We start from the raw sequence: 230686 nt of genomic DNA, 5'->3' as shown, positions 1-230686 counted from the left end.
CAGGCCCACCTCGGGACCACGACGTAGCCACGACGCTAAAGAACCCCGGCATCGGACCAGAGCCGTTTCCGGCAGGCCCGGGGATGCAGAATCGGCACTACCAACGGCTGTGCGCAGCGCAGCGGCCGGGCTCACCGCAGCGGATATCGCTGCGCTCGGAGCCGCCGTCGCGCCGCCGGATGCGGTGGCCGCGACCGCGGTCGCGCGTGGCATCCGCATGCCGCGCCGGGTGGTGGCGCTGCTGGAGGGCGAGAGCCTGTTCAACGATGCCGCGGCACTGACCGTGCTCACGGCCGCCGTCGGCGCGGTGACCGGCGAGAGCCTGTCCTTCGCCCAGGCGACCGGGGAGTTCCTGTTCAGTGCGCTCGGCGGGCTCGTGATCGGTGGGATGGTGGCGGTGGCCTGGGTGCGTCGGCGGGTCCGCAACCCCTACACCGACGTCGTGGTCTTCCTGATCGCTCCGTTGGCGGCGTTCCTGCCCGCCGACGTGGTGGGCGCCTCCGGTCTGGTGGCGGTGGTCACCGCCGGCCTGTACCTCGGCCATCGCGCGACGACGATCATGGAGCCGGGTGCCCGGGTCGTCACCGGGTCGGTCCGAACCGCGTTGTCCTGGCTGCTCGAGGGCGTCGTGTTCCTGCTGGTCGGGCTGCAGCTCCGCGAGGTGGTCGCCGGGACCGCGTCGAACCCGCTGCGTGTCGTGGTCGTGTCGTCGGTCGCGGTCGTGGTCACGTTGCTCGTCGCGGTGACTCTGGCCGCGGTACTCGCCCTGCCGGTCGTGGTCCCCGACGGACAGGCCTTCCCTCAGCGCGATCTGATCGTCTTTCTCGCCTTCGTGGTCATCCTGGCGACCCTGCAGGCCCAGACCGAGACCGCCGACTCCGACCCGAGTGCGTTCCTCGAACCCCGCTCGGCGCTCACCGCCGGGTCGGAGGAGCTCCCCAGGGACACCTACCGGCGGTACGGCCAGGCAATGATCATCGCTGAGAGAGCCCGCCTGCTCTCTCTACGCGACGAAGGGGGTCTCGGTGAGGTCGCATTCGTTCGTATTCAACGCGAACTCGACCTCGAGCAGGCCGCGTTGCTCGTGCGATGAACGCCCGAGCTCTCGGCGTCCTTATCGTGTCGGGGGTGGGCGGGCGAGATCGAGTCCAAACCGGTGCCTCGCCACGGGCTGGTCAGGATGACGAAACCGGAGACTCGCCGGTCTCCTCGTCCTGGCCGATCTCGTCGCGACGCTGACGCTCGCGGTAGCCGTAGGCCGCCCGCCGTACGGCGTCCTCGCTGTCCAGCCCGGAACCCAGCGCTCCGGCGACGGTGGCCAGGCTGGTGGCCAGCCAGACGAGCTGAAGGTGGTCGGCGAGCTCGGGTGGGCGGCCCAGGTTCGAGCCGAGAACCGAGGGTTCGAGGAGGAACAACGACCCGAGCAGGGTGAGCACGAACACCGCGACAGACATGGTCAGAACGCCGATGCCCAACGTCAGCACGGTGGAGAAGTTGTACAGCACGGTCTCCTCCTGTTCGCCCTCGTCGCGGGCGCGTTCCCACAGGTGGTGGGCGCCGATGATCCAGGCGACCATGAGCGCGACCGACACCACGGAGGTCAGGACGAGTTTGCCCACTCCGAGGCGGGTGGACAGCAGCCAGACCGTCGAGGTCGTGATGGTCAGGTAGGCGCCGGTGCCCAGGACGGCGGCCAGCGCGGTGCGCGTACCCAGGACCAGGCGCCAGGGCTGATTGGTGTGCACCATGCCGGCGAGCAGGCGAGCCCGGCCGCGCCATCGGGTCGTCACGTAGCGCCGTGTGTGCCGGCCGTCCCCGGTATGGACGACGAGGACAGGCTGTAGGTGTCTCGCGGTCGCGCGTCCGAGGCGGCTCGGGTGGTGCCGTCCCCAGTCGAGCCCGGCGTCGGCGGTTCCGGTGAGGTCGGCGACCAGGCGGACCACCGCGTTGCGGACCTTCCGGTGTTGCAGGAACGGTCCGAACCCGGGCAGCGAGAGACCGGCGACACGGCGGTCGTGGTCGAGGTCGACCAGGATCGGGAGGTCGTCGTGCTGGATCGGGAGACCGGTGAGATAGACGCCGAGGTCCCACCCGGAGTCCGCGGTCCGGTCGGCCACCGCGTCGAGCAGTTCCTCGGCGTCGTGCACCGCGGGGGTGACCGGGTGGGTCATCGTTCGCAGGTCCCACACGATGTTGGAGTCGACCTGCGCACCGAGTGTTTCGGGGAGGTCGTCGACCAGCTTCGCGGCGATCTCCGCGGGCGTGTCGGGGTCGACGAGCAAGCCCACGACGAGAGTGCGTTGATGATCCTCGACGGTCGTGTCCGAGGCTTCTCGTTGCTCGAGGTCCGCCATTGCTTCTCCTCACTGTGTGCCGCCGATTCGCAAGGGCGGCGTTGTGCAGGATCCGCAGCGGGTCGAAAGGCGACGACAGGCCCGACGCTCCGCACCACGGAGACGTCACGCCGCCGGGCTCCCTCCTGCATGGGTGTCCGTCTCGGTACGGGAGGCCCCGGCCACGTCGCGCACATGTGACATCCACGGTCCGCCCACATCTGCTCCACCGGCGGGGCCTGAGCTGACTGCGCCCTCGCAGTCAGCTCAGTTAGCCCTCGACCTCGCCGGGCGGGTGCACCGCCGCCTCGCCAGGACTGCGGCCGGCCTCCTGCAGCGCACGGCGTCCCGAGCAGATCCCAGCCTAGGTCGAGCCGGGAATCTACTGCGTCGAGGCGTTCGGATTCGTCGCTGCGGCCCTGCCGCCCGTCGCCATGCCGGGTGCGCAGGGACTTCTTCCCCCCGGCCCGACCCGACGCCGTGGCACGCCGGTCGGTGATCAGGCCGGCGGCTTCTCTGCGATCACGTCGACCGGCTCGACCGTCGGTTCGGCGAACAGGACCTCGGTGTTGTCCTTGAGCGCCTGGCCGACCTTGCCGGCGAGGTGGGTCTGGCGGCCGGAGTCGTCGGGAAAGGCGTCGTAGATGCCGAAGGACGAGGGCCCGAAGCGGATGGCGAACCACCGCACCGTGTCGGGCTCCTGCTGCACGAGGCCGAGCCCCTGCTGCAGGAAGTTCTCGACGTCGCCTTCTCGACCGGGTAGCGCCTCGAGACGCACGAGAAGCCCCACGGTCACTGGTTCAGCCATGATCCATCTCCTTTTCGAAGGACGTCGTCGCATGCTGGGTGCGGTCACGACGACAGCGGTTGCTTTCGGGTAGTCGGCGTCGCGGTGGCGCGCGGCGACTCGGTGACGAGGTGGTCGGTCAGTGCGACCACGTCGGGTGCGAGGCGACGAGTCGGCCGGAGACCGGCCAGTCGCTGCCGAATAGGACGTGTCTGGCTGGTTGGTGGGCCTGACTAGAGGGCGGCCATGGCGGCCTCGGCGACGATCTGGTCCTGCTCACCGGTGCCGCCGGAGACTCCGACCCCGCCGACGACGTTCCCGTTGCTTCCGCGCAGCGGCAACCCTCCGGCGAAGATCATCACCCGGCCGTGGTTGGAGTCGCTGATGCCGTAGAACTGCCCGCCGGGCTGGGAGTTCTTCGCGAGGTCACCGGTGGAGGTGTCGAAGGCCCGCGCGGTGAACGCCTTGTTGATCGAGATGTCGATGCTTCCCATCCAGGCGTCGTCTATCCGGATGTGTGCGACCAGGTTCCCGCCCGTGTCGACCACCGCCACGTTGCTCGGCGACCCGATCTCGCGGGCCCTCTGCTCGCCCGCGGCGATGACCCTGCGGGCATCGTCGAGGCCCACTGTCTCGACCTGTCTCATCGTCTGCTCCTTCGGAGATTCGACCGGCTCGTTCAGCTGGGCCGGGAGGGGTTGAGGACGACCTTGGTCCAGCCCTCGTCACGGGCGTCGAAGTGCTGGTAGGCCTCCGGCGCCTGGTCGAGGGTCAGGTTGTGGGACACGATCCAGGACGGGGTGATCTTGTCCTCGGCGATGAGGTTGCGCAGGTGGCGGTTGTAGCGTTTGACCGGGGCCTGCCCGCACCCCATCTGCTGGCCCTTGAACCAGAAGCTGCCGAAGTCGATCCGGGCCTTGCCCTGCTGGGCGAGCTCGTCGGGGGCGCCGGGGTCCTGCGGGATGAACACGCCGACGGTGCCGATCCCGCCGGTGAACTTCACCGAGGCGATCAGGTTGTTGATCGTGAGCGCGTTGTCCTCGTTGCCCTGGGGGTCATGGGCCTGGTAGCCGACGCACTCGGCGCCGCGGTCGGCGCCGCGACCCTTGGTCTGCTCCATGACCTGGTCGACCGGGGAGCCCTTCGAATCGTCGATCGGGATCGCGCCGACCTGTTCGGCCAGCTTGAGCCGGTCGGGGTGGCGGTCGACGACCATCACCTTCGCCGCGCCCTTGATCGACGCAGAGAGGGCGGCCATCAGCCCGACCGGGCCGGCGCCGTAGATCACGATCGTCTCGCCGGGAACCAGGCCGGACATCTCCACCGCGTGCCAACCGGTGGGCAGGATGTCAGAGAGCATCGTGTAGTCGTTCTGCTTCTCGCGGGCGTCCTCGGGCAGGCGCAGGCACTGGAAGTCGCCCCACGGGATGCGCAGGTACTCGGCCTGCCCCCCGGCCCAGCCGCCCATGTCGGCGAACCCGTAGGCGCCCCCTGCTACGCCGGGCTCGTTGGCGGCCAGGCAGTAGTTGGTCAGTCCGTGTTCGCAGTTGTTGCAGTGCCCGCAGCTGACGTTGAACGGCGCGGAGACCATGTCCCCGACCCGGATCTTGTCGACGCCGCCACCGACCTCGACGACCTCGCCGAGGTTCTCGTGGCCGAAGATGCGGCCCTGCTCGAAGTCGGTGCGGCCTTCGTACATGTGCAGGTCCGACCCGCATATGTTGGTCGAGGTGATCTTCACCAGGACGTCGGTGGGCTTCTCGATCCGGGCGTCGGGGACCTCATCGACGCTGACCTGGCGCGGACCGTGATAGACGAGTGCCTTCATGCGTATGTTCCGTTCCTGGTTTTCGGGTGCTGTGGCGTCGGTGGTGGGTCAGGCTGTAGCCGGGACGGCCGCGAACTGTTCGACGATCGCCGCGCAGAACGCGGGAAGGTCGAACGGGGACCGGCTGGTGGTGAACTGGCCGTCGATGCAGACCTCTTCGTCGACGACCTCGGCGCCGGCGTTGCGCAGGTCGGTACGGATGCTCATCCATGACGTGAGTCGCCGACCGCGGATCACGTCGGCCTCGGCGAGGGTCCAGGGGCCGTGGCAGATCGAGGCGACCGGCTTGCCGGTGGCCACGAATGCACGCACGAACTCCACCGCGGCGGGGTCGGCGCGCAGCTGGTCGGGGTTGACCGTGCCGCCGGGCAGCAGCAGCGCGTCGTAGTCGCTCACCGACGCCTTGCCGACCTCCTGGTCGACCGTGATCGTGCCGGCCGGGTCCTTGTCCCACTCCCGCGCCCACAAGGACCCGGTGTGCAGTGAGAGCACCTCGACGGCGGCGCCGGCACCGTAGAGGGCGCCGCGGGGCAGGTCGAGCTCGACGCGCTCGACCCCGTCCGCGGCCAGGATCGCGACCGTGCGGCCGCGCAGTTCGTGGGTCATGACCGTTCCTCCGTCATCATCGGGCGGGCCGGGCACGCTCAGCGGAATCGCATCGCGCTTACCCCGTCTCCCGGGTGTCTCACCATGCGGTATCTATCGAGAGTCGGATGACGCGACCATCGGTCCGGAACTCCGGTCGAACACCCTCACAACCGCCCCGTGCGACAGGCAGCAACGGAATGAGGCCACCGGCAGGTCGGGGCCCAGATCAGGCATTCCCGGGCGGTGTCGAGCGCGGTCCACGGTTCGATCGGGGCCGACCAACAATGACGACATCGACGATGCGCTCCGTTCCGGTGCCCCCGGCGAACTCCTGATACGCCAGACCCACCTCGGGACCACGACGCAGCCATGACACTAAAGAGCCCCGGCATCGGATCAGAGCCGTTCCCGGCAGGCCCGGCGATGCGGAATCGGCACTACCCAACGGCTGTGCTCAGCGCAGCGGCCGGGCTCGGCAGCCGGGCGAGCGCAGCAGCCGAACTCAGCGCAGCGGACGTGCCAGGGTCGCGGCGGGAGCCTCGCCGTAGCGGTGCCGGTAAGTGGTGGCGAAGCGGCCCGGGTGGCTGAAACCCCACCGATAGGCGACTTCGGTGACCCGCACTCCGTGGCCGCGGTCGGCAACGGCCAGGTCGGCGTAGGCACGCTCGAGACGCACGTTCTGCAGGTACTGCTTCGGGGATCGGTCGAACTCCCGGCAGAACCCCGCGTGCAGGGCCCGCACCGACAAGCCCACCGCGCGCGCGAGTCCCTCGATCGTCAACGGCTGCTCAGGATGGGATCGCATGAGCTCGGCGGCGTCGGCGACGGCCGAATGGTGCGCCGGCGCGGGGCGGTAGCACAGCGCCCGGGTCCAGCTGTTGGGCTGGCCCAGCAGCAGGGTGTACATGACCTGCTCACGCAGCTGCGCCGTCACCAAAGGATTCACCGCCTCCGGTCCGGTGTCGGAAAGCATCCGTCGCATCAGCTGGGCCTGCCCCAGCGCCGTCGCGGTGGTCACCGGGTTGTCCATCGCCGGGTCGAACTGCAGGTCGGGTTCCTCGGGCTGGTCGGTGACCAGCCGAGCGGCCAGCGAGCGCAGCGCGCCGAGGTCGATCCGCAGCACCAGCAGCCGCAGTGCCTCGCTCCAGTCCATCACCAGCTCCGAGGCCGGGGTCCCCACCACCGCGGCCCCACCGGCGCAGGCGTCGAGCCGACGCCCCTGGTGGCGCGCGGTCATCGACCCGGTCAGCGGCAGGCACACCGCCACATAGCCGGGCAGCGGATCCGCGCTCAGCCGCACCCCCATCCCGTAGTCGAACTCCAGCAACGACAGCCCGGAGGTGTGGAACCCGAAGACCTGCGCGGTGAACTCGCCCGCACGGGCCGGCGCGACCGTATGGGGCGACATGATCGCGGTGACCCGCTCCACCAGATCATCGACATCGCTGGAACGCACCAGCGGTCGGCCCCGATCGTCGCGCATACCCTCGCCCATCGGGCACCCCTGGAGTCGCACACCGGGGAAGGCGCTCGCCAAATTGGGGACGGGCTGGGACCGGCACCGGTACCTGCGAGTGTGACGCCGCGAACACTACGAACAGGGCGCCCGGTACGGAACCGCCAAATGATATGGACAGCCGAACGGGGTCGGTCCGAACGGGGCAGTCCGTGCCGCGCTCAGACGCGGACGGGGTGTCGGACGAGCCAGTCCGCCGTGGCGACCAGCGGCAACAACGTGTCCCACATACCTCTGCTCGGTCAGCACCACGACGGTGTGCAGCGAACCCCGTCGCGGTCATCCAGCTCCGCGAGCACCGAGGTCCAGATCTCCTCGGTCGCGGTGATCACCGCGTCGGCCACCGCCTCCTTGTTCGGGAAGTGGAAAATACATCGCCCCCTTCGTCACCCCGCTCAGGGCAGTGATCTCGTTGAGCGTGGCACCGTGATAGCCGACCACCGCGAACCGTTCCGCCGCGGCCACGACGATGGCCCTTCGGGTGTCCAGGGACCGCTCGTGGCTCCGCCGCCCGGCTGCACCCGCGTGGTCCGCGGCCATCTCCATGACAGGTACCCGACCCAGGCGGCAACGAGGGACCCATCGCGCAATACCTCCGGACATTGACGTCGGCTTTCCGATCTTCCTACAGGTACTGGCCGGTGCCTCTCGATGTCGAGTACATCCACGCCGCCAGGCGACCCGACCAGCGCGACTTCAGGCTGGGACTCCGCGACGGAGCGCGCACCTCGAGGTCCTGGGCTGCGCCCGGCGCCGGCCTCGCCGGCGTACGAGTAAACGTTGTTGCCACGACCCGTCGCGGCGGGACGGAATCTGACAACGAGGCGTCGCCATTCGGACGATGCGAGGTCCTGCTTCGCAGGGACCGATCCATTTTCGGAACCGTCGCCGAGCCGATTCCGCACCGCCCCGCCGCCGGTTGCGGCTCGGGAACGCCCCACGAGCTGCCTACCGTCAAACCATCCGCGAGAGAGCCACACACGGGTCGACACGTCCCCTATTCGGCAGACGTGCAGAACCACCCGGGCTCGCCCCTGCGGGTTCATGATCACGCCGACCCGGACAGGAACATCGATGCTTACCTCCCCGCACCCGATAGTGACCGCGACCGCCGGACCCCGGCCCCGAAACGCACACGATGGCGCCCCGCCCGCGGCCGACACGCTGCCCGCGGCCGTTGATACCGGCCTTCAGCGCCTGCGCAACCTCACGATCGCCGCCCAGTCCCCACAGCCCAGCGACCTCGAACATCGCCTCCGGACCGCGCTGAGCACCAGCCGACCAGACAGGCTCGGCTACATTCCCGCCCGCGTCGCGTGCGCCCACCTCGCCGCCGGCGACGTCACCGAGGCCTACTTCGCTCTGCTCGTCGCCCGCGACCAACTGTTCTCGGAGCCCCTCCAGGCCGGCTCGACGAGCAGCGCCGCACCGGATACAGCTCCACGTGTCCGGGGTTGAGGAACCAGCTCGCAGAAACCGCACGGAAGGGGACTGCGATGACGATCCACGTGCGCTCCGGCCGACGGCGCCGCCGACGGCCCGGGCGGCTCCGGCGCGCCCCTGAGAATCGACATGCCAGTGCCCGGGGTTCGCGTGATCCGGGTGACCGGGATGCTGGGCCGGGCGGGTGCGGCTCGACTGCTACGCCGGATCGACTCGCAGCTGTCGCTGGTCCGCGCCGATCATCTGCACCTGACCGCGGTGCCGGCGCACCTCGACGCCGTACACGCGATCGACTGCGGAGCATCCAAGGCCATGGCGCACGCCCGCTATGGCTGCGCGCGCATGGGCATCGCGTTCGCGTTGGCCGGAACTTGCCGCGCCCTGCAGTCGGCCGCTCCACAAGTGCGTGCGGACCTGAGATATCTCCGCGCGTTCCCGAGCACCGATGTCGCCGTCGCCGAGCTCACCCGCCGCGGCACCGCCACCGCGTTGCCACCGTTGGGGCGCGCCCACCAGCGGATTCACAACACACCAACAGGGGGAACGCCAGGGACCTGGCTTACCGCGACGCACCAACGGATGAACGGGTCTCACATCGAACAGGCCCAGTGGGTCAGGACCTCGGGAACCCCCACGTCCGACCACGTCACCTCCTGGCGCGTCGGGCGCGCGCCCGGCCCCACACCCGGGCGCGGATCCGGAGTGCCGCGGAACGCAAGGTGTCCAGCGTCGCGCCGGCCGCCATCCGCAGCGGGCTCGGCCCCGTCGACGTGGCATCCGGAGCCTGTCCGGTGCGGGCGGCCTCGTCCACCGACCGTCCGAACTGCTCGAACAGCCGCCTGCTCACGTCACCGGCGAGTGCCCGCCCGAACTGCGCGATCCGCCCGGACAGATGCAGGTCGGCATCGGCGACCAGCACGCTCCCGCCGTCCGCACCGGGCTCGACCCGCAGCCTGATGACCGCACGCGTCGCGCTGCCGCCGGCGTCGGCGCCCTGCGCCAGGACGTTCAGCCGGTGCTCGGCCGGCTCCCGCTCGACGACCTGGGCGAGCCCCTCGAACCTCAGCTTCACCGGCCCCAGGGCGATCGTCGCCCGGCCGCGGTAGCGGCTCTCGTCGAGGATCTCGACGAGCTCGGCGCCGGGCAGGCAGCGGGCCAGCAGGTCGAAGTCGTCGATCACGTTCCAGACCGACGCGACGTCGGAGCTCAGCTCGCTGCGCACCGACACCGTCGCCGACGGCGCCCCGGCGGGGATCCGCACCTCCTCCGGGACGGCCGGGCCGGCGTCGGGCCCTCCCTCCGCCGAGCCCGCGTCGGCGGGGCGGGCGCCGCCGCGGCCGACCAGGGTCCGGGAGGCGCAGTTGCGCGGGCCGGGGAGCCCGTCGGGGTGCTCGGCGGCCACGTCGGCGACCGCGGCGAGGATGCCGCGGTAGCCGGTGCACCGGCAGATCACGCCGGACATCTGCTCGGGCAGCTCCTCCGGCGCGACGGCGGTCCCCTCGGGCCCGTTCGTGAGCAGGTCGTAGCCGCTCATCAGCATGCCGGGGGTGCAGAAGCCGCACTGCAGGCCGTGGTGGGCGGAGAACGCCTGCTGCAGGGGGTGCTGGTCGTCGGCGGTGCCGAGGCCCTCGACCGTCGTCACCTCGGCGCCCTCGCACTGCACCGCGAACAGCAGGCACGCGCGCGCCGCGTCGCCGTCGACGAGCACGGTGCACATCCCGCAGACGCCGTGCTCGCAGCCCAGGTGGGTGCCGGTGAGCCCGAGGTGCTCGCGCAGGACGTCGGCCAGGTGCATCCGGGCCGGCACGGACACCGTCACGTCGGTGCCGTTGACGGTCATCGCGACGTCGACGAGGTCACCGGCGGCCACCTTGGCGGCGGCGGGTATACGGCGTTGCGCAGGCGTCCCGGCCGAGCTCGGGTCCGCCGCGCGGCGGCCGGGCGCGGTGTGGCCGGGTGCGGTGTGGCCGGGCGCGGGGCGCTGCTGGGGTGGGGTCGCGGTCACGGGTCCTCCTCGGTGGGGCACGTGCCCCGCGGTGTCGGTCACTGCCGGACGGACGGCCCGGCGCCCGGCGCACTACGTCCGGCCTTCGTCCAGGCCGTCGCCAGCTCCCGTGCGGCCAGCACCGCGAACAGCCGGCGCCGGTAGCCGGTGGAGCCGTGCGCGTCACCGCCGGTGTCGACGATGCGCGCGGCGAGCTCGGTGGTGCCCGGGCGCAGCCGGCGGGCCAGGTCCTCCCGGCCGTCCCCCGGCAGCTCGGAGGCCAGCAGGTCGGTCACGTCGGAGGTGACGGGCCGGTCGGAGATGCCGAATCCGGTCAGCCGGGCCTCGCGCAGCGTCCCGTCGTGGCCGGTGTCCAGGACCGTGACGACCCCGGCCAGGGCGAAGTCGCCGTGCCGGCGGGCGATCTCGGCGAACCCGAAGCCCTGCCCGGGCCGGGCCACCGGCAGCTCCACCCCGGTCACGACCTCGTCCGGCCCGACACCGGTGGTCATCGCTCCCAGCACGAACTCGGCGGCCGGCACCCGACGGCGTCCCGAGGGACCGGCCACCGTGACCGTCGCGCCCAGGCACGCCGCGACGGCGGGCAGCTCGGCGGCCGGGTCGGCGTGCGCGAGGCTGCCGCAGACGGTGCCGCGGCTGCGCAGCTCCCGGTGCCCCACGAAGGGCATCGCCATCCCGAGCAACGGGACGTCGCGGGCCAGCCGGGAGTGCTCGACGGTGCGCTGACGCACCGCGGCGCCGACCGCGAGCGTGTCCCCGGCGCGGGCGAGCCCGGTGAGCTCGTCGACGGCGTTGATGTCGACGAGCGTGCCGGGCCGTCCCAGCCGCATGGCCAGCACCGGCACCAGCGACTGGCCGCCGGCGAGCACCTTGCCGTCGCCGCCGGCGAGCTCGGCGAGCACGTCGTCGAGGCCGGACGGACGGACGTAGGCGAACGGTGCAGCCTTCATGCCTCCCCCTCCTGGGGTTCGCGATCGCGTGCGGGGACGGTCAGCGCCCGGTGAACTCGGCCTTGCGCTTGTCCCCGAACGCCTTCACGCCCTCGGCGAAGTCGTTCGTGGAACGCAGCATGGCGTAGGCCTTCCGCTCCAGGTCGATGCCGGTGTAGAGCGGGCCGTCGATGCCCTTGTCCAGCACCTCCTTGGCCGTGCGCTGGGCGGCCGGGGAGAAGCCGGCCATCTTCGCGGCCAGTGACTCCACCGCGGCGTAGAGGGCGTCCCGGTCGGAGTGCACCTCGGCCAGTACGCCCCAGTCGTGCGCCTGCTCGGCGCTGATCCGGGTGGCGGTCATGATGTGGTACTTCGCCCGGGACAATCCGATCAGCCGGGACAGGCGCTGGGTCCCGCCGGAGCCGGGGATCATGCCCAGGTTCATCTCGGGCAGGGCGAGCTGGGTGCGGGGCGTACCGAGGCGGATGTCGCAGGACAGCACCATCTCGCAGCCCACCCCGAAGCAGTAGCCGTCGATCGCGGCGATCACCGGCTTCGCGCTCCGGGCCGGGGCGGTGACGTTGTGGCCGAGGTCGGTGAAGTCGATCGGGTCGACCTCCATGAACCCGGCGATGTCCCCGCCGGAGGTGAAGTGCTCGCCGTCCGAGCGCACCACCACGACCCGGACCTCGGGGTCGGCGTCGATCTCGGCGAAGCGGTCCGCGACGAGCTGCCGCATCTCCCAGGTCACCACGGTGTACTTGCCGTGCGACAGGGTCAGGTAGGCGATGCGGCCGTCCTCGCTGCGGTCCAGGAGGACGTCGCCACCGGTGAGTGCCATGTCAGAAGGTCTCCTTGCTCTCGAACAGCTGGTGCAGCACCTCGCCGTGCAGCGGGATGCGGTCGATCGCGATGCCGTGCGGGGACAGGGCGTCGGCGACGGCGTTGGCGAACGCCACCGGGAAGCTCATCGACGACCCCTCACCGCAGCCCTTGGCCCCCAGCGGGGTCAGCGGCGACGGCGACACGACGTGGTCGGTGCGCAGGTCGTAGCCGGTCTCCGCGCTGGTCGGGCACAGGTAGTCCAGGAACGTCGCGGACGTCGGCTGCCCGGACCCGGCGTAGGTGAACTCCTCGTACATCGCCCCACCGAGGGCGTGGGCCAGGGCGCCGTGCACCTGGCCGTCGAGCAGCTGCTGGTTGAGCACCGTGCCCGCGTCGTGCACGGACGACACCCGGTCCACTGTGATCTCCAGGGTGTCCGGGTCGATCCGCACGGCCACGATCTCGGCCACGAACCCGTAGCAGAGCGACGAGTTGATCCTGTCGTCCATGGTGGCCGCACGGACCTCGCGCGGGGTGAACGCGGCCTCCTCGTAGAGCCGCGCCGAGGTGCCCTCCGGCAGGGCGCCCGGGTCCCAATGCACGACGCCCGCGGCGTGCCGGAACTCCACCGACCCGCCCGACCGCGCACGCACGGTGCCGTCGACGAGCTCCAGCTCGGCCGCATCGACGCCCAGCATGGTCGACGCCGCCGCCCGGACCGTCTCGGCGATCCGGTCCGCGGCCTGCACGACGGCGCTGGTCACCAGCGGCGCGAAGCGCGAGGAGTAGCTGCCGGACGTGACCGTCCACGGTGTCGTCGCGGTGTCCATGTCGATCACCACGCGGACGTGGGAGACGGGGAGACCGAGCCGGTCCGCGGCGACCTGGCGGGCGACGGTCGCGTGTCCCTGGCCCTGCGGGACGCTGCCCAGCATCACCGTGACCCTGCCCTGCAGGTCGACCGAGATCCGCACGTGCTCGGTGGAGCCGGACTTGTCCCGGCCCGGCTTGCGGTCCTGCGCGGGGGTCGCCAGCCCGACGTAGCCGATGTTGGTGCCGGACGGGTCGGTGACCAGAGCGACGCCGATCCCGTAGTGGGCACCCTCGGCGCGAGCGTCGGACCGGCGCTGCCGGAGCTCGTCCATGTCGGCGTTCTTCTCGGCGAGCTCCAGCGCCGCCGGGTAGTCGCCGGAGTCGTAGACGCCGCCGGTGGGCGTCTCGTGGGGGAAGCCCCGGATCAGGTTGCGTCGCCGCACCTCCAGGACGTCGAGCCCGGTCGCGGCGGCGACGGCGTCCATCAGCCGCTCGAGCCCGAAGTAGAGCTGCTGGCCGCCGAAGCCGCGGTTGAGACCGGTCGGCATCTCGTTCGTGACCACGGCCCGGGCCCGGATCTCGACGGCGCCGATCGTGTACGGGCCGGTGATGTTGCCGAAGCAGCGGTAGAGCGTGGAGGGCTCCGGCGGGCGCAGGTAGGCCCCGACGTTGTCCACCAGGTCGACCTTGAGCCCGTTCACCGTGCCGTCGGCGTCGACGGCGGCGGCGAAGCGCATCACCCGGTCCGCGCCCGAGGAGCTGGCCAGCAGGTGCTCGACGCGGTCCTCGGTCCAGCGCACCGGCGTGCCGGAGTGCTTCGACGCCAGCGCCATCAGCACCACGTAGGGGTAGATGCCGGCCTTGATCCCGAAGCTGCCGCCGATGTCGGCCGGCACGTGCAGGCGCACCTTCGACGTCGGGACGCCCAACGCCCCGGCCATCACCGGCACCATCGTGAACGGGCCGTGGAAGTTCGCCCACGCCTCGACGCCGGGCCCGTCGGACTCCTCGTTCCACTGCGCGATCACCGAGAAGCACTCCATCGGCACCGACGAGTAGCGCGGGAACTCGTACTCCCCCTCCACGACGTGCACGGCGTCGGCGAACACCTCGTCCACCCCACCGAAAGAGAACGTCCGGTCGGTCGCGACGTTGGATCCGGCGTCGGAGTGCAGCAGCGGGGCGCCCGTGGCCAGCGCGGCCCGGGCCCCGACGACGGCGTCGAGCGGTTCGTAGTCCACCGCGACCAGCTCGGCGGCGTCCTCGGCGGTGTAGCGGTCGCCCGCCACCACGACGGCGATCGGCTCGCCGACGAAGCGGACCTTGTCCACCCCGGTCGGCAGGTAGGGCATCGCGGCGCCGGTGGAGAGCGGGAACGGGCGCAGCGCCTCCCGGACCTCGTCGGGCCCGATCACCGCGGCCACGCCGGGGTGGGCGCGGGCCCTCGACAGGTCCACCGACACCAGGCGCGCGTGCGGCTGGGTCGCGCGCACCACGGCGGCGACGAGCGTGCCGGGCAGCGGGTCGAGGTCGTCGAGGAAGCGACCCCGCCCGGCGACCAGCGCGGCGTCCTCGACCCGGGACGGGGTCCAGCGGCCGTGCTCAGGCACGGGCCTCACCCCTCGCCTCGTACCGTCCCGCCGTCAGCGTGCGGCGCAGCGTCTTGCCCACCCCGGAACGGGGGATGGCGTCGACGGCGATCACCCGCTTCGGGCGCTTGAGCGAGGGCAGGACCTCGCGGGCGAACGCGAGCGTCTGCCCGGCCGCGCCCAGCGGGTCGGCGCCGGGGACGGGGACGACGAACGCGGTGACCGCGTGCCCCCACCGGTCGTCGGCCAGACCGACCACGCACACGTCGTCGATCTCCGGGCAGCGGGCCAGCACGGCCTCGATCTCGTCCGGGTAGATGTTCTCCCCGCCCGAGTTGATCATGTCGTCGACCCGGCCCGAGACGTGCAGGTCACCGTCGTCGTCGGTGACGGCGAGGTCGCCGGTGTAGTACCAGCCGTCCCGGATGGCCTTGGCGTCGGCGTCCGGGCGCCGCCAGTAGCCGGCGAAGGCCTCCGGGCTGTCCAGCGAGACGATCACCTGTCCCTGCTCCCCGGTCGCGACCTCGGCGTCCGGCGGGGCGCCGACCTCGGGCGAGACCAGCCGGACGCGGGAGAACACCCCCGCCCGTCCGGCCGACCCGGGCTTGGCGAGCACGTCCGGGCCGATGGTGAACGTGTAGATCTCGGTGGATCCGAAGTGGTTGACGAACGACGACGGCGCCACCGCGGCGGAGAGCTCCTCGGCCAGCGACGGGGTCATCGCCGCGCCGGCGTAGGCCAAGCGGTCCAGGCCCGTCGCGCGCTCCAGCCCGTCCGCGCGCAGCAGGGACCAGTACATCGTGGGCACCAGATAGAGCGACGAGACCGACTCGTCGACGACCAGCTCGCACGCCTGTCCCGCGTCGAACGCCGCCTGGGCGACCCAGGTGCCACCGACCACGATGGAGCACAGCAGCGTGCGCAGGCCCATCGTGTGGAACATCGGCATCACGCCGAGCACACGCTCGCCCTGGCGCTGCTGGGTCTGGACCGCGTGCGCGACGGCGGCGGTGCGCTCGGCCCGGTGCGTGCGCGGGACGCCCTTGGGCTTCCCGGTCGTGCCGGAGGTGTAGAGCAGGACGCTCAGGTCGTCCTGCGACGGCGCGGGCCCCGGCGCGGTGTCCGGCTCCCGCTCGGCGGCCGTGTCGACCTCGGTCACGGTGCGCATCGGCAGGGTCCCGGCCGCCGCCGTGGTGCGCTCGGCCTGGGCGTCGTCGGTGACCACCAGCGAGGTCTGCGCGTCGTCGAGGCAGTAGGCCAACTCGTCGACACCGAACCGGGTGGACAGCGGCACCGAGACGGCGCCGAGGACCTGGACGGCCAGGTGCAGCGAGGCCAGCGGCTCCCCGCCGGTGAGGCTCAGCGCCACCCGGTCCCCCGGCCCGACACCGGAGGACCGCAGCGCCCCGGCCAGCCGGTTCACCCGGGCCTCCCATGCGCGGTAGGTCAGGTGCCGGCCGGTGCCCGACACGGCCGTCCGGTCCGGGTGCCGCTCGGCGGTCCACCGCAGTGTGGTCGCGAGATCCATCCGTCTCCTTCGTACGATCTGAAACGGACTATACGAAACGCATGGCTGCCGGGCAAGGCCGACGGGGGATCCTTCGTTAGGCTTCCCGTGTGCCGGTGCGACTGTCGACGACGTCCTACGTCGTGCTCGGCATGATCGCGTTGCGCGGGCCGTCCACCCCCTACGACCTCAAGCGCGCGGTCGGGCACTCGGTGGGCTACTTCTGGCACTTCCCGCACGCCCAGCTCTACTCCGAGCCGGACCGGCTCACCGAGGCCGGCCTGCTGGACCGCGTCAGCGAGGAGGACGGGCGCCGGCGCAAGACCTACTCGCTGACCGGCGACGGCCGCGACGCCCTGCGGGCCTGGCTCGCCTCCCCCACCGACGAGCACTTCCAGATGCGCGACATCGCCGAGCTGAAGCTGTTCTTCAACGAGGTCGGCGACCCCGCCGACGTGCCCCGGCTGGCCGACGAGCAGATCGCGCAGCACCGCGCACGGATCGCCGAGTACGAGCAGATGGTCGAGCGGTTCGGCGACCGGCCGGAGGCCGGCCCCCGGATGATCACCGTGGAGCTGGGACTGGAGATGGAGTACGCGGCCCTGCGCTTCTGGCAGGCCCTGGCGAAGGACGACCTGGACGGCCTGCGCGCCGCCCGTCGCGCCGGCCGCCTCGCCTGAGAACGCCGCACCGCGGCCGGCACCGGGCGTGGTCCGATCAGGGGTACGGCCACCCCGGCGGCAGGCTGCTGCGGGCGAGGAAGTGCCATCCCGCCCACCACCACAGGCCCAGCAGCGCGATCCGGCCGGGCACCGTCGCCGCGACGGCCGTGACGACGTCGGAGAACGTCGGGACCGTGGCACCCGGACGCCGTCCCAGCAGCTCCAGCACCACGGCCGCGGCGACGAGCAGGAGGTAGGCCGCGATCGTCGCGGCGTAGCCGGCGCTCATCGCCGGACCAGCCAGAAGCCCGCGCAGATCCACGCGACGTACCCGGCGAAGCGCACCGCGGGCTCGATGAAGTACGGCCCGAGCAGCCAGCTCACGGTCGGGAACGACGCCCGGTCGCCCCAGGCCAGCGCTCCGAGCTCCACGACCGTGACCAGCGCGAACACGACGAACCACGGAACCGCGGTCCGCCCGAGCCGCCGCGGGACACCGGTACGCGCCGGGCGGCCGGCGATCGTCGCGGCGAGGGCCACGACCCCGATCGCGCCGGTCACCGCCGTGGACTGCCACGTGTGCGTCGCGATGGGTGCGGCGAGCAGTGCGACCACGACGGCCACCGCTCCGACGCCGAGCCGTGCGCGTCCCCCGACCGGCTCGGACGGCTCGGACGGCGGCGCGGGCACACCCCACGGTATCGGGGCCGCCGGCGGGCGATCCGGGTCTGTGTTCGGCGGCGACGTCCGTGGTGCGGCCGCCCGCCCGGACCGGGCGGGGCCGGCATCACCCGAATACGGGAGCAGGCCGACGACGGGTCCGGGGAGTCGCGGGGATGCCGGGGCCGCCGGGGCCGCCGTCATCGGGGTGGACGGCTCGGACGCGGCGCTGCGGGCCGGACGACGTCGACCGCCGACAGGGAGCGTCCGCGCTTGCGCCCGCCCCGCCCTCCTCTCCATAGTCGGCGCCGTGCAGATCGCCCTGTCGGCACGCCTGGCGGCCGTCGTCGACCGTCTCCCGATCACGCCGGGATCCCGGATCCTGGAGATCGGCTGCGGGCCCGGCGCCGCCGCCCGCGCCGTCGCCGAACGTCTCGACACGGGTTTCGTCCTCGCCGTGGACCGGTCGTCGACGGCGATCGGCCGGCTCCGGACGACCGGGGCCTCGCTCATCGCCGCGGGCAGGCTGGGGACGCGGACCGTGCCGATCGAGGACTTCGTGCCGGAGCCCGGCGAGCCGGCGTTCGACTTCGCCTTCGCCAACCGGGTGGGTGCGTTCGACGGACGCCACCCCGAGATCGAGACCGCCGCCCTGCAGGCGGTCTCCCGGGCGCTGGTCGAGGGCGGCGCGCTCTACGTCGACGGCCGGCGCCACCCACGCATCTAGGCCGCCGACCGCAGCCGCGGCGGTCCGGCGTCGGCCGTGACCGGCTCCGCGACGGCGGACCGCTCCAGCCGGGCGCACCGGTCCCGCCCGCGGCCGGCCAGCCTCGCGGCCAGGCGCAGTGCCGTCCGCGGGGCCTCCAGGTAGCCGACGACGCCGCGGTACACGGAGCCGGGCGTCGACAACGTCCGCCCGCGCGCGGCGTCGTTCAGCGAACGGCGCACCACGGTCCGCGGGTCGAGCCACAACGGGCCGGACGGGTCGTCCTCGCCCCGGATCCGCCCGGCCGCCACGGCGGTGGCCGTGACCCCGGTCCCGCTCAGGGACGCCGAGACGGTGTCGGTGAAGGCCAGCACCCAGGCCTTCGACGCCCCGTAGGCGTTCCCGCCGGACGGGAGATACCCCGCGAAGCTGGCCACGTTCAGGATCGCGCCGCGCCCGCGGGCGACCATGGCCGGGACCGCGGCCCGGCTCAGGCGCATCACCGCGGTCACGTTCAGGTCGATCTCCGCGGTCAGGGCCTCGACCGGGGCGTCGGCGAACACCGCGTCGCACTCCACGCCCGCGTTGTTGACCAGCAGATCCACCGGCCGCTCCCGGTCCGCGACCCGCCGCACGACGGCCGCCAGACCGGCCGGGTGGGTCAGGTCGGCCGGCAGCGTCTCCACGATCGCGCCGGTCGCCCGCCCGATCCGCTCCGCGGTGACGGCGAGGCGGGCGCCGTCGCGGGCGACGAGGACGAGCGAGTAGCCGCGCTCGGCGAGCTCCCGGGCGTAGACCTCGCCGAGTCCGCGGCTTCCTCCGGTGACCAGTGCAGTGGGCATGACACCAACGTACGAACCGTCCGCTGTGCGATCCCTGAGAAGCTGTGGCCCCGCTGAGAACCGGCTCCGGCCGGCGACGGCGAACGTCGCCACCGGCCGGACGAGAAGGAGGACATCGTGTTGCTCGACGGCGTCAACCACGTCGCACTGATCTCCGCCGACGTCGACCGCCTCGGACGCTTCTACGCCGAGGTGTTCGACGCCGAGGTCGGTCCGACCCGCCCGCACGGCGAGCACGGGGAGGAGACGATGACCGTCATCCGGATCGGCCCGCACACCGAGCTCAACGTCTTCGTCATCCCCGGCAACACCGAGCCCGACCGCCAGACCCCGATGTGGGGACGCGGGCGCCTCGACCACCTCGGCCTGCAGGCCGCCTCACCGGAGGCCTTCACCACGATCCGGCAGCGGCTGATCGACACCGGCGCCGCCGACGGCGTCGTAAACGACTTCGGATCGGTCCGCAGCATGTTCTTCCGCGACCCCGACGGGCTGGAAGGCGAGGTCCTGGTCGCTCAGGGCTCCTGACCGCCGCCCGCCGCGCCACACGCCCACGATCGAGAGGCTGTCGCCGATCGTGGTGGTCGGGTCGCCGTCGACGAGCACCAGGTCGGCGCGCAGCCCGGCGGCGATGCGCCCGCGGTCGTCGAGACCGAAGCGCCGCGCCGGGACCGACGTCGCCGCCCTCAGCGCGCGCACGGGTGAGAAGCCGGCCTCGACGAGCAGGGCCATCTCGTGGTGCACGCTCGCGCCGTGGGCCTGGCCGCCGGTGGTGGGGACGGCGACGGAGGCGTCGGTGCCGACCAGGACGTCCACACCCGCCGCGTCGAGGGCCGCGACGCTCGCGAGGGCGTCGTCGAACGGCGCGTCCCAGGTGGACAACGACCGACCTAGCGCCTCGGTCCAGTGTGGCGCCAGCCTGCTGCTCACCCGCGGGTCGGCGGCGAGCTCCGTGGCGGCGATGCCCATGAAGGAGCGGGCGAGGACGAGGCACGGCGTCACGAACGCGCCCGAGGAGGCGACCGTGTCGACGAGCCGGTCGTCGTGCGGACGGTCGATGAACAGGTGGACCAGGGCGTCGGCGCCACCCCGGGCGGCCTGGGCCCAGGTGGCCGCGGTCTGGGCGTGGGTCATCGCCAGGTGCCCGTGCTCGTGGGCCGCCGTGACGCCGGCGGCGTAGGCGTCGTGGGGCAGCAGCGGGAGGCCGGGGTCACCCATCACGGTGCCCTCCTCCAGGATGAACTTGACGTAGTCGGAGCCGGTCGAGACGAGGCGGTCGACCAGCGTGCGCGCCTCGTCGGGCGAGCTGGTCTGCGGGAACTGCGCGGGGTCGGGGACGCCGGGGCCGCTCAGGTTCGCGAAGAGCTGGGTGGGGTGGCCGTGCGGCGCCGTGACCGGCTGCCCGGCGCCGCGGACGTCGGCGCTGTCGTGACGGGCCGCCCACGCCGCCCGGTCCTGCGCCGAGGACGGGCCGCCCATGTCCATCACGGTCGTGACCCCGAAGCGCAGCGCCGTCGTCAGGTCCTCGGGGAGGGCGTGGACGTGGGCGTCCATCAGACCCGGCAGGAGGGTGCGGCCGCGGCCGTCGATCCTCCGGTCGATCCCCGCCGGCGGCTCGGACCCTCCGACGCGGGCGATGAGGCCGTCCTCGACGACGACCGTCGTCGAGGGGTGGACCTCCTCGCCGTCGAAGACGCGGACGTCGGTGAAAGCGGTGCGCATGGGTTCGTCGCTCCTGTCCGGTGCACTCTCGTCGGCGCTGTCCGGTGCGGGCCCGTCCGCCGTCCGAGCCGGGGCCGGGCACCGACCGGAGCGCCGTGTCGTGCCGACGCTAGAGCGCGAAGAGGTCGACTTCCGTCCTCTTCCCCCACCTGAGCGGGAAGGAGGGAGGACCCCCCGTCCCCCGCGCGTCGCGGCCGGGTGGAACACGGGGCGCGGTGGCGCCGTTGGACCAGGGGCCGCCGCACGGCCGGCAGGGCCGTGACAGGAGAAGGAGAGCCGGTATGCCGACCCCCGACGTCCCCCTCGAGAAGCTCGGGTTCCTGACCATCGGCCTGTTCGACGGCGACGACCCGGGGCCGGGGCACGAGAACGTCCTGCAGGTCATCGAGCTCGGCGAGCAGCTCGGGTTCGACAGCGCCTACCTGCGCCACCGGCACTTCCAGACCGGCATCTCCTCGCCCGTCGCGATCATGGCGGCGGCCTCGCAGCGCACCCACCGCATCGCGATGGGCACGGCCGTGACCCCTCTGGGGTGGGAGAATCCGCTGCGCATGGCCGAGGATCTCGCCACCGTCGACATCCTCTCCGGCGGCCGGCTGGAACCCGGGTTCTCGGTCGGCCCGCCGATCCACTGGGACGACGTCAAGAACGCGCTCTACCCCGACACCGCCGACGTCGAGGACCTCTCGTCCGAACGGGTCGCCCGGCTGCTGCGGATGATCTCCGGTGAGCCCGTCAGCACGTTCTCCGGCACCGCCGGCTTCGAGCGGTTCTCCGCTCGGGTGGAGCCGCACTCCCCCGGTCTCGCCGACCGCGTCTGGTACGGCTCGGGGAGCAGCCGGTCCACCCGATGGGCCGCCGAACAGGGCCTGAACCTGCTGACCAGCAACATCACCAAGCCCGAGCCGTCGGACCTCGAGACCGACGGCCGGTGGGACTTCGCCGCGATCCAGCAACGCCAGATCGCGCTGTTCAAGCAGCACCACCCGCTCGGTGACGGCGCCCGGGTCTCGCAGGGCCTCGTCGTCATCCCCACCGACACCGCGACGGCCGAGCAGAAGTCCAGGTACCAGGCCTACGTCGAGAAGCGCACCCCGCGCACCGCCGCACCGATGGGCCCTCCCGGCCCCGGCCTGCTCGCCGCGCCCGACATCCTCGGGACGTCGCAGGAGATCGCGGAGAGGCTCTACGCCGACGCCGCGTTCCGCGAGGTGCGCGAGGTCGTCTTCGCCCTGCCGTTCAGCTTCGACCACGCCGACTACGTCCAGATCCTGACCGACATGGCGACCTCTCTCGGCCCGGCCCTCGGGTGGAAGCCACCCGCCTGATAGTGGACCGTCCGGTCCACCACGGATACCCTGCCCGCATGCCACGTCCACGCCAGTTCGACGAGCAGCGGGTGCTGTCGGCCGTTCAGGCGACGTTCTGGGACAACGGATACGCAGGCACGTCACTCGACGACCTCCTCTCTGCCACCGGCCTGGGCAAGGGGAGCCTGTACGGGGCGTTCGGGGACAAGCAGCGCCTGTTCCTGCGCGTGCTGCGCGAGTACGACGAGGCCAACGACCGGATGCTGCGGACGTGGCTCGAGGACGCGGACCGCGGCATCGAGGTGATCCGCAGCTTCGTCACCGCGCCGGTGCGCGATCCCAGCGGGGAGCAGGCGCGCCGGGGCTGCCTGCTGGCCAACACCGCGATGGAGCTCTCCACGAACGCCGCCGAGGTGGCCGCGGAGGCCCGGCGCAGCTACACCGCGACCACCGCCGTCCTGGCCGATGCGGTACGGCGGGCACAGCTCGAGGGAGACCTCGCGCCCCACGCCGACCCGGACGAGATCGCCCGTGCGGTACTGGCCGGTCAGCTCGGGCTGATCGTCCTCGGTCGGATCGGCCAGGACCCGGCCGTGCTGTCCGCCGTCGCCGACACCCTGCTCGACGGCCTGCTCCCCGCCACCTGAGCGTCCCCACCTGAGCGTCTTCGTGGTGACGCACGACACGATGCCGTCCCTGTTCTTGACCGATCGGTCCATATCAGGTGATATGGACCGATCAGTCAAGAACCAGGAAGGGAGCCGTCATGGGGTCGCTGGAGGGCAAGGTCGCGGTGGTGACGGGAGGGAACGCGGGTATCGGGCTGGCCATCGCGCGGGCCTACCGCACGGAGGGCGCGCGGGTGTTCGTCACCGGGCGTCGCCAGGAGCAGCTCGACGAGGTCGAGGCCGAACTCGGACCCGAGGTGACCGGGGTCCGCTGCGACGTGGGCCGGCTCGAGGAGCTCGACGCGCTCTACCGGACGGTCGCCGAGCAGGCGGGCCGGATCGACGTCCTGGTCGCCAACGCCGGGATCGGGATCGCGGCCCCGCTGGGCGAGATCACCGAGGAGCAGTTCGACGCCATGGTCACTACGAACGTCAAGGGCCCGCTGTTCACCGTGCAGAAGGCGTTGCCGCTGCTCTCGCCGGGGGCGTCGATCATCCTCACCGGATCGACGGCGGCCTCGCGGCCCGAGCCGTTCCTGCCCGTCTACGGCGCGACCAAGGCCGCGCTGCGCAACCTCGTCCGCGGCGTCGCCCACGGCGCCGGGGCGGGTCGGTACCGGATCAACATGCTCTCCCCCGGCGCCACCCGCACCCGCGGTCTGCTCGATCTGCTCTCGGCCGACGAGCTCGCCGCGACCGAGGCCTCGGTCCCTCTCGGCCGGCTCGCCGAACCCGAGGAGATCGCCGCCGCGGCCGTCTTCCTGGCCTCGGAGTCCTCGAGCTTCGTCAACGGCTCCGAGCTCGCCGTCGACGGCGGCTACGCGCAGGTCTGACCGACCACGACGCCGTGGGAACGGGCCGGATCGTCGGTCGGGGCCGGTCCGGGTCGACGACCGTCGCCGGGCTCAGCTCGACGGGGCGGGAGCCGGGCCCGGCGCCGGGGCGACCGGAGGGTGCGCGGGGGCGCCTGCACTCATCCCCCGCCACAACAGGTCGATCAGGCCCTCGGCCTCGCGCCGCCAGTCGCCCGTGGAGTCGAGGAGCATCAGCCCGGCGAGCCCGCGCAGGACCGTTGCCGGATCCAGGTCGGCTCCGACCGTCCCGGCCGCGATGTTCGCGTCCACCAGGGCCGTGACGGCGCCGATCATTGCCTCCTGCGCCGCCTCGTAGACGTCGCTCGGCAGCTCCCCCTTGCCCGTGCTCGCGGCGCGCAGCGCGTCGATCAGGCCCCGCTTGGTCATCAGGTAGTGGCTCAGGTGATCGGCCGCCCAGGCCCGGAACGCCCCTTCCGGCGTGTGGGTCGCGAGCAGTCCCGGCACGACCTCCACCAGGTGTCGCAGCTCGAGGCGGTACACCGCCAGGATCAACGCCTCCGGGTTGGGGAAGTGCCGGTAGACCGTGCCGACGCCGACCCCGGCCTGCTTGGCGACGGCGTTGAAGGAGACCTCGCCGAGCTGCGCGAGCGACTCGGCGGCGACGGCGAGGATGCGGTCGTGGTTGCGGCGTGTGTCCGCCCGCCGCGGGCTCACCGCACCGGTCGTCATCGTCACTCCCCGGCGTCGACGTCGTGAGCCCTCACGGTAGTCCATGCCCGCCGGGCCGGGACCACACTCGTTGCCAAAGCGGATAAGTATCCGCTACGGTCGGCTCACCGCCGGAGGACCGTTGCCCGACCACCCCGGCGGCCTCCCACCTCACCACCACACACCGTGCTCGTCGTCGGTGACGACGGCCGGGAAGAGGCTCAGTGGACATCTCACTCCATGTGAACGGAACCACGGAGGACGTCGACGTCGAACCCGGCGCGACCCTCCTCGAGACCCTGCGGGAACGGCTCGGTGTTACCGGCCCGAAGAAGGGGTGCGACCGCGGTCAGTGCGGCGCCTGCACCGTGCACGTCGCGGGCCGGCCCGTCCTGTCCTGCCTCACCCTCGCCGCGATCGTGCGGGAGCCGGTGACCACGGTGGAGGGACTCGCCCCCGAGGGCGGCCTGCACCCGGTCCAGCGGGCGTTCCTCGACCAGGACGCCCTGCAGTGCGGGTTCTGCACCCCCGGACAGGTCATGTCCGCCGTCGCGGCGGTGGAGCAGGACGTCGCCGACGTCCGCGAGTTCATGTCGGGCAACCTCTGCCGCTGCTCGGCGTACCCGAACATCGTCGCGGCGATCGAACAGGCGAGGCAGCCCGATGCGACCGTTTGAGCTGACCGCACCGGCGACCGTCCCCGACGCCCTCGCCTCCCCCGGAGCCTTCCTGGCCGGCGGGACGACGCTCGTCGACCTGATGAAGCTCGACGTGGAGACGCCGGGCCACGTCCAGGACATCAACGCCCTGCCGTTACGGGGCCTCGACACCCGCGACGGGCTGCGGATCGGCGCCCTGGAACGGATGAGCGACGTCGCCGCACACCCCGGCGTCTACCCGATGATCAGCCGCGCACTCCTGCTCAGCGCGTCCCAGCAGCTGCGCAACATGGCCAGCATCGGCGGCAACCTGCTGCAGCGCACCCGCTGCTCCTACTTCCGCGACGTCGCTGCGCCGTGCAACCGGCGCGACCCCGGCAGCGGCTGCCCGGCGATCTCGGGATCGAACCGGATGCACGCCGTGCTGGGTACCAGCGAGGCGTGCGTGGCCACCCACGCCAGCGACCTGGCGGTCGCCCTGACCGCGCTCGACGCGCAGGTCGTGCTCGCCGGCGCGGAGGGGACCCGCACGGTCGCGCTGGCCGACCTCTACCGCCTGCCCGGGACCAGCCCCGAGGTGGAGAACGACCTGCGTCCCGGTGAGCTGATCACCGAGGTGCAGGTCCCACGGCTGGACTGGGCGCAGCACTCGACCTACGTCAAGGTGCGCGACCGCGCCTCCTACGAGTTCGCGCTGTGCTCGGCCGCCGTCGCCCTCGACGTGCGGGACGGCCGGATCGCCGACGCCCGGGTGGCCGTCGGCGGCGTCGCCACCGTGCCGTGGCGCCTGGGTGCCGTCGAGGAGGCCCTGCGCGGGACCCCGGTGACCCAGGAATCGTTCGAGGCTGCGGCCTCGGTCGCCGCCGACGGGGCGACGCCGTTGTCGGACAACGGGTTCAAGGTGTCACTGCTGCCGCGGACGATCGTGCGTGCGCTACGGGAACTGACCGAAGGGAGCCGGGCATGACCGACCGGTTGGACGGCCCGCTGAAAGTCACCGGCCGGGCGCGGTACGCGGCGGACCGCAGCCTTCCCGGCATGGCCTACGGGTACGTCGTGACCAGCACGGCCGCGCACGCCGACGTCGAGGCCATGGACGTCACTGCGGCCGGGGAGGCACCCGGCGTCCTCGCCGTGTACTCCCCCTTCGACCCGCTGACCCTGCATGCCCCGAACCACCCGATGCTGGGCCGCGCGTGGGTCCCGCTGCAGGACACCGAGGTCACCTACTACGGGCAGCCCATCGGCTTCGTGGTCGCCGAGACCTTCGAACAGGCCCGCGACGCGGCCGGGCTCGTCGGGGTCACCTACCGGCACGAGCCCGCCCGCACCTCGTTCCACGACGGCCTCGCCGACGCCGAGGACGCACCCCCGGCCATGGACGGCTCACCGCCGTCGCTGGCGGTGCTCGCGCCCGGCGTCGACTCCATCGACGACGCCCTGGCCGCGAGCCCCGTCGTGGTCTCCGCGGCCTACTCCACCGCCACCCAGAACCACGCCGCGATGGAGCCGCACTCCGCGGTCGCGGTGTGGGAGTCCGGCCGCCTGACCGTCCACAGTGGCAACCAGGGCTCCGACATCGTGGCCTCCGACCTCGCCACCGCCCTCGGCACGGACCCCGACGCGGTGCGCGTGGTCAACCCCTATGTGGGCGGAGCGTTCGGCGGGAAGGGACGCGCCTCGGTGCCGGCGTTCCTGGCCGCCGCGGCCGCCCGTGCCCTCGGCCGCCCGGTCAAGGCCGCGCTGACCCGTGAACAGGTCTTCACCGCGACCGCCACCCGGCCGGCGACCGTCCAGACGATCACCGTCGGCGCCGAGCGCAACGGGGACCTGGTCGCGCTGCGCCACGACTCGTGGTCGAGCACGCCGGCGGACCGGTCCTTCGTCGAACCGACCTCGCACGGCACGTCCAAGGAGTGGTACGCCACCCCGAACCTGGCCATCAGCCAGAAGATGGTGCCGCTGAACATCCCGCCGACCACGTTCATGCGGGCACCGGGCGAGGCGCCCGGGTCGTTCGCCCTGGAGAGCGCGATCGACGAGCTGGCGATCCGTCTCGACATGGACCCGATCGAGCTGCGCCGGCGCAACAACTCCACCGCGCCTCCGGGTCGCGACCTGCAGTGGTCGAGCAAGCACCTCGACGAGTGCTTCCGGATCGGTGCGGCCCGGTTCGGCTGGACGGGCCGCACCGGCGGGAGCAGGGTCGAGGGCGACTGGCTCGTCGGCGTCGGCACGGCCACCGCGATGTTCCCCGCCCTGCGCTTCCCGGCCACGGTCGGGATCACGCTGCACGACGACGACACCGCCGAGGTCGCCGCCAGCGGTGCCGATCCCGGGACCGGCCTGCTGACCGTCCTGGCGATCATCGGGGCCGAGTCCCTCGACATCGCACCGGAGAGGGTCCGGCCGCGTCTGGGCGACTCGTCTCTGCCGCCCGGTGGCATGTCCGGCGGCTCGACCGGTACCGCGAGCGCCGGGACCGCCATCATGATCGCCGCCCCCAAGGCCATCGACGATCTGCTGGCCCTGGCCACGGCTCCCGGCGCACCGTTCGCCGGGACCGAGGTCTCCTACGCCGACGGGCACGTGCTCGGCGGCGGCCGGGAGATGAGCTTCGGTGAGGTCCTGCGGGCGACCCGGCGTCCGTCGCTCGCGGTGACCGGCTCCTCGGCGCCCGGCGAGGAGATGACCAAGCACTCCTTCAGCTCCTTCGGTGCCCAGTTCTGCGAGGTCCGGGTGCACCGTTTCACCCGGGAGGTCCGCGTCTCCCGCATGCTGGGCGTCTTCGACGCCGGCCGGATCGTCAACGACAAGGCCGCCCGCAGCCAGATCGAGGGCGGGATGATCTGGGGCGTGTCCGCCGCGCTGCACGAGGGCCTGGAGATCGAGGCGGACGGCCGTCCGGCCAACGCCGACCTCGCCGGCTACCTCCTGCCGGTCAACGCCGACATCCCCGAGGTCGACGTCGCCTTCGTCGAGCGCCCGGACACGTTGCACAACGCCGTGGGGGCACGCGGCATCGGCGAGATCGGCACCGTCGGCGTCGCGGCGGCGATCGCCAACGCCGTCTTCGACGCCACCGGTGTGCGGGTCCGGCACATCCCGATCACGGTCGAGGACCTGCTCGACTAGGGGCCCGTCCCGGGAGCGGTACCGACGATCGGCCGCTCATCCGGCGCGCGCACGACGATGGTGCGTTACGGTCCGGATGTCGACGCGTCCGCTCCGAACCCCGGTGGGCGTCCCGCCGCTCTCCGGCGTCGGGACCAGCAGCCGAGGGAGCTGACTCCGATGCCCGGTGAGGCGCCGCGTCCACCCGTTCCGACGGATCGGCCGCCGTCGTCGACTCCCACGACGCCGGTACCGGCGTCGTCTCGACACCGCGCTCCGACCGGTCGCCGTGGCCGCCGTCGGTAGCGCCGGCTCTCGCACCTCGACCGTGTGACATCGCTGCCCGCCCCACACCGGGGGCGCGGGTGTCCCGGCGTACCCATCCGCCCGGCCCGTCGACACGACGGCGCCGGGCGGCCCAGGACGACTCATGCAGGAGACAGCCGTGACCGTTGACCCGAACATCACCGACCCCGCGGAGAGCACCTCCGCGGCACAGGAGACATCCGCACCCGACGCGACCGGACACCGGGTCGGTGTCGCCGTCGTCGGGCTGGGCGGTGCGGTGGCCTCGACCATGGTCGCCGGCGTCGAGCTGCTGCGCCTCGGCGCCGTCGGCTCCGCCGGTCTGCCCTTCGCCGACCGCACCGAGCTCACCCCGTACGAGAGCCTGCGGTTCGGGGGCTGGGACCTCGACCCGGCCGACCTCGCCAAGGCCGCGCAGGTCCACCAGGTCCTCGAACCCGCCCAGCTCGACCTGGTCGCCGGACATCTCGAGACCCTCACCCCCTGGCCGGCGGTCGCCGACCCCCGGTGGTGCCGCAACGCCGGCGGCGCGAACGTCGTGGAGATCTCCTCGCTGCGTGAGCGGATCGCCCGCATCCGCGACGACCTGCAACGCTTCCGCACCGAGCAGGAGCTGGACACGGTGGTGGTGCTCAACCTGGCCTCCACCGAGGCGGTCCCGCCGGACACGACCTTCCTCGCCGACGCCGCGGCGCTGGAGCGGGCGATCGACGCCGACGACCCGGCGGTCACCCCGGGCGTGCTCTACGCCTACGCCGCCATCTCCGAGACCTGCCCCTACGTCAACTTCACCCCGGGCGCCGGGGCCGAGTCCCCGGCTCTGCAGCACCTGGCCGAGCAGCACGGCGTGCCGATCGCCGGCCGCGACGGCAAGACCGGCCAGACGATGCTCAAGACGGTACTGGCGCCGGCCCTGCGCAGCCGCGGCCTGCACGTCGACGGCTGGTACTCCACCAACCTGCTCGGCAACCGCGACGGCGAGATCCTCAACGACCCGGACTCGATGGCCAGCAAGGTCAACACCAAGGGCTCGGTGCTGGACTCGATGCTCGGCTACGCCGTCGACGACCACATCGTGCGCATCGACTACTACCGGCCCCGCGGGGACGCCAAGGAGTCCTGGGACAACATCGACCTGACCGGGTTCCTCGGCGGGCGGATGCAGCTCAAGCTCGACTTCCTCTGCCGTGACTCCGTGCTCGCCGCGCCGCTGGTGCTCGAGCTCGTGCGCATGGTCGTCGAGGCCCACCGCCGCGGCGAGTCCGGCGCCCAGGAACAGCTCGGCTACTTCTTCAAGTCCCCGGTCACCCGCGACTCCCGGCCCCCCGAGCACGGCTTCGCGCGCCAGGAGCAGACGCTCAACGACTGGCTGGACGGCCGGTGAGCACCCGGGCCGACGCGGGGGCGGTCACCATCGGCGACCCGTCCCTGCCGGCCCGGCTGGCCGAACGCCTCGCCCTGCTCGACGAGATGGGCGACCTCAAGCGCATCCGGGTCGCGGCCGCGGCGGGCTCGGTCGCCGAGCGGGCGTTCGTCCGCGCGTGGTGCTCGATCGCCGCGGGAGCCGACCCGGCGCGGGTCGCGGTGACCGAGTGCGCGGCGGCGGCAGCGGCCACCCGGCTGTCCGGTGTGGACGCCTGGGCGCTGCTCGACGCCGGCTGCGCCGACGCCGAGGTGCGTTCGATCCTGGACACGGCCGTGGGCGACGTCGTCGGTGACGGCGCGCCCGCGACGCTGCGCGCCCTGCGTGCGGCCGTGCCCGACCTGCTCGGGCACGCGCAGGTCGGGCACGCGGGTGTGGCTCCCCTGGGCACGCCGGGGTTCGTCACCGCACTCGCGCGCCAGCCCCGGGCCGGGGCGACCGCTCCGGGGCATCGCCGCCTGATCGTCGAGCCGCCGGAGAACCACGCCGAGCACTGCTGGGCGGTGGCGGTCTACGGAGCGCTCCTGGCCCTCGACGGCGGGTCGGGCCCCGAGGACGTGGGCACGGTGTTCCTGCTCGGCCTGGCCCATCACCTGCACAACGCCGACCTGCCCGACGCCGGGTTCGCCGGCGAGCTGGCCCTGGGCGGGCACCTCGCCCCGCTCGTGCACCGGCTCACCGAACGCCGGATCGCCGAGCTGATGCCGGGCCCGGGCACCCGGGTGCGGCAGGCGCTGGCCCACGCCCGCGGTACCGGTACCGCGGTGGGCGCGGCGTTCCACGCGGCCGACGTGCTGGACCGGGTCCTGCAGGTGCACCACCACGCCCGCGGCGCCGCCTTCACCGCCGCGGCGGCGCTCGAGGACCTCGACATCGTCCACGACGGCCCGGTCGCCGCCTACCACGACGCGGTGCTGGCCGCCGCGGGTCTCGGCGCCCCGCGCCGGCGGCCGCGGGCCGGTCCGGCCGGCTCGGGGCCCGGGTCGTGACCGGGCCGTGGTGCGGCGCGGACGGAGCGACGCTGCGCCCGGACACGCCCCACACCCTCACCGACGGGACACGGCGCTGGCCGGTCGTCGACGACGTGGCGTGGCTGCGCGCCGGCGACGACGACCTCCGCGAACGCGCGGTCGCCGAGCTGGACCGCGGCGACGTCGACGGGGCCGCGGCCCTGCTGTTCGCCGACGCCGACGAATGGTGGGACCAGCGGGCGCCGTCGAACGCGCGGCTGCGGCGGGTCCGGCACACGCGCACCCTGCGCGAGGCCGTCGACCTGCTGGGGCTCGGCCGGGTCGGCACCTACTTCCTGCACCGCTGGAGCGACCCGACGTGGCTGGCCACGCTCGCCCTGACCGCCGCCCACCCGCCGGCCGGGCGCCCGGTCGTCGACATCGCGTGCGGTGCGGGGCACCTGCTGCGCCACCTGGCCCAGCACGGCCACGACGACCTGCTCGGGGTCGACGTGGTGTTCGCCAAGCTGTGGCTGGCCCGGCGCCACCTGGTGCCGCGCCGGGTGAGGCTGGTCTGCGCCGACGCCCAGGCCGCGTGGCCGGACCCGGCCGGCGGGCCGCGCTACGTCTGCTGCCACGACGCCCTCTACTTCCTCGAGCACAAGGCCGCGGTCCTCACCGCGGCACGCCGGCACGCCGGCGGGCAGGGCGCGGTGGTCGTCGGCCACGGCCACAACGCGCTGCACCCGGCCGGGCGCTCGGGGCGTCCGCTGCCCGGGCCGCAGTGGGCGGATCTGCTGCCCGGGTCGCGGGCCTACACCGAGGAGGAGCTCACCGCCGCGGCGCTCGACGGTCGCCTGCCGCGGGTCGCCGAGCCGGCGGAGCTGGCCGGCACCGAGGCCGTCGGGCTGGTCGACGACCCCGCCGGCGCGCCCGGCGAGACCCGGCTGCTCTATCCGCCGCCGCACGCCCGGCTGCGGCCCAACCCGCTCTACACCGGGCCGCTGCGGCACTGGCCCGGCGACGCGTGGGCCGCCGAGTACGGCGAGCGCGCCGCGGCCTACCTCCCGGCGCTGTGGACGGCCTACGAGGACCCCGTGCGCCGGCGGATGCTCGTCGACATCCCGGAGACCTGGTGACGGCGCGGGTCCGGTGGGGGGTGGTCGGCTGCGGCTGGGTCACCCGCGAGCACGCCGTCCCGGCCCTGCGCTCGCTGCCCGGGGCGTCCCTGGCCGCGGTGTGCGACCGCGACCGGGGCAGGGCGGCGGCACTCGCCGGGCCGGCGCGGGTCGCCACCGACGTCGACGGGCTGCTGGCACCGGGCGACGTCGACGCCGTCTACGTCGCGACCCCGCACGACGACCACGCCGCCACGGTCACCGCGGTCGCCGCGCACGGCGTGGCGGTGCTGTGCGAGAAGCCGATGGCCACCTCGCACACCGACGCCCGGGCGGTGGTGACCGCGTGCCGGGGACGGCTCGCCGGGACCGCCTTCGACCAGCGCTTCCACCCCGCGCACCGGCGGATCGCCGAGATCGTCGCCGAGGGCGGGCTGGGCACCGTGACCGCGGTGCGGATCGTCTACGGCTGCTGGCTGCCTCCGGAATGGAGCCCGCCGGGAGCCGCGCCGGGCGAGGTCAACTGGCGGGCGGACCCCGTCCGGGCCGGGGGCGGGGCCTCGGCGGACCTGGCCCCGCACGGTGTCGACCTGGTCGGTGTCCTGCTCGACGACGACCTCGTCGCACTCGAGATCATGCGCCAGCACCGGGTCCACCCCTACCCCGTCGACGACGGGAGCGTGCTCGTCGGGCGGACCGGCCGCAGCGTCCTGTTCAGCGGGCACGTCAGCTTCAACACCGGCGACGCCCTGCCACGGCGCAGCCTGCACGTCGTCGGCACGGCCGCCCAGCTCGTCGCCGAGGACACGATGGGCCAGACCGCCGGCGGCACGCTGACCCGGATCGACGCCCGCACCGGCGCCCGGTCGGGCATCGACTTCGACACCGCCACCGACCCCTTCACCGCCCAGCTCGCCGCCTACACCGCGGCCGTCGCCGGGACCGCCCCGTGGCCCTTCCCCCTCGACCGCGACCTGCGGCTGCACCGACTGCTCGACGACGCGATGACGAGGAGCGCCGACCGATGACCCTGCGCCCGTACTCCTGTGGCTCCTGCGGACACTGGCAACGCTGGTTCGCCCCTCCCCCCGCCTGCCCGGTGTGCACCGACGTGCGCAACGCGCTGCCCGACGACGGCTGGGACTTCACCCTCGACACCGACGTCGCGCGGGGCCGGACCGGACGGTGGGCCGAGGTCGCCGACGGCGTGAGCGGCTACTGGTGCGAACCGCAGCTCGGCCTGGGCACCACCGGCTGGGTGATCGAGACCGACGACGGGCCGGTCGGGTGGGAGGCCGCCGGGTACTACCCGCCGGAGTCGATCGCCCGGCTGCGCGAACGCGGCGGGCTCGTCGCACTCGGGTCGAGCCACGTGCACGGCTACGGCGCGCTGTGGCAGCTGCAGGACGAGCTCGACCCGGAGGTCCTCGCCGTCAACGTCCACGACCTGGGCTGGACCAAGGCGTTCCGGGTGACCTGGCCGACCGACGACCGCCACGAGCTCGCGCCCGGGCTGACGATGCACCGCTCCGGCGGGCACTTCCCCGGGCACTGCGTGCTGCACGACTCCCGGCGCGGGATCCTGTTCGTCGGGGACCTGCTCAAGGTCGACCTGACCGACGACGGCCGACCGGCCGGGCTGTCGTGCCACAAGGCCTACCACGCCCAGATCCCGCTCTCCCACGACGAGATCCGCGCCTCGCGCGCCCTGGTCGAGCAGCTGGACTTCGACGCCGTCGCCACACCGTTCGAGTTCGCCGCACCGGTGTCGTCCAAGCAGGTCATCGCACTGTTCGACCGCCAGCTTGCCGGCCGTCCGGTCGCCGGACCGGTCCCGCTGGAGGAGCTGTCGTGAGCGCCGCACCCGAAACCACGGCGCTGGGGACCGCGGCCGGCCTGCTCCGTGCCGCGCTGCCCGACGGTCGCCTCACGATGTTCGCGATCACCGGCGCGGACCGGGCCGGTGTCCCGACCGTGTCGGCGGACCTGTCCGGCACCGCCGACGGCCACGACGACGCCGGTATCGGCTACGGGCACGTCGACGAGCAGGCACAGGTCGGCGCGCTCGGTGAGCTGGCCGAGGTGGTGCTGACCCGCGGGGCGGCGACGCGAACGTGCCGGGCGTCCTACACCGAGCTGCGCCGCGGGACCGGGGGCTCCGGCGTCGTCGACCCCCGCGCACTGGTCCTGCCCGCCGGCACCACGGTCGACGACGACGCCCCGCGGGACTGGTCGGCCGCCCGGCGCTGGCGCACCGGTGAGGACGTGTGGCTGCCCGCCGAGTTCTGTGTCTCCGGGGGCGGCGACCTGCCGCCCGGCCCGATGACCCCGGCGCTGATCACCCCGATCACGAACGGCAACGGGGCGGGCGACACACCCGAGCGCGCCGTCTCCCACGCCCTGCTCGAGCTGCTGCAACGCGACGGCAACGGCACCCGCTTCCGCGCCCTCGACGCCGGGACCGTGATCGAGCTCGACGACGTCCGCGACCCGGTCACCCGCGACGTGCTGCGCCGCCTCGCCGACGCCGGTGTCGAGGTGCTGCCCAAGCTCGCCACTACCGCGTTCGGGATGACGGCCCTGCACGTGGTCGGCGTCGACACCGATCCCGACACCGACCCGCTGGCGATGAGCGCCTGCGGCGAGGCCGTCCACCCCGACCGGGAGGTCGCCCTGCGCAAGGCGGTGCTGGAGTACGCCGCCGCGCGGGCCCGCAAGGTGTTCATGCACCGCCCGCTGGCGCAGCTGTGGGCGCTGGCACCCGAGGACTACTGGCAACGCCGGCTCAGCCGCCCGGTACCGGCGCAGGAGACCCGCGCGCTCGAGGCGATGCGCGCGTGGTCGGGCCTCGACACCACCGCGATGGGCGCCCTGCTCGAACCGGTCGTGTGGGCGCGGCACACCACCGTGGCGTTCTCGTCCCTGCCGACCGTGCCGCCCGGCTCGCTCGACGACCCGGCCGCCCTGCTCGAGCACCTGCTCGTCGTCCTGTCCGGCTTCGACGTGCTGGTCGTGGCCCCGCCGCCGGGGCCCGCCGCCGCGGTCAAGGTGATCGTGCCCGGTCTGGAGGCCGAGACCATGTCCTACGGCCGGATCGGCGCCCGCGGCGTCGCCGGTCTCCTCGAGCGCGGCTCCGCGCTGGCCGGCCTCGGCCCGCCTCCGCACGACGGCGCGAAGGCCGTCGTGCTGACCGGAGACGGACGCGACCGGCTCGGCGACGACGCCTGGCTCGACCTCGACGCCGTGGCGGCGACCGTCGGCCCCCTCTACCCGCTCTACCGCGAACCGGCCCGGCACGTACTCGCCCGGAGCGGGGGCACCCCGTGAGCCTGCGCTGGGCCTACAACACCAACGGGCTCGTGTGCCACCGCCTCGACGACGCACTGACCCTGCTCGCGGACTCCGGCTACGACGGCGTGGCGCTGACCCTCGACGTCGCCCACCACGACCCGTTCGCACCCGACCTGGCCGCGCGCACCGCGGCGCTGGCCACCCGGCTCGACCGGCTCGGGCTGGGCTGCGTCGTCGAGACCGGTGCCCGGTTCCTGCTCGACCCCCGCCGCAAGCACCAGCCCACGCTGGTCAGCGCCTCCGCCGACGGACGCGCCACGCGGGTGGCGTTCCTGCGCACCTGCATCGACGTGGCCGCCGACCTGGGCGCCGAGGCCGTGTCGTTCTGGGCCGGCGTGCCGGACCCGGGCACCGACCCGGCCCTGTCCTGGCGCCGTCTCCTCGACGGCGTCGGCGACGTCGTGGCCCATGCCTCGGACCGCGGTGTGACGTGCGCGTTCGAGCCCGAACCCGGCATGGCCGTCGACGACCCGGACGACTGGGCCCGCCTCGCCGCCGCGGTTCCCGGGCTGACCCTGGCCCTCGACACCGGACACTGCCTGGTCTCGGGCCGCTACACGCCGGCGCAGGCCGTGCAGGCCTTCGCCGGGTCGCTCGGCGCGGTCGCGGTCGAGGACATGCCCTACGGCCGCCACGAGCACCGCGCACCCGGCGAGGGCGACATGGACCTGGCCTCGGTCGTGCGGGCCCTGCACGAGGTCGGCCACCGCGGGCTGGTGTCGCTGGAGCTGCCCCGCGACGCCCACCGCGCCGACGCCCTCGTCCCCGCCGCCCTGCAGACCCTGCAGGCCTACGAGCCCGACCGCACCGAGGTGCCCGCGTGAGGATCTGCTTCGTCTCCCGCCGCTACTGGCCCGCCGTCTCGGGCATGAGCGCCTACGCCGAGAACCTGCTGCGCCATCTCGTCGCCGCCGGGCACGAGCCCACGCTGGTCTCGCAGTACCGCGGCGACGAGGCCGGGCGCGCCGTCTACGGCGGCGGGCCCCCGCCCGCCGACCGGATCCCCGACGGTGTGCCGGTGGTGGCCCTGGAGTCCCTCGGCGAGCAGGCCGTCGCCCACGGCCACCCGGCCGACTTCGAGGCCGACGTCCGGGCCATGACCGACGCCGTGCTCGACCTGCACGCGGCGACGCCGTTCGACGTGCTGCACGCGCAGTACTCCTACCCCAACGGGCTGGCCGTGCTGCGCGCCGCGCACACCACCGGACTCCCCGCGGTGGTCTCGGTGCAGGGCGGTGACGGGCACTGGGTCGGCACCTGCTGCACCACCCACCGCGCACTCAACCGCGCGGTGATGCAGGGTGCGCCGGCGCTGCTGATCGGGTCGGACTCCTTCGCCGCCGAGGTCGCCGACCGCCACGACGTCGACCGGGCCCGGTTCGCCGTGATCCCCGGGGCCACCGACGCCGACCGGTTCTTCCCCGCGGGCCCGCCCGGCGCCGTCTCCGACCCCGCCGTCCTGCTCTACCACGGCCGGATCGACGCCCGGAAAGGCGTGCTCGACCTGCTCGACGCCGTCTCCTCGCTGCTCGAGCACCGGCGGGTGCGGCTGCTGGTGTCCGGCATCGGACCCGACACCCGGCGCGTCGCGGAACGGATCGCCGAGCTCGGTCTCGGCGAGCACGTCGAGGTCCTCGGCGCGGTGCCCTACGAGCGGGCCGAGGAGGTCTACCGGCGCGGGGAGATCTTCGTCAGCCCCACCTACGCCGAGGGCTTCTCCAACACCGTCCTGGAGGCGATGGCCTCCGGGCTCCCGGTCGTCTCCACCGACGTCGTCGGCGTGCGGGACTGCGTGCGCGACGACGAGAACGGGGTCCTCGTGCCGGCGGGTGAGCCCGCGGCGCTGGCGACCGCGCTGGCCCGGCTCATCGACGACGCACCCCGGCGGCGGCGCCTGGCCGAGTGCGCGCTGGACGAGGTGCGCCGGCGCTGGTCCTGGCCCGTGGTCGCCGCGCGGATCACCGGGGTGTACGACGAGGTGATCGCCCGCGGCGCGGGCGTGGCCGCGATCGAGCAGCCGGCGATGGACCCGGAATGCCGGTTCCGCGCCGCGCCGCACCTGCTGTGACGCCCCCGGTGACCGCCGCCGGTGTCACCTCCCTGCCGGCGGGCCCGCACGGGCGGGTCGCGACCGCGGTCGCGGTCAGCCCGCACCTCGACGACGCCGTGTTCTCCGCCGGGGCCACCCTCGCCGCGCTGGCCGCGTCCGGGTGGCGGGTACTCGTGCTGACGTGCTTCACCGCCTCGGTCCCCGACCCCCGGGGCTTCGCCCTGTCCACCCAGCTGGACAAGGGGCTCGGACCCGACGTCGACTACATGGCCCTGCGCCGCGACGAGGACCGCGCGGCGTGCGCCGTGCTCGGCGCCCGGCCGGTGCACCTGCCCCTCGCCGAGGCACCGCACCGCGGCTACGACTCCGCGGCCGCACTCTTCGACGGCGTCCGACCCGACGACGACGCGGCCCGGGCGCTGCCACCACTGCTGGCGCCCCACCTCGCGGCGGCGGACCTCGTGCTCGCCCCGCAGGCGATCGGGGACCACGCCGACCACCGGGTGGTCACCGAGGCGGTGCGCGCCCTCGCCCCCGCGGCCTGGTGGTGGCGCGACGTCCCGTACGTGGCCCGGAACGACGGGCGCCCGTGGTGGGCGGTGCCCGACGGCCCGGACCGCGGCGTCGACGTGGTGGCGACCCTGCCCGGCAAGACCCGGGCGGCGCGCTGTTACGCCACCCAGGTCGGCTTCCAGTTCGGCGGCGACGGCGAGGTCGCCGCAACACTGCGGAGGATCGCCGCGGACGAGGGCTCCCGCCTCGGCGCCGGGTGCGCCGTCGAGGCGTTCCGCATCCCCGGCCCCTGACCGGGCCGGAGACGACGAGACCGCCGCCCGGTCCGGCGCCGCCCGGGGCTCCTCGTCGGGTCCGGGTTCCCGGGGCCGGTGCCGTGCACACTGGACCCATGACAGCGACGCCGAACGCCTGGACCGTGGAGCTCGACACGACCCCGGACCGGAGCCAGAGCCAGGAGGAGTTCCTCCTGCACCGTCCCGGCGCCGGCGGCGGCACCGAGCGGATCGCACTGCACGACTACGCCACCGTCTACGCGGTGCCCGGGCTCTACGAGGAGGTGGTGCAACGTCGTCTGGAGTGCTCCTCCCCCGCCACCGTCGCCTCGGCGCTGGCCGAAGCGGCCGGGGAACAGGTCACCGACCTGCGCGCCTTCGACCTCGGCGCCGGCAACGGTGTCGTCGGCGAGGAGCTGACCGCTCGCGGCGTGACCGTCGTCGTGGGCGCCGACGGCATCCCGGAGGCACGCGACGCCGCCCACCGCGACCGCCCACAGCTCTACCGTCACTACCTGGTCGGGCAGCGGCTCGACTCCGGCCGGGTACGGGACCTCATCACCGACGAAGGGCTGAACACCCTGGTCGCCGCCGGTGCCGTCGGGCAGGGCCACGTCCCGGTCGACGCGCTCGGGGAACTCTGGGACGCCTTCCCGTCCGGCTCCCACCTCGCGCTGACGGTCTCCGACGTCGACGGACGCAGTGACCTCGCCGACGTCGAGACGATGCTGGCCCGGCGGACCGCCACCCGCGTACTGATCCGCCGCCACTTCCGCCACCGCCTCAGCATGGCCGGCACCGAGCTGTTCTACGTCGTGCTGGTGGCCGTCAAGGACTGAGCACCCGGCTCGGCCGCGGGCATACGGAACGCGAGCGCGGCCCGGAACCGGTCGGTCAGCAGAGCGATCCGGCACGGCGTCACCGTCGACGGCGGGCCGATACGAGTCCCACCGCGCCGTAGACGGCGGTGTCCGGGAGCTCGGAGTGGGTGCGCCAGCGGCGGATGTCGACCAGGCCGGGGTCGACGAGGTCGAACCCGGCCAGCGCCTCGTGGAGCCGGGCGCGGCTGCGCAGGTAGGCCGGGGTGGCGCTGGTGGCCATGACCTCGGCGAGCTCACGCATGTGGGCGGCCGCGGCGGGGTCGGCGACGTCGTCGCTGCCGTGCGAGATCACCAGCGCGCTGCCGGGGGCCATCACCTCCCGGTACCGGCCGACGACCGCGGGCAGGTCGTCGTCGGGGGCCACGTAGTGCAGTGCCGCCACCGCGAGCACGGCCACCGGGGCCTCGAAGTCCAGGAGCCCGCGGACCCCGTCGGCGCTGAGGACCTGGTCGGGATCGCGCAGGTCGGCCCGAGTGATCGTGACCCCGACCTGATCGGCCAGCACGGCGCGGCTGTGCGCCACCGCGACGGGCTCGATGTCGACGTAGGCCACGCGGGCGTCGGGCAGATGACGCCGGGCGATGTCGTGGACGTTGCCGGCGGTCGGGATCCCCGAGCCGAGATCGAGGAACTGGGAGATCCCGAGCTCACAACAGAGTTCGACGGCGCGTCCGAGGAACGCCCGGTTGGCGTGCCCGGCCAGCGCGGCGTCGGGGAACCGGGCCAGCATCGCCTCCCCGGCGGCGCGGTCCACCGCGAAGTTGTGCGAGCCGCCGAGCATGTAGTCGTAGATGCGCGCCGCGTTGGGTCTGCTCAGATCGATGCCGGGGTGCTCGTCGGTCACGACACACATCGTGCCCCTCCGGTCACCACCGGTGCCCGGTCCGGTACGCGTCGGCCTCAGTCGGGTGCCGGACGGTGCAGGACGGCCCGGACCCGCCAGCCCGCTCCGTGCGGGCCGGCCTGGACCGAGCCCCCGAGCAGAGCGGCCCGCTCCCGCATCCCGACCAGGCCCATTCCCGATCCCGTGGTCGGCGGGCGGTGGCCCGGCACCGGTCCGGCGTCCTGCACGGTCACGACCACCGTGTCCGGGTCGTGACCGACCCCGACCCGCGTGGGGGTGGGTCCGGCGTGGCGGACGACGTTGGTCAGTGCCTCGACCAGGACGCGCTGGGCGAACAGGTCGGCGTCACCGGGCGGGTCCGCCGGGTTGCCGCGCACGTCGACGGTCACCGGGAGCCCGGCGCTCCGGGAGGGCTCCGCCAGCTCCGCCACCCCGGCGACCCAGCCGATGCCGGCCGTCACCGAGAACAGGACCACGAGCACGGCCGTCGCGGCCAGCTCGGGCCATCCCAGATCGGGCCGCCCCGGGCGCGAGACCCCGGGCAGCAGCCCGTTTCCCTCCGGTGGTGTCGTCATCGTCGTCCCCTCTCCTCGCCCGGTCACCGTCTGCGACCGGCTCGAACGAGACTAGGAACGATCACCGCAGCTCCACCTCCGTGACAGGGAGGACGTTCCGCGGCCCTTCTCCCCCTCAGGACGGAGACGGGACCCGGCGTCCCGCTCGAGACGCCGTACGGAAGCCGGGACGGCGCGTCACGGCTCGGACAGGCACTCGTCGAGTGCCTCGAGGGTCCGATCGAGCGTTGCGCGGCCCAGGCCCACCCGGAGGTGGGTGTCCGGGAGGTGCAGGACGCCGCTGGGGACCGCCCACACGGAGTGCTCGCGCGCCATCCGCGTGGCCAGCGCCGTCGCGCCGTGGTGTCGGAGCTCGACCATGGCGACGGTCCCGGCGCGTGCCGGTGTGTGGGCGAGGTGCTCGGAGCGCGCGGCGACGAACTCGGCGAGGCGCGCGGCGTTGGCGGTGACGAGGTTCCTGGCGCGCCCCAGCAGCGCCCGGGATCGTCGCAGCCCGCAGACGGCGAACACCTCCCCGGCCGCGTTGTTGCCGAGCGAGGTCCAGTAGCGGTAGGTCCGGAGCCGGTCGAGAAGATCGCGGTCGGAACTCGCGACCCAGCCGATCCGGGCACCGGGCAGGCCGTAGACCTTCGACACCGACCCGATGCTGATGCAGTGCGGGCCCCGGTCCGCGGCCGCGGGCAGCGGGACCCCGGCCGGGTCGAGACCGCGGTAGACCTCGTCGCTGACCAGCCGGGCGTCGGCGCGGCGGGTCAACTCCACGACGTCGTCGAACCGGGCCGGCGTAAGGGTGGCGCCGGTCGGGTTGTTCGGAAAGTTGATCACGACCACGGCGGTGCGGTCGGTCACGGCCGCGGCGAGGGCGTCCATGTCGAGGGTCCAGCCGTCCTCGGCGCGCAGATCCACGCGACGCACCGTGGCACCCGCCGCGGCCGGCAGGTCGGTCAGCAGCTGGTAGGTCGGCCCGACGACCACGACCTCGGAACCCGGCTCGACCAGGACGTTGATCAGCGCGAAGACGGCCTCGGTCGCGCCGTTGAAGGTGTGCACGTCATCGGCGCCGAGCGTGTCGTAGAGCGCGGCGACGTGCTCGCGCAGCAGCGCCGACCCGCGCGAGTCCCCGTAGGACAGGGTCGTCTCCGACCACAGCCGCCGGGTCTGTGCATCGGCCCCGTCGAAGAGCTCCCCGATCGTCACCGGCTCCACGTCGGAGCTTCCCATCGAGTAGCGGCACGACTTCTTGTGCGCGGCCACCCAGTCCTCGAGAGCGAAACGCGGTAGCGACATGGACCCACCCTGACCGATCTCTGGCATTGCTTCCCATAGCCAGATCGACGATCCTGGACCGGTGCAGATCGGAGCGGCGTCGCTCGCCGCTCAGCTCGGCGACTGGCGTGACGTGCCGGAGCCTGCGCATCGTGCGCTGGCGAACCGGCTACGCCTGCTGGTCCAAGACGGCCGGCTGCCGCTGAGCGTCCGTCTACCGGGAGAACGCGACCTGGCCGCGGCCGTCGGCGTGAGCCGGACGACGGTCGGAGCGGCGTATGCGGCACTGCGTGAGGAGGGGTACCTCTCCTCACGTGAGCGGAGCAGGAGCGCGGTGCGCCTGCCCCGGGGACCGACTGACGCGGAGCACGCCGACACCGGGAGCGACACGATCGACCTCTCGGTCGCCTCGTCCCCCGCGCCCGGGCCGTTCCTCGCCGACGCCCTCGGCCGGGCGATGACCATGCTCGCCCGTCACCTCCCCCGCGTGGGTTACGACCTGGTGGGCATCCCGGAGCTGCGCGCCGCGGTGGCGGACCGGTTCACCGCGCGCGGCGTGCCGACCACTCCCGGTCAGATCATGGTCACCTCGGGCGCCCAGCACGCCCTGTCGCTCCTCGTACGGACGCTGGCCGCGCCCCGTGACCGGGTCCTGGTCGACCATCCGACCTACCCGCAGGCGCTGGCGGCCCTGTCCCGGGCCGCGGTGCGGATCTCGCCCGTCGCCCTCCGGGACGGCGGCTGGGACCTGCCGGCACTCGCCGATGCGAGCCGTGGCTGCGCACTCGCCTACCTCGTGCCCGACTTCCACAACCCCACCGGGTACTGCATGGACACCGCGGCCCGCGAGGCACTCCGCCTCGGCTGCCCGGTGATCGTCGACGAGACGCTCGCCGAGCTCGCCCTCGACATCGACCCGCCGGCACCCGTCGCGGCATTCCTCCCGGAGGCGATCACGATCGGCTCCCTGTCCAAGGTCGTCTGGGGTGGCCTGCGCGTCGGCTGGATCCGTGCCGCCACCCCGACGATCCAGCGGCTCACCCGGGCCCGGGCGACCGGCGACCTGGGCACGTCGGTGATCGACCAGCTCGTCTCGACCGTCCTGCTCGAACAGCTCGACAGCCATCTCCCGCACCGGCGCGACGAGCTGCGCGGACGGCGCGCGCACCTGCTGCAGCTTCTCGGCGACCGGTTCCCGTCGTGGACGGTGTCGCCGGGACCGGGCGGGCTGTCGCTCTGGGTCGGGCTCGACGCACCGATCAGCTCCGCGCTCGCGGCCGCCGCCCCCGACCACGGCCTGCGCCTCGCCGCCGGGCCACGGTTCGGCCTCGGCGGAGCCTTCGAACGTCACCTCCGCCTGCCCTACGGCCTGCCCGAGCCGCTCACCACCGAGGCCTTCGCCCGCCTCCGCTCGACCGCCGACGACCTCGGCGCGCGCCGCACACGCGTCGGTCCGTCGACACCGGCCGTGTGAGTGGCCCCCGACCGTGCCGGACACGCGGCCCGCCGGTGAGGGGGCCGATCACCGGCGCGGACCGGTGGTTCCCGGCCGGTGTTCCCGGCCCGGCGGCGGCCCCGCCGACCGGATCATCCAGGTGTGCAGCGCCCGCGCCGCCGGGGACATCGACGAGCGGTGCAGCACGCCGAACGGCGGATGCGAGGTCGGCGGCACCACCTCGTGCACCCCGACGGCGGGTCCCGGCCGCTCGACGACGGAGGCGGCCATCACCGCGACCCCGAGCCCGGCGGCGACGAGGTCGCGCACCCCGTCCGGCGCCGACGCCTCGAACCGGACCGGCAGGTCCACCCCGAGCCGGGCGGCGAGGCCGTCGAGAAGCTCGCGGAGCCCGCTGCCCACCGGCAGGCACACGAACGGCTCGCCGGCGAACGCCGTGAGGTCGCCGCCGGCCCGGCCCGGTGGCGTGACGAGCACCAGCCGGTCGTCGGACAGGGGTGTGACGAGGACTCCCGACGGCGGACCGGGATGGACCGGGCCGAGCACGAGGTCCAGCTCACCGGCGGCCAGGTCGCCGGCGAGGGCGTCCACGAGCCCGGTGCGCAACGAGAGCGTGACGCCCGGGTGCCGGGCGGCGAAGCCGGCCAGCACCGCGGGCAGGTCGAGGCCGCCGAGCACCCCGGTGGTCCCGACCGCGACCGAGCCGCGCACGACGTCGGCCACCTGCGCCGCCTCGTCGCGCGCGGCCGCCAGCTCGGCCAGCACCCGCCGGGCCCGATCGAGGAACAGCTCCCCCGCCTCGGTGAGCCTCACCCGCCGGGTGGTGCGCGCCAGCAGCGTGACCCCCAGCTCCGACTCCAGCCGCCGGACCTGCGCGGAGATCGCCGTCTGCGCCACCCGCAGGTCGCCGGCGGCCCGGGTGAACCCACCGCACCGCACGACGGCCTCGAAGTAGGTGAGTTGTCGCAGCTCCACGGCATTGAGCATCGTTCGCGCTGAATCCCAGCGCAACATGGTCTTGGACCCCGAGGGACCCGGCGGCGCATCGTGGAGCCATGATCACCGTCGGCTCCATGCGTTACGACACCACCGCCGCCCTGTTCGAGGGCGCGGCGACCTTCCCGGGCCACGACATCGAGATGCGGACCGGGCCCGTCGTCCCAGACGTCTTCGCCCGCATGCTCCGCGACCGGGAGTTCGAGGTCGCCGAACTCGGGCTCGGGTTCCTCCTGCGGGTGCTGGAGGAGGAACCGGGGGCGTTCGTCGCGATCCCCGCGTTCCCCAACCGGGTGTTCCGGCACTCCTGCGTCTACGTCCATGCCGGCTCCGGCATCGAGACCCCGGCCGACCTCGTCGGACGCACGATCGGTGAGTTCGGGATGTACTCGCAGGACTCCGGGGTGTGGGCCAAAGGGATCCTTGCCGACGAGTACGGGTTCGACCCGCGGCGCAACCGTTGGGTGCTCGGAGGGCTGGACATCCCGATGGCGCCGTTCGACTTCGTACCGCAGCGCCGGCCCGAGGGCGTCGAGATCGCCGTCGAGACCGAGCGGGCCCTCGGTGACCTGCTGGCCACCGGCGAGATCGACGCGCTGTTCAGCGCGAACGTGCCCGCGAGCTACGGCGGGCCCGGCGTACGGCGGCTCTTCGAGGACTACGTCCCGGTCGAGCAGGACTGGTACCGGCGCACCGGGCTGTTCCCGATGATGCACGCCGTCGTCGTGCGCGCCGACGCCCTGGCCGCGCACCCCAACCTCGCCCGCGCGGCCTACCAGGGTTTCCTCGACGCCAAGAACGCCGCACGTGAGCACTACCTCGGCGCGGGACGACGGCTCTACCAGGTCCACACCATGCTGCCGTGGGCGAGCCGGCTGGCCGAGGACGACATCGCGCTCATGGGCGAGGACTGGTGGCCCTACGGCATCACCGCGAACCGGGCGGCACTCGAGACGTTCCTGCGCTACCAGCACGAACAGGGCCTGTCCGCCCACCGCTTCACCATCGACGAGGTCTTCGCACCCGACCTCATGGACACCTGATCGACGCAGGGGCCGAGCGACTACCCGGTGCGGCTCAGGTCGGGGACGACCTTCCCCCGCCGGGGCGCACGGGCGGACCTGGCACGGGTTCTCAGGGGGCGTCTCGGGGTCCGATCCGGATCGGGAACCTCTGGGCCCGGCGCTCGGTCCCGTCCCAGCCGGTGGCGCGCAGCCAGTCTTCGAGGTTCATCAGATCGGGGTGGATGCCGCGCAGGGCCTCCATGTCGCGGTCGCGAGCGACGATGTCGCGGTGCTGCATGAACCGGGCGAGGGCGGCGTAGTCGTGCCCGACGTCCGGGACGGACTCCACGACAGCGGTCGGCAGTGGCGCGTAGGCGGCGGGGACCGTGGTGACCGCCTCGAAGGTCGCGGCGATCTCGTCACCGGTCGGGTTGTCCCCGGCGACGGCCAGGTCCCGGGCACCCCAGCTCTGCCAGTGCTCGAACATGAAGTCGGCGAACCAGGCGATGTCGTCGAGGGCGATCAACGGGTAGCGGCCCCGGCCCAGGGGGAGGGAGAACAGGTACCCCTGCCGCCCGTCGGGGAGGTCGCCGAAGCGGGGCGCGAGCCGGAGCGTGAGGTTCTCGAAGTAGGGCGACGTGGTGATGATCGAGACGTGCTCGCGGTACCAGCCGTCGTGTTCGTGTCGCATCATCTCCTCCGAACGCTGCAGGCCGATCCAGGCGGCGACCGCGGCCTTGGAGTCGAAGTGTGGGACCTCGATGGCACCGCCGGTCAGTGCGACGGCGTTGTCCAGCGACGAGTAGACGAACCGGTCCACCCCGGCGTCGCAGGCCGCTCGCAGGACGGACAGTCCCTGCTCGTACTCGGTCAGGACGCTGCGGCTGGAGAAGAAGTCGGTGTTGCAGAAGACGCGGTCGACGCCGCGGAGCGCGCGGCGGACGTCGTCGTCGCAGGTCAGGTCGCCGGCGGCAAGCCGGAGCCGGTCGCCGCCCCGGCGGGCCAGCTCGAGCGCCTGCGCGGACCGGGGGTCTCGGGTGAGGACGACGACATCACCCCGTCCGGCACGGAACAGTCGTTCGACGACCCGGGTGCCCATGGCGCCGGTGCCGCCGATCACCAGTGTGGTGGTCATGATCGGGCTGATCCTCCGTTCCCGTCGGCTGCCGGGTCGGCCAGGACATGCTCGGCGACCTGCTGATGGGTGGCGATCCACACCGAGTCCCCGGCCTTCTGGATCTCGGTCAGGACGCGGTCGAACATCGCCGCGGGGAGCGGCCGTCCTCCGACATGTGCGTGCACGGTCACGTTGAGCACGCCGGGCCCCGGCTCGGCCAGCAGAACGGCCAGCAGGTCGCGGTGGTCCCGGTGGTAGGCGGCCGGGCCTCCGGTGCTGCGCACGTCGGTGACGTCGCTGTGCATGATCCTCACGAGCGGACCGTGGTCCGTCGCGAGCACCGAGGGCAGGTCCCGGTCGTTGTGGTCGCCCCACCAGGTCATCGCGTGCCGGGCCAGCAGGTCGGCGGTGCGGTCGGAGAACCCCGCGCGGGGGCTCATCCATCCCACCGGACGGTGGCCGGTGAGCGACCCGATGCCGTCCAGGCACCGCGTCAGGTTCGCCTCCTCGGCCTCCGCGTCGAGCAGCGCGGGGACGACGTCCTGGGTCCAGGAGTGCGCGGCGATCTCGTGCCCGTCGCGGTGCAGGGCGCGGACGAGGTCGGGGCGCTCCTCGCCGACCAGCCCGCTCACCCCGAACGTCGCCGGTATGCACCTCGAGTTCAGGATCCGGGCCAGCCGCCACGCTCCGTCGTCGATCCCGTAGCGCGACCACGAGATGCTGTGGTGGTCCGGTGCGCCGGGCAGGGGCCAGGCGGCCGCCATGGGCGCGTACGGAGGCCACCCGCCGGGCGACCAGAGCTCGACCATCACAGTGATCATCACGGCGAGCTTCCGGTCACCGGGCCAGCCGGACCACGCCGGCGCGGTGCCGTGCCACGGCCCGGTCACGACCGCTCCCGGTCGGCCCGGGCCGCGACGAGCGCCGCGGTGCAGCGCCGGAGGTCGTCCGGTGTGTGCGCCGCGGAGACCTGGATGCGCAGGCGTGCGGAACCGTGCGGAACCACCGGGTACCCGAAGGCGACGACGTGGATCCCGCGCTCCCGCAGCGAGGACGCCATCCGCTCGGCCTCGTCGACGTCGCCGATCATCACCGGGACGATGGGATGGTCCGTACCGAGCAGGTCGAAGCCCTCGTCGGCGAGCATCGCCCGGAGATCGGCCGCGTTGCGCTGCACCCGCGCACGTCGCTCGACGTCGGTCACCGAGATGCGCAGCGCCGTGGCGGCGCCCGCGACGATCGGCGGCGGCAGGGCGTTGGAGAACAGGTAGGGCCGCGCCCGCCGACGGACGACGTCGACGACGTGACGACGCCCGCTCACGTAGCCGCCGGCGGCGCCGCCGAGGGCCTTGCCCAGCGTCCCGGTCACCACGTCGACCTGATCGGCCACCCCGAGCAGCTCGGGGGTGCCTGCGCCGGTCGCCCCGACGACGCCGACCGCGTGCGAGTCGTCCACCACCACGAGGGCGTCGTGGACCGCCGCGAGACGACATATCTGCGCCAGCGGGGCGTAGGAGCCGTCCATCGAGAAGACGCCGTCGGTGACGACGACCCGGCGGCGAGCCCCGCGGGTCAGCGCGAGCTGCTCGCCCAGATCGTCGGTGTCGCGGTGGCGGTAACGGCGGCGCCCGGCACGGCACAGGCGGATGCCGTCGATGATCGACGCGTGGTTCAGCTCGTCGCTGATCACGACGTCCCGCTCGTCGAGCAGCGCCTCGAACAGGCCGCCGTTCGCGTCGAAGCACGAGGAGAACAGCACGGTCCCCTCGGTGCCCAGCAGGTCCGAGAGCGCCGACTCCAGCTCGACGTGCAGGTCCTGGGTCCCGGCGACGAACCGGACGCTCGCCATCCCGAAGCCCCGACGGTCGAGCGCCCGCTTCGCGGCCTCGATCACCCCGGGGTCGTCGGCCAGCCCCAGGTAGTCGTTCGTGGCGAAGTTCAGCACCTCGCGACCGGCGATCCGCACGTGCGACGACTGCGGTGACTCGATGACCTGCACGGTCACACCTTCTTCGAGCGATCGACGAACACTTCGTTGATCACGATGTCCCCCGGCCCCGACGAACGTAAAGTACCGGCAACCATGTCGAGACGGATGACCGCCGGTCGTGCTGCGGCCGCGCCATCCGTCTCGCGGCGGCACCGCGGCACGGTGGGCGACCGGACCATCGGCCCGATCAGGGGAGGCGAGCATGGACGACGCGGCGCGACTCGACGAGGTGGACCGGCGGATCATCGCGGAGCTGGAGGCCGACGGCCGGCTCTCGGTCCGGGCGCTGGCCGAACGGATCCCGATCTCCCGTGCCGCCGCCTACACCCGGCTCGAGCGCCTCACCGGCTCCTCCGTGGTCACCGGGTTCACCGTCCTCACCGACCCCGCCGCCATGGGCCTCACGACCTCCGCCTACGTGACGATGACGGTTCGCCAGAGCGCCTGGCGGGAGCTGCGCGAACGCCTGCGTGAGATCCCCGAGATCCACCACATGGCCCTCGTAGGTGGCGAGTTCGACGTCATCCTGCTGGTGCGGACCACCGACAACGACGCACTACGCCGCCTGGTCCTCGAACGCCTGCAGGACATGCCCGGGGTGCTCGGAACCCGCACGTCACTCATCTTCGAAGACCTCGAGAACCGCCCGAGGCGGACGGACCGGAGACCGTGACGCCGAGCCACGTCATGCATCGCACGCACATCCGGTAGGTCGCTTATACGATCCGATAATGGAGCCGACGATCACCGGTCTGCGTGTGCTCCGCGCGATCGCCGAACGCGGCACCTTCACCGCGGCGGCAGCTGCGCTGGGCTATACCCAGCCCGCGGTGTCCCGGCAGGTGGCCGCACTGGAACGGGCCGCAGGCGCCGCCTTGATCGAGCGCTCCGCCGCCGGCGCCCGGCTCACCCCCGCCGGCCAGACGCTGCTCCGGCACGCCCGCGTCGCCCTGGATGCGATCGCGGCGGCCGGACGCGAGCTGTCCGGGGCCGAGGCGACCATCGAACCGGTTCGTCTGGGCGTCTACCTCAGCGCCGGTGCGGCACTGCTCCCCCGCGCGCTGTCCACGCTGCGCCGCCGGCACCCCCACATCGAGGTCATCACCCGTGACGGCACCACCCCGGCCCTGGTCCGTGCCCTGCGCGCCGGCACCCTCGACCTCGCGGTGATCAGCTCCCGCCCGCCGCACCACCCACCGGACACCGAACTTCCCCGGCTGCGGCTGCAGACCCTCGACGAGGGCGCCCTGCGGGTGGCGGTGGCCGATCCCGGCCCGTTCTCCGGCCTCGGGGCACTGACCGTCGCCGACCTCACCGACGCCGACTGGATCGCCGGCCCCGCGACCGCGACCGAGCCGCTCCTCGGGGTCTGGCCCGGCCTGCCCGGACACCCCCGGGTGCGTCACCACGCCCGCGACTGGCTGACCAAACTGCACCTGGTGCAGGCGGGTTGCGGGATCACCACCGTGCCCGAGGCACTCGCCCCCGCACTCCCACCGGGAATCCTGCTTCTGCCCGTGGAGGACGCCGGTTCGGTCGAGCAGCGACGGACCGTGCTGGCCGAACCACCCGGACCGCGCCCCGCTGCCGTCGCCGCCGTCGCCCGGGCACTGGGCGGACCCGCCTGATCTCGAGCCCGCCGACCGGCCTGCGCAACGCCCGGGTCCATGACGAGGACGCATGGCCGGTATGCCGAAGAGTCGTTGGCCGCATGGCCACGCACCGGCCTAGCGTCGGGTTCACGACAACGGAAGGGACGGTTCACGATGAGAGCTGCAGTGCTGGAACGGTTCGGGGAACCGCTGGTCGTGAGGGAGGTCGTCGAACCGCGACCCGGCGGCGGCGAGGTCCTCGTCGAGGTGCTCGCGACGTGCGTCCTGCCCTACGCCGCAGAGGTCTTCTCCGGGCAGCGGCGTTATCCCCTGGAGCCGCCGGTGGTCCCCGGGCTGGGAGGGGTGGGCCGTGTGCTCGCCGCGGGCCCGGACGCCACCCGGCTGAGCACCGGCGACCTGGTGTGGTGCGACGCCACCGTGCGCTCACGCGACGACGCACGCACGCCGGACATCACCTTGCAGGGCTGGAGCTCGCGGGGCGAGGGCGGGCTGCGGCTGTCGCGGCACTTCCACGACGGATCGTTCACGGAGCGGATGGTCGTGCCGACCGAGAACGTCGCACCGCTCCACGAGGGTGTGGACCCCGTCGGCTTCAGTGCCGTCGGGGTGTATCTCGTCCCCTACGGCGGGCTCCTCGCGGCCGGGCTGAAGGCCGGCGAGACGCTGCTGGTCAGCGGGGCGACCGGGAACTTCGGCAGCGCCGCGGTGGCCACCGGGCTGGCGATGGGGGCCGGTGCGGTCGTGGCCGCCGGGCGCAACCGCGCGGTGCTGCAGGACCTGCGTGAGCGCTTCGGTCCCCGGGTCCGCACCGTCGTGCTCGGCGGGGACGCCGAGGCCGACACCGCCGCGCTGCGTGCGGCCGCGGGCCCGGTCGACGTCGTCCTCGACCTCCTGCCCCCGGCCGCCGACGCGGCGGTGGTGCGCGCCGCGGCGATGGCGGTGCGGGAGTACGGGCGCGTGGTGCTGATGGGCGGGGTCGGCATGCTGGGCGGGGACGACCTGGCGCTGCCCTACCCGTGGCTGATGCGGAACTCGGTCACCGTGCGCGGGCAGTGGATGTACCCGCGCGACGCCGTCACCGGGGTGGTGGCGCTGGTCCGGTCCGGGCTGCTCGACCTCGACCACGAGCAGGTCACGACGTTCGGGCTCGACCGGGCCGACGAGGCGGTCGCGCACGCCGCGGCGAACGGCGGCCCGTTCACCCGCACCGTGCTCACGCCGTGCCGGGCACGAGATGGCGACATCGGCCCCGCCCCCGCCCCCGCCTCGGACACCGACCCCGGCCGGCGCGTCACTGCGCGGTGAGCAGCACCCACGTACGCCCCGGGCTCAGAGGCACCTCCCGGCCGTCGGGCCCGGTCAGGCGGGGTGGGGGCGCCCGGAGCCGGGCGGGACCACCGCGCGGGGAAGGACCGGCCGTCACGCAGGACCTCGGCCTCGCCCTCGCCCACGGTGATCGCGATCGGGGAGACGGAGCCGGCGCTGTCCCGGATCGACGACTCCCCGACGCGGACCCGTTGCACGAGCACCGTGTCCGCCTGCACCGGTCGCCGGTCGGGACCGAACACCGCGGTCTCACCGCCGGTCGCGACCGTCCAGGCGTCGTCCCGGCCGTTCCACGTGACGGTGACCGGGGTGGAGCCCACCTGCACGGTGCGCCCCGGGACCGGCGCTCCTCCGGCCGGCACCGGACCGAAGCGCAGTCCGATGTCGCGGGCCGGGCCGGCCTGCGGGACCGATCCGCGCAGGGCCGCCAGGTCCACGTAGACGTTCACCGGCGCCGGCCGCCGGTCGTCGCGCCGGAACGCCCCCGGTACGTCGCGCGGCACGGTCGGGACCACCGGCGCGGTGAGGATCTGGTCCAGGACGGGCGGGGCGGCGCCCGAGAAGACGAGGGCCGGCCTGCCGTAGGCGCCGAGAACGCCGATGTCGGTCTCACGGGCGCTGCGCACCGGCCCGACCGACGTCGGCAGCCGGGACGCGAACACGGCCAGCAGCCGGGTGAGACCACCCTCGACCGGCTCGACGTAGACGATGTCGGCGGACTCCACGCCGTCCCACGGGCGCGCCTTCGCCGTGTTGTCGATCTTCACGGCGAACACCGGAGCACCCGGGTCCGACGGTAGCCCGGTCAGCCGCGACAGGGGCGGCGACGGTGTGGCCCTCGGTGCGGTGGCCGGTGCCGGAGAGGCAGCGCAGCCGACGGTGCCGGCCAGGACCAGTGCGACGAGGGCCATGATCGTCCGGCCCCCGTGCACCGGCGCACCGTACTCGGCCCGGCCGGTCGGACCACCGTCGGCACTCGTTTCGGGAGCGCGGTCGTCACCCCGTGCGTCGTGATCGACGTCGTGGCGGGCACCTAGACTCGGCGGCATGGAGAACAGCGCTGAGGCGTTCGCCGCGTTGCACGTCCCGGGCAGCCCACTGTTGATGCCGAACCCGTACGACATCGGCAGCGCCCGGGTCCTCGCGTCGCTCGGCTTCCGCGCGCTCGGGACGACGAGCAGCGGGCACGCGGCGACGCTCGGGCGCCCGGACGGCTCGGTCGTTCCGGGCGAGGCGCTCGATCACGCCTCGAAGCTGGTCGCGGCCGTCGACGTACCGGTCTCCGCAGACCTCGAGGACGGATTCGCGGAGGGACCGGCGGGAATCCGCGCCATCGTCGGCCGAGCCGCCTCGACCGGACTCGCCGGCTGTTCCATCGAGGACTGGGTCGGCGGCGCGATCTGCCCGCTGCCCGAGGCGGTCGAGCGGGTCACCGCGGCCGCGAACGCGGCTCGTGGGCGGCTGGTCCTGACCGCCCGGGCCGACAACTTCTTCCGCGGCAACCCAGACCTCGACGACACGATCGCGCGCCTGCAGGCGTTCCAGGAGGCCGGAGCCGACGTGCTGTACGCGCCCGGCCTGACGACACTCGACGAGGTGCGGGCCGTCGTGTCATCGGTGGACCGACCGGTGTCCGTGCTGGCCCGGGCCGGGCTACCGCCGGTGGCCGAGCTCGCGTCGGTCGGAGTCGCCCGGATCTCCGTCGGCGGCGCGTTCGGGCAGGTCGCGTACGCCGCGATGGCCCGGGCCGCGCGCGAGCTCCGCGATGAGGGGACGTACGGCTACACGTCCCTGGCCGCCGAGGGACAGGACGTGCTCACGGCCTTCAGCGCCGCGACGATCGACCGCTGAGTCGCCTGGACATCCGGACCCGGCTGTGCGCGGCCTGCGGCTCGACGAGAGCGAGCTGCCGTTCGCCGGCGAGCTGCTCGACGCTCGGGCTGCCGCCGCGCTGTCCGAGAACACCTTCCGCGTCGACGAGACGATCATCCTCAGCAGGTACCGCCGTCGTCGACAAGCGCTACGGTCCGCACGCCGTACTCACCGTCGAGGAAAGGGACGAGATGAAGCCCGAGGACCTCACCGACATCACCTACGAGGTCGATGACGGCCTGGCGTGGATCACCATCAATCGTCCCGAGCGGTACAACGCGTTCCGCGCTCGCACGGTCGACGAGCTCGTCCTCGCCTTCAAGTTCGCCTGGGCCGACGACGGGGTCGGGGTCATCGCGCTGACCGGCGCGGGCGACAAGGCGTTCTGCTCCGGCGGGGACCAGAAGCAGCGTATGGAGTCCGGGGACTACGGGCCCTCGGAGTCCGGCCTGTTCGAGGTCGAGTCCCTGCACCGGGTGATCCGGGATGTGCCCAAGCCGGTCGTCGCCGCGGTCAACGGCATCGCCATCGGTGGAGGCCACGTGCTCCACGTGCTCGCCGATCTGACCATCGCCGCCGACACCGCGACGTTCGGACAGAACGGGCCGAAGGTCGGATCGTTCGACGCCGGCCTCGGCTCCGGCTACCTGGCCCGGGTCGTCGGGGAGAAGCGCGCCCGCGAGATCTGGTTCATGCTGCGCAGGCTGTCCGCCGAGGAGGCCCTGGACTGGGGCCTGGTCAACAAGGTGGTCCCGGCAGCGGAGCTGCGCACCGCGGTCCGCGAGTGGGCGGACACGATGAACGCCTACTCCCCCACCGCGCTGAAGGTGCTCAAGCAGTCCTTCAACACCGACACCGAACATCTCATCAGCATCGGCAACATGGCCTACACAACGCTGAAGCTGTTCGGCGAGACCGAGGAGGCCAAGGAAGGCATCACCGCGTTCAACGAGAAGCGGCAGCCGGACTTCGGCAGCTACCGCACCCACTGACATGCGCTTCTCCGTGGAACAGCGTGGCTTCGCCGGCGCCGTCCGGCGCGGCAGGGAGGCACGTTCGTCGAAGAATGCCTGTTCCTCGAGGAGGTCCGCGCGCGGACGCGCTCCCACCACGGCCTACGGAACCGGGTTGACCGCCGCGCAGACCTGCCTGCGCTGGCGGACCGACGAACAGAAGCGGACCGTCGTCGAGCCCATCTGCGCAGGGAACTTCGAAGCGATCGCGTTGAGCGAGCCCGGTGCCGGATCCGATCTCGCCGCGGCTCGGATGCCCCCGGTCCGCGACGAGGACGGGTTCGTGCTCGATGGGCAGAAGACGTGGACCACCTGGACCACCTGGCCCGGCACATCCTGGTGCTGGCCCTCCCCGACTCCTCCGGCAGCAAGCACGAGGGCCTCACTCTGCTGATGGTTCCCGCGGACGCGCTCGGTGTCGTGATCCGTCCGATCGACACGATGTACGGGCACACCGTCAACGACGTCTACTTCACCGGGGTCCCCGGTGCCCGCCGAGGCGGTCGTCGGGAGCCTCGGCGGGGTACGGCGGCAGCTCAACGGCGGCCTGGGCGTCGAGCGGCCGATCATCGCCGCGTCAAGTCGCGGAGCCGCGGAGCGTTCCTCCACGTCGGCTTCACCCTGGCCCGCCACGACCTGGTCAGCATCTATCAGCGGGAGGACCGGTCGCTGGAGGAGCCGTGGCGCAAGGCGTTCGACCGGCGGCGCCGCCGCTACGTCGAACGCTGGGAGACCGCGGTGTTCCGTAGCCTGAGCCGTCAGCGCTGCAGCAAGCGGTCACGCGCGGCGGCGAGGACACGCTCGGAGACGTCGTCGCCGACGGTGGCACGGGCGACGACCACCGCCCCGACGAGGGTGGCGAGGTCGGCGAGCGCCGTGGCTTCGGGATCACCGTCGGCATCCGGGGCGCCGGACCGACCCGGCCCCGGTGGCTGCTCGCCGTGTGCGGCGGGGCCCAGCGCGACCAGTGCCTCCACCATGGCACGCAGCCCGGCGACGTAGCTGCGATGGAGAGGGTCATCGGCCTCCCGGTGGGCTGCGTCGGTCGCCAGGGCGACTGCGGCACAGCCCTGCGCAGGGTGGTCGCGATGTCCGGTCGACAGGTAATCGGAGACGAACCTCTCGCGGGCCGCGGCGCGGTCCGGGGTGTCGGCGAGCCGGGACAGTGAGGCCAGACGCTCCTCGAACGCGGCGGCGCTCGCCTGTGCCAGCAGGTCGCCCTTGGAGGCGAAGTGCTTGTAGAAGCCTCCGGGCGTCAGCCCCACCGACGCCATGAGCTCGGCGACGCTCACCCCGGAGCCACGTTCCCGAACCAGGCGCGATGCCTGTTCCATGACCCGCTCGTGGTTGAGCGCCCGCTGCTCGCGCGACACCCTGGGCATCGAACCTCCCCTGCCTGCTGATGAGGTCGCCGAGGACGGACCCCCGCGCGCCGCCGATAGATTACGCCCGTTCAGGGCCCACCCCTCCGGTGTGCCGCGGCCGCTCAGAACGGGAAGCAGGCGCCGAAGCGGAGCAGCAGGCGGGGGTCTCCACGCAGGCTGATCCTGCGGCGCAGCAGGGCCGGAGCCAGCGCCAGGACGCTCGCCACCGGGTTCGACGGGCCACGCGCGACGAACCTGAGCCATGCGTCGGTGTCGGCGACGACTGCGACGTCGGCGTCGCCCGTGCAGGCCCTCCGACACGGTCACGGCCCGGTCGTGGATGCCCACTGTGAGACGGCGGTCCGCGGCGCCGGTGAAGGTGAAGTGGTAGTCCGCCTCGAGGCCTGCGGCGGGACGTCGCTGGAACAGCAGGGACAGCCCCAGGACGAAGTCGTCGAGCGTGCCGGGCCGCATGCCGAGCCCGGCCTGTCGCACGGTCTTGTGCGGGAAGCGCTTCTCGACGTGCTCCTCGGCGTCCCCGCCGGCCAGCACGTAGACCGGCTCCTGCTTGTCCTGCAGGGGTTTGACCACGGTGTTCATGTGGGCCTTGCGGTCGTCGAGGAACGGTCCGATGACGTCCTCGCCCGCGGGGCAGACCGAGACGCAGTACCCGGCCTTGTACTGGGGTCCGAACGACAGGCTCTGCCACATCGAGACGGTCTCCGGATCGGACACCCGTCCCCGGTAGTCCTCGGGCCCCGACGCCGCCGCGACGTCTCCGACCCAGTCCCCGAAGCCGGTCATGAACTCGCGGTAGTTGTGGGTGATGCAGGCGGAGAAGTTGAACTCGCCGGTCTTGCTGATCGCGCCGGTCGGGCACGACGCGACGCAGAGCTTGCACTCCAGGCAGGGGTTGAAGTCGATCGGCCGGTCGTAGCGGTCGACCTCGGCCTCGATGATCACGGTGCCGAGCAGGATGAAGTTCCCGAAGCGCGGGTGGATGACGTTGCGGTGGATGCCCATCTTCCCCATGCCGGCCGCGACGGCGACCGGTTTGTGGCTCACGACCCAGATCTTGCCGGGCCAGTTCCCCGTCTCCATCGGAAAGGCGGCCGCGGGATTCAACGCCCGGACGCCGCGTTCCTGCAACGCGCGGCAGATGTCGTGGCCGAGGTCGTCGAGGGAGTCGACCGTGTGGTGGAGCTCCACGTTGCCCGCCGAGCGGGCCGGGGTGCGGATCGCCTCGACATTCATCCTGCGCACGAGGCTGATCAGGGTGCGCGCACCCGGCAGAGCCGCCTCGACGTCGGCCCGCTGATCGGCGATCTCCGCCCGCTCGATCTCGACGAAACCGACGTCGTCGGCACCGAGGTCGAGGCACAGCTGACGCAGCCGGTCCGCGTCGAGTGGCTCTGCCGCCTCGCCGCCGGCTTTCGTGTGGGCGCCGACGGCGGGGTCACCGGAGTGCACCGTGGCCCGCTGGGCACGGACCGCACGAACGGTGGGATGGTCCTCGAGTCTGCTCACGTGGTGGCCTCCTGGCCGGGATCGTGCACGGTGGACGCGTCAGTGCCCGGAGACCGGGTTCGGCTCCTGGTCGAGCTGGTACGGAATCGGGCGGTTCTGCTCGACCCACAGCTTCTCGGCGTCGCTGCCGCCCGGCGGCGGCCACAGCCCGTCGATCATCCAGAGGTCCTGGGGTGTCTCGTCGACGTGGAACTCGGTGTGGAGGCCGCGGTCGACGGTGAAGGGCGCGATCACCTTCTGGATGCTCTCCCCGATCCGCTTCCGGCTCTCGGGGTCCTTGCTGTGACGGGCGATGTGCTCGATGACGATCCGGACGGTGTCGGTGGCCGGCTCGCCTCCGACGAACAGCGACTCCGCGTCGACCTCCTGGAAGTTCACGACGACGTAGAACTTCGGCAGCCCGACGCGGGTGTAGTAGCCGGTGACGGCCGTGGCGAAGTCACGCTTGTCCTGCGCGGAGTACGCCTTCGGCGGGTGGTGGACCGACCAGAGCGGCATGGTTCCCTCTCACGTTGTCGAGCAGCCCGGCCGGTCCCGCCGTCGACGGCGCACGGCGAGCTGCTCGTGCCCTTCAGAAAACGTGCTGGTTCAGCGGCCGATCGGGACGGCCAGTCCCTCGACCGGCCCCGACAACGCCGCCTTCACCGCACGGGTGGCGTCGTCGACGAGGATCTCGGTGTCGCCGCGCTCGATGCCGTCGAGCACGATGCGTGCCACCTCCGACGGTGCGATCTTGTCCGTGGGGACCGCCGCGACCATCTCGGTGTCGGCGAAACCGAGATGCACCCCGACCACGTGGGTCCCCTGACCGGCGAGCTCACCCCGCAGCGAGTTGGTGATCGACCACAGCGCGGCCTTCGACGCCCCGTAGGCCCCGGCACCGGACCCCCAGGACAGCAGGGAGTGGATGTCGACCAGCGCGCCGCCACCGTTCGTCGCGAGGGCGGGGGCGAAGGCCCGCGCGATCCGCAGCGCCCCGAAGACGTTGGTCTCGAACGTCGCGGCGATCTCGGATATGTCACCGCTGAGCAGCGGACTCGGATGGAGCACCCCGGCGTTGTTGAACACCAGCGTCACGTCGCCGGCCCGGCGAGCCAGCGCGTCGACCGACGCCTGGTCGGTGACGTCGAGCCCCACCGCCTCGATCCGCCGATCGTCGGACGGCCGGGGCTCGCGCGCGGTGGCGTACACCTTCGCCGCACCGCGGTCGAGCAGCGCTCGGGTGAAGGCTCCACCCAGTCCGCGCTGCCCGCCGGTCACCAGCGCCACCGCTCCGGGAATGTCGGTCATGCCGTGCTCCTCGATGTCGTCCGAACGTCGCCGCCTCGAGTCCTCCATGAACACGGCCGGGAAGAACTACCGGGCGGACAAAGTGGGAACTCCCCAGGGCAGATAGATTTTTATCATAATCTATTCGCGTCCGCCAGCTCCTCCGATGTGGGCAGGTCCTTGTCCACCTCGACCTCCCCCGCACGATCGAACCGCCGCTGTGGGCTGATGCTGTGTCAACGCTCGTGGTCGCGGGCGACCGGATCCCTCGTGGGCTGAGAAGAACGTTCTGTCCCGGTGTGAACCGGAAGCTTCCCTGAGATCGCCAGGGACGTCGAAGCTGATCCGTGAGGGGTCACATGACCATGACTCGGCTCAGACGGACGCCCCACTCCGGTCCCGGGTTCGTGGTGGGGTCGCCGACCCGTTCCTGGATCGCGGCGACGGCGAGGTCTCGCCGTATCGGTGCACGCGCCGCGTCCGTCGCTGCCAGGGCGCCGGGCATTTCGCCGCTGGTGAGGTCGGAGCAGTAGCAGGGAGTGCCTGGCTGCTGTCGCCAGGATTCCGCGAGCGTCCCCGCGTCGAGCCCGTCGAACCCGGGTGTCATCGACCAGTTCATGCCGATCTCGCGATCCCGCTGGTCGTCGGCAGCGACGGGGATGGCGATGCGGGCGGGCTTCCGGCCGGCTTTCCGTGGTTGGCCAGGGAACCGGAACCGATCGCGTTCCAGGCCTTGACCACAGGCCGTTGAAGTGACCCCCATCAGCCGGACACCTCGGTCTGTGTCGTGATCTGCTGTTCGTAGGCAGCGGGGCTCAGGTTGCCCAACCGGGAGTGTCGGCGCCGGTGCCCGGACAGTTCCTTGCCGCGATCCCAGGTGAGCGTCTTTCGTAGCTGCTCGGGCAGTTGCGCCGTCGACGCCGCGAGCGCGGCGTTCATCGCGACGGCGCCGTAACCGCCGAGCGAGCGCCCGTTCTTCACTGGCGTCTTCTCGCCCCAACCGGCCGGCCGCGGCAGATGAAACCAGGAGTGTGGAACGGCTCGCGGCCTCGGCCGGACGCTCGGAGAGGACCACGTCGGCGGTGACGTGCCCGTGCGGCTTGTTCCGCGTCCTGGACCGCGGCTCTCGTAGCGCGCGCCCGGTGCGCGAGCACGCGACGAGCTCACGCTTGAGAGCACCGCGTCCCTGGATGAACAACGCCTGCTAGATCGCCTCGTGGCTGATCCGCATGCACTCATCATCGGGGAACTCGAGCCGCAGACGGTGGCTGATCTGTTGCGGGCTCCACGCTGTGGCCCAGTGCCGATCTGCTCGGTGGGGCTTCTCCTTGCGGCCCTTCCACTTGGCTGCGCCCGGCCCAACCGCTATGCGAAACCGCAGTTCAAACGAAGAAAGGCCGGTACCCGACGTTCTCGGATACCGGCCTTCGGCCTGTCGGGACGACAGGATTTGAACCTGCGACCCCTTGACCCCCAGGACGTGGGTTCTGGCGTTTTCGCACGTCATGCGCGTCCGGCAGGTCATCGACGACGGTACCGACGCTGGGGATGTTCGGAGGCGTGCACAGCGTGTGGTCCCCAGACGGTCCCCAGCGGCAGTCCGCCCCGACGATCTGTTCATGTCGGGATCTACCCAGCCTCGATCTTGCTGCTTGCGCAACTCACCACGGAAGTCACAGCCGGGACAGGCGTCCTCGCCTTGGATGTGCCCCCTCGTACCAGGCGTGCACGGCGGCGTGGAGGATCGCACCCCGTGCGTCGGTCTCGCCGGTCTTTATGGCGTTGACCGCGTTCGTAATGATCAAGCGCAAGATTTCAGAGTCTGGATCCGGGAAAGGTGGTGAGGGCCTGGCCGACATGGCGGCCATCGTAGTCGGCCGAGAGCGTCAGCCAGGATGTTCCCTCGATGTTCCTCGCGATCGTCGAGCGCCCGGATGGCTGAGACCAAGGACATGGGCACTACCTCCTTAGGAGCATCGCACCCAGTCTTGTCGGTGGTCCCCGCTAGCCTCGCCGGCATGCCGCCCCGGACAACGTTGTTTCAGAAAGCCGTATATTTCGCGAAGAAGTATCTTGCCGACGCGTACGTAGAAAGCATCACAGAATCAAAAGAGTTGATAGGTGCCATAACCGGCGCCTCGCGAGCCTTGCGGCTCGCAGCTCGTTGAGGTGCGGAATCCACTCGGTGAAGTGCCGACCGCGAACCTCTGTGGCGGCTTCGACGGCGGCGTCGCTCGTGTCATGGTCGGGCACCTGGAACGTCGCCGGTGCCAAGCTATCGGGCGATTGGGACCGCGCGGCCGCGCTCGGTAACAATTCTTATGTGAGCCTGCAGGTCGCACTCCTGGCGTTCGGCGCCGGTCTGGTCGTTGCGATCGTCACGGCCCCGGTCGGTGTGTCCGGCGCGGTGTTCCTGCTCCCGGTCCAGCTCGACATCTTGCACATCCCCAGTCCAGCCGTGACCCCGACCAACCTGCTGTTCAACGTCGTCTCCACACCTGGAGCGCTGCTGCGACATCGCCAGACCGGCATCCTCGTCGGGTCCCTGACCCGCCAGCTGATCAGCGGGACGCTGCCTGGCGTCGTGGTCGGCACAGCGATCCGGGTCTACATCGCGCCCGGCGATCGCGTCTTTCGGCTTCTCGCTGCCGCGGTCCTCCTGCCGCTGGGGATCTGGCTGTGCACCCGCCGTCGCGACCGGCCCCCGCGAGCGCGCCCGATCGGCGCCAGGGCGATCGCCGCGCTCGGCTTGGCCGTCGGAACGGTCGGTGGCATCTACGGCATCGGCGGCGGGTCGCTGCTCGGCCCGCTTCTCGTCGGCGCGGGCCTGTCCGTGGCGACGGTGGCCCCCGCGGCCCTGGCCGCGACGTTTCTGACCTCGATTGCCGGTGTCGCCACGTACGGGTTCCTCTCGCTCACCGCAGAGGGTCCGGTCAGCCCGAACTGGGGTGTCGGGCTCCTGTGTGGGCTCGGCGGTCTGATCGGCGGCTACCTCGGTGCGCGCCTACAGCCGAGGGTCCCCGAGGCCGCACTTCGGACTCTCCTCGGCGCCCTGGCCGTCGGGCTCGCCCTCACCTATGTCGTCCAGGCGGTCCACGCCTGACCGGCGGAACGGTCCCGATACTCCATACCGATGCGGCCCGGAGCGGGCGCTGGGAACCCCGACTCCGCTACTTCCTCGGAACCTCGATGATCACATCAGTCGACTTCACGACTGCCACCGCGAGCTCCCCAGGGACGAGGCCGAGCTCCTGGACGGACTCCGACGTCATCAGCGACACCACCCGGTGCGAGCCGCTCTGGATCTCGACCTGGGCCATGACGGGATCGGTCTCCACCTCGGTCACCAGACCGACGAACCGGTTCCGGGCCGAGGTCTGCACCGTCAACGGGTCCGAAGCCGCGATCGCGTGATCCCGGCACAGAGCGGCCAGAGCCAGCCCGTCGACGACCTTCACGTTCGACGCGTCCGTGGTCGCCGGCAGGGTTCCGCTCTCGATCCACCGACGGACCGTGTCATTGCTGACCCCGAGCAGATCGGCCGCGAACGAGATCCGGAAGAACGCCACGACGGCAATCCTAGAGCGAGCACCTGTCGAGGCCGGGCAGGCCACGGCTGGCGAATGAGGCGGGATGACCCCGGACTCCACACCAGCTGAGAACGGGGCCGCGCCGGTCAGTCGTTACGGCCCATCCGGATCAGGTTTCCACTCGGGTCCCGCACGCTGAACTCGACCATCCCCCATGGCTCGACGACGACGTCGCTCACCGGCAGGCCCTGCTCCTTCCACCGCCGGTGCCACTCACGGGGGTCGGCGATGTGGATGTAGCAGGCCGCGGCGTTGCGCTCCGGCTCCAGGCCCGGCGCCAGGTCCAGGTGCAGAACCTCGGCGTCACCGAACATGACGAAGGCGTACTCGGGGCTGTACTCCTCGACGCGCAGGCCGGCGCGGGTCCAGAAGTCCCGCACGGCGGGCATGTCGTGAACGGGGAAGATCGGTGTGATCGAGGGGCGATTGGCCAGACGCCCGGCCATACCGTGAGCACAACTGCCGCACACTGCGATCTCGGGCCGGGTTCCGAGTCGCGCGACATCGGCCGGTTCCTTGGGCAGGCCGCAGCACGCGCAGGTCAGAGTGGCTTCGTCCGAACCGTCCGTCACGATGTCCCCTTCCGACGGTTCCGGGAGCGTAGCGGGAGCCGGGCATATCCGGCGCCGCGTGGACGCGAGGCTCATCCGAACCCGGCAGTCAGCGGATCGCCCCGTCCGCGAACCCGGACGTCGGGCAGGCGCCCCGCGCTGGCCTGATCTCACACAGCATCATGGCCGGCAAGGAAACAGAACCGATCCGCAGCCGGAGAGGGGCACCGTATGTCGCTGGGGGTGGTCGCCCAGGCCGCAGGCATGTTCGCCGTCACCAACATCGACGACATCCTCATCCTCGCGCTGTTCTTCGCACGAGTCCGCGGACGGCCGCGCGGAGCGTCGATCGTGGTGATCGGGCAGTACCTGGGATTCGCGGGCATCGTGGCGGCAGCCGTCGTCGGAGCGCTCGGCGCCGGCCTTCTCCCGGAGTCCGTTCTGCCCTACCTGGGGATCCTGCCGTTGCTGCTCGGGATCCGAGCGGCGTGGACGGCCTGGCGCGAGCGCCACGATTCCGAGACCGACTCTCCGAACGACGGTGACGTCGGCATACTCACCGTCGCGACGGTCACGCTGGCCAACGGCGGGGACAACATCGGTGTGTACGTTCCGGTCCTCGCCAACGCCGGAACCGCGGGGATGGTCACCTACGTCGCAGTGTTCCTGGTGCTCGTCGCCGTCTGGTGCGCGACCGGCCGGTTCTTCGCCACCCGGCCGCCGGTCGCCCGCACCCTCGCCCGGTGGGGACACATCATCCTGCCGGTCGTGCTGATCGGGATCGGCCTGGTCATCCTGATCGAAGGCGGGGCCTTCGGTATATAGCGGGCCATCACCCGAGGTACAGCCGCGTCCCCGTGCTCCGGTAGCACGGTGACCATGCGACCGGAGCACGGGCGAACCCGCTTCGCTACGACGGCGGCGCCCCCGGCGGCGGTGGTAGAGCCACCGGACACGACCCGGTGAGCTGGTCGGTGGTGACTGAGTCGACGTCGGTCTGCACCGTGGCGTGGAAACGGCTCACCAGCTGGTCGAGGCCGACGGTGAACGAGATCTCCATGCACTGCTTCTCGGTGAAGTGCGCGCGCAGGTCGTCCCAGATCTCGTCGGTGATCGGTTGGAACCACGTCGAGGTGCGCGCGTAGACGATGATCGCCTCTTCCGCCGGGGTGAACATGCCCTCCGGCAGGGGGTCGTCGAGCAGGTGCGACATCTGCTCGTCGGTCAGTCCGGATGCTCGACCGAGCACCAAGTGGGTCGGCGTTCAATAGAAGCAGTTGTTCGCGACCGCCGAGGTCAGGTAGGGCAGCTCGCGGGTCTTCGCGTCCGGCATCGAGTTCTCGAAGTACACGACCTGCGCGAACTCCATGAACTTCTGCAACGCCGCCGGGTGGTTCGCCAGCGCCTTGTGGACGTTGAGGACCCCGACGTCGGGCTGAGCGTCCTCCGCGGCCTGCAACAGTGCGCGGGCGGTCGGGTCGACATTCGGGTCGTGGTGGTCGACGAGTGGGATTCGCGCCATGAGTCGCACCTCCTGGTGTGGATCGACGTCCGGTGAACGCTACGGCGCTGCGGACGGCGTGGGTTTCCTCAGCGTGAAGAGTTCCCCGCAGCGGGTCAGCCGCCGATCCGGTCGATCAACGTCGCCGCACCCGGGCCGGAGAGTTCCGCGACGATGCCGCGACGGCCCGCGATCGCCATCAGCAACGCCTCCCCCGTGCCCTCGACCAGGGGGCCGTCACCGGTGCTCCAGTCCAGATCCGTCGCGACCAGCCGCAGGCCCTTGATGCGCTTCGCGGCGCTGATCGTCGGTGCCGTCTTCGCCGTCTCGAGTGCGGCGACGAGCCGGTCGGCGGGGATCTCTCGTGGCATTCCGAGGGGCCGGCGGATGTCCTGGTGGTGGATCATGCCGTCGGTCAGGGCGATCCGGCCGCCCATCATCGACGTCAGACCCCTGGGCTGGACGTGCTCACGTGCCATGGCCACCAGCTCGTCCGGAGACCTGTTCGCGTGCTCGGCGACACCGACGGCGTTGGCGCGGTCGCCGTTCAGACCCGCCCTGATCATCCGCGCGGCGAGCCGGCCGAACCCGAGATCCTCGTAACTGAGAGCCGGTTGCGGATCCGACCACGAACCGTAGAGGTAAGTCGAGCCAGGTGTACTGCAGCACCGCCGACCACGGCATCCCGTTCGGCGAGACCGTGGCGAGAGCGAGGTACCGGGCCTCGTCGAGCACGCGGTACGACCGCGCCACCAGTTCACTGGAAAAGACGGGGTCGGCCGTCTCCTCATCGCGCCTCATCGGCAGCCTTCGCGCACCGTCGTTCGAACCGCGCCGGTGACGTGGCGGTTCGAAGTGCGACGAGTAGGCAGCCTGTCAGGCAGCGCCCGACAGCACGTCCGGGCCCCGAGGTCGCCGCGGCGACGATGGCCGGCCATAGGTTGCGGTTCGAGGTAGACGTCGAGTGGTCGGTGTCCGGAACTCGACTGCGCCCACTTCATTCTTATACGAGTGGGGGGTATTCACACGATCCAGGTTACATACCCCTTGGGGGTATTGCCAGTGGGGGCCGCGGAGACTCCGCGGCCCCCACCGGCGACGAGGTCAGCCGAGAAGGCCCCGCATCTCGGTGATCTCAGCCTGCTGCGCGTCGATGATCTGCTGCGCCAGGGCCTTGGCCTGCGGGTTGACACCGGCCGAGAGTTCGGTCCGAGCCATCTGCACGGCCCCCTCGTGGTGAGCGGTCATCATCTGGAGGAACATGCGGTCGAACTCGGCACCGGATGCCTGCCCGAGCTGCGCCATCTCCTGCCCGGACATCATCCCCTGCATGCCCCCCATGGCCCCGGACTCCATGCCCGGCATGGAGCTCATGGGCCCGGACTCCGGCGCACCCCAGGCGGTGAGAAAGCCCCGCATCTGTTCGATCTCCGGCCCCTGGGCCTGCTCGATCCGGGTAGCGAGGTCCTTGACCCCGTCGCCCGCACGGTCGTCGGCGAGCTTCGCCATCTCCACCGCCTGCCGGTGATGGGGGATCATCCCCTGGACGAACGCGATGTCGGCGGCGTTGTGCTCAGCCGAGACCTGCTGCGAGCCGGGCGACGCCGCCGAGCTCGGGACAGGCGGTGCGCCGGCGGCGGTGCCCGGGGAGTCCCCCGAGCCGCAGGCGGACAGGACGAGGGCAGCGGCGAGCGACGTGGCGGCCAGCGCCACGTTCTTGATCTTCATGGTGTGGTGGACTCCTGTCATGACGGAACGTTGTGATCGGCCGTGATCCAGCGCTCTCCCGCGCTGGGGGCCGATCAGTTCCGCATCACGCAGAGCTGGGCGAGCCGTCTCGAGACCGGGGGCGGACGGGCAACCGACATCGCACGCGCCCACCGGCGGGCACGACCCGTCGACACCGGAAGCGGCACGAGGCCGAGGATGATCCCGGCCACGAGCAGGACCGCAGCGATACCGGCCAGGACAGCCAGGCACAGGTGCATCAGGTGGCCCATGCCCCCGTCATGTCCACCGTGCCCGGCCGGAGGGCTCTGCTCGCCACGGGTGGCGGCAGCGACAACCGGTGTCGTGGCAGCGACGTGCGGACCGGGGACCGGCGTCGCCTCCGCGACCGGCGGGTGATCCATGCCGCCGGTGCCGGTAGCCGGAACCACGACCAGCGCGTGCATGCCCAGGAGCCCGAACAACACCGGCAGGGTCAGGAGCAGTACCCGCCCCCACCGTCGCCCGTTCACGACACCGACGCTACCTGCGCCGCTCCATGCGCCGCTCACGTGACCGAGCCGAATGCGGTCAGCACCACACCACCGGCAACGCCGAGAAGGACGGACAGCGCGGCTGCGCCGATCGCGGTGTCGCGAGCCCACCCCCGCGTGCGCATTACCGCTGTGTCTGCGTCGTCGACAGGATCGCGGAACACCGGGGCGACCCATCGCAGGTAGTAGAACAATGAGGCGACGGTGTTCACCGCGGCGAGCACGGCGAGCCAGGCGAAACCACCGTCGACCGCCGCGCTGAACACTGTCAGCTTGCCGAGGAACACCGCGGTCGGCGGAGTCCCCACCAGCCCGAGAAGAGCGACGACGAGTGCCACCGCGAGCACGGGATCACGGCGGGCCAGGCCACGATGTCCCGCCAGCGTGCGCCGGCCGGTGGCTGCAGCCACGGCGAACGCGGCGACGTTGGTGACCGCGTAGGCAGCGAGGTAGAACAGCAGCGCCGGTTCGGCCCGCCCCGTCCGCCCCGCCACGGCGACCCCCATCAGCAGATAGCCGACCTGCGAGACCGTCGAGTAGCCCAGCAGCCGAAGGACCGATGTCTGCGCGAACGCGGCGAGGTTGCCCACGGTCATGCTCAGAGCCGCCAGGACGGCGACGAGCAGGGGCCAGTCGACGACGACGGGCGGGATGGCCGCCTCCAGCAGCCGGGCCATGGCGACCACGGCGCCGATCTTGGGCAGCGTCGTGACGACCGCCGCGACCGCCGGTGGGGTGCCGTCGCTGACGTCGGGGACCCAGAAATGTGCCGGCACGGCGCCGGCCTTGAACGCCAGACCGGCCAACACCGCGACCAGCCCCACCGAGGCCACGGCGGCCGGGCCCCGAGTGAGCTCGGCGGCGAGCGCGTCGTAGCCGGTGGCCCCGGAGACCGCGAACAGCAGGGTGACCCCGGCCGCGGTCACCACCCCGGCCAGAGCGCCGGCGAGGTAGTACTTCAGGGCGGCCTCGGGTGCGGTCCCCTGTTTCGACCAGCCGGTCAGGGCGTAGAGCGGGACGCTGGCCAGCAGGAACGCCGCGAACAACAGGATCAGGTCGGCGGCGCCGCCGAGCAGCATGGAGCCGAGCGCGCCGAGCTGCAGGAGCACCACGAACTCGGTCTCCCTGCGGTGCCCGGCGACGGTGTCGCCGCAGAGGGCGAGCAGCAGCAGCAGTGCGACGAGCACGATCGCCCGGGTGGCATGGGTGGCGGTGTCGAGAACATAGGTCCCGAACACCACGTCCGGCGGGCGGTTCGCCGCGACCGCCGTGGCGGCCAGGCCGACCCCCGCGGCGACCGCGGCGAGGCCGCGGACGATCCACTGCCGGCGGCGCGGGGTCCAAGCGCCCAGCAGCAGCCCGGTGACCGCGCCGAGCAGCAGCGCGATCTCCGGGATCAGCGACGACGGGTCGCCGGGGGCCATCATCTCCACGGCGTCACCGCGCGAGGAAGTCGTTGAGGACCCGCGCGGCGGGCTCGATCACATCGAGCACCACCCGCGGGGCCAGCCCGAGGACGGTGGCCCCGGCGAGCAGCGGCACGATCGCGAGCAGCTCGGAGACGCTGAGGTCGGCGAACGGCCGCGGCGTCCCCGGCCCGTCCGGGACCCGGACCGGCCCGGCGAGCATGCGACCCATCACGAGCAGGAATACCGCCGCGGTCAGCAGCACACCCGTGACAGCGATCACCGTCGCGACCGGGGCCGCACCGAGCGCACCGGTGAAGATCTGGAACTCGGCGATGAACCCGGAGAAGCCGGGCAGGCCGAGGGAGGCGAACGCCGCGACCGCGAACAGCCCCGCGAACCGCGGCGTGCGGGTCGCGAGACCACCGTAGGCGTCGATGGCGTAGGTGTGGCCGCGCTCGTGCAGCGACCCGGCGAGCAGGAACAGCGCGGCGGTGATCAGGCCGTGGCTGACCATCTGGTAAGTCGCGCCGGCGGTGGCGAGCTGGCGGGCCTGTTCCCCGGACCCGGCGACCATCCCGGCCGCACCGAGACCGAGCAGGACATAGCCCATGTGGTTGATCGAGGTGTAAGCGATCATCCGTTTGAGGTCGGTCTGGGCCAGCGCGACCAGCGCTCCCCAGATCACCGAGACCACTCCGACGACGACCACGACCATCGCGAATTGACGCCACGTGGCGGGTAGCAACGGCATCGCGATCCGCACGAACCCGTAGGTACCCATCTTGAGCAGGATCCCGGCGAGGATCGCCGACCCTGCGGCGGGCGCTTCGGTGTGCGCGGGCGGCAGCCAGGTGTGGAAGGGGAACACCGGCGTCTTCACGGCCAGGCCGATCCCGATCGCCAACAGGGTCAGCGCCGCATACGTCCCACCGCCGCCGAGCGGGTTCTGCTGGGCGAGGGTCGGGATGTCGAACGAGGGTCGGTCGGCGGCGAGCGCGAGCAGGATGAACCCGAGCAGCAGCGCCAGCGATCCGAGGAAGGTGTAGAGGAAGAACGTCAGAGCGGCCCGCCGGGCGGGTGCCCCGGTCCCCCACCCCGCGATCACGAAGTACATGAACACGATCGACAGGTCGAAGAACAGGAAGAACAGGATCAGGTCGAGGGCGACGAACAACCCGGCGCTGACCGCCTGCAGGGCCAGGAACAGCAGCACATAGCTCTTCGGGCGGTCCACACCGCGCAGGGTGTACATCGCGGCGGCAGTGAACACGACGGCGACCAGCGCGAGCAGCGGCAGTGAGAGCCCGTCGACCCCGAGGTGATACGAGATCCCGGCGCTGGGGATCCACTCGACGCGTTCCACCGCGCCGTACCCGGTGCCCGGCAGGGCGGACCAGACGACGGCGACGAGCACCAGCTGGGCGAGCCCGGTCGCGACCCAGGCACCGGCGAAGCACCGGGTCCCGAGCCGGGCGGGCAGGACGGTGATGGCAGCCGCCACCACGACGGGCAGGAACACGATCACCGAGAGCACTGCTCACCTCACCACGATCACGAGCACGGCCAGGGCCGCGAGCAGGCCGAACCCCACCGAGGCCTGGGCGTAGTACTGGTGGACCTGCCCGGTCTGCGGTCGCCGCGCCGCCGCACCCAGTTCCCGGGCACCGCGGGCCACCGCCCGGACGGTGGCCTCGAGCCCCCCGCGCTCCGCCCGGCGATCGGTCAGCAGCGCCAGAGAGAGAACGCCGCGCGCGGCACCGGTCACCGCGCGGTCCAGACCACCGTCGGCGCGGGCGAGCGCGGCCGCGGCCACGAGCACCGGCCGGGCGAGTCCTCGCACCGCCAGCGATTCCAGGCCCAGCCACCCCGACAACGACCGCGGCGCGGCGCAGCGGTCACCGATCCGCCACGCCACCGCGACCCCGGCGACCGCGATCAGAGCAGAGGCCACGAGCTCCCCCGGGTGCGGGACGGGGTCCGGTCGCAGCGCGGGCGCGAACGCGAGCAGCCCGGCGGCCGCCGCGCCCGCCGCGAGCACGACCGTCACCAGCACCGACGGCGCGGCCACGGCCACCCTGTCGTCGCGGGCGGGTCGCCACACGAACCACAGCGCCTTTCCGCTGTAGACAGCGGCGATCCCAGCCGCCACCAGGCCGACGACGTACTGTGCCGGCGACACCGCCAGCGAGGTCGCGAGCACCGCGTCCTTCCCTATCCACAGCCCGAACGGCGCGAACCCGGCCAGCGCCAAAGCGCCGACGGTGAACGCGACACCCACCACCGGGGCCCGGCGGGCGGCGCCGCGCAGGCCACCGTCGAGGCTGCGGGTGCCCAGCCGCGCCAGCCAGATGCCGGCCACGAGGAACAGCAGGCTCTTCGCCGCGGCGTGCGCGACGGTCTGCAGCAGGCCGGCGCCGACAGCGGCGTTGCCCGCGGCGACGACGATGAAGCCGATCTGCGAGCAGGTCGATGCGGCGAGCAGCTGCTTGAGGTCGGTCTGGGCGGCCGCGACCAGACCGAGCAGCACCGCGGTGCCGAGCCCGATCCACGTCACGACCGGCCCGGCCCATCCGGTCGCGGCCAGTGCCGGGGACACCCGCAGCAGCAGGTAGGCGCCGGCGGCGACCATCGTCGCCGAGTGCAGCAGGGCCGAGACCGGGCTGGGACCGCGCATCGCGCCCGAGAGCCAGAAGCTGAACGGCAGCTGCGCCGACTTGCCCAGCGCGGCGAGCACCAGGCCACCCACCGCCACGTGCAGCCATCCGCCCTCGGTCCCGGTGAGATCGGCCAGCTCCAGGCCGCCGATGCCGCCGATGCCGCCGATGCCGCCGATGCCGCCGGCGAGCATCGCACCAGCGGCCACGTAGATGCCCAGATCGGCCGTACGGGTGGTCAGGAATGCGACGGCCCCGGCCCGCGCGGCCGCACGGTCGGCGCTGCGGTAACCGATCAGCGCCCAGCTCGTGGCGCCCATGATCTCCCAGGCGATCAGCAGCGGCGGCACCGTCGTCGCGGTGACGGTGCCCAGCATCGCCGCGGCGAAGAGCAGCATCAGGCCCTGGAAACGACCGGTGCGCAGCTCGCCCTCCGCGGCCGCGACCACCAACGAGGCCGGCAGCACCGACGCGACCGTGAGAACCAGGACCGCGGACAGGTCGTCGACGGCGAGACCGGCCCGGATCCCCGCCAGCAGCGGCAGATCGAGCGAGGGCCGGGTGAGGGCTGCGGCGACGGCCAGCGCGAGCACCGCCACCGCCGTGCCGATCCCGACCGCTGCCGCACCACGGGCCGGGCGCAGGACCAGCAGCAGCGCCCCGGCCACCGCGGGAACCCCGATCAGCACGGCGATCAGCACCGATCAGCCCTCCAGCTCGGCGGCGGAGTCGGTCATGTCGATCTGCTTGGCCCGGTAGATCGCCGTCACCACGGCGAAGCCCATCGCCATCTCGACGGCCATCGCGGTCACCACGGCGACCACGATCACCTGGCCGTCGGGCGCCGGAGCGAGGAAGAACCAGAACGCGGCCGCGGCCAGGATGATCCCGTTGATCATCAGCTCCAGCCCCATCATCAGCATCACGACCGACTGCTGGGTGAGCGCGCCGAACAGCCCGATCGCGAACAACGCCGCGGCGACGAGCAGGAACGCCTCCAGGATCACCGCCCGACACCCCCTCCCGCCGGGTCGTCGGCGCGCTCGGCGTCGAGGTCGTCGCCGAGACGGTCGTAGCGGCCGCGGTCGGTGGCCAGCACCACGGTCGCGACGATCGTCGCGAACAGGGTCACCCCGAGCACCATCATCGTGAGCATGTGGCCGCCCATCAGGGCCTCACCGAGGGCGACGGTCGCATCCGCGGGCGGCGCGGCGCGCCGCTGCGGCCAGTCGACCCCGACGATCCCCGCGGCCAGACCGGCAAACACCAGTCCGGAGATCACAGTGGCCCCTCGGGTGTTGTGGAACATCGACATCGGCATCAAGCCGGCCGGGTTCATCATGAACATGATCATGAAAACGGCCATGATCACCATCTCGATGATCATCATGAGAACGATGACGACGCCGAGATAGGCCAGGCCGGTCATCAGCACCAGGGTGGCGACGGCGAGAAACGAGACCAGCAGGGCGAACGTCGCACGCGCCATCGAGTCCACGACGAACACCAGGACGCCGGACACGATCGCGAGCAGCCCGAGCACCGCGAACACGGCGAGCTGGACGGGGTCGACGGCCATCTCACACCCCTCCCCGGGCGAGCACGACCAGGGCCACGACCAGCGCCTGCACGATCGTCAGCGGCAGCAGGACCACCCAGGAGATCTCGGTCCAGCGGTCCATCCGGATCGTCGGCGACCGGTGCCGCAGCCACACCAGCAGCGCGAGAACGGCCACGGTCTTGAGCACGACCCACGTCCAGGCCGGCAACCACGGGCCGTGGCCTCCGCCGAGGAACAGCGGCACCGCCATCGCGGCGGCGGCGACCAGCAGCAGCCGGCGCCCGCCCTCGAACAGCAGCCGCTCGACACCGGAGAGCTCCGAGGCCGCGCCGCCCGCGACGTCCCGGGCGACCGGGGCGTCGAACGGCCCCCAGAACGACATCGCGGCCGCGCTGAGAACGTAGGCGGCGAACGCCGCCGGCATCAGCACCACGAACCACAACCCGGCCTGGGCGTCGACGATGTCGGTCAGGCGCAGGCTCCCGGCCGCGAGAGCGGCGGTGATGATGGCGAACATGTGCGGGAGCTCGTAGGACAACCCCTGTGCCACGAATCGGTATCCACCCACCAACGACAGCGCACCGTTCGGGCCCCACCCGACCAGCCAGACCGCGGCCCAGGCGACGACCTCCATCGCGTTGAACCACACGACACCCACCGACAGGTCGGCGACCGGACGCTGCCCCAGCGGCACCACGGCCGCCGCCAGCACCGCCCCCAGGATCAGCGAGACGGTGCCTGCCCAGCGCAGCAGACCGTCCGCGGCGAGCGTGACCCGACGCTGCCCGACCAGGAGCCGGGCCGACTCCCGCACCGGTGCCATCGCTGCCGCCCCCAGCCGCACCGGACGCGACGCGGCCCGCGCACCCAGCACGGTGTCGAGAGCGGAGACGAACCAGACCGCCACCGCCATCAGCAGCGGCAGCGACAGGACCTCGACGATCATCGGTCCACCCCCGCCCGGCGGCTTCCCGAAGGACCGGCGTCTGCCGCCCGGCTGTCCACATCCGGGTCGAGTGCAGCGATCAGAAGGCGCGCACCGGCCAGCTCGACGCCGCTCAGATGGCGGCCGAGGTCCGCGACGTCGACCTCGGTCACGTCGTCGATCGGGGCGCGACCGGCGAGGTGGGCCTCGATCCGGTCCAGACGCCGCTCCAGCAGCCCGGCGACATCACTGCCGTCCGCGGTCTCGATGCGGCACAGCATCAGCCGTAGCGCCCGCGACCGCCGGACCCGGCGTGACCAACGCTCGGCTTGTCCGCGAAGTGAGCCGGACGGCCCCCCGTCCTCGAGCCGGTCCCGCAGATGCCGTGCCGTCCCGGCAGGGCCGTCCCAGCCGGCGACCCCGAGCAGGCGGGCGACCACGTCGAGGTCTCGGACGACCGCGTCCTGCAGATCACCGGGACCAGCAGCCATGGTGTGGCCCCGGTCGAGTACACGGGCATCGGCCCGGGTGATCACGTCGCCCTGCATGGCGACCTCGACGATCAACCCGGCGGGCCACTCCGGCAGGACCGGGCCGAGGGGGAAATGGAGGACGTCGAGGGTCAGGCCGTCGCGATCCTCGGCGAGGTCGGCCATCGACAGCCCACCCGGAAGCTCCATCCCGCCGTGATGATGGTGCCCTTCGTGGCTGCCGTGATCGGTATGACCGTCGCTCTCCGCGGCGCTTGCGTGGCCGGGCTCCTGCTCGGCGGCGTGCCCGGCGTGCTCGGACCCCGACGAGCCGTGCCCGGAGGGCGAGTCGTGGTCGTACTCCGCGCCGTCAGCGCCGGCCCACCGCGGTGTCCCCGTATCGGGCGGGAGGCTCGTCAGCTCGGTCGCAGCCACTGTACGGGCTTCGGAACGTGCCCTCGACGGGTCGGCCAGGGCAGCGATCACCGAGTCGAGCACACGCGCCAGGTCGGGCTCGGTGTCGATCTCGATCCGGACGCGTGGTGCGGGTATCCGCGTCCAGACGGCGTCGATGACAGCGGCCAGCCCGGGGCCCGGACGTCCGGCGACCAGCAGGACGTCGGCGTCGGCCGGGCTCGTCGCCTCGGCCCACCCGCGGCGGGCCAGTTCCCGCTCGGCGGACCTGCGTACCCGCGCGTGGCCGGGCACCGGTACGAGCAGCACGTGCGGCGAGCCGGCGGCGAGCCTCAGCAGCACGGCGGTCAGGTCCATCTCAGCGCGCCTTCGCGCCAGGCGTAGACGACGCCGGCCAGCAGGATCGCCAGGAACAGGAACATCTCCACCACCGCAGAAGGCCCCATCGTGGCCACGACCACCGTCCACGGGTACATGAAGATCATCTCCATGTCGAAGGCAAGAAAGATCATCGTGACGGCGTACCAGCGGACATGGAACCGCGACACCGCGTGCTCGACCGGCGGCCGACCTCCGAGATGAGGAAACAGATCAACGACCGTCGGACCCACGGCCAGGAGGCGGGCGGCCCCGACGAGCGCTGCCACCCCGATCAGAACGACCGCTGCCAGCGCGATCACAGGAGCAAAAGCCTGCACCACTCACCTCCTGGTCAGCCATAGGGCTGCCGTGCAGTACCCCCGCAGCGCATCACGCGCGGAACGGGCACGGCGCAGCAGTGATACCCCTTGTTGATGTACAGCCTTATACCCCCTGAGGGTATTTGGCAACTGGGAGGACCCTTGTCTCGCCTCGACCGGCTCCCCCGGACGTAGGACACCTGCCCTGCCCTCCGCGCTTGAGCCCCGCGAGATGGTCTCGACGATCACCACCCCTCAACGTGCTCACCGGGGGACGTTCGGCCTGGTGAGCGGGCTCTCAACCCCCGTGTCGCCGGCCAACTTGATGCCGATACCCCCTAAGGGTATTGTGGAGACAGGATCGAGGAGGGAACACGATGCACGGTTACGCCGACAGCAAGGAATCCCACATCAAGCGGATGCGCCGGATCGAGGGCCAGGTCCGCGGCATCACCAAGATGATCGAGTCGGACAAGTACTGCATCGACATCCTGACCCAGGTCTCCGCGGTCAACAAGGCGCTCGAGGCCGTCGCGCTGGGCCTGCTCGACGAGCACCTCAAGCACTGCGTGACCGACGCGGTCACCGAGGGCGGCCAGATCGCCGACCAGAAGATCGAGGAGGCGAGCGCGGCCATCGCGCGTCTGGTCCGTTCCTGACGGTCCTACGCCGACCACGTCCCCGGGCGACGACACCTCTGCCGTCGCCCGCCCGATCCTGCCCACCCGACGGATCAGGACCCACCAGGAAGGAACAGCACCATGAGCACCGCCACCTACACCGTCACCGGCATGACCTGCGGGCACTGCGTCAGCTCGGTCACCGAGGAGGTCACCGAGATCTCCGGGGTGACCGACGTGGCCGTGGACCTGCCCACCGGTGCGGTCACCGTGACCAGCGACGGTGAGATCTCCGACGACGCTGTGCACGCCGCGGTCCGTGAAGCCGGCTACGAGGTAACCGGCTCGTAGAAGAGCCCGATCAGCCCGGCTACCGCCCGCACCCGCGGACGCGCCGGGCACGACACGAGGAGTCGAGGATGAACACTGCCATGCGACTCTCCGCCTACGGCGCGGCCGTCGTCCTGCTCGGTGCAGGCGCGTACGGAACCGGGTCCGCTGTCGATGCCCCCACCACACACCTGCAGCCGACCGCCCAGAGCGGTCCTGCCGGTCACGGGGGATCCCACAGCGGCGCCGTCGCGGAGGTCGGGGCGCCCGAGCCCGGGGGCCCTGCCAGCAACACCACTCAGCCCGCCGGGCTGGCGTCCACCGAAGCCGGTTACACGTTCGTACCGGCCACGACGACGCTGACCCCGGGAAAGCCCACCGAGCTCGCCTTCCGCATCACCGGCCCGGACTCCAAGCCGGTCACCGCCTTCGACGTCGAGCATGAGAAGCGGATGCACCTGATCCTGGTCCGCAGCGACACGGCGGACTTCCAGCACCTGCATCCCGTGATGTCCGCCGACGGGACCTGGCGGGTGCCGGTCACCCTCGGTGGCGGCGGGACCTACCGGGCCTTCGCCGACTTCACCCCCAGCGGTGGCGAGGCCACCACACTGCGGACCGACCTGTTCGCCCCCGGGGCGTTCACACCCGTGGCCCCCGAGCCCAACCGCATCGCTACCGCCCCCGGCGGCTATCAGGTCTGGCTCGAGGGAGACCTCAAGCCCGGCCAGGCCGGCGAGCTGACCCTGTCCGTCGCCCGCAACGGCCGCCCGGTCACCGACCTGCAGCCCTACCTCGGCGCCTACGGGCACCTGGTGGCACTGCGCGGCGGCGACCTGGGGTACCTACACGTCCACCCCGAGGGCACCCCGGGCGACGGCGCCACGACCGCCGGCCCGCAGATCCGCTTCGCCGCGGAGGTGCCCTCCGCAGGGACCTACCGGCTGTTCCTGGACTTCCAGCACGGCTCGCAGGTGCGGACCGTGCAGTTCACGGTCCCGACCACCGGAGCTGTCGCCGCGGCGGCACCCGTCGCCTCGGCCCCTTCGGCCGAGGCCGGACACGCTCACGGCGAGGGAGGCCACTGATGACCACGACACTGCCCCCATCCGGCAGCGATGTTGACGAGATCGAGCTCGCCATCGGCGGGATGACCTGCGCCTCCTGCGCGAACCGGGTCGAGCGCAAGCTCAACAACCTCGACGGGGTCACCGCGACGGTCAACTACGCGACCGAGAAGGCCAAGGTGAGCGCGACCGGCCCGATCGCGACCGAGCAGCTCGTCGCCGCCGTGGAGTCCGCGGGCTACACGGCGACTCTGCCCACCGCCCCATCCGACGCGGCCGACGACACCCGAGGTGAGCAGGAGGAGAACGAGGGCTCCGGGGCGCTTCGCGCGCTGCGGCAGCGGCTGGTGGTCTCAGCGGTCCTCGCCGCACCCGTCATCGCGTTGGCGATGATCCCGCCGCTGCAGTTCACCTACTGGCAGTGGCTCTCACTGGTGCTCACCGCACCGGTGTGGGCCTGGGGCGGGGCGGCGTTCCACCGCGCCACGTGGGCCAACCTGCGCCACGGTGCCGCAACGATGGACACGCTCATCTCGATGGGCACCACCGCGGCGATGATCTGGTCGGCCTACGCCCTGTTCCTTGGCACCGCCGGCACGCCCGGGATGACGCATGCGTTCGAACTCTCGGTCTCGCCCACCGACGGGGCCGGCAACATCTACCTCGAAGTCGTCGCCGGAGTGATCACCTTCGTGCTCGCCGGCCGCTACTTCGAGATGCGCTCCAAGCGCCGGGCCGGCGCCGCACTACGCGCCCTGCTCGAACTGGGCGCGAAGGACGTCACCGTCGTGCGCGAGGAGAACGGACGCCCCGTCGAGAAGCGGATCCCGACCTCCGAGCTCGCCACCGGAGACAGGTTCGTCGTCAAACCCGGCGAGAAGATCGCCACCGACGGCGACGTCGTCGAGGGCCGCTCCGCAGTCGATGCCTCGATGCTCACCGGGGAGTCGGTCCCGGTCGAGGTACAGGTCGGCGACAGCGTCGTCGGCGCCACCGTCAACGCCGGCGGCCGCCTGGTCGTGGCGGCGACCCGCATCGGCTCCGACACCCAGCTCGCCCAGATGGCGAGACTGGTCGAGGACGCCCAGAACGGCAAGGCCGCCGTTCAGCGCCTCGCCGACCGGATCTCCGGCGTCTTCGTCCCGATCGTCATCGCGATCGCCGCGGTGACCCTGGGTTTCTGGCTGGGCACCGGTGTCGGTGCGACGGCCGCGTTCACCGCCACCGTCGCGGTGCTGATCATCGCCTGCCCCTGCGCGCTGGGACTGGCCACCCCGACCGCGCTACTGGTCGGGACCGGGCGCGGCGCCCAGATGGGCATCCTGATCAAGGGCCCGGAAGTCCTGGAGTCGACCCGCCGGATCGACACCGTCGTGCTGGACAAGACCGGAACCGTCACCACCGGGAAGATGTCACTCACCGACGTCCACCTTGCCGACGGTGTGGACGAGCGGACCGCGCTGCAGCTGGCCGGGGCGTTGGAGAAGGCCTCCGAGCACCCGATCGCCGCAGCGATCGCGGCCGGTGCCACCGAACGCGCCGGGGAGCTCCCCGGCGTCGAGGATTTCACCAACCACGAGGGCCTCGGCGTCCAGGGGATGGTCGATGGTCACGCGGTGCTCGTCGGACGTCCCCGGCTGCTCGAGCAGTGGTCGGTGCCGCTCACCGGGGTGCTGGCCGACGCTGTCGAGATCGAGGCGGCTCAGGGCCGCACCGCGGTAGCGGTGGCGTGGGACGGGCAGGCCCGCGCGGTGCTCGTCGTCGCCGACACGATCAAGGACACCTCCGCCGAGGCGATCGAGCAGTTCCGTCTGCTCGGACTCACCCCGGTCCTGCTCACCGGTGACAACCGCGCCGTGGCCGAGTCGGTCGCAGCGCAGGTCGGGATCGCCGTCGGACCCGACACAGTCATCGCCGACGTCATGCCGGCCGACAAGCTCGCCGTGATCGAACGCCTCCAGGGTGAGGGCAAGGTCGTGGCCATGGTCGGCGACGGCGTTAACGACGCCGCAGCACTGGCCCGGGCTGACCTCGGCCTGGCCATGGGCACCGGCACCGACGTGGCCATCGAGGCCTCCGACATCACGCTGGTCCGCGGTGATCTGCGAGCTGCGGCCGACGCCGTCCGGCTCTCCCGCACGACGCTCAGGACAATCAAGACCAACCTGTTCTGGGCGTTCGGCTACAACACCGCGGCGATCCCGCTGGCCGCGTTCGGGCTGCTCAACCCGATGATCGCCGGAGCGGCGATGGCGTTCAGCTCGGTGTTCGTCGTCGGGAACAGCCTGCGGCTGCGCCGGTTCACCGGCCAGGTGAGGTAGCGGACGTTCTCGATGGGCGGATCGATCGGATCACCGATCGATCCGCCCATCGGCATCGGAGGCCATGTGTCCGGCCGTAACCGGCCGATCGGGCAGTCGGGCGCATCGCTCACGGCCCCGCCCGGCCGCGGTCGCAGTCAGCCGCAGCGCCGAGCGCGGCGACTCCAGGAACGACACCAGCCCGCGGTAGAGCCACCCCGGCGTCGATAGCGTCCGCCCCTTGTCCAGATCGGTCATCGAGGAGCGAACGACCTGCTCCGGGGTGAGCCACAGCGGCGAGCGCCCGGTCCCGCCGGTCGCATCGCTGCGGATCCGACCGGCGCAGACCGCCAGCATCCGGACCCCGGTGCCCGACAACGACGCGGCGACGGTGTCGGTGAACGTGAGCACCCACGCCTTGCTGGCGCCGTAGGCGCAGCCGCCCGGCGGCAGGTAGCCGGCGAAGCTGGCCACGTTGATGACGGCTCCGCGCCCCCGCGCGGTCATGCCCGGCAGGACCGCCCGGGTCAGGCACATCAGGGCGACGATGTTGAGGTCGATCTCGTAGAGCAGCGACTCCAGCGGGGCGGTCCCGAACACCTCCGGGCACTCGGTGCCGGCGTTGTTCACCAGGAGCTCGACCGGGCGGTCCGGGTCGGTGAGGCGCAGCTCGACCAGGGCCCGCTCCCGCGGGTCGGTGAGATCGGCCGCGATCGTCTCGACGATCACTCCGCTCCGGCGGCCGATCCGCTCGGCGACGACATCGAGACGCGTTCGGTCACGAGCGACGAGCACCAGGTCGAACCCTCGCTCGGAGAGGTGGTGCGCGTACGCGGCGCCGAGACCCAGGGTTCCCCCGGTGATGACTGCTGTGGGCATGCCTGCACGGTATGTCTGCTTGCCTGTGAAACTACTGAGTAAGTCCGTAGATGCTGCGGTCTCGCCGAGACGGTGCCGCCGGGCCCGGCAGGACGAGGTGATCGTCAGGCGAGGGGGACGACGGATCGGCCGGCATCCTGGGAACGGAACAGACCACCCGCGGTGGCGATCAGGAGGTCGGTACTGGCTGCCGGATCCGGGATCGCAGTGAGCGCCTGAGGGCGGCCACCGGGGGCGGTGCCCCGTTGCTCCCAGCTCAGCCCGCGGTCGGTGCTGGCGAACAATGCCCCGTCGAGTCCGATGCCGTACACGACCCCGTCCGGTGCCCAGGACAGGTAGGCGAGCTGGGGGCCGGTGGGGGCGTTGAAGGTGCGGCCGCCGTCCAGACTGCTTGCCACACCCCCGGGCACGGTCGCCAGCACCGTGGCCGGGTTCGAGGGCTCGGCGGTGATGTCGAGCGCCAGCAGCTCGCTCCGCGACGACCAGCTGCGGCCGCCGTCGGAGCTGGCTCGCAGCACACGGTTGGTGGCGTCGTAGCCGTAGACGACTCCACCGCGGACCTCGAGCGCATGGAAGTCGACCTCCCCCGTCAGACCGAGGGGAGACCAGGTGGCGCCGGCATCTGCACTCTGGACGACGCCCAGGGGGTTCGGAGCCTGCTCGCCGGGCCCGGGATGTCCGCTCGACAGGAACGATTTCGGGCCGGTGATGGTGAACCCCATCAGGTCCCGACCGGAGGTCCCGACACGGCTGAGTGGACCGCCCGCAGCGCGGAACAGCCCGTCGTGGGTGGCCACATACACGGTGCCATCGGCGGGGTCGGCTCCCATGCCGTGGACGTGATCGAACTGCGGCGCGTCGGACCCGTCGCCCGCCGACCCCTGGGGGCCGGAGGGCGCATCCGACTGGTCGGGGGGCGCGGCACCACACGCCACGAGTCCTAGGGCCGTTGCGGCGACGACCGCAGCGACGAGGGTGCGTTCCCAGGGTCGGCGATCGCGCCCCGAGCGGATCACCTGCAACGCTCCGTGCTGGTCATCAGGACGCGTCTCCCTCGCATCGGCGATCTTCGGATCACGATGGTAGCCATCTACGGACCTGGACCGTAGACGGGTCTTCGGCGGCCGTGACTGGCTGATACGGTCCAGCGACTGTGAGCAGGATGTGGTCAGAGCTGCCGTCGTGGTCGACGCCGCGACGTCGTCTCTTCGGGGCGACTCTGCTCGTCCTGGTGGCTGCGCTGTTCCAGATGAGCTGCGGAGCGGGCGGGGAGCTGCATCCCCACACGACCGCCGCCGCCTCCGCAATCTCGCACGACCATGGTGGCGACAGCGGCCCGTCCTGTCATCAGAGCGACCAGGCGGCCAAGTCGCTGTCTGCCTCACGTTCTGCCGACCGCGCCCAGCCGGTACCCGATCTCCTCGGATCTCCGGTGACGTTTCACGACGCCGGGTACAGCCCGAACCTCTGGCCGGGATCGGTCCGAGCCGCGGCGGATCCATCACCGAGCCGGCCGTTGGCGGGCCGGGACCTTCTCAGAGAGACCTCGATCTTCCGGACGTGAGGGGCGAGGCGGCACGCAGCACGTGTCGCCGTGCGACAACCGCCCTCGCTCCCCCAAGCGTGCCTCGACGGCGCGCACGTCACGGAAGATCCTCATGAGCTCTGCGACAGTTCTGCCCCTGCCGACCGGGTCCACACCCAACCCACACCGATCACCCCGTCTCAGCGAGGTGGTCGGAAACACCCCGATCGTCTGGATCGACGAGCCCTTCGCACCGGCAGGGAGGGGGTTCTGGGCCAAGCTCGAGGGCTCGAACCCCGGCGGCATCAAGGATCGGCCGGCCCTGCACATGGTGCGCCGCGCCCGCGAGCGCGGTGACCTTCTCCCCGGGTGCCGGATCGTCGAGTCGACCAGCGGCACGCTCGGGCTCGGTCTCGCTCTGGCCGGGATCGCACACGGGCACCCGGTGACGCTGGTCAGCGACCCGGGCATGGAACCGTTGATGTTCCGGCTGCTGCGCGCCTACGGCGCTCAGGTCGAGACCGTGCCCCGCCCCGCGCTCTCGGGCGGCTGGCAGCAGGCGCGCCGTGACCGGGTGAGCGAACTGCTCGGTGCCGAACCCGGATCCTGGTGCCCGGATCAGTACAACAACCCGGACAACGTCGAGGCGTATCGGCCCTTGGCCGCCGAGCTGCGCCACCAGCTCGGCGAGATCGACGTCCTCGTCTGCTCCGTCGGGACCGGTGGACACTCGGCGGGGATCGCACGCAGCCTGCGTCACCACAGCCCGCACCTGCGGGTCGTCGGCGTCGACACGGTCGGTTCGACGATCTTCGGCCAGACCGCGGGCCCCCGGCTGATGCGCGGGCTCGGGTCGAGCATCTACCCGCGCAACGTCGACTACCCCACCTTCGACGAGATCCACTGGGTCGCCCCGGCCGAAGCGGTGTGGGCCTGCCGGGCGATGGCCGCGGCGACCTACGCCAGCGGCGGATGGAGCGTCGGCGCGGTCGGGCTGGTGGCCGGGTGGCTGGCGCGGTCGATGCCGGCCGGGACTCGGATCGCCGCAGTGTTCCCGGACGGGCCGCAGCGCTACTTCGACACCGTCTACAACGACGACTTCTGCCACGAACACAACCTGCTCGAGGCGCCACCGAGCACTGAGCCCGACGAGCTCGCCCACCCCATGGAGCGCGACGTCACCAGATGGGCCCGCTGCACGACCGTCCTCGACCCCCGAGGCGGCCACCACCACGGGGTGAGCCGCTGATGCGGATCCTGCGCCGGTACCGGTCCTTTCCGCGATCGGTCCAGCTGCTGCTGCTCAACCAGCTGACGATCAACCTCGGCTTCTACATGCTGATCCCCTACCTGGCAGATCACCTGTCCCAGGGACTCGGCCTGTCGATCCTGCTGGTCGGGCTGATCCTGGGGGTGCGCAACTTCTCCCAGCAGGGGATGTTCCTGATCGGCGGCAGCCTCGCCGACCGCTTCGGCTACAAACCGATGATCGTCGCCGGGTGCACCTTGCGCACAGGAGGGTTCGCACTGCTCGGGCTCGTCGACAACGTCCCGACGCTGATCATCGCCTCCGCCGCGACCGGATTCGCCGGCGCCCTGTTCAACCCGGCCGTGCGCGCCTACCTGGCGCGCGACTCCGGGGACCGTCGCGTCGAGGCGTTCGCCTTGTTCAGCGTCTTCTACCAGACCGGGATCCTGATCGGCCCTCTCATCGGGCTCGCCTTGACCGGGATCGACTTCTCGGTCACCTGCCTGGTCGCCGCCGGCGTCTTCGCCGTACTCACAGTGCTCCAGGTCCGCGCCCTGCCACCGGCACGGGGAAATGAGCCGCCGTCCGGATCCGAGACCGGCGGGGTACTCGCACAGTGGCGTGGCATCGCCGCCAATCGAGGGTTCCTGCTGTTCTCCATCGCCATGATCGGCTCCTACGTCCTGTCCTACCAGGTGTATCTGGCACTGCCGCTGCAGGCGCGGACGCTGGTCAGCACCGGTACGGGCTCGACCGTGGTGGTGGCCGCGGTGTTCGCGGTCTCCGGCGGGGTCACGATCGCCGCCCAGATGAAGGTGACCGCCTGGTGCCGGGCGCGCTGGGGCCCGGGCCTTTCGCTGGGCAGGGGGCTCGCCGTGCTCGCCGCGGCGTTCGTGCCTCTGCTGCTCGCCGAGCTGTTGTCATGGGGGTTCCCGGCTCTCGCCGGAACCGTCGCCGGCACGACGATTGGGGTCGGCGCGCTACTGACGGCCGCGGCGATCCTGGCCCTGGGCACCGCAGTCGTCTTCCCCTTCGAGATGGACACGATCGTGGCCCTTTCCCGAGACAGGCTGGTCGCCACCCACTACGGCTTCTACAACACCATCTGCGGGATCGGGATCCTGCTCGGCAACCTCGGGACCGGCTGGGCGATGGACATCGCACGCTCCGCGGGGTTCGCTCCGGCCCCGTGGGCCGTCCTGATCACGATCGGACTCCTCTCTGCCGCGGCGCTCACGGCCCTGCACCGGCGTGGGCTACTCACAGTCACGACGTTGGCCTCGGCCGCCGAGACCAGCGCGACGACCCCGGCAGACTCGGTCTCCGCGGCCGTCGACGACTATCCGACCGCTCCCATCACCCGCTACCGGTCATCCTTCGAGCCCCACTCCCGCAATGAACCCCCCACCGAGCCGATCCGGCTCGTGCCGGCCGCGCCCGTGCAACGGCCTGCACATCACCTTCGGATGAGTGCCGCTCGAGGCGCCGAGCGGCCGTTCCCGCCGGGACGCGAAGGACTGCCTGAGGCTCCCACCGCCACGGGGCCCGGGGCCCGTTCCGATCCCCGCACTCCTGATGGCCATCCGCGACCACTCCCGGACAGCGCCTTCGTACTGCCAGGGACGGCGCCGCGGGGAGGGCCCGAGCGCCGGTCGTCAAGGCGCCGGTGAACGAACGCCCCGCACGTCGGCGAGCAGCTCTGCACACGCCTGCCCAACCGCCGCAGTGGCGCCTACCCTGCGCGAGACGCCGCGGCCGCGCGACAGGGCCCTGTGCGTCGTCCTCCAGAGCAGCAGTCCAGGAAGAGGCACCGTCGTGATCACAGCGTTAGTGCTGGTCGTCGGCGTGGTCACCACGGGCGTGGCGATGCCGGCCGTACTGTCGACACTGAGCAGGACATCGCTCAGCCCGGCGGCGCACCTGTGTATGTGGTGGTCGGCCATCGCCAGCACCGGGCTGAGCGCCGTGGCCGCGCTCCTCGTGTTGCTGCTCCCCGGTCACGGCGGTCTCGCCGCGGCCGAATGGCTTCTCGCCAGCTGCTGGGCCGCATTGCGCTCCGGGCCCCTGCATCTCGACGGAGCCGCAGCGTTCGCAGTAACAGCGCTTCTCGCCGTCGCCGCGGTCAGGGCCACGACCCGCATCGGACGCAGCCTCGCGACGGTGCGCAACCGATCCAGAACGCTGCTCACGATGCTCGGCCCCATCGGCGAGTGGGAGCAAGGGGTCCTCTGGATCGACCACTCCGACGCCCTGGCGTTCAGCCTCGGCGGCCGGGCACAGGCGGTAGTGGCCAGCACCGGCCTCCGCCGGCGTCTCGGGGCCTCCGAGATACAGGCCGTCCTGGACCACGAGCGATCACACCTGGTCGGCCGCCACCACGTCCAGGTCCTGATCGCCGAGGCCCTTGCGCGCGCACTCCCCGTGCTGCCCCTGTTCCGGCGAGCACCACAGGCCATCCGCCACCTCGTCGAGCTCGCCGCAGACGAGCGAGCCGCGCGATACAACGACCGGACAGTTCTTCGTCGCGCCCTGCTCGGCATCGCATCAGGAGGGCACTCAGAGGTGCCTCCCGGAGCCCTGGGCGCCGCAGGAACATCTGTGGAGCACCGATTGCGTCGCCTGACCCACGACCAGCGGCAACACTCGCGGGAACGTCAGATCGGAGAGTGCACGCTCGCCATAGTCACCGGCACCATGCTCCCGCTTCTCGCCGGCTCAGCCGCTGCCCTGCTGCTGTTCCTCGTCTCGTGCGCGTGACGGCAACTGTCCGCCAGTGCGACGTCGGTAGTCTTCATCTCCCAACACAGATGAGTGGCGTCCATCCACCCGACAGCCGAGGAGACAGGTGCGACAGCTCGGGGCACTCGAAGCCGAGGTGATGGGCCAGCTCTGGTCTGCAGACCGCTCACACACCGTCCGCGAGGTTCTGGACGGTCTGCGCATCAGCCGCGACCTGGCATACACCACCGTGCTCTCGACGATGGGCAACCTTCTGGACAAGGGCTATCTCACCCGCGTCTCAGAAGGACGAGCGCACCGCTACGAGCCGACGCTGAGCCGGGCCGAGTACGCGGCCCGACTGATGCGCGAGGCAATGACTCACGGAGGCGACGAAGACCTCGTACTGCTGCGGTTCGTCGGCGAGCTCCCCGAGGATCAGCAGACCCGACTCAAGGACGTCTTGGACACTCCCGTCCGCGAACCCGAGCCGAACAAGGGGCACGGTCCACCGGATTCCGGGTTATCTGCGGAGTGAGCCACCGCCTGGACCCGCAGCACCTTGGTCACGCGACTTACGGGCCATCGAATGGCCTGGCTGGCTTCTCACGGCTTCACGAAAGCGAGCTGGAGGCTTCAACAGACGTCGGACCCCAGCTCTCCGATCAGCTTCGAGACACGGACGGCAATGTCGTCTCGGACCAGTCGCATGCGTTCGATCCCGTCGATGCCGCGTTCGGAGGGTTCGTCGGTGTCCCAGTTCCGCACCGTCGTCCCAGCCGGTGCGTCGACCTTCGCCTCCCGGCCAAGGGTCACGACCAGGTCGACGTCGCGGAGCAGTGCGGGGTCGATCGCCTTCGGGGACTCGCCGCTGATGTCGACTCCGACCTCGGCCAGTGACTCGGCGGACAGTGCGTTGATCGCCGTGCCCGGCTCGGTGCCGGCGGAGTGCGCGGTCACCCGCCCGTGGGCGGCGTGGCGCATGAGTCCGGCGGCCATCTGGGACTTGCCGCCGTTGCGGACGCAGACGAACAGCACCGACGGGGTGCTCGTCCCATCGGGAGCGGTCACCGTCATCGAGTCGTGCTCCCCGCGTTGGTCAGCTCCGCGAGCAGGCTCCGTACGCGGGCGTCGATGTCGTCACGGACGGCGCGGACCTCGTCGGCGGGCCGGCCGGCGGGGTCGGTGAGCTCCCAGTCGAGGTAGCGCTTGCCGGGAAAGACGGGGCAGGCGTCGCCGCAGCCCATGGTGATCACGACGTCGGCGGCGTCGACCGCGTCGGTGGTGAGCTTCTTGGGGATCTCCCGGGACAGGTCGATCCCGATCTCGTCCATGACCTGGCGGACGGCGGGGTTGATCGTCTCGGCCGGGGCCGAGCCGGCTGAGCGGACGGTGACCGCGCCGGCGGCGTGGTGGTCGAGCAGTGCGGCGGCCATCTGCGAGCGGCCGGCGTTGTGGACGCAGACGAACAGCACTTCGGGGATGGCGTCGGCCATCAGGGTTTCTCTCCTCGGTTCGTGACGTGATCAGGCAGGGGTGGCGGGGACGAGTTCGGCAACCAGTGCGCGGACCCGGCGCTCGATCTCGTCGCGGATGGGGCGGACGTCGTCGACGGTGAGAGCGTCGGGGTCGGCGATCGCCCACTCCTCGTAGCGGCGTCCGGGGAAGACCGGACAGGCGTCGCCGCAGCCCATGGTGATGACGGCATCGGCGGCCTGGACGACCTCGTCGGTCCAGGGCTTGGGGAACTCGCCGCTGATGTCGATGCCGACCTCGGCCATCGCAGCGATCGCGGCCGGGTTGACTGCGCTGCCCGGTGTCGAGCCGCCCGACCAGCCGATCGCCCGGTCTCCGGTGAGCGCGGTGAAGAACCCGAGCGCCATCTGCGAGCGGCCGGCGTTGTGGGTGCAGAGGAACAGCACGACGGGCCGGCTGTCGCTGCTTCGGCCCTCGACCTTGGCCAGGGCGCGTAGGCGCTGGCGGGCGAAGCGTTCAGCCAGCAGCGGCAGGTAGTTCAGCACGACCGCGCGCCCGGCGAACTCGTCGTAGGAGGCGTGCAGGAACCGTTCGATGGTCTCGGCGCCGAAGGTGCCGTCGAACTCGCGGGCCAAGTTGTTCGCGGCGGTGGTGAGGGCGAGGTGCTGGTCGATGGACAGGGTGTCTCGGTGCCACGTGCTGGTCATGGCGTGCCTTCTTCCTCGAAGGACAGCAGGAGGCGTGCGGTCGGACAGGTCGGTCAGGTTCGGGGCCCGGATCTCGCGGTGGGGGCCGAGGGCGCAGGGAAGAGCCGGCGGCGCAGCCACAGCGAGACGTAGACCAGGGCGACGAGGACGGGCACCTCGATCAGCGGGCCGACCACGCCGGCGAGGGCCTGGCCCGAGGTGGCGCCGAAGGTGGCGATCGCGACGGCGATGGCGAGCTCGAAGTTGTTGCCCGCGGCGGTGAAGGCCAGCGTCGTGGTGCGTTCGTAGCCGAGGCCGACGCCGCGGCCCAGGGCGTAGGAGCCGGCCCACATGATGGCGAAGTAGGCCAGCAGCGGCAGCGCGATCCGGACGACGTCGAGGGGCTGGCTGGTGATCTGGCGGCCCTGCAGGGCGAAGAGTAGGACGATCGTGAACAGCAGCCCGTAGAGCGCCAGCGGGCCGATCTTCGGAAGGAACTTCGACTCGTACCATTCGCGGCCCTTGGCCTTCTCCCCCAGCGTGCGGGTGAGGTATCCGGCGACGAGTGGGACGCCGAGGAAGACGAGCACGGATCCGACGATCGTCCAGGTGGAGATGTTGAGGTCCGCGACCGGCAGACCGAGCCAGCCGGGCAGGACCGAGAGGTAGAACCAGCCGAGCAGCCCGAACGCGATCACCTGGAACACCGAGTTCAGCGCCACCAGCACGGCGGCGGCCTCGCGGTCACCGCAGGCGAGGTCGTTCCAGATGATGACCATCGCGATGCAGCGGGCCAGCCCGACGATGATCAGGCCGGTCCGGTACTCGGGCAGGTCGGGCAGCAGCAGCCAGGCCAGGGCGAACATCAGCGCCGGGCCGAGGACCCAGTTCAGCACCAGCGAGGAGATCAGCAGGCGCTTGTCGCCGGTGACGGAGTCGAGGCGGTCGTAGCGGACCTTCGCCAGGACCGGGTACATCATCACCAGCAGCCCGATCGCGATCGGCACCGACGTGCCGTTGATCGCGATCGCGTCCAGCGCCGGCGCCAGGCCGGGGATCAGCCGGCCGAGCAGGAGCCCGACGGCCATCGCGACGACGATCCACACCGGCAGGAACCGGTCGAGGGTGGAGAGCTTCGCGACGATCCCGGCCTCCCCGGGGTCGTTCGCGGCCTCCTGGGCGGCGCCGGTCGCATTCTCGGTGCTCATGCCCCCACCACCGCCTGCGCCTGCGCGGGCGCCGGGATCGACAGCTCGGAGACGGTCGCCGGCATGAGCAGCTCGGACAGGCGTCCCAGGGCCTCGGGCAGCACCCGGTAGTAGACCCACGTCCCCCGGCGCTCCCCGATGATCAGCCCGGCCTCGCGCAGGACCTTGAGGTGATGCGAGATCGTCGGCCCGGTCAGCTCGAACACGTCGGTCAGATCGCAGACACACGCCTCACCGCCGGCGTGCGAGGCGATCAACGACAACAGCCGCAGCCGAACCGGATCCCCGAGAGCCTTGAACACCCGGGCCAGCTCCACCGACTGCTCACCCGAGAGCGGCTCCCCCACCAACGGCGCGCAGCACCCGACCACATCGCTCCGCGAGGCCGGCAGCCCCTTCTGGTTAGACATGCGTCTACCTTGACAGTTGCCGAAGCAGGGCGCAACCTCTGTATCGACAGCCGTCGAATCACACGGACGGCCGCTCAATCGACGATCGAGGAGTTGCTCATGTCTCGGGTTCAGCTGGCACTACGGGTCGCCGACCTGGAGGGCTCCATCGCGTTCTACACCTCCCTGTTCGGGGTCGAACCGGCCAAGCGCCGCCCCGGCTACGCCAACTTCGCGATCAGCGAGCCGCCGCTCAAGCTGGTCCTGCTCGAAGGCGAGCCCGACCGGCCGACGGCGATGGACCACCTCGGGGTGGAGGTCGCCACCACCGACGAGGTCACCGACGCGACCGCGCGGCTGTCGGAGCTGGGACTGTTCACACAGATCGAGGACGACACCACCTGCTGTTATGCCCTCCAGGACAAGGTCTGGGTGCACGGCCCCGGCCAGGAGCCGTGGGAGGTCTACACCGTCAAGGACGACTCACCGACCTACGGCACCGACGGGATCGCGGGCACCATGACCGGCGCCCCGACCACATCGACGGACGACGTCTCCACCAGCACTGCGGCACCGCGGTGCTGCACCCCGGCCGCATCAGGATGAGCCCGAGCAGAACGATCCGGCCGACACCGCCGTGCCCGGACCTCAGATGGCCGACCGGTGCTCGGTCACGGCCCGATCGAAGTCGCCGGCGAGCAGGTAGTGGTTCACAGCTGTCGCGGCGGTGACACCCGAAGCGGCCGACACGAGGGCCTGGGGGTCGCGTACGACGTTCCCCACCGCCCGTGCACCGACCATGCTGGTCTGGCCGGTGGCATCGATGGCGACCGTGCCCGCCTCGTCGTGCGCGCACCCCAGCCCGGTCAGGAGCTCGATGCGCGGGACGAACCGGGGCCCGACGACACCGCGCAGTAGGAGCAATGCAGCACGGTTCGGCCCCACCGGGCGGCGATCCCGGGCAGTGGCGGGAGCACGTCGTCGGCGCCGCTCGCCGACAGCTCTGCGGGAGATGAGCTCGGCTGAGCGTCCGCCGTACAGCTGGACGGGTGCCGTCGACGATCGTTTTCGGGACTCGGGCGAGACCGTCCCGTGGCGCTGTTGTCGGGCGCCGGGTGCGTGTCGTACGTTCTTCCATAGAAGGTTGGAGGAGATGGTGCGGGCGAAGACGGAGTTGTTCGAGCAGTTCGCGGCGGCTGGCAAGGGCCTGGCCCACCCGGCGCGCCTGGAGCTGCTGGACCTGCTCGCGCAGGGCGAGTGTCCGGTGGAGCCGCTGGCCGCGGCCGCGGGCCTGAAGCTGAGCACTGCGTCGGCGCACCTGCAGACGTTGAAGGCCTCGGGCCTGGTGCGCACCCGCCGTCAGAGCACCTCGATCGTCTACCGGCTCGCGGGCCCGGAGGTGGGCGAGCTGCTAAATCTGCTGCGGCGGGTCGCGGCGACCCATCTCGACGGGGTCGCTCCGGCGCGGGACCGGTTCCTGGGCCGGCGCGGCCCGGACGACCCGGCGTGCGAGGAGATCGACCGGCAGGCCCTGCTGGAGCGGGTCGCGGCGGGTCGGGCGGTGGTGCTCGATGTGCGACCGGGGCGGGAGTACGCCGCGGGGCACATCCCGGGCGCGGTGTCGATCCCGCTCGACGAGCTCGCCGACCGGCTCGCCGAGCTCCCTGACGTGGAGGTCGTGGCCTACTGCCGGGGTGAGTACTGCGTGCTGTCCTACGACGCGGTGCGGTTGCTGACCGCGCACGGGCGGCGTGCGGTGCGCCTGGCCGACGGGATGCTCGAGTGGCGCTTGGCCCAGCTCCCGGTGGAACGCCCGGCCGAGTCCACCTCCGTGTGATCAACCGATGCTCGACCGACAGGGCGACGACGCCAGAGGGAGACCAGCAGGATGAGTATGGACAGCACGCAGGTGCGGGAGTTCTTCGACGCCCATGCCGGGGCGTGGGACGAGATGCACGAGAGCTTCTACGACGAGACCGTCGTCGAAGCCCTCGCGTTGCGGTGCGGCCTTGATGGCCGCGGGCACGTCGTGGACGTCGGTACCGGCACCGGGTTCGTCGCCGGCGGGTTGGCCGGGCGTGCGGCGCGGGTCACCGGCACCGACACCTCGACCGGGATGCTCGCCCAGGCCCGCACCAACCTCGACGGGCTCGGGATCGACAACGTCACCCTGACGGAGGCGCCTGCGGACCGGATTCCGCTCGACGACGATTCCGCCGATGCGGCGGTGGCCAACATGGTGCTCCACCACGCCCCGGACCCGGCGGCGATGCTGGCCGAGATGGCCCGGGTGGTCCGCCCCGGTGGGACGGTCGCGATCACCGACTGCATGTCGCACGAGCACGAGTGGATGCGGACCGAGCAGGCCGATGTCTGGCTCGGGTTCGACCGCGAGCAGCTTGCCGAGTGGTTCGCCGGCGCGGGTCTGGTCGGGTTCGACCATGCCGCGCTGGGCACTGCTTGAAACATCACGTCGGCCTCGGTCGAGGTCACCGTGGACATTCCGATTTTCGTCGCCAGCGCCCGGGTGCCACACGACGCGGCGTCATGACCAGCGCCCGGTCCAGCGACGAACACTCCGCCGCGGCGGCGGCAGGACACTGGGACGATCTCTACTCCACCCGCGCGGCCGATCAGCTGTCGTGGACCCAGCCGGACGCGGGTGCCTCCGCCGAGCTGATCGACTCGTTGCCGGTCGAAGCCCGTGAGCGGGTCGTCGACGTCGGCGGCGGCACCGGTGTGCTGGTCGATCATCTCCTGGCCGCCGGTCGCCGCCGGATCACCGTGCTCGACGCCTCGCAGCAGGCGCTGGCCATCGCGCGCCGCCGCGTCGAGAGCGCCGGGCACCCGACCGGCGCGGTCACGTGGGTTGTCGCCGACGTCCGGGCCTGGCAGCCGTCGGGGACCTTCCGGCTCTGGCACGACCGCGCGGTGTTCCACTTCCTCACCGATCCCGCCGACCGTTCCCGCTACGCCGAACTCGCCGCGGCGCACGTCGACCCGGGCGGGCACCTCGTGATCGGAACGTTCGCCGCGGACGGGCCCGACCGGTGCTCGGGTCTGCCGGTCATCAGATACGGCCCGGACGCGCTCGCCGCGCAGTTCCGGCCGGCCTTTGACCCGGTGACCGCCCGCGACGAGCACCATCGCACCCCGTGGGGCACCGATCAGCACTTCACCTGGCTGGTACTGCAACGCCGCCGACCCGAACCCTGCCCGGGGACGGTGCTCGGATGAGGACCGGCGGCGACCGGCCGCGGCCGCGGTTCGCGCGTTTCTACGCCCGGATGACCGAGGAGATGGACCGCCACGGCCTCCGGGGGCTCCGCGCCGAGCTGGTCTCCGACCTGCGCGGAGAGGTCGTCGAGATCGGATGCGGCAACGGCCGCAACTTCGCCCACTACCCCGACACCGTCACCGCGGTACACGCGATCGAACCGGAACCGCACCTACGTGCACTCGCGACGCAGGCGGCGGCGACCGCACCGGTCCCGGTCGAGGTCACCCCCGGTCGAGGGGAAGCCATCCCGTTGCCGGATCAGGCCGTCGACGCCGCGGTGCTGTGCCTGGTGCTGTGCGCGATGCCCGACCCGGATCGGACCCTCGCCGAGCTCACCCGCGTGCTGCGTCCGGGCGGGCGGCTGGTGTTCCTCGAGCACACCCTGGCAGAGGGCCGGCTGCTGCGGACGGCCCAGCACGTCGCCGACGCCACCATCTGGCCGCGGCTCTACGGGGGCTGCCACACCGCCCGCGACCCCCTCGGGTCGATCCGCGCCGCCGGGTTCGACGTTGCCCGGCACCGCTACCTGCACTACCCGCAGCGGCCCACGGTCCCGGCCAGTCCCCACGTGCTGGGCCACGCCGTTCGCACCCCGACCCCTCCGGAGAGGTGAGCACGTGCCCGACAACGACCCGAACCACGACGTGGTGATCGTCGGCGGTGGTGTCGGCGGTCTGTCCGCGGCGCTGATGTTGGCCCGGGCCCGGCGCAGGGTCACCTGCGTCGATGCGGGGTCGCCGCGCAACACCGCGGCCGAGCACGTGCACGGGTTCCTCTCCCGTGACGAGGCCTCCCCCGCGGAACTGCTGGCGGGCGGAGCCGCGGAGGTGCGCCACTACGGCGGTGAGCTGATCACCGGCACCGCGAGACGGATTGCCGGCGACGGGAACCGTGGCTTCGTGGTCGAGCTCGACGACCGACGCCGGCTGACCGCGCGCGCGGTGATCGCCGCGACCGGCTTGCGCGACGAGCTCCCACCGATCCCCGGACTCGCCGCCCGGTGGGGCCACACCGTGCTGCACTGCCCCTACTGCCACGGCTTCGAGGTCCGCGACGCCCCGCTGATCGTGCTCGGCGGGCAGAACCGGCCGTTCACCTTGCACCAGGTCCAACTCGTGCGGCAGTGGAGCGCCGCGGTGGTGTTCGCCACCAACGGAATCGAACTCGACGGGAACGAACGCGAGCGCCTCACCGCGCGCGGCATCGAGGTCATCGACACCCCGGTCACCGCCGTCATCGACCACGACCGGACCCCGGTCGCCGTCGAGTTCGCCGACCACCGGGTACTGCCCGGTGCCGCGGTGTTCGTCGGGCCGCGGTTCCTGCCCCGCGACGAGGTGCTCACCGAGCTGGGCTGCACCCGCGAGGCATCAGGAGCTCTCGCCGTCGATGCCACCGGCCAGACCAGCGTGACCGGCCTCTGGGCGGTGGGCAACCTCGCGCGCGACACCCAAGCCATCGTCTCAGCCGCCTCCGGGGTCACCGCCGCGATCGCCGCCAACCACCACCTGCTCGCCCACGACATCGATCGGGCCGTGACCGAGCACCGATCACCCGTCTGATCCGAGGAGACGGACCACCGGAACAGGCCCGCCCCGATCAGCCCCGATCAGACGGGTTGAGCAGCTCGACGAGCAGCCCGAGCACCCGACGATCGAGGTCGTCGATCGCGGCGCGCACGACGTCGTCGGACTGCCCGTCGAGCACCGGCAGCTCCCAGTGCAGCACGCGGCGGTGACGGCCCGCCACCTGTGCGCCCGTCACGGGCTCGGGGCCGGGGTACTCCTGGTCGAGACCGGCCCGGCCCAGGGTGATGACGACGTCGGCAACCTGCAGGGCCTCGCGGGTGACGGCCTTGGGGAACACCTCGGTCAGGTCCAGTCCGGCGCCGGCGGCGACCCGGGCCAGCGCGGGGTCGGTGCCCGCGGCGGGTTTCTGCCCGGCCGAGCCGGTGTTGACCCGCCCGCGCGCGTAGCCGGCCAGCAGCGCGGCCGCCGCGGCGGCGGGGCCGGAGTCGTCGAGGTCGACGAAGAGCACCTCGGGTGCGGTGCGCCCGAGCCGGTTGTCCAGGATCCCGACCCGGCGTAGGCGCTCGATCGACCACCGATCCGCCAACGCCACCAGGTGCGTCGTGATGACCGCGCTCTGGCCGAGGAGTTCGTAGGACTCCTCGACGATCGACTGGCAGTCCTCGATCGGGATCGCGCCGCGGTAGTAGTCGAACGCGTGCACCGCCGCGCGCCGTAGCTGCGATGCGGTGTTGAGCAGCTCGAACTCCTCGATGTCGCGACCCATGACCGCACCTCCACAACCCCTCGACCCGGTTCCCGATATCGCGGCACGATATCCATCAGCGAGCGGCACCGGGGCGGCCCGACGGGGGCGTTCAGCAGAAGTTCACCTGCGCCCGATCAGTCCGCCTGCGCGCGGAGATCAACCGCGTCCGCGGACCGTCCGCAGGACCGCGCGCCCGGCCACCCCTACCGCGAGGACCACGACCCCGATCGCGATGGTGGTCGGGGGCAGGGTGAACGCCAGGGCGAGGCAGCCCAGCAGCCCGATGACGGTCACCACGCGCAGCCGGGCGCGGTGTGGGCTCTGGTGCCCGGGCAGGGTGAACGCGGCGGCGTTGGCGATCGCGTAGTAGACCAGCACCGCGAAGCTGGAGAACCCGATCGCCGCCTGCACATCGGCGACCAGCACGACCACGACCACGACCACGCCCAGGACCAGCTCGGCGCGGTGCGGCACCCGGAACCGTGGATGCACCGCCCCCAGCACGGCGGGCAGCTCGTGGTCGCGGGCCATGGCCAGGGTGGTCCGCCCGATCCCGGCCATCAACGACAACAACACCCCGGCCGAGGCGAGCGCCCCACCGACCCGCACGACCGGGGCGAGGAACGCCAGCGTGCCGGACCCGGCGACCGCCGCCAGCGGCGCCGCCGCGGCAGCCAACCCGCCCGGGCCGACCGCCAGCAGCGCGGTCACCGCGATCACCGCGTAGATCACCAGCACGATCCCGAGCGCGACCGGGATCGCCCGCGGGATCGTGGTCGCCGGGTCGCGGACCTCCTCGCCGAGAGTGGCGATGCGGGCGTAGCCGGCGAAGGAGAAGAACAACAACGCCGCGGCCTGCCCGATCCCCAGCACCCCGCCCCCGGTCCAGCCGGTCAGGTTCGCCGGGTCCGCGGCGCCGCCGCCGAGCCCGGCCGCCACGACCGCGGCCAGCGCGAGCAGTGTCGCGGCGACCAGCAGCCGGGTCAGCCCGGCGGTCTTGGTGACCCCGAGGTAGTTGACCGCGGTCAACACCACCACCGCCGCGACGGCCGGCGGGACCGGATGGGCGGGCCAGGCGTAGGCGCCGAAGGTCAGCGCCATCGCCGCGCAGCTCGCGGTCTTGCCGACCACGAACCCCCACCCGGCGGTGAATCCCCACACCGGGCCGAGGCGCCGCCGCCCGTAGACATAGGTCCCGCCCGACTCCGGATACACCGCCGCCAGCCGCGCAGAGGCGGTGGCGTTGCAGTAGGCCACCACCGCCGCCACCGCGAGCGCGATCAGCAGCCCGGTGCCGGCCGCGGCGGCCGCCGGACCGAGGGCGGCGAACACCCCGGCACCGAGCATCGAGCCCAACCCCAGCACGACGGCGTCGCCGAAACCCAGCCGCCGCACCAACCCCGGATCCGCCACCCGCACAGCGTATCGCCGAGCGATATCGAGAATCGAGTGGAGCGGTCAGTGGCCGGACAGGACCTCTCCCGGGCCGGCCCGGGACAGCGACCCTGGCGCGGACCGTCTCCGACCAACCAGTGCTGAACCCGTCATCGCCACCCGAGCATCACGCGGCCGAGCGGCCCGGGGTGGCAGCTCGGCAGCGTCGAGGGTCCGGCGCGTTCCCGGCGCCGCCCCGGCGGGCGTGCGGGGTCCCGCCCGCCCGCCGGATGACCCGGTCTGGTCGACTCCTCGTCATGGCACGCGCGAGACCGGGTCGGACGTGAATCTGTGGCAGGCGGTGGTGCTGGGCATCGTGGAGGGGATCACCGAGTTCCTCCCGGTGTCGAGTACGGGGCACCTGACCATCGCCGAGCAGCTGCTGGGCCTCCCGGCCGCTGATCACGGGGTCACCGGGTTCACCGCCGTCATCCAGGTCGGCGCGATCGCCGCGGTGCTCGTCTACTTCCGCCGAGACATCACGGCGCTGGTGGCCGCGTGGTGTCGTGGCCTGCTCGATCGCGGTCTGCGGACCGGGCCGGCTTACCGGATGGCCTGGTACGTGATCGCCGGGTCGGTGCCGATCGGGGTGGTCGGGCTGCTGGCCAAGGACGTCGTCTCCGGGTCGTTGCGCAGCCTGTGGGTGGTCGCGGTCGCGCTGATCGGGTGGAGCGCGGTCATGTTCTGGGCCGAGCGACGGGCCTCGCAGGACCGCGGCGAGGACGCGCTGGGCCTCGGTGACGCGCTCGTCGTCGGGGTGGTGCAGTGCGTGGCGCTGGTCCCCGGGGTGTCGCGGTCCGGGGCGACGATCAGCGCCGGGCTGCTGCGCGGTCTGGACCGGGTGAGCGCGACCCGGTCGTCGTTCTTCCTGTCCATCCCCGCCCTGGTCGCCGCAGGTGGACAGCAGGCGCTCAGCGAGGGCGGTGCGATCTCGGCCTCCGTGGGGTGGGTCGCCACCGGGGTCGCGACCGCGGTCAGCTTCGCCGTCGCCTACGCCTCGATCGCCGGGATGCTGCGCCTGGTCACCCGGCATCGGATCACCGTGTTCATCGGCTACCGCGTCACCGTCGGCGTCGCCCTGCTCATCGCCCTGTCCACCGGTGTCCTGTCCGCGGCATAAGAGGCCGGGCCCCTCGAGCCCGGCGGGGGACGAACGGGGCGAACCCCCTCCCGGCGCCGGGCAGCGAGCCCGGCCCCGCCACCCACCGCGTCACTGGAACCCCCGCCGCCGGATCCGCCCGCCGCAGAGGATCGGGTCGCGATGTCGGGGCCGGGGTGATGGTGCTCAGCGCTCCGGCAGCACCTCACGGGCCAGCTCGGCCAACGCGCGACGATCCTGGGCCAGCGCCGTGCGGCCCGCCTCGGTCGCCCGGTAGACGCGCCGGGTTCGACCGTGCACCACCTGTTGTTCGGAGGCGAGCAGCCCGTCGCTCTCCAGCCGGTGCAGGGTCGGGTAGAGGGTGCCCGGGCTGATGTCATAGCCGTGCGAGGCCAGCTCCTTGGTCATCCATGCACCGTGGATCTCCTGCTCAGCGGCGTGATGGAGGATGTGCAGCCGCACCGCTCCACGCTGGAACTCCCGCACCCGACCTCCAGTGACGAACCCGATATCGCCACCCGAGTATCACATGTGCCCAGCACCGCCAGCCATCATCGCTGTCGACCGTCGTTGTTCCCGGGCCTGTCCGGTCAACGAAAGCCGGCTGTTCGAGTCGAGCCGGACCTCGCCGTTGGGCAGGACACGGGACCACCACAGTGGAACAGAACGACCACGAGCGTGTCGTGCCCACGATCGCCCAGCACGGTCAGGACATGCTCGGTACCGGTGGCTGCCGTCGTTGGTCCCGACGAACCTTTCATGCTGAGTGATGAGCCCGGCAGAACAGCGACAGCCGCGGTGCGTGCACTCATACCGGCGTCGGCCAGCGAGTGTGGTCAGGGTCGATGACGATGTGATGGGTGTGCACCCATACCGCTCCGTCCCATACCGCCTGCGCATCCAGATGGTTGTGGTCGACAGGCTCGGTGTGGCCATGGCGAATCGTCTGCGGTAGCGCACGCGGCCACAGCCGAACGGCGGCCACCGACGCCGCCACGACCAGGACGAGCAGGACACCCCATGCGGTGGTGAACCCGGCGAGTGATCCCAACCATCCGGTGAGGGGGTAGGTCAGCAGCCAGCACAGGTGCGACAGCGAGAACTGCGCGGCGAAGGCCGCCGGGCGATCGGCCGGGGACGCGGAGGAGCGAACGACCCGGCCGACCGGGACGACGACCAGAGCGGTGCCACATCCGATGGCGAACCACGCCCCTGCGGCCAGCGGCCACGACGGCCAGAACGCCAGAACGAACGCCATGGCGACGGCACCGACCGAGACTCCGGCTCCGGCCAGCATCACGACCCGCTCGCCACGGTCGCGCAGCAGGGCCGACACCGCGAGCGCAGTGACCGCCGTTCCCGCGCCACTGACCGCCAGCAGAAGAGCGACGTCGGACTCGCTACCTCCGAGAAGGTCCCGCACGACGTTCACCGTGCTCACCAGCGTGATCACTCCACAGGTGGCCACCACCATGTTCAGGGCCATGACCGCACGCAGCCGCGGTGTGCGGGTGAAGATCCGGACGCCGACCACGAGACGGTCGGCGAACCTGCTCCGGTCGCTCCGCGGAGCTGCCGGCACCACCGCGCCCACGACCAGAACTGCGGAACAGACGAATCCGATCGCGGTTCCGACGAACAGCGAGTGAAAATCGACGATCAGAAGAAGAGCTGCGGCCAGCAGCGGGCTCGCGATGTTCTCCATGCTCACCGCTATCTGTGACGCAGACAACGCGCTCGTGTAGTCACGTTCGTCGGGGAGAACATCGGGCAGGACGGCCTGGAAAGTCGGCGTGAACGCAGCCGAGGCCGCCTGCAGGACGGCGATCAGCACGTGCACCTGCCACACCTGGTCCACGAACGGCAGCAGCAGGACCACACCTGCGCGCACGGCGTCGGCGCTCACCATCAGGAGCCGGCGTGACACCCGGTCCGCCAACGCTCCCACCAGCGGCGACACTGCCACGTAGGCGATCATCTTGATCCCTAGAGCCGTGCCGAGCACCTCGCTGGCCCGCCCGCCGGCCAGGTCATAGGCCAGAAGTCCGAGGGCCACGGTGGCCAGGCCGGTACCGACCAGAGCCAGCACCTGGGCTGTGAACAGGCGTCGGTAGGCGCGGTTGCGGAGCAGGATTCGCATGTGACGGTTCGAGCCCTTCTTCTGGCGTTCGAACCGTCACGGTAAACCGAAAGAATGAATGCGACAACGGCGCTACTGCAGGACTGATGCATCTGAAGATCCGAGGCGCATGGAAGTGCGAGGCACCCGCCTCGGTTTGCCGCACCTCCCTTCCGACCTGCTCGGCTCACGATTCTCTCTATTGCCATCGAGCGGCACCGACCGTGCCTGCTCGAGAAAGGTTCTTCTACGGTGCATTCTCGCCGTGCACCGCGTTCTCGAAGACCTGCGATACCGTCTTGTAGCCGGCACAGAAGACGATGGCTCCGCTCAGCAGTGCGACCGCTCCAGCGATGAGTCCGGGCCCCCACTGCTCGACCACGAGCCGGCTGATGATCCAGGCGGCTCCGGCCGCCGGCAAAGCTGCAATCAGGTTCTGCCCGTAGCTGACGGCAAGCCCGCGAAGGCCCGGTTCACCGGTGGCCCGGTGGAGCAGCCTCACGCTGAGGACGAGCCCCGCGAGGTAGGCGAGAGCAAAGCTCGCCGCCAGACCCGCCACCACCCACTCCGGCGGCAGAACGGAGCCCGCCAACACGGCGAGCAGGATCTGCAACCCCGTGATGAGGAGCTGGACCAGGGCCGGCCGGCGTGTGTCCTCCAGGACGTACAGGCCACGGACGACGAGGAACTGGGCCGAGTAGATGACGATGGACGGCGCGAAACACGCGAGCACCAGCCCCATGTAGAGCGTGTCGGGCACGGGGTTGCCGGGGAACAGCAGTCGCGTCACGGTCGGAGCCATGACGGCGGTGGCGGCGGCCACCGGGACGAGCACCCGTCCGGCATCACGCAGGGACCGACCGACCGCGACACCGGCCTCTGCAGCCCGGCCCCGCACGGAAGCGTCGCTCATCGAACGAGTCCGCGCGTTCGCAAGCGACACCGCGACCAGGGCGTGCGAGACCAGCATGATCATGTAGGCGTTCGTGTAGGTGGGCAGTCCCGCAGCCCACTGCGCAGAACCCTCTGCTGCCTTGCCCGCCGTGTTGGCGATCACGACGGTCACCGAGTAGGCGACCTGGTTCGCCGCAACGAACACGAGGGTCCAGACCGCCAACCGGGCCGACCGGCCCAGACCCGAGCCGCGCAGGTCGAGCCGAGGTCGGAACCGGTACCCGACCGTGCGCAGCGCCGGGACGAGGATCAGCGCCTGGACCACGACCCCGAGCGAGGCGCCGCCGCCGAGCAGCGCGATCTCCGTCGTCGAGATCGATGCAACCGCATCCGGCTGCGGACCGGTCTCGGCCGACCCGTAGACGAGGAACACCACGCCGACCGCGATGGCGATCACGTTGTTCGCGATCGGCGCCCACATCATCGGCCCGGGCCGCCCACGGGCCTGGAGAACCTGGCTCAGTACGCCGAAGACCCCGTAGAAGAACACCTGTGGCAGGCACCACGCCAGGAAGGCTGCGGCCAGATCGAGCTCGGCCCGGCTCCATCCCTTCCCCGCGTACAGCCCGGCGAGGACGGGCGCGGCGAACACCGCACCGATCGTCGCCGGGCCGAGCACCACGATGATCACGGTGAGCAGGCGGTCGGCGTAGGCCGCACCCTCGGCCTCACCCCGGTTCAGCGCCCGGACGAGCTGGGGCACGAACACCGCGCTCACCGCCCCGCCGGCCAGCAGCGTGTACAGGACCGTCGGAACGGTGTTCGCGATCGAGAACGCGCTCCCCACCGTGTAGAGCCCCAGCGCCGCCGCCCACACCGAGGTGCGGACGAAGCCGGTTGCCCGGGAGAGCGCGGTCCCCGCAGCCAGCCACGAGACCTGCCGAAGACCCCCCTCGTCGGGCCGGACGCCGCACGCCGCCGATCCAGCGGAGTCCGCCCGGCGAGCGGTCATGACGAGCTCGCCGCTGCAGCAGGCTTGCCCGGGGTGAATCCGACATGGATGTGGTCCTGATGGACCTCGTCGGTGAAGAACCCCCGTCCCGGCGGCACGATCGGGCCACCGACCTCGGTGGCGCCGGCCCGTGCCGCGTCCACCATGAACCGAACGAGCAGTGGGTCGTCGCGGCGGATGTCGGCGACACGGGTGCCGTTGATGGACCGGACGTCGACGGCTCGACCCACCGCATGGTTGGACAGCCGCGTGCTGGGGAAGACCGTGCCGGGATGACCCGAGACGGCGACCTGCAACTCGATCTCGTACCCACGGGCCAGTGCCCGGACCATCCCGATCACGCGGTCGCCGAGCCGGCGCGTCTCCACGTCGTGGCGCACCGGGCCCGGCAGGTCCGCGCGGGCGGAGGCGAGCAGCGACCGGCCCTCGGTCGACGGCCCCCCGGTGCGCGCACGCACACTCTCCGGCCGCGGTGGATCGACGACGGGTGAGACCACCCAGCTTCGCCCCACGTACCTGAGACGGACGTCCAGGGTGACCTCGCGGGCACCGGCCGCCGGAGCGCCCGGCAGCGTCTGCCGCGCGACCACGATGACGCTGGCCGTGGTCGGGGTCAGGCCGCCCAGCTGCGGGTAGACGACCTCGGTGATGGCCCGCGGCGACGGACGGTCGAACAGCGGCCCGGCGGTCGCGGCGAGCTCCCGGGGATACCCGGCGTTCGTCACCTGCGCCGGCGGATCCGGCGGGGTGGCCCTTGCCCAGGTTCCCACCCGCTCGACGAACTCCGTGGCCGGCCGTTTGAGATCGGCCCGGACCTCTCCGCCGGACGGGGACGCGTCCGGAGCCGTCGAGACCGGGGCTTTCGGCAACCCCCGGTAGCGGCGTCGGATCGGTTCCCGCACCCGGCACGGTGTCCGGACCCACGGCCACGGCAACCCCTACACCGGCCATTCCGACGGCCGTCGTGGCGATCAGTGCCAGCGCCCGTGACAGCCTCACGTCACGCCTTCCGGAGACCCCGGGTGACGACCGAACCGCTGGACCCTGAGCCCGTCCCGGGTGCGGCCGACCTCCAGCGCCGTCCACCCGGTCTTCGAGTAGAACTCGTGCGCACCGGTCGATTCCGCCGTCGTGACCAGCTCCACCCGGTCGGCGCCCGCCGCGGCACACCGGGCCAGGTAGATCTCGGCCAGCCGGCGACCGGTCCCGCCTCGCCGCGCCGACACGCTCACCGCGATGGCGGTCAGATCGCCGACGGTGCCCGGGCGACCCGCGTCACCGGAGTGTGTGGACACATCGGGGGAGCCGAGGCGACGCATGTACGGGAGCAACCGCGTCCGGAGGAACCCGGCGAGGACGCGGGGCCGGACGACGAGAGCCGTGACTCCGCGGAGCACGAGTCCGAACCGGTGGCGTGTCAGCACCTCGCGGCGAAACGCCCCCCGGTCGGTGGTCCCGACCAGGAAACCCAGCACCTCGTCGAGGTCGCCCTCGTGGCGACGCACCCCGACAAGCGCGACGGCGTGGGCACTGTCGAGGAACGTCCGATGCCAGCGAGCCACGAACCCGCGACCCAGACTCGGGAACAGCCCCATCGGCAGGTCGACGATCTGAAGAGCGGCCGTGGCCTCCAGGTCACCGGAGACGGCGGTACGGATGAACACCTGTCCGTTTCGGGGAACGGGTGAGGTGGATGTCGGCAGAGCAGCAGCGGGATCCCGGCAGCCGGCGAGTGGAAATGCGTACATACGTGACTCCAGGGACGCGACCCGTGGGAGAAGAACGAGTCGACGGGCAGGACGGCTCGGTCTCGCCACCACCGGTCGGGTCCCAAGACTCGGATCGCGCAGGAGCGCTACGCGAACGCCGGCGCTCCGAGCGCGTCGGAGCCGGGTTCGGTCAGGCGGCGGCGAGTGCGCCGCCTGGGAGGGCCACGCAGGGAGACGTCCGCCTCGACGAAGCGACGGACGATCGCTGTGGCGCTGGGCCGACGCCGGGGCTGGATGGGCCCCCGGGGCGCGGCCGGACGCGTGATCAGGCACGCCAGTCGAGCAATCGGACGCACCGAGGACAGCAGCAGAAACAGGCTCTCGGCGCCGGTGATCACGGCGACGACCAGCGCGGCCAGCAGTACGTGAGCCAACGAGACCGACGACTCGGCAGCATGCCCGGCGACAGTCTCCGGCGCGGGCGGGAACAGCTTGGACGCGGCGTGCAGGGCGGGCTGGGCGACGATCGCTCCGCTGAGGGAAGCGAAGTATCCCTGGTAGCTCCCTGCCAGACGCAGCCTCATCACCGCGACGACACCTGCGATCAGACCCACCGTCAGGGTGTGTGACGCGTGCTCTCCGGCCAGGATGTCCATTCCGACCGCCACACACACTGTGGCGACGGCGGCGAACATCACCGCTGCGCGGATCGGGGCAGCCGCGGCGCGAGCCATGACGACCTCCCGGCAGCGTTGGCGTCCGAGTCGTACGACCCGGACATATCGCCGAGGTTAGCCGAGGTCGGAATCAGACGTGCAGTGCCCGGTCGGACAGCGACCACCGCAGGCAACGATCGATCCACTTCGCAAATCGGACAACGGCAAGGCAATTCGACTGTTTGGCCCGTTGTCCGCGGCACTGTCGCGCGGGATGGTCTTCCCGTGACGGCGAGAGCGCCGCCGTCACGCAGATCCCGGCGCTCAGGGCTCCGGCGACGTTCAGGGAGGCTGTTGTGATGTTCTGGGCGACGGGATCGGAGCGGAGCCGTGGGGCGTTGACCACCGTGGCCGTGGCCGTGGCCGCTGTCTTGGTATCGGCCTGCGGATCGGCGACCCGAGAGGCACCACCGATCGGCCAACCCCCGGCCGTCGTCTCACCCGACGGAGAGCTGGTTGGAGCGCTCTCGGGCGAGGTGAGCGAGACCGGTGCGCTGGCCCACCTCCGAGCGCTGCAGGAGATCGCCGACCGGAACGGGGGCAACCGTGCTTCCCCAGGACCGGGATACGACGCAAGTGTCGACTACGTGGTCGGGGTGGTGGACGCAGCCGGCCTCGACGTCACCACCCCGTCGTACGAGCCTCCTGATGAGGAGGGCACCGGCGGCGACGGCTCTCTCCGGAACGTCATCGCGCAGACGCGAAACGGCGACACAGGACAGGTCGTCGTCGTCGGAGCGCATCTGGACTCCGTTCGCGAGGGCCCGGGCATGGTCGACAACGGATCGGGTGTGGCGATCCTGCTGGAGATCGCGACCCGCCTGAGCGCCTCGCCGCCGCCCCGGAACGCCATCCGGTTCGCCTTCTTCGGTTCGGAGGAGGAAGGACTGGTGGGTTCGACGAGCTACCTGGACGGCCTGTCCGCCGACGATCGCCGCAAGATCAAGCTATACCTGAACGTCGACATGGCCGCGTCACCGAACGCGGGTTACTTCGTGCAGGGCGGGAAGGGCGACGACGCGGCGACGGCCGGCCCTCCTGGTTCGGCCGCGGTCGCCCGCGTACTCGCCGACCGGATGAGCCGGACGGTGCCCGGCCCGGAGACCATCGAGTTCGTCGGAGACGACGAATCGCCGTTCGTCGAAGCGGGCATCCCAAGCGGTGGAGCGGAGAACGGGGACAGCGGGACCAAGAGCGAGGACCAGGCTCGACGGTGGGGTGGACAACCGGGTCTGGCATTCGACCGCTGCTACCACGCGGCGTGCGATCGCCTCGACAACGTCAACACCGTCGTGCTGAACAACTACCTCCGCACCGTCGCGGGGACCGTTGCCCACTTCGCGACGTCCGGCGAGGGACTCCCCCGCTGAGCTGCCCGGGCCCGGGTCCGCCCCTCCGGGGAACGGAGTGAGATCGGCCGCCGTCATCTGCGCCCCGACGCCTCACCTACGGCTCGGGCCCACCGGCGGCAAGGCGATCACCGCGCCACCGGCCGTCGATGGTCACGCCCAAGTCCGGGCACCGTGGAACATCGCGAGGCGCCGGACGGGGTCGGCGATGGCCGGCTTGGCTCGAACCGTCTCAGCCGCAGGCTGTGGGCGACGACGAACACCGAGGACAACGCCATCGCCGCGCCCGCGATCAGCGGGTTGAGCAGTCCGGCGACGGCGAGCGGCAGCGCCGCGACGTTGTAGCCGAACGCCCACACCAGGTTCCAGCGGATCGTCCGGTGGGTACGCCGGGCAAGCTCGACGGCGTCGGCGACGATCAGGAGATCGTCGCGGCCGAGGACCACGTCGGCCGCCTCGATCGCGGCGTCGGTTCCGCGGCCCACCGCGATGCCGAGGTCGGCGGCGGCGAGGGCCGCGGCGTCGTTGATCCCGTCGCCGATCACGGCGACCGTCCGCCCCTGCGACCGGAGGCGACGGACGACCTCGACCTTGTCCTCGGGCATCGCCTCGGCGATCACGCCGCCGTCGTGGTCGTCGATCCCTACGGCCTCGGCGACCGCGGCGGCCGTACGGGGGTTGTCGCCGGTGAGCATCACGGGGGTGAGCCCGAGCTGCCGCAGGGCGGTCACGGCGGCCGCCGCCGTCGGGCGGACCTGGTCGGTCACCGCCAGGAGCCCCCGGACCCTGTCGTCCCAGCCGACCACGACGACCGTGGTGCCCTGCGCCTCCATACGATGCCGTTCCTCGTCGAGGTCCGGGTCCGGCGGGTAGCCGTGTTCGGCCAGCAGCCGCGGTCGGCCGATGAGCACCTCGCGGCGGCCGACCCGGCCCCGGGCGCCGAGGCCGGCGAGGGCCTCGAAGTCCTCGACCGACGGGGGACGGTCCGGGCCCGCCGCGACGATCGCCGCGGCGATCGGGTGCTCGGAGGCCTGCTCGACGGCTGCGGCGACGGCCAGGATCTCGTCAGGTGGGGATCCCGCGCCGGCGCGGATCTCGTCGACGCGCATCCGCCCCTCGGTGAGGGTGCCGGTCTTGTCGAAGACGACCGTGTCCAGCGCCCGGGTCGACTCGAGGGCCTGGGGTCCCTTGAGGAAGATGCCGAGCTGAGCGCCCCGCCCGGTACCGACCAGGATCGCCGTCGGGGTGGCCAGCCCGAGTGCGCAGGGGCAGGCCACGATGAGCACGGCGATCGAGGCCGTGACGGCGGCGGACACCGGCTGCCCGGCGAGCAGCCAGCCGGCGAGGGTGGCGAGCGCGAGGACGACGACGGCCGGGACGAACACCGCCGAGACCCGGTCGGCCAGGCGTTGGGCCGAGGCCTTGCCCTCCTGGGCCTGCTCGACGAGACGGGCCATCCGCGACAGCTGGGTGTCGGCCCCGACCCGGGTCGCCTGCAGGACGAGCCGCCCGCCCGTGTTCACCGTGCCGCCCACCACGTCGTCACCGGGCAGGACCTCGCGGGGTACCGCCTCACCCGTGATGACGCTCGTGTCCAGCGCGGAGCGACCCTCGACGACCACCGCGTCCGTCGCGACCTTCTCCCCCGGACGCACCGTGAAACGGTCGCCGAGGAGAAGGTCGGCGACCGGGACGCGGACCGCCCGGCCGTCCCGGAGGACCTCGACGTCCTTGGCCCCCCAGGCGAGCAGTGCACGCATGGCCGAACCCGCCGTGCGCTTGGCCCGCGCCTCGAAGAACCGGCCGGCCAGCAGGAACGTGATCACGACCGCGGCGACGTCGAGGTACAGGGCGTCGTCGGTCCGGGTCAGTGCGGCCCACCCGGTGCCGAAGCCCGGCTCCGCCGCCCCGCCGCGGAAGATCACCCAGAGAGACCATGCCGTCGCCGCGACGACGCCGAGCGAGACCAGCGTGTCCATCGACGACGTGCGGTGCCGCAACCCGTTCAGCGCGGCACGGTGGAACGGCCAGGCGCACCACCCCACCATCGGCGCCGCCAGCGCGAGGAACACCCATTCCCAGCCGGAGAACCGCAGTTCCGGGAACAGGGATAATGCCAGCGACATGTCGGCGAGCGGAACGGCGAGGACCGCAGCGACGGCGAGCCTGCGGCGCAGGTCGGCGACCCGCCTCTCCGGCCCGGCGTCGGCGGTGTCGACGAGGTCGTCGATCCGGCGCGCGCTGTACCCGGCCCCCTCGACCTGGGTAATCAGCGTCCGGGGGTCCGTCCCCGGCGGGCACTCCACCCGCGCCCGTTCGGTCGCGTAGTTGACCGTCGCGACGACCCCGTCGAGCTTGTTCAGTCTCCGCTCGACGCGATGGGCGCACGCGGCACACGTCATGCCGCCCACGAGGATGTCGTAGTGCAGGACGCGGCTGGTCGTGCTGGTCTGCGGGTCGGGCATCGTGGTCGCCTTCCGGCTGGTCGGGCGGGTGCGGACCGGGCTCACAGCCGCAGGGGGCTGGAGAGGGCGGTCGTCGCATCGCCACCGCCTCGGCCCGGATCCGACATCAGGTCTCTACTACTCGCTGTGGACGGTCAGCCGGCACGACGAGGTCCAATGGCCGCGCGGTGCTGCTCTTCCGCCGATGTGGTGGCGACGAACGCCGTGAGCGGTGGCCACGGCCGGCCTCGGGGACCGGCGCCGGGATGACCGGGAAGGTCGAGCACGGCGACGCTGCAGAACACCGCGCCGGCGGCACCCAGGAGGTCCTCGGCCGACGCTCCCACCCTGCGCCGGTAGAGCTCACGGACCAGCCAGAGCAGCGGCGCCGGCCAACCCCTCGGGGTCAGGTTCAGGTCCACCACCAGCAGTCGGCCCCCGGGGCGGAGAACCCGCTCCGCGACGACGAGCGCCCCGGGCAGGTCGGCCATCGCGCTCAGCGCGAAGACCGCGACCGCTGCGTCGAAGCCTCCGGGCGGCCATGTCGTTCGCGCGAAGTCCGCCTCGAGGACGTCGACGTTGACCCAGTCGCTCTCGGCGAGCCGGCCGCGGGCGAGGTCGAGCATCCGTGGGCTGTTGTCCACGCCGAGTACCCGACCGGTCGGCCCGACGGCGCCGCGGAGCGACGGCAGCGCTGCGCCGGCGCCGCAGCCGATGTCCAGCACCTGCTGGCCGGGTGCGAGATCGAGGTGGTGCAGGCCGTAGGCGTCGACGGCCACCGCAGCCTGTTCGAGCGACGACACGACGGGGCTGAGCCGGTCCCAGTAACGACGACCCCGGTCCAGTCGACGCTGGTAGTCCCCGGTCACGACGTCGGGCCGCGCTCGTGCGCCGCGGCGCTCGCCCGCGCGCGTGCGGTCGGGTCTCCGTCCCCCGCGTCGCGTCGGACCCGGTTCCCGGCGGCAGTGGCGAGTATCGACAGGGCGGCCTCCAGCGGACCACGACCGACGGCCTTGCGCCATACCACGGCGATCGTCATGGCCATGACGATCTGGAACAGGTAGCCGGGAAGGGCCTCGAACTCGTCGAGCGGCGAGTTCATGAACAGCAGCGAGAGTACGTACAGGGTCAGGGTCATGGAACCGGCCGCAGCCAGCGGGCGCAGGAGGTGCCCGAGCAGCCGTGCCGCTACGGGCCGGCCGACATGGGCGAGCAGCAGCGCCGCCCCGAGCACCGCGAGCGCGGACCCGATGGTCTGCGCCAGGTCCAACGGTGTGCCGGAGTGCGGCGCCACGGTCGCCAGCCACCACCAGGTGCTGGTGGGCGTGACCCCCTCCGGCGAGATGGCGACGAAGTCGGCCACCCTCGGAGCCTCCGCCAGCTCCGCCGCAGGGGTGGCGGCGGCGATACGCGCGTAGCCACCGAGCGGTCCGAGCAACCACGCGGACAGCGCGGTCGCGGCGACGGCCGCCGCCGTACCGCCGATGAGTAATGCGAGCGCGGTCCGCACCGAGGACAGACGCGCCCGCCCGACCGCGATCCCCACGCACAGGTAGGCGAGCCACGGCAACGCCGGGTAGGCGCCCGTCAGCGTGAGTTCGCTGAGCAGACCCAACGGGTCGGAGAACAGGTCGGAGAAGCCGGGGTTGGTCAGTGCCGGCTGCGGTAGTGCCGGCCGGATCAGCTGGGACAACGCCGGCACGCCGACCACGAGCAGCACGGCCGAGCCGACCAGGATCCCCGTCGGCAACAGCACCAACGGTATCGCCAGCACGAACATGACCGCGTAGTACGGCATGATCACGGCCGCGATCTCCGGGTCGGTCCACCCGAGTGCGAGCCCGATCAGCAGGAGGCCGCAGGCGCGGGCGCCCAGGGCCGCAGCCGCGGCCCTGGCCTCCGCGCCGGGCCGAACCCGCCGTCGCCGGGTCATGAACGCGAACGCCACGCCGGTCAGCACGGCGAACAGAGCCGCCGACCGACCGCCGAAGGTCATGTAGCTGGTGGTCGGAGCACCGTCGTCGGTGATCCCCACCAGCGCATGCACCGCGATCATGCCCAGCAGCGCGATGCCCCGTGCGACGTCCACCCCGACGAGGCGCGGGCCCGTCCCCCGGGGATCGCGCCTGGCTTCCAGGCGGCCGCCCGTGACCTCAACCGACAGGGCGGACCGAGAACGGAGGTCGGATGCCGCATCCGGATGGGGACGCCGCTGGATCGGCAGCTCCACGGTCGGGGCCTCGGAGCGGTGCAGCGACCGGTCGGCCACCTCGGGGAAGTGATCGGATCGCACGGCGCCGGCTCCACCATGTCCACGGGAGGTCGCCGCACCGCCCTGGGTCGTCTGAGTCCCGCGAGGGTCAAGTCCCCGCCCGCGCGGGACACGCCGCACATCGGGGGCCGGGCCGGGAGGCCGACGAGGGATGGGGACGCTGTGTCGGGAGGCGTCGAGACGGGGCCGTGTCCCGTGTGTGCTCGGACTCGGCGAGTCGGCGGTGTCGTCAGATCCGGCGCGACGGTGACGACCGGAGGGGGAGGTGGGCATGGCTAGCTCTTCGCTCCCAACCACATGGCGAACCCGATGAGAGCGGCCATGCCGACCACGAACGCCACGATGCCCTCGGACGTCGGTCCGATGCCGCCGAGCCGGGATCCTCCGGGATTGTTGTCGCCATCGGCGACCGACTCGATGTAGGCGATGATGTCCTTCTTCTCCGCCGGGGTCAGCTGCTGCTCGGAGAAGCGGGGCATGTTCTGCGGGCCGCTCAGGAGCGCGGTGTAGATCTCGCGGTTGCTGGCCTGGTTCAGCGGCGGAGCGTACTTGCCGGACGACAGCGCTCCCCCGACCCCGGTGAAGTTGTGACACGAGGCGCAGTTCAGCCGGAACAGCTGGCCGCCGCGGGCCGGGTCGTCCCCCCGAAGCGATGTGTCCGGCCCCGCTGGGGTCCTCGGGCCGCCGCCGTTGGCCTGCACGTAGGCCCCGAGCGCGGCGAGGTTGGACTGGCCCTCCGGGGTGTTCGGGTCGAACTGCGGCAGCGGCGGCTTACGTGGTGCCTGCGCCGTCTGTGCGGCCATCGGCATCCGCCCGGTCCCGACCTGGAAATACACCGCGGCGTCGCCGACGCCGATCAGGCTCGGGCCCCGGTCGGTGACGCCCTGCAGGTTCGACCCGTGACAGGTGATGCAGGTGTTGGTGTAGAGCTGCTGACCCTGGGCGGTCATGGCCGCGTCGTCGGGCTGTCCACTCGCCGACTGGGGCTGCGGAGCGAACGCCATGTACAACGCGCCGACCACGAGCAGCGCCAGGGTCAGACTCGTCATCGCATTGATCCGGCGGCGCAGTTTGTTCCGCGACCGAGGTGCGGGCGCTGTCGTGGGCGTCTGCTCGTCGTCGGGGCCGGGTGCGGTCATCGCGGTGCCTCCCCGGTCGGTGTGTGGTCTGGCGCCGTCTGTGCGCCGTGATGGTGGTCGGGGCTGCGGTCGGGCGGTCCCGTCTCGGGTGTGACCGCATGCCCCGGGTACGGCGGACCGGGCGCGGCGCCGCGAGAACGTGCGCGACCGGCGGGCCGGTCACCGGCGCGCTGCCCGGTCGTGTCCAGCAGTAGTCGGGTGAACTGCGTCAACATCAGCGTGACCTCGAGTCGTCGTCGGGTTGCGCTTCCTTGCCCACGCCCTGGGCGACGATCTCGGCGACCTGCGGGTGCCCGCCGACGTGCGCCTCGGCGCGGGCACGCTCGACCAGGTGCGGGTAGTGCAGGTCGAACGCGGGGCGCTCGGAACGGATCCGGGGCAGCTCGGTGAAGTTGTGCCGCGGCGGCGGGCAGGAGGTCGCCCACTCCAGCGAGTTGCCGAAGCCCCACGGGTCGTCGGTGGTGACGACGCGGCCGTAGCGGTAGCTCTTGAACGCGTTGTAGAGGAATGGCAGCGTCGAGGCGCCGAGGACGAACGCGCCGATCGAGGAGATCATGTTCAGCGTCGTGAAGCCGTCCGTGGGCAGGTAGTCCGCGTAGCGCCGCGGCATGCCCTGGTTGCCGAGCCAGTGCTGCACCAGGAACGTCAGGTGGAACCCGATGAACGTGGTCCAGAAGTGCAGCTTGCCGAGCTTCTCGTCCATCATCCGGCCCGTCATCTTCGGGAACCAGAAGTAGATGCCGGCGTAGGTGGCGAACACGATCGTGCCGAACAGCACGTAGTGGAAGTGCGCGACCACGAAGTAGGTGTCGCTGACGTTGAAGTCGATCGGCGGCGCGGCGAGCAGGATGCCGGTCAGCCCGCCGAACAGGAACGTCACGAGGAAGCCGATGGCGAACAGCATCGGCGTCTCGAACGTGATCTTCCCCTTCCACATCGTGCCGATCCAGTTCACGAACTTGACGCCGGTCGGGATGGCGATCAGGAACGTGGTGAAGGAGAAGAACGACAGCAGCACCGCGCCGGTGGCGTACATGTGGTGCGCCCACACCGCGACCGACAGCGCCGCGATGGCGATCGTGGCGAAGATCAGGCCCTTGTAGCCGAAGACCGGCTTGCGGGCGAACACCGGGAAGATCTCCGAGACGATGCCGAAGAACGGCAGCGCGACGATGTAGACCTCGGGGTGGCCGAAGAACCAGAACAGGTGCTGCCAGAGGATGACGCCGCCGTTGGCCGGGTCGAACACGTGCCCGCCCAGCTGCCGGTCGACCAGCAGCCCGAACAGCCCCGCTGTGAGGATGGGGAAGGCGATCAGGGTCAGCAGCGCCGTGATGAAGATGTTCCAGGTGAAGATCGGCATCCGGAACATCGTCATGCCGGGGGCGCGCATGCAGACGATCGTCGTCACGAAGTTGACGCCACCGAGGATCGTGCCCAGACCGGACACGATCAGCCCGATCGCCCACAGGTCGCCACCCGGCCCCGGTGAGTGGATCGCGTTGGACAGCGGGGTGTAGGCGAACCAGCCGAAGTCCGCGGCACCGCCCGGGGTCAGGAAGCCCGAGATGACGGTCAGGCCGCCGAACAGGAACAGCCAGTACGAGAAGGCGTTGAGCCGCGGGAACGCGACGTCCGGGGCACCGATCTGCAGCGGGACGATGTAGTTCGCGAAGCCGAACAGGATCGGGGTCGCGTACAGCAGCAGCATGATCGTGCCGTGCATGGTGAAGAGCTGGTTGTACTGCTCGGTGGACAGGAACTGCATCTCCGGACGTGCCAGTTCGGCGCGGACCAGCAGTGCCATGGCACCGCCGGCCAGGAAGAACCCGAAGGACGTGATCAGATACATGATCGCGATGTCCTTGGGGTCTGTCGTCCGCAGCATCTTGAGCAGCGTGGATCCCTTGCCCGTACGCCGCACCGGGTGTGGCGACGAGGTGATCGGCGTGGGTGTGGGCGCGACGGCGGTCACTGTGGCAGCCCGGAGTTCGGGATGATCAAGGCGAGGCCTCTCCGATTGCAGCGATGTGCGATCGCTGTGAGCAGGTGCGTCAGCAGACGGATCGTGGGCACGGCGAACTCGGCCGCGGCCGCGGACAACCACGTCGACGACGGGCCCTTCCCCGTGCCGGACGCGGCTGCTACCTGCTGATCACTGCCGGAGGACGCAGAGGGCCAGCAGTAACGACGCACCGGCCCGCACCGCCGCGGTCGCGGCTCTCGACGGGACAGGGCCGGGCGGTGACCCGGACAGCGGCCCGCTCAGGGCCCACTGTGCGACCCCCGTCAGCGGAGTGTGCTCAGACGACGGTGCGACCACGGACGTCGCGCCGGTGCCCGCCGGACGCTGCGCGTCGGCGGCCAGGGGGCTGTGCCCCCACTGGACATCGCCGGGAGGCGACGCGGGGATCCCTGCCGGCGTGATCTCGGCGCCGACCGACGTCGAACTCGGCGTCGGTGCCGATGCCGAGGTCACCAGGCCGACATGGACGACGAGCAGGCAGACGACCAGTGCCAGCCACGCAACCGAGCGCGCCGAGCCGCTCAAGCCTCGCCGGGTCACGCCCATGTTCACCGCCTACTACTGTCTGTAGAACTCGGTCGGAAAGGTACCCCGGCGGCTCCGCATCGGCCACACCCGGGCCCGGCCTCGATCGTGCGGCCCACCGGGCCACGAGCGTGGGCCGCTGTTCGGTGCGCCACCGGCGCCGACGACGATCGCGGCGGCCTCACAACGACACGAACGTCCGGGTCGACGGGGCGTAGGCCTGCAACGAGCCGGACGTCGCGTCGTGCAGCCACGCGTCGACCTTCACGCCGCGGTCGACAATCGCATCCCGGACCACCGGGTAGCCGCGCAACGCACACACCTGGCGCACCACATGCGACTGCGCCGCTCGGCTCTCCGCCGCACCGCGCGTCCTCGTGTCGCCGCTGCGCGCCCGGGCACCGGCGAAGGACTTCACGTTCGCCACCGACCGGAGCCCTCCGGGGTTGTGCCCGCACGGGACATGGCCCAGCACGATGATCCGGGACACCTGCAGTTCCGCGACCACATAGTCGATGACGGCTGCCGCACCGGTGGGCTGCCCGGTGAACCAGGGGACCCGGCCCCGCACGGTGCGCAACTCGAACATCTCCGGCGACTCGACCTCCGCCACCCGTGACAGCGCGACCTGGGCGTCGTCGCAGGCGATGACCAGCAACCTGGGCCGTGCCGAGCCGATGCCGCAGCTGGACACCAGGCCAAACCCGGTCAGACCGCTGCGCGGGCGACCCGGGGGACCTATCCGGCCGGGGTTCATCGACGACCCTCGACCGGATCCGTCGCTCGGCGGTCGCGCGCAGATCCCCGAACCGGATCCGGGACCGGCCCGCGGTCCCGGCGACACTCACGAACCCGATGCACTCGGACCTCCCCCATCGGTGACCGCGATCACCACGAGCGGGGCGGCGGTCCGGTCGACCTCGACCACCACGGGATCCGGCCCGGCGGCGACGAAGGTGATCGTGGCCGGCCGCGCCGGCACCGGGACCGCCGTCCGTTGCGGCGAGCCCCGCAGACGGACCCGTTCCGGCCGGTCGGTGGCCACGGCGGCCGGTGACGCCGTGTCGAGGACACCGGGCCCGGGTGTCTCGGGCGCAGCGTCCGCCAGGGCCGCGCTCACCACGACGACGGCAGCCACGGTCAGGCTGACCCCGCCTCTGACGGTTCGGTTGGTCCAGATCGAGCTCAGGTCCAACTGCTCGGACGGGGCGCGGACCCGGTCGAGCGGGGTGTGACGTGTCGGCATGGCATAGACCTCTGGCTGCTTCTACGGATCGGAGTGGCCCAGATCGGGGGCAGCGGCACCAACGGCGCCGCTACGCAGACGCGCCGGAGGGCGCGCGTCGGTCGCTGACGGTCCGGAACTGCGATCAGGCGGGACGGAGCACCCAGGGGGTGCGGCGGCCGGCCGGCCTGGGACCGGCGATCTGACCGATCAGCTACGGCTGACGCAGTGCAGCAGGCGGAGCGGCACGGCTCCGCTGCCGGCCCGGGCCTCGATCGCGCGCGCAGTCACCACGTGTGCGCCGCCGGCGGGCTGCGACTCCGAGCTCAGCAGGCCACCACCGCCATCGGGGAGTGAAGAACTCTGGTGCTGGCCCGCGGGGCGGGCGGAATCCGCCACGTCCTCGTCGTGCGATGGCGTGTGGTGCGACACCGGGCACTGCGGGCCGGGCGTTGTCGCCGGTCGGGCACCCGCCGAGAGCGCGCCGGTGGCAACCGGGGCCGGCTGTGTCGAGGTCTGACCGGTCCCCGACGGCACCGATCTCTGCCCGCCTCCGACGGGCTCGGATGCGACGCCGACCGTCCCCGGGCCCGCCACGGAAGCAGCGAACGCGGTGAGAGACGGTCCTGCGGGGTCCGGGGAGACCGTCACCGCGTGCATCGCGACCGCGGCGATGAGGACCAGGAGGCTGGCCAACCGAAACCGCACTGTCGTCGTCACCGGCCCACCTACCTCCATCGCCGGACGGCGGCGCTGTTTCGGTCGAGCGCAGCCAATCGCGCCCGACGATACTCATCGCGATGGTGCCCGCGGCAGCCAGTCGGCGCCGAGCAACCACCGGCCCACCGTACGCCGGAGTTTTTCGACCACTCACAGCGAGCGGGCCGCCGATCGGCGTGTTGGTGCGGTTCGTTTCCGGCGTCGCGAACGCCGCTTTTCGTACTGTGAGTACAGCACCACACCAACACGCCTTCGAGTGCGGCACCGCTCCCCACGATCCGCCGCCTCGCCCCCCGAAAGGTCAGTTGTGGCACGGCACCGCTTCCCGGCGGGCCGACGGCCGTCCAGTTCTTCCACTGCCCTCCGCCGCACGGCGGGTGGCATGCTCGCTGGTGGAGCCGCCGTCCTCGCAGGTCATCTGTTGACCGATCAGAACGTCCCGCATGGAGAGTCGGCGCTAGCCGTCGCCTTCAGTACCGATCTCGACTCCGGTCCGGCCGCGATGACCCCCGTCGACCCGGCCGCGGCACCCGGGCCCGACAGCCCGGACGACCTCCTGCCATCGGGCCAGGGCTCGGGCCCGGCCTCCGTCCCTGCCGGGGAGACCCTGCAGAGCGCGAGCGGAGGCGACATCGCGCTGCGCGCTCTGCGGGAGGCAAAGGACGTCGCCCAGCAGCGTGCCGAGGCCGACCGAGCCGAGGCCGACCGTCAGGACGACGACGCCGAGCAGGACGTCAACCCCCCGCGTCCCGACGACGCACCCGAGGACGGCGGGTCAGCCGGCGGTGAGTGTGAACGCGGTCGTTCGGGCTTCGGCGCCGTCCGCGCCTCCGTCGCCAGCGCGGGCGAGGAACTGCGCTGCCGGTTCGACATCTCCACCGTCTACGGGGTCGCCGGCCGTTCCAACGCCTCCGACCACCCCCGGGGCCGCGCGCTCGACTTCATGGCCGACCCCTCCGCGGGCGAGCCGCTCGCCAACTACGCGGCGAAGAACCTCGACCGGCTCGGCATCAGTTACGTGATCTACCGGCAGCGGATCAACTTCGGTAACGGATGGGAGCAGATGGAAGACCGTGGGGGCGTCACCGCCAACCACATGGACCACGTCCACGTCTCCTTCAACTGATGGCCGCCCCCGCCCACAGCCCCGCTCGCCCGCGCGCCGCCGGCCCGAGACGCGGCCCGGGGAGCCCCGCGTCCACACCACCGGGACTGAGTGTGCAGACGACAGGGGCCGCGATCGCAATCCGCGGCCTCCCGCCCACGACAGGCCGTGACCGCCCGGACCGGCCCCGGGCGGGAGGTCACGCCACGCCGCGCCGCGTCCGCCGGGACACTCCGGAGACCCACCCCGCACCTCGGGCCGTCAGCTACGCGCGCCACCGGGCACCCGCACCTCCGGCCCCACCACCAGCATCGATCCCACCTCCGGCACCGGCTGCGCGGGCGGCCCGGTCGAAGCCGACCGGACGCCATCTCGGGGCCCTGACCGCCGGGGCCACCGTGGCTGGCGCGGCGGCGGTCATCCCGACGCTGGCCCCGCTCGCCCCCGTCGAGGCCACCGCCCAGGGATGGGCTCCGGTCGCCATGACCAGCGCGTTGGAACGCCATCCGGGACCGGGCGGCACCATGTCCCCAGACATGAGCCTGCAGCCGGCAACGGCCGGCGGAGAGAGCCACGGACCGCCGGCGCTGGATTCGCTGACCAAGGCGAGCCGGCTCGCCGACGACCTCGCCCGACTCGCCTCGACCCGCTCCGAGGCGATGGCCGCCGGTGCACCCGATGCGGCGATGACCCGGGACGGCGCATCCTTCGTCAAACCGACGACCGGCACCCTCACCTCCTCCGCCGGCCCGAGGTGGGGCAGCACGCACTACGGCCTCGACATCGCCAACCGCATCGGTACCCCGATCTTCGCGGTGGCCGACGGCGTCGTGATCGACTCCGGTCCCGCGTCCGGCTTCGGCCTCTGGGTCCGCATCCGGCACCAGGACGGCTCGATCAGTATCTACGGCCACATCGACCGCAGCCTCGTCAAGCGGGGCCAGACCGTGCGCGCCGGGGACCGCATCGCGCTGATGGGCAATCGAGGCCAGTCCACCGGGTCGCATCTGCATCTGGAGATCCGCGACGAGGGTGGCACCAAGCTCGATCCTCAGACGTGGTTGCGCAAGCGCGGCATCTCCGTCGAGTGACCGCACCGGCCCCCGGCTCGCACGGCAACCGCCGGGGCACGCCCGCGCACTCTCCCCGTTGGAAGCGCTACCGTGACCTCCAAGTTCTCTGTGCAGCAGAACGTAGGGGACCAGGCGCCCGCCGGCGCTGCATCGCTGGAGGAGGGCCCCGCGTGAACCGCAGAGTTCTCCTCTCCAGCGGTGTCACCCGTGCTCCTGCGGTGCAGCCGGCGCGGCCGACCCGCCCCGTGATCTTCACGGTGATCGCACTCGTGCTGCTCGCGATCCAGCTGACGATGTGTGGCTCCACCGTCACGGCCGTCGCCGTCGCCGCGCCACCTCCCGTGTCGAACACCGGCCATCACGGGGTGCACGACGTGCACTGCGAACCAGTCACGAACACCGAGGCCGCCGCGGCGAAGAAGGCCGGGACCGGCAGCGGAGACGACTCCCTCCGAGCCCCCGCGACGACCACATCACGCCTCGCGACCGCAGACCTCGCGTCGACGAGGGGGGCGACCTCGAAACCGGACGGTCCCCTCTCCGGCCGGACCATTCTGCTGGCGAGCTGCGTCGACCGCAGCTGAGCTACCCGACCGGACCTCTCGTTCCCTCCGCCGCCGTCGCGTCCTAGCCGTCCGGCGTTAGTTCCCCGTCGTTGAGACGGGCGGTGACCGCCTCTGGCATCAGAGCCGTGAGTGCCCGGCGAGCCGCTGTCACCGGCGCCCGCTCCCGACCCCGAACGACACGCATGCCGAGCATCGCCGCAGCGTGCCCACGATCCGAATCGAGCGCTCGATGATCTACTCCGCGCTGGCTGCCGTCCCCCCGCCGACGAGCGGAACGGGCGGCGTATCACCCTGGCCACCAATTCTCGTCGCAGGTGCGATCCTGCTCCTGTCCGGGCTCATCCTCGCGGCCCAGCTCACCGACCCCCGACGTCGGACGAGGAACGCCCCCTCCCCTGAGCAGGCGGAACCGCCGGCGCCGACGACGGCGCCCTCGCCCGACACTGACCCGGCCACCGACGCACAGTCCGCCCAGAGACCGACAGAGCCGGGGCCCGGGCCGGAGACGACGCGATGAACCCCGCGTTCGGCGGCACCGACACCCTCCCACCGCCTCTTGACCTCTCCCGGGTCCTGACCAGCTGGACCGTCGAGCCCTGGGTGCTGTTTCCGGTGGTGGTACTTGGCATCGCCTACCTGCTCGGCGTCCGTACCGTTCGCCGACGGGGAGTCGCCTGGCAGCGTTCCCGGACGGTGATGTGGTTCGTCGGGCTCGCCATCATCGCCCTGTCGACGAGCTCGGTCATCGGCGAGTACGACAACGCGCTGTTCAGCATGACCGCGGTGCAACACATGCTGTTGCAGATGGTCGCCCCGACTCCACTGGGCCTCGCCGCGCCGGTGACACTCGCGCTCAGGGCGCTGCGCGGGCACCCCAGACGGACCCTGCTGGCCGTCACGCACAGCCGCTACCTGGGCGTGCTGACCCATCCGGTCGTCGCCTACACGCTCTTCGTCGTCACACCGTTCATCGTGATTTACAGTCCGCTGTTCGAGCTCAGCGTGAGCAACCCGATCGTCCACAACCTCATGCATCTGCACTTCGTGCTGGTGGGGGCGCTCCTCTACTGGCCGCTGCTGGGCATCGACCCCTTTCCGAACCCGCTGCCCTACGCGATGCGGCTGCTCCTGGTGTTCGGCCTCGGCCCGGCGCACATCGTTCTGGGGATCCCGATCATGCTGCGCAAGGAGCTGATCGCCCCGGACTTCTTCCTGCGGATCGCCGAGGTCTGGGGCTCGGACCCGTTCGCCGACCAGAAGACGGGTGGAGCCATCTTGTGGATCTTCGGCGATGTCGTGGTGCTCCTGCTGCTGGCCGGGATGTTCGTCCAATGGAACCGCAGTGAGCATCGGGAACAGCGTCGCGTCGACCGTCATCTGGACCGGCTGCACGGCGAGGCGTCCAGCGTCGCGCCGTGGTGGGTGACCGACGACCCGCGAGCCGCGCGCCGCCTACCCGACTTCGTCCAGCGTGAGGACACCGTCCCGGCGGCACAGGAGGAGATACGGTGAGCTCCGAGGACCTGACCGTGGCGCAGGCCATCGGACTGTTCGTACTGTTACCCATCGCGATCATCATCCTGATCGCGCTGCCGATCTACGGGCCTGGCTGGATCCGGCGGCTCACCGGCCGGCATCGGAATGCCGGCGAGACGCCCTCGGAAGAGACGCAGCTACCCGGCCATGCCTCCGGTGACGCCCCGCAGCCCCCGGCCGAGGTGCCCCCGCCGGAACACACCCCGACGGAACCGGCCGTGGCGTCGGCGGCCACAGTGCAGCCCCACGACGAGCGGCCAGAACCTGCGCCCACGCCGGCATCGGACGACGCCGACAGCGTGCGTCCGACTCGACCGGATCCGTGACCGAGAGGCAGACCGCGACGGACTCAGGCGACCGGGAGATCGACGTCGACGGAGTTGTGCGACAGCAGATCGGTGCTGCTGTGGTCGTCCTGGTTGGTCTCGACCGACGTGGCGGTGTCGGTGTCGGTGTTGAACCAGTCGTCGACCGAGTTGTGGACGTTGGTCTCGGCACGGGTGTCGTTGAACGAGTCGGTGGCCTCCTGGTTGCCGGTGGCGTCACCGCCGACGGAGAGGGCGCCGCCGTCGTCGACCTTGACATCGTCGGAGCTCGCCGCGCTGCCCGAGCCGAACGCGGTGGTGTTCTCGTCGCCGTTGACCACGGCATTGCCGCAGCCGCCGGCGTCAGCGAGCCAGCGAGCGAGGGCGAGCAGCGCGAGGGCTTCGGCGGCGCCGCCGGTTCGGGCGTCTGGCGGGGTTGAACACCCACCGCGCGACCGTGGCCATGTCACGGTCGTGGAGGTCGGCGGCCATGAGCAGCGCGCACAGCTCCACGGTGGCCCAGTCGTCCCAGCGGTCACCATCACGGTCCTCGCCCGGGGCCGCGGCGCCGACCATGTGCACGGCCCGCTCGGCCGCGGTCCGGGAGTCGGAGCAGCAACGCACTGGGGACCACCACACCGAAGAGTTGAGACAGCGACGAGGCCGGCCGTGCACCAGCCCATCTGTCGCCGGCGCCGACACGTCGCGCCCTGATACGCGTAGCCCTGACGCCGACGGCCCCTGCATCAGCTCGCAGGCCGACGATCGTGTAGGCATGTCGGCAATGCGGGCGTCGACGGGGTGGGCCGCGGCCTGCACCGCAGGAATACACGCCGGTTACCCGTACCCGGCGCTGCTCACCCGTGACCGAGGGCTTTGCCAGCTCCGTCTTCGGCGTCCTTGCCCGGTGCGCGCGTGCCGTCGATCTCGATGCCGCGCACGGCCATCACCACCAGCAGGATCCCGCCGCAGACGATCGAGGAGTCGGCGACGTTGAACACCGGCCAGACGCTCCCGTCCGGCGCGAACAGCGACACCATGTCCACCACGTGCCCGCGCAGCGGGCCGGGCGAGCGGAAGAACCGGTCGATCAGGTTGCCCAGCGCGCCGCCGAGGACCAGCCCGAGGCCGATCGCCCATCCGGTCGAGGCCAGCCGCCGCGCGATCCGGATGATCACCCCGACGACGACGATCGCGACGATGGTCAGCACCCACGTGTAGCCGGTGGCCATCGACCAGGCCGCACCCGGGTTGCGCAGCAGCACCAGGTAGACCGCGCCGCCGAGCAGCTCCAGCGGCGGGCGCTGCTCCAGCGTCGCGACGGCCGCGATCTTGGTCAGCACGTCGAACACGAGCACGGCGGCGGCGATCCCGGCCAGAAGCGGGACGCCGCGCCGGGCGACGCCGCTGCTGACGGTGCCCGGTCCGGCGCGGGGTCCTGCGGGGTCGTCGCGCTCCTCGGTCACCCCACGATTATGCGCGGTCGGCGCCGGCGATCTCGGCTACACCGGGTCAGAACAGCCGGGAGGATGTGCAGCCTGCCACCGGGGCCGGGACCGGGACCCGACAGAACTCGCGACTTCCGGCAGCGACCGACCCGGTTCGCCGGCCGGCGAGGGAAATATGCCCCTTCCTCCTACCGACGACGCCGCTCCGCCCGGTGCACCCAGTCTCCGGTCCGGACACCCGCGCCGCACGGCGGCAGACCACGTCCACCGGCCGCGGCGACGGTCCCGGACTCCGCCCTCGGAACGTCGAGGTGTCGGATGGCTAGCTGCCTGCGACCGTCCGCCAGATCAGAAACAGGTTCAGAGCGATGATCAGGGCTGCGGCGGTACCGGCCGCGATCGTCGTCGCGCGACGGTTCACCAGTTCGGCCATGACCGCCCGGTTGCCGGTCAGCAGGACGAGAGGAACCAGAGCGAACGGGATGCCGAAAGACAGGACGACCTGCGACAACACCAGCGCGCGAGTCGGGTCGATTCCGAGGCCGAGCACCACTAGGGCCGGAGCGAGGGTGAGCAGCCGTCGCAGCAGCAGGGGAATCTGTCGGCGGATGAAGCCCTGCATGACGATCTGGCCGGCGTAGGTACCGACCCCGGACGAGGCGAATCCGGACGCGAGCAGAGCGACGGCGAACGCGAGCGCGGCGGGTTGGTCGATGGCCTGACCGAGTCCTGCGTGGACGCCCTCGAGGGTGCCCACGTCGGGGATGTCGGATCTGAAGAACACCGCAGCGGCGATCAGCAGCATCGCGGCGTTCACCAGGCCGGCGAGGCCCATGCCCAGCAGCACGTCGGACTGCTGTCGCCGGAGAAGGAACCGGCGGTCGCTGATCGAGGTGGCGACGATCCGGCGCTGCGTCAGCGCCGAGTGCAGGTAGATGACGTGCGGCATGACGGTCGCGCCGAGAATACCCGTGGCCAGCAACAGACTGTCGGTTCCCTCGAAGCGCGGGACCAGCCCCGCCGCCGCGCCCGAGGGCGAGACGTCGACGCGCAGGATGGTGGTCAGGAAGCCCAGCAGAATGACACCGAACAAGCCCATGATCGCCAGCTCGAAGGGACGGTGTCCCCGGTTCTGCAGCGCCAGCAGCGCGAACGCGACGATTCCGGTGATCACCCCGCCGGTGAACAGGGGGATGCCGAAGAGCAGGTTCAGCGCGATGGCCCCGCCGATCACCTCGGCCATGTCGGTGGCGATCGCGACCAACTCGGCCTGCACCCACATCCCTCGCGACACCGGACGCGGAAAGCGGTCGCGACACATCTCCGGCAGGTTCCGGCCCGTGGCGAGACCGAGCTTGGCCGACAGGGTCTGGATCAGCATGGCGAGCAGGTTCGCCACAACGATCACCCAGAGCAGCAGGTAGCCGTACTGCGCGCCCGCCGAGAAGTTCGTGGCGAAGTTCCCCGGGTCGACATAGGCGATCGCCGCGACGAACGCGGGACCGAAGAAGGCCAGCCGACCACGGACGCCACGACCCGCACCCAGGTCGGTCCCGACAGGTGCACCGGCCACTCGTCGGGCCCTCATGTCTGCGCCGCGGCTCGGCCGCGCTGCATGGCGGTGGGTGGGAGGGATCGCGGCGCGGCGCGGTCCGCCGGTACCGCGCTTGCGAGCCCTGCGGGCCCCGACATCGCAGCGGCGATCACAACGCGGGACCGCCACCGCGCTCCGGAGTCGGAGGGCTCGATCGCCCCACGCGCCGCTCGGCCCGCCTCGTGCTGACCTGGGCCGGCAACGAACCGCGGCCAGTGGGCGAGGCTCGGATCCACTCCACCTGCTGTCGGAGCCATCCTCAACGTGGGGCAGATCGTACTGGCAGAGCCAGATTCGCCCCACGATGTTGCCTTCATGACGAGGAACGATAGATGGGACTAACTCGCGAATCCAGTGCCAGTTTCATCCGATGTTGGGCATGACTATGTACATGATTCACCTCGCCTGCTGTCACCTCGCCAGCTGACCTGTGACGGTGACGTCCGGGGGCGACTCCGGCCCGTGCGGCGGCGGCGACGGGCGGCGGCGGATCTCGTGACTGCCGGGCTACCGCAGCCGAGCGCGTGAGCATGTCTCGGTGATCGGCTGAAGTGTCCGGTGGAGTCGACGTCGCCGGCTGCGGCGCCGGTGTCACCACTGCTGGCGGGGCCGGATCGTCGACCGCTACCGACAGGCACCGCCTACGAGTACAAGTTCCTACCGTCACCGAAGACGCCCGTACCGGCTACCGGCGCCTGCGCGACCCGGGATTGCGGCCCATCTCGGGGTGTGTCCTACACACCCCGGTGGTTATGTGATCTCGATCGTGAGGCTTGACCTTCAAGTCAAGTACTGGGTCTAGCGTCCGGGTTCGTGGACGGGTTGAAGGTCTCCGAACTGGCCGAGCGTGCCGGTGTGCCGGCGACGACGCTGCGCTTCTACGAGCAGCATGGGCTGCTCACTCCGCGGCGCTCGCCGTCGGGCTACCGGCTGTTCGACGACGACGCGGTCGATCAGCTGCGGTTCATAGCCACGGCCAAGAGCCTGGGGCTGTCCCTGGACGACATCGGGATTCTGCTGCGCCCATGGCGGCGCGAGGGCTGCCGGGAGGTGCAGCGGGCCCTGTCCCCGATGCTGGAGCAGCGCGGCGCGGAGGCCCGCGACCAGATCGTCGCGCTGCAGGAGTTCACCGCCCGCCTCGACCAGGCCCGCCGGATGCTCGATGAGATCGACCGGGACGGCCCGTGCGACGCCGCCTGCCCGTTCCTGGCCCAGGAGCAGACCGGCACCCGCGCCCGGCCGGCGCCCGAGGCGCGCGGCCCGGTCCCGCGGCCGCCAGCGACCGCCGAACCCGTACCACCGGCTGGGCCGGGCGGCGATGGGCCGTCCGTGGCGGCGCCAGCGACGCCCGGGGCGGCATGCTCGTTGCCGGGTCCGAGCTGGCACGACCGGTGGGCGCGCTGGTCGCTGGTGCTGGTGCACGCCACGAGCCGCCGGCTTTCCGGCGAGTGGGTGCGGGTCGAGTTCGACCCGGCCGTCCTCGACGACGGCGGCGCGGGCGAGCTGGCCGCGCTGGTGCGGGCCGAGCGGCGCTGCTGCCCGGCCTTGCAGATGTCGCTGACGATCGGGGCGGTGGTCGCGGTCGAGGCCCGCGTGCCCGACCAAGCCGCCCTCGAGGTCGCCGTGAGCCTGTTCGACCCCACCGACTCCGGCCCGGGGGTCGGGACCGACCTCGGGCCGGGGGCGCCGACGGGTTCCCGAGGCGGGGACCGCGGGTGAGCGCCGGGTCGCTGGTGGCGTGGTGGGAACGCCACCAGATACCGGTCTACCTCGGCGGCCTGGCCGCCGGCGCGGTCGCCGGGGTGCTGCTGCCCTCTCCCGCGGCGTCAGCGGTTGAGGTCGGGATCTACCCGGTGCTCGGACTGCTGCTCTACGCCACGTTCCTGCAGGTCCCGTTCGCCGCGATCGGGCACTCGCTGCGCGATGTCCGGTTCGTGGCCGCCGCGCTGGTGCTCAGCTTCGTGGTCGTCCCGGCGCTGGTGGCCGCGGTTGTCCTACCGCTGGGCCTGGAACAGGCGGTGCTGCTGGGGGCGCTGCTGGTCCTGCTCACCCCGTGCATCGACTACGTCATCGTGTTCTGCGGCCTGGCCGGCGGTGATGCCCGGCGACTGCTGGCGATCTCCCCGCTGCTGATGCTCGCCCAGATCGTCGTGCTGCCGCTGTTCGTGCTGGTCGCGGTCGGCCCTCAACTGGTCGGGGTGATCGAGCCCGGCCCGTTCCTCGAAGCGTTCGGGCTGCTCATCGCCGCCCCACTGGCTCTGGCATGGGCGACCGGACGGCTGCGCGAGAGCTCCCGCCCCCGCGCCGCGCTCCTCGCGGCCGCGCTGGAGCGCGCCGCCACCGCGGCGATGGTGCCGCTGATGGCACTGACCCTCGCCGTGGTGGTCACCAGCCAGGTCCCCACCCTGGCCGGGCAACTCGGAGCGGTCGTGCCGGTGCTGCCGATCTACGCCGGGTTCCTGCTGATCATGGTCCCGGCCGGAATCGCGGTAGCCCGGATGTTCGGGCTCGACGTCACGGCCACCCGGGCGCTGGTGTTCAGCGGCGCCACCCGCAACTCCCTGGTCGTGCTGCCACTGGCGCTGGCGCTGCCGCCGATGTTCGCCGTCACCCCCGCGGTCGTGATCGCCCAGACCCTCGTCGAACTGCTCGGGATGATCATCTACGTCCGGTTCCTGCCCCGCCTGATCCCCCACCGCAACCCTGGGCCCAACCCATCTCCTGCCCCGGGACCGGCGGCCGGTGCCCCCGCCCACCGCCCGGACAGCCATAGCGAGGAAGCCCTGTGACCTATGTGATCGCCGAACCGTGCGTCGATGTGATGGACAGGTCGTGCATCGAGGAGTGCCCGGTCGACTGCATCTACGAAGGCGCCCGGATGCTCTACATCCACCCCGACGAGTGCGTCGACTGCGGCGCCTGCGAACCGGTCTGCCCCGTCGAGGCCATCTACTACGAAGACAACCTGCCCGAGCAGTGGAGCGCTTACACCAAAATCAACACCGAGTTCTTCGACTCCCACGGCAGCCCCGGCGGCGCCGCCCGCCTCGGGCCCACCGGCGCCGACCACCCCACCGTCACCGCCCTGCCCATCGACCCGTTGCCCTAACGAGGCCAGCGCTCAGGTCCAGGACTGTGGTCGGAGAACGAACGACGGGCCTGGTGCACCCCGTTGCGCACGCACGATTCGCCACCCCCATGCGTGGGGGTGGTCCCCGACCTGCAGCCAGGAGACCCTGCGGTCGCGGTGAAGGCTCGCGGGTGGCGGAGAACGTCGCTGGTCACTCCTCCCCGGCCGGCGGCGCGACGATGATCGCACCGCTCTCGTCGTCGGAGCTCAGGAGTGCAGCCATCAACAACCGGCCCATCGGTGTGAGCCGGTACGCCACGACCGTCCCGCCGCGGTGAGATGTGGCGAGACCTCGAGAACACAGGCTCCGCAGATGCTGCATCACCAGCTCTCGGGGCACTTCGCACGCCCAGATGAGATCGCAGACACACAGCTCCACGCCCAGCGCGAGCGCTGCTCCGAGCCGTAGCCGCACCGGATCGGCCGAGACGACGGACCGGACGTCCATGATCCTCGCCACCGGCCCGTGCACGAGCCGCAGCCGGACCGCTTCGGCTTTCGGCAGGTCCAGGCATGTGAGTGCGCACTCCTCCGCCGACACATTGCAAATCTAACATGTGTCCTTATATTGGCCTGCGGCGCGATCGGTGACCGCGGTGCCCCCCGGCTCGCGACTTCCTGGCCGTCGGGCCCGGTCGGTCGCAAGTATCGGCCCGTCCGGGCGGCTCGACGTGGTGACGACGCCGGCATGCCGCTGCGGTGTCGCGCCCGGCGGCATCGCAGCGGGCCGGAGGGGCGGCCGCCGAATCTGCCCGCTCGAAGCGGCGTGGCATTCGCGGCCATCATCCTCGTAAAGGGAGGTCACGACCGGATCTCTGCGGAATTCCGGACCCGAGGTGAGGCACCCTGGCGCAGTCGCTAGTCTGTGTGCCGAGCCCGCGCGCGGCAATGGCTGCAGTGCGGAAACGCTGAGCAGTGCGACGACGGGAGCAGGTGAATCGTGCGCCGACGCCAGAGCGGAATTCGTTTCACCCTCATGTTCGTCCTGTTGCTCGGGATCGTTCTGCACGCCGGTGACTCCGCCGGCTCCGCCTCGACCTATCCGGCTGCCATGACCGTGGAGATCAGCGCCGGATCCGGTGGCGAGGGCCGGGGCCCTGCAGACCCGAACCAGCCGGCTCCCGCGTGCCCGGTCTCCCATCAGAGCAAGCACGACACCCTGACCGGGGACACGCGCCGAGCGACGTCCAATGACGCTCAGACGCTGCCGGGCGCGGCGCCGGCGAGCTCCCGGGTCTGGTTCATGGATCCGTATCCTTCTGCAGGTAGAGCGCTCGGAGGCATCGACACGGACCCTCCGGTCGGATCACCGTCGCTGTCCGTGCTGTGCGTGGACCGGAACTGATTCGAACTCGCCGGTCGCCCGTGCGCATCGTCCTCGATCGCCTCTGAGGCACCTCCACCTCTGAGCCCCCCGCAGCTTCCATTGACCGAACCCGGTTGCGCGGAGCTCTTCTGTCCGCGACGAGGCTGCTCCGCGATCCTCAGGTCACCCACGGGCGCGAGCCCTCCAGCCGCCGGCGCGTCGGCGCCGCGGCAGGGTGAGCAAGCCTTCCCGACATCGGGCGGACGTCGCCGGCGACCACTCCCCTTTCGAATCGTTCTGCGCAATTCCCCGTTGCCCCCAGTGACCCGACGCGCCAGGAATCTGGCGGACGACTACTGCGGTCACCCTCACGGAGGACTTCCATGAACTCGGTTTCCCGACGTCACACAGACATGTCGGCCCCACATAACGACCATTCCCGTTCGACCGGTTCACGTTCCTGGTTCCCGCACGCCCGGGCGGACCTGTCCGCCTCGCTCGTCGTCTTCCTCGTCGCCGTCCCGCTCTCGCTCGGCATCGCCGTCGCCTCGGGCGCCCCCATCCTCGCCGGGCTCGTCGCCGCCGTCGTCGGCGCGATCGTCGCCGGCCTCCTCGGCGGATCCCCGTTGCAGGTCAGCGGCCCGGCCGCCGGTCTCACCGTGGTGGTCGCCGAGATGATCAACCGGTTCGGCTGGCAGGTCACCTGCCTGATCACCGCCGGTGCGGGTCTCATCCAGATCGTCTTCGGCCTGACCCGGCTGGCCCGCTTCGCCCAGGCGATCCCGCCCTCGGTCGTACACGGGATGCTCGGCGGCATCGGTCTCACGATCGCCCTCGCCCAGCTCAACGTCGTCTTCGGTGGCCAGTCGCAGACCGCCGCCCTGGACAGCCTCACCGCCCTGCCCGGCAGCATCGCCGGTCTGGCCTGGCCCACCCTGCTGGTCGGCGCGCTGGTGATCGCCGTGATGCTCACGTGGCCGAAGCTGCCCGCCCGCGCCCGGGTCGTCCCCGGTGCGCTGGTCGCCGTGGCGCTCGCCACCGTCGTCGCGCTCGCCTTCCCCGAGGTCCCCCGGATCGAGCTCGGCGGCTCGCTGCTCGACGCCATCGCGCTGCCGGTGCTCCCCGAGGGCAACTGGGCCGGCGTGATCGGCGGCATGCTGACCATCGCGCTGATCGCCAGCGTGGAGAGCCTGCTCTCGGCCGTCGCCGTCGAGCGGATGAAGCCGGGTACGCGCACCGACGCCGACCGCGAGCTCCTCGGCCAGGGCGCGGCCAACACCGTGTCCGGCCTGGTCGGCGGGCTGCCGATCACCGGTGTGATCGTGCGCAGCTCGGCCAACGTCCGTGCCGGCGCGCAGACCCGCGCGTCCGCCGTGCTGCACGGCGTGTGGATCGCGGTGTTCGCGATCCTGCTCGTCGGGGTCGTCGAGATGATCCCGATGGCGGGCCTGGCCGGTCTGCTGGTCGTGGTCGGCCTGCAGCTGGTGAAGCCGGCCGACATCCGCACCGCGCGCAACCACGGCGAGCTGGCGATCTACGTCGTCACCGTCCTCGGTGTCCTGATGCTGAACCTGCTCGAGGGCGTCGCCCTGGGCCTGGTCCTGGCCGGGGTGCTGCTGCTGGTCAAGGCCGTCCGCTCGCGCCCGCACTTCGACGGCGCCGACGGCGAGAACGCCGACGGCCCGATGGTGCTGCGCGTCGAGGGCTCGCTGAGCTTCCTCGCGGTGCCGCGCCTGTCGCGCCAGCTCGGGGAGATCCCGGCCGGTCGCGACGTGCGGATCGACCTGGTCACCGACTACCTCGACCACGCCGCCTACGACCACCTGCAGGCCTGGACCGAGCGTCACCGCTCGACCGGCGCGACCGTGGAGGTCCTCGAGCCCGAGACCACCACCCGCACGACGAGCAACAGCCTCGACGGCACGCCGCGGTTCGCGTCGTGGTCGCACTGGCAGGCCACCGGCGCCGAGGGCCGCACGGCCGAGTCGCCGATGCTGGCCGGTCTCGCCGCCTACCACGAGCGGACCGCCGAGGAGATCCGTCCGACGATGTCGGAGCTGGCCTCGGGCCAGTCGCCCTCGGCGATGATGGTCACCTGCGCCGACTCCCGGGTGATGCCGCACATGATCACCCACAGCGGGCCCGGCGACGTGTTCACGGTGCAGAACGTCGGGAACCTGGCCGGCGGCCAGGGGACGATGGCCGCGGTCGAGTACGCGACCGGCGTCCTCGGCGTACCGCTGATCGCGGTCTGCGGGCACTCCGGCTGCGGGGCCATGAACGGCCTGAGCCAGGGCGTCGCCGGGCAGGACGGCGGCCTCGGTCACTGGCTGATCAAGGCCCGTGGAGCCCTCCGCGCCTGGGAGCAGGGCCACCCGGTTGGCGTCGCCGCGGCCGCGGACGGGTTCCCCCGGTCGACCAGCTCGCGATGGTGAACGTCGCGGTCCAGCTCGATAGGATCTACGCCCAGGGCGCGAGGTCGGCCCTGATGGGCCTGTTCTACGACATCCCCACCGCGCAGGTCCTCATCCTCGACGAGACCAGCCAGCGCTTCGTGCGGCCCGACGTCGCGCGGGGCGGGCCTGCTGTCACCGTCCCCTACCGGCCGTCGCTTGTGCCGCAACGCTCGGCGTCGCCCGTCCGGTGCGGGCAACCGGACCCACTCACATGCGTCCATATGCATGACTGCAACCATCTATCCGGACCAACCCCATGATCCCGAGGAGTAGAACAGTGCGGACTAGGCAGGCTTCCCGCGCCAAGGCGGCCGCCGCCACGATCGTCGGTCTCGTCGCCGTGACCGGGATCGGCCTGGCCGACCCGGCGTTCGCCGGCGCAGAGACCGAGACCAGCACCGTGGCTCAGCAGACACACGCCGCGGCGCTGACGCCGGGCACTCCGTGTTCGACCGCCGCGCGCGCCTGCGTGGACCTGGAGTCCCAGCGTGCCTGGTTGATCCGCGACGGCAAGGTCGTACGTGGCCCGGTGGGGATCGCATCCGGCGGGGCCGAGCAGGAGACCCCGATCGGTCACTCGTTCCGCGTGTACCGCAAGAGCAAGGACCACGTCAGCGGCGAGTTCAAGGGCCCGGACGGGCAGCCGGCGAAGATGCCCTACTCCGTGTTCTTCGCCGACGGAGGAGTGGCGTTCCACGGTGGCGACCGGTCCCGCTCCTCGGCCGGATGCGTCAAGCTCGGTCTGGGCGACGCCGAGGCCTGGTTCAACGACCTCCAGAACGGCGACCAGGTCCAGGTCGTCAACGCATCGCAGGAGACTGCGGCGCGCCAGACCGCCACCCGTTAGGGTGCGCGACGACGCCGGGACCCGGTTCGAGAAGTGCCGGCCCCGGCGTCGCTCACATGACGCCGCGGCTTGCGGCGAGAGCGTTACCGCTGGCCTCGTGGGACGTCGCGGCATCAGGTCGGGCCGGGCCCGATGCCCGTCGAGTTTGCGCCCGCACAACGCCAGCTCCCCGTTGCCTGTGAGGTTCGGAGTGGCCGCGCCTGCCGCGCCTCGGCCCAGGCGTCGTCGCCAGCCACACCCGTCGGCACTCGAGGACGTCTAACCGGGTGGAGCCCACGTCGTCAGGGTGGGAGGACGGGCGCGACGGCCCCGCAGGTGAGCACGACGATCGAGGCCAGCATCGGGTACTGGATGCGAAGCGCGGTCCGCGAGTGGAAGAGCCGCGCCGCGCGCTCGTGCCTCGCGGCGACGTAATCGAGCACGATCGCGGCGAGCTGCACCGCCGCGATCGTCCCGATTCCGACGAGAGTGGGTCGACGGCGCGGCCGGTGGTGCCGAAGCAGGTTCGCGCCGGTGGCGAACGGTCGCTGGCAAGCACGAACGGGAGCTGGCCGTCGAACACGAACAGCGGGAAGTAGTGGACGACGACGTAGCCGACCGCGATCGGGACGATGGTGTGGGCGAACGCGAACGCGATCGGGAGCGGCGCGCGGTCACCACGCCTCGCGGGCCCGGCCCGCCAAGTCCCGAGCAGATGGAAGCCCACGACGGTCGCGATGACGCCGGCCAGTTCGACGGTGACCCACAGCCGAGCGAGGGGGACCCGCCCCGACTAGAGCTCGGGGCGGGAGAACCCGTCGAACGCGGCCGTCCCCACCAGGACGAGCACCACGGCGACGGGCCGGGCTCGTCGCCGCTACGGGCCGTCGAGGGGGTTGCGCAGCACGAGCCGGTCGTCGGCGCTGCGACCGATCGGGGCCCGCACTGGCGCGAGACCCCAGGGCCGCGGCACATACGCGCGATCGGGCGACCACCTCCGGACACGCCCCACCAGCAGCGCGCGGCTATAGAAAGTCAGGCGGTCGTCGGCGTGCACAGCGGAAAGCCCTCCGTGGCGAGGTGGACGGTGTCAGGCACCTCCACCCAGTCCGAAGGGCTTCCTCGCTCCAACAGCCACGCCGACCGTCACCAACATCCCGAATGCAACTAGAGCCTCTGGACGCCCCCAATCTCGCGTCGCTCATCGAACACCGAGGTCAGTGACCGAGTGCGATGGCGAGGTCGGTCACGTCTCGGTCGAGGTCACCGACCCTGGCGACAGAACCGGTGAACAGGTTGGCGCGGTACAGCGTGGTGGTCCCGTCGACCTGTAGTGCGGCGAACGCTGTCTGATCGACCGCGGTGTCTCCGCGCAACGTGCTGTAGATGTCGAACCCAGCGTCGATGCCGGCGTCGACGCCGAGCTTGCCAGTCGCGGCCAGTGAGCCCGCGTTGGCCGGGGACTGGATTGCGATCTGGTCCCCGGTCGTGTCGAGGGCGTAGAGGGTGGTCGCCGTGTCCGTGTCACTGTCGTTGTTCGTGTACGCGACGCCGGTCACGCCGGTCGCGGGCACGGTCCCAGTCGCTGGCGGGGCCGCCGGGTTGGTCAGCTTCCCGTCGGCGACCGTCGCGGCCTCGGGCATGGCGAAGGGCTGACGCAGGTTCTGGCCGGTATCGCTGACGACCCGCAGGGCGTCGGCCGCAGGGTTGAAGTCCACGCCGAACGCAACACCGTCGAGCGGGACCGACAGCTGGCGAACCTTGGTCGCGGAACCGTCGGCGTCGACAGTGTAGATGCCGCCGGTATCGCCGACGCCGTAGAGCTTCCCGTCCTGTACCCGGTAGTCGATCCCGACCAGACGCTGATCTCCGTCGAGCCCGGTCACCGGGCGGCGGTTGTCGGTGCGGCTGCTGTCGGAAGTGAAGTCGACCAGTTCAGCACCACTGACCAGCCCGACGATGTCCAAGCTCGGTGCGCGGTGTGAAGCGCGGTCCTCGGTCTCGGTCGCCGAGGCTGTCGCGGCGGGAACAACGAGAGCGGCCCCCATCAGCAGACCTATCAGTCCGACTCTGGTGGATCTACGCATCATGAGGGTCCTTCCGGTGAGCGGATCTCGTGCGAGGTCCGCCCGTGACTACGGACGTTCAGGCTGCGGCGTTCACTCGATCGGGAAACCTCTTCGCAGTCCGAGTCGGGGCCGACTCCGTAGCTCGTGCAGCTTTCTTGCCAACGGCTCGATCACCTGAACGTGATCTCCGCCCTGCAAGGAGGTGAAGCATGCCCTCAGCGTCGACGGGCTCCGTGTGGATGCGGCCGGTGAAGGACCTGGAGGCAGCTATCTAAGGCGACCTCGCCGTCATAGAAGAACACCGGAAGCGGCATCGGAGCCGGACGGGCGTCCCGAGCGCGGGACCCCTGACTGACGTGACCCTTGTCCCTGGAGTAGACGGGTGGCCGATCGGGAACTTCTGTCCATTGTCCGTCCAAGACGATACCCGCCGGGCCGCGTACGACCTTGCCTTCTTAGATCTGCCAGGAAGGTTGTGTCTACAGACCACCGCACGCCTCAGCCGTCACCGAACGCGGATATCTGGCCGACGCAGGATCCGCCTGGTCCACTCGATCCGACGGGGACTTCGCAACTGAACCGCCCGGGCGCGTCCGGACCCTCCCGACACGCCAGCGGTTCGGGGAAGCCCGATCCGGTAGCGATAGATGATTTCCTAGGCCACTCGACGACCGTTGCCGAACGGGTGACCGAGGCGCCCCACATTGCAAAGGCAGAAACGGAGCGACCCGCAGCCACTGAGCACCCGAGAGCGCCACGAATCTCGACAAACTCAACGCGATATCGTCCCGCAAGCCGGACGCCTCATATGGGAGATACGCCCTAGCCGTTGGTTCCGGTCCGCTGACTGCTCATCGCTCCGAGCTCGCCCAGGAACGAGTCGACTGTCGCCGAGCGGCGAGACCCGTCTGCCAGGGAGTCAGCCAGTAGGCGCTCGGCCAGCTCCACCGACATCCCACCTACCTCGCCGCGTAGGTTTCGCTCCGCCTGTTCGCGGTAAGCAGCAATCTGCTCCTCGGCGCGGGCCCTGATCCGAGCGACCTCATGCTCGCCCTCTTCACGTAGCTCGGTCTTGATCTGCTGAGCTTCGGCCCGGGCGTCATCGCGGATGCGTGCCCCCTCAGCCCTCAGGCCGGCCATCTGCTCCTCGTACTTCTTCTTGAGCCGGTCAGCCTCTTGCTGCGCGTCGTCCGCCCGCTTGAGGCCGCCCTTGATCCCGTCGGTCCGGTCCTTGTAGGTCCGTTCGAAGCGCGGCAGGCCGTACTTCCAGAGCACGAACACCAAGATCGCAAACGCGGTGATGCCGAGAATCAGCTCACTTGCATACGGCAGAACTGGTAGCGGTGTCTCAGCGGCCAGAATCGGTTGCACCCTTGTGACCTACTTCCATGATGTGGGCCGATGACGTAACCGGCACAGTGGCAGTCAGCCCATGGCGAGTAGCGAACAGGATGAGACCGATTGGCATGCCGAGCTCGACCAGGACGAATCAACACAATCTTACACCGGGCAGGGCTGCGGGTGCCCTCCCATGATTGCACCGTTCAGGACGGCCGACGGGCTCGTACCGACACAGGTTGCCCGGCGGAGCACGTGACGTCCGGGCACCCGCTTGAGGTGTGTCCGGCCGGGGACCGTGCCGGCTCCCCCTCAGCCCCCACCCGGCGTTGCTGCGTCAGCAGAGGACGGTATCGGCGGGGGCGGGGGCACGGTCCCGGAGCTGATCTGGAGCGAGACCTGCTCGCCCGGCAGCGCGGCGCCGCGCGGGGTCTGCCCCACGACGGTGCCCGCGGTCGCGCGGTTGTCCACCTCGCGGGTGGTCACCGCCCAGCCGGCGTCCTGCAGCTCGGAGCGGGCGTCGTCGACGTCGGAGCCGACCACGTCCGGGATCCGGGACTCGGCACCGCCCTCGAGGAATCGGGCCTCAGAAGCAGGTAGCGGGGATGGCGGCGTGCCCTCGACGAGTGGTTTCACCGCGCCGTACCAGGTCTCGGCCGGGGTCTTGCCTCCGAAGATGTTGCCGTCGCTGCAGGCGAAGGGAGTGCCCCCGCTGTCGCACAGGGGTTGAGGGGAGCTGGAGTTGTCGAAAGTGACGACTGCGCCGGCCATCTCCGGGATGGCACCGAGAAAGGTGGCGGACTTGTTCTGCTGGGTGGTCCCCGTCTTCCCCGCCATGGGTCTGTTCCAGCTGACCTGGCGCGCGGCATTCGCGGAGGTGCCGCTGATGTCGTCCTTGCTCAGGCCGTTGACCAGCGTGTTCGCCAGGCCCGGGTCGACCGCCTGGGCGCAGGGCTCCTCGGTGATCGGCACCGGCTTGCCGGACGCGTCGGTGATCGCGTCGATCGGCGTCGGCGGGCACCACTTGCCCTGGCTGTAGAGCGTCGCGCCCACGTTGGCCAGCTCCAGCACGCTGGTCGGCGTGACGCCCAGGGTGAACGACGCCAGCTTCTGCGCCTTGGTCACCTCGGCGATCGAGCGGTCCGTGCGCTCGCCGGTGTTGGGGTCGGTGAACTTCGTCGTGGCCAGCGACTTCAGGCCCAGCCGCACCGACATGTCCACCACGTCCGGGACGCCGGTGAACTCCTCGAGCTTGATGAACGCCGTGTTCGGCGACGTCGCCAGCGCGTCGGTCATCGACATGTTGGGCGGGTAGGTGCCGGAGTTCGCGACCGGGATCGGGCGCCCGCTGCCGTCGACGTAGATCGGCGACGCGTAGCCCGACGCCGGGACCTGCATGTTGTAGTTGATGCCCAGACCCTTCTCCAGCGCGGTGGCCGCGGTGAAGATCTTGTAGACCGAGCCCGCGCCGAGGTTGACCGGCTGGTACGGCAGGCCGTAGCTGGTCTCCTCCTCGTCGGCGTTCAGACCGAACGTGCGGCTGGCGCCCATCGCGAGCACCCGGTGCTTCTCCTGGCCCGGCTGCACCAGCGACATCACGTTCGCGACGTTGGGGGTGTCCGGGGGGACCTCGCGGTCCAGCGACGCCTTGACCTGGGTCATCGCGTTGCGGTCCAGCGTGGTCTTGATCGTGTAGCCGCCGCGGTTGATCTGCTCCAGGGAGAACCCGGCCTCGGTCAGGTACTGCACGACGTACTTGCAGAAGAAGCCCATGTCGCCGGCGCCGTTGCAGCCGTTCGGCACGCTGACCAGCGGGTTCGCCACGCCCAGCGACGACGCGGCGGCCTGCCGCGCCTGGGCGTCGTCGATCATGCCCTGGTCGCGCATCTGCGCGATGACGAGGTTGCGCCGGTCGGTGGCGGTCTTCGGGTTCTGGATCGGGTCGAACTGGGTGGTGCTGCGGACCATCCCGGCCAGCAGCGCCGCCTGCGGCACCGTCAGCTTGTCCGGGGTGGTGTTGAAGTAGGTGCGCGACGCGGCCGCGACGCCGTAGGACCCGTTGCCCAGGAAGACGATGTTGAGGTAGCGGTTGAGGATCTCGTCCTTGCTCAGCTGGCGCTCCAGCTGCAGGGCGATCCGCGCCTCCTTGAGCTTGCGCGCCGGGGTCTGCTCGGTGGCCTTGAGCCGCTCGGCCTCGGTCTGCGCGTCGACGTAGAGCATGTAGTTCTTGACGTACTGCTGGGTCAGCGTGGAGGCGCCCTGCACCGTCTCCCCGGACGCCGAGTTCGCGACGACCGCGCGCAGCGTGCCCTGCCAGTCGACGCCCTGGTGGTCGTAGAACCGGCGGTCCTCGATGGCCAGGATCGCGGCCTTCATCGACGGCGCGATCTGCTCGTTGGTGACGTTGGTGCGGTTCTGGTCGAACAGGTACGCGATCGGCGCCCCGGCCGAGTCGGTCACCGTCGTGGTCAGCGGCGCGTCGGTGCCGACCAGGTCCGCGGAGCTCGAGCTCACGCTGTCCCCGGCCTCGTTGGACAGGACGCCGAGACCGGCCGCGACGGGGAACGCCATGCCGGCGAACACCACACCGGCGAGGACGCAGAGCCCGACGAGGGTGGCGATCAGGCGCGCGACACGATGATCCGACAACGACACATTTCGATCGTATCGGTCATAGAGAATGAAGCGGCGGAAACAGAACCTGCCTACCGGCGGCGCCACGCGCCGCCTCACCCCCACGACGGACCTGCCGGCGGCCCCGGCCAGCCCGTCCGCTTCCGATGGTCCCGCAGTGCTGGCGCGCCGCCGCAGTGGCGGGCCGGTGGGGTCCTCGCCCGAGGGGTCTCCCACGGGCAGGTGACCGACCCGCCTCCCGGCAGGCCTCGGTCCACCCCGTCCCCGGACCACCCCGAGCCGTTCACCGGTTCGACCGCGGTGCGTCTCCCGCCCCGGGTGGGGGTGGTGACCCCGCAATGTCCGAGGCGACCGCACCCCGGTCGGCGCCGTCGAGGCGTCGGGCGGGCCAGTCTGCCGAGCGCACGGTCAGTCCCGACCGTTCCGGTGCTGCGAGCCGGGCGTAGTCACCAGCGTCGGGGCTCTGCTCGCCGTGCCGGGTCCAGCGCCGGATCAGCACCACCACCGCGGCCAGCACCGCCGCCTCGCCGATCACCCACGCCGCGATCGCACCGGCCCGCTGGTCGGCGAGAAGATCGGGGACGAACAGCAACGCCAGTGCCGCGTAGAACCGCTCCCCCACCGGGGTCGAACGGGACAGCATCCAGACCGCGAAGCCGGCATGCACCGCCATCACGGCGAACACCGTGGCGATGCCGGCAAGCGGGGGCAGCGGCGGGCCGGGCGGGGAGTGCCCGAGCAGGACCCAGAACAGCAGCAGGCCCGCCCCGAGCGCAACGGCGTCCATCAGCGGGTGCGACCAGTGCTCGACCACGATCGTGTCGAACAGCCCGGTGGCGTAGAGCCCGAACACCGAGACCGCGGTGATCACCCACACCGCGACCGGCTGCGCCGCGAGGCGCAGCGGCGGCGCGTCGCGCAAGCTCACCAACCGTGCCCGCACACCCGGCCGGCACACCCGCAGCGCCAGCGTCACCCCGTGCCCGCAGACCAGCAGCAGCGGCGCGACCGCCCCGAGCAGCATGTGCGCGGTCATGTGGACGCTGAACACCGCGGTGGCGTAGGTGCCGATACCCGACGACGTCGCGATGAGCACCACCGCGCATCCGGCGAGCCAGCACACGGTGCGCCGCAGCGGCCACCCCTGCCCGGCCCGGCGCAGCCGTCGCACCGCGAGCAGGTACCCCGCGGCGGCGAGTGCCGCCAGCGGCGCGTAGAGCAGGTCGATCCGCCACCGCAGCAACAGCTCCAGGCCCTGTGCGGGCCCGGGCAGCTCGTAGCCGAGCAGATACACCAACCGGCTCGCGTCAGCCCCGTCCTCGAGCGGGGCGATCAAGCGCGAGAGGACCGTACCCAGGACCGCCGCGCCCACCAGCAACACCAGCTCCGTGGCGATCCACCACCCCCGGTGGATCCGCGGCGCTGCGGCGCTACGGCGCGGCCGGGTCCGCGTGAGCACGCCCCCCAGCGCCGCGGACAGGATCAGGGAGGCGACGACGATCAGGCCGAACCCGGAACCGAGCAGGTCCCCCGGCCGCACCGACAACAGCGTCGGCGCGACCGCGGAGAGCACCAGCACCACCAGCGAGCCGGAGGCGATGCGCCGGTGGCGGCGCAGCACGACCGCCGCGATCGCGGGCGCGGACGGGAGGCGGGTCACGACGGCGATCGTGCTCCCGAGCCAGAGCACCGCGGCCACCGTGTGCAGGGTCAGCGCATCCCCGGACCAGTCATGCGCCTCCTCCGAGACCCCGGCTGCGGTCATCGGCGGAGCGACGACCCCGGCCAGCATCACCAACAACAGCGCCACCGAACCCCGCCAGGACAGGATCAGCCCGGACGCGGCGGCGACGACGACCGCGGCGCACGCCAGCAGGAACCAGCCGGTCGCCGGTTCCACGGCGGCGACCGCGCTAGCCAGGATGTCGGGGCGGGCCACGAGCTGCCCGACGCCGAGCCCGACGTTCTCGGCGGCGACGAGCATCGCCACCACCAACGAGGCCGCGGCCAGCAGCAGCGACCACGGGCGGGCCGCCAGCAGCCCGCCGTAGCCGATCCCGCTGACCGGACCGCGGGCCTCGCCGGGGACCAGCACCGCGGCGAGCAGCAGGTTGCCCACCACAGCCGACGCGGCGATGACCGCGACGGTGCGGGCGGCGGGCAGACCGGCGTCGACGACCGTGCCCAGGTCGGGGAACCCGAACATGACCGCCAGGCTCGGGGTGGTCGCATCGAGGACGAGGCCGACGGCCGTCGCGACCAGCACGGCCGCGCCTACGATCGACCACGCCCGAGCCCGGGGCGTCATCGCCTTGACCACGGTGCTCACAGCGGGAGGGTGTAGCCGGCGATCGGTCCGCGCATCCAGGCGATCGCGCTGCCCCACAGCCCGGTGAGCAGGAGGACACCGAGCACGATCAGGCAGATCCCGCCGGCGATCTGCACGCCGCGGATGTGGCGGCGCAGCCAGCCGGTCGATCGCACCGCCCATCCCGCGCCGAGTGCGAGCAGGACGAAGGGCAGCCCGAGCCCGGCGCAGTAGGCCAATACCAGTACCAGACCCCGCACCGCGACCGGGCCGACATCGGTACCCGAGGCCAGCGCGATCACCCCGGCCAGGGTCGGGCCCAGGCACGGGGTCCACCCCAGTCCGTACACCGCGCCGAGCACGGGCGCACCGAACAGCGTGCCCCCGGCCCTGCCCTGGATCCGGCGGGTGTCGCGCTGCAGGGCGGGGAACGCGCCGAGGAACACCAGGCCCATCACGATCGTCACGACACCGCCGATGCGCTGGAGCAGGATCTCGTTGGCGAAGACCAGGTCGGTCAGCCCCAGCACCAGCAGTACCCCGGCGGTGAAGACCACCGTGAACCCTGCGACGAACAGCGCCGCCGCCCCCGCCAGCCGCCACCGTTCCCGGAGCGGCGGCGCGACCGTGTCCACCGCGCCGCCCCCGGACGTGGGGACCGCCTCGGTCCGGGTACCGGCCAGACCGGCCAGGTAGGCCAGGTAGCCGGGTACCAGCGGCAACGAGCACGGGGAGGCGAACGAGAGGACCCCCGCGGCCACGGCGAGCAGCACCGCCACGACCAGCGGCCCCGACATCGCGATCTCGGTGATGTTCACGACGGCCCCTGACCCGCCGGCGCAGCCCCGGTGGGCGCCTGTTCGGCGGCCACCCGTTGTACCACCGCGATGAGTTCGGAGAAGCGGATCGCGGTGAGGTAGACCGCGGCGACCCGGTGCCGGCGGTCCAGGACGATGGTCGACGGGACGGTGTTGCGGGGGAAGCCGTCGAGTGCGAGCAGCGAGCGCCCGGCCTGGTCGAAGATCGACGGGTAGGTGATCCCGCGTGAGGTGATGAAGTCCCGGGCCGCGGCCCGCTCGTCGCGCACGTCGATGCCCAGCACCGTCACCCCGCGGGGAGCCATCTGCTCCTGGATCAGCTGCAGGTCGGGCATCTCCGCCCGGCACGGCCCGCACCAGGCACCCCAGATGTTGAGCACGACGACCTGGCCCCGGAAGTCCTGCAACCCGATCGTCTTCGCCGGGTCGAACAGGTCGGGCCCGGCCAGCCCGCGAACCTGTCCCCGCGAGTCGGGCGGGTCGTAGAAGATCCGCGGCTGACCACCGGGCGCGGTGAAGGTGAACTCCTTGATCGAGCTCGGGGCGTTGCCGTCGGTGGAGTTGGCGCACCCCGAGAGCAGAGCCGAGACCGCGAGCAACGCCAGGGCGGCACGCAGGGCGGGGCCCGTGCGGCACCGGCGAGTCCCGGGCGGTGCCCCGTCCGCGTCGCGACGGGCCCGGGGACGTGGACCGCCCCCGCGGTCGGCGCCGGTTGCGACCGGCGAGGTGCCCGGTCGGGAGGTTCTCAGGGTGCGGCATCGCGGGATGGTGGCCCGTTGCCGGCCGCGGGATCGGATCATCAGAGGTCGGGTCCTCTCGGACGGCCGTGGAAGGACGGCCGGTGGTGCGCGCACGCGGTGCCGGACGTGCTGAGCACCGCGGTCGACGTCGGGACAGGAGCCGGCACGCCGCGACGGCGCGCTCCGGCAGGACGCATCAGAGGCTGGCGCCGCGACGGACCCCGGCGGGCCCACCTCGGTGTCAGCGCAGGCGGATCAGCTTCTGTCCACGCACAGCGACACGCGGTCGACCGCCGAACCCGGGTCCGGTGGCCCAGTGCGGGATGACCCGCTGGGCCACGTAGCCAGACCGGGCACGGCCACCGGGTCCGCCGAGGCGAGCCGGGGATCACCGTTGTCGGTGTCCGGTGCGCGCAGGGCCGTCATCGACGACAGGGAGTCCATTGCCCGGTCGTGCGAGGCGGGACAGACCGGGGCGGGCGGAAGGCCGCCGACGTCCCCGCCCGGCGCGGCCTCGGTACCGGAGATCTCGGTCCCGGAGATCTGGGCCGCGGCGACCTGCGGGACCGCCGCGACCTCAGCGACGACGCCGGTGCCGAGAGACGCGCGGGACACCGGGCCCTCGTGACCGGCCCCCCGGTCGCACAGACCGATCAGCAGGGCGAGCCCGCTCAGAGCGGACGCGACGACGACCAGGAGCCCCCGACTCACCGACGTTGCCCTCCCCGACGCTCGCGCAGCCACGCGCCGCCGCTCAGCGCGCGGCGCAGACCCCATCATGCCGCGCGTGTCCCGCCCTCACCCGCCCGGGCACCCGCCACGGTCGGCGCCCGCTTCGGCTGCCCGTGTGGCGCGTCCCTGCCCGTGCCGCGCGCACAGGTTGCCGCTTCCGGACAACCTTCCCGTTCCTCGCACGTCTGACGTTACGGATCGTGTGAACTTTCGTTACACACGGTAGGGGTGACGAAATCGGAAGGTGGAGTACGGATGCGGAAGTCGACGGCCCGGGGGTCCTGGTCGAGGCGGGTCGCGGTAGCCGCCCTGGTGGCGGCCGGCGGGATCGGTCTCGCGGGAACAGCACTGGCCGACGTCGAGCAGAGCACGGTCGCGCAGCAGGCGCACGCCGAGGCTGTCGTCCCGGGTACCCCCTGTTCGGTCTCGACGCGGGCGTGTGTGGACCTGGAGTCGCAGCGGGCCTGGCTGGTCCGGGACGGGAAGGTCGTCCGCGGGCCGGTCCCGATCGCCTCCGGCGGCGCCGGGCAGGAGACGCCCCTGGGTCACTCGTTCCGGGTGTACCGCAAGAACAAGGACCACAAGAGCGGGGAGTTCACCGGGCCGGACGGCAACCCCGCCGCCATGCCCTTCTCGGTGTTCTTCGCCGACGGTGGCGTGGCCTTCCACGGCGGTGACCGCGACCGCGCCTCGGCCGGCTGCGTCAAGCTCGACCTGCCGGAGGCGGAGGCGTTCTTCACCGACCTGGTCGAGGGGGACAAGGTCCAGGTCGTCAACGCCTCCACCGAGCAGCGGGCGCGAACCGCGAGCTGACCGGGACGTTCACCGCCGCTGCCGGCGCAGCACCGCGCCCGCCACCGCGAGCACCGCCGTCGCGACCAGCACCCACTCCGCCACCGCTCCGTAGCGCAACGCCGGAGTGAGATCACTGCGCAGCGGCACCCGCTCGACAAGCGCGGCGGGCTCGAACATCGCGGTGCCGGACCGGACCGTCCCGTCGGGCAGGATCACCGCGCTGACCCCGCTGGTGGTCGGGACGACGGTGCTGCGGCCGAACTCCACCGACCGGACCCGGTCGATGGCGAGCTGCTGGTAAGTCATCCCGGTCCGGCCGAAGGTGGCGTTGTTGCTGGGGACCGCGAGCATCTGCGCGCCGGAGCGGACGCTGTCCCGGACCAGGTCGTCGAAGATCACCTCATAGCAGGTGGCGATCCCGACGGCGACGCCCGCCATCGGCACCACGCCGTCCCCGCTGCCGGGAACGAAGTCGCTGGAGCGATCGACGAGCGGGCTGAACAACCGGAAGAAGTCCTTGTAGGGCATGTACTCGCCGAAGGGCTGCAGGCGTCGCTTGTCGTGGATCTCCCCCGGACCGGACTCCGGGCTCCAGGCGACCATGGTGTTCGTCGGTGGCCCGTCCGGCGGGTTCAGCACCGCACCGACCAGGACCGGTACCCCGATCGCCCGTACGGCCCGGTCGACCGCGGCGCGGGCGTCGGGACTGCGCAGCGGGTCGACGTCGGCGGAGTTCTCCGGCCACAACACCAGGTCCGGGCGCGGGACCCGGCCCGCGGCGACGTCGGCGGCGAGCTTCTCGGTCCGCCGCGCGTGGTTGTCGAGAACGGTACGGCGCTGGGCGTTGAAGTCGAGCCCGGCCCGCGGGACGTTGCCCTGCACCGCGGCCACCACCACACTCGCGGTGCCGGGCGGCGTCGTCACCGCCACCACCGGGGCCACGACGGTGATCACGATCGGGACGAGCAGCACCGCCGCGGCGGGTAGCCGGGTGTCCGCCCGCAGCACCGCGCGGGCCAGCCCGGGCAGCGCGAACCCGGTCAGAGCGACCACGAAGCCGAGCAGCGCGACCCCGCCCAGCGCCGCCACCGGTGTGAACACGCCCTCGGGCTGGGAGAAGCCCGTCCGGCCCCACGGGAACCCGTCGAAGGGCACACGGCCGCGCGGTGCCTCCGCCGCGACCCACACCGCCGCGGCACCGACGGGCCACCACCACCGATCCGGCAACGCCCCGACCGCGGCGCCGGCGAGCGCGACGAAGAGTGCCTGCAGGGTCGCCAACGCCAGCCACGGGACGGGGCCGACGAACTCGCCGGTCCAGGACAGCAACGGCACGAAGAACGCGACCCCGGTGACCATTCCCAGACCGGCCCCGGCCCGGGCCCCGCGGCCGCGCCAGGCGGCCCCGATCACCACGAACGCCACCGGTGCGAGCCACCACCATCCCCGCGGCGGGAAGCTGAGGAACAGCAGCAGCCCGCCGCCCGCCGCGCCGGCGGTGGCCGTGGCCGCGGCCGTGGCGGCCCGTCCGCCGATCGCGGTGCCCGCCGTGCCGCGGGCCGTCGTCGATCTCACCCGGAGGCGCCCGGACCGAGCGCGGGCTCACCGCGATGTGCGGGGTCGTCACCCGCGGAGTCCTCACCGTGGGCCACCGGTTCGACCTGCACGGTCGAGCGGGTCACACCGACGCCGGCCAGCGCCGCGCGGACCTGGTCGAGGACGGGGTGGATCCGGTCGTCGGAGGTGACCAGGACATGCACTGTCGCGGCCTCCATCCCGGAGGTGATGGTCCAGATGTGCAGGTCGTGGACGTCGGCGACGCCGTCGATCGCACGCAGGTCGCGTTCGACCGCGTCGACGTCGACCTCCGGAGGTGCCACCTCCATCAGGATCCGCAGCGCGTGCCGCATCAGCACGTACGTGCGGGGCAGGATGAACAGCCCGATCGCCGCGGCGATGATCGTGTCGGCGTAGAACCAGCCGGTCAGCCACACGATCAGGGCGGCCACGATCACACCGATCGAGCCGATCATGTCGGCCATGACCTCGAGGTAGGCGCCTTTGACGTTGAGGCTCTCCCGCGCGTCACCGGCCAGCAGGCGCATGCTCACGATGTTGACGATCAGGCCGAAGACCGCGGCGATGAGCACGGGCACCCCGGAGACCTCGGCCGGGTCCGCGATCCGCCGGATCGCCTCGACGAAGACGTAAGCGGCTGCGGCGAAGAGCAGGATGCCGTTGAGGACCGCCGCGAGGACCTCGAGGCGATAGTTGCCGAACGTGCGCTGCGAGGCCGCCGGGCGGCGGGCCAGCAGCATCGCCGCCAGTGCGAGGCCCAGCCCCAGCACGTCGGTCCCCATGTGTGCGGCATCGGAGAGCAGCGCCAGCGATCCGCTGGTCAGGCCCACGACGACCTGGACGACCATGTAGGACGCCGTCAGCGCGAGTGCGATGGTCAGGCCCCGGGTCCGTCCGCTCCCCGCACTCGCCGCCCCATGCCCATGCCCATGACCCATCACCGAGCTCCTATCAATACATGCGAATGTATGCATGAATGATACGCAGGGCTCGGCCCGACCGGACACCCTGTTGTGGACGGCGGCACACCGACATCGGCTGCGGCAGGCATGGAGGCGTCGGACCCGCACGCCGCCGCGGCCAGGACGGTGGCGGCGGCAACCGCCGACGCCACCGCCCGGAGCGCCTGCCTTCTCACGGCAGCGCGCTGGTCCAGAAGTCCCAGAACCGCTGCAGGATGATCGCCAACACCGCGAGGAACCAGACGGTCAACGGGATGGCGTGCAGGCTCAGCAGCCGCCTGACCCCCCGCCGGGCCCCGGCCGGCAACCGATCGGACACGGCGTCGAGGTTGCGCAGGGTGACGTACCAGAAGATCGGCATCGTCACCGCCCACACCGCCATGCAGTACGGGCACAGCGCGCCGATCAGGTAGACGCTCTGCCCGATCAGCCAGTGCACGAACCCGGCGCCGAAGACCACCCCCACCTGCAGACCGGCCCAGTACCAGCCCTGCAGCCGTGCGCCGGAGAGCAGCACCGCCCCGGTGGTGACGACGGCCGCGAAACCCACGATCCCGATCAGCGAGTTCGGGAACCCGAACGCGGACGCCTGCGCCGTCGCCATCACCGACCCGCAGCTGAGCACCGGGTTGATGCTGCAGCTGGGCTCGTAGGAGGGGTCGGCGATGAGCTCGATCTTCTCGACGGTGAGCACGAACGCGGCGAGCAGGCCGATTCCGCCTCCGACCATGAGCAGCCAGGGCAGCACGCGGCGGAACGGACCGTCCGGACCGAGGTCCGGCTCGGCGGGATCGGGACGCCGTTCGACGAGGTCGGTCATGCCGGTCAGCTCGCTGCGAGGGCGTCGTCGAGGGCTTTCGTGAGGTCGTCGAAGGAGCGCGGCTCCAGCTTCTGTCCGTTGACGAAGAACGTCGGCGTCCCCTCGACGCCGAGAGCCAGTCCGTCCTCGCGGTCGGCCTTGACCCGCTCCAGGGTCGCCGGGTCGTTGTACACCCGGTCGAAGCGGGCCATGTCGAGACCGAGCTGCTGGGCGTATCCGCGGAACCGACCGTCGAGTGGGACCTGCTGCTCCCCCCACTCCTTCTGAGTGTCGTACATCATCTTGTACATCGGTTCGAACTTGCCCTGCTGGGCGGCGGCCTCGACGGCCCGGGCCGAACGCTCGGCGTTGAAGTGGCTGGGCACCGGGAAGTAGCGCACGACGAAGTTGACCCGGTCGCCGTACTGCTCGCGCAACTGCTCGATCGCCGGATAGACGGCTCCACAGGCCTCGCACTCGAAATCGAGGAACTCGACGAAGTTCACCGTCGCCCCGGGCGGGGAGGACAGCCGGTGGCTGTTGTCGCGGGTGGCGATCGACGCCGCCTCGGCGGGGTTGTCCGCGGAGTCCCCGCCGAAGCGGGTCATGGCGAACAGACCTCCCACGGCGACGACGAACACGGCGACGATGATCAGTGAGAACTTCACGTTGGACATCTTCTTGCGCTCGGGCAGGGCCGGAGCGGGTCGTTTACCGGTGGTCGGAGACATGGCGGGCCCTTCGGGGCTAGGCGGCGCGCGCACTCTCGGCGCACGCGACCGCGGGTCATCGGGGACTGGGGAAGACCGCACCGTGGCGGCCCGAGCCGGCGGGCCGCATCGCAACTGCTGGCGCGGCCGGCCCGATCAGTTCCGATCGACGCAGAGAACCGCGACGGGCTCGCGTTCGCCGGGCAGCGGCACCGGGCCCGACACCGAGACGGGCACGCGCAGCGGCTCAGGGCGTTCCGGGGTCAGACAGCGAGATGCCGGGGCCGGTGCCGCGTCGATCCGCGGCGCGTCCGATGCGCGCACCCCCACGTCGTCGACCGCATGCCCGTCGGACGGGAGGTGATGGCAGGGGTGCCCGGCCGTGCAGCCGTCCGGGCCCGCGGAGCCCGGGGCCGACCACGTCGCGGCGGTCGGGGTCTCGGTCTCCGGGGGGCAGCCGACACAGTCGTCGGCGCCGGCGACCGTGGCGACGGAGACTGCAGTCGCCTCCGCAGTCCGGGCGTGGCAGGCGAGCAGAGGCCCGAGAGCGGTGTGACTGAGCAGCGCCAGCAACAGCACGAGCACAGGGACGCCCGAGCGGTAGACCGGACGCCGTCCTCGCACGGGCACCGTCTCCTCATCCGGTCACAGCGACATTCTGGACAAAGTGACTCTAGCGGGGGCGGATCAAGCGTCCACGGGCCCCGCCGCACGCCGCGCCGGAGGGGCGACCCGGAGCAGCCCCGAACTCTTCCTCCCCCGGCGATCGGGCCCACAGCACGGCCCTCTCGACCAAACATATCAATAGACGTAGTGTCGTTGCTGTGACAGCCGACGCGTGCGACCTGCTCTGCCTGGACCTTCCCCACGCCGAGCGGATCCGCGCGGCGCTACCGAGCACCGCGCGGGTCGAACCGGCCTCCGGCCTGGCCCGCGGGCTCGGCGACCCGACTCGCCTGCGGATCGCCGCCGCGGTCCTCGACGGCGACGAGCTCTGCGTCTGCGACACCGCGTGGATCGTCGGGGCGTCGCAGGGCCTGGTGTCGCACCACCTGCGCCAGCTCCGCATCGCCGGTGTCGTGACCTCACGCAAAGACGGCCGGATGGTGCTCTACCGGCTCTCCGCGCGGGGCCGCGCGCTGCTCTCGGTCCTGTTCGACCTCGACAACTCCGACACCATCACTCAAGGAGCCGACCGTGTCTGACGCCTGCTGCGGCACCGAGCCCGCAAACGACGTGGCGGCCGACACCGAGGGGCCCGTCCGCCTCTGGCAGGTCCGGGAGCTGCAGATGGCCGCGGTCGCCGCGGTGCTGCTCGCGGTCGCCTGGCTGACCGACCTCGCCGCCGGCACGCCGACACTGCTGGTCGCCGGCATCGAGCTGGCCGCAGCCGTGACCGCGGCGTCGACGTTCGTCCCGGGCGCAGTGCGCAACCTGCGCCACGGCCGGATCGGTGTCGGCACCTTGATGACGATCGCCGCCATCGGCGCCGTCGCACTCGGCCAGATCGCCGAGGCCGCCCTGCTCGGCATCCTGTTCTCGATCGCCGAGGGCCTCGAGCACTGGGCGGTGACGAAGACCCGGCGCGGCCTGCGCGCACTGCTCGGACTGGTCCCCCCGACCGCCTCGATCGTGCGCAACGGCCAGGAGTCCACCGTCTCCCCCGACGACCTGGTCGTCGGCGACGTACTGATCCTGCGGCCCGGTGAGCGCGCCGCCACCGACGGCACCATCCGAACCGGCCGCACCAGCCTCGACACCTCGGCGATCACCGGCGAGTCCGTCCCCGTCGAGGCCGGCCCCGGCGACGCCCTCTACGCCGGCACGATCAACGGCGGCGGCGCCATCGAGGTCGAGGTCACCGCTCCCGCCTCCAACAGCTCGCTGGCCCGGATCGTGCACATCGTCGAACGGGCCCAGGAACGCAAGGGCACCGGCCAGCGCCTCGCGGACCGCATCGCTCGGCCACTCGTCCCGGCGATCATGGTCCTGGCCGTCCTGATCGCCGGCATCGGGGCACTCCTCGGCGACCCGATGCTCTGGCTCGAACGCGCCCTGGTCGTGCTCGTCGCGGCATCGCCGTGCGCGCTGGCCATCTCGGTCCCGCTCACCGTCGTCGCCGCGATCGGTGCCTCCAGCCGGCACGGTGCGCTGGTCAAGGGCGGCGCCGCGCTCGAGGAACTCGGCCGGATCCGCGCCGTCGCCCTCGACAAGACCGGCACCCTCACCCGCAACAAGCCCGAGGTGATCGACGTCATCGCCGCGCCCGGCGAGGACCGCGCCGACGTCCTGGCCACCGCCGCGGCCCTGGAGTCCCGCAGCGAGCACCCGCTCGCCCGCGCCGTTCTCGCCGCAGCGGAGGACCCGCTGTGGTCGATCACGGTGCAGCCCGCCGATGACGTCACCGCCGTCGCCGGGCACGGCCTCACCGGCACCCGCGACGGGACCGATCTGCGGCTGGGCAAGCCCGGCTGGGTGAATGCCGGACCGCTCGCCGATAGCGTCGCCCGACTGCAGGGCGAGGGCGCCACGGTCGTGCTGCTCGAGCGCGGCGGCGCGCTGCTCGGTGCGCTCGCCGTCCGTGACGAGCTCCGGCCCGAGGCACCCGAGGCGGTCCGCCGGATGCGTGAGCTCGGCATCGAGGTCGCCATGCTCACCGGCGACAACCAGCGCACCGCAGCCACGCTCGGCGAGCAGGCCGGGATCGACGTCGTACACGCCGAGCTGCGGCCCGAGGACAAGGCCGACCTGCTCGCCACGATCGCGCGCGGCCGCCGTATCGCCATGGTCGGCGACGGCGTCAACGACGCCCCCGCTCTGGCCACGGCCGACGTCGGGATCGCCATGGGCGCCATGGGCACCGACGTGGCCATCGAGACCGCCGACGTCGCACTGATGGGCGAGGACCTGCGCCACCTCCCGCAGAACCTGGCACATGCCCGGCGCGCCCGCACGATCATGCTGCAGAACGTCGGCTTCTCGCTGCTGATCATCGGCAGTCTGATCCCGCTCGCCGCGTTCGGCGTCCTGGGCCTGGCCACCGTCGTCGTGATCCACGAGGCGGCGGAGGTGCTGGTCATCCTCAACGCGGTCCGGGCGGCGCGCACACGGACCCTTCCCGGTCTCACCACGGCACCGACGACCTCGGGCCGGGTCCACGTCACCGTGGAGGCCGCACCGGAGTTCGAGGACGCATGCTGTGCACCGGCACCTCCGAAAGCCGGGAGCCAGACAGAGATGACCACCACCCCGTCCTCCGCCGACCCTCGCACGGCGTCCGCCGACGGACCGGATCCGACCGGATGCGACGGCGGCTGCGCCTGTTGCGGCCCCGGGGCGGCTGTGCCCCCGGTGCACCAGACGCGCGGACGCCGCTGAGTGCCGGCGTGCGGTCATCCGACGGCCGGTTCGGCCCGGTAACCCAGCTCCTCGATCGCCGCGATGATCTCGAATTCGGCGGTGCGGTGGTCGTGGGTGACGGTGCTGCGTCCGGCTCTCGTCGACGTCCGGCTGTCGATCACGCCGGGCAGGCCGGCGAGGGCGTCGTCGATGAGCAGGGCGCAGCTGCCGCAGTGCATTCCCCGGACGGTGAGCTGCAGCGTGCTGGACATGACGGCCTCCGGGTTCCCGATGGTCAGCTGGCGGTGATGGTTCCGGTGTACATGCCCATCCCGCAGGCGTAGGCGAGGGTCCCGGGCGCGAGGGTGCCGAGGTCGATGCGGGTCCGGCCACTGGCCGGCAGGATCTGCTGCACCCCGATCGCGGCGATGGTGAAGGACCGGACACAGCCTGCGGGCTGGTCGGAGTCGATGACCAGAGTGGTCGGGAGGCCGGCCCTGGCTTGTGTCAGCGCGGGCGTGTAACCCTCGGAGGTCGCACTGATCGCCACGGTCTGGCGGCCATCGGCCACCGTCGCGGCCGGCGGCGCGGGCGCGGGCCCGGCGACGGCAGCCATCACCCGGCTGGCGGCCACGGGGGAACCCGCGAGCTCGAGGCCGCCGTTGAGGGTGAGCAGGCCCGTGACGACCACGACCGCGCCGGTGGCGAGGGCGAGCCGACCGCGCCAGGCTGTGGCGGCCTTGCGGGCCGCATAGCCCAGCACCGCGAACAGCGGGCTGGTGCCGATCACGAACACGGCCATGGTCGCGGCGCCGGCCAGGGCAGAGCCGGAGGTGAGTGCGAGGGCCTCGACGGAGAGTGTTACTCCGCACGGGATCAGGACCGAGGCCAGCCCGAGGAGCCCGGGAGCGAAGACGGCCTGCGAGCGGGCGCTGCGCAGCACCAGCCGACGCAAGGCCTGCGGGGGTTCGATGGTGATGCGGCGCAGTCCGGGCACCCCGAGCTGCGCGAGTCCGAAGATCACGACGGCCGTTCCGGCGACCATCTGCAGGGCAGCACTCGTGCCGACGGTCGGTTGGACGACACTGCCCAGGGCACCGAGCAACCCACCCAGAACCGTGTGCGAGACGAGTTTGCCGGTGAGGAATCCGCCCACCGGGAACAGGTCGTCGATCACGGCCTGCCACCGCGTCGAGGGCGCCGCCGTGGAGCAGGAAGTGGTGGACCGAGTGCTGCCGGGCAGCGTGGCCGAGGTGACCGCGCGTTGGCGGGTGATCAACCCGGCAAGCAGGCCGCCCTGGACGGCTGCGCAGGTCACCCCGCCGGCCAGAAGGCCGGTGAGCAGCACGGCGGTGAGGTTCACGGGGACTGTTCTCCTCGAACGGCGGTGGGGGGAGCAACCGGATGGGAGGGCCGGTTCCGATCGGGGCCGGGCGCACCCTTGCCGACGGCGGCGCCGATCAGCTCGGTGCGAGCGCGCGTCCGGCACCTATCAACTACCGGCCGATAGTACATACTGGCGCGGTTGGTAGCTTGGGGCGGTGCATCGGAAGGACGGCACAGTCGATCGAGAGGTGCGGATGCCCACGAACGGTCAGGGGGCCGAGCCCCCAGGACTCGAGCAGGCGCTTGCCGTCCTCGGCCCGCTGGAGTCGCGGATCATGCGCGCGGTGTGGACCGGACGGGTGACCGCGCCGTTCACCGTGCACCACGTGCACGACCTGCTGCCGGAGCTGGCCTACACCACCGTGCTGACCACGATGCGGCGTCTGGCCGACAAGCAACTGCTGCACGCGAGCGCCACCGTAGGACGCCGGTCACACCACTACCGGCCGATCGGGGATCCCGTGACCTTCGTGGCGGCGGAGAGCGAGCGCGAGGCCGCTGCCGTGGTCGAGCGCTACGGCGACGCCGCGCTCGCCGCGTTCGCGCTGCGCCTGGACGAGTTGAGCCCCGAGCAGCGCGATGCGCTGCATCGCCTGCGACGCTCGTGACCGCGCACGAGAGTCTCCGCCGCGGTTCGTTTCGTGTGAGTGCCGCGATCCTCGCCGTGCTGTCCGGAGTGACGCTGTCGTGGTGGGCCGGTGCCCTCGCCCGCCTCGCCGCCTCGGGCTGCGGGCAGATGTCGATCTGGGCGTGCACAGCGGACGCGGCCCCCGCCGCCGCGGCCGCTCTGGTCACCACGGTGGCGGCACGTGCGGCCTGGCTCGGGATCGCAGCGGCCCGTCGCGTCGACGCCTTGCCCCGGATCCCCGTTCCGTCGGCGGTCGCAGCAACGACTGTCAGGGCCGCGCGCGTCGTCTGTCTGGACACCGGTGACCGACTCGCTTTCTGCGCCGGTCTCTGGCGCCCCCGCCTATACGTGTCGCGCGGTGCGGTAGAGCGTCTCGCCGCCGACGAGCTCGCGGCCGTGCTCGCACACGAAGAAGCCCACCTCCAGCGCCGCGACCCGCTCCGCGGGCTCCTGCGGCGAGCGGGCGCCGACGTCCTGTTCTTCGCGCCGCTGGCCCGCCACTGGGACCACCGCCGCCGCCTGCGCGCCGAGCTGGCCGCGGATCGCGCCGCGGTCCGGCGCACCGGTGTGCCCGCGCTGGCCGGGGCGCTGCTGAGCATGGTCGCGACCGCACCGGCGGAGACGGCCGCGTTCGGCCCGGCTACCGGCTCTGCGTTGGACGCACGGATCGCCGTACTCACCGACACGGCCGCGCCTGCCGACCCGATCCCGGTCGGTACCAGCGTCGTCTCCCTGGTCGGGTCACTGGCGACCGCAGCCGTCGTCCTGTGCCTGGCGCCGCTGGCCCTCGCGCTCGGCCTGCCGTAGGACCCTCGGGGCGCGGTGTCAGACGGGTGCAGCGGACGATCCCGGTCGAGAACGTCCGGGCGATGAGGGGGTTGGCGCGATGGGCCGTAACAGGAAGGAAGATCGGGAATGAGCGACGACGGGTCGGTGAGCATCGGGCAGGCCGCGGCGCGATCCGGAGTGAGTGCCAAGGCGATCCGGCTCTACGAGGCCCGGGGCCTCCTGCCCACGACCGCGCGCACCGCGACCGGACACCGGGTCTTCGATGCGGGGGATCTCGAAGTGCTGAACTTCATCACCCGCGCCAAGTCTGCGGGCCTGCGTCTGAGTGAGATCAAGACGGTGCTCGAGATACAGCGCGCAGGCCGGGCCCCGTGCGGACACGTCCTTGGACTTCTCGACGACCGGGTCGCCGAGATCGACTCGACGATGCGGAGCCTGTCGACCCTGCGGCAGCGGATCATCGAGCTGCGGGATCGGACCGACCGAGGTCTAGAGCAGTCCGGGCTGTGTTCGATCCTCTCGGCCGCCGATCCTTCCGACGGACTCGACGACGACGGCCGAGCCCGGTAGCGGGGTGGAGCACCGCTCGTGCAGCGCTCCACCCCGGCGCGATCAGACGATCACACGCTCTCGGCGATGGCGCGGCACTGGCGGGCGCACTCACGGCACGCCTGCGCGCAGGCACGGCAGTGGTCGGCGTCGTTCTGCTCGCAGAGATCGGCGCAGGCATCGCAGACCTCCGCACACAACGCGGCCACCTTCGGCGCCAGCGCCGAGCCCCGTGCCAGCAGGGTTCCGAGCAGCGTGCAGACTGCCGCGCAGTCCACACACATCCGGCCGCAGTCGGTACGCCCGGCCGGCAGGCAGCAGTTGTAGTGGCAGGCCTCGCAGGACTCCCGGCACCTGGTACATGCATCCAGAGCCGCCTGGTAACGCTGCTCCACCATGGTCGCAGCCATAGAGGTCTCCTCGCGCTCGTTATTCCGATCCACAGGCCCGGGTCGGGCCCGCCATGTCATGAATAGCCCCTTGCCCCGGGGGAAGGGCAAATGCCGAGAAGCGGACGGATCGCCGACTGGCCGGATCTCGGTGTGTGTACTACCGGTGGGGCCGCGGGGAGTCCGCGGCCCCACCAGCGACGAGGTCAGCCGAGGAGGTCCCGCATCTCGGTGATCTCAGCCTGCTGCGCGTCGATGATCTGCTGCGCCAGGGCCTTCGCCTGCGGGTTGATGCCCGTCGCGAGTTCGGCCCTGGCCATCTGCACGGCGCCCTCGCGGTGGGCGGTCATCATCTGGACGAACATGCGGTCGAACTCGGCGCCAGATGCCCGCCCGAGCTGCGCCATCTCTTGCCCGGACATCATCCCCTGCATGCCGCCCACGGCCCCGGACTCCGGTGCGCCCCAGGCGGTGAGGAAGCTCTGCATCTGTTCGATCTCTGGCCCCTGGGCCTGCTCGACCCGGGTGGCGAGATCCTTGACCCCGTCGCCCGCACGGTCATCGGCGAGTCTCGACATCTCCACTGCCTGCTTGTGATGGGGGATCATCCCCTGGGCGAAGGCGATGTCGGCGGCATTGTGCTGAGCCGAGTCCTGCTGCGCGCCATGCGAGGCCGCCGAACTCGCAGCGGGCTGCTGTTGACCGGCTGCCGTATCCGGGGAGTCTCCGGAGCCGCAGGCGGACAGGACGAGGGCAGCGGTGAGCGACGTGGCGGCGAGCGCCACGTTCTTGATCTTCATGGTGGATGAGCTCCAGTCGTGACGGAACGTTGTGATCGGCTGTGCTCCAGCGCTCTCCTGCGCTGGGGGCCGATCAGTTCCGCATCACGCAGAGCTGGGCGAGTCGTCTCGAGACCGGGGGCGGGCGGGCCACCGACATTCCCTGCGCCCACCGTCGGGCACGGCCCGTCGACGTGGGAAGCGGCACACGGCCGAGGAAGATCGCGACTGCGAGCAGGACCGCACCGATACCAGCCAGGACGGCCAGGCATAGGTGCAAAGGTGGCCTAGGCCACCGTCGTGTCCGCCATGGCCGGTCGGTGGGCTTAGCTCGTCGCCGGCGGCAGTAGCAATCGGTGTCGCAGCAACGGCCCCCGAACCGGGGACCGACGTGGACTACGCGGCCGGGGGATGATGCATTCCGCTGGTGCCGGTGGCCGGAGCCACGACGAGCGCGTGCATGCTCAGGAGCCCGAAGAGCACAGGCAGGGCCAGCAGCAGGATCCGCCCCCACCGCCGCCCGTCCATGTCGCCCAGGCTACGCGCGCCGTCCCGGCCGCCGCCCACGTCGCCGGACTGAAGGCGGTCGGCACAACACCACCGGCCATGCCGAGCGGCGGGGTCGCGCCCGATCGCCGTGCCACGAGCCCACTCCCGCGGGCGCACGGCGATCGGCGATCGGCGATCGGCGATCGGGACGGCCTGGCACCGGTACCAGTCGATGGTCGAGCGAAGCCCGTCGTCAAGGGTGGTGGCGGCCGACCAGCCCAGGAGGTCGCGAGCGGCGGCGATGTCGGCGACGTGTGCGCGGTCCTCGGCTCGGTCCGCGCGGTCGCCGAACCGTGGACGGACCCTCGCCTCCCGACAGGGCCACTGCCTGCTCGACGGTCTCCCGGATCGTGACCCGCTGGCCGGAGCCGATATCCACGACTGCGCCGCACGCCTTATCGACAACGGATGCTCTCACGAAGGCCTCGACGGCATCATCGACATAGAGCCAGTCGATGACTCGCTCCCCACGACTCAGACGAGGCGGTCGACCAACGACCAGGCGGCCGAGAACATGGGGGTACCAGCCGATCCGCATGGGGGTCGCCGGGGCCGTAGACCATCGCGACCCGCAAGACGACCACACACTGGATGCAGCAGACCCCGGGTACCCACGGCCTCGCCGACGATGTCGTCGAGGCTCGTTCCGTTGTCGTTGGCGACCTGTTCGGTAACACCGCCGGCAAGTGGCGCGAGTCCGGCAGCGCGGTCACGAGTCGGCCCGACGGTCGTCGAGCTGTCCCTGCCCGGCGAGGAGGTGCCCGGAGATGACCCGACTGACTCAGTCGACACCGGTCCTTGTCCTCGCCAGCTTGGTCGCCGTGCTGAGCGCGCTTGCAGCCGACCTCGGAAGCAACCACCCGACGCATCTGCTTGTCGCCGCCCATGCGGCCGTGGTCATGTGGTGGCTCTGTCGTCGGCTCAGGCACCACTTCTGTTCGGCCCGGGCGATCGTGACGGTAACCCTGGTACTGCAGCCGCTGTTGCACTTCGGCTCGGGGCCGGAAGCGGCTCATCTCGTCGACATCGACGACGACGGAGTCCTCCACCTCCTGGTCAATGCCGCGCAGCCTGTCGTGACCCAGATCGTGGTTCCGGCGGCCGCGCTGATGGCGCTGACAGCCCTCATACGTCTGCTGGGCCTAATTCTGAGGGTTCTGCGTCCGTCGATCACTCCCGCCCATGGGGCCGTCGACGCGGACCTGCGCGTCCCCGGCGTCGTCCGCGTCGGCGGCCAGCGGCATTCGCTCATCGCGATGTGCGGATGGACGGTAGCTGCGATACGCGGGCCGCCCGTCTAGGGCTCGCCACTGAGTCGTGCGTGTCAGGACCGACCTCGGTCCGGACGAGCTCGCCGACCACAGCGTTGTCCTCCCCGGCGTGAACCAGCTGGAGATGTCTGCGCCGAGTCTTGAGCTGATCTGTTGCTGGAAGATGCCGCGGAGCTTCGGCACGCCTGATCAACCTGAATCGGGCGCGCTGCACTCGCATCGCGGACACAGGCCGGCGCTGTCGCGACGGCTGAACCGGGCTCGGCATGGGCCGTTCCGGCGCGCCCGCGCAGGACGTGCGACCCACTCCGGATTCCTCGTCACGAAGCGTGCGATGTCGAGCGACCGGCACCGAGCACCAGCTCCTTCCGTGCTCAGCGCCTACTCCGTCTGCTCCAGGCGTTTCTGCCCGGTTCATCGGGTCCTGAGGCACTCAGAGGTCGACGCACCGAATCGATGACCAGTAGTCCCACCCTCGACTGCGCTGGGCCAGAGGTACGCATCGGATGCAGCTCCTGGCATCCAACGTCCCAGGGGCGTCCGAGCGCCGACCAGCGGCAGGCGAGGGACCGTTCAGCGTGAGGAAAGCGCATGAGTACTTGGGAACAACTCCGTACGCCGGATGTGGCCATCCGGTCGGGTGAACACGTCGATACCGACCGAGCAGGTCCCCTGACCGCGTCGCGATCCGATGCTGCTGGGCTGGGGCAGGTGCTCATCGATCACCAACAGGCGCAAGGCAGGCGCGCCCGCTCGGGCGAGCGGCTGGAGTACCTGTTCGAGGCTCGATGCGACTGGATGGTCAGGTTCAGCAGCGGCGACCGCACGGCCGTGGACGCGTCCGATGGCGTGCTGTCCTATCTGGAGCTCGACGACGAGGCCAATCGCCTGGCCCGCTACCTGCGGCTACACCACATCGGTGGCGGTGATCGGGTGGTGCTGCTGCTCGACGATCCGGTGGAGAGGTTCGTCGCGATGATCGCGGTCGCCAAGGTCGGCGCAGCCTGCGTCCCGCTCGACGTGCGTCTCAGAACCGTCCAGATCGAGGCGATCATCGCCGACGCCGGTGCTCGCCTCTTGCTGTCCACCTCGACCGTCCTTGCCGGGATGCCCGGGATCGACGGACGGACCGCAACCACCGTGGTCCCGCTCGACCTCGCCAGGCGGTTCATCGCTGAGCAGAGCCCGAAACGACTCCTCGATGTCGAGCGCGGTGCCCCGGGTGGCCCTGTCGCCTACATCGTGTACAGCATCGACGACGACGGGGGTCCGCATGGCGTCGCGATCGAGCACAGCAGCGTCTGCAACTTCGTCCGTGTCGCTGCCGAGGTGTACGGCATCGGGCCGTACGACCGGGTGTTCCAGGGCCAGTCACCGGGTTCGGACCTCGCGATCGAGGAGACGTGGGTGCCATGGGTCGCCGGCGCGACGGTCGTGGCGCCACCGGTCGGTGCGCACCTGCGAGAAGCGGCGCTGTGGCGATTCCTCGGGGAACGATGCGTGACGGTGCTCAGGACCGATGCCGCGACCCTCGCCGGCCTCGACGAGCGTCTGCTCTCACTGAGGCTCGTACTCGTATCGGGCGCCCTGTGCCCGCCGGAGCTGATCGCACGTTGGCAGCGCCCCGGGCGACGACTCATCGGTACCTACGGCCCACCGGAGGCGACCGTCGCGGCCACCTGGACCGAGCTGCGTCCGGGAGAGCCACCGTCCTTGGGTACTCCCCTGCCGACCTACAGGGTCGTCGTGCTGGACACCAACGATCCGCGACGAGTCCTGCAGCACGGTGGGGTCGGTGAGATCGGGATCGCCGGGCTCGGGCTCGCCTGCGGCCATGGCGACGGGGACGACCTCGCGCGGGAGGCGTTCGTCCCTGATGTCCTCGACATACCCGGCAATCCGTCGAAACGGATCTTCCGAACCGGTGACCTGGGCCGCGTCACCTCCGATGGCCGGCTCGAGTACCGAGGCCGGATCGAGGGGGTCGGGTGCCCGCGTGGCCGCCGTTTCGAGCCGGTGCCCTCGGCGGTGGTTCCCAGCGACGCCGCGTCCCGTGCGGCCGGGTCCGCGCCGGATGGTGCCGCACCTGCGGCACCCGTCCGGGTGGTGGAGACCGCTCTCGCCCCGAACAGCCTCGAGGTGCTGATGGTCGAGGTGCTCGGCGGGGTGCTGGGCCGCGACCGGGTGCCCGTCGACGCGCACTTCTTCGACGACCTCGGCGCGGACTCGCTGACGATGGCCCAGTTCTGCGCCCGGGTCCGCAAGCACCCCGAGCTGCCGTCATTGGCCATGCAGGACATCTACCAGCACCCCACGTTGCGGCGTCTGACGACCGGACTCGCGTTGCCGACGGAAGCACCGGTGGAAGCCCCCTCGCGCGACGTCACCGTCGCTCGGCTGACCGGGATCCTCTGCGCCGTGCTCGACCGCGAGGAGGTATCCGCTGAGGCGGACATCTTCGACGACCTCGGCGCGGACTCGCTGACGATGGCACGGCTCTGTGCTCGCGTCCGCAAGGATCCCGATCTGCCCGCGCTGTCGATGCGGGACGTCTACGCCCATCCGACCCTGGCTGCTCTGGCAACGTTCCTGGCTCCCAGCCAGGAGGGGGTCAGACCCGATGCGGCCGGGCTTGCGACACGGCTCGGCGAGGTACTCGTCTCCGTGGTCGAGCGAGAGGTACCGGCCGAGGCGAACTTCTTCGATGACCTCGGTGCTGACTCCTTAATGATGGCGAAGTTCTGCGCGCGCGTCCGCAAGGACCCCCTGTTGCCGACGCCGTCCATGCAGGACGTCTACGCCCATCCGACCCTCGTCGCCCTGGCCGCCGCCCTGGCGCCGGCCGGACAGCTCCGCGACCACGTCGCCTCGTCGAGCTCGCCGGACGAACCTGCTGTGGTCCTGGACCGGCCGGAACCTCTCCGGCGAGTCGGCACCTCCGGCTACGTCCTCTGCGGAGTGCTGCAGGTCGGCTTCGTCCTGGGCTGGTCCTACCTCATGGCGCTCGTGCTCTACCGAGGCTACGAATGGTTCATCGCCTCGCCGAGCCTGCTCGATCTCTACGTGCGAGCTGTCGTCGTCGGCGGTGCCGGCTTCGGCTTCCTGTGTGTGTTCCCCATCGTGGTGAAGTGGGTGCTGATCGGCCGATGGAAGCCCCGGTCGATACGAGTGTGGAGCCTGGGCTACGTCCGGTTCTGGGTCGTCAAGACGGTCGTGCGCCTCAACCCACTGGTCCTGTTCCGGGGTTCGCCGATCTATGTTCTCTACCTGCGCGCTCTCGGTGCACGGATCGGGCGGGACGTGGTGCTGTTAGCTCAGTCCGTGCCGGTGTGCACCGACCTGCTCTCGATCGGTGACCGCTCGGTCGTACGCAAGGATGCCCTGCTCCCGTGTTACCGGGCGCGGGACGGCGCCATCGAGACCGGCTCGGTCACCCTCGGAACCGACGTGTTCGTCGGCGAGGCGACAGTTCTCGAACTGGGCACGCGGATCGACGACGGTGGCCAGCTCGGACACACTTCGGCGTTGCTCAGCGGTCAGGTCGTGCCGGCGGGGGAACGCTGGCACGGGTCGCCGGCGCGGCCGGCGGGCGTGAACTACTGCACCGTTCCTCCCGCGCCGTGCCGACGCCTTCGTAAGGTCGTCTACTCGGTCCTGCTGCTGGTGGGCACCGTCGGGTTCGCGGTACCGGTCGGGCTCGGTGGGCTCGCCTTCCTACTGCGCGAGATACCTCAGCTCGCCTCATTGCTCGCCCCGGGACCCGACGCCTTCCGGCACTGGTACTTCTACGCCGAGATCCTCGGACTCACCTTGGCGCTGATGTCGGGTGTCCTGCTCGTCGCGTTCGTGGCGGTACTCACGGTCCCTCGGCTGCTCGCCCTCGCCGTCCGCCCGGATCGCGTCTACCCGCTCTACGGGATCCACTACTTCCTGCACCGGGCCGTCGCGGCGACCACCAACAACGCGTTCTTCACCAGGCTGCTCGGCGACAGCTCGGCGATCCCGCACTACCTGCAGCTACTGGGCTACGAACTGCGACCGCTCGTGCAGACGGGCAACAACTTCGGGTTGGTCATCAGGCACGAGACCCCGTACCTCGCCACGATCGGCACGGGCACCGTCGTCGCCGACGACCTCTCGATCGTCAACGCGGACTTCTCAAACACCTCGTTCCGCCTCTCGCGGACCGTTGTGGGAACGCACAGCTTCTTCGGTAACCGGATCGCCTATCCGTCGCAGGGCAGGGTGGGGAACAACTGCCTGCTCGGCACCAAGGTCATGATTCCCATCGACGGGCCGGTGCGGAAGAACGTCGGTCTGCTCGGCTCGCCCTGCTTCGAGATACCGCGCACCGTGGCACGTGATACCCAGCTGGGACTCAGCGACGACAAGCTGCGGCGGGCCCTGCGTGAGAAGAACCGGCACAACCTTCTCACGATGGCATTTCAGTTGCTCGTCCGCTGGCTCTACGTGACCGGGATCGCTCTGCTCGTTCCCGCCGTGGCGGTGTTCGAGGTAACCCTTGGTGCCTTGGAGATCGTCATCGCGCAGGTTGTCATCGTGGTCTTCACCGTCCTGTGGTTCTCATTGGTGGACATGGTGTTACGCCGACAGCAGCTGCGGGCGCCCAACGGGTGCTCGATCTACGAGCCGGTGTTCTGGGGTCACGAGCGGTTCTGGAAGGTGCCGGCATCGAGCCATCTCATGCTGTTCAACGGAACCCCGTTGAAGGGGCCCGTCTATCGCCTCAACGGAGTTCATGTCGGGGCTCGGCTCTACGACGACGGCGGCGCGCTGGTCGAGCGGTCGTTCGTCTTCATCGGCGACGACTGCATGTTCAACGAGCGCAGCATCATCCAGAACCACTCCCAGGAGGACGGTGCGTTCAAGTCCGACCACACCGTGCTCGGGTCCCGCGTCACGCTCGGCACCGGCGCGTTCGTGCACTACGGCATCACCCTCGGGGACGACACAGTGATCGAAGCGGACTCGTTCGTCATGAAGGGCGAGGAGGTACCCGCCGGCGAGACGTGGGGCGGCAACCCGGCGCGCGAGCTGCCCACTAGATCCATCCCGGGGACGACATGAGAGCCGACCGCTCGGCACGGGAAGTCGACATGGCGTCCACCGGCCGGCTTCACGAGATTCAGGTCGAACGCCGCGTCGGCGCGCCGGCACTGTTGAGAGCAGATCCCGATGACCCCTTTCGGTGGGCGTTCGAATCACGTCGGGTGCTGCGTGCGGCAGTGACCGAGCACGGCGCGGTCCTGGTCCGTGGCCTGGGCCTGTACGAGCCGGTGTTGGCCGGTGATGTTGTGAGGATGCTCGCCGACGGTCTGATGGCCGACCGCGAACGCTTCGCGCCGCGGGCGGCGTACTCCGACCGCATCTACTCGTCCACCCGGTGGCCACGTTCGGGTTCGATGTGCCCGCACCACGAGCTCGCCTACTGTGACTCGTTCCCGGCACTGATGATGTTCGTCTGCCTCACCCCACCGGTCGACGGCGGGTCGACCGTCCTCGTGGACTCCTCGGCCGTGCTCGAGGCCCTGCCCCCGAGCCTGGTTCGTCGGTGTCAGCGCGACGGGTGGCTCCTGATCCGCAACTACAACGGCGAGATCGGTCCGTCGTGGGCGGAGTCCTTCGGGTCCGGAGATCGAGCCTGGGTCGAGCGCTACTGCCGCGCCCACGCGATCGACGTCGAGTGGAGGCCCGGTGGTCGGCTGCGTACCCGGCAGAGACGCCCGGCCGTCCTGCGCCACCCGGTCACCGGTGTGCGCTGCTGGTTCAACGACATAGCGTTCTACAGCGAGTGGATCTTCGGGCCGGCTGCGCGCAACGACCTGTTCGACATGTTCGGGGCGGACGGGCTACCCGTGACCACCCGCTTCGGAGACGGCACCCCCATCGGCTGGGACGTCGTGTCGCGGATAAGGGACGCCTACGGGGAACACTCCGTGCGGGACGCGTGGCAGAGCGGCGACCTGCTCCTCGTCGACAACATCCGTACGGCGCACGGCCGCGATCCCTACACGGGCCCACGCGAGATACTGGTCGGGCTCGCCGATCCGGTAGACACAACCTGATCCCGAACGGTGATCTTCCGGGAGAAGCTCCGGGGCTTCGGGTGCCCCGAGCGCCATCTCCACCGGACGCCGGATCATGATGCAGGACGACGTGCCTCGCTATGGTCGGTTACGGCTGGCACCGGACAGGCTGAACGGGGACTATCGCGTGAACATGATGACCATGGACTCGAACCTTCCAGGGTGGGTGACACCGGTGGCGTGGATCTACCTCGTGGTCGCCGTGGTCTCGGCCGTCGCAATCCTCGGCGACCTCTACCTGCTCGGGCACCGCCAGCCCTCCCGCTCGATGGAGGTCGTCTGGCCGGTCACCGCGCTCTACCTCGGACCGCTGGCCGTGTGGGCCTACGCCCGCTGGGGTCGCACGGGCAACAGCCCCACGGCGCAGACCGACGCTGTCGCCCCGGCTACGACGGTGACGGCCGGGCTGCCCGGCGGAGCCGCGTCCGTGCTGGCCCACCTCGTGGGCGTACCCCTGGTGGCCGTCACCGGGTGGACCATCGCCGGGCTCGGCATGTGGGCGATGATCGCAGTCATCGCCGCGATCGCCCTCGCGCTGCTGTTCTTCTTCGAGCTGTCCTCCCGGGCCGCAGCGAGCGCGTCCCCCGGTACGGGTTCGACGGTCCGACGAGCCGGGATGGTCGCCGTCGTCACCATCCTCGCTTTCGACGTCGGCATGGTCGGCTGGATGGTCGTGCTGCACGTCGGCACGCTCATGCCACCGGCGAGCGAGATCAGTTTCGTGCTCCTCATGCAGATCGGCGTCGTGCTCGGCCTAGCGACGGCCTACCCGGTGATCAACCGCCTGGCCCGGCCGACCACCGGCACGGCCACGAGCTGATCGCCGCAGCGCGGGGCCCAACCTGTCATGCTCCAACCGGCCCCACGGCGAGCGCACTGCTCATGCCGGGTAGTTCGACCCCGGAACAGCGAGCCACCGGCTGGAGCAGCGCCACAAGGCGCGGCTCACGAGCAATCGCGGGCGTCGGACTCATCGACCGTGACCCGCGCCGACCCCACCGATGAGCTGTCGGGGCCACGATGGCGCCCGTCTCCGCCTCGGCTCGCAGTCGGTCTCGGTCAGGGCCGCAAAGTGCTCGGCGGGGGCGCAGTAGCGGATCGTGTCCGCCACGACCGGGCCGCCGAGCGTCGAAGCCTCGGGATTGAGCGGGCCGGAGGTGGCTCCGACGGACAGGGCTTCGCGTCCGGACTGCCTGCCCGGTTTGCCCTCGACGGTTGGGGCTTCACAAGCTGTGTCCGGGTCCAGAGATCGAGCCCCAGCACGACGACGAGCACGGTCACGGTGACCGGCCCCGGCTGCCACGCGGATCCCGGCCCGTAGGTGCGGTCTCGCCGTGGAATGCGGTGCGATCGGGAAGATCTCGCGGGTAGCGCGCGTCCCGCGACGGCACGACGCGAGGCGGAGGCCGCACCGTCGCCTCCCGGCTCAGCCCTGGTGACCTACGGCACCTGAGCATGCGCGGCGTCCGCCCCGCGGGCCCACCACCCGCATCCGCCGACCTACGGCGCCCCGGCGGAGCGCACGCACCCTTCGCAGCGGGCCCGGCGATCGAGCTCGAGCGGGAGGTGAACAAGGACGGCCAGATCGTCCTCGACGGGAGCAGGCACCTTGTCGGGTTCGGCTGCGCCGGGCGCCGCATCGCGCTGCGCCGCGACGGTCACCTCATGCACGCCATCGCCGATGGCGCCCTTATCGGGACCGGCCCCGCCCGATCCCGGCGGCCAAGCTCCCCGCCCTGCACGGCGCCCGCCAAGCCGCCACACGACTCCTTCCACCACCGCTTCCCGCAGGATCGCTTCAGACCCAACGGAAGGTCCACGCCAGCGGCCGAATCATGGTCGCCCGCCAGCGGATCAAGCTCGGCCCGTGTCACGCGGGGAAGCTCGTCACAGTCATCGTCGAGGACACCCACGTCCGCGTCCTACACAACGGCGACGAGATTGCCGTCCGACCCCGCCGCAGCCTCGCCCCGATCACCCGACTCCACGTCACCGGAGCCGGCGTCCACGACACGCTCGCCCGTCAATGATCAACTGACGATGTTCGGTCAGACGTCACCTGAAACCACACAGTGACATGCGTCCGCACCGGCCGGCGGCGGCCTTACGCTGATCAGCGCTGACGAACGTCGGTCGAGCAGTGACATGACCGTCGAGGTGATCAGTTCCGGGGCGTGTGCTGCGTCGAGGTTGCCGGCCGCGAGTTCCGTGGCCGCTCCGTGCAGGATCTGGTGGAGCACGGCGACCAGCCACGTCACAGGCATGTCGGTGCGGAACTGCCCTTCCTCGCGACCACGCTCGATCAGCTGCTCCACACGTGCTGCCGGCGCTTTGTGCAGCTGCTGGATGCGCTCGGCCGGGAGTTCGTTCCAGGCCGCTGAGATCACCGATTTCGACTCGTCGACCAGTTGCCAGCTGGTGCGGATCAGTCGACCCAGCGCCTCACGAGGATCGCCGGCGAGATCGACCGCGGCCAGGTTCGACTCCCCCCGGTCGATGACCCGGGCAACCACGGCGTCGACAAGTTCCGGTCTGGATGCGAAGTGCCCGTAGAGCGTCACCCGTCCCAAGCCGGCTTCCTTCGCGATCTCGGCCATCGTCGCGCTCGGACGTCGGGCCAGGCAGGTGACCGCGGCGTCGAGGATGCGCTCCACGTTCCGCTGGGCGTCGGCGCGTCGTGTGCCCGATCTCGTCGTCTGGATCGTCAAACCAGCCTCACTTCTCGTACAGCCACGTATGAGTTACGGTAGCACTCGGAACCTGAACACCAGTGTTCAACTTAGGAGGCTCGGATGTCTACCGCGCAGGACCAACCCGGCGTCGAACAGGGGCTGCACCCGAAGCGCTGGACAGCGCTGGGTCTCCTCGGAACGGCGCAGTTCATGCTGATTCTCGACGTGACGGTCGTGGCCATCGCGCTGCCGCAGATGGGCATCGATCTGAGCCTGTCCCGGGAAGCGGTCACATGGGTCGTCGCCGCGTACACGCTGACGTTCGGCGGGTTCATGCTGCTGGGCGGCCGCAGCGCAGACCTGTTCGGTGCAAAGGCGATCGTCTACGCCGGACTCTCCGCGTTCAGTATCGGATCCCTCGTGGCCGGACTCGCCGGTAACGCCACCATGCTGCTCGCCGGCCGGATCGCACAGGGGCTCGGCGCCGCGATGCTCTCGCCGGCGGCCCTGTCCGTGGTGGTCCGCCTGTTCTCGGGTGACGAACGCAATCGGGCACTCGGCATCTGGTCGGCGCTTGGCGGCGGCGGAGCCGCCGTCGGCGTCCTGCTCGGCGGTCTGATCACCGCAGGACCGGGCTGGCCGTGGGTCTTCTTCATCAACATCCCGGTCGGCGTGATCGTTCTCGTCGGCCTGCTCCGTGTACTGCCGACCCTGCCGGCCCTGGCCGAATCACGCGGCACCCTCGACATCCTCGGTGCACTGCTGGTCACCGCGGCGACGGGCTCGGCCATCTACGCACTCACCGTCGCCGGTGAAGCCGGCTGGGCCAGCGTCACAACTCTCGTGGCCGCCGGCGCCGCGATCGTTCTCTACCTGCTGTTCGCCTGGCGGCAGAAGACGGCTCGCTCGCCTCTCATGGACCTCGGCCTGCTGGGGCGCCGACCGGTGACCGCCGGTGTGTTCGTCATCCTCATCGCTACCGCTCTCATGGTCGCGATCTTCTTCCTCGGCACGTTCTACTTCCAGCAGTCCGCCGGGCACGGCCCCCTCGTGACCGGCCTGCTCTTCCTGCCCATCGCCCTCGCCACCATGACCGGCGCGAACCTCGGCGGGCGCCTGATCGGGCGGCTGGGCGCGCGCGCCCTGGGCGCCGGCGGCATGGTTGTCGCGGCGATCGGCCTGCTCGTCCCGGCCCTATGGACTACGACCCTCGCCACGACCATCGGCGTCAGCTTCGGTGCCTTCGGCATCGGCGCTCTCTTCGTCGTCGCCTCGGCCACCGCACTCGGCCAGGTCGCCCACGAGGAGGCCGGCATCGCCTCCGGCCTGCTCAGCACCTTCCACGAGTTCGGAGCCTCGATCGGCGTAGCCACGGTCTCGAGCATCGCTGCACTGAGCCTCTCGGCCGGGGCAGGGGACGCCGGCTTCCAACAGGCCTTCGGCGCGGCGGCCGCAGCCGCACTCGTCGCCGCTGCAGTCGGATTCGCGCTGATCCCAGCTCGATCGGCCCACTAAGCGGCCACGCGCCCAGCACGTCGTCGCCGTTGGTGACGCGGCCCTCAACGGCACCCCTGTCTCCCACGGTCGGCGACGACGTAGGCCGAGATGACGGGCTCGTCGTGGCCAGGCCCGCGAAGGCCACAACGATCCCGACGCTGGGTTCGTCGACGCACCAACCACCCCCCCGCTCCAGCCGTTGTGGCGGGCCCGCGGTCACTGGTCACCGTTGCTCGGTGCGGTGTTGGAGGTCGGCGTCGCGGGCGTCGAGGTAGTACGCCCGCCAATGCTCAGGGCCACTCGGCGGGGCCGGGGTCTCGTGGTCGAGGCTCTGCGGGCGGGTGGTGGTGTCGAAGCCGTCGCTGCCGGGGTCGTGGCTGCGCCGCGGCGGAAACCGGGCGGGGAGGTAGCGGGGCCGGTCGGGGCCGGTCTCGGCGGCCAGTTGCGGCACCGGCTGGCCCTTCCTGGCCGCCCGTTCGAGGGCGAGCTCGTGGAGTCGGCGTTCCTCTTCGGTGAGCCGGTGCCGGCCGGGGGCGCATTCGCGGGGGTCGATCGCGCTGGTGGGTTGTGCAGGGCGGCGGGAAGCCAGCGCACGCGCCATTCGGCGACCACGTCGGGGCCGGGGCACGGCGCGGATGCGGCGACGTGGCAGGTGCGGAGCCAGGCGAGCTCGCGGACCGCGCGCGGGTGCACGGGCCAGCAGTCGGGCAGCTCGGCGCGGGTGAGGCGGTACTGGGCGTTGAGGACGGTGGCCACCCAGTCGCCCAACGCCTTCCACCTTGGAGACGGCTTCCTCTTCGTCGAGGGCCGCCCAGCGCAGGGCGGAGTGAGGGCGATCGGGCCGCTCTCGTCGCCCTCGGCGCCGGCCCCGGTTTCGAAGGCGCCGGCGATCGCGGCCAGGCCGTGTTCGACGTCGCCGAGGCGGGCCAGCATCTCCGAGACCTGGTCCGCGACGTCGGCGCCCCCCCCGGGTGGCGTCGGTGGCCGGTCCCTGATCCGGCGGATCTCGAGCCCCATCTCCACCTGGCACCACTGGAACTGGGACCTGGGGCCCTTTCGTCGGTCGATATGCGGCACAACGGCCGCCCATCCCAGCGACCAGGCCGGCAACGAACCGTATGCGACTCGCCAATATCCCGGTGACTGCGCGCGCAGTCACCGGTCGACGGCAAACCGGGTAGCAGAGAGATGCTCGACCGCCTGCCACCGGCGGCGCTCCGTCGCGCAGACTTCCGCAATCACTTCTCGATGAGCCGTCACCCGACTTCCTCGGCTCGAGATGTCGACCAGGTTGCGGTCACCGTGACCACGGCGTGGTCAGGATGTGGTCACGGCTCGGCCACGAGAAGCAACAACGCAGCAGGCCCCGGACCACATGCTTCCTCCAACGTGGAGGGAGGTGCCGGATGACGAGTCCAAATGCATCAGCAGGCTGGGCGACGCGACCAGAGTCGAGGTCTGGGCGACGTCGCCGCGGAGTCTCGGTGGTGGGTGTTTCAGGTGGCGTCGGAACGACGACGATCGCCGCCGCGATCGGCGCGACGGATCGTGGGGTATCCATAAACCAGCGCGTCGACATCCTCGTCTGCAGGTCCAGCGGCGACTCGCTGGTACAGGCCGCGCGGGCCGCACAGCTTGTCGGCGCATCAGCCGGACGTCGGCCGGTGCTCGCAGTCAATGCGGCGGATCTATCCCAGCCGAGTAGATCGGTGACAGCCAGACTCCGACTGATCGAGCCGCACACCTCGTCGGTCGTCTTGATGCCGCTCGTCCGGCATTGGACCGAAACTCCTGCTCCGACAGAGGAGCTCCGGGGCCTTTTCTCAGGCAGCCATGGCGATCTCCCCCGCCGTCTGAGGAGCTTCGCGAACGCTGTACTCGATCTGAGGTCTGCCGTGGAGCGTCGCTTCCCCGACGCCTCCCGCGCCGCACCTGCTCGAAGGGTTGCCATAAGTCGCACTCCCGGGCGGGACCGATGAACACGCTCGCGGCGCTCTGGCTGGCACAGCAGGTACCGAACCCCGGCCCTGTCGTGCCTCCGGGTCTCGGCGAGCTGGCCAACCAACTGCTCGGCTGGCTCAAGTGGGGCGTTCTCGTCTCCGGAGTCCTCGGCATCCTGATCTGCGCGTTCATGCTGATCATCGGTCGACGCAACCGGTCGGCGACCGCCTACGAAGGCCTCGTCGGATCGGCGTGGGTGCTCGGCGGGCTTGCGCTGGCCTCGGTCGCGGCGCTGCTGGTCGGAGCGTTCCAGCTATGAGCGCCGACCTGCTGCAGAAGGCGGACGACTGCGGTGTGGACCTGGGCTGCCGCGCCGCGGCGTCGGCGTTCGACAGCATCATCACCGACGTCGCTCGTGGGGCCGCCGAGCTGGTGGTCTCCTCCGCGACCTGGTGGACCGAGACCGACAGCATCAACCCGAACGACCCCGCGGTCGCCGCAGCCCAGGGCGCCACACGTGAGCTGATCCTGGTGATCCTGGTCGGCTCCGTCCTCGTGCAGTCGATCCGGCTGATCCTGTCCCGCAAGAGCGAACCGCTGATCATGGTCGCGACCGGGCTCATCCGCTACGCGGCCGTCTCGGCGCTCGGTCTGGTCGTGCTGCAGGGCGCACTCCGAGCAGGTGACGCGATCGCGGGCCAGCTGCTGAACGGTGCGTCCAACGACTTCGCGCTGTTGATGCGCGACATCCTCACCGACGCCGACGCGACGTTCCCGGTTCTGCTCATGTCGCTCGTCGCTGCCGTGCTGTCGCTGGTGCAGTGGGTTCTGATGGCGATGCGCCAGGCCGGCCTGTTGGTACTCGCGGCGATGGTGCCGCTGGCCGCGTCCGGCTCGCTGACACGGTCCACCCGAGGCTGGCTGGACAAGCTCGTCGTCTGGCTGATCGCCATGGTCGCTTACAAGCCCGCGGCGGCGTTCATCTACTACATCGGGTTCTCCTACCTGTCGTCGCCGAGTGCCGCCGATGCCGGCGGCCTGGCCACGATGATCACCGGACTCATGGTCCTGCTACTGGCAGTGATCGCGATGCCGGCACTGCTGAAGTTCTTCGCGTGGTCGGGCACCCAGGTCGGCGGAGGAGGCAGCGGATCCGGGTTCCTCGGCGCCGCCGGGGCGATCGGGATGTATCAGGGCGGCGGTCGCGGTGCCGTGGACCGTGCGGCCGCGATGGACACGGGCGGTCCCGGCTCGCAGGCGACCTCGGGCGGCTACTCACCTCCGACCGGGGCGGCGCCTACCGCTACGGCGGGAGGCGCGACCGCGGGCGGTGCTGCAGGGGGCGCTGCGGCCGGATCCGCGGCCGCCGCGACGGGTGGCGTCGCCGCCGGTGCCGCTGCACTCGGCGCCGCGGCCTCGTCGGCCGGGCGGGCAGTGGCCGGCGGGATGACCGGCGACGAAACCGAGGAACGTCCATGAGCAGCCTCGACCAACAGGATGCCGCCCCCGGTCCGCGGCTCTACGGCAACTGGCGGTCTGAGCGCGGCTGGGGCATCGGATCGCTGTCCACGACGTCGACGATCATCCTCTTCCTCGCGGTGCTGGTACCGCTGCTCGCCGTGTCCGCCCTGCCGTCGGCTGCCCTTCCACTACTCGGCGTCTGTGCGATCACCGTGGCTGCTGTGTTCGTGCGGGTCGGCGGAACGAGTGGCCTCGACATCGTGCTGCGGCGGGTCAGGTTCCATCGAGCGCGGGCGGCCGGCTGGACCGAGCTGTCGGCCGGGGTACTGACCGAACACCCCCGAGCAGCAGACCTACCCGGGGTGCTCGCACCCCTCCGCCCTCTCGACATCGACGACGGACGCGGCGGACGCCACGCGCTGCTCTGGCACCGCCGCAACGGAACCCTCACCGCCGTCCTGCGCTGCTCCCCCATCGGCCTGGACCTCGCCGATCCTGAGCACGCCGACAGGTGGGTTGCCTCCTGGGGTGTGTTGCTGGCCGACCTCGGCTACGTCCCGCTGACCCGCCATCTCGCCGTCACCGTCGACACCGCGCCCGCTGGCGGGACGACCGTGCGCGACCACATCGCCGGCGCCCTCGACCCCTCCGCGCCGGAGCTGTCCCGCCGCATCCTCACCGAGCTGGCCGAGCTCACCCCGGCCACGACGGCCGAGACCGACACCCGGGTCTCGATCTGCCTCGACCCGGCCCGCGCGACACCACGCCCGGCCGACCTGCTGGCCGCCGCGGTCGAGGTGGGCCGACGACTCCCCGCGATCGAGAACCAGCTCGCCGCCTGCGGCGTCGCGGTACTCGGACGGGCCACCACCGGCTGGCTGACCGGCCGGATCCGGGCCGCGTTCGAACCGCACCTACGGCCCGAGCTCGCGCGGCTGTCCGAGTCGAACGCAGTGATGGCCTGGAGCGAGGCGGGCCCGGTCGCCGCGAGCGAACGCTGGGACGTCTACCGCCACGAAGGCGGCCTGTCCGTCTCCTGGGCTCTGCGCGAAGCGCCGCGCCAGGCCGTCGGATCCGGAGTCCTCGGGCCTCTCCTCTCCCCCGGCCCGTTCCCCCGGCGGACCACCTGGCTCTACCAGCCCTACCCCGCCGACCAGGCCGCCGCGAAGGTCGAAGCCGAGCTGACCTCGGGTCAGGTCCGCCGGGCCTGGGCCGAACGCACCCGCCGCGACGAGACCCAGCGCGAACGCGACGACCGGGCCCGTGCCCTGCAGTCCGCACGCGAAGAAGCACGTGGCGCCGGCGTCGGCCGGTTCACCGTCTACGTCACGACGACGGTGCTCCACGACGACGATCTTCCCGCCGCCATCGCCGACGTCGAGCAAAGAGCCGGCCAGTCGAAGCTGCGGCTGCGACGGCTGCGTGGCGCGCAGGCCGCCGGCTTCGCTGCCTCGCTCGGCATCGGCATCGACCCGGCCGATCTGCTCACCCACCGCCACCACCGCTGAGGAGACACACATGACCATCGCGGACCACAGCGCGGATCCGGTCCCCCGTAGCTGGGGCTGGCCCGTAGCCGGAGGCGGCCGTGCCGCGCACGTCGAGGCCGGCAGCCGCTTCGCCGGCACCACCAGCCAGATCTGCGGGCTGTTTCCCTTCGCCACCTCGTCGGGATCCGACGTCCGCGGCGTGCCGGTCGGGCGGCACCTGCACACCGCCGAGCCGGTCGGTCTCGATCCGGCCCATTGGTTGCGTACCGGTCTCGTGTCCAACACCGGTGTGTGGGTCCAGGGACAGCCGGGCATCGGCAAGTCCTCGATCACGAAGCGCCTCCTGGCGGGCCTGGTGGGCTTCGGGATGCGCGCCGTGGTCCCCGGCGACGTCAAGGGCGAGTACACCGCCCTGGTCCACGCGCTCGACGGCGCGGTCTGGCGACTCGGCCGCGGCCTGCACGCCCTGAACCCTCTCGACGCCGGCCCGCTGCGCGCCGCGCTGCGCAACGCCCCCGACGCCGACCGGACACGGCTGCTCGAGACGTTGCGGGCGCGACGGCTGTCGCTCCTCGATGCGCTCGTGACCATCGTTCGTCGCAACGAACCCGACGTCACCGAACGACGGCTGCTCGGTGCAGCGCTCGACCGTGCCGTGTCCACCGCCGGAGATCGTGAACCCCTGATCCCCGACGTCCTGGCCGTCCTCGTCTTCGGTGCACCTGAGCTGATGACGATCGCGGCGTGCGACGACCAGCTCGACTACGGCCGTAGCGCCCGCTCGTTGATCAACGCGCTCGGCCTGTTGTGCGAGGGCGCCATCCGGGGCATCTTCGACCGTCCCAGCACCGCCCGCTTCGACCCCGACACCCCCGCATTGTCCCTGGATATCAGCGCGCTCGACGACGATGACGACGACGTCGTGGCCGCAGCGATGCTCTGCTCCTGGGCCTGGTCCGCCGCCCTGACCGACGCCGCCGCGTACGGCTCACGGCGCCGCAACGTCGTCCAGGTGCAGGACGAGCTCTGGCGAGCGCTCCGCGTCGCACCCGGCCTGGTCGAACGGTCCGACCGGATCACGAGACTGGGCCGCCATCGCGGCGTCGTCTCGTTCCAGATCACCCACTCCCTCGACGACCTCGAAGCCCTGCCCACCGAGTCCGACCGGGCGAAGGCCCGCGGGATGGCTTCCCGCAACGGCGTCCTGCTTCTCGGCGGGATGGCTGAGAAGGAGCTCGATGGCCTCCGCCGCATCACCTCGCTCAGCGAGGGCGAGGCGGCGCTCATCACGTCCTGGGCCGCCCCGCCGACATGGCACGCCGGCCGCATCCACCCGGGGCGGGGCAAGTACCTCATCAAGTCCGGCCAGCGGGTCGGTCTCCCCGTCGCGCTGACGCTCACACCGAGCGAGATCGCACTGCACGACACCGACCGCGCCTTCCGCCAGGACGCCTCGTGACTCCGGGAGGGCTACGGGAAGCAATGGCACCACTGACGTTGCTGGGTGTCATCTCGCTGGCCGTGCTGCTCAACGGGAACGTGTGGGTCGCCTCCGGAACCGCGTCGCTGACCGGGCTCGGAACCTGGTCGATCCCCCTGATCGAAAGTCCGATCCTGGGCGCCCTGGCGCGGGGTGGATCAGAGGCCGTCCTCGTCCCGGGCGCGATCACCTCGATCTTCGTTCTTGTGATCATCGTGCTGACCGCAGTCGAGCTGGGTGTGGCCGGCTTGCTCGGGGTAGTGCTGCTCCGCAATCGCGGACGCCGCGGCGACCCCCGCCGCTCGATGCTTCGCGCGAGCGACCTCGGTGAGCTCACCGGTGACGCCGCACGATCCAGGGCACGCCAGCTCCGGCCTACGGCCGGCGCCGCCGACTCGTTCGACCGAGGTATCCGGCTGCTGACGATCGATCGACGCGAGGTCTGGATGTCATGGGAGGACGTCGCCCTCGTCATCATGGGGCCACGGTCCAACAAGACCAGCGCCATCGCCGTTCCCACGGTTCTCTCCGCGCCCGGTCTCGTTGTCGCCACCTCGAACAAGGCCGACCTCTGGGCCCTGACCGCGGGCATGCGAGGACAGGCGGGCCCCGTGTGGACCTTCGACCCGCAGCGCATCGCCCACGCCGAGCAGACCTGGTGGTGGGACCCGCTGCGCAGCATCGCCGACGCCGACCCGACCGAACGGGTCGAAGCCGCCGCCAGGCTCGCCGGCCACTTCGTCGGCACCATCGGCGGCGAGCGCCGTGACCCGTTCTTCCACTCCGCTGCAGAGCAGGTCCTCACCGCAACTCTGCTCGCGGCAGCGATCAGCGGAGGGACGATGCGGGATGTCGTGGCCTGGCTGCAGCCGGGACGTCGTGACGCCATCGCCGCCCTCGACCAGGCCGGTGCCGAGACCGAGGCCGCGGACCTCGAGGCCACCCTCTCCGGCGCGGACGTGACCACGAAGGGCATCTTCCAAACCGCTCGCACCGCTACGAAGTCGCTCACCTCGGAACGGCTGATGCGGTGGATCACCCCTCCCGACACCTGGGGCGACTCGCTCGTCGTCGACCCGCCGAACGAACTGGACCTGTGGGATCTCCTCGCCGCGGGCCGAGAGGGCCGGGCCACCGTTCAGCTGCTGTCCAAGGAAGGAGCCGGAACGGCGGCACCCGTGGTCACAGCACTCGTGGACCGGATCCTCGAGATCGCTGAGCTCCTCGCGCAGGCATCGGGAGGACGACTCGAACCGCCCGTGGTCGCCGTGCTCGACGAGGCGGCCAACATCTGCCCGATCCGGGCCCTACCGCAGCTCTACAGCCACTACGGCTCCCGCGGTATCCAGGTCCTGACCATGCTGCAGAGCTACCAGCAGGGCGTCGGTGTGTGGGGCGAGCAGGGCACGCAGGCCCTGTGGTCGGCGGCCACGATCAAGCTCGTCGGAGCCGGCGTCGACGACCATGCCTTCCTGCAGAAACTGTCCGGCCTGATCGGCGACCACCACGTCGAGCGCATCTCGACCAGCGTCGACCGCACCCGGACCTCCCGGCAGTACTCCGAAGCCCGCGAACCCGTCATGCCGGCATCAGCGCTACGCGCGATCCCACGGGACCGGGCCGTCCTGCTCTCGACCGGCCGCCGCGCCGGGCTCGGCATCCTCCACCCCTGGTACCGCGAGCGCGAGCACATCGATATCGGCGACTACGCCGACATCGCCCTCGCCGAGCTCCGGCTGGCCGCCGCGGCAGCGCTCGGTACCGACAACCCCGTCAATCGCGTCGCCCCCAGCACTCCCGACGACACCGCGGGGCCGCTCCCAGGAGACCGACCATGACGACCCCCGAGTCCGGCGCGGCCGCCGCTCGAACGCCGGAAGAGCTGATCGAGGAACTCCTGGGAAGGGTCCAGGCCCTCGAGGCGTGGCGCACGCATCAGACCGACCTGATCGACGAGCTGCTCAACGGCATGCCCATTCCCGAGACGGCCTCGCTGACGAGCGCACAGCCCGACGAGGGCGAGCTCGACATCGACGCCCTGATCGACTGGGTGCACCAGACAGTCACCTCCGTCATCGCCCGCCCGCTCCGCGGAGAGCTCACCTGGTGCCCGCTGTGGTGGGAGCACGCCGAAGCGGTGTTCCGCCTGGAGGCACTCCGGCGCGCCTGGACTGAACTCGCAGCAGAACCCGGCGTCGCCATGTCGATCTGGATCCGCGACCACCTCGACCCGTGTCTGCGTGAGCTTCTGACCCCGCTCGGACCATTCGCCGACTGCCAGCAGAACACCCGCTATCGCAGCCTCAACGGCCACACACCTCTGCCGACCCTGCCGACCCGAACGCCCGACAACGACGAGTGACATCGAATGCGCGGCGTCTCCATCGCCTGCGGCGTCCTGGTCGCGGTCCTTCTCCTCCCGCTGGTCCTCATCGCCTCCGTCACCGGAAGCCTCGCCACCGCGATATCGGCGACCACGGTGAACGCGTCGGCCCTCCCTGCCCTCGCATCCCGGGAGCTGGGAACCATCACCGCCGTCACCGCGACGACCTGTCCGGAGCTCCCGCCGGTCTGGGTACTCGCGCACGTCGAGGCCGAATCCGGCTGGGATTCGACGGCGTTCAGCCGTGACGTCAACGGCGGGGCAGCCGGGCTCTACCAGCTCAACGAGGCGAACTGGCGCTCCGCCGGAGGTTCTCCCTGGCCGGGCACCCCACCCGCAGCGAGCAGCGACGTCCTTCAGCCCGACGTCCATCTCCGCCGCGCGATCCCGTGGGTCTGCGACAACCTCCGCATCGCGTCCGCCCACCTGCGGGCGACCCGGAAGCCGACACCGCCGCTCGACGCGATGCTCGTCTGCCACATCGCCGGGTGCGGTCGCGTCACCGGATCGAAGACCGGTGTTCCGACCGCGGGCGAGGCCGGTTGCGACGCCGGCTGTGCCGACCTCGTGAGCGGGTACATCGAGCGGGTCCACGCGCTCGTCGACAAGTACAGCGCTGCGGCCGGAGGGCCCGGTACCGCCGATCTTCCCGCACCCGCCCCGGCGAGCGAGGCGAGCACCGGGTGCACGGCCGACGATCCCACCGGCGGACGCTGCCTGACGCCCACGACGCGCCACGCGTACGACGAGATCGCACGGGTCTTCGGGCTCCCCGGCAAGAGCGGCGGCACTCTGCGTTCGGCCGGCTGCTGGGATGCGCACGCCTGGAACCCCACGAGCGACCACCCTCAAGGGCGAGCATGTGACTTCTTCCCCACGGCGGCGGGGCGCTTTCCCGAGGGCCAGGAACTGCAGAACGGCTGGCGCCTCGCCGAGTGGTTGCGCGCGCACGCCTCTGAGCTGAAGGTCAGCTACATCATCTGGCAGGGGCGTATCTGGACACCCGGCGCCCCCGACGAGAACGGCTGGGGACGTCCGTACAACGGGGGCGGCGTCTACGACCCGAACGATGCCACGGGCGGCCACTACGACCACGTGCATCTGTCCGTATCCGACTAGGCCTGCTCAGCAGGACTAGCCGTAGCACCGTAGACCGGGCTCTCGCGGACGATGCCTCGGTCAGCCGACTATATCGCCGACGCGATGAATCGCTCCGGCACCCCCAACTCGATCGGTCTGTTATGTCTGTAACGGGCGGCCCCTCCCCATCGGTATCCCGGTCACGCTCCCCAACCGAAGGACTGCTCCCCGTGACCTCGACCCGCAACACCTTGCGCCGAAGCATCGCCTCACTCACCACGGGCGCCGCTCTAGCGCTCACCGTCGTCGGATGCAGCTCCGAACCCGCCGCGACCGCCGACCAAGTCGTCGCCAAGCTCACCGCGAAGGTCACCAGCGCCGCCGCCGGCGCAGCCATCACCGCCAAGAACGACCGGAACAACCTTCTCGGCCGCCCGAGCGGCTGCACCTCGGCGATGACGTTCACCGACTCCCGCGTCCCGGCCGAACAGCGCGATCCAGACCCGCTCTCGACCTCGAATGGCGGGAAGGTCGAGACCTTCGAGACTGCCGACCAGGCCCAAGCCCGCGCCGACTACATCAACAAGATCGCCGAGGCCGCCCCGGCGCTGGCTGGTGAGTACAACTACGTCTCCGGCACCTCGATCGTGCGCGTCACCCGGACGCTCACTCCTGCGCAGGCTGCCGAATACGAGGCTGCGCTCGAGTGATGGGAGCGACCTGCCCGTCCCCGCGGCCCAGACTTAGGCGTCGTCCCGTGTCTCCATCTGGAACGGAGGGGCGTCGCTGAGAGCCGGAAGATGTAGATCTACGCGAATCGCCGCCCTCAGACGATTCTCCCACTCTCCGAACCGAGCGCTCATGACACCGGCCCGGCCCCCATCGTCAAGATCGGTCTGGCACCAGCGTGAGAGCCAGAACGCGGCTTCGGACCCCGCCTGAAACACTTCTGACGACCCGAAGATGTGAAGCGGGTGAGTGTTGTCCAACGCAACGCCGACAGCGGCGGCTGCCGCTTCGAGCCCAGTTCCGCTTCGTGACGCGGTGACAGCCACCGACGCCTCCTGCAAAGCGGTGTAGAAGTCCAGATAGACCTGCCGCTGTTGGTCCGCAACGTTCTGCTTGTCCTCGCGATCCCATCGCTCTCGCTCGCGTTTGCGTTCTCGTTTCCGGGCTGCCTTCTCCCGCTTGTCCGAGCGGGCCTGAGTGATCGCGGCCGCCCAGGTAGCGCCCGTAGCTGTACCGAGCAAGCCGAGGATCGCGACGAGCAGAGTTACCTAGATCGGAGTCGTTGCCGCCATGCCGCCGCAGTCTTCCGTGGCGGCTGGTGCGAAGAGGGTGCGGGATCCCATCGCGACGTAGCGGTGGAGTTCTGGCCGTGGCAGACGTTTAGAAGCGGCAACGCCGCCACAGCTGTGAGGCATCTCCACACCGGGCTGGCGGCGTGCGGAAGAGCCCTACTTCGCTGATCGACCACGGCAGAGCAGCAGTGAATCAGTACGACGACCTGGTGCTCGCCCGAATCACGGGCGCGACTGCTGAGAGGAAGCGCTCCGTGGACACAGAGGACCAGAAACTCGAGACCATCCGAAAGCTGCTCGCGAAGGCCGAGCGGGCCGCGACCTCCTACGAGGCGGACGTCTACAACTCCAAGGCCGCGGAGATCATGGCCAAGCACGGCGTCGACGCCGCGATGGTCGCATCGTCCGGCGAGAAGCAGGATGTGATCGGAAGTCGCCGCATCACCATGACCGATCCGTACTCGACGGAGAAGGCGACGCTGGCGGGTTGCGTCGCCGCGACGTCGAACTGCCGTGTCGTCCGGCATCCGGGATTCGGCCGGGGCCAGACCGCCGCCGTCACGGTGATGGGTTTCGAGTCGGACCTCAACCGCGTAGAGCTCACCTATACGTCACTGCTGCTCCAGGCCACCCGATCGCTGACTCGGCAACGGCCTCCGGCGTGGTCGAAAGAGTCGACCACGGCGTTTCGCCGAACCTGGCTCATCGGCTTCGCGGCGGAGGTCCACCGCCGGCTGACCGACGCCGGGACGTCCGCCGTCCGAGACCACGACGCGCAGCTCACGGCAGGACGTCCGTCGGCTGCGCTGGTCCTCGCCGATCGTCGGTCTCTCGTCGACCGGGCCTACGACGAGCAGTTCGGAAACCTGCGGACGGCCCGCCCACGGAAACTGTCGGGGACGGGGTACCGCGCCGGCGCGGAAGCGGGGCGTCGTGCCGACGTCGGACACAAACGCGTCGAGTCCGTCCGGCGCGCCATCGACAGAGGTTGACATCGTCGGTTATCCACAACCGGGAGATTCTCCTTGCTTGGGGACCCCACCGGTTCGAGCCTCGGCGGCATGGCCCTCATGCGCGTAGCCGTCGGCGTTGTCGTTCTGGCGCTGGTCTGCAGCGCCTGCATGCCTCGATCGTCCGGAGACCTCGACGTCCGGACCGGCTGTACATCGATCACTGCTGAGCGCACCTCCGTAGCGGCCGGCGTCGTGATGAACGTCCGCGCTGCGGGATGTCCCGGCACGGCCGCAACGGTCGATCACATCGCCGCGACGGTCTGGCGGTCTCTGCGTCAGCCGGTCGACGAGATTCGAGTCGAGGTCTCGGGAGGGGGTAGCCGACTATCCACTACTGCGCTCTTCTCGCGCGCCACGCTCAGCGATCGTTTCGGCGGCGGCCCTTCCGGACCGGTCGTCGCGGCCCCCGAGACCGACGACGCGGACCTGTGGCTCCTGCTTCCTATCGCCTGGATCGTCGCGGGCTTCGGGGCGCTGCTACTGGTCTACCGGGCTGCGCGCGCCGGGGCCGTGTTCCTCGTCTTCAGGTGATCGGGCGGTCGGCATAGCCGCGTCGCCCCTCAGCTCGTGCGTGACCGCTGCGGGGGCATCGGGTCAGCGCCCCGACGATTCCCTGCACCCTGCACGCTTCTGGCGATACCCGACCGGATGGTCCGTCGGATCTCGTAGGGGCTGAATCCGTCGATACCCACGTGCCCGGAGGCAGCTGTGCTGAGAGCCGCGTCGACGTCGCCGTCGTTCACCTGGCCGGAGTGCACGAAACGCCCGAGCCGGGCGGCTGCTTTGAACAGCGTGGCGTTACGCCGTCCCGGCGTCGCCTCGGCGACCCGTCGCATCTCGCCTTCGATCGCCGCTCGGACGTACGCGGGGTGGGGTGTCTCCCGGCGTGGTGGACACGGAGGGATCGACGGCTGCAGCAATGCGACGATCCACTGCGGTGCCGGTACCGGGTCAGTCCCGTGAACTATCCGGTAGAGCGACCTACCGCTCCGTGAACCGGGCCCGACCACGTACCCGCCTCGGGCACGGGTATCGATGTGCGGTCCGAGCCGGCCCGCGGTGTTGGTCAGCGAGCGGTCTGTCGGAGCCCGGAAGTACAGGTGCTGACCACCGCCGGCGGTCGTTACGATCAGCGTGTTTCGGGGGACGGTTTCGTGCGCCTTCCGGGCGAGCTCGTCCAGCACCTGCCGTCCGTGGCGCCGATCTAGATCGGAGCGCTTGGGCGCGTCCAGGTCGACCACCAACAGCCGTGACGGCCCCGTCGCGACCCCGATGTTGTACGGCGCGCGCAGCCACCACCGTTCGATCTGTTCGACGTCGGTGGTCGCGCATCCCTCCCAGTCGCGTCGAACCGCAGGGATCTTGCTCCCGGGTCGGAGCGGGAACACGTACAGACCCCGGGCAGCCAGCGAACACGCTGCGCGCATCAGGCGGTCGGACGGCATCGCGGACTCCTCCCATCGGGAGATCCGCAGACTGCCCCGTTCACGCGAGCGAACCGTGGTCGACGTGTTGTTGGTCCGATCAGGGGACTTACTGCCGTTCCGTCCCCGGGTCCCGATCAGATTGCTATCCACGTGACTTCGATCAGCGATCGGAGCCACGGACCGACCACGCAGGAGAAACGCAGCGACCACGCCTCGGTGCACTCTCAGCTGCACCGGCATTCGAGGGGGACAAGTGACAACACGGCACGGCCACCGGTGGCTGATCCCGTTGTTCGCGGCCGCAGTCGTCGCCGGCTGCTCCGGGCCGAGTCCCCACGAGACATCGAGGACCAGCACGCCCTCGACGACCGATCCGATCGAACGCAACGCGCTGGCCGCCTACGAGGAGTTCTGGACGGTCACCGACGCCGCTTTCGCGGCGCCCGGTTCGCAAGACTGGACGTCCCGGACCCGGGAGGTCGCCACGGGGCAGGCGCTCCAGGCCTTGGACAGGGACATCGCCAACTACTCCGGGGTTCCGGCGCACACGGAAGGCACGGTCTCCCGCGCGCCCAAGGTTGCCACCGTGGCAGCCGAACGGGTCGCAATCGTCGACTGCGTCGACATCAGCGGCTCACGACTCGTCTCGGACGACGACGGCCAGGTGCTCGACGACCTGGCGAACCGCGTCCCCCGCTATCTCTATCGGGCCGAGGTGATCCCCCGTGGCGACCGGTGGGTGGTCGACCGAACGGCACCGTCATTGGCCGAGCCGTGCTGAGCGCCTCGGTGGTGGCCCTGGTCCTGCCCTCGTTGGTGGTCACAACGGTTCATGCGACCCCGGCGAGTCCACCGCGCTGCACCGTCGTCGACAGCATCGGACGATGTCTGGTCAGTGCTGTCGACCCGGGACGCCGCGGTGCCGGCGAACAGAAGCGGCGGTCACGCGAGCAGCAGACACCGAGGCCTCGGACTCCCGAACGGCCGCGTCAGGTCGCAGCCGGTGAGCCGACGGGACCTCCGGCTCCCCCACCTCCTCCCCCGGTGAAGGCGGTTCCCGGAGGCGCCGGACCCAGCGGGGGATGGACCCAACGGCCGGTACAGGATCTTTCCGGTCTGATCGATGTTCCGACCCCCGACGAACCGCAGACGCAGGACCCGGCCGTCTCGCCCGAGATCCTCGCTCAGCGAGCGATCGAACAACTGCCCTTGCCCGCGCCTGTGTTGCACGCGTCGACCGGTGATCGTGGGTTCGTCGGGGTGCCGATGTGGCTGTGGATCGACGGCGGTCCGGCAGCTGCCGGGCCGATCTCGGTCACCGCGACGGCCGGCGCAGCCAGCGTCACCGCGACCGCACACCTCTCGGAGGTCGAGTGGGCGATGGGGCCTCCCGGTGGAACCGTTCAATGCTCCGGGCCCGGAACGCCCTGGACCGGGCAGGAGGGTCCATCGCCAGACTGCGGTTACACCTACCTGCAGCGGTCGCTCCCGGTCCGGACCGCGGGAGCGGGACGGTGGACCATCACCGCGACCAGCGTCTGGACCGTGACGTGGTCCGGGGCCAGCAACGGCGGGCCGGTGACCGGTGAACAGGTCGTCCGTGTCCCGAACCAGACGACGCTCGCGGTCGACGAGGTCCAGGTGCTCGTCGGTGGTGACGGGTCATGATCGCCACGGCCCACGCCCGGAGCGCTCCTCCCGACTCGGCCGCACGACCGTTGCGGCAACGGCGTTCGTCACGGGTTCTCCTGCTCTCGGTGGTCCTCGCCATCATCGGTGCACTGCTCGGCGCCTACGCCTACCGCGCCGCGGTGAGCCGGGACGGCGTGGTCGGCGTCGCACAGCCGTTGGCTTTCGGAGCCACCGTTCGCATCTCCGACCTTCGAGAGGTGCAGCTGCCGAGCGACACCGGGCTGGCCACGGTGCCGTGGAGCGAAGTCGACTCGGTCGTCGGAAAGCTGACTTCCACCGATCTCCGAGCAGGTCAGGTCCTCACTCCGGACTCGGTCACCGGCGAACGACTGCCGGCCCCGGGAGAGGCGGTCGTGGGGCTGTCGGTCGAGTCCGGGCGTGCCCCGTCCGAGTCTCTGGGCCCGCGTGACGAGGTTCTCGTCGTGACCGGTGGCGGCCGCCCTCCTCGCCGGGCCGTCGTCGTGCGGTCGGGCGACTCGGACGCAACGGGCCGCCGCGGTATCGACGTTCTCGTCCGACAGGCCGACGCCGAAGAGCTGGCGCTCGCATCGGTGGACGATCGCGTGGCCGTCGTCCTCGTGGGGCGGAGGTGACCGCGGTGCTGATCGGAATGGTCTCGGCGAAGGGCAGCCCCGGTGTCACGACGGCTGCGCTCGCGGTCGCCTCGCAGTGGCCCCGCCGCGTGCTGCTGCTGGACGCGGACCCGTTCGGCGGTGACATCCGTGCCGGCCTCGGCGGTGGGGAGTGGCCGTCGGCCGCAGGTCTCGCGGACGCGGTCGTCGACCTCCGGTCCACCGGCATGGATGAGGCACTCCGCCGACGTGTCCACCGTCCGGCACCTCATGCGCCGCCGGTGCTTGCCGGGCTCGGCTGCGTCGGGCAGGCACCGAGCGTGGCCTGGACCCAACTGGCGACGGCTCTGGGCCGGATGACCGGGGCGGACACGATCGCCGACTGCGGTCGCTACGCAGTCCTCGACGGTGTCATCCCGCTCCTGCGCGCTTGCGAGGTGGTGGTGCTCGTTGTCGGGTCCGGTCTCCGGGCCGTCCGTACCGCGTCCCGTGTCGCTCCACTCCTTCGTGAGGAGCTCGGCGTCGAGGCCGGAGACATCCGAGTCTCCGTGCTAGTCGTCGGTCCGGACGAGCCGTACTCGTCGTCCGAGATCGCCGCCGCCTGTGAGCTCCCACTGCTGGGTGAGCTCCCCCGCGACCGACGATCGGCCGACGTCTGGAGTGAAGGGGTTCAGCCCGCCCGGGCCTTCGACCGCAGTCCACTCCAACGCGGGGCCCATCGCATCGCGGCAAAGCTGGTCGGGGCCGGCACGGGCGGGAACGGTGCGGCATGACGCGCCCTTCGAACGGAGCCACCCGGAGCCCGCACGCCGATCGTCGCCTGACCGAACGCATCCACACCGCGGTCCTCCAGCGCCTCGCCGACGAGCCGGACCGGGATCGCCTCGATCCGGCCGACCAAAGACAGATCATGCTCGCCTGGATCCAGACCGAGCTCGACATCGAGGCACGGCGTCGCATCGCCGACGGCGAGCAGCAGCTAGACCCGGACGTTGAGCGGACGATCGCCCACACGGTCGAGAACACGGTGTGGGGCCTCGGCCGGATCCAGGCGTTGCTCGACCTGCCCGGTGTCGAGGACATCCACATCATCGGCTGCGAGACCCCGGTCCTGCGCCTGACCGACGGCTCCATCCGTCAGGCCGAGAGCCCGATCGCAGACACCGACGCCGACCTGGTTCAGCAGCTGCAGCACATCGCTGCGCACCACGGGAGCTCGGAGCGCGCCTTCTCCCCGGCCCAACCCTGCCTGAACATGCAGCTGCCGGACGGTTCCCGGCTCGCGGCGATGCGTGAGGTCGTCCCGCGACCGGTCGTCACCATCCGCAAGCACCGCCTCGTCGACGTCCAGCTCCACGACCTGGTCCGCCTCGGCACCGTCTCCCCCGTCATAGGGCGGTTCCTCGCGACACTGGTCAAGGCGAAGCAGAGCACCCTCGTGACGGGTATGCCGGCCTGCGGGAAGACCACGATGCTCCGGGCGCTGGCACGCGAGATCGACCCACGCGAGCGGTTTGCGACGCTCGAGACGGAGTTCGAACTCAACCTACATCGGCTCCCGCAGCGGCCACCGCTGTTGTACGCAGCCGAGTGCCGGGCTGGCTCGACCGAGCGCGATCCCTCGACCGGTCGTCCGGCCGGCGAGATGACGCTGTCGGATCTCCTGCACCAGACCCTCCGGATGTCGGTGACGCGGGTGATCGTCGGCGAGGTCCGCGGGGCGGAGGCGCTGCCGATGCTCGAGGCGATGAACGCCGGCATGCCGGGATCGATGTGCACGCTGCACGCCGGGTCCGCATCGGACGCCTTCGAGCGCCTGGTCACCGCCACGATGAAGGGCGCGGGTTCGGGGTGGTCGGACGCCTTCGTCACCCGCCTGGCTGCTCAGGGCATCGACTACGTCGTGCACCTGCGCCACACCACGACCCCTGAGGGCCGCCGGACACGGTTCGTCTCCGAGATCGCCGAGGTCACCTCGGTCGGGGAGAACGGCGGCGTCGCGATGAACCGGATCTTCGCGCCGAAGGGCAATGACCCGCGCGGAGTGTTCCAGCTCTTGCCCCAGAACCGGCGTCCGTTCGACGAGGTGGGGATGGACCTCGGATTTCTGCACGGCACCGAGGGCGGGTGGTCCCGATGACGCTCCCGCACATGGCTGCGGTGCTGGCGGGCGCGTGCCTCACCCTCGCCGGGTGCCTGGCGATCATCGGTGGTCGACGACGATCCGCCGTAGCACGGACGCCGGCCACGCCCGAGCGACCGGCGATTCGCCGTCTGCGAGTGATCTCGGCGGCGTTCGGAGACCCCGTCCGGTCTCGGCCGGCTCGACGGAGAGCCGCGGTCTGGGCCGTGGTCGGGGTCGCGATCTGGGTGATTTCCGGGTGGCCGGTCGCAGGTGTCGCCGTGGTGGTCGCCGGTCTGTGGCTTCCCTGGCTGCTCGGCTCGGCCCGCGTCGTGCAGGACCGGATCGCCACACTCGAAGCACTCGAGACCTGGTGCCGCCGGATGGCTGACACCCTGGCCGGGGGCGGCGCGATCGGCCTGGCACAGGCGATCGCCACCACGGCCGCCCGGGTCGAGGAACCGATCGCGACCGCCGTGCGAACCCTCGCCCGGCGCATGCAGACCGACAACCGCGACCCGGCTGCGGCACTACGCGAGTTCGCGGACGCCGTCGACGACCGGACCGGCGACGCCGTCGCCGCGGCGCTGCTCCTGGCGTTGAACCAGCAGAGCACGGGAATCGCGCAGGTACTCCGGCAGCTCGCCGACGGCGTCGCGCGCGACGTCCGTGCCCGTCGTGAGATCGAGGCCGCCCGGGCCGAGTCCCGCCAGTCGATCCGGATGCTCCTCGTGATCCAGGCCGGCCTTCTCGTGCTGCTCGCCCTGGTCCCCACCTTCGCCGCCCCCTACGGGACCCCAGTCGGACAGGCGGTGATGGCAATCCTGCTGGGCGGCACGGCGGCCCTCCTGATCTGGATGCGCCGGCTGTCCCTCGGCAAGAAGCCTCCGCGCTTCTTCGGCGTGACGGCCGGTGCCTCGTGACCGGCGGACTGGGACTCGTGCTGCTGGCCGGAGCACTTGTGGGAACTGCCGTTGCTCTGGGTGTGACGGCCGGGCGGCGGCGCCATCCCGTGCTGGCCGATGCGCTGCTCGCACTCAATGAACGTGTCGGAGCAACCAGCCTGCCGCTGCCACAGAAGTCGTGGCACCGAGCTCTGCTCCCGACGCTGCGCCGCCTGCCGGTGGCCGTTCCCGACAGCGACCTCGAGCTCCTCGGCATCAGCCGGGACAGGTTCCTCATCGAGGCCGCTGCCTCCGCCGCGATGCTCGCCGTCGCAGGGCCGGCGCTGGCCGGGGTCCTGGCGCTCGTGGGCACGGGACTCCCGATGGTGATCCCTGGGGGCTTCACCGTCGTCGGGCTGCTGGTCGGCTGGACCGGGCAGTCGCGACGCGTCATGACGAGGGCCGACGACGCCCGCATCCAGCTCAGGTCGGCATTGGTCGCCTATCTGCAGCAGGTCGGGCTGCTCCGCCGCGGGGGCGCCGGTGTGTCGACCGCGCTGACCGTCCCTGGCACCTTGCTCGCCGACAGCTGGGCGATGCGCCGCCTACGCGACGAGCTGGAACTCGCGCAGATGGCCGGCGAGATGCCGTGGGAGGGACTCCGACGGTTCGGCGAACGCGTCGAGGTCGACGAGCTGGCCGACCTGTCGGCGATCGCCGCGGCGGCCGGTCACGACGGCGCGACCGTCGTCGGCACCCTGCTCGCCCGTGCGGAGAGCCTCAGCGACGAGCTCCTCGCCGACGAGCACACCGACGCCAATCGCGCGAGCGGCCAGATGAGTACCCCGGGGGCGTTGCAGGTCTTCCTGATCGCCGCCTGGGTGTTGTTTCCCGCAGGAGCGGCGCTGCTGGGCAGCGTCTGACGACACCGGAGGTTCGATCATGCTCGTCCGACTCACCACCCGCGTGCTCACGCGCATCCAGCACCACGCCTGGAGCCTCCGGCTTAGGCTGGAGCCGATCGACGAACGCGGAGGAGGCCGGAACACCGACGAGGGATTCCACATCTCGGCGGGCGCCGTCATCGCCGGCGTGATCGCGGCCGGCGTCGCCGCGTTCGTGGCCGACAAGCTCGGTGCCCTGAAGTAGGTCGAGCGACGTGGGCGAGCGCGGTGGATCGGCGAGCGTCGAGATGGCGCTGCTGTGGGGCGTTCTCATGGTGCTGATCCTCGCGGTCGTCCAGGTGGCTCTGGTCTTCTACGCGGGCCAGCTGGCCCTCACCGCGGCCCAGGACGGACTCCGGTCCGGGCGCTACTTCGCGACGGAATCCGTCACCGTGGCTGCCAGCCGCGACGCGAACGACTTCCTCCGACGTGCAGCCGGATCGGCGCTCACCGGGGTCGACGTGTCCGCCTCCGTCGACGACGAAGCGGGGCTTCTCCGGGTCCGGGTGACGGGTACGGCCCTGTCCCTCGTTCCCGGGGTCCCGCTGACGATCACGCGTGAAGCAGTCGGTGGACTCGAGCGGGTGGCGCAGTGATCGGCACGATCCCGGACGGGGAGCGCGGCGGTAGCCCGTCGGTGGAGGCGGCCGTCCTGACCGTCGTGATCGGGCTGCTCATCGCGTTGGCCATCGCCGGTGGGCGGCTCGTGTCGGCGGAGTCCGCGGTGGCTCACGCGGCGCGTTCTGCCGCGCGGGTCGCCTCGCTGCAGCGTGACCCCGCATCGGCCACCGCGGAAGCACGCCGAGCCGCCGAACTCGGGCTGTCCGAGCAGGGACTCCACTGCACGCAGACGGACGTCGAGGTGAACGCCGCAGGCTTCTCTGCACCGCTCGGAACCCCGTCGTCCGCCGAGGCGACGGTGCGGTGCTCGGTCGACTGGTCGGACCTCGGAGTCCCGGGAACCGGCACGCGGACCGTCGTGTCCAGCTTCAGCAGCCCCATCGACCGTTGGCGGGAGCGTTCATGATCGTCCACGTAGAACTCGACCGAGGTGGTGGCGCGGTGAGTGCTCCGATGGCTGCGGCTGTCCTGGCCCTGTTCATCGCCATCGGGCTGGGTATCGACGGTGTCCGCGCCGCGCAGGGCCTCGCCGGCGCGGATGCGATCGCAGAGGAGGCGGCCCGGGCCGCCGGGCAGGCACTCGACGTGACGCAGCTCCGGAGAGGCCGCGCAGCTGTCGACCCGAATGCCGCGGTGGCGGCGGCACGCGGCTATCTCGCCCGAGCCGGAGCGGACGGGTCTGCCGAGATCGTCGGGCCACAGAGAATCAGAGTCGAGGCGCGGCTCGCCCGCCCCACCGTGCTGCTGGGCATCGTCGGACGCGAGGAGATCGTCAGCACCGGAACCGCCGAGGCACTGCTCGTCCAGGACCCGGCTGGAGGCACACCGTGAGGGTCGCATCCCGAATCGTGTCGGGTGCTGTTGCGGCCCTGGCCATCACCGGAATCGTGGTCGGTGTTCCCGTCGCACTCTGGTGGCTCGGACGGCCGCTGCTCGTCCAGCTCATTTCGTTCGACGGGTCGCTCTCCGACCTCGTCCTGCGCCCGGACGACGGAACGCTGCTGATGGCGTTCCTCGCCGTGGTCGCGGCGGCGGTGTGGTTCGTACTCGCCGTCTCGATCATCCGGGAGCTGGTGGCAGCCCTGGCTCACCGGCCAACGCCACGGATCCCGGTGCCCGGGTTCCGTGTCGGAGGCCTGGTCGCCGGTGCGCTGGTCGCGATGCTGCTCGGAACCGGCCCCGCGCTGGCCGCCCCCGCAGCGATGGCAACGACGATCGCGTCGGTACAGCCTCTGAAGCCCCCGCCCATCGTCGACGTTGCCGTCGCGGACGGCCCCGTCCATGTCGTCGCCCCTCGGGACACCCTGTGGCGCATCGCCGAGACCTCGCTCGGAGATCCACTGCGATGGCGCGAGATCTACGAGCTCAACGCCGGACGGGTCCAGGCCGACGGTGGCCGCCTGACCGAGGGATCGGTGCTCACCGTCGGCTGGCGGCTGGTGATGCCTACCGACGCCGCCGACAGCATCCGAGTCGGCCCCGGCGACACCCTGACGGCACTCGCCGCCGAACATCTCGGTGACCCCGCTCGAGCAGACGAACTCTTCGCCGCGAACTCCGGAATCCCACAGCCGGGAGGAGCGAGACTCGAGAACCCGAATCAACTGCGCCCCGGCTGGACTCTGACCCTGCCCAGCCCCGGACCGGCGACCGGTGTGACGCCGACACCGTCTCCACCGGACACGACCCCTCCTTCAAACGCACCGATGACGACACGGGCTCCACGGCCGGAACCGGTGCCCGCGACGAGCCCACCTGCGCCCTCTCCTGCAGTCACTCCGCAAGCTCCGCGGAGCGCAGAGCCCGCCCCTGCGCCTGAGACTGCGAACAGCCCCGACGCCACGACCGTCATCGCCGCGGCAGGCATCTCGACGCTGCTCGCGGGCGGCGTCGTCGCGGCGCTCCTGATCCGCCGCCGTCGCCAACTCCGTTACCGCCCGGCCCGGCACAAGATCTCGGTCCCGCCGAGCGACGCGGCCGGTCGGATCGAGTGGTCGGCGACGACCGCTCCCCCGGCCACCGGCGCACTCGAGCTCGACCTCGCGCTGCGTTCACTGGCGCACCCCGACCGAGGCCAGCTCGTTCCACCCCAGCTACGAACTGTCCGGACGGATCTCTCCGGCGCGCGGCTGAGCCTCAGGTCGTCGATGCCCGCACCGGATCCGTTCACCGACGCCGGGGACCTCCAATGGCGCCTCGATGCGGCCGCGGCTCTTCCTGCGCCCGAGGAGGAGGTGTCCGGGTGCTGCTCCCCGTTCCCGGCACTGATCACCGTCGCCACCGCCGATGGCGACGCCCGGCGATTGCTCGTTGAGCTCGAGGGCCGCAGTGTGCTCTCGATCGGAGGTGACCGCCGCCGAGTCGTGGCGTTGCTCCGGCACGTCGCGGCCGAGCTGGCCACCAACCGCACCGCCGAAGACGCCGAGATCATCCTGGTCGGGCTGGACGACGAGCTGCTTACGCTGAACCCCGAGCAGATGCTGCAGGCGCCCGACCTCTCCGCAGCACTCACCGAGATCGGGCAGCGGGCCCGGGCCACCCGATCCGAGCTCGACCGGCACCAGATGGCCTCAGCGGTGGACGGCAGGCTACGCGACGTCGCTGCCGATTCGTGGCTGCCCACCGTGCTCCTGTCGGCGTCGGAGCCCTCGGACGAGGAGCGCCACCGGCTCCGTGACCTGATGGCCTCCGGTGCAGGCGATGCCGCTGTGAGCGTCGTCGTCTTCGATCCGGACGAGACCGCGGCCCAGGTCCTCCCCGACGGTGTCCTAGTGCTCCCCGACGGCGACGACGGACCCTGGTGGGCCGTCCAACTCACCGAGAACGCCGGAACCCACCTGTCGTCCCTCTTTGGGGCCGCCGACGAGCCGGCAATGCCTGTTGAAGCCGCCAGCCATGCCGAGCCGTGGTCTGAGGGCATGAACGAGGACGGGTCGCTGACCGACGGCCTGCCAGACGATGGCGACGAGCCCGATGGCGACGACGTCCCCGACGAAGTCCCGAACTCTCACCCCGAGCTGCCCGACTCGGTGTCGCCGCCCCGCCCACCTGCTGCCCCCGACGCTCTCCGCCGTCTGGCCATGGTCGAGCACCAGGACCCGGACCTCGACGACGACCTCGTTGCGTGGCATGACCAGGACACGCCATCGCGGCCCATGATCGCAGTGCTCGGGGAGCCGAGCGTCCGCGCACCCGGACCTCTGCCGACCGCACGCCCGAGCTGGTTCGCGGAGGTCCTCGTCTACCTGAACCTCCACCCGGCCGGCGTCACCGCGGCCAAGGCGGTCACCGACCTCTGGCCCGACGGCCAACGGATCAGCCCGGCGACGATCCGGCACGCTTTCTACGGCGCTCGACGCTGGGCAGGACGCGGCCTCGGCGGAGATCCGGCCGTCACGTTCGTCAGCGACATGCAGACCGACAGCACCTACCGTCTGCGAGGGCATCTCTCGGACTGGGACCTGTTCCGACGGCTCCGCAAGCGCGGCCAGGCCCGCCATGCCGCGGGGCGCGAGGACGGCGTCGACGACTACCGTGACGCGCTGGCACTGATCCGCGGGCCGGTTCTGAGCGCCCTGCGGCCCGGCGGCTACGCCTGGCTGAACAACCACGACCAGAGGCACGACCTGCAGATCCCTGGGTTCATCGTCGACACGGCACATGAGCTGGTCGACATCGCCCTCGCCGGCGGCGATACAGCCCTTGCCCGCCACGCCGCCGAGCAAGCCCGAGTCGTCGACATCGACGTCGCGTTCGATCAGCCCCTCACCGACCTGATGCGCGTCGCCCACGCGGAGGACAACCGGGCCGAGCTCGAGCTGCACGCCTCCGTCCTGCTGGACGCCCGCGGGTTCGAGGTCCCCGAAGAGCTGGCCCCGGACAGCTTCGCAGTGCTCAACGAGCTCATACCGGCAGGCCCGATCCGGACATCACGGTCGTGACAGCCGAGCTCACGGCGGTACTGGCCGCCGTCACGCTTGGTCCCTTCACCCTCTTGGCTGTCCGGCGAACCATGCACTCACTATGGCTGCCGGGACGGGCCGAGACCGCCGCGATCGTGGCGCTGGCGGGCATCACGCCAGCCCTCGCGACGCACGACACCCGCGCGCTGATGACCCTGCTGCCTCTGACGCTGCTCGGTCCGGCCGCAGCCCTGGTCGACGCCAGGGAGGCGCGTCTGCCCGACTCCCTCACCGCGCCCCTTCTCGGCGCCAGCCTTCTCATGGCTGCCTTCTCGGGACCGGCCGGCACGAGGGCTGTCGCCTTGGCCACCGTCGTCAGCGGTCTCGCCGTCGTCCTGGCCGTTCTGTCCACGGACCTCTTGGGATGGGGCGACGTCAAGCTCATCCCGTCCCTGGCGATCGCTCTCGCTCAGGTCGACGCCCTGCTCAGCGGACTGTTTCGAATCGTCACGCTCGTCGCTCTGACCGCTGCCCTGGTCGGGTTCCGATACCGCCGCGCCGTCGTCCCCTACGGCCCGGCTCTGGTCATCGGCACGCTCAGCGTCGGTGTCGGGCTCTGACCCAGCTGCAGTGGCCGCTCCTGAGAACGGAGTTTGGGTAAGGGACGAGGCATCCAGATCGACACCGTGGAACCGTTCGCCGATGGCCGCGTCGGTGTATGGATCCCGGCCGCGGAGAGCAGCCGCCACAAAGCGATCGTTCTGCGCCTCTGGATCGAGATGTCCAACCGCGCGAGCGAGATCGGTTCGTTCGGGGACCGTCGGGACGACGACCGGGCTGTCGGTCACGACCCAAGGTGCGAGCTCGGCAACCGGCCTCGTCAGCATGTGGCTGCGCAGGGCCTCCGCAACATCCTGGCTTGGTACCGCCGCCCCCACCGGTCCGAGACCCGGCACGTGGCCGACGACGGCCCAGCCCTGCTCCCCGACCGCTGCCAACGAGACGACGTCGGCCGAGCGCGGTGCGGAACTGATCAAGTTCCGGGCAGCGTCGTAAGTCCCTGCGTCGAGTGGCCGGGGAAGCCCGTCGGTCGTGGTCGTCCCGATGACGGCATCGAGCGCCGCGGATCCCAGAGCCAGATCGCGCACCGCGGCAGCCCGGTCTGCGCGGCCCTCCCGGCCTCGCCTGCTCAAGCGATGCCGGGCGAGACGGTCAGCGATGAAGGTGGCGATGTGCGCGAGCTGATAGGTCTCGTAGCCGCCGAGCGACAGCACCGGATAGTCGGGCGTCGTCATCTCATCGACCTCGCTCGATCGCTTTCGCGGCCTGAGACGTGGCCGGCGCGACCTGCGAGCCGGATCGCGCGGCCTCACGGCGCAGCCGTCGCGAGTCCTTGGCCGGGGCGACGAAGAACCGTCCGGCAGTCCGGGCCGCACGCTCCTTGGGGGCCGGTTGGACTGGCTTAGGCAGGAACGTATTGGCCGAGAGCTTCTCGACCTCCTCGAAGGCCAACGCCGTCGTGCGGAACGCAGCGAGGTCGCGGACATCGAACATGATCCGGCCGAGCACGACCCGCGCGTGACTAGCTTGACCGGCCGGACGCTCCAGCCGAGCGAACGCGGGCGGCGAGCCCGCCGCGTCGACCATCACGGCCGGCTCGGCGACCCCCGGCATCGGGGTCGCCCTGGCCGGGTTTCCCTGTCGTGGTAGGTGCCGCTCGGCCGCGGTGGCAACTGATCGCCAGGCTCCGGTGAATCGAGAGGCGGTCTCGGCGTCAGCGACATAGAGGAGCGCACTGCCGATGCGAACGCTTACTGCTGCGCCCTCAGTGCCAGGACGGTGGGCGGCCACCGTCGTGTCTTGCAATCCCATCAGAACGACGGCCACATTGATCGCCTGTCGGCTGCGCTGCATCCGAGTCTCGCCTCCGAGCACCTCCGTGCGCGACCAGATCAGTCGCACGGTTGCGCAGAGCTTTCGCGGACGCTGCTGTGGCAGCGTGGTGGCGATGTGGTGGTCATATGCAAAGCCCGCCAGGAAGGCCTCGGCGAGCTCCACCCAACGCGGGAACGGCACCCCGGAGTCCTCGGCCAGGGACTAACCCGCCTCCCTCGATCGATCAGTCGACGCGCAGCTGCGGCTCGTAGAAGCGCTAACACGCTGGTGACGCACTCGACGCCGGGTGCTAGCAGGACGACGGCCAGGCCGTCCCCGACCAGCTTCTGCTGCCGCGCCTTCGTCAGCTCATTTCCGCTCATGATTGCGGCAGCCGGCCCGACGTCGTGACGCAGCCACGAGTGGATCGTGGCGCGCGCTGCCACCGGAAGACCACCATCAGGCTGATGATCATTGTGAGCGTTCTTGTCAGACCCCTATGTCATTCTCGGGATATCAATCCGGCGACGAAGGGGATCCTCAGTGACTCTGTACTTCCCAATCATGAAAGGCCGGCCCGGCGAACTCCAGGCCTGGACAACGTCAGGCGAGCACGTCCACGCGAACACGCGGCCACTCTTCGAGATCGTTCCTGGGGACGACCAGAAGAACGACCTGGCCAAGTTCTTCGGTTACGTTGCCGAAGACTGGCCCGCTGATCGGATCCTCACCGTGGATGCCGGTGCCCTTGAGCAAGGGCCCGTCGGCGAAAGCTCGATGTCACCGACCACATGGCTCGCCACCTACTTTCACGACGTTGGAGTTCCTGTTCGGCCGGTTGTCCACCTCAGCGAATCCGACGCTGTGATCGACGATGCCGCCAGCACCCACCAGCTGCACGGCAACGGAATCTGCGTTCGAGCGGGGTCCCGAGATCGGGACGCCGACGTCGCCCAATGCTCGTCGGCGATTCCCGAGATCATGCAGCGAACGGGGCTCGACGCCTCGTCGGTCGACCTGATCTTCGATTTCTCCGCGATCGCGGACACCCGCGACGTCCAGCGAACTGCCCCGGGCGCTCAGGCTCTCGTCACGTGGGCTGCTGAGCAGCCATGGCGGGCGGTCGCCGTGACATCGGCCGCGTTCCCAGAGTCGATCTCCGCACTGCCGAAGGGCGAGAAGTCGGTGATTCGTCGTTTCGACGTCGATCTCTGGTTGAAGTCGGCCCAGGGGCAGCCCGATCTGGCGTTCGGGGACTACGGCATCGGTCACCCGTCTATGCCGATGACGCAGGGGCGGAGCTCGCTGCCGAATCTCCGCTACACCGTCGGCGAGGATTGGTGGGTCTGGCGCGAGGCTCAGGACTTGCCCGGCTACGAGTCGATGCGGACCTTGTGTAAGCGCATCGTGGAGTCGGGCGGCTTCGCGGGCAGGGATTACTCCTGGGGTGATGCCGAGATCGATCGGGTCGCGCGCGGAGTTGGCGGAACCGGAAACGCCACGCACTGGCGCGCATGGGCGACTAGCCATCACCTCGCGGCGGTTATCGACCGCCTGGCCAATCGGAACGCGCCTTGAGCCGCGCCCGCACCACGGCGCGTAGCTCGTCAAGCGCGAGCACCACCGCGAGCCGCTGCCAGACGTAGTGCCGAGCCTTCGACGAGAGGCCCCGCGCCTGCTGCCTCAAACGAAGCTCGGCGAGCGCTTCGTCGCGCCACAGCAGCTGCGCCAGAGACATGGGATCGACCGCCTCACTGTTGTCCGCTGAGGGGCGCAGTTCACGAACGACGATCGCGCTGCCGATCGTTTCGACCACGGTGACGCCCCACCACGCCGGAATCTTGGCCGTCGCGGGATCCACCCACCGTGGCGTCGTCACCAATGTGGCACGATCCAGAACCTGCCCGTAGGCCTCGACCTGCCCGGCAAGACGGGCCAGGGTGTCCTCGTCGCTCTTGATCTCCCAGCCGGAGATCTCGCCATTGACCACGGCGACATCGATTCGACGTCGACCGGCGCGGATCCCCAGCTCGTGGCGGACCAACGTGTCCGGCTGGCTGAAATGTGCGGCGAGCACCTGAGAGACCAGGGCGGCGCGAACGTCGCTATCACGCATGCGCACCTCAAGCTCCTCTCCGCAGCCGACCTTCGATCTCCACTTCTCGCACAACGAGCCTCATGTTCGCAGTCACCGGTCTCGCACTTGAACTGACCCGACCGGCCCGGCGACACGATCATCGTCACCGACCTCGACGGCGAGATCCTCGCCGAACGCACCAGACCCGCCCCCGGCATCCGCTACGTCGGCAACGGCCGAACCCGCGGACGACGACCGAAGACCCCGCGAGCTCACCGAAAGTCCTGATGCAGAACTATCACCTACGTTCTGAGACATCACACACCGTGGGCGGCTTCACCCGTCACGCCTATCGAACTAGTGTTCGACCTGAGCTAGCGTGAGTCTTGGGTTCGCGGCGCCGGAGCGGGGAAGGCTCCCGCGCCGCGACCTGACCACAGCGCCCACACCGATCGAGCGTCGACAGCAGTACCCGGGGAGGGGTCGTGGCCGAGAACCGCTACCGGCAAGAGCAGCCGGTCGACCCGCAGACCGACGCGGAGGCCCGCGCTCTGCGCACCATCGCGGGCTTGCTCGACGGTGACAACCCGGTCGTCGGTGACCGCGCCGTCGCCGGCCAGGTCGGCCAGGTGCTGCGCTCGAGCGCGAACGAGCTCGCGCACGGGCGGGCGCTGCCGATCCCGGTCCGCCGCGCCGTCCTCGGCCTGGCCGACGCGATCCGGGCCGCGCTCGACCCCCGCACCCACGAACTGCGCGAACCATGACCCACGATCCCTGCACGGCGCAGCGGTTGCGCGATGACCGTGCGCGGTTGGCCGACGCGGCGGTGGCGCTACGGCGCAGCGCGGCCGGGGCCGGCTACGCCGGGCTGCGCGGGCAGTACACCGGGTTCGCGCTCGCCGGGTTGCTGGATTCGGTGTCGCTACAGCTCGATCAGGTCCCCGCCCAGGTACGGCGCGACGCCCTCGCCGCCGCCGGGCACCTCCTCGACGGCCCCGACGGTCACCACGATCCCCGCACCATCGGCGCACGCCCGGTCACCGCCGGTCCCGGGCGCCGGGGACGTTGACATGCGTGTCAACTCGGGCCGGGTCAGGCCCCGGAGATCGCCAATCGGGTGCCGGGCGGGGCCGGCTGGTCGAGGTCGCTGACGACCTCCCCGTCGAGCAACAAGACCTTGTTCTCCCAGTGCAGCGTGACCCGCTCCGGCGACATGCCCGCAGCCACCGCACGCTCCCGCACCGACACCACAGCCCCCGACTCCCCACCCACACCACGGACAACGACCCGCCACCGGCCGCGTTGCCGACAGACGCTGCGACCTCGACCACCCCCAATCGTGAGCGGGCCGGGGACGCGTCGACGACTACGCGGGCACCGAGTAGCGCAGCGGAGGCGGGCGGCATGGATGAGCAGGCGGCCGGCCTGCTGGTCGGCGAACTCGCGATCCTGGCCGGGCGCAGCGTCGACGACTACGAGATCGCCGCCGTCGTCGCCCTGTCACGGGAGATGCCCGCGCACCGGGCGAACGACATCTGGCGCCGCCACCACAGCGCACCTGCCACCGTGTCGCTGCGCGACTACCTCGCCATGACCCTGCGCTTCATCAACCAGGCACCACCACCCTGACCACCCCGATGGATGGGTCCGGTCACTGATCGGTCGAAGCGTCGGCGTCGTTTCGGCGCGCGACCGGGTAGAGGTGCGGGATGTCGGGTCCGGTCGAAGGGTGCCCGGCGTCGATCAGCGCTTGCCTCAGCTGGGCATCCGACAGCGATGGCCCCTTCTGCATCTCGGGCTCGATGTCGTCGCCCGGGTCGACGACGGGGGCATGAACGAGACGGCGTGGGCGGGAGGTCATGGCTACAGCACACGCCGCCACCCTTGTCCTCGCCGTGGATTCGGACCTTTCGCTCGCGATCGCGAACGCGGCGCCTTCCGTCAAAGTCAGCCGTGTGGCGCAGCGGGTGCGGTGGTGGACCAGTTGGGCTAGCGTCCGCCGCCACCAGGACAGATGACCACTGTGGAGGAATCAGATGGCGGGCAAGTTCGAGGTGTACCAGGACCGGGCGGGCAAGTACCGGTTCCGGCTCAAGGCCAGCAACGGCCAGGTCGTCGCCGTCGGTGAGGCGTATGAGTCCAAGGCCGCGGCGAAGAAGGGCTGCGAGTCCGTCCTCAAGGCCGCCGACGGCGCCCCCGTCGAAGAAGTCGACGCGTAGCTCACAGTCGGCGGGGGTGGCAGGCCGACGTCTCGAGCTGCCACCTCCGTCGATCCTGGCTGTGAGCAGACGTCGCAGCTCCAGTCTCACTCCTGCGCTGAGACCGATCGCCGGGTAGCGCTGTGGCGGGGCCGTGGTCCCACCACGGTGGTCGCGTGGTCGCGCTTCGCGGCGGATTCTGACATCTCATTGCCGCGCTGATCCGCCCACTGGTCCAGGTGCCGTGCGGCGGCGCGCGCCGCCGATGCCTGATGCGCACGATCGTGTTCCTGTTGCCAGGCTCCGATCTCCTGAAGCAACGCCGCCAGCGACACGACCAGCGCCACGGCCGCAGCTCCGGTGTCGTCCTGCACCCCCAGCATCCGGCGCCGCCGGATCAACTGGCGAGCGACCCTCCGCAAGCCTGCCGATGCCGCACCCGATGTCCGCCCCGAGCCACATCGGGGCCGAGCCGATCGTGCGAAGCGGTCAGCCGCCGAACCCAACTCCTCCGACCATTCCCCGACCGCGGTCATCAGGTCCCCCGTCGCGTGGGCAACACCGTCCGGGTCTTCTCTGCCACCGCCGCGGCGCGCGACCCCAACTAGTGCACGCGCACCGTCGACACGTCGCCTCGCCGCTATGACCGGGTCGGCAGCGTCCGCTCCGCGGCCGAGCTCGCCCCAGGCTCGCATCAGTCGCGGCAGCGACAGGTCGGGCGCGAGCTTGCTGCCGCTGTAGAACACCGGCGCACCATCGGCGCTCACGTCACCGGGCCGGGCCACCTTGTACCCCAACAGATCACCGGACGGCGCGCGCCGCAGCTCGACAAGGTAGCCACCCGACTCCAAAGCCGTCACGAACCCGCCGACGTCTGCCGATGCCGCGGCCGCGGTCCGGACGGCCCGCGTCAACTCGAGCCGAGTGGCCGGCCGTCCCTGACGCTGTGCCTTCTCCAGCTCACCCCGCCCCGGCGCCCTCGCCGCTGTTCCGTCGGCCGAGGCAGTGACGGTCAGCCCGAGTCGTTTTTCGATCCGGCGCGCCGTCTCACGAAGCCGGGGGTAGTCGTGGCTGAGCCAGAACCGGCGGGCGGTGTCCTGGCGGACCAGGACCGCCGCGATATGGATGTGATCATCGGCGTGCCGGATCGCGACCCACCGAGGTCCCCCAGCATCGCCAGCGGCAGCGACCCCCGACCCATCAAGTAGCTCGCGTGCGATCGACGCCCACTGCCCGTCGGACAACACCCGGTCCCCGGTCGCGACGCGCACAGAGCAGTGCCACACATAGCCCCGCTTACCGTCACCGTCGTTCTCCGGGAGCCCGGCCGCGACCGCGGGAGCGCGCAGAGCCCGGATCAGCGGGCCTAGCTCAAGGGCACCCGCGTCGTTCCGCTGCGGCTGGCGACCCGCGTCCTGCCCGTCCCACCTCGCGATGACGCGCGGCCGGACGTGCTCCTGTGCTCGCCCGGGGCCCAGCAGGTAGGCGACCAGTCCGCCGACCCGCCAACCGTGCACGACCTTCGTGATCACCGGCGGGCCCGCTCGACCTCAGCCGTCACAGCGTCGATGACGGCATCGAGCCGCAGGAGCAGCTCCTCGACACGCGCGACGTCGACACTCGAAGCCAAGGCCATCTGCTGAGTGCGGACGACATCCGAGTGCAGTCGCAGAAGATCAGGCAGCCCCGTCGCTGCGTTCCTCTGAGCCTCTAAGGCATTCGTTGCCGCCTGTCCGATCCACGCCCCGACCGCGAGGCCGGCCAACCTCGCCCGGCTCCGAACCGCGTCCAGCTCCTCGGTCGAGAACCGCACGACGACCTGACGAGTCCTCGGCGATGCGCTCCGAACGCGACGACGACGAACGGGGTCGTCGCTGGGCTCGAGGGACACAGTCCTGAACCCGACCACGAGGATGCGGCCGAGCCGTGGTCAGCAACACGCCATCCAGGCAGTCCACGCGCCTTCGCTTCTCACGCGCTCGACGCTGGACCTCGGAACGCCCCCGTTCCGCCTCCCAGGCCGCCCACGGCCGACGCCGGAAGCATCGCTTCCGGCATATCTCGCTGCGCCCGAATCCTGCTTCTCACCGCGGCCCGGGCCTTCCCGACTTACTCGGTCGGGTCGTCGCCCTCAGATGAGCTGCAGAGGAAGGGACGAGCGAGGTCATAGGCGGTGGTCTGACGGATCTCCGTCATCCGCGCGATCGCCGGCCACGACAGACCCTCACGGCTGTGGAGCTCAGCCAGGAGCCGACCGCTGTTCTCCCGACCGGCGCGCCGCAGCTGCTCGGAGTGCTGCACCGCAGAGACGAGCTCGTCCACCGACATCCCGGCGAGGTCCATCCCGCCATTTTCACCGACACCACCGGCGCGCATCTATCCACACATCCGAGGTTCGATCATCCGCTGCTTTCGGGCGCCCGAAAGCTGATGTGCATGGCATCCGACAAAGCACGGCCTCGCAGCGCCGTCTTCTCCGTCCACGCATCGAAGCCCGACGACATCGGAGCCATCGAGGTGGTCTTCGACAACCAACGCGCCGCCGAAGAGTTCGCGGCCAACCGTTCCACAGATCCGGGCGTCCTGTCCGCGTCGGTGACCCGGTACTTCGTGGGCGAGCTCGGCACCCGCCGGCCCATCAGCTGGTTCGTCGACGGCGTCGAACAACCTCGCCGGTTCGATCGCCAGCCCTACCCCACTGACGGCGGGAGCTGCCCGTCGACAGAGGTGCCCACGCGACGGCCACGCAACGAACCACGGCAGCCGGAAGCCTGACCGTGAACCCGCACACGATCGGAGCGCCCACGATCGGACGGTCACGGCACCGCCGACGACGACCCGGCGACGAGCGCTCTGCCTGGAACGGCATGGAGGCGACTCTTGTGAGTGCTGATCTACTTCTCGGCCGCTGGTACTCCACCGACGAACTGGCTGAGCTACTCGGTGTCGACGCGTCGTCGGTGCGTCGATGGCGGACTGCTCGCCCGCCGCAGGGGCCGCCCTTCGTCAAAGTGTCCGCGCGCATCACGATGTACAACGCAGCCGACATCGAAGCATGGCTCCGAAGCCGACGCGTCGATCCCGAGGCGGCGGCGTGAGCGGTACGGACAGACTCGCGCTTCCCCTCGGGGTGCCGGTTCGAGGAGACGTCGAGCACCGAACCGATCGAGCCCAACCGTTCCGGGCTCGGGTCCGCTGGACCGATCCCACCACGATGCAACGGCGCTCCAAGTCGGAGTCCTTCGACTCGGAGCGGTCCGCCCGGGCCTGGATCGAGCGGGTGCAGCAACTGGCCACAGCCGGCGTCGACCCACTGACCGCGACCCTGACGCTGGCCGCCTACGGCGACTCCGTGATGCCGCTCGCTCTACGCGGTCTCGAGGCCAAGACTCTCGACCCGTACTTGGCCGGATGGCGGCACCGCGTCGTGCCGACACTCGGGCATCTCTCCGTCCGGATGGTCACCAACGGAACCGTCGACCGTGCGGTCCAAACATGGATCGCCGACGAGTGCAGCCGATCCACCGTCAAGAACAGCCTCGCCGTCCTTGTCCGAGTTCTCGAACAGGCCGTGCGCGACGGCCTTGTGGACCGCAACCCCGCACGGGTCACCGGCTGGCAGTACGCCTTCCGACAGGCCGAGGACGAGCTCGACGACCCACGCTCCCTCGCCCTGCCCGACTGGCAATCACTCACCCGCCTCGCGGATGCGCTCGTGGCCCGATCCGCCGGTCACTTCCGAGGCTGGGGCGATCTGGTCATCTTCGGAGCGTGCACCGCCGCCCGGATCGGCGAAGTCTCCGGCTGCCGTGTCGGTGACATCGACACCGACCGCTGGCTCTGGACCGTGCGCCGCCAAACCACCCCCTCCCCCGGAGGCCTGGTCGACAAAGGCACCAAAGGCAAGCGCGCCCGATCCGTCCCGCTGATCGTCGAAGTGCGCGACGTCGTCCAACAGCGCATCGAAGCCGCCGGCGGACGCCCGGACGCGCGACTATTCACCGGCCCCCGCGGCGGCCGGATCACCACCGCCGTGCTGCGCGACGCCACACACTGGGACGACGTCGTCACCGAGCTCGGATTCGAACACCTCCGACGCCACGGTCTGCGCCACACCGGACTGACCTGGCTGGCCGACGCCGGTGTCCCGGTCCACGTCCTCCGGAAGATCGCCGGACACGGATCGCTGACCACCACGCAGCGCTACCTGCACCCGGACTCGAGGGCCGTAACGGCAGCCGGCGACTCACTCACAGCGTTCCTTCGAGCTCCGCGGTCCCCAGATGGTCCCCAGAAGACCGCCGGGTGAGAGGCGTCATGATCCCTCGGAAACGACGAAACGGCCCGCTGACCAGGCGATTACCGGATCAACGAGCCGTTCTACATGCCGTCGGGACGACAGGATTTGAACCTGCGACCCCTTGACCCCCAGTCAAGTGCGCTACCAAGCTGCGCCACGTCCCGGCCACCCCCGAAAGGGCTTCGCCAGACTACCCCACGCCGTCGGAGCCCCCGACAAGCGGTCTCGTCATCGATCTCCGGGCGGTCGCAGGACCAGGGGGAGGTACACCTCGTCGACGATGTCGATGATGGTCGCGTCGTCGATCGGCGCTCCGAACAGCAGGAACTCGTTGCGCAGGAGATCGGTCGCCACCGTGGCGCGGCGCGATCCGAGCACCCACCTCTCGACCTCCCCCCGCTCGACGGCGCGCTCCAGGACACCCATGACGGTCGCCGGCCCGACGTGGTGCATCCGGTCGCGGATGAGGGCGGAGAACTCGGGATCGCGCGTCATCTCGGTCAGCAGACCGCGCAGGATGCCACCGAGCGGGGTGGCCATCTTCGCCGAGATCTGACGCAGCAGGGCGATCACGTCCGTGCGCAGTGCCCCGGTGTCCGGCGCGTCGACCTCGATGATCCCGCGCTCCCGGAACGCGTCCACCACCAGCTCGGCGCGCCCGGACCAGCGGCGGTAGAGGACGGCCTTGCTGGTCCGCGCCCGGGCCGCGACCCGCTCCATGGTCAGGTCGGCGTACCCGACCTCGGCGAGCTCGTCGCGTGCGGCCGCGAGGACGGCGTTCTCCAGCACCTCGCCGCGACGGCGAGGTCCCCGGCGGTGATCGAGAGCCGGCTCGGCTTTCGGTGACAGCGTGACCCCCGGATGTTCGTAGAGACCGTTGCGTTCTCTGGCCCGGCATCTTAGCCTCGAACTTAGAGAACGCAGCGTTCTTTAACTACGCTTGACCCTCGGGGGAATCGATGACCGACACCGTGGCGACACCACAGACCCAGGACGCTCCGGCCTTCCCGAACGACCGGACGTGCCCCTACCAGCTGCCCGACGGCTATCGGAGCCTGCGTGACGAGGAGGGTCCGATCCGTCCGGTCACGCTCTTCGACGGCCGTCCGGCATGGGTCGTGACCGGCCACGAGGCCGCGCGCGCCCTGCTCGCCGACCCGCGGCTCTCGGCCGACCGCACGGCAGACGAGTTCCCCGCGACCTCGGCCCGCGCCGAGGCGTTCCGCCGGCAGCCGCGCTCGTTCATCAGCATGGACCCGCCCGAGCACGGCCCGAAGCGCCGCATGATGATCAGCGAGTTCACGGTGAAGCGCACCAAGGCCATGCGCGCCGACGTCGAACGGATCGTGCACGGCTTCGTCGACGACCTGCTCGCCGCCGGCCCGCCCGCGGACCTGGTCACCGGGCTCGCCCTGCCGGTGCCGTCGATGGTGATCTGCGAGCTGCTCGGCGTGCCCTACGCCGACCACGAGTTCTTCCAGGACGCGAGCACGCGGCTGGTGCAGTCCACCGACGCGGCCGGCTCGATGGCCGCGCGCGACGACCTCGCCCGCTATCTGGACGGCCTGGTCACCACCCTGCAGGCCGAGCCCGGAACCGGGCTGCTGGACACGCTGATCTCCGAGCGGCTGGCCACCGGCGAGATCGACCGCGCGGAGCTCGTCGCGTCGGCGATCCTGCTGCTCGTCGCCGGGCACGAGACGACGGCGTCGATGACCACGCTGAGCGTGATCACCCTGCTGGAGCACCCCGACCAGCTCGCCGCCCTGCGCGCCGACCCGTCCCTGATCCCGGGGGCGGTCGACGAGCTGCTGCGCTACCTGGCCATCGCCGACGTCGCCGGCGGGCGGGTGGCCGTCGACGACATCGAGGTCGACGGGCAGGTCATCCGCGCCGGCGACGGCGTGATCGTCAGCAACTCGATCGCCAACCGGGACGGCTCGGTGTTCCCCGACCCGGATACTTTCGACGTGCGCCGCAAGGCCCGTCACCACGTCGCGTTCGGCTACGGCGTGCACCAGTGCCTGGGCCAGAACCTGGCCCGCCTGGAGCTCGAGGTGGTCCTCGCGGCGGTGATCGAGCGGATCCCGACCCTGCGCCTGGACGTGCCGGTCGCCGACCTCGAGCTGCGGCCCGCCACCACGATCCAGGGCGTGAACCGCCTGCCGGTCAGCTGGTGACGGCGGCGTCGATCCGGGACAGGAGCTCCCGTTTGCGGTCCCCGTCCAGGAACGAGGCCTCGACCGAGTTCCGGGCCAGCAGCTCGGCCGCGGCGTCGTCGATGTCGCAGGCGGCCCGGAGGGCGGTCATGTTGTCGTCGAGGTACCCGCCGAAGTAGGCCGGGTCGTCGGAGTTCACCGTGACCACGAGACCGCGGCGGATCATCTCCGGCAGGGGATGATCCGCCAGGTCGTCGATCACCCGGAGGCGCACGTTCGACAACGGGCACACCGTCAGCGGCGTCCGCTGCCGGACCAGGCGCGCGACCAGCTCGTCGTCCTCCAGGCTGCGCACGCCGTGGTCGATCCGCTCCGCGCCGAGCAGGTCGAGGGCCTCCCACACGTACGCGGGCGGCCCCTCCTCCCCCGCGTGCGCGACCCGGTGCAGGCCCTCGGCGCCGGCCCGGTCGAACACGTCGCGGAACACCGACGGCGGGTTCCCGACCTCGGCGGAGTCCAGGCCGAGCCCGAGCACCGGGACACCGGAGCGCAGGACCCCGTCGAGCATGGTCATCGCGTCGGCGGCGCTGCGGTCGCGCAGCACGCACGGGATCAGGCCGGTGGTGATCCCGTACACCGACGGCGCCGCGGCCAGGGCCGAGCCGACCCCGTCGAGGACCTCCTCCAGCGCCACCCCGCGGGCGGTGTGCGCCTGCGGGTCGACGAACACCTCGGCGTGCACGACGCCCGCGACGGCGGCCCGCGCGAGGTAGGCGTCGGTCATGTCCGCGAAGTCCTGCGCGGTCCGCAGCGTCGCCATGTTCGCGTAGTACAGGTCGAGGAAGGACTGCAGGTCGGCGAAGTCGTAGCGCGCCGCGAGCTCGTCGACGTCGGCGTAGGGCAGCCGCACGCGGTTGCGCTCGGCGAGCTCGAAGATCGTCGACGGCTCGAGCGTGCCCTCCAGGTGGAGGTGCAGCTCGGCCGACGGGAGCACGGCGTCAACCACTCCGGTGCTCACTTCTTGCGCGGACGCTTCTCGCGGATCCGCACCGAGAGCCGGATCGGCGACCCGGCGAACCCGAAGTCCTCGCGCAAGCGGCGCTCGATGAACCGGCGGTAGCCCGGCTCGAGGAACCCCGAGGCGAACAGCACGAAGGTCGGCGGCCGGGTCTGGGCCTGGGTCGCGAAGAGGATCTTCGGCTGCTTGCCGCTGCGCACGGGCGGCGGCTTCGCGGCGACCAGGTCGGAGATCCAGGAGTTCAGGCGCCCGGTCGGGATCCGGGTGTCCCAGGACTCCAGAGCCCTGCGCAGGGCCGGCGCGATCCGGGCCGTCGACCGGCCGGTCAGCGCGGAGACGTTCACCCGCTCCGCCCACCGGACGCTGATCAGGTCGCGCTCGAGCTCGCGGGTGAGCTCGTGGCGGCGGTCCTCGTCGACCAGGTCCCACTTGTTGAACAGGATCACCAGGGCACGACCGGCCTCGGAGACCATGGTGAGCACCCGCTGGTCCTGCTCGGCGATCGGCTCGCTGGCGTCGATCAGCACCAGGGCCACCTCGGCGGCCTCGATCGCCGACGACGTCCGCAGGCTGGCGTAGTACTCCATGCCGCTGGCCATCTTGACCCGCTTGCGCAGGCCGGCGGTGTCGACGAATCGCCAGATGTCGCCGTCGAGGTCCACCAGCGAGTCGACCGGGTCGACGGTGGTGCCGGCGACGTCGTGCACGACCGAGCGGTTCTCCCCGGCGACCTTGTTGAGCAGGCTGGACTTGCCGACGTTCGGCTTGCCGACCAGCGCCACCCGGCGCGGGCCGCCGGCTCCGGCGCCGAAGTCCTCGCGCGGGGTCTCGGGCAGGATCTCGAGCATCGCGTCGAGCAGGTCACCGGAGCCGCGGCCGTGCAGGCCGCTGACCGCGTGCGGCTCCCCCAGCCCGAGGCGCCACAACGACGCGGTGTCGGAGACCAGGCGGTCGTCGTCGACCTTCGTCGCGCAGAGCATCACCGGGACGTCGGCGCGGCGCAGCACGCGGGCGGCGGCCTCGTCGGTGGTGGTCGCCCCGACCGAGGCGTCGACCACGAGCATGACCGCGTCCGCGGTGCGCATCGCCGTCTCGGCCTGGGCCGCGACGACGCCCTGCAGACCCGTCGCGTCGGGCTCCCAGCCGCCGGTGTCCATCAGCTTGAACCGGCGCCCGTTCCACAACGCGTCGTAGACGATCCGGTCCCGGGTGACCCCCGGGATGTCCTGCACGACCGCCTCCCGGCGCCCCAGCAGGCGGTTGACCAGAGTCGACTTGCCCACGTTGGGCCGTCCGACGACGGCCAGGGTCGGGGTGGCCAGCACCTCGTCCGGGTCCAGCCCGGCGATCGGCAGACCGTCCTCGTCGGTGGCGACGAACTCGGCGGGGTCCAGGCCCAGCCGGTCCATCTCGGCGCGTTCCTCGTTGCCGAGGCTCACACCCGCTTCTTCTGTACTGCTCACGTCTCACTCGCGTCCCGGCCGGGTTCGCCCCGGCCTCTCATCTCGTCCAACTCCGCGACCAGCGCGGAGAGTGCGTCGCGTACCTGCTCGGTCGCCGCGGCCAGGTCGGTTCGTCCCCGACCCTGCGGCGCCGGCAGCGCTCGTCCCACCAATACATCCACCCGGGGGCGGAAACGCCGCCCCGATCCCTCCGGTCGCCGTGTGCCCCGGCACACGACCGGCAGCATCGGCGCCCCACCGGTTCGGGCCAGCCACGCCGCGCCCTGCTGCGCCGCGGCCACCTCGCCACCGCCGCGGGTCCCCTCCGGGAACACCGCGACCATCCCACCGCCGCGCAGCACGTCCAGTGCCGCCATGAGCGGCCGCCGGTCCGGTGCACCGCGACGCACCGGCAGCTGCCCGATCCACGGCAGCACCACCTTGAGCGGTCCGCGGAACATCTCCTGCTTCACCAGGAACACCACGCGGCGCCCGATCAGTCCCAGCAACAGCGGCCCGTCCACGAACGCGCTGTGGTTGGCCACCAGCACCACCGGCCCGGAGGCCGGGATGCGGTCCCGGTGGTGCACCCGCACCCGCAGGACCGGGGTGAAGCACCATGTCCCGATCCAGCGGGCCAGGTCGTGCATCCAGCCCAGTGTGCCCGCAGGCAGGTCGTTCCCGGCCCCTTGGTTCTTTCCGGACAAGGAGGAGCCGGTGGAACTCACCCCTCCAGCCCCCGATCCGCGACCAGCGCGCGCAACCGGGCCAGGACGTCGTCCGCGCTGAGGTTGTCCGTGTCGAGCACCAGCGCGTCGGCCGCCGCGTAGAGCGGGGAGATCCGGCGGCTGGAGTCGAGCCGATCCCGGCGCTCCACGTCGCTCAGCGTCACGTGCAGGTCGGCCTCGCGACCGGCCCGCGCGTCCTGACGTCCCCGCCGTGCGGCACGGACCGCCGGCGACGCCGTCAGGTAGACCTTCAGCGGAGCGTCCGGCACCACCACGGTACCGATGTCGCGGCCCTCGACGACGATCCCGCCGCCGCCGTTCACCGCGTCGGCGATCAGCTCGTGCTGCTTGGCCACCATCTCCGCACGCACGGCGGGCAGCGCGGACACGGCGCTGACCAGCCCGGTCACCTCCGGGCCGCGGATCTCGGCGCTGACGTCGGAGCCGTCGAGGGTGATGGTCGGGCCCGCCGGGTCGGTGCCGGAGACGAGGTCCCGCCCGGTCGCGACGGCGGTCATCTCCTCCTCCGACGCGCTCTCGTCGAGGTCCGCCCGCAGGACGGCCAGGGTGGCGGCCCGGTACATCGCCCCGGTGTCCAGATAGGCCGCGCCGCAGGCCTGCGCCAAGCGGCGCGAGACCGTCGACTTCCCGGTCCCGGACGGCCCGTCCATCGCGACGACGCCCCGCAAGGCCACACCAACCACCTCTCCGGCCCCACGACCGTCGTCCGCGGCGCGCCCTCGGAGGGCACGCACCCGTCCATTGTCGCCGGTAGGGACTTCCGTCCCGCGCCCGGGTGGGCGGGCTACTGGGGCAGGTCGGTCCGCAGCGCCGCGGCGCCGTGCAGGTAGACGTGACGCAGCTCGGACCGGGTCCGCTGGGTGTCGACGTGCGCGAGCAACCGCAGCACCCGCGGCATCGCGCCCGGCACGGCCATCTCGGTCGCACACATCAGCGGCACGTCGGTCAGGCCGAGCAACCGTGCGGCGTAGGCGGGGAACTCCGCGGTCAGGTCCTGGGTCGCGGTGAACCAGATCGAGATGATGTCGTCGGAGACGAGCTCGTTGCGCTCGAGCACGGCCGTGACCAGCTCCGCGGAACGGTCGAGGATCTCCTGCCGGTCGTCGGCGTCGACCTGGGTCGCGCCGCGCAGCGCTCGTACGGCCATGACCGGCAGCGTAGGAGATCCGGACCCGCGGTGCGGGCCCGGCCCCTCTACAGCCCGACGGCCTTGTAGAGCGCGCCGACCTCGGTCTTGTTCAGCGGTCGCAGCTTGCCCGGCCGCTGGCTGCCGAGCTGGACGTCGCCGACCGCGGTCCGGATCAGCCGCTGCACCGGGTGCCCGACCTCGTCGAGCAGACGGCGCACGACGTGCTTGCGGCCCTCGTGCAGCACCAGCTCCACCATCGACCGGCCCGGCAGCGAGTCGACCAGCTTGAACGAGTGCACGGTGACGGCACCGTCCTCGAGGTCGATCCCGTCACGCAGGCGCTTGCCGACGTCCCGGGCGGGCTGGCCGATGATCTCCGCGACGTAGGTCTTGGTGACCTCGTACGACGGGTGCATCAGCCGGTGCCCGAGCTCGCCGTCGTTGGTCAGCAGGAGCAGTCCCTCGGTGTCGGCGTCGAGACGCCCGACGTGGAACAGCCGCTGGGCCTGGTTCATGATCTCGACCCGGTCCAGGAGCAGGTCGCCCACGCACTCGCGGCCGTTCTCGTCGGACATCGTCGACAGCATCCCGCGGGGCTTGTTCAGCGCCAGGTAGACCTGGTCGTCGCGGAGCACGATCCGCGAGCCGTCGACGTGCAGGATCGCCGTGTCCGGGTCGACCCGGCGGCCCATCTCCCGGACGACCTCGCCGTCCACCGAGACCCGGCCGGCGGCGATCAGCTCCTCGGCCGCGCGGCGCGAGGCCACGCCCGCCTGCGACAGCACCTTCTGCAGCCGGACGCCCTCTGTGACCTCGCGGGCCTTGCGCTCACTCATCGTCTCTCATCACATGTCGTCGATCGCGTCGATGTCGGGCAGCAGCGGCGCCAGCGGCGGCAGTTCCTGCACCGACGACAGGCCGAGGCGCTCCAGGAACAGCTCGGTCGTCCGGAACAGTGTCCCCTGCGTCTGATCGTCGGTTCCGGCCTCCTCCACCAAGCCGCGTGTGAGCAGCGTCCGGAGCACCCCGTCGCAGTTCACGCCGCGGACCGCGGACACCCGCGCGCGGGTCACCGGCTGGCGGTAGGCGACGACGGCGAGGGTCTCCAGGGCGGCCCTCGTCAGGCGGGCGCGCTGACCGTCGAGCAGCATCCGCTCGACGTAGGGGGCGTAGGTCTCGCGGGTGTAGAACCGCCAGCCCTCCCCCGAGCGGCGCAGGTCGATCCCTCGGCCGTCCGCGGTGTAGGCACCGGCCATCCGCGGCAGAGCGGCCTTGACGCGGGCCGCGGGCTGGCCGAGCGCGTTCGCGAGCGCGACCTCGTCCACCGGCGCGTCCACGACCAGCAACAACGCCTCCAGCGCCGCCTCGAACGCGTCGTCGGACTCCAGCTCCTCGCCGAGGTCCTCGACGTCGGGGAGCTCGATCTCGGCCGTCTCCGCGGACGGCGGGGCGGTCCCGTCGGGGAGCTCGGTGCCGGCGACCACCCCGGCGGCATCGGGCTCAGCGGTGACGTCCGGACCGGTACGGGGTGCGGCGACGGACTCCGGCCCGGGCTCGGACTCCGGCTCGGGGTCGACATCCGGCCCGTCGACGGCGGGCGGCTCGGCCTCGGGCTCCGGGGCCGGTTCCTCGGGGGCCGTTTTCTCGGGAGCCGAATCCTCGGGAACCGGGGCCGGGACCTGGGCGTGCGGGCTGCGCGGGACCGTCCGGCCGATCAGCCGGTCCAGGTCGGTGAACTCGGGGTGTCCCCCGCCCTGGGACGGGTCAGTCATCCTCGGCGGACTCCTCGTCGGCGACGGCCTCGGCGACCGGGTCGTCGTCACGGTCGGCGGTCCAGGTGACCATCAGCTCACCGAAGGGCTCCGGCTGGTCCAGGGCGACGCTGCGCTCCCGGTAGAGCTCGAGCAGCCCCATGAACCGGGCGATCACCTCGATCGGCGCCACGCAGTCGGCCGTCAGCCTCGCGAACGTGGCCTGCCCCAGCTCGGCGAGACGCTCGCGCAGGATCTGGGTGTGCTCGGGCACCGACACGGTCGGCCCGTGCAGGTGGTCGAGGCCGACCGTCTCCGGCGGCTTCGGCCGGAACACCGTGGCGGCGAGCTCGGCGAACGCCTGCGCGTCCATCCCGAGCAGCACCTCGGGCAGCAGCTCCGCGTAGCGGTCCTCGAGGGCGACCGAGCGCGGGAAGCGGCGCATCGCCCCGGCCTCGAGCTCCACGAACAGCTTCGCGGCCTCCTTGTAGGCGCGGTACTGCAGCAGCCGGGCGAAGAGAAGGTCACGGGCCTCGAGCAGCGCGAGGTCCTCCTCGTCCTCGACGTCCGCGCCGGGCACCAGGCGGGCGGCCTTGAGGTCGAGCAGGGTCGCGGCGACGACCAGGAACTCGGTCGTCTCGTCGAGGTCGGCGTCGTCACCGAGGGCCGTGAGGTGGGCGATGAAGTCGTCGGTGACCTTGTGCAGCGCCATCTCGGTGAGGTCGAGCTCGTGCTTGCCGATCAGCTGCAGCAGCAGGTCGAACGGGCCCTCGAAGTTGACCAGCCGCACGGTGAAACGGCGGGCCTTCGGCGACGCGACGTCGGCGTCGTCGAGGCTCTCGGGTCCCCCCGGGCCGTCGGCGAGCAGCGTCACCGGGCGATGACCTCGCGGGCCAGCATCCGGTAGGCCTCCGCGCCACCGGAGGTCGGCGCCCAGGTCGTGATCGGCTCCCCGGCGACGGTCGTCTCCGGGAACTTGATCGTCCGGTTGATCACGGCCTCGAACACCAGGTCACCGAACGCCTCGACGACGCGGTCGTGCACCTCCTTGGTGTGCAGCGTCCGCTGGTCGAACATCGTGGCCAGGATGCCGAGGAGCTTGAGGTCGGGGTTGAGCCGGTCCTGGACCTTGTCGATCGTGTCCATCAGCAGCGCCACCCCGCGCAGACTGAAGAACTCGCACGCCAGGGGGATCAGCACGGCGTCCGCGCAGGCCAGGGCGTTGATTGTGAGCAGGCCGAGCGAGGGCTGGCAGTCGATGAGGATGACGTCGTAGTCGCTGAGCACGCGCTTGAGCGCCCGCCCGAGGGCCTGTTCGCGTCCGACCTCGGTGACGAGCTGGACCTCCGCGGCGGACAGGTCGATGTTGCTGGGCAGCAGGTCCATGCCCTCGACGGTGGTCTCGCGGATGACGTCGTCGGCCTCGACGCCCTTCTCCATCAGCAGGTTGTAGATCGTCGAGTCCAGCTCGTGGGCCTGCACGCCGAGCCCGACCGAGAGCGCGCCCTGCGGGTCGAAGTCCACCAGGAGCACCCGGCGGCCGTACTCGGCCAGGGCGGCACCCAGGTTGATCGTCGACGTCGTCTTGCCGACGCCACCCTTCTGGTTCGCGACGGCGATCACGCGCGCGGGGCCGTGGCTGGTCAGCGGGGCGGGCTCGGGGACGCTCAAACGGTGTTTTCCTCTCCCCGGTCCGGACCGCTCACCGCCGGCCTCACCGCCTGTGATCGGCCCGACGGCGGCGTGTTCGGAGCCGTCGGTGTCCGCCGGTGCGGCGGGCCGCGTCGGGTCCATGCGATCTCCGGTTCCTCGTGGGGTGTCGTACCGGGTTCGATCCCGCCCCGCAATGTAGGAAACGCCCCCACGTGCAGCAACGCGCCTCGCCGTGCGCGTCGAGAACTGTTCGAACACGGTACCGGGACGGCCGAACACCCCCGCCCCGGCCCCCGTTCGGAGCAGTACCGGTTCTATCCGTGGGTGACGGAGACGTTCCCGGTCGTACTCCGGGCGGAGATCCGGTGGTCCGCGCCGGGGGTGTCGGCCACCTCGACCCGGCTGTTGCCGGTCGTGACCTGCGCCTGTACCTGGTAGACGGGCCCGACCGGCACCCGGACGTCGACGTTGCCGGTGGTCGCCTCGGCGTCGACGCTCGGCGGGGCGGCGGCGAACCGCAGCGACACCTGCCCGGTCGTCGCCCGGGCCGCCACCGGGGAGGCGCCGAGGCCGGTCCCGGTGACCCGGCCGGTGCTCGCGGTGAGCTCCTGGGCGCCGGTCAGGTCGTCGACGGCGATGTCACCGGTCGAGACGGTCGTACGCGAGGCCGCGGCGGGCGGGACGGTGACGACGAGGTCGGTCGAGCACCGCTCGTCGGCGACGGGGCAGCGCGCGGTGATCGTGAGCGTGGTCCCGGACACCGACTGCGTGTACTCGGGCTTCTGATCCCCGGTCCAGCGGAGCGTGCGCTGCACCTGGGCCGAGCCCTCCGGGCCGGGGCGCAGGCTGACCGAGCCGGTGTCGGCCTCGATCTCGACCCGGTCGACGGCGCCGACGGACTCGGTCGCCGACTCGGACTGCGCGACCGCGGGCGACCCGCACCCGGCGAGCACCGCGAACGCGGCCACGATCGGGACCGCCGCGGCGGCACGGAACGGCAGGGACCGGGGAGAACGCAGACGGTGCGACATCGGTGTCAGACCGTAGCGGTGCGCTCACCCGTGCCCGACGCCGACGTCCCCGGACAGTCCCTCGAGGACGGCCGCCAGCACCCGGGCCTGCTGGGCGAGCAGGTAGAAGTGCCCGCCGGGCAGCACGGTGAGCCGGAAACCGGCCGGGGCCACCTCGGCCCAGCGCTCGACCTCCGGCGGCCCGGCGGCCGGGTCGTCCGCCCCGGCCAACGCCACGACCGGGCAGGTCAGCGGCGGGTGCGGGTCGTGGGCGTAGGTCTCGGCGGCCCGCAGGTCGGCCCGGTAGGGCGGCAGGATCAGGTCGCGCATCTCCGGTTCGTCGAGGACTCGGGTGTCGGTCCCGCCGAGGGCGCGGATGTGGGCGACGAGCTCGTCGTCGGTGCCGCGGTGCAGGGTCCCGCCGTGCGACGCCGTCGGCGCCACCCGGGCGGAGACCACGAGCCGGATCGGGGCGACGGTCAGGTGCCGCGCCACCTCGTAGGCCAGCGTCGCGCCGAGGCTGTGCCCGACCAGGACCAGCGGGCGCACATCGCCGTCGCGGCGCTGCGTCTCCAGGGCGTCGATCGCGCCGTCGGCCATGGCCCGGGCGTCACCCAGTGGTTCCTCCGCCAGGCGGTCCTCCCGGCCCGGGTACTGCACGGAGGTGAGCTCGGCCCACTCCGGCAGCGCGGCACCCCAGGACCGGAAGAACGTGGCGGTGCCGCCGGCGTGCGGCAGCACCACGACCCGCACGCCCGCGTCCGGACGGGGCCGGGGCACCCGGAGCCAGGGGTTGCGGCGGGCGGTCGTCACGGCGGTCCTCCTGCGGAGTGGGGTCGGTGTCCGGCGGGGCGGTGCTCAGCCGCGGGCACGCGGGTGCGCGGTCGCGTAGACCTCGCGCAACGTGTCCACGGTGACGTGGGTGTAGATCTGCGTGGTGCTCACCGACGCGTGCCCGAGCAGCTCCTGGACCACGCGCACGTCGGCGCCACCGGAGAGCAGGTGGGTGGCGAAGCAGTGCCGCAGTGTGTGCGGGGAGACCACCGAGTCCAGGCCGGACACCTCGGCCGCGCCGCGCAGCACGTGCCAGGCACTCTGCCGCGAGAGCCGGGCCCCGCGGGCGTTGAGCAGCAGCGCCGGGCTACCGGCCCCCTTCGCAGCCAGCACCGGACGGGCCCGGACCAGGTAGGCGTCGACGGCGGCCAGGGCGGGCCGCCCGACCGGCACGATCCGCTGCTTGTCCCCCTTGCCCTGGACCAGGATCGTCCGGGCGTCGGTGTCGAGGTCGTCGAGGTCGGCGCCGACGGCCTCGGAAATCCGGGCGCCGGTGGAGTAGAGCAGCTCGAGCAGCGCACGGTCGCGCAGCGCCACCGTCCCGTCGCCGACGCAGCCGGCCAGCAGCTGCTCCACCTGGTCGACGGTCAGCGTCCGCGGCAGCCGCGACGGCTGCGACGGGGGCCGGACGCGGGAGGACACGTCGGCCCGGATCAGCCCCTCGGCGGCGGCGAAGCGGTGCAGCCCGCGCACCGCGGCCAGCGCCCTCGCCGTCGACGACGCCGCGAGCGGCGCCTCGCCGGTGCGCAGCGCCGTGACGAACGCCGAGACGTCGCTCTCCTTCACCGCGCCCAGGTCGTCGATCCCGGAGACGGTCAGGTGCTCGGTGTAGCGGCCCAGGTCCAGGGCGTAGGAGCGCAGGGTGTTCGCCGCGCGGCCACGCTCCACCGCGAGGTGGCCGAGGTATCCCTCGACCACCTGCGCGGGCTCGGTGGAGCGACCCATGTCGTCGCTCAGTCCCGCAGCGCCGGGACGACCTCGCGCTCGAAGAGCTCGATGCCCGACCGGTCGTAGGCGGCCTCCGGGAAGTACAGGATCGAGTAGGTCATGCCCTGCTTCTTCAGCGCGGTCAGGTTCTCCACGATCTGCTCCGGGGTGCCGCACGCGGGCAGGCCGCGGAACGCCCGTAGCGCGCCCTCGGCCTTCTCCTCCCCCACGACGGGCGCCAGCCGCGCCTTGAGCGTCTGCAACCGCTCCTCGACCTCGGCGGAGTCCCGGCCGATGGCGACGTTGTAGTTCGCCGACCGGACGATCTTCTCGAAGTCGGTGCCGACGTCGCGGCAGTGCCCGGCGAGGATCTCGGACTTGTGCGCGAAGCCCTCGGGGGTGCCGTCGAAGTTCGTGTACTGGGCGTACTTCGCAGCGATCTTGAGCGTGACCTTCTCGCCGCCGCCGGCGATCCAGAGCGGGATGCCGCCGGGCTGCAGCGGCTTCGGGGTCACGATCGCGTCGTCGACCTGGTAGTACTTCCCGTCCAGCGACGCCCGGCCCTGCGACCAGGCCTGGGCGAAGATCTGGACGCCCTCGTCGAGGCGGCCCAGGCGCTCACCCGCGGACGGGAAGCCGTAGCCGTAGGCGCGCCACTCCTGCTCGTACCAGCCGCCGCCGATGCCCATCTCGATCCGGCCCTTGGAGATGATGTCGCAGGTCGCGGCGACCTTCGCCAGATAGGCGGGGTTGCGGTAGGCCATGCACGTGCACATCTGGCCGAGGCGGATCCGGTCGGTCGCGGCGCCGAACGCGGCCATCAGGCTCCACGCCTCGTGGCAGGCCTCCTCGGTCGGCTGCGGCACGGTGTGGAAGTGGTCGTAGACCCACGCGGACTCGAACGAGCCGCCCTGGTCGGCCCGCTGCACGATGTCCCGCATGACGTCCCACTGGTCGGCCGGGTCGATCCCGACCAGGTCGAGTCGCCATCCCTGGGGCACGAAGAGTCCGAAGCGCATGGCACGACCCTAGCGACGGACCCCGACAGTCATCCCGCCACACACGCCGGGTGCCCCGGCCCGCCCCCCATCTCGCCGGTGCGCCGCTCCCGGTCGGCGCGCAGCAGGAACGAGACCCGGCTGCGGTAGGGCCGCCACATCTCGGCGACCGTCGTGGGGTCGGCCGTGCCGTACCGGTCGGTCATCTCGGTGTGCAGGCGCTGCTCCGCGACCGGGAGGAGGTCCGGGTGCCCGGCGCCCCGGATCAGGATCAGCTCCGCGGAGAACGGGCCGATCCCCGGGATCTCCCGCAGCGCGGCCAGCGACTCCGCAGCCGGGCGCGAGCGCAGCGTCTCCCCGTCCAGAACGCCGTCGCGGGCGGCGTCGGCGACGGCGCGCAGCCGGGGGACCTTGACCTCCGGCAGACCCAGGTCGCCGGCGACGCGGTGCAGGACGTCCGGGGCGGGGAACACGGCGATCCCGGTGCCGTCGATCGCGACGGTCGTCCCGTGCCCGGCGACGATCCGGCGCCGCACCGCCGCGGCCCGGGTGACCCGCACCCGGTTCGAGAGCAATGCCCACACCGCCGCCTCGTACGGCGAGCCGAAGCACACCGGTCGCAGCCCGGGCATGCGTTCCAGCAGGTCCGCGACGACGGGGTCGCGCGAGCCGACTTCGTCCAGACCGCTCCCGTCGACGTCGAGGGACAGCATCCGCCCGACCTGCGCGACGACGGCCGGCGAAGGCTTCGCATCGTCGGGGCCGACGACCGTCACGACTCCGGAGGGCTCCTGCTCCACCCGGACCGCGGTCGGTTCCCACGTCCGCTCGGCCACGAACCCGAGGCGCAACGGGCCGGTCGCGGCGTCCGGGCGTCCGGCGGGGCCGAACCCGGCCACGAACCGGGCCGAGGCCTCCAGCGAGAACGGGCCCCGGGACTCGATCCGTGCAGCGTCCATCTCGCACCTCGCATGTCAGAGTATTGACATAGGTGACGGTACGGATCGGCGGCGCCCTATGTCAAACTCCTGACATGACCGCGGACCTCCGGGACTGGCTCGGGTACGAGATCGAGCGCGTGGAGTCGTTGCTGCGCTCGGCGACGGAGACCGCGCTGCGCCCGCCCGGCCACGCTCACCGCGACCGGCCGGGAGCGCCTGTGCGCGGCGCGGGCGTCGGTGCGCGAGGTCGAGCAGCGGCTGCACGGCGCGCTCGGTCCCGGCCGCCTCGACGCCGCCCGCGCGGACCTGGACGCGATGTCCCGGGCCCTCGGCGGCGACCACCCGGCCGGACACGCCTGATCTCTTCCGGCGTCGGTGACACCGGCTCGCGATACCGTCGGGACATGAGCAGCGGGCAGCCGGACGACATCGGGTACGCGGAGCAGGAAGAGGCCGTCCGCGCCCTGTCGGAGCACTACACGGCCGGTCGGCTCGACGTCGACGAGTTCGACGAGCGGGTGCGACGGGCGCGGGCCGGGACCACCGTGACCGAGCTGGCCGCGGTGTTCTCCGACCTGCCCGAGCCCCACCCCACGGCGCTGAGCCGGGCGGCGGCGAGCCCGGCCCCGGCCGCACCGTCCTCGGGTACCGGCGCCGACGAGGCGACCCGCGCCACGCCGTCCGCCGACCCGGGCTCGGCCTTCGACGGCTCGGCCTTCGACGGCTCGGCCGACCGGACCGTCGCCACGCCGCAGTACCCGGGCGCGACCGCGCAGGTCCCGAACACGACCGAGCAGTACCCGGCACCGGACCCGACCCAGGACCGGCCGTACCCGGCGGCGAGCGGGTCCTCGGGTCAGCCGTACCCGGACCGGTACTCCGGCACCGCCCAGTACTCCGGCACCGCCCAGTACCCCGGCACCGGCGGGACGCCGTACCCGGACGCGTCGCAGTACCCCGGCGGCCGGTACCCGGGGCAGTACCCCGGCGGCCCGTACCCCGCCGCGCAGTACCCGGGCGAGCAGAACACGGGTGGTCAGGACCAGTACGGCGGGCAGCAGTACGGCTCCCCGTACCCGGCCCAGTACGGATCGGCCCAGTACGGGTCGGCGCAGTACGGATCGGGCCAGTACGGGTCGGCGCCCCAGGGAGCGGGCCAGTACGGGGCGGCCCCGTACGGGGGTCAGTACCCGCCTCCCGGCGGTCCGTACGGGATGGCGCCCGGCTCCTACGACCCCTCCGCGCCCTACGGCTGGGACCCGCAGACCGGACGTCCCTTCTCGGACAAGCAGAAGATCATCGCCGGGCTGCTGCAGATCTTCCTGCCGTTCGGCGTCGGACGGTTCTACACCGGCCACGTCGGGATGGGCGTCGCGCAGCTGCTGGTCACGTTCTTCACGTTCGGCATCGGCGCGATCTGGCCGTTCATCGACGGCATCGTCCTGCTCGCCGGCTCCCCCACCGACCCCGAGGGACGCCCGCTGCGCCCCTGAGCGGGGCCGGGAGCGCTACCCGTCGCCGTCGCGGCGCAGCGCGAACCGCTCCGGGCGGTCCTGCCACGGCGCGTCGACGGGCCGGGTCTCGGCCTCCCCGGCGCGTACGGCCTGGGTGGCGAGCAGCCCCGAGACCGACACCGCGTTGACGATCTCGCCGGTGAAGACCATGTGCACGGCGTCGGCCAGCGGGATCCAGCGCAGCTCGAGGTCGGCCTCCTCGTCGTCGCCCATGTCCGGGCGTCCGACCTCGCTGATGTCGCGGGCCAGGTAGACCCGCACCGACTCGTCGGAGAACCCGGGCGAGGGCACGACGTCGAGCAGCACCGACCAGTCCTGCGCGGCCAGCCCGGCCTCCTCGGCGAGCTCCCGCGCCGCCGTCACGGCCGGGTTCTCCCCTGCCACGTCGAGCAGCCCGGCCGGGAGCTCCCACAGCCGGCGGCGCACCGCGTGCCGGTACTGGTGCAGCATCATCACCCGGCCCGAGTCGTCCAGGGCGAGGATCGCGACGGCACCCGGGTGCTCGATGATCTCGCGGGTCGCGACCCGCCCGCCGGGCATGACGACCCGGTCCGAGCGCAGCGCCATCACGCGCCCGGAGTAGATGTCGGTCGCCGAACGGACCGGGAAGTCGTGCTCTCCGGGCTTGGTCACCGTGAACGCGCCTCCGTCGTCGTGTCCTGCTCCGCCCCGGCGGTCTCGGCCTCGGCCGCCGCGTCGACCGGAGTGCCGTTGTCCGTCGACCGCCCGTTGGACCGCCCGCGGGGCAGCTCCACCGGCAGCCGGTCCTCGGCCCGGTAGCGCAGTGCCGCCTTCACGAACGCCGCGAACAGCGGGTGCGGACGGGTGGGGCGGCTCTTGAGCTCCGGGTGGGCCTGGGTGCCGACGAAGAACGGGTGCGTCGCGGCCGGGAGCTCCACGAACTCGACGAGCGTGCCGTCCGGCGACGTCCCGAACACCAGCCCGGCCTCGGCCAGCTTCGGACGGTAGGAGTTGTTCACCTCGAAGCGGTGACGGTGCCGCTCGGACACCTCGCGGGTGCCGTAGGCCTGGGCGGCGACGGTGCCGCGCTCGAGCACCGCCGGGTAGGCGCCGAGACGCATGGTGCCGCCCATGTCCCGCTCCCCGGCGACGACGTCGCGCTGCTCGGCCATCGTGGAGATGACCGGGTACGGGGTCTCCGGGTCGAACTCGGTGGAGCTCGCGCCCTCGAGTCCGGCGATGTCGCGGGCGACCTCGATCACCATGCACTGCAGGCCCAGGCACAGCCCGAGCGTCGGGATCTTCCGCGTGCGGGCGTGCCGGATCGCGCCGAGCTTGCCCTCGATGCCGCGGATGCCGAACCCGCCGGGCACCAGGATCGCGTCGACGCCGTCGAGCGCCTCGGCCGCACCGGCCGCGGTCTCGCACGTGTCCGAGGGAACCCAGCGGATCGCGACCTTCGCGTGGTGGGCGAACCCACCGGCGCGCAGGGCCTCGGTGACCGAGAGGTAGGCGTCGGGCAGGTCGACGTACTTGCCGACGAGCGCGATCGTCGCCGTCTCGTGCGGGTGGTGGACGCGGTCGAGCAGGTCGCCCCACACCGTCCAGTCGACGTCGCGGAACGGCAGCCCGAGCCGGCGCACCACGTAGGCGTCGAGGCCCTCGCGGTGCAGCACCTTCGGGATGTCGTAGATGGACGGCGCGTCCGCGCAGGCGGCGACACCGTCGAGCTCGACGTCGCACATCAGCGAGATCTTGCGCTTCATCCCGTCCGGGATGTCGCGGTCGGCGCGCAGCACCAGCGCATCGGGCTGGATACCGATGTTGCGCAGCGCCGCGACCGAGTGCTGCGTCGGCTTGGTCTTGAGCTCCCCGGACGGCGCCAGGAACGGCACCAGTGACACGTGCAGGAAGAAGCAGTTGTCCCGGCCGACCTCGTGGCGGACCTGGCGGACGGCCTCGACGAACGGCAGCGACTCGATGTCGCCGATCGTGCCGCCGACCTCGGTGATCACGACGTCCGGCGCGATCCCCTCGGCGTCCGGCTCGCTCATCGCGAGGATCCGGTCCTTGATCTCGTTCGTGATGTGCGGGATGACCTGCACGGTGTCGCCCAGGTACTCGCCGCGGCGCTCCTTGGCGATCACCTCGGAGTAGACCTGGCCGGTCGTGACGTTGGCCCGGCCCTGCAGGTCCCGGTCGAGGAAGCGCTCGTAGTGGCCGACGTCGAGGTCGGTCTCCGCGCCGTCCTCGGTCACGAAGACCTCGCCGTGCTGGAACGGGTTCATCGTCCCGGGATCGACGTTGAGGTACGGATCCAGCTTCTGCATCGTGACGCGGAGGCCGCGGGCGGTGAGGAGCTGCCCCAGGCTCGACGCGGTCAGGCCTTTACCCAGCGAGGATGCGACCCCGCCGGTGACGAACAGGTGACGGGTCGCGCGTGTCTGCACGGGTTTTCAGCCTACGCGCGCCCGCCCCGCCCCCGATCGGTGGGTCCGTCCCGAGAACCCGTCCACCGCGGTCCGGCGCGGAAACGCGCGCTCGGCGTCGTCGTGCGACCGCGGCCGCGCACGCGTCAGGAAAGCGGGCGCGCGTCGCGAGAACGGGCGCGCGTGGCGGGCGCCCGGGTAGGAGCGCTCAGGGCTGGGGTGCGGGGGCCGCGGCGTCGCCCGCGGAGCCGTACTGGCCGGTGCCGCCGGCCGCCTGCTCGCGCAGGGCGAGGATCGTGGCGACGCGCCCGGTGCCGGTCTGCACGTCGTCGACGGTGGACAGTCCACCGGCCGCGGCCTCGTCGGCGCGCACGACGCCGACGGCGCCGGTCGCGTCCGCGGAGCCGGTGCGGCCGGCCAGCACGGCGCCCCCACCGCGGCGGTCGAGCTCGGAGGCCAGGCGGGCGGTGGTCGCGGCCGCGTCGCCGGCGTCGAGGCCCTGGGCCGCTCCCCCGGTGACGATGACGACCATCCCGGCCGGTGCCGCGGTGGCACCGGGCTCGGCGAACCCGGCCGCCGACAGTCCGGCGAGGACGGCCTGGGCCTGCCCGGCGTTCGTCGCGGGGCCGTTCGGGGCGGTGAGCAGCGCGCTGCCCAGCAGGCCGCCGGCGAGGCTGCCCGTGTCGGTCGCGGCGGGCAGCTGCGCCCCGGCCGGCAGCAGGCGCGAGGCGAGCTCGCGGAGCTGGTCGGCACGGGCGGGGTCGGTAACGGCGTCGGTCAGCGCCACCGTGCCGGACACGGTGCCGCCGGCCTGCCCGACGAGCCCGGACACCGCGGCGACGTCGGCCGCGTCCCCGCCGAGGGAGACGAGCGTGACGGACTTGCCGGGCAGCGCACCGCGCACCGCGGCCGGGCCGACCCGGGTCGCGAACTCGTCGGCGGCGCGCTGCTGCGCGGCCAGGTCGTCGCGTTGCCCGCGCAGGTCGGTGACCTGGGCGGCGAGGTCGTCACGCTGGGTGGAGACCGCCGAGACGAGCCGGTCGGACAGCCCGGTCGAGCCGAGGACGACGCCGATCGCGAGCGCGAGGAACACCGCGCCGATGGACAGCGCGTGGTACCGCATCGAGATCACTCAGAACCAACCCTTGACCACATCGAGGACCTGCTGGAACGACTGCACGACCCACGCGAGCACCGCGTCCCCCGCGCCGGAGACGAGCAGCGCCACCACCACCGCGACGATCGCCGCCAGGACGAGCAGCAGGAGCGGCCCGAACGACATCCGGCTGCGGTACATCGACGCGATCACGGTGCCGTCGACGACGTCGCCGCCGGTCTGCAGGCGGGTCAGGAACGTGGAGGCGTTGCTGCCGGAGCGGCCGCGGTCGAGGAACTCCGACATCGACGCGGACAGCCCGACGGTCACGATCATCTGCGCGCCGTGGTGGTGGGCCAGCAGCAGCGCGAGGTCCTCCGGGTTGGCCATCGACGGGAACGTCACCGCGCTGGCGCCGAGGTCCTGCACCCGGTGCAGGCCCGGCGCGTGGCCGTCCGCGAACGCCGGGACGACGACGTCGGCGCCGCTGGTCAGGGCCTCGGTGGACACCTCGGAGGGGTCGGACAGGATCAGGTGGGGCTTGTACCTCGCGGCCATCAACGCGTCCGCCCCCGCGCCGACACCGATCAGCACCGGCCGGTACTCGCGGATGAACGGGCGCAGCCGCTTGAGCACCGCCACGTGGTCGTACCCGGGCGCCACGACGACGACCTGACGCCCGGCGAGCTCGACGTCGACGTCCGGGACGCCGTAGCCGTCGAGCAGCAGCGAACGCTCCCGGCGCATGAACTCGATGGTGTTCGCGGCGAACGCCTCGAGCTGGTGGGTCAGGCCGGACTTGGCCTCGGCGAGCGCGTCGGAGACCGAGTCCTCGGTCTGCACCCGTCCCTCACCGAGCGGCTGCTCCCCGGAGTAGAGGACGCCGTCGTGCAGGCGGACCTTGGCACCGTCACGCACCGCACGCAGCAGCTCGGACCCGGCGTCGTCGACGAGCGGGATCCCGGCCGTGACCAGGATCTGCGGGCCGAGGTTCGGGAACCGGCCCGAGATCGACGGCGCGGCGTTGACGACGGCCGCGACCTCGGCCTTGACCAGCGCGTCCGCGGTGGCCCGGTCGAGGTCGATCTGGTCCAGGACGGCGATGTCACCGGGACGCAGCCGGCGCAGGAGAGCCTCGGTCCGCCGGTCCGCGCGCGCGGGACCGGTCAGACCGGGCAGCTCGGGTCGCGAGCGGTGCAGCAGACCGGACAGCTTCATGCACGCACTGTGACACCTGGTGCGGATGTGACGACGCAGGCACGCCGGACCGTGACCGGGAGTTCACCCCGTGCGGGTGCTCCCGGCCACGGGGGCCGGAACGCGGTCGGGTCCCCGTGTTCCGGCGATGCGGGCTCAGCGTTTCCGCGTGCTGCTCGCCCGCTTGCGACGCCCGGTCGCGGGCTCGTCGCGGTCGCGTCGTGCGGCGTCCGCGGCGCGGTCGGTCTCGCGGTGCGACGACGCCGCGGCCAGCAGCTCCTCGGCGTGCGCGCGGCCGGTGTCGGTCTCGTCGAGACCGGCCAGCATCCGGGCGAGCTCACCGATCCGGTCACCCTCCGCGAGGCGCCGGACGTTCGAGCGGGTCACCGCGGCGGTGCCCGGCTCCTTGCCGCCGGCACTGCCCTTCTGCACGACGAGGTGCCGGTCGGCGTAGGCGGCGACCTGCGGCAGGTGCGTCACCACGATCACCTGATGCCGCGCCGCGAGCCGGGCCAGCCGCCGTCCGATCTCGACCGCCGCGCGGCCGCCGACGCCGGCGTCGACCTCGTCGAACACCATCGTCGGCACCGGGTCGGCACCGGCCAGGGCGACCTCGAGCGCGAGCATGACCCGGGAGAGCTCGCCGCCGGAGGCACCCTTGTGCAGCGGCTGGGCCGACGACCCCGCGTGCGGGACGAGCCGCAGCTCGACCTCGTCCACTCCGCTGGAGCCCGCGTGGCAGGCCTTGCCCTCCACCCGCAACGCGTTGTCGTCGCCCTCGCCCGCGGGGCGCCGGGCCACGCCGACCCGCAGGCTCGCGTCCTTCATGGCCAGCCCGGCCAGCTCGGCGGTGGTCGCCTCGGCCAGGCGTACCGCGGCGGCCGAGCGGGCGGTGGAGAGCTCCTCGGCGTGCCGGGCCAGGTCCACGGCCAGCGCGTCGCGGCGGGCGGCCAGCGCGGCGAGGGCCTCGTCGGAGGTGTCCAGGCCGGACAGCCGCTCGCGGGCGTCCGCCGCCCACTCCAGGACGCCGTCGGTGTCGGCGGCGTACTTGCGGGTCAGCGCCTTGAGCTCGGCCTGGCGGGCGAGCAGCCCGGCCAGGCGCTCCGGGTCGGCGTCGAGACGGTCCAGGTAGCCGCCCAGCTCGGCGGCCACGTCGCCCAGCACGGCCAGCGCCTCGGCCAGGCGCGGGTCCAGCGCCTCGAGCTCGGGGTCTCCGGAGGAGGAGACGAGGTTGCGCGCCTCCCCACAGAGGCCGAGCGCGCCGGGGCTGTCGCCGTCGTCGGAGCCGCCGAGGGCGAGCCGCGCCGCCTCGGCCGCGCCCCGCAGGTCGTCCGCCGCGGCCAGGCGGCGGGACTGCTCGACGAGGTCGCGGTCCTCCCCCGGCTGCGGGTCCACCGACTCGATCTCGGTGAGACCGTGGCGGAGCATGTCGGCCTCCTGGGCGAGCCGGCGGGCGCCGTCGCGACGCTCGGTCAGCTCCGCGCCGACGGCCAGCCACTCGGTGCGGGTCTCCCGGTAGGCGGCCAGCGGCTTGGCGACCGCGTCGCCGGCGAAGCGGTCCAGCAGGGCGCGCTGGTCGGCCGGGCGCAGCAGCCGCAGCTGGTCGTTCTGCCCGTGCACGGCGAGCTGGGCCTCGGCGAGACGGCCCAGCACCCCGACCGGAACTGACCGTCCGCCCAGGTGGGCCCGAGAGCGGCCGTCGGCGGAGACGGTGCGGGCGGCGATCAGCGTGCCGTCGTCGTCCGCCTCGGCGCCGACCTCCTCGGCCAGCCCCAGCGCGGCGTTCGACGCCATGAAGCGGCCCTCGACCATCGCGCGCTTGGCGCCCTCGGACACCCGGGACGACTCCGCGCGCCCGCCACCGAGCAGCGAGAGCCCGGTGACCACCATCGTCTTGCCCGCGCCGGTCTCACCGGTGAGCACGGTCAGCCCGGGGTCCAGCTCCAGGGTGGCGTCGTCGATCACCCCGAGTCCCTGGATGCGCATCTCGGCCAGCATGGCCCGCACGATACGGCCGGGGTCCGACAACGACAGCGGGGACACACCGTTCTCTCCGAACATTCGTTCGCACAGGAGGTGAACGGTGGGTGCTCAACGGCCGGGTGCGTCCCCGGTCCGGTCGCGTCCGGGCGCGGATCCGTTGCGCCGCTCGTCGCCCCACTCCTCGTCCCGGGACCGCGGGGCGCCCCGCCATCCCCACACCGGCAGGTCGAACTTGCGCACCAGCCGGTCCGCGAACGGCTGTGCGGCCAGGCGCACCATCCGGACCGGGTCCGCCGCGCGGGAGAGCTCCACCCGCGCGCCGGGCGGGACGGAGATCGTCCGGCGTCCGTCGCAGTCCAGGACCGCCGACGGTCCGCTCGCCGACACCTCGATCGCCACCGCGCTGTCCGGGGCGATCACCATGGGCCGGGCGAACAGCGCGTGCGCGTTGCTCGGGACCACCAGCAGGGCCTGCACCTGCGGCCAGACCAGCGGCCCGCCGGCGGAGAACGCGTAGGCGGTGGAGCCGGTCGGGGTGGAGCAGATGACGCCGTCGCAGCCGAAGCCCGACACCGGGCGTCCGTCGACCTCGAGGACGACCTCGAGGATCCGGCCGCGGGTGGTCTTCTCCACGACGGCCTCGTTCAACGCCCACGTGTGTCCGAGCACGGAGCCGTTGGAGCGGACGACGGCGTCCACGGTCATCCGTTCCTCGACCGAGTACTCGCCGTCGACCAGTGCCTGCAGTGCCTCGTCGAGAGACTCCGCCTCGGCCTCGGCCAGGAACCCGACGTGCCCGAGGTTCACCCCGAGCAGCGGCACGTGGGCCGAGCGGGCCAGGTCCGCGGCGCGCAGCAGCGTGCCGTCTCCCCCGAGGACCAGCACGGCCTCGGCGTCGCGGGCGCAGTCCGCCGTCCCGGGCACCGGCAGGGGCGCCAGCCCGGCGGGCAGCCCGGGGTCGATCCCGATCTCCGACCACTCCTCGGCCAGCACCCGCATCCGGATGCCGTGCGCGGCGAGCGTGCGGACCACGCGGACCGCGGTCTCCCGGTTCGCCGCCCGGCCCGCGTGCAGGACCAGCAGCATCTCCCTCATGCGGGCCCGTCCGCGACGGCGGCCGCGAGCATCGCGGTGAGGTCGTCGGCGTCCGCCGGGACGTCGGCACCGGACTCCGGCCGGTACAGGCGCAGGAAGTACTCGACGTTGCCGGACGGCCCGGGCAGCGGGCTCGCCGTCGCACCCCGCACCTGCAGCCCGAGCCCGGCGGCGGCCTCGGCCACCCCGGCGAGGGCGTCGCGGCGCAGTGCCGGGTCGCGGACGACCCCGCCGGAGCCGAGCCGGGACTTGCCGACCTCGAACTGCGGCTTGACCATCGGCAGCAGCGTGCCGCCGGGACCGGTGCACGCGGCGAGCGCGGGCAGCACCGTGCGCAGGGAGATGAACGACAGGTCGGCGACGGTCAGGTCCACCGTCCCGCCGATCTCCTCCGGGGTCAGGGCACGCACGTTGGTGCGGTCGTGGACGCGGACCCGCTCGTCGGAGCGCAGACGCCAGACGAGCTGGCCGTACCCGACGTCCGCGGCGACGACCTCGCGCGCGCCACGGCTGAGCAGGACGTCGGTGAACCCGCCGGTGGACGCTCCGGCATCGAGGCAACGCAGGCCGTCCACCACGACGTCGCCGAACACGTCCAGCGCGCCGAGCAGCTTCTTCGCCCCCCGCGAGGCCCACTCCGGCTCGGCGTCGTCGGCGCGGACGAGGACCGGGGTGTCGCGGTCGACGACGGTGGCCGGCTTCGCGGCCGGCATCCCATTGACGGTGACGCGACCGGCCGAGATCAGCTCCGCGGCCTGGCCACGGGAGCGGGCGAGCTTGCGCCGGACGAGCTCGGCGTCCAGACGGGCACGGGTGACCACCGCGGTCACGCCCGTTCCGACCCTGCCGTCAGGGCCTCCCCGAGCGCGGTGTGCACGCGCTCGAACGCGGCGACGTGCTCACCGACCGGACGCTCCGACAGACCGTCCAGCCCCGCCATCGCCTCGTCGACGCCGGCACGCAGCGACGAGACGGGCCGCTCCGGTGCGGGCCGGGGGTCCCCGGGGCGTGGTGCACCGGCCCGTGGGTCACCGGGGCGCGGGACGGGTCCGCCCGCGGGCGGGGTGCTGGTGGTCATCGAGGCTCCGGTCACGGGGGTCGTTCCTGTCGTTCACGGTATCCGAGACGGACGGAGCGGGGCCGCGCGGCGCGTCCGGCCGGCAGGTGAGACACGCGACGTGACACGCCCGCGCCGCCCGACAACGGGCGGTGTCCGGCCCCTGCCCTGTCCGGCGCGGCCACCGCCCGCCCGGCGGCGACGCCGGGTCCTGCCGGCAGCGTTCAGGCGAGACCGAGCGCACTCACGGCCGAGCCCGCGGCGTCACCGTCGCCGCGCACCGTGACCGTCGAAGCATCGGCACCGGCACGTTCCCACGCGACGGCGCACAGCACCCGCAGGGCGTCGAGCTCGGGCTCGGCGCCTCCACCGTCCCCGGAGAGCACCAGCGTCTCCCCGTCCCACTCGGTACGCCAGCCCGCGCGCGGGCCGGGGACGAGATCGTCCGGGTCCCGGGTCAGTCCGGCGAGGTCGGTCGCGATGTAGGTGGCACGCTGGTTCTCCCGCGCCTGCAGCAGGTCACGCGCGGTGCTCACCCCGGTGAGGACGAACAGGGTCGGCGCGCCGATGGCGTTGCCGCCCTCGATGTCGGTGTCGAGCCGGTCGCCGATCACGAGCGGAGACGTCGACGACGCGTTGTCGCGTGCCTCCTGCAGCAACCGCGCGGCGGGCTTGCCCGCGACCTGCGGCTCCGCGCCGGTGGCGATCCGCACGACCCCGACCATCGACCCGTTGCCGGGCATCGGCCCGCGCTCGGTCGGAAGGGTCGGGTCCACGTTCGTCGCGACCCACAGCGCACCGCCCCGGATCGCCGCGGTGGCCTCGGCCAGCAACCGCCACCCGGTGTCCGGCGAGTGCCCCTGCACCACCGCGGCCGCACCGTCCGCGGAGTCGACGACGCTCAGGCCGACCGCACGCACCTCGTCGGCCAGCGCCTCGGTACCCACGACCAGGACGGCGGCGCCCGACGGCAGCTGCTCGGCCAGCATCGCCGCACCGGCCTGCGAGCTGGTCCGCACGTCCGGTGTCCGCGCCGGGAAGCCCAGCTCGGACAGGTGGTGGGCGACGTCGTCCGGGCTGCGCGAGGCGTTGTTCGTGACGTAGACCGTCCGGACGCCGCGCTCCCCCGCGCCCAGGACGGCGTCCACCGCACCCGGGACGGCGTCCGGGCCCTGGTAGAGCGTTCCGTCGAGGTCGGCCAGCAGGACGTCGAACTTGCTCAGCATGTCGCTCATCGCCCGCCACCGTCCGCATCGGTCCGCGCGGAGTCGTCCTCGTCGGCCAGGTCCTGGTCTGTCCCGTCCCGGCCGTCGTCGGCTCGGCCCACCTCGGGCTGCGCGGCCTCGGGCTGCGCGGCCTCGGGCTGCGCAGGCTGGGCCTGCACGGGCGCGACGCCGAGCACCTCGGTCGTCGAGGGCCCGTCGTCGGAGCCCGCGTCCTCTCCGGACCGGGTGGCCGTGTCCGCGAGGTCGTCCGCCACGGACTCCGCCGTGTCGTCGACGACGCCGTCCTCCACGTCCACGGCCGGCGTGCTGTCCGATGTGTCGCCGTCGGGTCCACCGACGACCGACGCCTCGCCGTCCGCGGTGTCCATGGGGTACACGACCGATGCGTCCACATCCGATGCGCCGGGACTCCCCGCCTCGGAGTCGGCCTCCGCGGTCCCGCCGTCCTCGATCGGCTCCCGGACGGTCTCCGCGACCGGGGCGTCCTCCACACCGAAAGTGAGGCCGTCGTCGCCGGTGCCGGGCAGCTCGTCGCCGGTCAGCTCGGCGACCCGTTCCGCGGCGTCGGTCTGTTCCTCCGGGTCCGCGTCGTGCGCGTGGACGAACCACTGCACGGCCTCGGCCCGGCGACCGACCGCCAGCAGGTTGTCGGCGTAGGCGTAGAACAGCCGCGCACTCCACGGCTGCCGGCGCTTCGGGTCCAGCTCGGGCACCTGGAGCCCGACCACCGCGGCGTCCAGCTCACCCATGTCCCGACGGGCACCCGCCGCGACGATCAGCAGCTCGATCCGCTCGTCCTCACCCAGGTCACGGACCTCCGGTCCCCGGGTCAGCTCGAGCGCCCGCTCCGGACGCCCGAGCGCACGCTCGATGTCGGCCATGACCGGGACGTGCCCGGGACCGCCACCCATCCGCCGGGCGGCGCGGAACTCTCCGAGCGCTTCGTTCCACTCCCCCGCGTGGTAGGCGACGATGCCCGCCGCCTCGCGCACCACGCCGATCCGCGACGCACGACGACGGGCGTAGCGCACGTGCAGCAACGCCCGCTCCGGCTCCTCGTCGACGAGCAGACCGGCCGCCACGAGATGCCGTGCGACCTTCTCCGCGGTCTCCTTCTGCAGACCGCGGAGGTCCGCACGGACGTCCGGGTCGAGATCAGCAGGTTTGATCGAGTCCGGCAGCTCGGGCTCGGGCACCATCGTCTGCTCGGCCGCCGACGGGACACGGCGCGGACGCGAGTCCCGGCTGTCGGTCCGGCTGTCGGAACGGTCCCGCCGGTCCGTCGGCGCTCCACGACGGTCCGAGCGGACCGGACGATCCCCCCGGTCAGGCCGGTCGGACCGAACCGGTCGGTCGGAACGGTCCTGGCGGGCCGGCCGGTCCTGCCGGTCGGAACGCTCCGGGCGGTCGAACCGAGCCGGGCGCTCGGACCGGTCTGCGGTGGAGCGTCGGTCCCGGACATCGCCCGACGGACGTGCCTCGGTCCGCTCCCCGCGCTCGGGCCGGTCACGGCGCTCGGGCCGGTCCTGACGATCCGAGAACGAGCTGCGGTCCGGACGGGAGCCACCGCGGTCACCGAACCCTGCGCGGTCGCCGGAACCCTGCGGACGACGGGTGTCCCCGGCACCGCGGTCCCGATCGGCGAAACGGTCGCCACCACGGCGGTCGTCCCGGTCGTGTCCACGGTCGGGCCGACCCGAGCCGGTCGTCGCCCCGTCCCTGCCGCGCGGACGATCATCGCGACGCGGTGCACGGTCGTCGCTCCGGAACCGGTCACCCCGGTCCTCCCGCGAACGGTCCTCCCGCGGGCGACTGCTGCCCCGGTCGTCACGGGGACGGTCGTCACGGGGACGGTCGTCGCGCCGGCGGTCGTCACCGGACCCCGCGACGCGGTCCCGCCCCGCGAACCCGTCGCGGCGCTCCGGGCGGTCACGATCCGTACGCGGAGCGCCGGAACCCGCGGAGCGGGCGTACCCGCCACGACGGTCGTCGCCCCGGCCGGCCCGGTCGTCTCCACGGGCATCCGGACGGCGGTCGCTCCACCGACGGGCTCCGTCACCATCGTTGTAGCGCCGATCCGTGCCGCGGTCGCCGGACGGCCTCGACGAACCACCGTCGGAACGCCCCCGGTCCTGCCACCCCGACCGTCCACCGCGGTCCGAACCCTGACGGCGGTCACCGCGGTCGTCTCCCGGACGCGAGGACGACCGACGGTCGCCCCCACGGTCCGCCGACACACCACGCCCTCGGTCACCGTCCGGGGAGCGACGGTCGTGCGAGTGGCCGCCAGCGTCACGGTCGTCCCGCGGCGCCCGGTAGCCCGGACGTCCACCGTCGCGGCCGCCACCCGAGCCGTAGGAGCCCCCGCCGCTGCCGGAACGCGGACCCGAACCGGTCCGCGCCCCGTCCCGTGAGGCCCCGTCACGCGAGCCACGGTCGTCCCGGCGGCCGGAGTCACCACGGCGCTGCTCACGGTCTCCCGAGCCCGACCAGCCCGAGCCGCTCCGTCCTTCGCTCCGGCCGTACGACGAGCTCGGCCGACGGGCCTGGCCGCCGCCACGGCGGTCGCCGCCCCGGTCGGACGGGCGGTCGCCACCCGAGCGGGCGCCTCCGCGGTCACCGCGGAAGCCGCCGGCGCGCTGTCCGTCCGTACGAGGCCGGTCCGCACGCGCTCCACGGCCGTCGTCCTGCCGCGGACGGCTGTCGTCGGTCCCATCGGTCACGTCACCAGAGTACAAAGGTCCACCGACACTTCCGTCACGCGGCGGATTCGCTCCGCCGGGGTAGTCGTACGAGAACACGCACGACACAAAAAAGAGGGGCCCGTCCGGATTGCTCCGCACGGACCCCTCTTTCTTCACGTTGAATGTCGGCGACGACCTACTCTCCCACACCCTGACGAGTGCAGTACCATCGGCGCAGGAAGGCTTAGCTACCGGGTTCGGAATGGGACCGGGCGTTTCCCTACCGCCATAACCACCGACAACACTATCAACTTATCTTCCAACCCTTAACAGACCACACAACCGAACCCACCAGAACCATCACCCTCGCAGAGGGCGACGATCTGAATGGATCGTGGTTGTGTGCTCAGGGTCACACAGTGGATGCGAACAACATGTTGTGGCAAGCCCTCGGCCTATTAGTACCGGTCAACTCCACCCCTCACAGGGCTTCCATCTCCGGCCTATCAACCCAGTCATCTACTGGGAGCCTTACCCACTCAAGGTGGTGGGAGACCTCATCTTGGAACGAGCTTCCCGCTTAGATGCCTTCAGCGGTTATCCCTTCCGAACATAGCCAACCAGCCATGCCCCTGGCGGGACAACTGGCACACCAGAGGTTCGTCCGTCCCGGTCCTCTCGTACTAGGGACAGCCTTCCTCAAGTCTCCAACGCGCGCGGCGGATAGGGACCGAACTGTCTCACGACGTTCTAAACCCAGCTCGCGTACCGCTTTAATGGGCGAACAGCCCAACCCTTGGGACCTACTCCAGCCCCAGGATGCGACGAGCCGACATCGAGGTGCCAAACCATGCCGTCGATATGGACTCTTGGGCAAGATCAGCCTGTTATCCCCGGGGTACCTTTTATCCGTTGAGCGACACCCCTTCCACCAGGTGGTGCCGGATCACTAGTCCCGACTTTCGTCCCTGCTCGACCCGTCAGTCTCACAGTCAAGCTCCCTTGTGCACTTACACTCAACACCTGATTGCCAACCAGGCTGAGGGAACCTTTGGGCGCCTCCGTTACTCTTTGGGAGGCAACCGCCCCAGTTAAACTACCCACCAGGCACTGTCCCTGAACCAGATCATGGCCCGAGGTTGAGACACCCAATTCGACCAGAGTGGTATTTCAACAATGACTCCACAACCACTAGCGTGACCGCTTCACAGTCTCCCACCTATCCTACACAAGCCGAACCGAGCACCAATACCAAGCTATAGTAAAGGTCCCGGGGTCTTTCCGTCCTGCCGCGCGTAACGAGCATCTTTACTCGTAATGCAATTTCGCCGAGTCTGTGGTCGAGACAGCGCCCAAGTCGTTACGCCATTCGTGCAGGTCGGAACTTACCCGACAAGGAATTTCGCTACCTTAGGATGGTTATAGTTACCACCGCCGTTTACTGGCGCTTAAATTC

General features: G+C 71.6%; 223 protein-coding genes, 1 tRNA gene, 2 rRNA genes and 4 pseudogenes (1 of these 230 running past the window's edge). 102 read left to right on the top strand and 128 right to left on the bottom strand.

Going from position 1 to position 230686, the window contains the following annotated elements:
* Window positions 1-109 precede the first annotated feature (109 nt).
* The gene (locus EV383_RS12960) at window positions 110-1093 is read left to right on the top strand and encodes a cation:proton antiporter domain-containing protein (RefSeq protein WP_130290149.1); all 984 of its coding nucleotides are present in this window, start codon (window positions 110-112) and stop codon (window positions 1091-1093) included.
* Window positions 1094-1175: 82 nt separating this feature from the next.
* Here EV383_RS12960 and EV383_RS12955 read toward each other — a convergent pair whose 3' ends face one another.
* From EV383_RS12955 to EV383_RS12900, 12 genes and pseudogenes are all read right to left on the bottom strand, one after another.
* On the bottom strand, window positions 1176-2354 hold the full coding sequence (locus tag EV383_RS12955; RefSeq protein WP_130290148.1) for a hypothetical protein: 1179 nt from the start codon (window positions 2352-2354) through the stop codon (window positions 1176-1178).
* A gap of 478 nt (window positions 2355-2832) precedes the next feature.
* On the bottom strand, window positions 2833-3141 hold the full coding sequence (locus EV383_RS12950; protein WP_130290147.1) for a putative quinol monooxygenase: 309 nt from the start codon (window positions 3139-3141) through the stop codon (window positions 2833-2835).
* A 212-nt stretch (window positions 3142-3353) separates the two neighbouring features.
* Window positions 3354-3767 carry a GlcG/HbpS family heme-binding protein gene (locus EV383_RS12945; RefSeq protein WP_130290146.1) on the bottom strand — a complete coding sequence of 138 codons (414 nt, stop codon included), beginning with the start codon at window positions 3765-3767 and terminating at the stop codon, window positions 3354-3356.
* A 32-nt stretch (window positions 3768-3799) separates the two neighbouring features.
* A complete protein-coding gene (locus tag EV383_RS12940; RefSeq protein WP_130290145.1) occupies window positions 3800-4948 on the bottom strand; it encodes a glutathione-independent formaldehyde dehydrogenase in 1149 nt (382 codons plus the stop codon).
* Between the two features lie 48 nt (window positions 4949-4996).
* Window positions 4997-5554: a type 1 glutamine amidotransferase domain-containing protein gene (locus tag EV383_RS12935; protein ID WP_130290144.1), complete on the bottom strand. Its 558-nt coding sequence runs from the start codon at window positions 5552-5554 to the stop codon at window positions 4997-4999.
* A 484-nt stretch (window positions 5555-6038) separates the two neighbouring features.
* On the bottom strand, window positions 6039-6992 hold the full coding sequence (locus EV383_RS12930; protein ID WP_165438331.1) for an AraC family transcriptional regulator: 954 nt from the start codon (window positions 6990-6992) through the stop codon (window positions 6039-6041).
* Between the two features lie 477 nt (window positions 6993-7469).
* Window positions 7470-7592: pseudogene (locus EV383_RS33070) on the bottom strand (hypothetical protein); the annotation flags it as partial.
* A gap of 1549 nt (window positions 7593-9141) precedes the next feature.
* Window positions 9142-10500: a 2Fe-2S iron-sulfur cluster-binding protein gene (locus EV383_RS12920; protein ID WP_242623062.1), complete on the bottom strand. Its 1359-nt coding sequence runs from the start codon at window positions 10498-10500 to the stop codon at window positions 9142-9144.
* Between the two features lie 38 nt (window positions 10501-10538).
* Window positions 10539-11450, bottom strand: a complete 912-nt coding sequence (locus tag EV383_RS12915; RefSeq protein ID WP_130290142.1) for an FAD binding domain-containing protein — start codon at window positions 11448-11450, stop codon at window positions 10539-10541.
* Between the two features lie 40 nt (window positions 11451-11490).
* Window positions 11491-12270, bottom strand: a complete 780-nt coding sequence (locus tag EV383_RS12910; protein WP_130290141.1) for an enoyl-CoA hydratase/isomerase family protein — start codon at window positions 12268-12270, stop codon at window positions 11491-11493.
* Between the two features lies 1 nt (window position 12271).
* Window positions 12272-14677, bottom strand: a complete 2406-nt coding sequence (locus EV383_RS12905) for a xanthine dehydrogenase family protein molybdopterin-binding subunit (RefSeq protein WP_130290140.1) — start codon at window positions 14675-14677, stop codon at window positions 12272-12274.
* Window positions 14670-16184, bottom strand: coding sequence for a class I adenylate-forming enzyme family protein (locus EV383_RS12900; protein WP_130290139.1), 1515 nt, complete (start codon window positions 16182-16184; stop codon window positions 14670-14672). Before EV383_RS12900 ends, EV383_RS12905 begins: the two co-directional genes overlap by 8 nt.
* Window positions 16185-16273: 89 nt before the next feature.
* Between EV383_RS12900 and EV383_RS12895 the strand changes: the two genes are divergently transcribed.
* Window positions 16274-16843 (top strand): PadR family transcriptional regulator, encoded by a 570-nt coding sequence (locus tag EV383_RS12895; protein ID WP_341273723.1) that lies wholly within the window; start codon window positions 16274-16276, stop codon window positions 16841-16843.
* A 37-nt stretch (window positions 16844-16880) separates the two neighbouring features.
* Here the strand turns inward: EV383_RS12895 and EV383_RS12890 are convergent, their stop codons facing one another.
* Window positions 16881-17114: a DUF6186 family protein gene (locus EV383_RS12890; protein WP_130290138.1), complete on the bottom strand. Its 234-nt coding sequence runs from the start codon at window positions 17112-17114 to the stop codon at window positions 16881-16883.
* Entirely contained in the window at window positions 17111-17515 is a 405-nt protein-coding gene (locus EV383_RS12885; RefSeq protein WP_130290137.1) for a hypothetical protein, read from the bottom strand. Before EV383_RS12885 ends, EV383_RS12890 begins: the two co-directional genes overlap by 4 nt.
* 280 nt (window positions 17516-17795) lie before the next feature.
* On the opposite strand from EV383_RS12885, the gene EV383_RS32155 reads away from it, so the two are divergent.
* Complete coding sequence (locus EV383_RS32155) at window positions 17796-18212, top strand: SAM-dependent methyltransferase (RefSeq protein ID WP_130290136.1); 417 nt, start codon at window positions 17796-17798, stop codon at window positions 18210-18212.
* On the opposite strand, the gene EV383_RS12875 is transcribed toward EV383_RS32155, so the two are convergent.
* Window positions 18209-19033 (bottom strand): SDR family NAD(P)-dependent oxidoreductase, encoded by an 825-nt coding sequence (locus tag EV383_RS12875; RefSeq protein WP_130290135.1) that lies wholly within the window; start codon window positions 19031-19033, stop codon window positions 18209-18211. The two genes, EV383_RS32155 and EV383_RS12875, sit on opposite strands and share 4 nt — an antisense overlap.
* Before the next feature lie 117 nt (window positions 19034-19150).
* On the opposite strand from EV383_RS12875, the gene EV383_RS12870 reads away from it, so the two are divergent.
* Window positions 19151-19561 (top strand): VOC family protein, encoded by a 411-nt coding sequence (locus EV383_RS12870; protein WP_130290134.1) that lies wholly within the window; start codon window positions 19151-19153, stop codon window positions 19559-19561.
* A 15-nt stretch (window positions 19562-19576) separates the two neighbouring features.
* Here the strand turns inward: EV383_RS12870 and EV383_RS32150 are convergent.
* Window positions 19577-20755, bottom strand: a pseudogene (locus EV383_RS32150) (amidohydrolase family protein); the annotation flags it as partial.
* A 281-nt stretch (window positions 20756-21036) separates the two neighbouring features.
* Here EV383_RS32150 and EV383_RS12860 point away from each other — a divergent pair.
* The 3 genes from EV383_RS12860 (at window position 21037) to EV383_RS12850 (ending at window position 23566) form a co-directional block, all read left to right on the top strand.
* Entirely contained in the window at window positions 21037-22083 is a 1047-nt protein-coding gene (locus EV383_RS12860) for an LLM class flavin-dependent oxidoreductase (protein ID WP_130290132.1), read from the top strand.
* Between the two features lie 38 nt (window positions 22084-22121).
* Window positions 22122-22712, top strand: coding sequence for a TetR/AcrR family transcriptional regulator (locus tag EV383_RS12855; RefSeq protein WP_130290131.1), 591 nt, complete (start codon window positions 22122-22124; stop codon window positions 22710-22712).
* A gap of 119 nt (window positions 22713-22831) precedes the next feature.
* Window positions 22832-23566, top strand: coding sequence for an SDR family NAD(P)-dependent oxidoreductase (locus tag EV383_RS12850; RefSeq protein ID WP_130290130.1), 735 nt, complete (start codon window positions 22832-22834; stop codon window positions 23564-23566).
* Between the two features lie 72 nt (window positions 23567-23638).
* Here EV383_RS12850 and EV383_RS12845 read toward each other — a convergent pair whose 3' ends face one another.
* Entirely contained in the window at window positions 23639-24277 is a 639-nt protein-coding gene (locus EV383_RS12845) for a TetR/AcrR family transcriptional regulator (RefSeq protein ID WP_130290129.1), read from the bottom strand.
* 203 nt (window positions 24278-24480) lie between these two features.
* Between EV383_RS12845 and EV383_RS12840 the strand changes: the two genes are divergently transcribed.
* The 13 genes from EV383_RS12840 to EV383_RS12780 all read left to right on the top strand — a co-directional run bounded on the left by EV383_RS12840 (window position 24481) and on the right by EV383_RS12780 (window position 38854).
* Entirely contained in the window at window positions 24481-24933 is a 453-nt protein-coding gene (locus EV383_RS12840) for a (2Fe-2S)-binding protein (protein WP_130290128.1), read from the top strand.
* Entirely contained in the window at window positions 24920-25882 is a 963-nt protein-coding gene (locus EV383_RS12835; protein WP_130290127.1) for an FAD binding domain-containing protein, read from the top strand. The genes EV383_RS12840 and EV383_RS12835 overlap by 14 nt, the downstream gene beginning before the upstream one ends.
* Window positions 25879-28050 (top strand): xanthine dehydrogenase family protein molybdopterin-binding subunit, encoded by a 2172-nt coding sequence (locus tag EV383_RS12830; protein ID WP_130290126.1) that lies wholly within the window; start codon window positions 25879-25881, stop codon window positions 28048-28050. Before EV383_RS12835 ends, EV383_RS12830 begins: the two co-directional genes overlap by 4 nt.
* Window positions 28051-28474: 424 nt before the next feature.
* Window positions 28475-29719, top strand: a complete 1245-nt coding sequence (locus EV383_RS12825; RefSeq protein WP_242623061.1) for an inositol-3-phosphate synthase — start codon at window positions 28475-28477, stop codon at window positions 29717-29719.
* The gene (locus EV383_RS12820) at window positions 29716-30747 is read left to right on the top strand and encodes a hypothetical protein (protein ID WP_242623060.1); all 1032 of its coding nucleotides are present in this window, start codon (window positions 29716-29718) and stop codon (window positions 30745-30747) included. Before EV383_RS12825 ends, EV383_RS12820 begins: the two co-directional genes overlap by 4 nt.
* Complete coding sequence (locus EV383_RS12815) at window positions 30744-31847, top strand: class I SAM-dependent methyltransferase (RefSeq protein ID WP_207223507.1); 1104 nt, start codon at window positions 30744-30746, stop codon at window positions 31845-31847. The genes EV383_RS12820 and EV383_RS12815 overlap by 4 nt, the downstream gene beginning before the upstream one ends.
* Window positions 31844-32854: a Gfo/Idh/MocA family protein gene (locus EV383_RS12810; RefSeq protein WP_130290124.1), complete on the top strand. Its 1011-nt coding sequence runs from the start codon at window positions 31844-31846 to the stop codon at window positions 32852-32854. The genes EV383_RS12815 and EV383_RS12810 overlap by 4 nt, the downstream gene beginning before the upstream one ends.
* A complete protein-coding gene (locus EV383_RS12805; RefSeq protein ID WP_130290123.1) occupies window positions 32851-33681 on the top strand; it encodes an MBL fold metallo-hydrolase in 831 nt (276 codons plus the stop codon). The genes EV383_RS12810 and EV383_RS12805 overlap by 4 nt, the downstream gene beginning before the upstream one ends.
* On the top strand, window positions 33678-35153 hold the full coding sequence (locus tag EV383_RS12800) for a YcaO-like family protein (protein WP_130290122.1): 1476 nt from the start codon (window positions 33678-33680) through the stop codon (window positions 35151-35153). Before EV383_RS12805 ends, EV383_RS12800 begins: the two co-directional genes overlap by 4 nt.
* The gene (locus EV383_RS12795) at window positions 35150-36001 is read left to right on the top strand and encodes a sugar phosphate isomerase/epimerase family protein (RefSeq protein ID WP_130290121.1); all 852 of its coding nucleotides are present in this window, start codon (window positions 35150-35152) and stop codon (window positions 35999-36001) included. Before EV383_RS12800 ends, EV383_RS12795 begins: the two co-directional genes overlap by 4 nt.
* The gene (locus EV383_RS12790) at window positions 35998-37245 is read left to right on the top strand and encodes a glycosyltransferase family 4 protein (RefSeq protein ID WP_130290120.1); all 1248 of its coding nucleotides are present in this window, start codon (window positions 35998-36000) and stop codon (window positions 37243-37245) included. Before EV383_RS12795 ends, EV383_RS12790 begins: the two co-directional genes overlap by 4 nt.
* Complete coding sequence (locus EV383_RS12785; RefSeq protein ID WP_130290119.1) at window positions 37212-38033, top strand: PIG-L deacetylase family protein; 822 nt, start codon at window positions 37212-37214, stop codon at window positions 38031-38033. Before EV383_RS12790 ends, EV383_RS12785 begins: the two co-directional genes overlap by 34 nt.
* A 98-nt stretch (window positions 38034-38131) precedes the next feature.
* Window positions 38132-38854: a class I SAM-dependent methyltransferase gene (locus tag EV383_RS12780; protein ID WP_130290118.1), complete on the top strand. Its 723-nt coding sequence runs from the start codon at window positions 38132-38134 to the stop codon at window positions 38852-38854.
* A gap of 79 nt (window positions 38855-38933) precedes the next feature.
* On the opposite strand, the gene EV383_RS12775 is transcribed toward EV383_RS12780, so the two are convergent.
* From EV383_RS12775 to EV383_RS12765, 3 genes are all read right to left on the bottom strand, one after another.
* A complete protein-coding gene (locus EV383_RS12775; RefSeq protein WP_207223505.1) occupies window positions 38934-39740 on the bottom strand; it encodes an SAM-dependent methyltransferase in 807 nt (268 codons plus the stop codon).
* A 56-nt stretch (window positions 39741-39796) separates the two neighbouring features.
* Complete coding sequence (locus EV383_RS12770; protein ID WP_130290116.1) at window positions 39797-40315, bottom strand: sensor histidine kinase; 519 nt, start codon at window positions 40313-40315, stop codon at window positions 39797-39799.
* A 177-nt stretch (window positions 40316-40492) separates the two neighbouring features.
* The gene (locus EV383_RS12765; RefSeq protein WP_165438330.1) at window positions 40493-41602 is read right to left on the bottom strand and encodes an aminotransferase class I/II-fold pyridoxal phosphate-dependent enzyme; all 1110 of its coding nucleotides are present in this window, start codon (window positions 41600-41602) and stop codon (window positions 40493-40495) included.
* A 61-nt stretch (window positions 41603-41663) separates the two neighbouring features.
* Here EV383_RS12765 and yczR point away from each other — a divergent pair, with 61 nt between their 5' ends.
* Window positions 41664-43055, top strand: a complete 1392-nt coding sequence (yczR, locus tag EV383_RS12760) for a MocR-like transcription factor YczR (protein WP_130290114.1) — start codon at window positions 41664-41666, stop codon at window positions 43053-43055.
* 48 nt (window positions 43056-43103) lie between these two features.
* Here yczR and EV383_RS12755 read toward each other — a convergent pair whose 3' ends face one another.
* Complete coding sequence (locus EV383_RS12755; RefSeq protein ID WP_130290113.1) at window positions 43104-44012, bottom strand: LysR family transcriptional regulator; 909 nt, start codon at window positions 44010-44012, stop codon at window positions 43104-43106.
* Window positions 44013-44110: 98 nt separating this feature from the next.
* Between EV383_RS12755 and EV383_RS12750 the strand changes: the two genes are divergently transcribed.
* Window positions 44111-45076, top strand: coding sequence for a type 2 periplasmic-binding domain-containing protein (locus EV383_RS12750; RefSeq protein WP_242623059.1), 966 nt, complete (start codon window positions 44111-44113; stop codon window positions 45074-45076).
* 91 nt (window positions 45077-45167) lie between these two features.
* Here the strand turns inward: EV383_RS12750 and EV383_RS12745 are convergent, their stop codons facing one another.
* The 4 genes from EV383_RS12745 to EV383_RS32145 are packed head-to-tail and all read right to left on the bottom strand — an operon-like array spanning window position 45168 to window position 48323.
* Entirely contained in the window at window positions 45168-46172 is a 1005-nt protein-coding gene (locus tag EV383_RS12745) for an NmrA family NAD(P)-binding protein (protein ID WP_130290111.1), read from the bottom strand.
* The gene (locus EV383_RS12740; protein ID WP_242623058.1) at window positions 46169-47044 is read right to left on the bottom strand and encodes a polysaccharide deacetylase family protein; all 876 of its coding nucleotides are present in this window, start codon (window positions 47042-47044) and stop codon (window positions 46169-46171) included. Before EV383_RS12740 ends, EV383_RS12745 begins: the two co-directional genes overlap by 4 nt.
* The gene (locus EV383_RS12735; RefSeq protein WP_242623057.1) at window positions 47041-48153 is read right to left on the bottom strand and encodes a glycine C-acetyltransferase; all 1113 of its coding nucleotides are present in this window, start codon (window positions 48151-48153) and stop codon (window positions 47041-47043) included. The genes EV383_RS12740 and EV383_RS12735 overlap by 4 nt, the downstream gene beginning before the upstream one ends.
* A gap of 2 nt (window positions 48154-48155) precedes the next feature.
* Entirely contained in the window at window positions 48156-48323 is a 168-nt protein-coding gene (locus EV383_RS32145) for a hypothetical protein (protein ID WP_242623056.1), read from the bottom strand.
* A gap of 23 nt (window positions 48324-48346) precedes the next feature.
* On the opposite strand from EV383_RS32145, the gene EV383_RS12730 reads away from it, so the two are divergent.
* The 3 genes from EV383_RS12730 to EV383_RS32140 all read left to right on the top strand — a co-directional run bounded on the left by EV383_RS12730 (window position 48347) and on the right by EV383_RS32140 (window position 51062).
* On the top strand, window positions 48347-48817 hold the full coding sequence (locus EV383_RS12730) for an Lrp/AsnC family transcriptional regulator (protein WP_130290109.1): 471 nt from the start codon (window positions 48347-48349) through the stop codon (window positions 48815-48817).
* 58 nt (window positions 48818-48875) lie between these two features.
* Window positions 48876-49772, top strand: a complete 897-nt coding sequence (locus EV383_RS12725; RefSeq protein WP_130290108.1) for a LysR family transcriptional regulator — start codon at window positions 48876-48878, stop codon at window positions 49770-49772.
* A gap of 138 nt (window positions 49773-49910) precedes the next feature.
* Window positions 49911-51062 (top strand): alcohol dehydrogenase catalytic domain-containing protein, encoded by a 1152-nt coding sequence (locus tag EV383_RS32140; RefSeq protein WP_130290107.1) that lies wholly within the window; start codon window positions 49911-49913, stop codon window positions 51060-51062.
* A gap of 74 nt (window positions 51063-51136) precedes the next feature.
* Here EV383_RS32140 and EV383_RS33065 read toward each other — a convergent pair.
* Window positions 51137-51994 (bottom strand): annotated as a pseudogene (locus EV383_RS33065) (DUF3048 domain-containing protein); the annotation flags it as partial.
* Between the two features lie 136 nt (window positions 51995-52130).
* On the opposite strand from EV383_RS33065, the gene EV383_RS12710 reads away from it, so the two are divergent.
* Complete coding sequence (locus EV383_RS12710) at window positions 52131-52934, top strand: isocitrate lyase/PEP mutase family protein (RefSeq protein WP_130290105.1); 804 nt, start codon at window positions 52131-52133, stop codon at window positions 52932-52934.
* 212 nt (window positions 52935-53146) lie between these two features.
* Window positions 53147-53947, top strand: a complete 801-nt coding sequence (locus EV383_RS12705; protein WP_130290104.1) for an enoyl-CoA hydratase-related protein — start codon at window positions 53147-53149, stop codon at window positions 53945-53947.
* A 779-nt stretch (window positions 53948-54726) separates the two neighbouring features.
* Here the strand turns inward: EV383_RS12705 and EV383_RS31670 are convergent.
* From EV383_RS31670 to EV383_RS12675, 5 genes and pseudogenes are all read right to left on the bottom strand, one after another.
* Window positions 54727-56859, bottom strand: coding sequence for a TetR family transcriptional regulator (locus EV383_RS31670; protein WP_207223504.1), 2133 nt, complete (start codon window positions 56857-56859; stop codon window positions 54727-54729).
* Window positions 56860-56898: 39 nt separating this feature from the next.
* Window positions 56899-57357, bottom strand: coding sequence for a tautomerase family protein (locus tag EV383_RS12690; RefSeq protein ID WP_130290102.1), 459 nt, complete (start codon window positions 57355-57357; stop codon window positions 56899-56901).
* 90 nt (window positions 57358-57447) lie between these two features.
* Window positions 57448-58149 carry an SDR family oxidoreductase gene (locus EV383_RS12685; RefSeq protein WP_130290101.1) on the bottom strand — a complete coding sequence of 234 codons (702 nt, stop codon included), beginning with the start codon at window positions 58147-58149 and terminating at the stop codon, window positions 57448-57450.
* Between the two features lie 334 nt (window positions 58150-58483).
* A complete protein-coding gene (locus EV383_RS12680; RefSeq protein WP_207223503.1) occupies window positions 58484-58891 on the bottom strand; it encodes an NAD(P)-binding domain-containing protein in 408 nt (135 codons plus the stop codon).
* A gap of 83 nt (window positions 58892-58974) precedes the next feature.
* Window positions 58975-59500, bottom strand: a pseudogene (locus EV383_RS12675) (transposase); the annotation flags it as partial.
* Between the two features lie 951 nt (window positions 59501-60451).
* On the opposite strand from EV383_RS12675, the gene EV383_RS12665 reads away from it, so the two are divergent.
* Complete coding sequence (locus EV383_RS12665; RefSeq protein WP_130290100.1) at window positions 60452-61231, top strand: TSUP family transporter; 780 nt, start codon at window positions 60452-60454, stop codon at window positions 61229-61231.
* A 67-nt stretch (window positions 61232-61298) separates the two neighbouring features.
* Here EV383_RS12665 and EV383_RS12660 read toward each other — a convergent pair whose 3' ends face one another.
* Both EV383_RS12660 and EV383_RS12655 read right to left on the bottom strand, forming a co-directional pair.
* Window positions 61299-61697, bottom strand: a complete 399-nt coding sequence (locus tag EV383_RS12660) for a TOBE domain-containing protein (protein ID WP_130294333.1) — start codon at window positions 61695-61697, stop codon at window positions 61299-61301.
* Between the two features lie 107 nt (window positions 61698-61804).
* The gene (locus tag EV383_RS12655; RefSeq protein WP_130290099.1) at window positions 61805-62107 is read right to left on the bottom strand and encodes a VOC family protein; all 303 of its coding nucleotides are present in this window, start codon (window positions 62105-62107) and stop codon (window positions 61805-61807) included.
* A gap of 393 nt (window positions 62108-62500) precedes the next feature.
* Between EV383_RS12655 and EV383_RS12650 the strand changes: the two genes are divergently transcribed.
* The gene (locus EV383_RS12650) at window positions 62501-63094 is read left to right on the top strand and encodes a cadmium resistance transporter (RefSeq protein ID WP_130290098.1); all 594 of its coding nucleotides are present in this window, start codon (window positions 62501-62503) and stop codon (window positions 63092-63094) included.
* Window positions 63095-63179: 85 nt separating this feature from the next.
* Here the strand turns inward: EV383_RS12650 and EV383_RS12645 are convergent, their stop codons facing one another.
* From EV383_RS12645 to EV383_RS12585, 13 genes are all read right to left on the bottom strand, one after another.
* Window positions 63180-63482: a carboxymuconolactone decarboxylase family protein gene (locus EV383_RS12645; protein WP_130290097.1), complete on the bottom strand. Its 303-nt coding sequence runs from the start codon at window positions 63480-63482 to the stop codon at window positions 63180-63182.
* A 51-nt stretch (window positions 63483-63533) separates the two neighbouring features.
* The gene (locus EV383_RS12640; RefSeq protein WP_130290096.1) at window positions 63534-63791 is read right to left on the bottom strand and encodes a carboxymuconolactone decarboxylase family protein; all 258 of its coding nucleotides are present in this window, start codon (window positions 63789-63791) and stop codon (window positions 63534-63536) included.
* A gap of 95 nt (window positions 63792-63886) precedes the next feature.
* Window positions 63887-64336 carry a maleylpyruvate isomerase family mycothiol-dependent enzyme gene (locus EV383_RS12635; RefSeq protein WP_130290095.1) on the bottom strand — a complete coding sequence of 150 codons (450 nt, stop codon included), beginning with the start codon at window positions 64334-64336 and terminating at the stop codon, window positions 63887-63889.
* A gap of 538 nt (window positions 64337-64874) precedes the next feature.
* Window positions 64875-65519, bottom strand: coding sequence for a DUF305 domain-containing protein (locus tag EV383_RS12630; RefSeq protein ID WP_242623055.1), 645 nt, complete (start codon window positions 65517-65519; stop codon window positions 64875-64877).
* A 53-nt stretch (window positions 65520-65572) separates the two neighbouring features.
* Entirely contained in the window at window positions 65573-66010 is a 438-nt protein-coding gene (locus tag EV383_RS12625) for a DUF6153 family protein (RefSeq protein WP_130290093.1), read from the bottom strand.
* A gap of 35 nt (window positions 66011-66045) precedes the next feature.
* On the bottom strand, window positions 66046-67458 hold the full coding sequence (locus EV383_RS12620; protein ID WP_341273751.1) for an NADH-quinone oxidoreductase subunit N: 1413 nt from the start codon (window positions 67456-67458) through the stop codon (window positions 66046-66048).
* A 10-nt stretch (window positions 67459-67468) separates the two neighbouring features.
* Entirely contained in the window at window positions 67469-68974 is a 1506-nt protein-coding gene (locus EV383_RS12615) for a complex I subunit 4 family protein (RefSeq protein ID WP_130290092.1), read from the bottom strand.
* Between the two features lie 3 nt (window positions 68975-68977).
* Window positions 68978-70795 carry a proton-conducting transporter transmembrane domain-containing protein gene (locus EV383_RS12610; protein ID WP_130290091.1) on the bottom strand — a complete coding sequence of 606 codons (1818 nt, stop codon included), beginning with the start codon at window positions 70793-70795 and terminating at the stop codon, window positions 68978-68980.
* 3 nt (window positions 70796-70798) lie between these two features.
* A complete protein-coding gene (gene nuoK / locus EV383_RS12605; RefSeq protein ID WP_130290090.1) occupies window positions 70799-71101 on the bottom strand; it encodes an NADH-quinone oxidoreductase subunit NuoK in 303 nt (100 codons plus the stop codon).
* Complete coding sequence (locus tag EV383_RS12600) at window positions 71098-71673, bottom strand: NADH-quinone oxidoreductase subunit J (protein ID WP_130290089.1); 576 nt, start codon at window positions 71671-71673, stop codon at window positions 71098-71100. Before EV383_RS12600 ends, nuoK begins: the two co-directional genes overlap by 4 nt.
* Window position 71674: 1 nt before the next feature.
* Window positions 71675-72601, bottom strand: coding sequence for a complex I subunit 1 family protein (locus EV383_RS12595; RefSeq protein ID WP_130290088.1), 927 nt, complete (start codon window positions 72599-72601; stop codon window positions 71675-71677).
* On the bottom strand, window positions 72598-73821 hold the full coding sequence (locus EV383_RS12590) for a hypothetical protein (RefSeq protein ID WP_207223502.1): 1224 nt from the start codon (window positions 73819-73821) through the stop codon (window positions 72598-72600). The genes EV383_RS12595 and EV383_RS12590 overlap by 4 nt, the downstream gene beginning before the upstream one ends.
* Window positions 73812-74162, bottom strand: a complete 351-nt coding sequence (locus EV383_RS12585; RefSeq protein ID WP_130294329.1) for an NADH-quinone oxidoreductase subunit A — start codon at window positions 74160-74162, stop codon at window positions 73812-73814. The genes EV383_RS12590 and EV383_RS12585 overlap by 10 nt, the downstream gene beginning before the upstream one ends.
* A gap of 359 nt (window positions 74163-74521) precedes the next feature.
* Here EV383_RS12585 and EV383_RS12580 point away from each other — a divergent pair, with 359 nt between their 5' ends.
* From EV383_RS12580 to EV383_RS12565, 4 genes are all read left to right on the top strand, one after another.
* Window positions 74522-74803, top strand: coding sequence for a metal-sensitive transcriptional regulator (locus EV383_RS12580; protein ID WP_130290087.1), 282 nt, complete (start codon window positions 74522-74524; stop codon window positions 74801-74803).
* 102 nt (window positions 74804-74905) lie between these two features.
* Window positions 74906-75115 (top strand): heavy-metal-associated domain-containing protein, encoded by a 210-nt coding sequence (locus tag EV383_RS12575; RefSeq protein WP_130290086.1) that lies wholly within the window; start codon window positions 74906-74908, stop codon window positions 75113-75115.
* Window positions 75116-75183: 68 nt separating this feature from the next.
* A complete protein-coding gene (locus EV383_RS12570; RefSeq protein ID WP_130290085.1) occupies window positions 75184-76182 on the top strand; it encodes a hypothetical protein in 999 nt (332 codons plus the stop codon).
* Entirely contained in the window at window positions 76182-78482 is a 2301-nt protein-coding gene (locus tag EV383_RS12565; RefSeq protein ID WP_130290084.1) for a heavy metal translocating P-type ATPase, read from the top strand. The genes EV383_RS12570 and EV383_RS12565 overlap by 1 nt, the downstream gene beginning before the upstream one ends.
* A 30-nt stretch (window positions 78483-78512) precedes the next feature.
* Here EV383_RS12565 and EV383_RS12560 read toward each other — a convergent pair whose 3' ends face one another.
* Together EV383_RS12560 and EV383_RS32880 are read right to left on the bottom strand one after the other, a co-directional pair.
* Window positions 78513-79340, bottom strand: a complete 828-nt coding sequence (locus EV383_RS12560; RefSeq protein ID WP_130290083.1) for an SDR family NAD(P)-dependent oxidoreductase — start codon at window positions 79338-79340, stop codon at window positions 78513-78515.
* Window positions 79341-79444: 104 nt separating this feature from the next.
* The gene (locus EV383_RS32880) at window positions 79445-80842 is read right to left on the bottom strand and encodes a F510_1955 family glycosylhydrolase (protein WP_341273722.1); all 1398 of its coding nucleotides are present in this window, start codon (window positions 80840-80842) and stop codon (window positions 79445-79447) included.
* A 156-nt stretch (window positions 80843-80998) separates the two neighbouring features.
* Here EV383_RS32880 and EV383_RS12550 point away from each other — a divergent pair, with 156 nt between their 5' ends.
* From EV383_RS12550 to EV383_RS12535, 4 genes are all read left to right on the top strand, one after another.
* A complete protein-coding gene (locus EV383_RS12550) occupies window positions 80999-82114 on the top strand; it encodes a PLP-dependent cysteine synthase family protein (protein WP_130290081.1) in 1116 nt (371 codons plus the stop codon).
* Window positions 82114-83784 carry an MDR family MFS transporter gene (locus EV383_RS12545; protein ID WP_130290080.1) on the top strand — a complete coding sequence of 557 codons (1671 nt, stop codon included), beginning with the start codon at window positions 82114-82116 and terminating at the stop codon, window positions 83782-83784. The genes EV383_RS12550 and EV383_RS12545 overlap by 1 nt, the downstream gene beginning before the upstream one ends.
* 160 nt (window positions 83785-83944) lie before the next feature.
* Window positions 83945-84871: a M56 family metallopeptidase gene (locus tag EV383_RS12540; RefSeq protein WP_165438328.1), complete on the top strand. Its 927-nt coding sequence runs from the start codon at window positions 83945-83947 to the stop codon at window positions 84869-84871.
* Window positions 84872-84959: 88 nt separating this feature from the next.
* Entirely contained in the window at window positions 84960-85370 is a 411-nt protein-coding gene (locus EV383_RS12535) for a BlaI/MecI/CopY family transcriptional regulator (protein ID WP_207223501.1), read from the top strand.
* Between the two features lie 98 nt (window positions 85371-85468).
* On the opposite strand, the gene EV383_RS12530 is transcribed toward EV383_RS12535, so the two are convergent.
* Genes EV383_RS12530 through EV383_RS12510 form a run of 5 tightly spaced genes read right to left on the bottom strand, consistent with a single transcriptional unit; the run spans window position 85469 to window position 88612 of the window.
* On the bottom strand, window positions 85469-85903 hold the full coding sequence (locus EV383_RS12530) for an arsenate-mycothiol transferase ArsC (protein ID WP_207223500.1): 435 nt from the start codon (window positions 85901-85903) through the stop codon (window positions 85469-85471).
* A gap of 2 nt (window positions 85904-85905) precedes the next feature.
* Window positions 85906-86328 (bottom strand): arsenate reductase ArsC, encoded by a 423-nt coding sequence (locus EV383_RS12525; RefSeq protein WP_130290077.1) that lies wholly within the window; start codon window positions 86326-86328, stop codon window positions 85906-85908.
* 30 nt (window positions 86329-86358) lie between these two features.
* Window positions 86359-87015: an arsenate reductase ArsC gene (locus tag EV383_RS12520; protein ID WP_130290076.1), complete on the bottom strand. Its 657-nt coding sequence runs from the start codon at window positions 87013-87015 to the stop codon at window positions 86359-86361.
* 53 nt (window positions 87016-87068) lie between these two features.
* Window positions 87069-88202 carry an ACR3 family arsenite efflux transporter gene (arsB, locus tag EV383_RS12515; protein ID WP_130290075.1) on the bottom strand — a complete coding sequence of 378 codons (1134 nt, stop codon included), beginning with the start codon at window positions 88200-88202 and terminating at the stop codon, window positions 87069-87071.
* Window positions 88199-88612 (bottom strand): ArsR/SmtB family transcription factor, encoded by a 414-nt coding sequence (locus EV383_RS12510; protein WP_130290074.1) that lies wholly within the window; start codon window positions 88610-88612, stop codon window positions 88199-88201. The genes arsB and EV383_RS12510 overlap by 4 nt, the downstream gene beginning before the upstream one ends.
* A gap of 99 nt (window positions 88613-88711) precedes the next feature.
* Between EV383_RS12510 and EV383_RS12505 the strand changes: the two genes are divergently transcribed.
* Complete coding sequence (locus tag EV383_RS12505; protein WP_130290073.1) at window positions 88712-89197, top strand: ArsI/CadI family heavy metal resistance metalloenzyme; 486 nt, start codon at window positions 88712-88714, stop codon at window positions 89195-89197.
* Between the two features lie 42 nt (window positions 89198-89239).
* Here the strand turns inward: EV383_RS12505 and EV383_RS12500 are convergent, their stop codons facing one another.
* Window positions 89240-89515, bottom strand: a complete 276-nt coding sequence (locus tag EV383_RS12500) for an NAD(P)/FAD-dependent oxidoreductase (protein ID WP_130290072.1) — start codon at window positions 89513-89515, stop codon at window positions 89240-89242.
* Window positions 89516-89744: 229 nt separating this feature from the next.
* Here EV383_RS12500 and EV383_RS12495 point away from each other — a divergent pair, with 229 nt between their 5' ends.
* The 5 genes from EV383_RS12495 to EV383_RS12475 all read left to right on the top strand — a co-directional run bounded on the left by EV383_RS12495 (window position 89745) and on the right by EV383_RS12475 (window position 93433).
* Complete coding sequence (locus tag EV383_RS12495; RefSeq protein WP_207223499.1) at window positions 89745-90428, top strand: ArsR/SmtB family transcription factor; 684 nt, start codon at window positions 89745-89747, stop codon at window positions 90426-90428.
* A gap of 51 nt (window positions 90429-90479) precedes the next feature.
* A complete protein-coding gene (locus EV383_RS12490; RefSeq protein ID WP_130290070.1) occupies window positions 90480-91055 on the top strand; it encodes a class I SAM-dependent methyltransferase in 576 nt (191 codons plus the stop codon).
* An 83-nt stretch (window positions 91056-91138) separates the two neighbouring features.
* Window positions 91139-91828, top strand: coding sequence for a class I SAM-dependent methyltransferase (locus EV383_RS12485; protein WP_130290069.1), 690 nt, complete (start codon window positions 91139-91141; stop codon window positions 91826-91828).
* Window positions 91825-92484: a class I SAM-dependent methyltransferase gene (locus tag EV383_RS12480; protein ID WP_130290068.1), complete on the top strand. Its 660-nt coding sequence runs from the start codon at window positions 91825-91827 to the stop codon at window positions 92482-92484. The genes EV383_RS12485 and EV383_RS12480 overlap by 4 nt, the downstream gene beginning before the upstream one ends.
* A gap of 4 nt (window positions 92485-92488) precedes the next feature.
* Window positions 92489-93433: an NAD(P)/FAD-dependent oxidoreductase gene (locus EV383_RS12475; protein ID WP_130290067.1), complete on the top strand. Its 945-nt coding sequence runs from the start codon at window positions 92489-92491 to the stop codon at window positions 93431-93433.
* 37 nt (window positions 93434-93470) lie between these two features.
* On the opposite strand, the gene EV383_RS12470 is transcribed toward EV383_RS12475, so the two are convergent.
* Window positions 93471-94166 carry an arsenate-mycothiol transferase ArsC gene (locus EV383_RS12470; protein WP_130290066.1) on the bottom strand — a complete coding sequence of 232 codons (696 nt, stop codon included), beginning with the start codon at window positions 94164-94166 and terminating at the stop codon, window positions 93471-93473.
* Window positions 94167-94304: 138 nt separating this feature from the next.
* On the bottom strand, window positions 94305-95561 hold the full coding sequence (locus EV383_RS12465; protein WP_278044834.1) for an APC family permease: 1257 nt from the start codon (window positions 95559-95561) through the stop codon (window positions 94305-94307).
* A gap of 304 nt (window positions 95562-95865) precedes the next feature.
* Here EV383_RS12465 and EV383_RS12460 point away from each other — a divergent pair, with 304 nt between their 5' ends.
* Window positions 95866-96702, top strand: coding sequence for an undecaprenyl-diphosphate phosphatase (locus tag EV383_RS12460; RefSeq protein ID WP_130290065.1), 837 nt, complete (start codon window positions 95866-95868; stop codon window positions 96700-96702).
* Window positions 96703-96867: 165 nt separating this feature from the next.
* Here the strand turns inward: EV383_RS12460 and EV383_RS12455 are convergent, their stop codons facing one another.
* From EV383_RS12455 to EV383_RS12430, 6 genes are all read right to left on the bottom strand, one after another.
* On the bottom strand, window positions 96868-97167 hold the full coding sequence (locus EV383_RS12455) for an Rv3488 family transcriptional regulator (RefSeq protein ID WP_130290064.1): 300 nt from the start codon (window positions 97165-97167) through the stop codon (window positions 96868-96870).
* 322 nt (window positions 97168-97489) lie between these two features.
* Window positions 97490-98821: an MFS transporter gene (locus EV383_RS12450; RefSeq protein WP_130290063.1), complete on the bottom strand. Its 1332-nt coding sequence runs from the start codon at window positions 98819-98821 to the stop codon at window positions 97490-97492.
* A 226-nt stretch (window positions 98822-99047) separates the two neighbouring features.
* Complete coding sequence (gene murJ, locus EV383_RS12445) at window positions 99048-100571, bottom strand: murein biosynthesis integral membrane protein MurJ (RefSeq protein WP_165438327.1); 1524 nt, start codon at window positions 100569-100571, stop codon at window positions 99048-99050.
* Window positions 100572-100702: 131 nt separating this feature from the next.
* Window positions 100703-101476: a hypothetical protein gene (locus EV383_RS12440; RefSeq protein ID WP_130290061.1), complete on the bottom strand. Its 774-nt coding sequence runs from the start codon at window positions 101474-101476 to the stop codon at window positions 100703-100705.
* A 225-nt stretch (window positions 101477-101701) separates the two neighbouring features.
* Window positions 101702-102370 carry a GNAT family N-acetyltransferase gene (locus EV383_RS12435; protein WP_165438326.1) on the bottom strand — a complete coding sequence of 223 codons (669 nt, stop codon included), beginning with the start codon at window positions 102368-102370 and terminating at the stop codon, window positions 101702-101704.
* A gap of 191 nt (window positions 102371-102561) precedes the next feature.
* Window positions 102562-103149 (bottom strand): hypothetical protein, encoded by a 588-nt coding sequence (locus tag EV383_RS12430; protein ID WP_130290059.1) that lies wholly within the window; start codon window positions 103147-103149, stop codon window positions 102562-102564.
* Window positions 103150-103478: 329 nt separating this feature from the next.
* On the opposite strand from EV383_RS12430, the gene EV383_RS12425 reads away from it, so the two are divergent.
* Window positions 103479-104501 carry a M20/M25/M40 family metallo-hydrolase gene (locus EV383_RS12425; protein WP_242623456.1) on the top strand — a complete coding sequence of 341 codons (1023 nt, stop codon included), beginning with the start codon at window positions 103479-103481 and terminating at the stop codon, window positions 104499-104501.
* 107 nt (window positions 104502-104608) lie between these two features.
* On the opposite strand, the gene EV383_RS12420 is transcribed toward EV383_RS12425, so the two are convergent.
* The 5 genes from EV383_RS12420 to ctaD form a co-directional block, all read right to left on the bottom strand.
* Entirely contained in the window at window positions 104609-106945 is a 2337-nt protein-coding gene (locus tag EV383_RS12420) for a heavy metal translocating P-type ATPase (protein ID WP_130290058.1), read from the bottom strand.
* A 134-nt stretch (window positions 106946-107079) separates the two neighbouring features.
* Complete coding sequence (locus EV383_RS31665; protein WP_207223896.1) at window positions 107080-107793, bottom strand: class I SAM-dependent methyltransferase; 714 nt, start codon at window positions 107791-107793, stop codon at window positions 107080-107082.
* On the bottom strand, window positions 107790-109013 hold the full coding sequence (locus EV383_RS12410) for a heparan-alpha-glucosaminide N-acetyltransferase domain-containing protein (RefSeq protein ID WP_242623053.1): 1224 nt from the start codon (window positions 109011-109013) through the stop codon (window positions 107790-107792). Before EV383_RS12410 ends, EV383_RS31665 begins: the two co-directional genes overlap by 4 nt.
* Window positions 109014-109471: 458 nt before the next feature.
* Window positions 109472-110335 carry a cytochrome bc1 complex diheme cytochrome c subunit gene (qcrC, locus tag EV383_RS12405; protein WP_130290056.1) on the bottom strand — a complete coding sequence of 288 codons (864 nt, stop codon included), beginning with the start codon at window positions 110333-110335 and terminating at the stop codon, window positions 109472-109474.
* A gap of 214 nt (window positions 110336-110549) precedes the next feature.
* On the bottom strand, window positions 110550-112310 hold the full coding sequence (gene ctaD, locus EV383_RS12400) for an aa3-type cytochrome oxidase subunit I (protein ID WP_130290055.1): 1761 nt from the start codon (window positions 112308-112310) through the stop codon (window positions 110550-110552).
* Between the two features lie 448 nt (window positions 112311-112758).
* Here ctaD and EV383_RS31150 point away from each other — a divergent pair, with 448 nt between their 5' ends.
* A complete protein-coding gene (locus EV383_RS31150) occupies window positions 112759-112932 on the top strand; it encodes a hypothetical protein (protein WP_165438325.1) in 174 nt (57 codons plus the stop codon).
* Between the two features lie 135 nt (window positions 112933-113067).
* Here the strand turns inward: EV383_RS31150 and EV383_RS12395 are convergent, their stop codons facing one another.
* Together EV383_RS12395 and EV383_RS12390 are read right to left on the bottom strand one after the other, a co-directional pair.
* The gene (locus EV383_RS12395) at window positions 113068-113580 is read right to left on the bottom strand and encodes a carbonic anhydrase (RefSeq protein WP_165438324.1); all 513 of its coding nucleotides are present in this window, start codon (window positions 113578-113580) and stop codon (window positions 113068-113070) included.
* A 150-nt stretch (window positions 113581-113730) separates the two neighbouring features.
* Window positions 113731-114132, bottom strand: coding sequence for a hypothetical protein (locus tag EV383_RS12390; RefSeq protein ID WP_130290053.1), 402 nt, complete (start codon window positions 114130-114132; stop codon window positions 113731-113733).
* 1120 nt (window positions 114133-115252) lie between these two features.
* Here EV383_RS12390 and EV383_RS12385 point away from each other — a divergent pair.
* From EV383_RS12385 to EV383_RS12365, 5 genes are all read left to right on the top strand, one after another.
* Window positions 115253-115957, top strand: coding sequence for a VldE C-terminal domain-containing protein (locus tag EV383_RS12385; protein WP_130290052.1), 705 nt, complete (start codon window positions 115253-115255; stop codon window positions 115955-115957).
* 461 nt (window positions 115958-116418) lie between these two features.
* Window positions 116419-117027 carry a M23 family metallopeptidase gene (locus EV383_RS32135; protein ID WP_242623051.1) on the top strand — a complete coding sequence of 203 codons (609 nt, stop codon included), beginning with the start codon at window positions 116419-116421 and terminating at the stop codon, window positions 117025-117027.
* A 152-nt stretch (window positions 117028-117179) separates the two neighbouring features.
* Complete coding sequence (locus EV383_RS12375; protein WP_130290050.1) at window positions 117180-117593, top strand: hypothetical protein; 414 nt, start codon at window positions 117180-117182, stop codon at window positions 117591-117593.
* Between the two features lie 495 nt (window positions 117594-118088).
* Window positions 118089-119087, top strand: a complete 999-nt coding sequence (locus EV383_RS12370) for a cytochrome c oxidase assembly protein (protein WP_130290049.1) — start codon at window positions 118089-118091, stop codon at window positions 119085-119087.
* Window positions 119084-119437 (top strand): hypothetical protein, encoded by a 354-nt coding sequence (locus EV383_RS12365; protein WP_130290048.1) that lies wholly within the window; start codon window positions 119084-119086, stop codon window positions 119435-119437. The genes EV383_RS12370 and EV383_RS12365 overlap by 4 nt, the downstream gene beginning before the upstream one ends.
* Window positions 119438-119460: 23 nt before the next feature.
* On the opposite strand, the gene EV383_RS12360 is transcribed toward EV383_RS12365, so the two are convergent.
* The 3 genes from EV383_RS12360 to EV383_RS12350 all read right to left on the bottom strand — a co-directional run bounded on the left by EV383_RS12360 (window position 119461) and on the right by EV383_RS12350 (window position 122437).
* Window positions 119461-119757 carry a hypothetical protein gene (locus EV383_RS12360; protein ID WP_130290047.1) on the bottom strand — a complete coding sequence of 99 codons (297 nt, stop codon included), beginning with the start codon at window positions 119755-119757 and terminating at the stop codon, window positions 119461-119463.
* 516 nt (window positions 119758-120273) lie between these two features.
* On the bottom strand, window positions 120274-120882 hold the full coding sequence (gene lspA, locus EV383_RS12355; RefSeq protein ID WP_130290046.1) for a signal peptidase II: 609 nt from the start codon (window positions 120880-120882) through the stop codon (window positions 120274-120276).
* Window positions 120883-121186: 304 nt separating this feature from the next.
* Window positions 121187-122437, bottom strand: coding sequence for an Nramp family divalent metal transporter (locus EV383_RS12350; RefSeq protein WP_242623050.1), 1251 nt, complete (start codon window positions 122435-122437; stop codon window positions 121187-121189).
* A gap of 834 nt (window positions 122438-123271) precedes the next feature.
* Between EV383_RS12350 and EV383_RS32130 the strand changes: the two genes are divergently transcribed.
* From EV383_RS32130 to fdxA, 3 genes are read left to right on the top strand one after another with little or no spacing between them, the layout of a single operon-like run.
* On the top strand, window positions 123272-124177 hold the full coding sequence (locus tag EV383_RS32130; RefSeq protein ID WP_165438323.1) for a MerR family transcriptional regulator: 906 nt from the start codon (window positions 123272-123274) through the stop codon (window positions 124175-124177).
* A complete protein-coding gene (locus EV383_RS12340) occupies window positions 124174-125247 on the top strand; it encodes an arsenic resistance protein (RefSeq protein ID WP_242623049.1) in 1074 nt (357 codons plus the stop codon). Before EV383_RS32130 ends, EV383_RS12340 begins: the two co-directional genes overlap by 4 nt.
* Complete coding sequence (gene fdxA / locus EV383_RS12335; protein WP_130290043.1) at window positions 125244-125567, top strand: ferredoxin; 324 nt, start codon at window positions 125244-125246, stop codon at window positions 125565-125567. Before EV383_RS12340 ends, fdxA begins: the two co-directional genes overlap by 4 nt.
* A gap of 172 nt (window positions 125568-125739) precedes the next feature.
* On the opposite strand, the gene EV383_RS12330 is transcribed toward fdxA, so the two are convergent.
* Window positions 125740-126129, bottom strand: coding sequence for a helix-turn-helix transcriptional regulator (locus EV383_RS12330; RefSeq protein WP_130290042.1), 390 nt, complete (start codon window positions 126127-126129; stop codon window positions 125740-125742).
* A gap of 1178 nt (window positions 126130-127307) precedes the next feature.
* Between EV383_RS12330 and EV383_RS12325 the strand changes: the two genes are divergently transcribed.
* Window positions 127308-129329, top strand: a complete 2022-nt coding sequence (locus EV383_RS12325; protein ID WP_165438322.1) for a SulP family inorganic anion transporter — start codon at window positions 127308-127310, stop codon at window positions 129327-129329.
* A gap of 298 nt (window positions 129330-129627) precedes the next feature.
* On the top strand, window positions 129628-130197 hold the full coding sequence (locus EV383_RS12320; RefSeq protein ID WP_242623048.1) for a L,D-transpeptidase: 570 nt from the start codon (window positions 129628-129630) through the stop codon (window positions 130195-130197).
* Between the two features lie 281 nt (window positions 130198-130478).
* Here EV383_RS12320 and EV383_RS31145 read toward each other — a convergent pair whose 3' ends face one another.
* The 8 genes from EV383_RS31145 to EV383_RS12285 form a co-directional block, all read right to left on the bottom strand.
* Window positions 130479-130637 carry a hypothetical protein gene (locus EV383_RS31145; RefSeq protein ID WP_165438321.1) on the bottom strand — a complete coding sequence of 53 codons (159 nt, stop codon included), beginning with the start codon at window positions 130635-130637 and terminating at the stop codon, window positions 130479-130481.
* A gap of 756 nt (window positions 130638-131393) precedes the next feature.
* The gene (locus tag EV383_RS12315; RefSeq protein WP_242623047.1) at window positions 131394-132224 is read right to left on the bottom strand and encodes a DUF4394 domain-containing protein; all 831 of its coding nucleotides are present in this window, start codon (window positions 132222-132224) and stop codon (window positions 131394-131396) included.
* Window positions 132225-133067: 843 nt separating this feature from the next.
* Entirely contained in the window at window positions 133068-133616 is a 549-nt protein-coding gene (locus EV383_RS12310; protein ID WP_130290038.1) for a F0F1 ATP synthase subunit B, read from the bottom strand.
* A gap of 279 nt (window positions 133617-133895) precedes the next feature.
* On the bottom strand, window positions 133896-136238 hold the full coding sequence (locus tag EV383_RS12305) for a penicillin-binding protein (protein WP_242623046.1): 2343 nt from the start codon (window positions 136236-136238) through the stop codon (window positions 133896-133898).
* Between the two features lie 262 nt (window positions 136239-136500).
* Window positions 136501-138546 carry a cytochrome c oxidase assembly protein gene (locus EV383_RS12300; RefSeq protein ID WP_130290037.1) on the bottom strand — a complete coding sequence of 682 codons (2046 nt, stop codon included), beginning with the start codon at window positions 138544-138546 and terminating at the stop codon, window positions 136501-136503.
* Entirely contained in the window at window positions 138543-139343 is an 801-nt protein-coding gene (locus tag EV383_RS12295; protein WP_130290036.1) for a cytochrome c biogenesis CcdA family protein, read from the bottom strand. The genes EV383_RS12300 and EV383_RS12295 overlap by 4 nt, the downstream gene beginning before the upstream one ends.
* The gene (locus EV383_RS12290) at window positions 139340-139942 is read right to left on the bottom strand and encodes a TlpA family protein disulfide reductase (RefSeq protein ID WP_242623045.1); all 603 of its coding nucleotides are present in this window, start codon (window positions 139940-139942) and stop codon (window positions 139340-139342) included. The genes EV383_RS12295 and EV383_RS12290 overlap by 4 nt, the downstream gene beginning before the upstream one ends.
* Window positions 139943-140338: 396 nt before the next feature.
* A complete protein-coding gene (locus EV383_RS12285; RefSeq protein ID WP_130290034.1) occupies window positions 140339-140794 on the bottom strand; it encodes a hypothetical protein in 456 nt (151 codons plus the stop codon).
* A gap of 276 nt (window positions 140795-141070) precedes the next feature.
* Here EV383_RS12285 and EV383_RS12280 point away from each other — a divergent pair, with 276 nt between their 5' ends.
* Entirely contained in the window at window positions 141071-141628 is a 558-nt protein-coding gene (locus tag EV383_RS12280) for a L,D-transpeptidase (protein WP_130290033.1), read from the top strand.
* Window positions 141629-141637: 9 nt separating this feature from the next.
* On the opposite strand, the gene lnt is transcribed toward EV383_RS12280, so the two are convergent.
* From lnt to EV383_RS12260, 4 genes are all read right to left on the bottom strand, one after another.
* Window positions 141638-143185 (bottom strand): apolipoprotein N-acyltransferase, encoded by a 1548-nt coding sequence (lnt, locus tag EV383_RS12275; RefSeq protein WP_130290032.1) that lies wholly within the window; start codon window positions 143183-143185, stop codon window positions 141638-141640.
* Window positions 143182-144126: a cation diffusion facilitator family transporter gene (locus tag EV383_RS12270; RefSeq protein WP_130290031.1), complete on the bottom strand. Its 945-nt coding sequence runs from the start codon at window positions 144124-144126 to the stop codon at window positions 143182-143184. Before EV383_RS12270 ends, lnt begins: the two co-directional genes overlap by 4 nt.
* A 196-nt stretch (window positions 144127-144322) precedes the next feature.
* On the bottom strand, window positions 144323-144970 hold the full coding sequence (locus EV383_RS12265) for a vitamin K epoxide reductase family protein (RefSeq protein WP_130290030.1): 648 nt from the start codon (window positions 144968-144970) through the stop codon (window positions 144323-144325).
* Between the two features lie 5 nt (window positions 144971-144975).
* Window positions 144976-145680: a DsbA family protein gene (locus tag EV383_RS12260; RefSeq protein WP_242623044.1), complete on the bottom strand. Its 705-nt coding sequence runs from the start codon at window positions 145678-145680 to the stop codon at window positions 144976-144978.
* Window positions 145681-146483: 803 nt separating this feature from the next.
* Between EV383_RS12260 and EV383_RS12255 the strand changes: the two genes are divergently transcribed.
* Window positions 146484-146864, top strand: a complete 381-nt coding sequence (locus EV383_RS12255; RefSeq protein WP_130290029.1) for an ArsR/SmtB family transcription factor — start codon at window positions 146484-146486, stop codon at window positions 146862-146864.
* Complete coding sequence (locus EV383_RS12250; protein ID WP_130290028.1) at window positions 146857-149037, top strand: heavy metal translocating P-type ATPase; 2181 nt, start codon at window positions 146857-146859, stop codon at window positions 149035-149037. Before EV383_RS12255 ends, EV383_RS12250 begins: the two co-directional genes overlap by 8 nt.
* A 14-nt stretch (window positions 149038-149051) precedes the next feature.
* Here the strand turns inward: EV383_RS12250 and EV383_RS12245 are convergent, their stop codons facing one another.
* Together EV383_RS12245 and EV383_RS12240 are read right to left on the bottom strand one after the other, a co-directional pair.
* Window positions 149052-149270, bottom strand: coding sequence for a heavy-metal-associated domain-containing protein (locus tag EV383_RS12245; RefSeq protein ID WP_130290027.1), 219 nt, complete (start codon window positions 149268-149270; stop codon window positions 149052-149054).
* Between the two features lie 23 nt (window positions 149271-149293).
* Window positions 149294-150361 (bottom strand): sulfite exporter TauE/SafE family protein, encoded by a 1068-nt coding sequence (locus EV383_RS12240; protein WP_130290026.1) that lies wholly within the window; start codon window positions 150359-150361, stop codon window positions 149294-149296.
* Between the two features lie 217 nt (window positions 150362-150578).
* On the opposite strand from EV383_RS12240, the gene EV383_RS12235 reads away from it, so the two are divergent.
* The 3 genes from EV383_RS12235 to EV383_RS12225 all read left to right on the top strand — a co-directional run bounded on the left by EV383_RS12235 (window position 150579) and on the right by EV383_RS12225 (window position 152371).
* Window positions 150579-150992, top strand: a complete 414-nt coding sequence (locus tag EV383_RS12235) for a BlaI/MecI/CopY family transcriptional regulator (protein ID WP_130290025.1) — start codon at window positions 150579-150581, stop codon at window positions 150990-150992.
* Between the two features lie 35 nt (window positions 150993-151027).
* Window positions 151028-151819 (top strand): M56 family metallopeptidase, encoded by a 792-nt coding sequence (locus EV383_RS12230; protein WP_130290024.1) that lies wholly within the window; start codon window positions 151028-151030, stop codon window positions 151817-151819.
* A gap of 108 nt (window positions 151820-151927) precedes the next feature.
* Entirely contained in the window at window positions 151928-152371 is a 444-nt protein-coding gene (locus EV383_RS12225) for a MerR family transcriptional regulator (protein ID WP_130290023.1), read from the top strand.
* A 50-nt stretch (window positions 152372-152421) separates the two neighbouring features.
* Here EV383_RS12225 and EV383_RS12220 read toward each other — a convergent pair whose 3' ends face one another.
* From EV383_RS12220 to EV383_RS32655, 3 genes are all read right to left on the bottom strand, one after another.
* Window positions 152422-152760 (bottom strand): four-helix bundle copper-binding protein, encoded by a 339-nt coding sequence (locus tag EV383_RS12220; protein ID WP_130290022.1) that lies wholly within the window; start codon window positions 152758-152760, stop codon window positions 152422-152424.
* Between the two features lie 185 nt (window positions 152761-152945).
* Window positions 152946-153539 (bottom strand): DUF305 domain-containing protein, encoded by a 594-nt coding sequence (locus tag EV383_RS12215; RefSeq protein WP_130290021.1) that lies wholly within the window; start codon window positions 153537-153539, stop codon window positions 152946-152948.
* Window positions 153540-153914: 375 nt separating this feature from the next.
* On the bottom strand, window positions 153915-154046 hold the full coding sequence (locus EV383_RS32655; protein WP_278044833.1) for a hypothetical protein: 132 nt from the start codon (window positions 154044-154046) through the stop codon (window positions 153915-153917).
* Between the two features lie 788 nt (window positions 154047-154834).
* Between EV383_RS32655 and EV383_RS12210 the strand changes: the two genes are divergently transcribed.
* The 5 genes from EV383_RS12210 (at window position 154835) to EV383_RS12190 (ending at window position 163475) form a co-directional block, all read left to right on the top strand.
* Window positions 154835-155368, top strand: coding sequence for a hypothetical protein (locus EV383_RS12210; RefSeq protein ID WP_130290020.1), 534 nt, complete (start codon window positions 154835-154837; stop codon window positions 155366-155368).
* 561 nt (window positions 155369-155929) lie between these two features.
* Window positions 155930-160426 carry a Pls/PosA family non-ribosomal peptide synthetase gene (locus EV383_RS12205; RefSeq protein WP_130290019.1) on the top strand — a complete coding sequence of 1499 codons (4497 nt, stop codon included), beginning with the start codon at window positions 155930-155932 and terminating at the stop codon, window positions 160424-160426.
* On the top strand, window positions 160423-161424 hold the full coding sequence (locus EV383_RS12200; protein ID WP_341273720.1) for a TauD/TfdA family dioxygenase: 1002 nt from the start codon (window positions 160423-160425) through the stop codon (window positions 161422-161424). The genes EV383_RS12205 and EV383_RS12200 overlap by 4 nt, the downstream gene beginning before the upstream one ends.
* Before the next feature lie 154 nt (window positions 161425-161578).
* Window positions 161579-162265 carry a DUF4396 domain-containing protein gene (locus EV383_RS12195; protein WP_242623455.1) on the top strand — a complete coding sequence of 229 codons (687 nt, stop codon included), beginning with the start codon at window positions 161579-161581 and terminating at the stop codon, window positions 162263-162265.
* Window positions 162266-163280: 1015 nt separating this feature from the next.
* Entirely contained in the window at window positions 163281-163475 is a 195-nt protein-coding gene (locus EV383_RS12190; RefSeq protein ID WP_130290016.1) for a hypothetical protein, read from the top strand.
* An 18-nt stretch (window positions 163476-163493) separates the two neighbouring features.
* Here the strand turns inward: EV383_RS12190 and EV383_RS12185 are convergent, their stop codons facing one another.
* Entirely contained in the window at window positions 163494-164153 is a 660-nt protein-coding gene (locus tag EV383_RS12185; protein ID WP_242623043.1) for a TetR/AcrR family transcriptional regulator, read from the bottom strand.
* 84 nt (window positions 164154-164237) lie between these two features.
* On the opposite strand from EV383_RS12185, the gene EV383_RS12180 reads away from it, so the two are divergent.
* Entirely contained in the window at window positions 164238-165632 is a 1395-nt protein-coding gene (locus EV383_RS12180; protein ID WP_130290015.1) for an MFS transporter, read from the top strand.
* A 205-nt stretch (window positions 165633-165837) separates the two neighbouring features.
* Here the strand turns inward: EV383_RS12180 and EV383_RS12175 are convergent, their stop codons facing one another.
* On the bottom strand, window positions 165838-166065 hold the full coding sequence (locus EV383_RS12175; RefSeq protein ID WP_130290014.1) for a hypothetical protein: 228 nt from the start codon (window positions 166063-166065) through the stop codon (window positions 165838-165840).
* 1524 nt (window positions 166066-167589) lie between these two features.
* On the opposite strand from EV383_RS12175, the gene EV383_RS12170 reads away from it, so the two are divergent.
* The 10 genes from EV383_RS12170 to EV383_RS12130 all read left to right on the top strand — a co-directional run bounded on the left by EV383_RS12170 (window position 167590) and on the right by EV383_RS12130 (window position 178294).
* Window positions 167590-167874: a hypothetical protein gene (locus EV383_RS12170; protein WP_130290013.1), complete on the top strand. Its 285-nt coding sequence runs from the start codon at window positions 167590-167592 to the stop codon at window positions 167872-167874.
* The gene (locus EV383_RS12165; RefSeq protein ID WP_130290012.1) at window positions 167871-169034 is read left to right on the top strand and encodes a hypothetical protein; all 1164 of its coding nucleotides are present in this window, start codon (window positions 167871-167873) and stop codon (window positions 169032-169034) included. The genes EV383_RS12170 and EV383_RS12165 overlap by 4 nt, the downstream gene beginning before the upstream one ends.
* Entirely contained in the window at window positions 169031-170524 is a 1494-nt protein-coding gene (locus EV383_RS32650; RefSeq protein ID WP_130290011.1) for an SCO6880 family protein, read from the top strand. Before EV383_RS12165 ends, EV383_RS32650 begins: the two co-directional genes overlap by 4 nt.
* A 10-nt stretch (window positions 170525-170534) precedes the next feature.
* On the top strand, window positions 170535-171965 hold the full coding sequence (locus EV383_RS31140; RefSeq protein WP_165438318.1) for an ATP-binding protein: 1431 nt from the start codon (window positions 170535-170537) through the stop codon (window positions 171963-171965).
* A 23-nt stretch (window positions 171966-171988) separates the two neighbouring features.
* Window positions 171989-173824, top strand: a complete 1836-nt coding sequence (locus tag EV383_RS12155) for a type IV secretory system conjugative DNA transfer family protein (protein WP_165438317.1) — start codon at window positions 171989-171991, stop codon at window positions 173822-173824.
* Window positions 173821-174348, top strand: coding sequence for a DUF4913 domain-containing protein (locus tag EV383_RS12150; RefSeq protein WP_207223497.1), 528 nt, complete (start codon window positions 173821-173823; stop codon window positions 174346-174348). Before EV383_RS12155 ends, EV383_RS12150 begins: the two co-directional genes overlap by 4 nt.
* 117 nt (window positions 174349-174465) lie before the next feature.
* Window positions 174466-175488: a VldE C-terminal domain-containing protein gene (locus EV383_RS12145; protein WP_130290009.1), complete on the top strand. Its 1023-nt coding sequence runs from the start codon at window positions 174466-174468 to the stop codon at window positions 175486-175488.
* A gap of 191 nt (window positions 175489-175679) precedes the next feature.
* Complete coding sequence (locus tag EV383_RS12140; RefSeq protein WP_130290008.1) at window positions 175680-176159, top strand: hypothetical protein; 480 nt, start codon at window positions 175680-175682, stop codon at window positions 176157-176159.
* 845 nt (window positions 176160-177004) lie between these two features.
* Window positions 177005-177742, top strand: a complete 738-nt coding sequence (locus tag EV383_RS12135) for a DUF2786 domain-containing protein (protein WP_130290007.1) — start codon at window positions 177005-177007, stop codon at window positions 177740-177742.
* 69 nt (window positions 177743-177811) lie between these two features.
* Complete coding sequence (locus EV383_RS12130) at window positions 177812-178294, top strand: hypothetical protein (RefSeq protein ID WP_130290006.1); 483 nt, start codon at window positions 177812-177814, stop codon at window positions 178292-178294.
* A gap of 29 nt (window positions 178295-178323) precedes the next feature.
* Here the strand turns inward: EV383_RS12130 and EV383_RS12125 are convergent, their stop codons facing one another.
* A complete protein-coding gene (locus EV383_RS12125) occupies window positions 178324-179208 on the bottom strand; it encodes a bifunctional DNA primase/polymerase (RefSeq protein WP_130290005.1) in 885 nt (294 codons plus the stop codon).
* Window positions 179209-179443: 235 nt separating this feature from the next.
* Here EV383_RS12125 and EV383_RS12120 point away from each other — a divergent pair, with 235 nt between their 5' ends.
* Window positions 179444-179971, top strand: a complete 528-nt coding sequence (locus EV383_RS12120) for a hypothetical protein (protein WP_130290004.1) — start codon at window positions 179444-179446, stop codon at window positions 179969-179971.
* 403 nt (window positions 179972-180374) lie between these two features.
* Here the strand turns inward: EV383_RS12120 and EV383_RS31135 are convergent, their stop codons facing one another.
* Window positions 180375-180536 (bottom strand): hypothetical protein, encoded by a 162-nt coding sequence (locus EV383_RS31135; RefSeq protein WP_165438316.1) that lies wholly within the window; start codon window positions 180534-180536, stop codon window positions 180375-180377.
* A gap of 199 nt (window positions 180537-180735) precedes the next feature.
* On the opposite strand from EV383_RS31135, the gene EV383_RS32645 reads away from it, so the two are divergent.
* From EV383_RS32645 to EV383_RS12065, 12 genes are all read left to right on the top strand, one after another.
* Entirely contained in the window at window positions 180736-180858 is a 123-nt protein-coding gene (locus EV383_RS32645) for a hypothetical protein (protein ID WP_278044832.1), read from the top strand.
* 89 nt (window positions 180859-180947) lie between these two features.
* Window positions 180948-181475 carry an SAF domain-containing protein gene (locus tag EV383_RS12115; protein WP_130290003.1) on the top strand — a complete coding sequence of 176 codons (528 nt, stop codon included), beginning with the start codon at window positions 180948-180950 and terminating at the stop codon, window positions 181473-181475.
* Between the two features lie 89 nt (window positions 181476-181564).
* On the top strand, window positions 181565-182227 hold the full coding sequence (locus tag EV383_RS12110; RefSeq protein WP_130290002.1) for a CpaE/TadZ family protein: 663 nt from the start codon (window positions 181565-181567) through the stop codon (window positions 182225-182227).
* Window positions 182224-183594 carry a TadA family conjugal transfer-associated ATPase gene (locus EV383_RS12105; protein ID WP_130290001.1) on the top strand — a complete coding sequence of 457 codons (1371 nt, stop codon included), beginning with the start codon at window positions 182224-182226 and terminating at the stop codon, window positions 183592-183594. Before EV383_RS12110 ends, EV383_RS12105 begins: the two co-directional genes overlap by 4 nt.
* Before the next feature lie 263 nt (window positions 183595-183857).
* Window positions 183858-184499, top strand: a complete 642-nt coding sequence (locus EV383_RS12100) for a type II secretion system F family protein (protein ID WP_130290000.1) — start codon at window positions 183858-183860, stop codon at window positions 184497-184499.
* Between the two features lie 17 nt (window positions 184500-184516).
* A complete protein-coding gene (locus tag EV383_RS12095) occupies window positions 184517-185383 on the top strand; it encodes a hypothetical protein (protein ID WP_130289999.1) in 867 nt (288 codons plus the stop codon).
* A 19-nt stretch (window positions 185384-185402) separates the two neighbouring features.
* Window positions 185403-185609 carry a hypothetical protein gene (locus EV383_RS12090; RefSeq protein WP_130289998.1) on the top strand — a complete coding sequence of 69 codons (207 nt, stop codon included), beginning with the start codon at window positions 185403-185405 and terminating at the stop codon, window positions 185607-185609.
* 10 nt (window positions 185610-185619) lie between these two features.
* The gene (locus EV383_RS12085; protein WP_130289997.1) at window positions 185620-186000 is read left to right on the top strand and encodes a TadE family protein; all 381 of its coding nucleotides are present in this window, start codon (window positions 185620-185622) and stop codon (window positions 185998-186000) included.
* 41 nt (window positions 186001-186041) lie between these two features.
* Window positions 186042-186431: a pilus assembly protein gene (locus tag EV383_RS12080; RefSeq protein WP_165438314.1), complete on the top strand. Its 390-nt coding sequence runs from the start codon at window positions 186042-186044 to the stop codon at window positions 186429-186431.
* Complete coding sequence (locus tag EV383_RS12075; RefSeq protein ID WP_207223496.1) at window positions 186428-186856, top strand: hypothetical protein; 429 nt, start codon at window positions 186428-186430, stop codon at window positions 186854-186856. The genes EV383_RS12080 and EV383_RS12075 overlap by 4 nt, the downstream gene beginning before the upstream one ends.
* 188 nt (window positions 186857-187044) lie before the next feature.
* On the top strand, window positions 187045-189966 hold the full coding sequence (locus EV383_RS32640) for a LysM peptidoglycan-binding domain-containing protein (RefSeq protein ID WP_207223495.1): 2922 nt from the start codon (window positions 187045-187047) through the stop codon (window positions 189964-189966).
* Window positions 189963-190547 carry a prepilin peptidase gene (locus EV383_RS12065; protein ID WP_130289994.1) on the top strand — a complete coding sequence of 195 codons (585 nt, stop codon included), beginning with the start codon at window positions 189963-189965 and terminating at the stop codon, window positions 190545-190547. The genes EV383_RS32640 and EV383_RS12065 overlap by 4 nt, the downstream gene beginning before the upstream one ends.
* Window positions 190548-191223: 676 nt before the next feature.
* Here the strand turns inward: EV383_RS12065 and EV383_RS12060 are convergent.
* Window positions 191224-192003: a hypothetical protein gene (locus EV383_RS12060; protein WP_130289993.1), complete on the bottom strand. Its 780-nt coding sequence runs from the start codon at window positions 192001-192003 to the stop codon at window positions 191224-191226.
* Between the two features lie 342 nt (window positions 192004-192345).
* On the opposite strand from EV383_RS12060, the gene EV383_RS12055 reads away from it, so the two are divergent.
* Window positions 192346-193380: a beta family protein gene (locus EV383_RS12055; protein ID WP_130289992.1), complete on the top strand. Its 1035-nt coding sequence runs from the start codon at window positions 192346-192348 to the stop codon at window positions 193378-193380.
* Here the strand turns inward: EV383_RS12055 and EV383_RS12050 are convergent.
* Complete coding sequence (locus EV383_RS12050; protein WP_242623454.1) at window positions 193346-193918, bottom strand: sce7726 family protein; 573 nt, start codon at window positions 193916-193918, stop codon at window positions 193346-193348. The genes EV383_RS12055 and EV383_RS12050 overlap by 35 nt on opposite strands.
* 446 nt (window positions 193919-194364) lie before the next feature.
* Between EV383_RS12050 and EV383_RS12040 the strand changes: the two genes are divergently transcribed.
* Together EV383_RS12040 and EV383_RS12035 are read left to right on the top strand one after the other, a co-directional pair.
* Entirely contained in the window at window positions 194365-194643 is a 279-nt protein-coding gene (locus EV383_RS12040) for a hypothetical protein (RefSeq protein ID WP_130289991.1), read from the top strand.
* A 47-nt stretch (window positions 194644-194690) separates the two neighbouring features.
* Window positions 194691-194948, top strand: coding sequence for a hypothetical protein (locus EV383_RS12035; protein ID WP_242623042.1), 258 nt, complete (start codon window positions 194691-194693; stop codon window positions 194946-194948).
* 23 nt (window positions 194949-194971) lie between these two features.
* On the opposite strand, the gene EV383_RS32635 is transcribed toward EV383_RS12035, so the two are convergent.
* On the bottom strand, window positions 194972-195106 hold the full coding sequence (locus EV383_RS32635) for a hypothetical protein (RefSeq protein ID WP_278044831.1): 135 nt from the start codon (window positions 195104-195106) through the stop codon (window positions 194972-194974).
* A 177-nt stretch (window positions 195107-195283) separates the two neighbouring features.
* Between EV383_RS32635 and EV383_RS12030 the strand changes: the two genes are divergently transcribed.
* Complete coding sequence (locus EV383_RS12030) at window positions 195284-195508, top strand: hypothetical protein (protein ID WP_130289989.1); 225 nt, start codon at window positions 195284-195286, stop codon at window positions 195506-195508.
* Window positions 195509-195530: 22 nt separating this feature from the next.
* Here the strand turns inward: EV383_RS12030 and EV383_RS12025 are convergent, their stop codons facing one another.
* Window positions 195531-195740 carry a hypothetical protein gene (locus EV383_RS12025; protein ID WP_130289988.1) on the bottom strand — a complete coding sequence of 70 codons (210 nt, stop codon included), beginning with the start codon at window positions 195738-195740 and terminating at the stop codon, window positions 195531-195533.
* A gap of 175 nt (window positions 195741-195915) precedes the next feature.
* Here EV383_RS12025 and EV383_RS12020 point away from each other — a divergent pair, with 175 nt between their 5' ends.
* The gene (locus EV383_RS12020; protein ID WP_130289987.1) at window positions 195916-196098 is read left to right on the top strand and encodes a YegP family protein; all 183 of its coding nucleotides are present in this window, start codon (window positions 195916-195918) and stop codon (window positions 196096-196098) included.
* An 86-nt stretch (window positions 196099-196184) separates the two neighbouring features.
* Here the strand turns inward: EV383_RS12020 and EV383_RS12015 are convergent, their stop codons facing one another.
* The gene (locus EV383_RS12015) at window positions 196185-197609 is read right to left on the bottom strand and encodes a relaxase/mobilization nuclease domain-containing protein (protein WP_130289986.1); all 1425 of its coding nucleotides are present in this window, start codon (window positions 197607-197609) and stop codon (window positions 196185-196187) included.
* Entirely contained in the window at window positions 197606-197968 is a 363-nt protein-coding gene (locus EV383_RS12010; RefSeq protein WP_423213644.1) for a plasmid mobilization protein, read from the bottom strand. The genes EV383_RS12015 and EV383_RS12010 overlap by 4 nt, the downstream gene beginning before the upstream one ends.
* A gap of 341 nt (window positions 197969-198309) precedes the next feature.
* Here EV383_RS12010 and EV383_RS12005 point away from each other — a divergent pair, with 341 nt between their 5' ends.
* From EV383_RS12005 to EV383_RS11995, 3 genes are read left to right on the top strand one after another with little or no spacing between them, the layout of a single operon-like run.
* Window positions 198310-198852 carry a hypothetical protein gene (locus EV383_RS12005; RefSeq protein ID WP_130289984.1) on the top strand — a complete coding sequence of 181 codons (543 nt, stop codon included), beginning with the start codon at window positions 198310-198312 and terminating at the stop codon, window positions 198850-198852.
* A 2-nt stretch (window positions 198853-198854) separates the two neighbouring features.
* Entirely contained in the window at window positions 198855-199175 is a 321-nt protein-coding gene (locus EV383_RS12000; RefSeq protein WP_242623041.1) for a helix-turn-helix transcriptional regulator, read from the top strand.
* A complete protein-coding gene (locus tag EV383_RS11995; protein WP_242623040.1) occupies window positions 199172-200386 on the top strand; it encodes a tyrosine-type recombinase/integrase in 1215 nt (404 codons plus the stop codon). The genes EV383_RS12000 and EV383_RS11995 overlap by 4 nt, the downstream gene beginning before the upstream one ends.
* Window positions 200387-200467: 81 nt before the next feature.
* Here the strand turns inward: EV383_RS11995 and EV383_RS11990 are convergent.
* Both EV383_RS11990 and EV383_RS11985 read right to left on the bottom strand, forming a co-directional pair.
* Window positions 200468-200541 (bottom strand) — tRNA-Pro (locus EV383_RS11990).
* A 64-nt stretch (window positions 200542-200605) separates the two neighbouring features.
* Window positions 200606-201166: a TetR/AcrR family transcriptional regulator gene (locus EV383_RS11985; RefSeq protein WP_242623039.1), complete on the bottom strand. Its 561-nt coding sequence runs from the start codon at window positions 201164-201166 to the stop codon at window positions 200606-200608.
* Between the two features lie 170 nt (window positions 201167-201336).
* Between EV383_RS11985 and EV383_RS11980 the strand changes: the two genes are divergently transcribed.
* On the top strand, window positions 201337-202557 hold the full coding sequence (locus EV383_RS11980) for a cytochrome P450 (RefSeq protein WP_130289981.1): 1221 nt from the start codon (window positions 201337-201339) through the stop codon (window positions 202555-202557).
* On the opposite strand, the gene EV383_RS11975 is transcribed toward EV383_RS11980, so the two are convergent.
* The 14 genes from EV383_RS11975 to EV383_RS11910 form a co-directional block, all read right to left on the bottom strand.
* Complete coding sequence (locus EV383_RS11975; protein WP_242623038.1) at window positions 202547-203542, bottom strand: adenosine deaminase; 996 nt, start codon at window positions 203540-203542, stop codon at window positions 202547-202549. The two genes, EV383_RS11980 and EV383_RS11975, sit on opposite strands and share 11 nt — an antisense overlap.
* Before the next feature lie 8 nt (window positions 203543-203550).
* On the bottom strand, window positions 203551-204963 hold the full coding sequence (gene der, locus EV383_RS11970) for a ribosome biogenesis GTPase Der (RefSeq protein ID WP_130294304.1): 1413 nt from the start codon (window positions 204961-204963) through the stop codon (window positions 203551-203553).
* 50 nt (window positions 204964-205013) lie between these two features.
* On the bottom strand, window positions 205014-205646 hold the full coding sequence (locus EV383_RS11965; protein ID WP_130289980.1) for a lysophospholipid acyltransferase family protein: 633 nt from the start codon (window positions 205644-205646) through the stop codon (window positions 205014-205016).
* Between the two features lie 74 nt (window positions 205647-205720).
* Complete coding sequence (gene cmk / locus EV383_RS11960) at window positions 205721-206395, bottom strand: (d)CMP kinase (protein ID WP_130294302.1); 675 nt, start codon at window positions 206393-206395, stop codon at window positions 205721-205723.
* Between the two features lie 134 nt (window positions 206396-206529).
* On the bottom strand, window positions 206530-206892 hold the full coding sequence (gene aroH, locus EV383_RS11955; RefSeq protein ID WP_130289979.1) for a chorismate mutase: 363 nt from the start codon (window positions 206890-206892) through the stop codon (window positions 206530-206532).
* Window positions 206893-206939: 47 nt separating this feature from the next.
* Window positions 206940-207710, bottom strand: coding sequence for a pseudouridine synthase (locus EV383_RS11950; protein WP_130289978.1), 771 nt, complete (start codon window positions 207708-207710; stop codon window positions 206940-206942).
* Window positions 207711-207719: 9 nt separating this feature from the next.
* Window positions 207720-208646, bottom strand: a complete 927-nt coding sequence (gene scpB, locus EV383_RS11945) for an SMC-Scp complex subunit ScpB (protein WP_130289977.1) — start codon at window positions 208644-208646, stop codon at window positions 207720-207722.
* On the bottom strand, window positions 208639-209499 hold the full coding sequence (locus tag EV383_RS11940; protein ID WP_423213643.1) for a segregation and condensation protein A: 861 nt from the start codon (window positions 209497-209499) through the stop codon (window positions 208639-208641). The genes scpB and EV383_RS11940 overlap by 8 nt, the downstream gene beginning before the upstream one ends.
* The gene (locus EV383_RS11935; RefSeq protein WP_130289976.1) at window positions 209496-210419 is read right to left on the bottom strand and encodes a ParA family protein; all 924 of its coding nucleotides are present in this window, start codon (window positions 210417-210419) and stop codon (window positions 209496-209498) included. Before EV383_RS11935 ends, EV383_RS11940 begins: the two co-directional genes overlap by 4 nt.
* A gap of 173 nt (window positions 210420-210592) precedes the next feature.
* Window positions 210593-211309 (bottom strand): DUF4097 family beta strand repeat-containing protein, encoded by a 717-nt coding sequence (locus tag EV383_RS11930; protein ID WP_130289975.1) that lies wholly within the window; start codon window positions 211307-211309, stop codon window positions 210593-210595.
* A gap of 24 nt (window positions 211310-211333) precedes the next feature.
* Window positions 211334-212101 carry a thioesterase II family protein gene (locus EV383_RS11925; RefSeq protein ID WP_130289974.1) on the bottom strand — a complete coding sequence of 256 codons (768 nt, stop codon included), beginning with the start codon at window positions 212099-212101 and terminating at the stop codon, window positions 211334-211336.
* Window positions 212102-212146: 45 nt separating this feature from the next.
* Window positions 212147-213067 (bottom strand): site-specific tyrosine recombinase XerD, encoded by a 921-nt coding sequence (gene xerD, locus EV383_RS11920; protein ID WP_130289973.1) that lies wholly within the window; start codon window positions 213065-213067, stop codon window positions 212147-212149.
* Window positions 213068-213075: 8 nt separating this feature from the next.
* Window positions 213076-214068, bottom strand: coding sequence for an LLM class F420-dependent oxidoreductase (locus EV383_RS11915; RefSeq protein ID WP_130289972.1), 993 nt, complete (start codon window positions 214066-214068; stop codon window positions 213076-213078).
* 29 nt (window positions 214069-214097) lie between these two features.
* A complete protein-coding gene (locus EV383_RS11910; protein WP_130289971.1) occupies window positions 214098-215006 on the bottom strand; it encodes a DNA-3-methyladenine glycosylase family protein in 909 nt (302 codons plus the stop codon).
* A gap of 219 nt (window positions 215007-215225) precedes the next feature.
* On the opposite strand from EV383_RS11910, the gene EV383_RS32630 reads away from it, so the two are divergent.
* Window positions 215226-215348: a hypothetical protein gene (locus EV383_RS32630; RefSeq protein WP_278044830.1), complete on the top strand. Its 123-nt coding sequence runs from the start codon at window positions 215226-215228 to the stop codon at window positions 215346-215348.
* Between the two features lie 44 nt (window positions 215349-215392).
* Window positions 215393-216481: a DUF1707 domain-containing protein gene (locus tag EV383_RS32875; RefSeq protein WP_165438311.1), complete on the top strand. Its 1089-nt coding sequence runs from the start codon at window positions 215393-215395 to the stop codon at window positions 216479-216481.
* Window positions 216482-216496: 15 nt separating this feature from the next.
* Here the strand turns inward: EV383_RS32875 and EV383_RS11885 are convergent, their stop codons facing one another.
* The 12 genes from EV383_RS11885 to EV383_RS11830 all read right to left on the bottom strand — a co-directional run.
* Window positions 216497-217135 (bottom strand): NUDIX domain-containing protein, encoded by a 639-nt coding sequence (locus EV383_RS11885; RefSeq protein WP_278044829.1) that lies wholly within the window; start codon window positions 217133-217135, stop codon window positions 216497-216499.
* The gene (locus EV383_RS11880) at window positions 217132-218913 is read right to left on the bottom strand and encodes a CTP synthase (protein WP_130289969.1); all 1782 of its coding nucleotides are present in this window, start codon (window positions 218911-218913) and stop codon (window positions 217132-217134) included. The genes EV383_RS11885 and EV383_RS11880 overlap by 4 nt, the downstream gene beginning before the upstream one ends.
* A 187-nt stretch (window positions 218914-219100) precedes the next feature.
* Window positions 219101-220024: a copper transporter gene (locus tag EV383_RS11875; protein WP_130289968.1), complete on the bottom strand. Its 924-nt coding sequence runs from the start codon at window positions 220022-220024 to the stop codon at window positions 219101-219103.
* On the bottom strand, window positions 220025-221206 hold the full coding sequence (gene steA / locus EV383_RS11870; protein ID WP_130289967.1) for a putative cytokinetic ring protein SteA: 1182 nt from the start codon (window positions 221204-221206) through the stop codon (window positions 220025-220027). It lies immediately after the preceding gene.
* 135 nt (window positions 221207-221341) lie between these two features.
* Window positions 221342-223183, bottom strand: a complete 1842-nt coding sequence (recN, locus tag EV383_RS11865) for a DNA repair protein RecN (RefSeq protein WP_130289966.1) — start codon at window positions 223181-223183, stop codon at window positions 221342-221344.
* A 93-nt stretch (window positions 223184-223276) separates the two neighbouring features.
* Entirely contained in the window at window positions 223277-224263 is a 987-nt protein-coding gene (locus EV383_RS11860; protein WP_130289965.1) for an NAD kinase, read from the bottom strand.
* Window positions 224260-225084 (bottom strand): TlyA family RNA methyltransferase, encoded by an 825-nt coding sequence (locus EV383_RS11855; protein WP_130294293.1) that lies wholly within the window; start codon window positions 225082-225084, stop codon window positions 224260-224262. Before EV383_RS11855 ends, EV383_RS11860 begins: the two co-directional genes overlap by 4 nt.
* Before the next feature lie 5 nt (window positions 225085-225089).
* Window positions 225090-225341 (bottom strand): hypothetical protein, encoded by a 252-nt coding sequence (locus EV383_RS11850; RefSeq protein WP_130289964.1) that lies wholly within the window; start codon window positions 225339-225341, stop codon window positions 225090-225092.
* 203 nt (window positions 225342-225544) lie between these two features.
* Entirely contained in the window at window positions 225545-226555 is a 1011-nt protein-coding gene (locus EV383_RS11845) for an HAD hydrolase-like protein (protein ID WP_130289963.1), read from the bottom strand.
* A complete protein-coding gene (locus EV383_RS11840; protein WP_130289962.1) occupies window positions 226552-227745 on the bottom strand; it encodes a tetratricopeptide repeat protein in 1194 nt (397 codons plus the stop codon). Before EV383_RS11840 ends, EV383_RS11845 begins: the two co-directional genes overlap by 4 nt.
* A 1668-nt stretch (window positions 227746-229413) precedes the next feature.
* Window positions 229414-229530, bottom strand: a 5S ribosomal RNA gene (gene rrf / locus EV383_RS11835).
* A gap of 138 nt (window positions 229531-229668) precedes the next feature.
* A 23S ribosomal RNA gene (locus EV383_RS11830) occupies window positions 229669-230686 on the bottom strand; it runs 2068 nt beyond the window's last position.

The sequence above is a fragment of the Pseudonocardia sediminis genome, assembly GCF_004217185.1.
Taxonomy (GTDB): domain Bacteria; phylum Actinomycetota; class Actinomycetes; order Mycobacteriales; family Pseudonocardiaceae; genus Pseudonocardia; species Pseudonocardia sediminis.
The sequence above is the reverse complement of the archived record's forward strand: the minus strand, read 5'-3'. Positions and strand labels throughout refer to the sequence as shown.

What these genes read in the sequence shown, in the direction of transcription:
- EV383_RS12955 (WP_130290148.1), bottom strand. Translation starts at nt 2,354, where the DNA reads ATGGCGGACCTCGAGCAACGAGAAGCCTCGGACACGACCGTCGAGGAT.
- EV383_RS12950 (WP_130290147.1), bottom strand. Translation starts at nt 3,141, where the DNA reads ATGGCTGAACCAGTGACCGTGGGGCTTCTCGTGCGTCTCGAGGCGCTA.
- EV383_RS12945 (WP_130290146.1), bottom strand. Translation starts at nt 3,767, where the DNA reads ATGAGACAGGTCGAGACAGTGGGCCTCGACGATGCCCGCAGGGTCATC.
- EV383_RS12940 (WP_130290145.1), bottom strand. Translation starts at nt 4,948, where the DNA reads ATGAAGGCACTCGTCTATCACGGTCCGCGCCAGGTCAGCGTCGATGAG.
- EV383_RS12935 (WP_130290144.1), bottom strand. Translation starts at nt 5,554, where the DNA reads ATGACCCACGAACTGCGCGGCCGCACGGTCGCGATCCTGGCCGCGGAC.
- EV383_RS12915 (WP_130290142.1), bottom strand. Translation starts at nt 11,450, where the DNA reads ATGAAGGCTGCACCGTTCGCCTACGTCCGTCCGTCCGGCCTCGACGAC.
- EV383_RS12910 (WP_130290141.1), bottom strand. Translation starts at nt 12,270, where the DNA reads ATGGCACTCACCGGTGGCGACGTCCTCCTGGACCGCAGCGAGGACGGC.
- EV383_RS12900 (WP_130290139.1), bottom strand. Translation starts at nt 16,184, where the DNA reads ATGGATCTCGCGACCACACTGCGGTGGACCGCCGAGCGGCACCCGGAC.
- EV383_RS12890 (WP_130290138.1), bottom strand. Translation starts at nt 17,114, where the DNA reads ATGAGCGCCGGCTACGCCGCGACGATCGCGGCCTACCTCCTGCTCGTC.
- EV383_RS12875 (WP_130290135.1), bottom strand. Translation starts at nt 19,033, where the DNA reads ATGCCCACTGCACTGGTCACCGGAGGAAGCCGCGGACTCGGCGAGGTC.
- EV383_RS12860 (WP_130290132.1), top strand. Translation starts at nt 21,037, where the DNA reads ATGCCGACCCCCGACGTCCCCCTCGAGAAGCTCGGGTTCCTGACCATC.
- EV383_RS12855 (WP_130290131.1), top strand. Translation starts at nt 22,122, where the DNA reads ATGCCACGTCCACGCCAGTTCGACGAGCAGCGGGTGCTGTCGGCCGTT.
- EV383_RS12850 (WP_130290130.1), top strand. Translation starts at nt 22,832, where the DNA reads ATGGGGTCGCTGGAGGGCAAGGTCGCGGTGGTGACGGGAGGGAACGCG.
- EV383_RS12845 (WP_130290129.1), bottom strand. Translation starts at nt 24,277, where the DNA reads ATGACGACCGGTGCGGTGAGCCCGCGGCGGGCGGACACACGCCGCAAC.
- EV383_RS12835 (WP_130290127.1), top strand. Translation starts at nt 24,920, where the DNA reads ATGCGACCGTTTGAGCTGACCGCACCGGCGACCGTCCCCGACGCCCTC.
- EV383_RS12830 (WP_130290126.1), top strand. Translation starts at nt 25,879, where the DNA reads ATGACCGACCGGTTGGACGGCCCGCTGAAAGTCACCGGCCGGGCGCGG.
- EV383_RS12805 (WP_130290123.1), top strand. Translation starts at nt 32,851, where the DNA reads ATGACCCTGCGCCCGTACTCCTGTGGCTCCTGCGGACACTGGCAACGC.
- EV383_RS12785 (WP_130290119.1), top strand. Translation starts at nt 37,212, where the DNA reads ATGCCGGTTCCGCGCCGCGCCGCACCTGCTGTGACGCCCCCGGTGACC.
- EV383_RS12780 (WP_130290118.1), top strand. Translation starts at nt 38,132, where the DNA reads ATGACAGCGACGCCGAACGCCTGGACCGTGGAGCTCGACACGACCCCG.
- EV383_RS12770 (WP_130290116.1), bottom strand. Translation starts at nt 40,315, where the DNA reads ATGACGACACCACCGGAGGGAAACGGGCTGCTGCCCGGGGTCTCGCGC.
- EV383_RS12765 (WP_165438330.1), bottom strand. Translation starts at nt 41,602, where the DNA reads ATGTCGCTACCGCGTTTCGCTCTCGAGGACTGGGTGGCCGCGCACAAG.
- EV383_RS12750 (WP_242623059.1), top strand. Translation starts at nt 44,111, where the DNA reads ATGCGTTACGACACCACCGCCGCCCTGTTCGAGGGCGCGGCGACCTTC.
- EV383_RS12745 (WP_130290111.1), bottom strand. Translation starts at nt 46,172, where the DNA reads ATGACCACCACACTGGTGATCGGCGGCACCGGCGCCATGGGCACCCGG.
- EV383_RS32145 (WP_242623056.1), bottom strand. Translation starts at nt 48,323, where the DNA reads ATGGTCCGGTCGCCCACCGTGCCGCGGTGCCGCCGCGAGACGGATGGC.
- EV383_RS12730 (WP_130290109.1), top strand. Translation starts at nt 48,347, where the DNA reads ATGGACGACGCGGCGCGACTCGACGAGGTGGACCGGCGGATCATCGCG.
- EV383_RS12725 (WP_130290108.1), top strand. Translation starts at nt 48,876, where the DNA reads ATGGAGCCGACGATCACCGGTCTGCGTGTGCTCCGCGCGATCGCCGAA.
- EV383_RS32140 (WP_130290107.1), top strand. Translation starts at nt 49,911, where the DNA reads ATGAGAGCTGCAGTGCTGGAACGGTTCGGGGAACCGCTGGTCGTGAGG.
- EV383_RS12710 (WP_130290105.1), top strand. Translation starts at nt 52,131, where the DNA reads ATGGAGAACAGCGCTGAGGCGTTCGCCGCGTTGCACGTCCCGGGCAGC.
- EV383_RS12705 (WP_130290104.1), top strand. Translation starts at nt 53,147, where the DNA reads ATGAAGCCCGAGGACCTCACCGACATCACCTACGAGGTCGATGACGGC.
- EV383_RS12690 (WP_130290102.1), bottom strand. Translation starts at nt 57,357, where the DNA reads ATGCCGCTCTGGTCGGTCCACCACCCGCCGAAGGCGTACTCCGCGCAG.
- EV383_RS12685 (WP_130290101.1), bottom strand. Translation starts at nt 58,149, where the DNA reads ATGACCGACATTCCCGGAGCGGTGGCGCTGGTGACCGGCGGGCAGCGC.
- EV383_RS12680 (WP_207223503.1), bottom strand. Translation starts at nt 58,891, where the DNA reads ATGGGGGTCACTTCAACGGCCTGTGGTCAAGGCCTGGAACGCGATCGG.
- EV383_RS12655 (WP_130290099.1), bottom strand. Translation starts at nt 62,107, where the DNA reads ATGCCCGCCGTGCGGGACTTCTGGACCCGCGCCGGCCTGCGCGTCGAG.
- EV383_RS12650 (WP_130290098.1), top strand. Translation starts at nt 62,501, where the DNA reads ATGTCGCTGGGGGTGGTCGCCCAGGCCGCAGGCATGTTCGCCGTCACC.
- EV383_RS12645 (WP_130290097.1), bottom strand. Translation starts at nt 63,482, where the DNA reads ATGTCGCACCTGCTCGACGACCCCCTGCCGGAGGGCATGTTCACCCCG.
- EV383_RS12640 (WP_130290096.1), bottom strand. Translation starts at nt 63,791, where the DNA reads ATGGCGCGAATCCCACTCGTCGACCACCACGACCCGAATGTCGACCCG.
- EV383_RS12635 (WP_130290095.1), bottom strand. Translation starts at nt 64,336, where the DNA reads ATGATCAGGGCGGGTCTGAACGGCGACCGCGCCAACGCCGTCGGTGTC.
- EV383_RS12630 (WP_242623055.1), bottom strand. Translation starts at nt 65,519, where the DNA reads ATGACAGGAGTCCACCACACCATGAAGATCAAGAACGTGGCGCTGGCC.
- EV383_RS12620 (WP_341273751.1), bottom strand. Translation starts at nt 67,458, where the DNA reads ATGATGGCCCCCGGCGACCCGTCGTCGCTGATCCCGGAGATCGCGCTG.
- EV383_RS12600 (WP_130290089.1), bottom strand. Translation starts at nt 71,673, where the DNA reads ATGGCCGTCGACCCCGTCCAGCTCGCCGTGTTCGCGGTGCTCGGGCTG.
- EV383_RS12595 (WP_130290088.1), bottom strand. Translation starts at nt 72,601, where the DNA reads ATGATCGTCGAGGTCCTGTCGCTGCCGCTGCTGATGGCGGTGGCGGTC.
- EV383_RS12590 (WP_207223502.1), bottom strand. Translation starts at nt 73,821, where the DNA reads ATGGACCTGACCGCCGTGCTGCTGAGGCTCGCCGCCGGCTCGCCGCAC.
- EV383_RS12580 (WP_130290087.1), top strand. Translation starts at nt 74,522, where the DNA reads ATGCACGGTTACGCCGACAGCAAGGAATCCCACATCAAGCGGATGCGC.
- EV383_RS12575 (WP_130290086.1), top strand. Translation starts at nt 74,906, where the DNA reads ATGAGCACCGCCACCTACACCGTCACCGGCATGACCTGCGGGCACTGC.
- EV383_RS12570 (WP_130290085.1), top strand. Translation starts at nt 75,184, where the DNA reads ATGAACACTGCCATGCGACTCTCCGCCTACGGCGCGGCCGTCGTCCTG.
- EV383_RS12565 (WP_130290084.1), top strand. Translation starts at nt 76,182, where the DNA reads ATGACCACGACACTGCCCCCATCCGGCAGCGATGTTGACGAGATCGAG.
- EV383_RS12560 (WP_130290083.1), bottom strand. Translation starts at nt 79,340, where the DNA reads ATGCCCACAGCAGTCATCACCGGGGGAACCCTGGGTCTCGGCGCCGCG.
- EV383_RS32880 (WP_341273722.1), bottom strand. Translation starts at nt 80,842, where the DNA reads ATGGATCCGCCGCGGCTCGGACCGATCCCGGCCAGAGGTTCGGGCTGT.
- EV383_RS12550 (WP_130290081.1), top strand. Translation starts at nt 80,999, where the DNA reads ATGAGCTCTGCGACAGTTCTGCCCCTGCCGACCGGGTCCACACCCAAC.
- EV383_RS12545 (WP_130290080.1), top strand. Translation starts at nt 82,114, where the DNA reads ATGCGGATCCTGCGCCGGTACCGGTCCTTTCCGCGATCGGTCCAGCTG.
- EV383_RS12525 (WP_130290077.1), bottom strand. Translation starts at nt 86,328, where the DNA reads ATGGCCGACGCCATCCCCGAAGTGCTGTTCGTCTGCGTCCACAACGCC.
- EV383_RS12520 (WP_130290076.1), bottom strand. Translation starts at nt 87,015, where the DNA reads ATGACCAGCACGTGGCACCGAGACACCCTGTCCATCGACCAGCACCTC.
- arsB (WP_130290075.1), bottom strand. Translation starts at nt 88,202, where the DNA reads ATGAGCACCGAGAATGCGACCGGCGCCGCCCAGGAGGCCGCGAACGAC.
- EV383_RS12510 (WP_130290074.1), bottom strand. Translation starts at nt 88,612, where the DNA reads ATGTCTAACCAGAAGGGGCTGCCGGCCTCGCGGAGCGATGTGGTCGGG.
- EV383_RS12505 (WP_130290073.1), top strand. Translation starts at nt 88,712, where the DNA reads ATGTCTCGGGTTCAGCTGGCACTACGGGTCGCCGACCTGGAGGGCTCC.
- EV383_RS12495 (WP_207223499.1), top strand. Translation starts at nt 89,745, where the DNA reads ATGGTGCGGGCGAAGACGGAGTTGTTCGAGCAGTTCGCGGCGGCTGGC.
- EV383_RS12490 (WP_130290070.1), top strand. Translation starts at nt 90,480, where the DNA reads ATGAGTATGGACAGCACGCAGGTGCGGGAGTTCTTCGACGCCCATGCC.
- EV383_RS12485 (WP_130290069.1), top strand. Translation starts at nt 91,139, where the DNA reads ATGACCAGCGCCCGGTCCAGCGACGAACACTCCGCCGCGGCGGCGGCA.
- EV383_RS12480 (WP_130290068.1), top strand. Translation starts at nt 91,825, where the DNA reads ATGAGGACCGGCGGCGACCGGCCGCGGCCGCGGTTCGCGCGTTTCTAC.
- EV383_RS12470 (WP_130290066.1), bottom strand. Translation starts at nt 94,166, where the DNA reads ATGGGTCGCGACATCGAGGAGTTCGAGCTGCTCAACACCGCATCGCAG.
- EV383_RS12450 (WP_130290063.1), bottom strand. Translation starts at nt 98,821, where the DNA reads ATGCGAATCCTGCTCCGCAACCGCGCCTACCGACGCCTGTTCACAGCC.
- EV383_RS12430 (WP_130290059.1), bottom strand. Translation starts at nt 103,149, where the DNA reads ATGGCTCGCGCCGCGGCTGCCCCGATCCGCGCAGCGGTGATGTTCGCC.
- EV383_RS12420 (WP_130290058.1), bottom strand. Translation starts at nt 106,945, where the DNA reads ATGCCCGACCCGCAGACCAGCACGACCAGCCGCGTCCTGCACTACGAC.
- qcrC (WP_130290056.1), bottom strand. Translation starts at nt 110,335, where the DNA reads ATGACCGCACCCGGCCCCGACGACGAGCAGACGCCCACGACAGCGCCC.
- EV383_RS12390 (WP_130290053.1), bottom strand. Translation starts at nt 114,132, where the DNA reads ATGCCGACACGTCACACCCCGCTCGACCGGGTCCGCGCCCCGTCCGAG.
- EV383_RS32135 (WP_242623051.1), top strand. Translation starts at nt 116,419, where the DNA reads ATGACCAGCGCGTTGGAACGCCATCCGGGACCGGGCGGCACCATGTCC.
- EV383_RS12370 (WP_130290049.1), top strand. Translation starts at nt 118,089, where the DNA reads ATGAACCCCGCGTTCGGCGGCACCGACACCCTCCCACCGCCTCTTGAC.
- EV383_RS12325 (WP_165438322.1), top strand. Translation starts at nt 127,308, where the DNA reads ATGTCGGCCCCACATAACGACCATTCCCGTTCGACCGGTTCACGTTCC.
- EV383_RS12315 (WP_242623047.1), bottom strand. Translation starts at nt 132,224, where the DNA reads ATGGGGGCCGCTCTCGTTGTTCCCGCCGCGACAGCCTCGGCGACCGAG.
- EV383_RS12280 (WP_130290033.1), top strand. Translation starts at nt 141,071, where the DNA reads ATGCGGAAGTCGACGGCCCGGGGGTCCTGGTCGAGGCGGGTCGCGGTA.
- EV383_RS12270 (WP_130290031.1), bottom strand. Translation starts at nt 144,126, where the DNA reads ATGGGTCATGGGCATGGGCATGGGGCGGCGAGTGCGGGGAGCGGACGG.
- EV383_RS12265 (WP_130290030.1), bottom strand. Translation starts at nt 144,970, where the DNA reads ATGACCGACCTCGTCGAACGGCGTCCCGATCCCGCCGAGCCGGACCTC.
- EV383_RS12260 (WP_242623044.1), bottom strand. Translation starts at nt 145,680, where the DNA reads ATGTCTCCGACCACCGGTAAACGACCCGCTCCGGCCCTGCCCGAGCGC.
- EV383_RS12245 (WP_130290027.1), bottom strand. Translation starts at nt 149,270, where the DNA reads ATGTCCAGCACGCTGCAGCTCACCGTCCGGGGAATGCACTGCGGCAGC.
- EV383_RS12235 (WP_130290025.1), top strand. Translation starts at nt 150,579, where the DNA reads ATGCCCACGAACGGTCAGGGGGCCGAGCCCCCAGGACTCGAGCAGGCG.
- EV383_RS12225 (WP_130290023.1), top strand. Translation starts at nt 151,928, where the DNA reads ATGAGCGACGACGGGTCGGTGAGCATCGGGCAGGCCGCGGCGCGATCC.
- EV383_RS12220 (WP_130290022.1), bottom strand. Translation starts at nt 152,760, where the DNA reads ATGGCTGCGACCATGGTGGAGCAGCGTTACCAGGCGGCTCTGGATGCA.
- EV383_RS12215 (WP_130290021.1), bottom strand. Translation starts at nt 153,539, where the DNA reads ATGAAGATCAAGAACGTGGCGCTCGCCGCCACGTCGCTCACCGCTGCC.
- EV383_RS32655 (WP_278044833.1), bottom strand. Translation starts at nt 154,046, where the DNA reads ATGGACGGGCGGCGGTGGGGGCGGATCCTGCTGCTGGCCCTGCCTGTG.
- EV383_RS12210 (WP_130290020.1), top strand. Translation starts at nt 154,835, where the DNA reads ATGACCCGACTGACTCAGTCGACACCGGTCCTTGTCCTCGCCAGCTTG.
- EV383_RS12205 (WP_130290019.1), top strand. Translation starts at nt 155,930, where the DNA reads ATGAGTACTTGGGAACAACTCCGTACGCCGGATGTGGCCATCCGGTCG.
- EV383_RS12200 (WP_341273720.1), top strand. Translation starts at nt 160,423, where the DNA reads ATGAGAGCCGACCGCTCGGCACGGGAAGTCGACATGGCGTCCACCGGC.
- EV383_RS12195 (WP_242623455.1), top strand. Translation starts at nt 161,579, where the DNA reads ATGATGACCATGGACTCGAACCTTCCAGGGTGGGTGACACCGGTGGCG.
- EV383_RS12190 (WP_130290016.1), top strand. Translation starts at nt 163,281, where the DNA reads ATGGTCGCCCGCCAGCGGATCAAGCTCGGCCCGTGTCACGCGGGGAAG.
- EV383_RS12180 (WP_130290015.1), top strand. Translation starts at nt 164,238, where the DNA reads ATGTCTACCGCGCAGGACCAACCCGGCGTCGAACAGGGGCTGCACCCG.
- EV383_RS12170 (WP_130290013.1), top strand. Translation starts at nt 167,590, where the DNA reads ATGAACACGCTCGCGGCGCTCTGGCTGGCACAGCAGGTACCGAACCCC.
- EV383_RS12165 (WP_130290012.1), top strand. Translation starts at nt 167,871, where the DNA reads ATGAGCGCCGACCTGCTGCAGAAGGCGGACGACTGCGGTGTGGACCTG.
- EV383_RS32650 (WP_130290011.1), top strand. Translation starts at nt 169,031, where the DNA reads ATGAGCAGCCTCGACCAACAGGATGCCGCCCCCGGTCCGCGGCTCTAC.
- EV383_RS31140 (WP_165438318.1), top strand. Translation starts at nt 170,535, where the DNA reads ATGACCATCGCGGACCACAGCGCGGATCCGGTCCCCCGTAGCTGGGGC.
- EV383_RS12155 (WP_165438317.1), top strand. Translation starts at nt 171,989, where the DNA reads ATGGCACCACTGACGTTGCTGGGTGTCATCTCGCTGGCCGTGCTGCTC.
- EV383_RS12150 (WP_207223497.1), top strand. Translation starts at nt 173,821, where the DNA reads ATGACGACCCCCGAGTCCGGCGCGGCCGCCGCTCGAACGCCGGAAGAG.
- EV383_RS12130 (WP_130290006.1), top strand. Translation starts at nt 177,812, where the DNA reads ATGGCCCTCATGCGCGTAGCCGTCGGCGTTGTCGTTCTGGCGCTGGTC.
- EV383_RS12125 (WP_130290005.1), bottom strand. Translation starts at nt 179,208, where the DNA reads ATGCCGTCCGACCGCCTGATGCGCGCAGCGTGTTCGCTGGCTGCCCGG.
- EV383_RS12105 (WP_130290001.1), top strand. Translation starts at nt 182,224, where the DNA reads ATGACGCGCCCTTCGAACGGAGCCACCCGGAGCCCGCACGCCGATCGT.
- EV383_RS12090 (WP_130289998.1), top strand. Translation starts at nt 185,403, where the DNA reads ATGCTCGTCCGACTCACCACCCGCGTGCTCACGCGCATCCAGCACCAC.
- EV383_RS12075 (WP_207223496.1), top strand. Translation starts at nt 186,428, where the DNA reads ATGATCGTCCACGTAGAACTCGACCGAGGTGGTGGCGCGGTGAGTGCT.
- EV383_RS12050 (WP_242623454.1), bottom strand. Translation starts at nt 193,918, where the DNA reads ATGCGTGATAGCGACGTTCGCGCCGCCCTGGTCTCTCAGGTGCTCGCC.
- EV383_RS12030 (WP_130289989.1), top strand. Translation starts at nt 195,284, where the DNA reads ATGGATGAGCAGGCGGCCGGCCTGCTGGTCGGCGAACTCGCGATCCTG.
- EV383_RS12025 (WP_130289988.1), bottom strand. Translation starts at nt 195,740, where the DNA reads ATGACCTCCCGCCCACGCCGTCTCGTTCATGCCCCCGTCGTCGACCCG.
- EV383_RS12020 (WP_130289987.1), top strand. Translation starts at nt 195,916, where the DNA reads ATGGCGGGCAAGTTCGAGGTGTACCAGGACCGGGCGGGCAAGTACCGG.
- EV383_RS11980 (WP_130289981.1), top strand. Translation starts at nt 201,337, where the DNA reads ATGACCGACACCGTGGCGACACCACAGACCCAGGACGCTCCGGCCTTC.
- der (WP_130294304.1), bottom strand. Translation starts at nt 204,963, where the DNA reads ATGGACCGGCTGGGCCTGGACCCCGCCGAGTTCGTCGCCACCGACGAG.
- EV383_RS11965 (WP_130289980.1), bottom strand. Translation starts at nt 205,646, where the DNA reads ATGCACGACCTGGCCCGCTGGATCGGGACATGGTGCTTCACCCCGGTC.
- cmk (WP_130294302.1), bottom strand. Translation starts at nt 206,395, where the DNA reads ATGGACGGGCCGTCCGGGACCGGGAAGTCGACGGTCTCGCGCCGCTTG.
- aroH (WP_130289979.1), bottom strand. Translation starts at nt 206,892, where the DNA reads ATGGCCGTACGAGCGCTGCGCGGCGCGACCCAGGTCGACGCCGACGAC.
- EV383_RS11950 (WP_130289978.1), bottom strand. Translation starts at nt 207,710, where the DNA reads ATGAGTGAGCGCAAGGCCCGCGAGGTCACAGAGGGCGTCCGGCTGCAG.
- scpB (WP_130289977.1), bottom strand. Translation starts at nt 208,646, where the DNA reads ATGACTGACCCGTCCCAGGGCGGGGGACACCCCGAGTTCACCGACCTG.
- EV383_RS11935 (WP_130289976.1), bottom strand. Translation starts at nt 210,419, where the DNA reads ATGGACCCGACGCGGCCCGCCGCACCGGCGGACACCGACGGCTCCGAA.
- EV383_RS11930 (WP_130289975.1), bottom strand. Translation starts at nt 211,309, where the DNA reads ATGTCGCACCGTCTGCGTTCTCCCCGGTCCCTGCCGTTCCGTGCCGCC.
- xerD (WP_130289973.1), bottom strand. Translation starts at nt 213,067, where the DNA reads ATGGGTCGCTCCACCGAGCCCGCGCAGGTGGTCGAGGGATACCTCGGC.
- EV383_RS11915 (WP_130289972.1), bottom strand. Translation starts at nt 214,068, where the DNA reads ATGCGCTTCGGACTCTTCGTGCCCCAGGGATGGCGACTCGACCTGGTC.
- EV383_RS11910 (WP_130289971.1), bottom strand. Translation starts at nt 215,006, where the DNA reads ATGGACGCTGCACGGATCGAGTCCCGGGGCCCGTTCTCGCTGGAGGCC.
- EV383_RS32875 (WP_165438311.1), top strand. Translation starts at nt 215,393, where the DNA reads ATGAGCAGCGGGCAGCCGGACGACATCGGGTACGCGGAGCAGGAAGAG.
- steA (WP_130289967.1), bottom strand. Translation starts at nt 221,206, where the DNA reads ATGAAGCTGTCCGGTCTGCTGCACCGCTCGCGACCCGAGCTGCCCGGT.
- recN (WP_130289966.1), bottom strand. Translation starts at nt 223,183, where the DNA reads ATGCTGGCCGAGATGCGCATCCAGGGACTCGGGGTGATCGACGACGCC.
- EV383_RS11860 (WP_130289965.1), bottom strand. Translation starts at nt 224,263, where the DNA reads ATGAGGGAGATGCTGCTGGTCCTGCACGCGGGCCGGGCGGCGAACCGG.
- EV383_RS11850 (WP_130289964.1), bottom strand. Translation starts at nt 225,341, where the DNA reads ATGACCACCAGCACCCCGCCCGCGGGCGGACCCGTCCCGCGCCCCGGT.
- EV383_RS11845 (WP_130289963.1), bottom strand. Translation starts at nt 226,555, where the DNA reads ATGAGCGACATGCTGAGCAAGTTCGACGTCCTGCTGGCCGACCTCGAC.
- EV383_RS11840 (WP_130289962.1), bottom strand. Translation starts at nt 227,745, where the DNA reads ATGGTGCCCGAGCCCGAGCTGCCGGACTCGATCAAACCTGCTGATCTC.